Annotated in this window: 247 protein-coding genes, 2 tRNA genes and 6 pseudogenes (2 of these 255 running past the window's edge); 101 read left to right on the top strand and 154 right to left on the bottom strand. The window is 38.8% G+C overall.

Features of this window, described 5'->3' with window-relative positions:
- Window positions 1–925, bottom strand: the 5' portion of a protein-coding gene (gene tsaD, locus Q9Q86_RS03245; protein WP_005402918.1) for a tRNA (adenosine(37)-N6)-threonylcarbamoyltransferase complex transferase subunit TsaD. It extends 83 nt beyond the left edge of the window; the window shows 925 of its 1008 coding nt (coding positions 1–925); it begins with the start codon at window positions 923–925; its stop codon lies off the left edge, out of view.
- A 145-nt stretch (window positions 926–1070) separates the two neighbouring features.
- Here tsaD and rpsU point away from each other — a divergent pair, with 145 nt between their 5' ends.
- Together rpsU and Q9Q86_RS03235 are read left to right on the top strand one after the other, a co-directional pair.
- Window positions 1071–1286: a 30S ribosomal protein S21 gene (rpsU, locus tag Q9Q86_RS03240; protein ID WP_004652785.1), complete on the top strand. Its 216-nt coding sequence runs from the start codon at window positions 1071–1073 to the stop codon at window positions 1284–1286.
- Window positions 1287–1315: 29 nt separating this feature from the next.
- Window positions 1316–1762 carry a GatB/YqeY domain-containing protein gene (locus tag Q9Q86_RS03235; RefSeq protein ID WP_004913195.1) on the top strand — a complete coding sequence of 149 codons (447 nt, stop codon included), beginning with the start codon at window positions 1316–1318 and terminating at the stop codon, window positions 1760–1762.
- 66 nt (window positions 1763–1828) lie between these two features.
- On the opposite strand, the gene Q9Q86_RS03230 is transcribed toward Q9Q86_RS03235, so the two are convergent.
- The 6 genes from Q9Q86_RS03230 to Q9Q86_RS03205 form a co-directional block, all read right to left on the bottom strand.
- Complete coding sequence (locus Q9Q86_RS03230; RefSeq protein ID WP_039048296.1) at window positions 1829–2188, bottom strand: hypothetical protein; 360 nt, start codon at window positions 2186–2188, stop codon at window positions 1829–1831.
- Window positions 2189–2228: 40 nt separating this feature from the next.
- Window positions 2229–2594 (bottom strand): GFA family protein, encoded by a 366-nt coding sequence (locus Q9Q86_RS03225; RefSeq protein ID WP_112986164.1) that lies wholly within the window; start codon window positions 2592–2594, stop codon window positions 2229–2231.
- Between the two features lie 15 nt (window positions 2595–2609).
- The gene (locus Q9Q86_RS03220) at window positions 2610–4052 is read right to left on the bottom strand and encodes a M48 family metalloprotease (RefSeq protein ID WP_039048297.1); all 1443 of its coding nucleotides are present in this window, start codon (window positions 4050–4052) and stop codon (window positions 2610–2612) included.
- A gap of 126 nt (window positions 4053–4178) precedes the next feature.
- Window positions 4179–4766 carry a 1-acyl-sn-glycerol-3-phosphate acyltransferase gene (locus Q9Q86_RS03215; RefSeq protein WP_112986165.1) on the bottom strand — a complete coding sequence of 196 codons (588 nt, stop codon included), beginning with the start codon at window positions 4764–4766 and terminating at the stop codon, window positions 4179–4181.
- 100 nt (window positions 4767–4866) lie between these two features.
- Complete coding sequence (locus Q9Q86_RS03210; protein WP_039048299.1) at window positions 4867–5832, bottom strand: D-glycerate dehydrogenase; 966 nt, start codon at window positions 5830–5832, stop codon at window positions 4867–4869.
- Between the two features lie 17 nt (window positions 5833–5849).
- Window positions 5850–6491, bottom strand: coding sequence for a hypothetical protein (locus tag Q9Q86_RS03205; protein ID WP_112986166.1), 642 nt, complete (start codon window positions 6489–6491; stop codon window positions 5850–5852).
- 379 nt (window positions 6492–6870) lie between these two features.
- Between Q9Q86_RS03205 and Q9Q86_RS03200 the strand changes: the two genes are divergently transcribed.
- Window positions 6871–7548 (top strand): IS1595-like element ISAju1 family transposase, encoded by a 678-nt coding sequence (locus tag Q9Q86_RS03200; RefSeq protein WP_305156076.1) that lies wholly within the window; start codon window positions 6871–6873, stop codon window positions 7546–7548.
- A gap of 35 nt (window positions 7549–7583) precedes the next feature.
- Here the strand turns inward: Q9Q86_RS03200 and Q9Q86_RS03195 are convergent, their stop codons facing one another.
- Together Q9Q86_RS03195 and Q9Q86_RS03190 are read right to left on the bottom strand one after the other, a co-directional pair.
- Window positions 7584–8882 (bottom strand): Y-family DNA polymerase, encoded by a 1299-nt coding sequence (locus Q9Q86_RS03195; RefSeq protein ID WP_039046937.1) that lies wholly within the window; start codon window positions 8880–8882, stop codon window positions 7584–7586.
- A 4-nt stretch (window positions 8883–8886) separates the two neighbouring features.
- Window positions 8887–9498, bottom strand: a complete 612-nt coding sequence (locus Q9Q86_RS03190) for a LexA family transcriptional regulator (protein WP_004953212.1) — start codon at window positions 9496–9498, stop codon at window positions 8887–8889.
- A 280-nt stretch (window positions 9499–9778) separates the two neighbouring features.
- Between Q9Q86_RS03190 and Q9Q86_RS03185 the strand changes: the two genes are divergently transcribed.
- Window positions 9779–10009: a hypothetical protein gene (locus Q9Q86_RS03185; RefSeq protein ID WP_004913221.1), complete on the top strand. Its 231-nt coding sequence runs from the start codon at window positions 9779–9781 to the stop codon at window positions 10007–10009.
- 184 nt (window positions 10010–10193) lie between these two features.
- Here Q9Q86_RS03185 and Q9Q86_RS03180 read toward each other — a convergent pair whose 3' ends face one another.
- The 3 genes from Q9Q86_RS03180 to Q9Q86_RS03170 form a co-directional block, all read right to left on the bottom strand.
- On the bottom strand, window positions 10194–10421 hold the full coding sequence (locus Q9Q86_RS03180; RefSeq protein ID WP_004913223.1) for a hypothetical protein: 228 nt from the start codon (window positions 10419–10421) through the stop codon (window positions 10194–10196).
- Between the two features lie 222 nt (window positions 10422–10643).
- Window positions 10644–11045, bottom strand: coding sequence for a hydroxyisourate hydrolase (gene uraH, locus Q9Q86_RS03175; RefSeq protein ID WP_004913226.1), 402 nt, complete (start codon window positions 11043–11045; stop codon window positions 10644–10646).
- A 10-nt stretch (window positions 11046–11055) separates the two neighbouring features.
- On the bottom strand, window positions 11056–11538 hold the full coding sequence (locus tag Q9Q86_RS03170; RefSeq protein WP_075696891.1) for a heme-binding protein: 483 nt from the start codon (window positions 11536–11538) through the stop codon (window positions 11056–11058).
- A 106-nt stretch (window positions 11539–11644) separates the two neighbouring features.
- Between Q9Q86_RS03170 and Q9Q86_RS03165 the strand changes: the two genes are divergently transcribed.
- Together Q9Q86_RS03165 and Q9Q86_RS03160 are read left to right on the top strand one after the other, a co-directional pair.
- The gene (locus Q9Q86_RS03165; protein ID WP_075696305.1) at window positions 11645–12316 is read left to right on the top strand and encodes a heavy metal response regulator transcription factor; all 672 of its coding nucleotides are present in this window, start codon (window positions 11645–11647) and stop codon (window positions 12314–12316) included.
- On the top strand, window positions 12313–13707 hold the full coding sequence (locus tag Q9Q86_RS03160; protein ID WP_112986781.1) for a heavy metal sensor histidine kinase: 1395 nt from the start codon (window positions 12313–12315) through the stop codon (window positions 13705–13707). Before Q9Q86_RS03165 ends, Q9Q86_RS03160 begins: the two co-directional genes overlap by 4 nt.
- 17 nt (window positions 13708–13724) lie before the next feature.
- On the opposite strand, the gene nudC is transcribed toward Q9Q86_RS03160, so the two are convergent.
- Both nudC and Q9Q86_RS03150 read right to left on the bottom strand, forming a co-directional pair.
- Window positions 13725–14495 (bottom strand): NAD(+) diphosphatase, encoded by a 771-nt coding sequence (nudC, locus tag Q9Q86_RS03155; protein ID WP_042893506.1) that lies wholly within the window; start codon window positions 14493–14495, stop codon window positions 13725–13727.
- Between the two features lie 88 nt (window positions 14496–14583).
- The gene (locus Q9Q86_RS03150; protein WP_004913242.1) at window positions 14584–14847 is read right to left on the bottom strand and encodes a TIGR03643 family protein; all 264 of its coding nucleotides are present in this window, start codon (window positions 14845–14847) and stop codon (window positions 14584–14586) included.
- 237 nt (window positions 14848–15084) lie between these two features.
- Between Q9Q86_RS03150 and Q9Q86_RS03145 the strand changes: the two genes are divergently transcribed.
- On the top strand, window positions 15085–15768 hold the full coding sequence (locus Q9Q86_RS03145) for a cupin domain-containing protein (protein WP_112986780.1): 684 nt from the start codon (window positions 15085–15087) through the stop codon (window positions 15766–15768).
- Between the two features lie 45 nt (window positions 15769–15813).
- Here Q9Q86_RS03145 and rodA read toward each other — a convergent pair whose 3' ends face one another.
- Complete coding sequence (gene rodA / locus Q9Q86_RS03140; protein ID WP_112986779.1) at window positions 15814–16956, bottom strand: rod shape-determining protein RodA; 1143 nt, start codon at window positions 16954–16956, stop codon at window positions 15814–15816.
- A gap of 215 nt (window positions 16957–17171) precedes the next feature.
- Between rodA and Q9Q86_RS03135 the strand changes: the two genes are divergently transcribed.
- Window positions 17172–18698, top strand: coding sequence for a transporter associated domain-containing protein (locus Q9Q86_RS03135; RefSeq protein ID WP_112986778.1), 1527 nt, complete (start codon window positions 17172–17174; stop codon window positions 18696–18698).
- Window positions 18699–18740: 42 nt separating this feature from the next.
- Here Q9Q86_RS03135 and Q9Q86_RS03130 read toward each other — a convergent pair whose 3' ends face one another.
- Entirely contained in the window at window positions 18741–20621 is a 1881-nt protein-coding gene (locus tag Q9Q86_RS03130; protein WP_112986777.1) for a potassium transporter Kup, read from the bottom strand.
- Window positions 20622–20870: 249 nt separating this feature from the next.
- Between Q9Q86_RS03130 and Q9Q86_RS03125 the strand changes: the two genes are divergently transcribed.
- The 3 genes from Q9Q86_RS03125 (at window position 20871) to Q9Q86_RS03115 (ending at window position 24749) form a co-directional block, all read left to right on the top strand.
- On the top strand, window positions 20871–21971 hold the full coding sequence (locus Q9Q86_RS03125; RefSeq protein WP_112986776.1) for an ABC transporter ATP-binding protein: 1101 nt from the start codon (window positions 20871–20873) through the stop codon (window positions 21969–21971).
- Window positions 21972–22013: 42 nt separating this feature from the next.
- On the top strand, window positions 22014–23030 hold the full coding sequence (locus Q9Q86_RS03120) for an extracellular solute-binding protein (protein ID WP_004677245.1): 1017 nt from the start codon (window positions 22014–22016) through the stop codon (window positions 23028–23030).
- Between the two features lie 87 nt (window positions 23031–23117).
- Window positions 23118–24749 (top strand): iron ABC transporter permease, encoded by a 1632-nt coding sequence (locus Q9Q86_RS03115; RefSeq protein ID WP_112986775.1) that lies wholly within the window; start codon window positions 23118–23120, stop codon window positions 24747–24749.
- Window positions 24750–24853: 104 nt separating this feature from the next.
- Here Q9Q86_RS03115 and Q9Q86_RS03110 read toward each other — a convergent pair whose 3' ends face one another.
- Window positions 24854–26938, bottom strand: a complete 2085-nt coding sequence (locus Q9Q86_RS03110) for a TonB-dependent siderophore receptor (RefSeq protein ID WP_112986774.1) — start codon at window positions 26936–26938, stop codon at window positions 24854–24856.
- Between the two features lie 609 nt (window positions 26939–27547).
- Here Q9Q86_RS03110 and mutS point away from each other — a divergent pair.
- From mutS to Q9Q86_RS03090, 4 genes are all read left to right on the top strand, one after another.
- On the top strand, window positions 27548–30205 hold the full coding sequence (gene mutS, locus Q9Q86_RS03105) for a DNA mismatch repair protein MutS (protein WP_112986773.1): 2658 nt from the start codon (window positions 27548–27550) through the stop codon (window positions 30203–30205).
- Window positions 30206–30470: 265 nt separating this feature from the next.
- On the top strand, window positions 30471–30800 hold the full coding sequence (fdxA, locus tag Q9Q86_RS03100; protein WP_004639922.1) for a ferredoxin FdxA: 330 nt from the start codon (window positions 30471–30473) through the stop codon (window positions 30798–30800).
- A gap of 128 nt (window positions 30801–30928) precedes the next feature.
- A complete protein-coding gene (locus Q9Q86_RS03095; RefSeq protein WP_004953171.1) occupies window positions 30929–31636 on the top strand; it encodes a D-Ala-D-Ala carboxypeptidase family metallohydrolase in 708 nt (235 codons plus the stop codon).
- 136 nt (window positions 31637–31772) lie between these two features.
- Window positions 31773–32441, top strand: coding sequence for an O-methyltransferase (locus tag Q9Q86_RS03090; RefSeq protein ID WP_112986772.1), 669 nt, complete (start codon window positions 31773–31775; stop codon window positions 32439–32441).
- Between the two features lie 119 nt (window positions 32442–32560).
- Here the strand turns inward: Q9Q86_RS03090 and Q9Q86_RS03085 are convergent, their stop codons facing one another.
- The 5 genes and pseudogenes from Q9Q86_RS03085 to Q9Q86_RS03065 form a co-directional block, all read right to left on the bottom strand.
- Window positions 32561–33403, bottom strand: a complete 843-nt coding sequence (locus Q9Q86_RS03085) for a universal stress protein (protein WP_004913328.1) — start codon at window positions 33401–33403, stop codon at window positions 32561–32563.
- A 119-nt stretch (window positions 33404–33522) separates the two neighbouring features.
- Window positions 33523–34134 (bottom strand): acyltransferase, encoded by a 612-nt coding sequence (locus Q9Q86_RS03080; protein ID WP_080592503.1) that lies wholly within the window; start codon window positions 34132–34134, stop codon window positions 33523–33525.
- Window positions 34127–34729, bottom strand: a complete 603-nt coding sequence (locus Q9Q86_RS03075; protein ID WP_112986771.1) for a YigZ family protein — start codon at window positions 34727–34729, stop codon at window positions 34127–34129. Before Q9Q86_RS03075 ends, Q9Q86_RS03080 begins: the two co-directional genes overlap by 8 nt.
- An 88-nt stretch (window positions 34730–34817) precedes the next feature.
- Window positions 34818–36005 carry an HlyD family type I secretion periplasmic adaptor subunit gene (locus Q9Q86_RS03070; protein WP_004913338.1) on the bottom strand — a complete coding sequence of 396 codons (1188 nt, stop codon included), beginning with the start codon at window positions 36003–36005 and terminating at the stop codon, window positions 34818–34820.
- A pseudogene (locus Q9Q86_RS03065) lies at window positions 36002–37105 on the bottom strand (ATP-binding cassette domain-containing protein); the annotation flags it as partial. The gene Q9Q86_RS03070 and the pseudogene Q9Q86_RS03065, both read right to left, overlap by 4 nt.
- Before the next feature lie 48 nt (window positions 37106–37153).
- On the opposite strand from Q9Q86_RS03065, the gene Q9Q86_RS03060 reads away from it, so the two are divergent.
- Window positions 37154–37831 (top strand): IS1595-like element ISAju1 family transposase, encoded by a 678-nt coding sequence (locus tag Q9Q86_RS03060; protein ID WP_308150315.1) that lies wholly within the window; start codon window positions 37154–37156, stop codon window positions 37829–37831.
- A 14-nt stretch (window positions 37832–37845) separates the two neighbouring features.
- Here the strand turns inward: Q9Q86_RS03060 and Q9Q86_RS03055 are convergent.
- The 6 genes and pseudogenes from Q9Q86_RS03055 to Q9Q86_RS03030 all read right to left on the bottom strand — a co-directional run.
- Window positions 37846–38508: pseudogene (locus tag Q9Q86_RS03055) on the bottom strand (TolC family protein); the annotation flags it as partial.
- Between the two features lie 309 nt (window positions 38509–38817).
- On the bottom strand, window positions 38818–39564 hold the full coding sequence (lptB, locus tag Q9Q86_RS03050) for an LPS export ABC transporter ATP-binding protein (protein ID WP_004913352.1): 747 nt from the start codon (window positions 39562–39564) through the stop codon (window positions 38818–38820).
- Entirely contained in the window at window positions 39564–40109 is a 546-nt protein-coding gene (gene lptA, locus Q9Q86_RS03045; protein ID WP_004913354.1) for a lipopolysaccharide transport periplasmic protein LptA, read from the bottom strand. The genes lptB and lptA overlap by 1 nt, the downstream gene beginning before the upstream one ends.
- On the bottom strand, window positions 40093–40644 hold the full coding sequence (gene lptC, locus Q9Q86_RS03040) for an LPS export ABC transporter periplasmic protein LptC (RefSeq protein WP_112986827.1): 552 nt from the start codon (window positions 40642–40644) through the stop codon (window positions 40093–40095). Before lptC ends, lptA begins: the two co-directional genes overlap by 17 nt.
- A 38-nt stretch (window positions 40645–40682) precedes the next feature.
- Complete coding sequence (locus tag Q9Q86_RS03035) at window positions 40683–41222, bottom strand: HAD family hydrolase (RefSeq protein ID WP_112986826.1); 540 nt, start codon at window positions 41220–41222, stop codon at window positions 40683–40685.
- Window positions 41223–41225: 3 nt separating this feature from the next.
- Entirely contained in the window at window positions 41226–42203 is a 978-nt protein-coding gene (locus tag Q9Q86_RS03030; RefSeq protein WP_004913362.1) for a KpsF/GutQ family sugar-phosphate isomerase, read from the bottom strand.
- Window positions 42204–42462: 259 nt separating this feature from the next.
- On the opposite strand from Q9Q86_RS03030, the gene cysS reads away from it, so the two are divergent.
- From cysS to Q9Q86_RS03015, 3 genes are all read left to right on the top strand, one after another.
- Window positions 42463–43884: a cysteine--tRNA ligase gene (gene cysS, locus Q9Q86_RS03025; RefSeq protein ID WP_112986825.1), complete on the top strand. Its 1422-nt coding sequence runs from the start codon at window positions 42463–42465 to the stop codon at window positions 43882–43884.
- A gap of 63 nt (window positions 43885–43947) precedes the next feature.
- A tRNA-Gly gene (locus Q9Q86_RS03020) sits at window positions 43948–44023 on the top strand.
- Window positions 44024–44286: 263 nt separating this feature from the next.
- Window positions 44287–44766 carry a copper resistance protein NlpE gene (locus Q9Q86_RS03015; protein ID WP_112986824.1) on the top strand — a complete coding sequence of 160 codons (480 nt, stop codon included), beginning with the start codon at window positions 44287–44289 and terminating at the stop codon, window positions 44764–44766.
- Between the two features lie 88 nt (window positions 44767–44854).
- Here Q9Q86_RS03015 and Q9Q86_RS03010 read toward each other — a convergent pair whose 3' ends face one another.
- Window positions 44855–46456 (bottom strand): isocitrate lyase, encoded by a 1602-nt coding sequence (locus tag Q9Q86_RS03010; protein WP_035338572.1) that lies wholly within the window; start codon window positions 46454–46456, stop codon window positions 44855–44857.
- 537 nt (window positions 46457–46993) lie between these two features.
- Between Q9Q86_RS03010 and Q9Q86_RS03005 the strand changes: the two genes are divergently transcribed.
- Both Q9Q86_RS03005 and Q9Q86_RS03000 read left to right on the top strand, forming a co-directional pair.
- Window positions 46994–47983: a LysR family transcriptional regulator gene (locus Q9Q86_RS03005; protein ID WP_004913372.1), complete on the top strand. Its 990-nt coding sequence runs from the start codon at window positions 46994–46996 to the stop codon at window positions 47981–47983.
- A gap of 173 nt (window positions 47984–48156) precedes the next feature.
- Window positions 48157–49482, top strand: coding sequence for a hemolysin family protein (locus tag Q9Q86_RS03000; RefSeq protein ID WP_004913375.1), 1326 nt, complete (start codon window positions 48157–48159; stop codon window positions 49480–49482).
- 31 nt (window positions 49483–49513) lie between these two features.
- Here the strand turns inward: Q9Q86_RS03000 and Q9Q86_RS02995 are convergent, their stop codons facing one another.
- From Q9Q86_RS02995 to Q9Q86_RS02965, 7 genes are all read right to left on the bottom strand, one after another.
- Window positions 49514–49777 carry a ribosomal protein L7/L12 gene (locus Q9Q86_RS02995; protein WP_039046848.1) on the bottom strand — a complete coding sequence of 88 codons (264 nt, stop codon included), beginning with the start codon at window positions 49775–49777 and terminating at the stop codon, window positions 49514–49516.
- Window positions 49778–49838: 61 nt separating this feature from the next.
- A complete protein-coding gene (locus Q9Q86_RS02990) occupies window positions 49839–50354 on the bottom strand; it encodes a hypothetical protein (protein ID WP_004913382.1) in 516 nt (171 codons plus the stop codon).
- Between the two features lie 202 nt (window positions 50355–50556).
- Window positions 50557–52170, bottom strand: a complete 1614-nt coding sequence (cysN, locus tag Q9Q86_RS02985; RefSeq protein WP_112986823.1) for a sulfate adenylyltransferase subunit CysN — start codon at window positions 52168–52170, stop codon at window positions 50557–50559.
- A gap of 82 nt (window positions 52171–52252) precedes the next feature.
- Window positions 52253–53161 (bottom strand): sulfate adenylyltransferase subunit CysD, encoded by a 909-nt coding sequence (gene cysD / locus Q9Q86_RS02980; RefSeq protein WP_004913386.1) that lies wholly within the window; start codon window positions 53159–53161, stop codon window positions 52253–52255.
- 328 nt (window positions 53162–53489) lie between these two features.
- Window positions 53490–54941 (bottom strand): capsule assembly Wzi family protein, encoded by a 1452-nt coding sequence (locus Q9Q86_RS02975; protein WP_112986822.1) that lies wholly within the window; start codon window positions 54939–54941, stop codon window positions 53490–53492.
- 149 nt (window positions 54942–55090) lie between these two features.
- Window positions 55091–56617: a lysine--tRNA ligase gene (gene lysS / locus Q9Q86_RS02970; protein WP_004953121.1), complete on the bottom strand. Its 1527-nt coding sequence runs from the start codon at window positions 56615–56617 to the stop codon at window positions 55091–55093.
- Window positions 56618–56776: 159 nt separating this feature from the next.
- Complete coding sequence (locus Q9Q86_RS02965; protein WP_004913396.1) at window positions 56777–57214, bottom strand: SRPBCC domain-containing protein; 438 nt, start codon at window positions 57212–57214, stop codon at window positions 56777–56779.
- 349 nt (window positions 57215–57563) lie between these two features.
- Between Q9Q86_RS02965 and rubA the strand changes: the two genes are divergently transcribed.
- From rubA to oxyR, 4 genes are all read left to right on the top strand, one after another.
- A complete protein-coding gene (rubA, locus tag Q9Q86_RS02960) occupies window positions 57564–57728 on the top strand; it encodes a rubredoxin RubA (RefSeq protein WP_004678010.1) in 165 nt (54 codons plus the stop codon).
- Between the two features lie 78 nt (window positions 57729–57806).
- The gene (rubB, locus tag Q9Q86_RS02955) at window positions 57807–58988 is read left to right on the top strand and encodes a rubredoxin reductase RubB (protein ID WP_112986821.1); all 1182 of its coding nucleotides are present in this window, start codon (window positions 57807–57809) and stop codon (window positions 58986–58988) included.
- 89 nt (window positions 58989–59077) lie between these two features.
- The gene (estB, locus tag Q9Q86_RS02950; RefSeq protein WP_004913400.1) at window positions 59078–60022 is read left to right on the top strand and encodes an esterase EstB; all 945 of its coding nucleotides are present in this window, start codon (window positions 59078–59080) and stop codon (window positions 60020–60022) included.
- 6 nt (window positions 60023–60028) lie between these two features.
- A complete protein-coding gene (gene oxyR / locus Q9Q86_RS02945; RefSeq protein WP_004953118.1) occupies window positions 60029–60934 on the top strand; it encodes a LysR family transcriptional regulator OxyR in 906 nt (301 codons plus the stop codon).
- Window positions 60935–60993: 59 nt separating this feature from the next.
- Here the strand turns inward: oxyR and dusB are convergent, their stop codons facing one another.
- Window positions 60994–62019 carry a tRNA dihydrouridine synthase DusB gene (dusB, locus tag Q9Q86_RS02940; RefSeq protein ID WP_112986820.1) on the bottom strand — a complete coding sequence of 342 codons (1026 nt, stop codon included), beginning with the start codon at window positions 62017–62019 and terminating at the stop codon, window positions 60994–60996.
- Between the two features lie 82 nt (window positions 62020–62101).
- On the opposite strand from dusB, the gene Q9Q86_RS02935 reads away from it, so the two are divergent.
- Window positions 62102–63310: a DUF1615 domain-containing protein gene (locus Q9Q86_RS02935; protein ID WP_039046844.1), complete on the top strand. Its 1209-nt coding sequence runs from the start codon at window positions 62102–62104 to the stop codon at window positions 63308–63310.
- Entirely contained in the window at window positions 63277–63954 is a 678-nt protein-coding gene (locus tag Q9Q86_RS02930; RefSeq protein ID WP_112986819.1) for an HAD family hydrolase, read from the top strand. Before Q9Q86_RS02935 ends, Q9Q86_RS02930 begins: the two co-directional genes overlap by 34 nt.
- A gap of 40 nt (window positions 63955–63994) precedes the next feature.
- Here Q9Q86_RS02930 and proB read toward each other — a convergent pair whose 3' ends face one another.
- The 9 genes from proB to Q9Q86_RS02885 form a co-directional block, all read right to left on the bottom strand.
- The gene (gene proB, locus Q9Q86_RS02925) at window positions 63995–65128 is read right to left on the bottom strand and encodes a glutamate 5-kinase (RefSeq protein WP_112986818.1); all 1134 of its coding nucleotides are present in this window, start codon (window positions 65126–65128) and stop codon (window positions 63995–63997) included.
- Window positions 65129–65143: 15 nt separating this feature from the next.
- Window positions 65144–66361 (bottom strand): Obg family GTPase CgtA, encoded by a 1218-nt coding sequence (gene cgtA, locus Q9Q86_RS02920; RefSeq protein WP_004913416.1) that lies wholly within the window; start codon window positions 66359–66361, stop codon window positions 65144–65146.
- Between the two features lie 115 nt (window positions 66362–66476).
- Window positions 66477–67157 (bottom strand): hypothetical protein, encoded by a 681-nt coding sequence (locus Q9Q86_RS02915; RefSeq protein ID WP_112986817.1) that lies wholly within the window; start codon window positions 67155–67157, stop codon window positions 66477–66479.
- Complete coding sequence (locus Q9Q86_RS02910) at window positions 67157–67873, bottom strand: MFS transporter (RefSeq protein WP_227540261.1); 717 nt, start codon at window positions 67871–67873, stop codon at window positions 67157–67159. Before Q9Q86_RS02910 ends, Q9Q86_RS02915 begins: the two co-directional genes overlap by 1 nt.
- A gap of 165 nt (window positions 67874–68038) precedes the next feature.
- A complete protein-coding gene (locus tag Q9Q86_RS02905; protein ID WP_112986816.1) occupies window positions 68039–69496 on the bottom strand; it encodes a glyceraldehyde-3-phosphate dehydrogenase in 1458 nt (485 codons plus the stop codon).
- Window positions 69497–69745: 249 nt separating this feature from the next.
- Window positions 69746–70693, bottom strand: a complete 948-nt coding sequence (gene rarD / locus Q9Q86_RS02900) for an EamA family transporter RarD (protein WP_112986815.1) — start codon at window positions 70691–70693, stop codon at window positions 69746–69748.
- A gap of 103 nt (window positions 70694–70796) precedes the next feature.
- Window positions 70797–71381 (bottom strand): lipocalin family protein, encoded by a 585-nt coding sequence (locus tag Q9Q86_RS02895; RefSeq protein ID WP_112986814.1) that lies wholly within the window; start codon window positions 71379–71381, stop codon window positions 70797–70799.
- Window positions 71382–71501: 120 nt separating this feature from the next.
- Window positions 71502–73526: an excinuclease ABC subunit UvrB gene (gene uvrB, locus Q9Q86_RS02890; protein WP_112986813.1), complete on the bottom strand. Its 2025-nt coding sequence runs from the start codon at window positions 73524–73526 to the stop codon at window positions 71502–71504.
- An 84-nt stretch (window positions 73527–73610) separates the two neighbouring features.
- The gene (locus Q9Q86_RS02885; RefSeq protein WP_112986812.1) at window positions 73611–74303 is read right to left on the bottom strand and encodes an SDR family NAD(P)-dependent oxidoreductase; all 693 of its coding nucleotides are present in this window, start codon (window positions 74301–74303) and stop codon (window positions 73611–73613) included.
- Window positions 74304–74526: 223 nt separating this feature from the next.
- Between Q9Q86_RS02885 and Q9Q86_RS02880 the strand changes: the two genes are divergently transcribed.
- Both Q9Q86_RS02880 and Q9Q86_RS02875 read left to right on the top strand, forming a co-directional pair.
- Window positions 74527–75315 (top strand): hypothetical protein, encoded by a 789-nt coding sequence (locus Q9Q86_RS02880; RefSeq protein ID WP_087540049.1) that lies wholly within the window; start codon window positions 74527–74529, stop codon window positions 75313–75315.
- A gap of 259 nt (window positions 75316–75574) precedes the next feature.
- Window positions 75575–77206, top strand: coding sequence for a S8 family peptidase (locus Q9Q86_RS02875; protein WP_112986811.1), 1632 nt, complete (start codon window positions 75575–75577; stop codon window positions 77204–77206).
- Window positions 77207–77275: 69 nt separating this feature from the next.
- On the opposite strand, the gene Q9Q86_RS02870 is transcribed toward Q9Q86_RS02875, so the two are convergent.
- The gene (locus tag Q9Q86_RS02870) at window positions 77276–77458 is read right to left on the bottom strand and encodes a hypothetical protein (protein WP_004913435.1); all 183 of its coding nucleotides are present in this window, start codon (window positions 77456–77458) and stop codon (window positions 77276–77278) included.
- Between the two features lie 210 nt (window positions 77459–77668).
- Between Q9Q86_RS02870 and Q9Q86_RS02865 the strand changes: the two genes are divergently transcribed.
- Window positions 77669–78901 (top strand): pyridoxal phosphate-dependent aminotransferase, encoded by a 1233-nt coding sequence (locus tag Q9Q86_RS02865; RefSeq protein ID WP_112986810.1) that lies wholly within the window; start codon window positions 77669–77671, stop codon window positions 78899–78901.
- A 55-nt stretch (window positions 78902–78956) separates the two neighbouring features.
- Here the strand turns inward: Q9Q86_RS02865 and Q9Q86_RS02860 are convergent, their stop codons facing one another.
- Window positions 78957–79379: a hypothetical protein gene (locus Q9Q86_RS02860; protein ID WP_112986809.1), complete on the bottom strand. Its 423-nt coding sequence runs from the start codon at window positions 79377–79379 to the stop codon at window positions 78957–78959.
- Window positions 79380–79614: 235 nt separating this feature from the next.
- On the opposite strand from Q9Q86_RS02860, the gene Q9Q86_RS02855 reads away from it, so the two are divergent.
- Window positions 79615–79690 (top strand) — tRNA-Asn (locus Q9Q86_RS02855).
- 97 nt (window positions 79691–79787) lie between these two features.
- Here Q9Q86_RS02855 and Q9Q86_RS02850 read toward each other — a convergent pair.
- The 11 genes from Q9Q86_RS02850 to Q9Q86_RS02800 all read right to left on the bottom strand — a co-directional run bounded on the left by Q9Q86_RS02850 (window position 79788) and on the right by Q9Q86_RS02800 (window position 89089).
- On the bottom strand, window positions 79788–80444 hold the full coding sequence (locus Q9Q86_RS02850) for a tRNA-(ms[2]io[6]A)-hydroxylase (protein ID WP_112986808.1): 657 nt from the start codon (window positions 80442–80444) through the stop codon (window positions 79788–79790).
- 4 nt (window positions 80445–80448) lie between these two features.
- Entirely contained in the window at window positions 80449–81177 is a 729-nt protein-coding gene (pdxJ, locus tag Q9Q86_RS02845) for a pyridoxine 5'-phosphate synthase (RefSeq protein ID WP_112986807.1), read from the bottom strand.
- 54 nt (window positions 81178–81231) lie between these two features.
- Window positions 81232–81939, bottom strand: coding sequence for a DNA repair protein RecO (locus tag Q9Q86_RS02840; protein ID WP_112986806.1), 708 nt, complete (start codon window positions 81937–81939; stop codon window positions 81232–81234).
- Between the two features lie 9 nt (window positions 81940–81948).
- A complete protein-coding gene (locus Q9Q86_RS02835; RefSeq protein WP_004913449.1) occupies window positions 81949–82152 on the bottom strand; it encodes an NF038104 family lipoprotein in 204 nt (67 codons plus the stop codon).
- A 24-nt stretch (window positions 82153–82176) separates the two neighbouring features.
- The gene (gene era, locus Q9Q86_RS02830) at window positions 82177–83202 is read right to left on the bottom strand and encodes a GTPase Era (RefSeq protein ID WP_004953081.1); all 1026 of its coding nucleotides are present in this window, start codon (window positions 83200–83202) and stop codon (window positions 82177–82179) included.
- 4 nt (window positions 83203–83206) lie between these two features.
- Window positions 83207–83905, bottom strand: a complete 699-nt coding sequence (rnc, locus tag Q9Q86_RS02825; RefSeq protein ID WP_004913454.1) for a ribonuclease III — start codon at window positions 83903–83905, stop codon at window positions 83207–83209.
- The gene (locus tag Q9Q86_RS02820; protein WP_004959732.1) at window positions 83871–84251 is read right to left on the bottom strand and encodes a DUF4845 domain-containing protein; all 381 of its coding nucleotides are present in this window, start codon (window positions 84249–84251) and stop codon (window positions 83871–83873) included. Before Q9Q86_RS02820 ends, rnc begins: the two co-directional genes overlap by 35 nt.
- A 23-nt stretch (window positions 84252–84274) precedes the next feature.
- Complete coding sequence (gene lepB / locus Q9Q86_RS02815; RefSeq protein WP_112986805.1) at window positions 84275–85138, bottom strand: signal peptidase I; 864 nt, start codon at window positions 85136–85138, stop codon at window positions 84275–84277.
- A gap of 21 nt (window positions 85139–85159) precedes the next feature.
- A complete protein-coding gene (gene lepA, locus Q9Q86_RS02810) occupies window positions 85160–86977 on the bottom strand; it encodes a translation elongation factor 4 (RefSeq protein ID WP_004913460.1) in 1818 nt (605 codons plus the stop codon).
- A 161-nt stretch (window positions 86978–87138) separates the two neighbouring features.
- Window positions 87139–87597: a thioesterase family protein gene (locus Q9Q86_RS02805; RefSeq protein ID WP_112986804.1), complete on the bottom strand. Its 459-nt coding sequence runs from the start codon at window positions 87595–87597 to the stop codon at window positions 87139–87141.
- A 115-nt stretch (window positions 87598–87712) separates the two neighbouring features.
- A complete protein-coding gene (locus Q9Q86_RS02800) occupies window positions 87713–89089 on the bottom strand; it encodes a Do family serine endopeptidase (protein ID WP_112986803.1) in 1377 nt (458 codons plus the stop codon).
- A 376-nt stretch (window positions 89090–89465) separates the two neighbouring features.
- Between Q9Q86_RS02800 and nadB the strand changes: the two genes are divergently transcribed.
- Window positions 89466–91103 (top strand): L-aspartate oxidase, encoded by a 1638-nt coding sequence (nadB, locus tag Q9Q86_RS02795; RefSeq protein ID WP_171065690.1) that lies wholly within the window; start codon window positions 89466–89468, stop codon window positions 91101–91103.
- Between the two features lie 220 nt (window positions 91104–91323).
- On the opposite strand, the gene tmk is transcribed toward nadB, so the two are convergent.
- Genes tmk through pabC form a run of 3 tightly spaced genes read right to left on the bottom strand, consistent with a single transcriptional unit; the run spans window position 91324 to window position 93814 of the window.
- Window positions 91324–91923 (bottom strand): dTMP kinase, encoded by a 600-nt coding sequence (gene tmk, locus Q9Q86_RS02790; protein ID WP_112986802.1) that lies wholly within the window; start codon window positions 91921–91923, stop codon window positions 91324–91326.
- The gene (gene mltG, locus Q9Q86_RS02785; protein ID WP_112986801.1) at window positions 91923–92999 is read right to left on the bottom strand and encodes an endolytic transglycosylase MltG; all 1077 of its coding nucleotides are present in this window, start codon (window positions 92997–92999) and stop codon (window positions 91923–91925) included. Before mltG ends, tmk begins: the two co-directional genes overlap by 1 nt.
- A 2-nt stretch (window positions 93000–93001) precedes the next feature.
- On the bottom strand, window positions 93002–93814 hold the full coding sequence (gene pabC, locus Q9Q86_RS02780; protein ID WP_112986800.1) for an aminodeoxychorismate lyase: 813 nt from the start codon (window positions 93812–93814) through the stop codon (window positions 93002–93004).
- Between the two features lie 251 nt (window positions 93815–94065).
- Here pabC and Q9Q86_RS02775 point away from each other — a divergent pair, with 251 nt between their 5' ends.
- From Q9Q86_RS02775 to Q9Q86_RS02750, 6 genes are all read left to right on the top strand, one after another.
- A complete protein-coding gene (locus tag Q9Q86_RS02775) occupies window positions 94066–95073 on the top strand; it encodes a sulfate ABC transporter substrate-binding protein (protein WP_112986799.1) in 1008 nt (335 codons plus the stop codon).
- Between the two features lie 82 nt (window positions 95074–95155).
- Window positions 95156–95758, top strand: coding sequence for an alpha/beta hydrolase (locus Q9Q86_RS02770; RefSeq protein ID WP_112986798.1), 603 nt, complete (start codon window positions 95156–95158; stop codon window positions 95756–95758).
- Window positions 95759–95836: 78 nt separating this feature from the next.
- Window positions 95837–96670, top strand: coding sequence for a sulfate ABC transporter permease subunit CysT (cysT, locus tag Q9Q86_RS02765; protein WP_004913489.1), 834 nt, complete (start codon window positions 95837–95839; stop codon window positions 96668–96670).
- Window positions 96667–97560: a sulfate ABC transporter permease subunit CysW gene (cysW, locus tag Q9Q86_RS02760; RefSeq protein ID WP_112986797.1), complete on the top strand. Its 894-nt coding sequence runs from the start codon at window positions 96667–96669 to the stop codon at window positions 97558–97560. The genes cysT and cysW overlap by 4 nt, the downstream gene beginning before the upstream one ends.
- 11 nt (window positions 97561–97571) lie before the next feature.
- The gene (locus Q9Q86_RS02755) at window positions 97572–98642 is read left to right on the top strand and encodes a sulfate/molybdate ABC transporter ATP-binding protein (protein WP_112986796.1); all 1071 of its coding nucleotides are present in this window, start codon (window positions 97572–97574) and stop codon (window positions 98640–98642) included.
- Window positions 98643–98718: 76 nt separating this feature from the next.
- Complete coding sequence (locus Q9Q86_RS02750) at window positions 98719–99642, top strand: CysB family HTH-type transcriptional regulator (protein ID WP_112986828.1); 924 nt, start codon at window positions 98719–98721, stop codon at window positions 99640–99642.
- A gap of 91 nt (window positions 99643–99733) precedes the next feature.
- Here the strand turns inward: Q9Q86_RS02750 and carO are convergent, their stop codons facing one another.
- A complete protein-coding gene (carO, locus tag Q9Q86_RS02745) occupies window positions 99734–100489 on the bottom strand; it encodes an ornithine uptake porin CarO type 5 (protein ID WP_112986795.1) in 756 nt (251 codons plus the stop codon).
- 290 nt (window positions 100490–100779) lie between these two features.
- On the opposite strand from carO, the gene dapD reads away from it, so the two are divergent.
- The 8 genes from dapD to Q9Q86_RS02705 all read left to right on the top strand — a co-directional run bounded on the left by dapD (window position 100780) and on the right by Q9Q86_RS02705 (window position 105915).
- A complete protein-coding gene (gene dapD / locus Q9Q86_RS02740) occupies window positions 100780–101601 on the top strand; it encodes a 2,3,4,5-tetrahydropyridine-2,6-dicarboxylate N-succinyltransferase (RefSeq protein WP_004913502.1) in 822 nt (273 codons plus the stop codon).
- 103 nt (window positions 101602–101704) lie between these two features.
- A complete protein-coding gene (gene queE / locus Q9Q86_RS02735; protein ID WP_112986794.1) occupies window positions 101705–102415 on the top strand; it encodes a 7-carboxy-7-deazaguanine synthase QueE in 711 nt (236 codons plus the stop codon).
- Between the two features lie 70 nt (window positions 102416–102485).
- A complete protein-coding gene (queC, locus tag Q9Q86_RS02730) occupies window positions 102486–103154 on the top strand; it encodes a 7-cyano-7-deazaguanine synthase QueC (protein WP_017397575.1) in 669 nt (222 codons plus the stop codon).
- 30 nt (window positions 103155–103184) lie between these two features.
- On the top strand, window positions 103185–103601 hold the full coding sequence (locus tag Q9Q86_RS02725; RefSeq protein ID WP_004913510.1) for a hypothetical protein: 417 nt from the start codon (window positions 103185–103187) through the stop codon (window positions 103599–103601).
- Between the two features lie 90 nt (window positions 103602–103691).
- The gene (locus Q9Q86_RS02720) at window positions 103692–104378 is read left to right on the top strand and encodes a diphthine--ammonia ligase (protein ID WP_112986793.1); all 687 of its coding nucleotides are present in this window, start codon (window positions 103692–103694) and stop codon (window positions 104376–104378) included.
- Between the two features lie 20 nt (window positions 104379–104398).
- Window positions 104399–104860 carry a peroxiredoxin gene (locus Q9Q86_RS02715; protein ID WP_004953039.1) on the top strand — a complete coding sequence of 154 codons (462 nt, stop codon included), beginning with the start codon at window positions 104399–104401 and terminating at the stop codon, window positions 104858–104860.
- Between the two features lie 116 nt (window positions 104861–104976).
- On the top strand, window positions 104977–105540 hold the full coding sequence (locus Q9Q86_RS02710; protein WP_112986792.1) for a CAP domain-containing protein: 564 nt from the start codon (window positions 104977–104979) through the stop codon (window positions 105538–105540).
- A 12-nt stretch (window positions 105541–105552) separates the two neighbouring features.
- Window positions 105553–105915, top strand: coding sequence for a glyoxalase superfamily protein (locus Q9Q86_RS02705; RefSeq protein ID WP_112986791.1), 363 nt, complete (start codon window positions 105553–105555; stop codon window positions 105913–105915).
- On the opposite strand, the gene Q9Q86_RS02700 is transcribed toward Q9Q86_RS02705, so the two are convergent.
- From Q9Q86_RS02700 to gstA, 3 genes are read right to left on the bottom strand one after another with little or no spacing between them, the layout of a single operon-like run.
- On the bottom strand, window positions 105916–106296 hold the full coding sequence (locus tag Q9Q86_RS02700) for a nuclear transport factor 2 family protein (protein WP_112986790.1): 381 nt from the start codon (window positions 106294–106296) through the stop codon (window positions 105916–105918).
- Between the two features lies 1 nt (window position 106297).
- Window positions 106298–106510 (bottom strand): 4-oxalocrotonate tautomerase family protein, encoded by a 213-nt coding sequence (locus Q9Q86_RS02695; RefSeq protein WP_112986789.1) that lies wholly within the window; start codon window positions 106508–106510, stop codon window positions 106298–106300.
- 38 nt (window positions 106511–106548) lie between these two features.
- Window positions 106549–107151, bottom strand: coding sequence for a glutathione transferase GstA (gstA, locus tag Q9Q86_RS02690; RefSeq protein WP_112986788.1), 603 nt, complete (start codon window positions 107149–107151; stop codon window positions 106549–106551).
- A gap of 98 nt (window positions 107152–107249) precedes the next feature.
- Here gstA and Q9Q86_RS02685 point away from each other — a divergent pair, with 98 nt between their 5' ends.
- On the top strand, window positions 107250–108161 hold the full coding sequence (locus Q9Q86_RS02685) for a LysR family transcriptional regulator (RefSeq protein WP_112986787.1): 912 nt from the start codon (window positions 107250–107252) through the stop codon (window positions 108159–108161).
- Here Q9Q86_RS02685 and Q9Q86_RS02680 read toward each other — a convergent pair.
- Window positions 108158–108733: a nicotinate-nicotinamide nucleotide adenylyltransferase gene (locus Q9Q86_RS02680; protein WP_171293748.1), complete on the bottom strand. Its 576-nt coding sequence runs from the start codon at window positions 108731–108733 to the stop codon at window positions 108158–108160. The genes Q9Q86_RS02685 and Q9Q86_RS02680 overlap by 4 nt on opposite strands.
- A gap of 109 nt (window positions 108734–108842) precedes the next feature.
- Between Q9Q86_RS02680 and Q9Q86_RS02675 the strand changes: the two genes are divergently transcribed.
- Window positions 108843–109643: an enoyl-CoA hydratase-related protein gene (locus Q9Q86_RS02675; RefSeq protein WP_112986785.1), complete on the top strand. Its 801-nt coding sequence runs from the start codon at window positions 108843–108845 to the stop codon at window positions 109641–109643.
- Window positions 109644–109755: 112 nt separating this feature from the next.
- Window positions 109756–110490: a nitroreductase family protein gene (locus Q9Q86_RS02670; RefSeq protein WP_112986784.1), complete on the top strand. Its 735-nt coding sequence runs from the start codon at window positions 109756–109758 to the stop codon at window positions 110488–110490.
- Window positions 110491–110529: 39 nt separating this feature from the next.
- Here Q9Q86_RS02670 and Q9Q86_RS02665 read toward each other — a convergent pair.
- From Q9Q86_RS02665 to Q9Q86_RS02655, 3 genes are all read right to left on the bottom strand, one after another.
- A protein-coding gene (locus tag Q9Q86_RS02665) for an IS3 family transposase (RefSeq protein ID WP_223235881.1) occupies window positions 110530–111662 on the bottom strand; the annotation gives its coding sequence in 2 pieces (ribosomal slippage) (window positions 110530–111410 and window positions 111410–111662; 1134 coding nt in all).
- Window positions 111663–111802: 140 nt separating this feature from the next.
- Complete coding sequence (locus Q9Q86_RS02660) at window positions 111803–112117, bottom strand: NGG1p interacting factor NIF3 (RefSeq protein WP_112986221.1); 315 nt, start codon at window positions 112115–112117, stop codon at window positions 111803–111805.
- A 60-nt stretch (window positions 112118–112177) separates the two neighbouring features.
- The gene (locus tag Q9Q86_RS02655) at window positions 112178–112309 is read right to left on the bottom strand and encodes a KGW motif small protein (protein ID WP_272939454.1); all 132 of its coding nucleotides are present in this window, start codon (window positions 112307–112309) and stop codon (window positions 112178–112180) included.
- A gap of 407 nt (window positions 112310–112716) precedes the next feature.
- Between Q9Q86_RS02655 and Q9Q86_RS02650 the strand changes: the two genes are divergently transcribed.
- Window positions 112717–113088, top strand: a complete 372-nt coding sequence (locus Q9Q86_RS02650) for a 2OG-Fe(II) oxygenase (RefSeq protein ID WP_227540258.1) — start codon at window positions 112717–112719, stop codon at window positions 113086–113088.
- A gap of 99 nt (window positions 113089–113187) precedes the next feature.
- Here the strand turns inward: Q9Q86_RS02650 and Q9Q86_RS02645 are convergent, their stop codons facing one another.
- The 3 genes from Q9Q86_RS02645 to Q9Q86_RS02635 form a co-directional block, all read right to left on the bottom strand.
- Window positions 113188–114405: a multidrug effflux MFS transporter gene (locus Q9Q86_RS02645; RefSeq protein WP_112986223.1), complete on the bottom strand. Its 1218-nt coding sequence runs from the start codon at window positions 114403–114405 to the stop codon at window positions 113188–113190.
- 78 nt (window positions 114406–114483) lie between these two features.
- Window positions 114484–118314 carry a phosphoribosylformylglycinamidine synthase gene (gene purL, locus Q9Q86_RS02640; RefSeq protein WP_112986224.1) on the bottom strand — a complete coding sequence of 1277 codons (3831 nt, stop codon included), beginning with the start codon at window positions 118312–118314 and terminating at the stop codon, window positions 114484–114486.
- 137 nt (window positions 118315–118451) lie between these two features.
- Window positions 118452–119525, bottom strand: coding sequence for a hypothetical protein (locus Q9Q86_RS02635; protein WP_099948312.1), 1074 nt, complete (start codon window positions 119523–119525; stop codon window positions 118452–118454).
- A 172-nt stretch (window positions 119526–119697) separates the two neighbouring features.
- On the opposite strand from Q9Q86_RS02635, the gene Q9Q86_RS02630 reads away from it, so the two are divergent.
- From Q9Q86_RS02630 to pal, 10 genes and pseudogenes are all read left to right on the top strand, one after another.
- Window positions 119698–121038, top strand: coding sequence for a deoxyguanosinetriphosphate triphosphohydrolase (locus Q9Q86_RS02630; protein ID WP_112986225.1), 1341 nt, complete (start codon window positions 119698–119700; stop codon window positions 121036–121038).
- Between the two features lie 73 nt (window positions 121039–121111).
- A complete protein-coding gene (gene ruvA / locus Q9Q86_RS02625; protein WP_004952990.1) occupies window positions 121112–121717 on the top strand; it encodes a Holliday junction branch migration protein RuvA in 606 nt (201 codons plus the stop codon).
- 4 nt (window positions 121718–121721) lie between these two features.
- On the top strand, window positions 121722–122717 hold the full coding sequence (ruvB, locus tag Q9Q86_RS02620) for a Holliday junction branch migration DNA helicase RuvB (protein WP_004952988.1): 996 nt from the start codon (window positions 121722–121724) through the stop codon (window positions 122715–122717).
- A gap of 95 nt (window positions 122718–122812) precedes the next feature.
- Window positions 122813–123709, top strand: a pseudogene (locus Q9Q86_RS02615) (hypothetical protein).
- Between the two features lie 150 nt (window positions 123710–123859).
- Window positions 123860–124267 carry a tol-pal system-associated acyl-CoA thioesterase gene (gene ybgC / locus Q9Q86_RS02610; RefSeq protein ID WP_004913566.1) on the top strand — a complete coding sequence of 136 codons (408 nt, stop codon included), beginning with the start codon at window positions 123860–123862 and terminating at the stop codon, window positions 124265–124267.
- Between the two features lie 24 nt (window positions 124268–124291).
- Window positions 124292–124990, top strand: a complete 699-nt coding sequence (gene tolQ / locus Q9Q86_RS02605; RefSeq protein WP_004913568.1) for a protein TolQ — start codon at window positions 124292–124294, stop codon at window positions 124988–124990.
- Window positions 124990–125442 carry a protein TolR gene (gene tolR, locus Q9Q86_RS02600; RefSeq protein ID WP_112986226.1) on the top strand — a complete coding sequence of 151 codons (453 nt, stop codon included), beginning with the start codon at window positions 124990–124992 and terminating at the stop codon, window positions 125440–125442. The genes tolQ and tolR overlap by 1 nt, the downstream gene beginning before the upstream one ends.
- A 3-nt stretch (window positions 125443–125445) precedes the next feature.
- On the top strand, window positions 125446–126633 hold the full coding sequence (tolA, locus tag Q9Q86_RS02595; RefSeq protein WP_112986227.1) for a cell envelope integrity protein TolA: 1188 nt from the start codon (window positions 125446–125448) through the stop codon (window positions 126631–126633).
- Between the two features lie 100 nt (window positions 126634–126733).
- A complete protein-coding gene (gene tolB / locus Q9Q86_RS02590) occupies window positions 126734–128017 on the top strand; it encodes a Tol-Pal system beta propeller repeat protein TolB (protein WP_112986298.1) in 1284 nt (427 codons plus the stop codon).
- Window positions 128018–128039: 22 nt separating this feature from the next.
- Window positions 128040–128606 carry a peptidoglycan-associated lipoprotein Pal gene (gene pal / locus Q9Q86_RS02585; protein WP_004952979.1) on the top strand — a complete coding sequence of 189 codons (567 nt, stop codon included), beginning with the start codon at window positions 128040–128042 and terminating at the stop codon, window positions 128604–128606.
- Window positions 128607–128650: 44 nt separating this feature from the next.
- Here the strand turns inward: pal and Q9Q86_RS02580 are convergent, their stop codons facing one another.
- Entirely contained in the window at window positions 128651–128845 is a 195-nt protein-coding gene (locus Q9Q86_RS02580; RefSeq protein WP_112986228.1) for an NF038105 family protein, read from the bottom strand.
- 176 nt (window positions 128846–129021) lie between these two features.
- On the opposite strand from Q9Q86_RS02580, the gene Q9Q86_RS02575 reads away from it, so the two are divergent.
- The 5 genes from Q9Q86_RS02575 (at window position 129022) to Q9Q86_RS02555 (ending at window position 132290) form a co-directional block, all read left to right on the top strand.
- Window positions 129022–129993: a class 1 fructose-bisphosphatase gene (locus tag Q9Q86_RS02575; protein ID WP_112986229.1), complete on the top strand. Its 972-nt coding sequence runs from the start codon at window positions 129022–129024 to the stop codon at window positions 129991–129993.
- Window positions 129994–130050: 57 nt separating this feature from the next.
- On the top strand, window positions 130051–130827 hold the full coding sequence (locus tag Q9Q86_RS02570) for an RNA methyltransferase (RefSeq protein WP_112986230.1): 777 nt from the start codon (window positions 130051–130053) through the stop codon (window positions 130825–130827).
- A gap of 156 nt (window positions 130828–130983) precedes the next feature.
- Entirely contained in the window at window positions 130984–131595 is a 612-nt protein-coding gene (locus Q9Q86_RS02565; RefSeq protein ID WP_112986231.1) for an RNA polymerase sigma factor, read from the top strand.
- A complete protein-coding gene (locus Q9Q86_RS02560; RefSeq protein ID WP_004959825.1) occupies window positions 131588–131911 on the top strand; it encodes a hypothetical protein in 324 nt (107 codons plus the stop codon). The genes Q9Q86_RS02565 and Q9Q86_RS02560 overlap by 8 nt, the downstream gene beginning before the upstream one ends.
- Window positions 131901–132290 carry a DUF3106 domain-containing protein gene (locus Q9Q86_RS02555; RefSeq protein WP_004959826.1) on the top strand — a complete coding sequence of 130 codons (390 nt, stop codon included), beginning with the start codon at window positions 131901–131903 and terminating at the stop codon, window positions 132288–132290. The genes Q9Q86_RS02560 and Q9Q86_RS02555 overlap by 11 nt, the downstream gene beginning before the upstream one ends.
- A 52-nt stretch (window positions 132291–132342) precedes the next feature.
- On the opposite strand, the gene Q9Q86_RS02550 is transcribed toward Q9Q86_RS02555, so the two are convergent.
- From Q9Q86_RS02550 to cxpE, 4 genes are all read right to left on the bottom strand, one after another.
- Window positions 132343–134799, bottom strand: a complete 2457-nt coding sequence (locus Q9Q86_RS02550) for a CSLREA domain-containing protein (protein ID WP_112986232.1) — start codon at window positions 134797–134799, stop codon at window positions 132343–132345.
- A gap of 18 nt (window positions 134800–134817) precedes the next feature.
- Window positions 134818–136698, bottom strand: coding sequence for a rhombotarget A (gene rbtA, locus Q9Q86_RS02545; RefSeq protein WP_112986233.1), 1881 nt, complete (start codon window positions 136696–136698; stop codon window positions 134818–134820).
- 112 nt (window positions 136699–136810) lie between these two features.
- Complete coding sequence (locus Q9Q86_RS02540; protein ID WP_004913609.1) at window positions 136811–137509, bottom strand: DnaA ATPase domain-containing protein; 699 nt, start codon at window positions 137507–137509, stop codon at window positions 136811–136813.
- 20 nt (window positions 137510–137529) lie between these two features.
- Window positions 137530–138723, bottom strand: a complete 1194-nt coding sequence (cxpE, locus tag Q9Q86_RS02535; protein WP_112986234.1) for a chloramphenicol efflux transporter CxpE — start codon at window positions 138721–138723, stop codon at window positions 137530–137532.
- Between the two features lie 133 nt (window positions 138724–138856).
- Here cxpE and purM point away from each other — a divergent pair, with 133 nt between their 5' ends.
- Together purM and purN are read left to right on the top strand one after the other, a co-directional pair.
- Window positions 138857–139927: a phosphoribosylformylglycinamidine cyclo-ligase gene (gene purM, locus Q9Q86_RS02530; RefSeq protein ID WP_112986235.1), complete on the top strand. Its 1071-nt coding sequence runs from the start codon at window positions 138857–138859 to the stop codon at window positions 139925–139927.
- On the top strand, window positions 139924–140553 hold the full coding sequence (purN, locus tag Q9Q86_RS02525) for a phosphoribosylglycinamide formyltransferase (RefSeq protein ID WP_171053811.1): 630 nt from the start codon (window positions 139924–139926) through the stop codon (window positions 140551–140553). The genes purM and purN overlap by 4 nt, the downstream gene beginning before the upstream one ends.
- A 51-nt stretch (window positions 140554–140604) precedes the next feature.
- Here purN and Q9Q86_RS02520 read toward each other — a convergent pair whose 3' ends face one another.
- Window positions 140605–141396: an alpha/beta fold hydrolase gene (locus Q9Q86_RS02520; protein WP_004959836.1), complete on the bottom strand. Its 792-nt coding sequence runs from the start codon at window positions 141394–141396 to the stop codon at window positions 140605–140607.
- A gap of 174 nt (window positions 141397–141570) precedes the next feature.
- A complete protein-coding gene (sppA, locus tag Q9Q86_RS02515) occupies window positions 141571–142593 on the bottom strand; it encodes a signal peptide peptidase SppA (protein ID WP_004913625.1) in 1023 nt (340 codons plus the stop codon).
- Window positions 142594–142731: 138 nt separating this feature from the next.
- Here sppA and Q9Q86_RS02510 point away from each other — a divergent pair, with 138 nt between their 5' ends.
- Window positions 142732–143676 (top strand): lysophospholipid acyltransferase family protein, encoded by a 945-nt coding sequence (locus tag Q9Q86_RS02510; RefSeq protein ID WP_112986236.1) that lies wholly within the window; start codon window positions 142732–142734, stop codon window positions 143674–143676.
- Window positions 143677–143683: 7 nt separating this feature from the next.
- On the opposite strand, the gene Q9Q86_RS02505 is transcribed toward Q9Q86_RS02510, so the two are convergent.
- From Q9Q86_RS02505 to Q9Q86_RS02495, 3 genes are all read right to left on the bottom strand, one after another.
- Window positions 143684–146098, bottom strand: a complete 2415-nt coding sequence (locus tag Q9Q86_RS02505) for a DNA internalization-related competence protein ComEC/Rec2 (protein WP_112986237.1) — start codon at window positions 146096–146098, stop codon at window positions 143684–143686.
- 85 nt (window positions 146099–146183) lie between these two features.
- Window positions 146184–146870 carry a lipoprotein-releasing ABC transporter ATP-binding protein LolD gene (gene lolD / locus Q9Q86_RS02500; RefSeq protein WP_112986238.1) on the bottom strand — a complete coding sequence of 229 codons (687 nt, stop codon included), beginning with the start codon at window positions 146868–146870 and terminating at the stop codon, window positions 146184–146186.
- The gene (locus Q9Q86_RS02495) at window positions 146863–148098 is read right to left on the bottom strand and encodes a lipoprotein-releasing ABC transporter permease subunit (protein WP_004959849.1); all 1236 of its coding nucleotides are present in this window, start codon (window positions 148096–148098) and stop codon (window positions 146863–146865) included. Before Q9Q86_RS02495 ends, lolD begins: the two co-directional genes overlap by 8 nt.
- A gap of 25 nt (window positions 148099–148123) precedes the next feature.
- On the opposite strand from Q9Q86_RS02495, the gene Q9Q86_RS02490 reads away from it, so the two are divergent.
- A complete protein-coding gene (locus tag Q9Q86_RS02490; RefSeq protein ID WP_112986239.1) occupies window positions 148124–148696 on the top strand; it encodes a PilZ domain-containing protein in 573 nt (190 codons plus the stop codon).
- A gap of 10 nt (window positions 148697–148706) precedes the next feature.
- On the opposite strand, the gene Q9Q86_RS02485 is transcribed toward Q9Q86_RS02490, so the two are convergent.
- Complete coding sequence (locus Q9Q86_RS02485) at window positions 148707–149594, bottom strand: DMT family transporter (RefSeq protein ID WP_112986240.1); 888 nt, start codon at window positions 149592–149594, stop codon at window positions 148707–148709.
- Window positions 149595–149601: 7 nt separating this feature from the next.
- The gene (locus Q9Q86_RS02480; RefSeq protein WP_004913645.1) at window positions 149602–150072 is read right to left on the bottom strand and encodes a YaiI/YqxD family protein; all 471 of its coding nucleotides are present in this window, start codon (window positions 150070–150072) and stop codon (window positions 149602–149604) included.
- A gap of 226 nt (window positions 150073–150298) precedes the next feature.
- Here Q9Q86_RS02480 and Q9Q86_RS02475 point away from each other — a divergent pair, with 226 nt between their 5' ends.
- Window positions 150299–151240 (top strand): hypothetical protein, encoded by a 942-nt coding sequence (locus Q9Q86_RS02475; protein WP_112986241.1) that lies wholly within the window; start codon window positions 150299–150301, stop codon window positions 151238–151240.
- A 447-nt stretch (window positions 151241–151687) separates the two neighbouring features.
- On the opposite strand, the gene Q9Q86_RS02465 is transcribed toward Q9Q86_RS02475, so the two are convergent.
- The 42 genes from Q9Q86_RS02465 to Q9Q86_RS02260 form a co-directional block, all read right to left on the bottom strand.
- Complete coding sequence (locus Q9Q86_RS02465; protein WP_112986243.1) at window positions 151688–152203, bottom strand: glycoside hydrolase family 108 protein; 516 nt, start codon at window positions 152201–152203, stop codon at window positions 151688–151690.
- Complete coding sequence (locus tag Q9Q86_RS02460) at window positions 152203–152424, bottom strand: holin (protein ID WP_374050027.1); 222 nt, start codon at window positions 152422–152424, stop codon at window positions 152203–152205. Before Q9Q86_RS02460 ends, Q9Q86_RS02465 begins: the two co-directional genes overlap by 1 nt.
- 134 nt (window positions 152425–152558) lie before the next feature.
- Complete coding sequence (locus Q9Q86_RS02455; protein ID WP_112986245.1) at window positions 152559–153308, bottom strand: hypothetical protein; 750 nt, start codon at window positions 153306–153308, stop codon at window positions 152559–152561.
- A gap of 11 nt (window positions 153309–153319) precedes the next feature.
- On the bottom strand, window positions 153320–154945 hold the full coding sequence (locus Q9Q86_RS02450; RefSeq protein ID WP_112986246.1) for an SGNH/GDSL hydrolase family protein: 1626 nt from the start codon (window positions 154943–154945) through the stop codon (window positions 153320–153322).
- Between the two features lie 73 nt (window positions 154946–155018).
- On the bottom strand, window positions 155019–157757 hold the full coding sequence (locus Q9Q86_RS02445; protein WP_112986247.1) for a glycoside hydrolase family 104 protein: 2739 nt from the start codon (window positions 157755–157757) through the stop codon (window positions 155019–155021).
- 64 nt (window positions 157758–157821) lie between these two features.
- A complete protein-coding gene (locus Q9Q86_RS02440) occupies window positions 157822–158055 on the bottom strand; it encodes a kynureninase (protein WP_112986248.1) in 234 nt (77 codons plus the stop codon).
- A gap of 6 nt (window positions 158056–158061) precedes the next feature.
- Window positions 158062–158418 (bottom strand): hypothetical protein, encoded by a 357-nt coding sequence (locus tag Q9Q86_RS02435; protein WP_112986249.1) that lies wholly within the window; start codon window positions 158416–158418, stop codon window positions 158062–158064.
- Between the two features lie 36 nt (window positions 158419–158454).
- A complete protein-coding gene (locus Q9Q86_RS02430; protein ID WP_205669699.1) occupies window positions 158455–159822 on the bottom strand; it encodes a hypothetical protein in 1368 nt (455 codons plus the stop codon).
- A gap of 2 nt (window positions 159823–159824) precedes the next feature.
- Entirely contained in the window at window positions 159825–160493 is a 669-nt protein-coding gene (locus Q9Q86_RS02425; protein ID WP_227540259.1) for a hypothetical protein, read from the bottom strand.
- Entirely contained in the window at window positions 160469–160939 is a 471-nt protein-coding gene (locus Q9Q86_RS02420; protein ID WP_112986250.1) for a GNAT family N-acetyltransferase, read from the bottom strand. Before Q9Q86_RS02420 ends, Q9Q86_RS02425 begins: the two co-directional genes overlap by 25 nt.
- Entirely contained in the window at window positions 160936–161271 is a 336-nt protein-coding gene (locus tag Q9Q86_RS02415; protein WP_112986251.1) for a hypothetical protein, read from the bottom strand. Before Q9Q86_RS02415 ends, Q9Q86_RS02420 begins: the two co-directional genes overlap by 4 nt.
- The gene (locus Q9Q86_RS02410) at window positions 161271–161627 is read right to left on the bottom strand and encodes a hypothetical protein (protein ID WP_112986252.1); all 357 of its coding nucleotides are present in this window, start codon (window positions 161625–161627) and stop codon (window positions 161271–161273) included. Before Q9Q86_RS02410 ends, Q9Q86_RS02415 begins: the two co-directional genes overlap by 1 nt.
- The gene (locus Q9Q86_RS02405) at window positions 161628–163013 is read right to left on the bottom strand and encodes a packaged DNA stabilization protein (RefSeq protein WP_112986253.1); all 1386 of its coding nucleotides are present in this window, start codon (window positions 163011–163013) and stop codon (window positions 161628–161630) included.
- A gap of 2 nt (window positions 163014–163015) precedes the next feature.
- On the bottom strand, window positions 163016–163465 hold the full coding sequence (locus tag Q9Q86_RS02400) for a hypothetical protein (protein ID WP_112986254.1): 450 nt from the start codon (window positions 163463–163465) through the stop codon (window positions 163016–163018).
- Window positions 163458–163940 (bottom strand): packaged DNA stabilization gp4 family protein, encoded by a 483-nt coding sequence (locus Q9Q86_RS02395; protein WP_112986255.1) that lies wholly within the window; start codon window positions 163938–163940, stop codon window positions 163458–163460. The genes Q9Q86_RS02400 and Q9Q86_RS02395 overlap by 8 nt, the downstream gene beginning before the upstream one ends.
- A 16-nt stretch (window positions 163941–163956) precedes the next feature.
- On the bottom strand, window positions 163957–164352 hold the full coding sequence (locus Q9Q86_RS02390) for a hypothetical protein (protein WP_112986256.1): 396 nt from the start codon (window positions 164350–164352) through the stop codon (window positions 163957–163959).
- Window positions 164349–164618 carry a hypothetical protein gene (locus tag Q9Q86_RS02385; protein ID WP_112986257.1) on the bottom strand — a complete coding sequence of 90 codons (270 nt, stop codon included), beginning with the start codon at window positions 164616–164618 and terminating at the stop codon, window positions 164349–164351. Before Q9Q86_RS02385 ends, Q9Q86_RS02390 begins: the two co-directional genes overlap by 4 nt.
- 62 nt (window positions 164619–164680) lie before the next feature.
- Window positions 164681–165940 carry a P22 phage major capsid protein family protein gene (locus Q9Q86_RS02380; protein ID WP_112986258.1) on the bottom strand — a complete coding sequence of 420 codons (1260 nt, stop codon included), beginning with the start codon at window positions 165938–165940 and terminating at the stop codon, window positions 164681–164683.
- Window positions 165941–165951: 11 nt separating this feature from the next.
- Window positions 165952–166842 carry a hypothetical protein gene (locus Q9Q86_RS02375; RefSeq protein WP_112986259.1) on the bottom strand — a complete coding sequence of 297 codons (891 nt, stop codon included), beginning with the start codon at window positions 166840–166842 and terminating at the stop codon, window positions 165952–165954.
- Window positions 166832–168913 (bottom strand): portal protein, encoded by a 2082-nt coding sequence (locus tag Q9Q86_RS02370; RefSeq protein ID WP_112986260.1) that lies wholly within the window; start codon window positions 168911–168913, stop codon window positions 166832–166834. Before Q9Q86_RS02370 ends, Q9Q86_RS02375 begins: the two co-directional genes overlap by 11 nt.
- A gap of 17 nt (window positions 168914–168930) precedes the next feature.
- Window positions 168931–170379 carry a terminase large subunit domain-containing protein gene (locus tag Q9Q86_RS02365; RefSeq protein WP_112986261.1) on the bottom strand — a complete coding sequence of 483 codons (1449 nt, stop codon included), beginning with the start codon at window positions 170377–170379 and terminating at the stop codon, window positions 168931–168933.
- The gene (locus Q9Q86_RS02360) at window positions 170357–170953 is read right to left on the bottom strand and encodes a terminase small subunit (protein ID WP_112986262.1); all 597 of its coding nucleotides are present in this window, start codon (window positions 170951–170953) and stop codon (window positions 170357–170359) included. Before Q9Q86_RS02360 ends, Q9Q86_RS02365 begins: the two co-directional genes overlap by 23 nt.
- A 9-nt stretch (window positions 170954–170962) precedes the next feature.
- The gene (locus Q9Q86_RS02355; protein ID WP_112986263.1) at window positions 170963–171469 is read right to left on the bottom strand and encodes a hypothetical protein; all 507 of its coding nucleotides are present in this window, start codon (window positions 171467–171469) and stop codon (window positions 170963–170965) included.
- The gene (locus tag Q9Q86_RS02350) at window positions 171453–171731 is read right to left on the bottom strand and encodes a hypothetical protein (RefSeq protein WP_112986264.1); all 279 of its coding nucleotides are present in this window, start codon (window positions 171729–171731) and stop codon (window positions 171453–171455) included. Before Q9Q86_RS02350 ends, Q9Q86_RS02355 begins: the two co-directional genes overlap by 17 nt.
- 173 nt (window positions 171732–171904) lie before the next feature.
- Window positions 171905–172027: a hypothetical protein gene (locus Q9Q86_RS02345; protein WP_260564124.1), complete on the bottom strand. Its 123-nt coding sequence runs from the start codon at window positions 172025–172027 to the stop codon at window positions 171905–171907.
- 116 nt (window positions 172028–172143) lie between these two features.
- The gene (locus Q9Q86_RS02340) at window positions 172144–172581 is read right to left on the bottom strand and encodes a hypothetical protein (protein WP_112986265.1); all 438 of its coding nucleotides are present in this window, start codon (window positions 172579–172581) and stop codon (window positions 172144–172146) included.
- A 9-nt stretch (window positions 172582–172590) separates the two neighbouring features.
- A complete protein-coding gene (locus tag Q9Q86_RS02335) occupies window positions 172591–173016 on the bottom strand; it encodes a VRR-NUC domain-containing protein (protein WP_112986266.1) in 426 nt (141 codons plus the stop codon).
- Between the two features lie 9 nt (window positions 173017–173025).
- Window positions 173026–173205 (bottom strand): hypothetical protein, encoded by a 180-nt coding sequence (locus Q9Q86_RS02330; RefSeq protein ID WP_075315851.1) that lies wholly within the window; start codon window positions 173203–173205, stop codon window positions 173026–173028.
- Complete coding sequence (locus Q9Q86_RS02325; protein ID WP_112986267.1) at window positions 173202–173579, bottom strand: hypothetical protein; 378 nt, start codon at window positions 173577–173579, stop codon at window positions 173202–173204. Before Q9Q86_RS02325 ends, Q9Q86_RS02330 begins: the two co-directional genes overlap by 4 nt.
- The gene (locus tag Q9Q86_RS02320) at window positions 173579–173860 is read right to left on the bottom strand and encodes a hypothetical protein (protein ID WP_227540260.1); all 282 of its coding nucleotides are present in this window, start codon (window positions 173858–173860) and stop codon (window positions 173579–173581) included. The genes Q9Q86_RS02325 and Q9Q86_RS02320 overlap by 1 nt, the downstream gene beginning before the upstream one ends.
- Window positions 173857–174021 carry a hypothetical protein gene (locus Q9Q86_RS02315; protein ID WP_171293740.1) on the bottom strand — a complete coding sequence of 55 codons (165 nt, stop codon included), beginning with the start codon at window positions 174019–174021 and terminating at the stop codon, window positions 173857–173859. Before Q9Q86_RS02315 ends, Q9Q86_RS02320 begins: the two co-directional genes overlap by 4 nt.
- Complete coding sequence (locus Q9Q86_RS02310) at window positions 174018–174488, bottom strand: hypothetical protein (protein ID WP_112986268.1); 471 nt, start codon at window positions 174486–174488, stop codon at window positions 174018–174020. Before Q9Q86_RS02310 ends, Q9Q86_RS02315 begins: the two co-directional genes overlap by 4 nt.
- Window positions 174485–174916, bottom strand: a complete 432-nt coding sequence (locus Q9Q86_RS02305; RefSeq protein ID WP_112986269.1) for a hypothetical protein — start codon at window positions 174914–174916, stop codon at window positions 174485–174487. Before Q9Q86_RS02305 ends, Q9Q86_RS02310 begins: the two co-directional genes overlap by 4 nt.
- A complete protein-coding gene (locus Q9Q86_RS02300) occupies window positions 174913–175158 on the bottom strand; it encodes a helix-turn-helix domain-containing protein (protein ID WP_112986270.1) in 246 nt (81 codons plus the stop codon). Before Q9Q86_RS02300 ends, Q9Q86_RS02305 begins: the two co-directional genes overlap by 4 nt.
- Entirely contained in the window at window positions 175155–175934 is a 780-nt protein-coding gene (locus Q9Q86_RS02295) for a hypothetical protein (RefSeq protein ID WP_112986271.1), read from the bottom strand. Before Q9Q86_RS02295 ends, Q9Q86_RS02300 begins: the two co-directional genes overlap by 4 nt.
- The gene (locus Q9Q86_RS02290; protein ID WP_112986272.1) at window positions 175931–176125 is read right to left on the bottom strand and encodes a hypothetical protein; all 195 of its coding nucleotides are present in this window, start codon (window positions 176123–176125) and stop codon (window positions 175931–175933) included. Before Q9Q86_RS02290 ends, Q9Q86_RS02295 begins: the two co-directional genes overlap by 4 nt.
- Window positions 176122–176868, bottom strand: a complete 747-nt coding sequence (locus Q9Q86_RS02285) for a site-specific DNA-methyltransferase (RefSeq protein ID WP_112986301.1) — start codon at window positions 176866–176868, stop codon at window positions 176122–176124. The genes Q9Q86_RS02290 and Q9Q86_RS02285 overlap by 4 nt, the downstream gene beginning before the upstream one ends.
- Before the next feature lie 11 nt (window positions 176869–176879).
- Complete coding sequence (locus Q9Q86_RS02280; protein ID WP_112986273.1) at window positions 176880–178202, bottom strand: DnaB-like helicase C-terminal domain-containing protein; 1323 nt, start codon at window positions 178200–178202, stop codon at window positions 176880–176882.
- Window positions 178202–179038, bottom strand: coding sequence for a hypothetical protein (locus tag Q9Q86_RS02275; RefSeq protein WP_112986274.1), 837 nt, complete (start codon window positions 179036–179038; stop codon window positions 178202–178204). The genes Q9Q86_RS02280 and Q9Q86_RS02275 overlap by 1 nt, the downstream gene beginning before the upstream one ends.
- Window positions 179038–179193, bottom strand: a complete 156-nt coding sequence (locus tag Q9Q86_RS02270) for a hypothetical protein (RefSeq protein ID WP_171293741.1) — start codon at window positions 179191–179193, stop codon at window positions 179038–179040. The genes Q9Q86_RS02275 and Q9Q86_RS02270 overlap by 1 nt, the downstream gene beginning before the upstream one ends.
- 54 nt (window positions 179194–179247) lie before the next feature.
- Complete coding sequence (locus tag Q9Q86_RS02265) at window positions 179248–179514, bottom strand: hypothetical protein (RefSeq protein WP_061519342.1); 267 nt, start codon at window positions 179512–179514, stop codon at window positions 179248–179250.
- 10 nt (window positions 179515–179524) lie between these two features.
- A complete protein-coding gene (locus Q9Q86_RS02260) occupies window positions 179525–179755 on the bottom strand; it encodes a hypothetical protein (protein ID WP_112986275.1) in 231 nt (76 codons plus the stop codon).
- A 123-nt stretch (window positions 179756–179878) separates the two neighbouring features.
- Here Q9Q86_RS02260 and Q9Q86_RS02255 point away from each other — a divergent pair, with 123 nt between their 5' ends.
- From Q9Q86_RS02255 to Q9Q86_RS02190, 14 genes are all read left to right on the top strand, one after another.
- Complete coding sequence (locus tag Q9Q86_RS02255) at window positions 179879–180625, top strand: LexA family transcriptional regulator (RefSeq protein WP_112986276.1); 747 nt, start codon at window positions 179879–179881, stop codon at window positions 180623–180625.
- A gap of 3 nt (window positions 180626–180628) precedes the next feature.
- The gene (locus Q9Q86_RS02250) at window positions 180629–180916 is read left to right on the top strand and encodes a hypothetical protein (protein WP_171293742.1); all 288 of its coding nucleotides are present in this window, start codon (window positions 180629–180631) and stop codon (window positions 180914–180916) included.
- A gap of 205 nt (window positions 180917–181121) precedes the next feature.
- Window positions 181122–181403, top strand: a complete 282-nt coding sequence (locus Q9Q86_RS02245) for a hypothetical protein (RefSeq protein ID WP_112986277.1) — start codon at window positions 181122–181124, stop codon at window positions 181401–181403.
- On the top strand, window positions 181400–181615 hold the full coding sequence (locus Q9Q86_RS02240) for a hypothetical protein (RefSeq protein ID WP_112986278.1): 216 nt from the start codon (window positions 181400–181402) through the stop codon (window positions 181613–181615). The genes Q9Q86_RS02245 and Q9Q86_RS02240 overlap by 4 nt, the downstream gene beginning before the upstream one ends.
- A gap of 3 nt (window positions 181616–181618) precedes the next feature.
- Entirely contained in the window at window positions 181619–181813 is a 195-nt protein-coding gene (locus Q9Q86_RS02235) for a hypothetical protein (protein ID WP_112986279.1), read from the top strand.
- Window positions 181814–181882: 69 nt separating this feature from the next.
- Window positions 181883–182929 carry a hypothetical protein gene (locus Q9Q86_RS02230; protein ID WP_112986280.1) on the top strand — a complete coding sequence of 349 codons (1047 nt, stop codon included), beginning with the start codon at window positions 181883–181885 and terminating at the stop codon, window positions 182927–182929.
- A gap of 10 nt (window positions 182930–182939) precedes the next feature.
- Window positions 182940–183788, top strand: coding sequence for a phage recombination protein Bet (bet, locus tag Q9Q86_RS02225; protein WP_112986281.1), 849 nt, complete (start codon window positions 182940–182942; stop codon window positions 183786–183788).
- Window positions 183769–184377, top strand: coding sequence for a lambda exonuclease family protein (locus Q9Q86_RS02220; protein ID WP_112986282.1), 609 nt, complete (start codon window positions 183769–183771; stop codon window positions 184375–184377). The genes bet and Q9Q86_RS02220 overlap by 20 nt, the downstream gene beginning before the upstream one ends.
- Window positions 184378–184435: 58 nt before the next feature.
- Entirely contained in the window at window positions 184436–184660 is a 225-nt protein-coding gene (locus Q9Q86_RS02215) for a hypothetical protein (protein WP_112986283.1), read from the top strand.
- Window positions 184660–184923 (top strand): hypothetical protein, encoded by a 264-nt coding sequence (locus tag Q9Q86_RS02210; RefSeq protein WP_112986284.1) that lies wholly within the window; start codon window positions 184660–184662, stop codon window positions 184921–184923. Before Q9Q86_RS02215 ends, Q9Q86_RS02210 begins: the two co-directional genes overlap by 1 nt.
- A 9-nt stretch (window positions 184924–184932) precedes the next feature.
- A complete protein-coding gene (locus Q9Q86_RS02205) occupies window positions 184933–185280 on the top strand; it encodes a hypothetical protein (protein ID WP_112986285.1) in 348 nt (115 codons plus the stop codon).
- Window positions 185273–185665, top strand: coding sequence for a hypothetical protein (locus Q9Q86_RS02200; protein WP_112986286.1), 393 nt, complete (start codon window positions 185273–185275; stop codon window positions 185663–185665). The genes Q9Q86_RS02205 and Q9Q86_RS02200 overlap by 8 nt, the downstream gene beginning before the upstream one ends.
- Complete coding sequence (locus Q9Q86_RS02195) at window positions 185662–185859, top strand: helix-turn-helix domain-containing protein (protein ID WP_112986287.1); 198 nt, start codon at window positions 185662–185664, stop codon at window positions 185857–185859. Before Q9Q86_RS02200 ends, Q9Q86_RS02195 begins: the two co-directional genes overlap by 4 nt.
- Window positions 185860–186066 carry an AlpA family transcriptional regulator gene (locus Q9Q86_RS02190; protein WP_112986288.1) on the top strand — a complete coding sequence of 69 codons (207 nt, stop codon included), beginning with the start codon at window positions 185860–185862 and terminating at the stop codon, window positions 186064–186066.
- A 5-nt stretch (window positions 186067–186071) separates the two neighbouring features.
- On the opposite strand, the gene Q9Q86_RS02185 is transcribed toward Q9Q86_RS02190, so the two are convergent.
- Complete coding sequence (locus Q9Q86_RS02185) at window positions 186072–187280, bottom strand: integrase family protein (RefSeq protein WP_112986289.1); 1209 nt, start codon at window positions 187278–187280, stop codon at window positions 186072–186074.
- 272 nt (window positions 187281–187552) lie between these two features.
- On the opposite strand from Q9Q86_RS02185, the gene Q9Q86_RS02180 reads away from it, so the two are divergent.
- Entirely contained in the window at window positions 187553–187696 is a 144-nt protein-coding gene (locus tag Q9Q86_RS02180) for a hypothetical protein (RefSeq protein WP_004913649.1), read from the top strand.
- Between the two features lie 58 nt (window positions 187697–187754).
- On the opposite strand, the gene serC is transcribed toward Q9Q86_RS02180, so the two are convergent.
- Window positions 187755–188834: a 3-phosphoserine/phosphohydroxythreonine transaminase gene (gene serC, locus Q9Q86_RS02175; protein ID WP_112986290.1), complete on the bottom strand. Its 1080-nt coding sequence runs from the start codon at window positions 188832–188834 to the stop codon at window positions 187755–187757.
- Between the two features lie 345 nt (window positions 188835–189179).
- Here serC and Q9Q86_RS02170 point away from each other — a divergent pair, with 345 nt between their 5' ends.
- Genes Q9Q86_RS02170 through Q9Q86_RS02155 form a run of 4 tightly spaced genes read left to right on the top strand, consistent with a single transcriptional unit; the run spans window position 189180 to window position 194041 of the window.
- Entirely contained in the window at window positions 189180–190676 is a 1497-nt protein-coding gene (locus tag Q9Q86_RS02170) for a TolC family protein (RefSeq protein WP_112986291.1), read from the top strand.
- Between the two features lie 12 nt (window positions 190677–190688).
- Window positions 190689–191798: an HlyD family secretion protein gene (locus Q9Q86_RS02165; protein WP_112986292.1), complete on the top strand. Its 1110-nt coding sequence runs from the start codon at window positions 190689–190691 to the stop codon at window positions 191796–191798.
- Window positions 191799–191801: 3 nt separating this feature from the next.
- Window positions 191802–192932, top strand: a complete 1131-nt coding sequence (locus Q9Q86_RS02160) for an ABC transporter permease (RefSeq protein WP_112986293.1) — start codon at window positions 191802–191804, stop codon at window positions 192930–192932.
- Complete coding sequence (locus Q9Q86_RS02155) at window positions 192929–194041, top strand: ABC transporter permease (RefSeq protein ID WP_112986294.1); 1113 nt, start codon at window positions 192929–192931, stop codon at window positions 194039–194041. Before Q9Q86_RS02160 ends, Q9Q86_RS02155 begins: the two co-directional genes overlap by 4 nt.
- Window positions 194042–194066: 25 nt before the next feature.
- Here Q9Q86_RS02155 and gyrA read toward each other — a convergent pair whose 3' ends face one another.
- From gyrA to xerA, 5 genes are all read right to left on the bottom strand, one after another.
- Window positions 194067–196799: a DNA gyrase subunit A gene (gene gyrA / locus Q9Q86_RS02150; protein ID WP_112986295.1), complete on the bottom strand. Its 2733-nt coding sequence runs from the start codon at window positions 196797–196799 to the stop codon at window positions 194067–194069.
- A 342-nt stretch (window positions 196800–197141) separates the two neighbouring features.
- The gene (locus tag Q9Q86_RS02145) at window positions 197142–197657 is read right to left on the bottom strand and encodes a DinB family protein (RefSeq protein ID WP_004959871.1); all 516 of its coding nucleotides are present in this window, start codon (window positions 197655–197657) and stop codon (window positions 197142–197144) included.
- Between the two features lie 114 nt (window positions 197658–197771).
- Window positions 197772–198704, bottom strand: a complete 933-nt coding sequence (locus Q9Q86_RS02140; protein ID WP_004959875.1) for an electron transfer flavoprotein subunit alpha/FixB family protein — start codon at window positions 198702–198704, stop codon at window positions 197772–197774.
- Window positions 198705–198721: 17 nt separating this feature from the next.
- On the bottom strand, window positions 198722–199471 hold the full coding sequence (locus Q9Q86_RS02135) for an electron transfer flavoprotein subunit beta/FixA family protein (RefSeq protein WP_004952901.1): 750 nt from the start codon (window positions 199469–199471) through the stop codon (window positions 198722–198724).
- A 438-nt stretch (window positions 199472–199909) separates the two neighbouring features.
- Window positions 199910–200797: a site-specific tyrosine recombinase/integron integrase gene (gene xerA, locus Q9Q86_RS02130; protein ID WP_171293745.1), complete on the bottom strand. Its 888-nt coding sequence runs from the start codon at window positions 200795–200797 to the stop codon at window positions 199910–199912.
- 164 nt (window positions 200798–200961) lie between these two features.
- Between xerA and Q9Q86_RS02125 the strand changes: the two genes are divergently transcribed.
- A complete protein-coding gene (locus Q9Q86_RS02125) occupies window positions 200962–201522 on the top strand; it encodes a LysE family translocator (RefSeq protein ID WP_112986297.1) in 561 nt (186 codons plus the stop codon).
- On the opposite strand, the gene Q9Q86_RS02120 is transcribed toward Q9Q86_RS02125, so the two are convergent.
- The 3 genes from Q9Q86_RS02120 to Q9Q86_RS02110 form a co-directional block, all read right to left on the bottom strand.
- Window positions 201519–203144 (bottom strand): IS66 family transposase, encoded by a 1626-nt coding sequence (locus Q9Q86_RS02120; RefSeq protein WP_157938044.1) that lies wholly within the window; start codon window positions 203142–203144, stop codon window positions 201519–201521. The genes Q9Q86_RS02125 and Q9Q86_RS02120 overlap by 4 nt on opposite strands.
- Window positions 203145–203218: 74 nt before the next feature.
- Window positions 203219–203554 carry an IS66 family insertion sequence element accessory protein TnpB gene (gene tnpB, locus Q9Q86_RS02115; protein WP_157938043.1) on the bottom strand — a complete coding sequence of 112 codons (336 nt, stop codon included), beginning with the start codon at window positions 203552–203554 and terminating at the stop codon, window positions 203219–203221.
- Window positions 203551–203934: a transposase gene (locus tag Q9Q86_RS02110; RefSeq protein ID WP_004762545.1), complete on the bottom strand. Its 384-nt coding sequence runs from the start codon at window positions 203932–203934 to the stop codon at window positions 203551–203553. Before Q9Q86_RS02110 ends, tnpB (Q9Q86_RS02115) begins: the two co-directional genes overlap by 4 nt.
- A gap of 87 nt (window positions 203935–204021) precedes the next feature.
- On the opposite strand from Q9Q86_RS02110, the pseudogene Q9Q86_RS17455 reads away from it, so the two are divergent.
- Window positions 204022–204114 (top strand): annotated as a pseudogene (locus tag Q9Q86_RS17455) (LysE family translocator); the annotation flags it as partial.
- Between the two features lie 41 nt (window positions 204115–204155).
- Here Q9Q86_RS17455 and Q9Q86_RS02105 read toward each other — a convergent pair.
- From Q9Q86_RS02105 to Q9Q86_RS02070, 8 genes and pseudogenes are all read right to left on the bottom strand, one after another.
- Window positions 204156–204758 (bottom strand): alpha/beta fold hydrolase, encoded by a 603-nt coding sequence (locus tag Q9Q86_RS02105; RefSeq protein ID WP_112987607.1) that lies wholly within the window; start codon window positions 204756–204758, stop codon window positions 204156–204158.
- A gap of 73 nt (window positions 204759–204831) precedes the next feature.
- On the bottom strand, window positions 204832–205686 hold the full coding sequence (dapF, locus tag Q9Q86_RS02100; RefSeq protein WP_004913683.1) for a diaminopimelate epimerase: 855 nt from the start codon (window positions 205684–205686) through the stop codon (window positions 204832–204834).
- Between the two features lie 5 nt (window positions 205687–205691).
- Window positions 205692–206942, bottom strand: coding sequence for a diaminopimelate decarboxylase (gene lysA, locus Q9Q86_RS02095; protein ID WP_042891850.1), 1251 nt, complete (start codon window positions 206940–206942; stop codon window positions 205692–205694).
- Window positions 206943–206984: 42 nt separating this feature from the next.
- Window positions 206985–207200, bottom strand: coding sequence for a lipoprotein (locus tag Q9Q86_RS02090; RefSeq protein WP_042891851.1), 216 nt, complete (start codon window positions 207198–207200; stop codon window positions 206985–206987).
- A 115-nt stretch (window positions 207201–207315) separates the two neighbouring features.
- Window positions 207316–207636: pseudogene (locus tag Q9Q86_RS02085) on the bottom strand (amino acid transporter); the annotation flags it as partial.
- 13 nt (window positions 207637–207649) lie between these two features.
- Window positions 207650–208678, bottom strand: coding sequence for an IS701-like element ISAba11 family transposase (locus Q9Q86_RS02080; RefSeq protein ID WP_142028625.1), 1029 nt, complete (start codon window positions 208676–208678; stop codon window positions 207650–207652).
- Between the two features lie 65 nt (window positions 208679–208743).
- Window positions 208744–209835 (bottom strand): annotated as a pseudogene (locus Q9Q86_RS02075) (amino acid permease); the annotation flags it as partial.
- A 311-nt stretch (window positions 209836–210146) separates the two neighbouring features.
- Window positions 210147–211640 (bottom strand): sodium:alanine symporter family protein, encoded by a 1494-nt coding sequence (locus Q9Q86_RS02070; protein ID WP_004952886.1) that lies wholly within the window; start codon window positions 211638–211640, stop codon window positions 210147–210149.
- 352 nt (window positions 211641–211992) lie between these two features.
- On the opposite strand from Q9Q86_RS02070, the gene radA reads away from it, so the two are divergent.
- Window positions 211993–213384, top strand: coding sequence for a DNA repair protein RadA (gene radA / locus Q9Q86_RS02065; protein ID WP_004913691.1), 1392 nt, complete (start codon window positions 211993–211995; stop codon window positions 213382–213384).
- Window positions 213385–213466: 82 nt separating this feature from the next.
- Window positions 213467–214435, top strand: coding sequence for a Tim44 domain-containing protein (locus Q9Q86_RS02060; protein WP_112987693.1), 969 nt, complete (start codon window positions 213467–213469; stop codon window positions 214433–214435).
- Window positions 214436–214766: 331 nt separating this feature from the next.
- On the opposite strand, the gene Q9Q86_RS02055 is transcribed toward Q9Q86_RS02060, so the two are convergent.
- Entirely contained in the window at window positions 214767–215513 is a 747-nt protein-coding gene (locus tag Q9Q86_RS02055) for an IS5 family transposase (protein ID WP_004912080.1), read from the bottom strand.
- A gap of 258 nt (window positions 215514–215771) precedes the next feature.
- Window positions 215772–217400, bottom strand: a complete 1629-nt coding sequence (locus Q9Q86_RS02050) for an inorganic phosphate transporter (protein WP_004952882.1) — start codon at window positions 217398–217400, stop codon at window positions 215772–215774.
- Window positions 217401–217836: 436 nt separating this feature from the next.
- On the opposite strand from Q9Q86_RS02050, the gene metH reads away from it, so the two are divergent.
- Complete coding sequence (metH, locus tag Q9Q86_RS02045; protein ID WP_112987027.1) at window positions 217837–221523, top strand: methionine synthase; 3687 nt, start codon at window positions 217837–217839, stop codon at window positions 221521–221523.
- Window positions 221524–221843: 320 nt separating this feature from the next.
- Here the strand turns inward: metH and Q9Q86_RS02040 are convergent.
- Window positions 221844–222991, bottom strand: a protein-coding gene (locus Q9Q86_RS02040; protein WP_100222360.1) for an IS3 family transposase whose coding sequence is annotated in 2 segments (ribosomal slippage) — window positions 221844–222754 and window positions 222754–222991 — 1149 coding nt in all. Because the reading frame shifts where the segments join, the coding sequence is not laid out codon by codon here.
- A 47-nt stretch (window positions 222992–223038) separates the two neighbouring features.
- Here Q9Q86_RS02040 and Q9Q86_RS02035 point away from each other — a divergent pair.
- The 5 genes from Q9Q86_RS02035 to Q9Q86_RS02015 all read left to right on the top strand — a co-directional run bounded on the left by Q9Q86_RS02035 (window position 223039) and on the right by Q9Q86_RS02015 (window position 226338).
- Complete coding sequence (locus Q9Q86_RS02035) at window positions 223039–223365, top strand: hypothetical protein (protein ID WP_305156075.1); 327 nt, start codon at window positions 223039–223041, stop codon at window positions 223363–223365.
- A gap of 82 nt (window positions 223366–223447) precedes the next feature.
- Window positions 223448–223831: a transposase gene (locus tag Q9Q86_RS02030; RefSeq protein WP_004762545.1), complete on the top strand. Its 384-nt coding sequence runs from the start codon at window positions 223448–223450 to the stop codon at window positions 223829–223831.
- Window positions 223828–224163: an IS66 family insertion sequence element accessory protein TnpB gene (gene tnpB, locus Q9Q86_RS02025; RefSeq protein WP_157938043.1), complete on the top strand. Its 336-nt coding sequence runs from the start codon at window positions 223828–223830 to the stop codon at window positions 224161–224163. The genes Q9Q86_RS02030 and tnpB (Q9Q86_RS02025) overlap by 4 nt, the downstream gene beginning before the upstream one ends.
- Before the next feature lie 74 nt (window positions 224164–224237).
- Entirely contained in the window at window positions 224238–225863 is a 1626-nt protein-coding gene (locus tag Q9Q86_RS02020) for an IS66 family transposase (protein ID WP_157938044.1), read from the top strand.
- Window positions 225864–225930: 67 nt separating this feature from the next.
- Window positions 225931–226338, top strand: a complete 408-nt coding sequence (locus tag Q9Q86_RS02015; RefSeq protein ID WP_171293800.1) for a TIGR02391 family protein — start codon at window positions 225931–225933, stop codon at window positions 226336–226338.
- 65 nt (window positions 226339–226403) lie between these two features.
- Here the strand turns inward: Q9Q86_RS02015 and Q9Q86_RS02010 are convergent, their stop codons facing one another.
- On the bottom strand, window positions 226404–226790 hold the full coding sequence (locus tag Q9Q86_RS02010) for an endonuclease domain-containing protein (protein WP_017397291.1): 387 nt from the start codon (window positions 226788–226790) through the stop codon (window positions 226404–226406).
- 14 nt (window positions 226791–226804) lie between these two features.
- Window positions 226805–227290 carry a peptide deformylase gene (def, locus tag Q9Q86_RS02005; RefSeq protein ID WP_004913704.1) on the bottom strand — a complete coding sequence of 162 codons (486 nt, stop codon included), beginning with the start codon at window positions 227288–227290 and terminating at the stop codon, window positions 226805–226807.
- Between the two features lie 127 nt (window positions 227291–227417).
- Between def and Q9Q86_RS02000 the strand changes: the two genes are divergently transcribed.
- Window positions 227418–227621 (top strand): amino acid transport protein, encoded by a 204-nt coding sequence (locus Q9Q86_RS02000; RefSeq protein WP_112986395.1) that lies wholly within the window; start codon window positions 227418–227420, stop codon window positions 227619–227621.
- A gap of 78 nt (window positions 227622–227699) precedes the next feature.
- On the opposite strand, the gene Q9Q86_RS01995 is transcribed toward Q9Q86_RS02000, so the two are convergent.
- On the bottom strand, window positions 227700–228191 hold the full coding sequence (locus Q9Q86_RS01995) for a DUF2505 family protein (RefSeq protein ID WP_004913708.1): 492 nt from the start codon (window positions 228189–228191) through the stop codon (window positions 227700–227702).
- A gap of 108 nt (window positions 228192–228299) precedes the next feature.
- Window positions 228300–228590, bottom strand: coding sequence for a hypothetical protein (locus tag Q9Q86_RS01990; RefSeq protein ID WP_004913710.1), 291 nt, complete (start codon window positions 228588–228590; stop codon window positions 228300–228302).
- Between the two features lie 249 nt (window positions 228591–228839).
- On the opposite strand from Q9Q86_RS01990, the gene Q9Q86_RS01985 reads away from it, so the two are divergent.
- Entirely contained in the window at window positions 228840–229280 is a 441-nt protein-coding gene (locus Q9Q86_RS01985; RefSeq protein ID WP_112986394.1) for a universal stress protein, read from the top strand.
- Between the two features lie 64 nt (window positions 229281–229344).
- Here Q9Q86_RS01985 and tauD read toward each other — a convergent pair whose 3' ends face one another.
- Window positions 229345–230190, bottom strand: coding sequence for a taurine dioxygenase (gene tauD / locus Q9Q86_RS01980; RefSeq protein ID WP_112986393.1), 846 nt, complete (start codon window positions 230188–230190; stop codon window positions 229345–229347).
- Window positions 230191–230206: 16 nt separating this feature from the next.
- On the bottom strand, window positions 230207–230686 hold the 3' portion of the coding sequence (gene tauC, locus Q9Q86_RS01975) for a taurine ABC transporter permease TauC (protein WP_112986392.1). 402 nt of this gene lie beyond the right edge of the window; only the last 480 of its 882 coding nucleotides appear in the window; its start codon lies beyond the right edge, outside the window — the gene reads right to left on this strand; it ends in the stop codon at window positions 230207–230209.

Genomic DNA, 230686 nt, shown 5'->3' with positions numbered 1-230686 from the left:
GATAACCAGCAAAGGCAATCATTGCTCCATTATCTGTACATAAGGCAGGTTCAGCATAATAAACTTGCGCTTTGATCTTTTTCAAAGAGGTTTCTAATTGCTCACGTAAGCGAACATTTGCACTCACACCTCCAGCAATCACCAATCGTTTCAAACCAGTTTGCTTCAAAGCTTTCACTGATTTTTTAACCAAAGTATCAACGATTGCTTCTTGGAAAGAAGCTGCGATATCTGCATCACGATTTTCTTCACCCAATTTTTTCAACTGAACAGAAACCGCAGTTTTCAAACCACTAAATGAAAAATCCAAGCCTTGATGTAACATCGGGCGAGGAAATTCAAATGCTTGTGAATTACCTTGCAAAGCTAATTTGGCAATATTAGGACCACCTGGGTACGGCAATTTCATCATTTTTGCAACTTTATCAAATGCCTCACCCGCCGCATCATCTATCGACTCGCCAAGTAATTCATATTGACCAATTCCATGAGCTGCCATCAGTTGCGTATGACCACCTGAAACTAGTAAGGCTACAAATGGAAATTCTGGTGGCGTTTCAGAAAGTAAAGGCGCAAGCATATGACCTTCCATATGGTGTACACCGATGGCTGGTTTGTTAAATGCAAAAGCCAAAGTGCGACCAAATAATGCACCTGTCATTAACGCTCCCATGAGTCCTGGTCCGCGTGTATATGCAATTGCATCTATTTCTTGTTTTTTGACCCCACTTTGCTCAAGCAACTGATTAATCAAAGGAATCATTTTTCGTACATGATCACGTGATGCAAGTTCAGGAACGACACCACCATATTCAGCATGCAGTTTGATCTGACTATATAGAACCTGTCCACGTAAGCCGAGCTCGCTATCATAGAGTGCTAACCCAGTTTCATCACACGAAGTTTCTAAGCCCAAAACAATCATTAAACTGCCTTTACAACGATCAAAAATAATATCGAAGCTATTATAGACTTGTGATCTGAGTTGTAAATGAGTAAAATACTGACCTTCACTTGCGATCTAGTGCAATCGTGCATTGGGTCTTATCCATAATCTTAGAGGATTTTACATGCCACAAGTTAAGTTGAAAGAAGGCGAACCAGTAGACGTAGCTATCCGTCGTTTCAAACGTTCATGCGAAAAAGCGGGTGTTTTAGCTGACGTTCGTAAGCGCGAATTCTATGAGAAACCAACTCAAGAACGTAAGCGTAAAAAAGCTGCAGCAGTTAAGCGTTATCAAAAGAAATTGACTCGCGAATCTGTACGTACTACTCGCCTTTACTAATTAATTTGTGATTGATTGCTGAAAAGACTATGACTACTTTAAAAGACCAAATTACTGACGTATTAAAAACTTCAATGCGTGCCAAAGATATGGCAACAGTAACGGTCATTCGTGGTCTACAAGCAGCAATTAAGCAAATCGAAGTCGATGAGCGCATTGAGCTTGACGATGCTCAGGTTCTTGCGGTCATTGAAAAACAAATTAAACAACGTAAAGAATCGATCAAGGCCTTTTCTGGCGCTGGTCGAGATGATTTAGCTAGTAAAGAACAAGCCGAAGTTGAGGTTATTTCTCAATTTCTACCAGCAGCTATGACTGAGGAAGAACTTGATTCTATCATTGAGCAAACGATTGCTGCTCAAGAAGCTACTAGCATGAAAGATATGGGTAAGGTGATGAATTCTCTACGTCCGATCATAGCCGGGCGTGCCGATCCTGCACAAGTATCTGCTAAAATCAAAGCAAAATTAAGCTAAGCTGCTTTTATCCCCCTCTCTATATTAATGTAAATGGATTCATTTAAATGAACCCATCTATCTATATCAATTAAAATTACACTGAATATTGTATTTTTTCAGCATTTGCATTTCTTTAGATTCTGCAACTTGATTAATCACTTCTTGTTTCGTCATCGTCGCATATTGTCCAGTCAAAGATGATCGATTACGTTCAATTGCTTGATATAAATCCTGCACATATTGATTGGTAATACCACAGAATTTTGCCTGCTGTTCAGGACTAAAACGCGAAAGTTGAGGATCTAAACTACGCAGAAAACCACGCATATCCTGCGCATAATTTGCAGTAATCTTCTCTACAGAATTTACATATTGTTCAACAGAACTCGCTGAACTCACCCCGATCATGCTTATTGCAAAAATAAAAATAAAAATCTTTTTCATAAATCTTTTAACTTCTCAGTTATTCCTTACGCAGGACATCTTATCTTAATTCAAGAAAATTTGGCTTATGCTCAGTAAAAAATTCTTCCTTTGGTGCAGGAAGTTTGCCCTCTGTAACAGAGCCCAAACGCAAACGAATAATATTGGGTAGATCAGTACGATACGAATAAATTGGACTTCCACAATTCTGGCAGAACACACGAGCTTTATTGGGAGTATGTAAGTATTCTTTTAACTGATCTTGTCCAGATATGAATTGGAATTTGGTTTGATCAATTGGACTATTCCAGCCTGCGATACTACCTTGAGCTTGTTGACAATGCTGGCAATAACACAAAATGCTCTGTTCGATTTCCCCATCATATTGATATTGAACTGCTCCACATAAACACTGTCCTTTTATCATTATTTTCCTCAATTATTAAATTTTCATTCGGCGATCATCTTGCATTTGTTTTAAACGCGAATCAATTTTTGCTGACATCGCCATATTACCTTTCGCCAAACGTTGGGCATGTAGCATTGATTTTATAGCATTTTCTTCATGACCTGACCAATATTCAGCCTCTGCTCGATAACATAAAACATTGATCGCTTGCAAAGGTGAACTCTTATCTAGATTGGTTGCCTGTTGTAATAGTTGCCACCCCTCCACGTCTCTTTGATTTTTATGTATAAATCGTTGTACTAAGGTTTGGGCTTCAGCTGCTTTACCTTGTCTTATAAGCACTTCCGCTAATTTATAAGATAAAGCACGATTTTCAGGCATAGTGCGTTGGATTGAATTGATACTGTTATAAGCCAGATCAATTTTATTTTGACCTAGATAAATATCCGTTTGGATCAATGGAATAAGTACGTGATTTTTTAATTTTAATTTGACTTGATCAAGGCTGGTCTGGGCTTGTGCATAATCACCTCGCTCTAAATAAAACTTACTGATCGCAAGTAATCCCGCAATATTCTTTTGATTAGCCAAAGCTTGAAGCTGATTTTCTGTCGCCTGATTTGATACGACATAGGTGTACCATTTCATGATATCAAAATCGAGATCATAAATTTTTGGTTTCACTCGAGGTAACTGGTTTGCACGTAATCGTGCCTCACTCATACGTTCCGTGGTTAATGGGTGGGTAAACCAGAAATCTGGTAGGAAACTGACTCGGCTAGTAGCACGATGCATCGTTTCGAAATAGTCAGCCATACTTTGTGGATTGTAACCAGAGGAATACATAAATTGCATACCGATACGATCCGCTTCACGCTCTTGATTACGACTATAACTCAATTGCTTATCCATTAAGGCAGCTTGAGTACCTAGCATTACAGCAGAGCCAACATCACCGTCAGCTTGTGAAGCAATCGCAGCTCCTACGAGGATACCTGCTAAAGCAAGCAATCCTTGCCCTTTGAAGGCTTCTTGAGATCGGCTATAGTGACGTTGCGAAACGTGTGCTATCTCGTGAGCCATAACACCAGCAATCTCATCGATATTTTTCGCAGAAGTGATTAAACCCGTGTTTAATGCAAAAAGACCACCAGGAACTGCAAAAGCATTGATTTGAGGGTCTTTAATCACCACTAGACCAATCGGTTGCCCAAGCTGAGTTTGGCTGAGAATACCTGAAAACACTTGAAGAAACTGATCTTCCAACCATGCATCTTGTACAGTTGGCATTTGACGACGCACTTCCCGATAGACTTTCTCTCCGATCAGTTTTTCTTTTTGCTGATCAAGCAACCCGACACCACTACCGATATCAGGTATTTCAGTTTGACCTGAAATTTGCGGAGGTAAAAAGACCTGTGTATGACTAAGTTGAGTCGTGGCAAATAAGCCACATGCGAGCAGCAACGGTCTCAAGTGGTTTCTCTATGATTCTACTGGAAAAATTTAATATACCATTTGATTTAGGAGAAATTTGCAACGAAGTGTTATAAAAGACAGGAAAATCCTGTCTTACTTTATGATTTTTGAAATTCTAAAGAATTACTTGTCAGGCGAATAACGTTGATCAATACTGAATTTCCCTGGAAATTTAGCATTAATTTCTGCATAAAAAGCCATAATCTCAGTCATATCTTTTTGATAATCACCTGATGGATAAACAATTTTACCAATACCTGTTTTCTTTTTTGCATAATCCATATATGCCAATGCAATAGGTACACCTGCATTCACAGCAACATGATAAAAACCTGTTTTCCATTGTTCTTGTTTCGCACGTGTTCCTTCTGGTGTTACAAGCATCACAAGTTTAGGATGTGTTTTAAATAGATCACTCATCAACTGAACCATGCTTGGTCTTTCCTGACCTTCTTGCTTAGCACTGCGATCTATTCCTATTCCGCCCATCGCACGCACAAAAGGACCAAATGGAAATTTCATATAGCTGTCTTTGATCGTCAAACGAACATTTACACCTAAAGCTTTCAATGCTAATCGTGCATATAGTGCATCCCAATTACTGGTATGTGGCGCCGCGATCATGACACATTGGTCAATATCCAAGTCCCAGTGATTATCAATTTCCCACCCCATCAAACCCAAAGTTTGTTCAGCTAATTTCTCGAACACAACAACCCCAAACGCAATTTCAAAGGGCGCAAGTGTACCAATAATAGCCAGTTTAAAATGCTAGACTAGATGAATAATTCAGCAATCAACATGTAAGAATTTATTCAAACTTAGGATTGACTAGATAACGAGGTTGTCGATCTTCAAGTGCATCAATAAGATTTTGATAGGCAAGATGAACCATTTTTTTGCGTGTTTCGAGAGTTGCTGAACCAATATGAGGGGCAGTCACCACATTTGGTAGTTGGAATAATGGTGATTCTTGCAAAGGTTCTTTTGCATACACATCTAAGCCTGCTGCAAAAATTTTGTTTTGTTGTAATGCATCGATCAATGCTGACTCATCTACTACAGAACCACGTGAAATATTGACGAACACAGCATGTTTTTGCATTAAATCAAATTGAGCTGAACCAATTAAAGCTTTAGATTCTTGATTTAAATCTACAGCCACCACGATGAAATCAGACTGTTGTAACAGTCGATCTAAACCACAGTATTGAGCATTATATGCTTCTGCAACTTCTATTTTTTCACGGCGATTGTGATACAAAATATTCATGTTAAAGCCATGAAAACCTCGTCGAGCAATTGCTGCGCCGATATGCCCTAACCCGATAATCCCTAAAGTTTTACCGAAAACATCCATACCGAACTGTTCAGTTGATACTGTACGCTTCCATTGTCCCTGCTTTGTCCACGCATCTAATTGAGGGATTTTTCTTGCTGCGCTCAGCAGTAAACTAAATGCTAAATCAGCAGTCGTCTCGGTTAATACATGAGGTGTATTAGCAAGCCAGATTTTTCTTTGATTTAAATAATTAATATCGTAGTTATCATAACCAACTGAAACTGTTGAAATAATTTTGAGTTTTTGTGCTGTCACTAAATTATTTTCGTTAAGTAAACGACCTGCTCCTATCATCGCGTCAGCATCAGCAACTTCTGTTCGGATCTGCTCATTAATATCACCCATTTTGGGATTCAGCACGACCACTTGATAATCTTGCTGTAACTTGAGTAATACATCCTGATCGATTTGGCTGAATACAACGACTTTCTTCATGATAAGAGTTCCGAACCTTATTGCATAAGTTGCCACAACCGTTTTTTAAGTAGAGGTTGTGAAATCATTTCTTCTAAACTGGCTAAATGTAAAATATTAGAATGTTGAATAAATTCAAGTTTTCCTAAACATAATATTTTCTTGTTATTTGAAGTCGCATCTAAAAATCCTTGAATATAGGATGGTAAAAAACGACTGTCCTGAAATTCAGCTAAAGGAAATGGCCACTTTAGCTCAGCATAGTAGCCAAGTTTAGCTTTTTGAATATTTTGCCAAAGTTGCTGTTGTTCAGCATTTAATTGACTGCTCTCAACCAAAATTGAACAGTTCTCTAAGACATACATTTGTAATTCAAATGACTGTACAGAACCTTCAACAACTATCTGCGGTTTAGCTGTCGTTGCCTCTCGAAGAATTGGTTTAGGCGTAATTTCTTGTGGTTGTGATTGAACTTCAACAATTGGTTCTGAGATGATTGGTTCTAAATCATGCGCTTCAACAAGATCTGATGCGAAGGAAATTTCTTCAATAGGTGTATTATTTTCAACAACCTGATCTCGCCATAGATGTGCAGCAGTATTTTTTTCACACACAACATCTTTAGGAATCCAAATATCAATTCCTATCGCTGCTAGTATGTTTCTTTGCTGCCCAATCATTTTACTACTCTTTCTACCACGTTAGATCATCACAATACTTGTAATGCTGCATAGTCTACCATAAACGGCTTCCCCCTTTATGGCTTCGTTTTATCCAGTTACCCTTCTCTGATCAAGTCATCTTTCAAGATTTGAAATCTATTTTCACTTAGATAAAGAAACAAATTTCTTAGGTTCTTCCATTTATCGACTAATCCCAACTTTTTCATCATTTTGTCGCTTTCTCTTTTTATTACTAGTCTGGACCGAATGCTCAAATGAAAAGGTGGACTGAATCTATGCTAATCCTTTTTGCTATCGTTGTTTTGCTCTTGCTTGGCATAAGTATTTTAGGGGCTTAGGAAGTTAAGCATATCAAAAAGTATGGTAACTTCCTTATATGAAAGCAAAAAATAGATACTATTCCCGTTCAAGAATCACAGAGGCAAAATTCAGACAGATCATTTGCTTTTTTGTCATGGATTTAACTGCTTCAGATACAGCTAAACTCACCAATATTTCTGTACGTTCCATCAATACAATTTACATCAGGTTGCGTAAAAAGATTGCGGCTCAATGTGAGGAAATATCTCCTTTCAACGGTATCGTTGAACTTGATGAATCCTACTTTGGTGCTCGTCGTATTCGAGGAAAACGTGGACGTGGTGCATCAGGAAAAACCATTGTATTTGGACTACTCAAAAGAGATGGAAACGTATACACAGAAATTGTGCCTGATTGCTCCAAAGCTACGCTACAGGGTATTATTCGGGGGCAGATAGAGCTTGATTCTGTGATCAATACAGATGGATGGAGAGGCTATGATGGTTTAGTTGATATTGGTTTTGACAAACATTTAAGAGTGAATCATGGGGACAACGAATTTGCATGCGGGGAGCGTCATATTAACGGCATAGAATCATTCTGGGGATATGCTAAAAAGCGACTCGTCAAGTTTAATGGAATTGACAAAAAGATGTTTTATTTGCATCTTAAAGAAACGGAGTATCGCTTCAATCATCGGAACGGTAATTTATATCTCGATTTGCTTAAATTACTCCGTAACAATCCTCTTTAACTTCCTAAGCCCCACATTTATATTGCTCAAAAAATCTAGCTAACTCTGAGCACTTCATTCCATTTTGTTAAATAGCTAGGAGATTTGAAGCTCTGAGACATCGCCCAAGCTCGTCCATTTGGCGTAATCAAACGCCCAAGCGTCATTTTATCTTTACCAAATTTTTCATTGATATGATCAAATGTCATCGATAAACTTTTACGTGCCAGCATCTCATCTGTATCATGAAATAAATCAACAGCATGACTATGTTGTGGAATGATATCTAACAAAATGACTTCTGCTTTTTTATAACGGTAACCTTTTTGATAAATTCGGTCTAATCCTATTTGCACAGCCTTCAAAATCTCTAAACGATCATCACTATAATCAGCCAAATACACCACTGTAAATGGACGATAATTCTCTGCTTTATTAAAACGATTTGTACGGATACTGACACCGATCGCCTTACATAGAAGTTTCTGCTTCCGTAACCGTTCAACTGCTCTTAAGGTAAATTCAGTCAATGCTTCGCTTAGGCTATTTTTATCTTGAATTAATTGCCCAAAAGAACGACTACTTAATACCTGTCGTCGATCAGCCAACACGTCTTCAATTTCTAAACAGGCGATGCCACGCAACTCTTTAACTGTATTTTCCAAAACAACAGAGAAATGTTTTCCTATCATTTTTGGATCTGCTTCAACCAAATCCATAACTGAATGAATACCCATCACTTCTAAACGTTGGCGAATCTTACGACCTACGCCCCACACCTCACCCACTGCGGTATGACTCAATAAATCCTCGATCACACAAGGATCTTCATCAACCATATTACAGATACTGTTAAAACATCGATGGTTTTTTGCTAAATGATTTGCAATTTTTGCCTGTGTTTTGGAATATCCAATGCCTATACAACAAGGTAATCCTAACCAGTTTTTTATGGTTGTTAGGATGGTTTGGGCATATTCAGTTAAATCGAAATGATGCTGATATGCTGTTAACTCAAGGAAACACTCATCAATCGAGTAAATTTCTTGTTCACATGGAGCAACGAAACTACCCAAAATATTCATAAATCGCCGTGACATTTCTGCATACAGCGCATAATTACTTGAGAAAACGGCAACCTGATGCTTTCGAATAATATCTTCGATCTGGAAAAAGGGAACCGCCATCTTGATACCCAATTGTTTTGCTTCATGCGAACGCGATACTACACAGCCATCATTATTTGAAAGTACCACAACAGGATGCTTTTCTAGCTTCGGATTGAATACGCGCTCGCAACTCACATAACAATTATTCACATCAATCAAGGCAAAAATACGTTGTGGCAATGGCATGGGATCACCTCATCGGCTTTAAGTTATAGGTCACGACGCCCCAAATCACCAACTCCTGTCCCTCTTGTATATAAATATTTTGATAATCAGGGTTTTCAGCTTTTAACCAAACTTTGGGTGGACTGAAATGATGATCAATCATTAAACGCTTTACCGTAAAGTCATTATCAATTAGTGCAATGACGATATCGCCAGACTTTGCAGGGATACTTCGATCTACTACCAAGGGATCATCAATATCAATGCCAGCATCCAACATGGACAAGGAATTTGCTTTTACGATAAATGTCGAGTTTTCATTTCTAATTAAAAACTCATTTAAATCCAAAGCTTGCTCAACATGGTCTTGTGCAGGCGATGGAAAACCTGCTGCAACACGTTCCGTCGCCAAAGGAATATGGTAAATTCGATCATTCTTTGCTTGAACACTCTGAACTTTCAAAGAAGTACTGAGATCGGTATTGATACCTGTCTTGGCATTATTCAATAACCAGTTTTTAATGAAATCAACTTGTGATTCAGGAACACGTATTACTTTAGTGGGTTCGCTAAATTGAGCTTTACGACCAGCGTTGGTTCGAGCCCCACCATGTTCAAACTCAGTTTTTTTGGACATAACTCACCCCTCCCTTGTTTTCATCGCCTTTATTTAATCTAACTTGAAAAAGTTACAAATTCAAGTTGACGAAAAATTAATTTTGCATAAGAATAAATTTCATAGATCAGATTTTGGCTTGTTTAAGTTAACAAGGATGTCAAACAAACCAACTTTCGATAATTAAATCATATATTTAGGCAACTTATGCTTTGATAGTATTTGATTTAACAGATTGATTATTTTGATCTTTTCAGCAGTTAGGTTTTATTCAAGATTTTTTGATGTGGAGACATGAAAAATGAACAATCAACGTGATGCTATTCTTGGCTATGCTGACGAAAAACACGCTTATTTTATTCGTCTCATTGAAAACAATACCGTTTTGGGTAGTTGTTATGGATTATTCTGTGACAGCCCCAATAGTGAGGCGGCTGAAAGTATTATGACAACTTTATTTTTAAAGAAATCTTTTTGGCTCAATGGTTCTGAATTTCAAGATATTATTCAAGGACTAAATCCGATTCAGTAAAATCATTTATGCAAATTAGCTCAGATACGAAACAAGTTTCCGTTCGTGTAAATTTATACAGTACAAGCAACACATTCAGATATTAAGCAAATAATTCATATAAAAGACTCATGATCAATAAAAGATATTTCAGTAAGAAACCACTTAACCTTGATTTAAGTGGTTTCTTTTATTTCATCAAGATTTATATAAAGCGTTTATCATTTACTGGAGCAACAAGTTTATAAATTTTTCCATCTGCCTCATTTTCAAAGAGCAAATCGATATTTGGATGAATAATTTCACCATCTACCTCAATATGTTCCACTCGCTTAAAAAAAGGAATGTCTTTATCTTCAAGGTCATTAAGCTGAGCAATTACAATTGATTCATTTTCTTCTTGGTCTTTTACGACCACTGTCACCTTATTCATAGTATTCCTCATTTAATAATAATTCCTGATTAGACTATGCCCTATAGATCAAAGTCTGTCTAACAACGGGTTGTAAGAAATATTATAAGTATTAACAGACTGTTAATTTTTCATCTAAGTGATTGAAATAAAAAATATAGATTTACAATTATGTGTAACACTGAAAAAGTAGAACAAGAAAACTGATTAAACAAAAGGCTGCCAAAGCAGCCAATATTTGTACTAATTTCCGCGATAAGTTGAATAACCATAAGGGCTGAGTAATAAAGGAATATGATAATGTTTAACCGTTCCATCCACTTTAAAAATCACAGGAACTTCTGGAAAAAAGGTCTGTTGCTTTTGTTGATTGAACCAAGCCTCAGTTTTAAAGGTCACTTTGTAAACCCCTTTTTCCAACGCTTTGTTCTCAGGATATAGCGCAGTAATCCTCCCATTTTCACCCGTAAGTTTCTGATTCAACTTAATCCACTGATCACCAGAACTTTTTTCAAGAACAACTTCAACATTTGCTGAAGGTAAACCATTTTCTAAATTAAGAACATGGACACTCAATGGGTTCTGTTCAGCAAATGCCGCTGAACTGAATAAGATAAGCGAATAAGGTAAGATTTTCTTTAACATCACAAACTCCTCACAGATTTTTCAATATTTGAATGGCTGATGTAGCACAGTAATCATCGTTTTTAGCACCGCCTGCTCCAGCAACACCAATCGCTCCGACCACTTGATTTTGGTATCGAATAGGTAATCCACCACCCAATAACAGCAGCTTAGAAACGGTAGTTAAATTTTTTGCATCAGGATTGCTATTTGCTGTTTGACTCAAAGCCAAGGTTGCTGTTTTCGTTGATAATGCTGTAAATGCTTTTTGCTCTGCAGCATCTAAATTGTGTGGACCCACCGACTCATGGCGGTGTGCATAAAGTGTATTACCACCTTGATCAACAACTGCGACCGCAATATTTTGCTGAATGTTTTTACATACGCGCTCAGCTTCATTGACTAATACTTTGGCTGTTTGAATATCCAATGAATAAACTTGCTTCAACTCCATAGAGTGTGCAACAGTGCTACTGAACAGTAGCGTTAAACCAAGAATTTTAAGCTTATTCATATTGATTCCTGCCTGATATGCTTTGAAAATCTTAAACAAATCCATTCCGCTACAGCATGACAATCACATTACAAAATTGTCATGTTCACAAAGAGTCTGAACAAAAATGTGCATTCTGATTATCGAAGATGAAACGAAGATCGCGTCTTATTTAGTAAAAGGCTTAATTGAGTCAGGCTATACAGCGGAGTGCGTCCATTCAGGACTAGAAGGTTTGGAAAGATTAAAAATGAAATCCTATTCTTTGGTGATTTTAGATGTAATGTTGCCTGATCTTGATGGCTGGGATGTATTGAAAATACTTCGCCAATTTTCTAAGGTTCCCGTGATATTTCTAACTGCAAAGGATCAGATTTTAGATCGTGTCAAAGGCTTAGAACTAGGTGCAGATGATTATTTAGCAAAACCATTTTCCTATATCGAATTACTTGCTCGCGTCAAAAGTCTTTTAAGGCGCCAACAATATAATCAAGAAAATGAGCTCTCGATTGCATCATTAAAGATGGATTTAACACAACACAAAGTTTGGCGAGAAGATACATTAATCGACCTCAGTAAGAAGGAATTTAACCTACTTAGATTTATGCTTCTGCATCAAGATGAAATTATTACGCGCCGCCAAATTGCCTCAGAAGTTTGGAATATTAACTTTGATACAGATACTAACTTTATCGATGTTGCTGTACGTCGCTTACGCAGCAAAATTGATGATGGACATGATTTAAAATTAATTCATACGATTCGGGGCTTAGGTTATAAGCTATCGGTTCAAGCATGATGAATCATATCTTTCGCTCATTAGAATTGAGACTCACCCTACTGGTGACTTTTTGCAGCGCTCTCGTTTTATGCGTAGTGGCAATGTTTAGTTATGTTGGGATTAATCAAATTTTAATTATCCAACAAGATCGTGCTCTGACGAACCGAATTGAACGACTCGAAATACTTCTACAAGATAGTGAAAATATAAATCAAATTGTTGCTCGTCCTAAGCTCTATCAAAATATGTTAGGCAACCAAGATAACTTGTTTATTTTAATGGATCATAATCAACGTCTAATTGATATTAATCCCTTAAATATTCCCCTTCCCAAATTGGCAACCTCAAGCAGCATCCAATTTACAGATTTGACTCAGACCGAACACCCAACACGCTTGTCATGGAAAACGATCAACATTCATCAAAAGCCTTATGTGCTCATTGCAGGCAAGCAATGGTCTGAACGTCTCAATATTCTTGAACCATTCCGTAACGGTTTATTGGTTTCAGTGAGCATCGGGGTTGTACTGATTTTTATATTATCTGCTCTGGCTAGCCATTTTGGACTCAGTACTTTAAGAAAACTGCAACAACAAACTCAGGCAATCAATGTCCATCAATTGCAGCAAAGAATTCAGCTTGATCAAGCTCCATCAGAAATTGAACAACTGACAGCAGACATCAATACCATGCTGAACCGAATTGAAATCGGATACCAGCAGCTCAACCGATTCTCAGAAGACATTGCACATGAATTTCGGACTCCACTCAACAACCTGATTGGACAAACGGAAATCATGCTCATGGGTGAGCGTACAGATGAGCAATACAAAGAACTGCTGTATTCAAATTTAGAAGATTACCAACGCCTAAAACGAATGATTGATAGTATGCTGTTTCTTGCACGTGCGGATCGTCAGATGGTGATGTTAAATAAACAATGGGTCGATCTACCCAACTTGGTTGAGACGATTTGTGACATTTTTGAGCATCAAGCTGAAGAACAAGCTTGCCAGTTTATTTTGCAGTTAGAACAAACCCAAATATTGGCTGATCCAGAATTACTGCAACGAGCACTTTATAATTTAATTTCGAATGCACTGACACATGGTGGTTTGCAACGTCAGATCTATATTGGCAGTCGAAACAACCAACAAAATGAACCAAGCTCCACGACTAGTTTATATGTGATCACCAGTGATACGAGCATTGCAAACGAGCATCTTGATTCTCTGTTTGAACGCTTTTATCAATGTATTTCTAGTCGCCATCAAAGCAGCCAAACTGGAGGTCTTGGTTTATCCATCGTTGCCTCAATTATGACCCTTCATCAAGGTGAATATTTGGCTTACAACACTCCAGATGGTATTTGCTTTGAACTCATTTTTCCGAATGATTGCGATCAATAAGCTTTAAAGGTATAGGCTCATAACCATTCACTTGTATCATCCGCGACTGGCGTTCCATGCATAACGTGCATAATCATTGCATAGGCAATACTTCCTTTAAATGGAATTTCAGGCAGTTGATCAAATTTGAAGAACTGTGCATCACTAATTTCTTTTTCCTGTATTTTAATTTCGCCTGAGTGATATTCAGCTTTAAATGCAACCATTAAATTACTTGGAAATGGCCATGGCTGGCTGGCGAGATACTGAATATTTTTGATATTTAAACCAACCTCTTCCAAAGTCTCTCGACGCGCTGCTTCTTCTAAGGTTTCACCTACCTCCACAAAGCCTGCAATCAGACTATACATGGTCTTATTGCGCGTTGTTCTTGCAAGCAGTATCTCATCATCCCCTCTTGTGATAATCGTAATCACACAAGGGTTAACACGTGGATATTGGTTATAACCACAACTTGGACACATCATCGCAAACTGATCAGTGCTTTGTTGTGTTTTGTCACCACATCGCCCACAAAACTGATGGTTGCGTCGCCATTCTAAAAGTTGTACAGCTCGACTTGCTTGCTCAAACTGTTGGTGATTCCAATATTGTAAAAGCTGACGTATCGGCACCAGCTGATAGCCAACGGGTATGCTTTCATTGGGTAATAGATCTCGCGCAACGACCTGCTCATCATCTGACAGTACTAAATCACTGTGCAATTTTTCAACTCGTGGTAATTGAAACTGTTCATCAACTAAAAGTTGTTGTTGCTGAAAAATATAAGCAATCGATAGATTTGACATTACATTACCTTAAATTCAATAACATGAGATATATCAATAGAAATGCTAGCAATCCACAAAAGGACAATTGAGGATAGCAAACGCAAAATTAATGGTGCTTATATTGACGTGAGCAGTAGCCACGATTGATCTCTGGTGAACGTAGTTGCAAATGCTTGGTTTTTCGACCCGTCACCCGTTTACGCCAGAGTTTAAAACTACTGGCTTGCAAATTTTGCCTCATCAGTTTGATTACAGCAGATTCATTCAGACCATATTCGCGCTCTAACGCTTCAAAAGGTGTTCGATCTTCCCATGCCATTTCAATAATTCTTGAAAGGTCACCATCATCATAATTTTTAGTATTCAACATAAAATGAAATCACTTCGCTGTCGTTCAATATCAATCTGTTAAATTTCATAACAAAGCATAAGTAACTCAGGATGAAGAAAGTGTGATTTTTCGAGTTATTCTTTTCATTTGAAATAATATTCAGCACATTGAAAATTAAATAAATGATCAAAGAATCATCCCAATTATTTTTTCAAGATTGACTAATAATCTAAATGCCGATAGTTATCTTAGACAATATTACTGAGGATAATTCTGATGTTTTTGCTAAATGCTGATTTTTCAAAGTTCGCAGTCGTCAAACCTAGAGACTATCAATGGGTAAAATCACCTGGCGGTGAAGTAGAACGTGTCATGTTAGACCGTGTTGGCAATGAAGCAGCTAGAGCAACAAGTTTAGTCAAATACGCACCTCTAAGCTTATTTCCAAAACATCAACATCCTCATGGCGAAGAGATTTTGGTATTGTCTGGAATGTTCACTGAAGATGGTAGCCAACACTATCAAAAAGGATGGTATTTGCGGAATCCTCATAACTCTAGTCATATTCCATCTAGTGAGATGGGCACCTTGATCTTTGTCAAACTCAGACAAATGTCCGAGACTGAAACTGAAGCTGTTCGTATCGATACCCATAACCCAAATAACTGGAAAAAAATGGGACATCGAGACATCTGTGAACTTTACCAATCTCAGCTAGAGCATACTTATCTAGAAAAAATCATGCCCCTACATCCCATCGAATATGATGTAAAAGGTGGTGCTGAAATTTTAGTGATTGAAGGTGAAATCAGCCATAGTGAAGAAACTTATCCAACAGGTTCTTGGTTACGTATTCCTCCACAAGCAGATTACCAACTTCAATCAGGTCAACAAGGCGCAACACTTTATCTAAAAACAGGTCATCTGCTCGCCATGATTCAGTCAACGCATAAATTTTAATGAACGACTCAGAAATACACGTTCAAATCAAAGATGATGAATCAACTAGCGATGCGTATGAACTGACATCACAATCCCAAAACCTGCCAATAAGGTGATAATAGCTGTACCACCATAGCTCATAAATGGTAATGGATCTCCTGTCACAGGAAAAATTCCACTGACCATACCTGAGTTAACAACGACATATAGAAAAAAAGACAACGCTAATGAGCCGACAATCAATCGTCCGAAATTATTAAATGAGTTTAATCCAATCATAAAACAGCGGATGATGATTGCTGCATATAAGCTAAATAGAATCACCACACCAATAAAACCAAACTCTTCTGCATAAGTTGACATAATAAAGTCTGTATGCCGTTCAGGTAAAAATCCAAAATGTGATTGAGTGCCTTGTAAATAACCTTTTCCTGAAAACCCACCCGAACCAATCGCAATTTTAGACTGAATAATATTCCAACCTGAACCAAGGACATCAGCCTCAGGATCAATCAAAGTTGTGATACGCTTTTTTTGATAGCTTTCCAATAAAAAAGTCCAAGCAATCGGAAGAAATAACATCACTAAACCCATAGAGCCTAGAATTAATTTCCAAGAAATACCTGCCAAAAACAATACAAACAGACCACTGGTGAGGATCAGAATGCCTGCCCCCAAATCAGGTTGTAATGCGACTAAAAGTAAAGGAATGACAATTAAAGCCAATGAAATCAAAATATGAAATATTCTAGGTGGCAAAGCATTTCTAGATAAAAACCACGTGATCATCAGCGGCATTGCAAACTTCATCAGTTCACTTGGTTGCATACTTCCTAACAATGGAATAGCAATCCACCGACGTGCACCCATTCTCACTTCACCGATAAAAAATACAGCGATGAGCAGTACTAAACTCACAGCATATAGATAAGGGCTAAATGCCTGATAAACTTTTGGAGGAACTTGAGCACAAACAAAAAGTGCTACAAATCCTAAAAGGAAACTAAATCCTTGTTTGAATACCAACCCCATATCTTGAGCCGATGCACTATATACGACGATTAAACCTAAGATCGCATTTAAAATGAGAAGGCTCAATAACCAAGGGTCGAGATGTAATTTATGCCAATACGAAGAATTATTTTTGAGATGCAAACCATCTCGAATGGAATAACGTAAAAATCGGGATTGCGGAACAGGCTTCATGGTGATCTTAAAAATAAGAAAAACGAGCAGATAAATCTGAACTAAGGCGATGGAGTATATATTTAATTTGTTTCTGTGCTCAGATTATTACTTTTATTTTTGTGAATCTTTGATAAATTTGCAGGTACCATTTAAATCAAAGGTTTTATACATATGGACCCCTCACCTTTAAGGCGTATCTTTGGCTCTCTCAGTAGACAGCTTGGAGAACTAGGATGATAGAATTTCTTTTAGACCCTAGCATCTGGATCGCGTTATTAACTTTAATTGTACTCGAAATCGTACTTGGCATTGATAACTTAGTTTTCATTGCAATTCTTGCAGATAAACTTCCTCCAGAACAAAGAGATAAAGCAAGAATCATAGGTCTTTCATTAGCCCTTATCATGCGTTTAGCCCTGCTTTCCATTATCTCTTGGCTAGTTACTTTAACAAAACCTATTCTCCATATATGGACTCTGAGTTTCTCAGGTCGAGACCTAATCCTACTCTTTGGTGGTCTTTTCTTACTCTATAAAGCCGTTACAGAATTACATGAAAAAATAGAAGGCAAACCTGTACATAAAACCCAATCAAGTGTTGCTTATGCAAGCTTTGGTATGGTGGTCACTCAGATTGTTATTCTAGATGCAGTGTTTTCTTTAGATTCTGTGATTACAGCAATCGGAATGGTTGACAATATTTATGTCATGATGGCAGCCGTGGTGATCGCTGTTGTAGTGATGTTAATTGCATCAAAACCATTAACAAACTTTGTAAATAAGCATCCTACTGTTGTTATTTTGTGCTTAAGCTTCTTACTACTGATCGGTATTAGCTTGATTGCTGAAGGTTTTGGTTTCCATATCCCGAAAGGATATATCTATTCAGGTATTGCCGTTGCAATCCTAATTGAAGGTTTCAACCAATTTACCCAACGAAATGCTGAAAAACATGCATCAAAACTACCTTTAAGACATCGTACTGCAAATACGATCTTCAAGCTCATGGGTGGCAAAGAGCAAAATGACCCAACGATTATCGATAACAACGATGATTCATTCGGTGCCGAAGAACGCTACATGATCGGTGGTGTGTTAACTCTGGCTGAACGCTCTGTTTCATCGATTATGACACCTAGAGATCAAATTTCTTGGGTCAACATCGATGATGATATTGAAGATATCCGAGCTAAAGTACTTGCAGTACCTCACAGCTTATTCCCTGTCTGTAAAGGCAATTTGGATAAGGTCATTACTGTTGTACGCGCAAAAGAGCTGATTGATTGTTTGGATGAAAAAGAAGAATTGCAAAATCTTTTAAAACGCCAACGTCCAATTTTTATTTTTGAAAAGATGAAAGTGATAGATGCAATTAATACTTTGCGCTCTTCAAAAGGCTCTTTAGTCATGGTGACGAATGAATTTGGAAATATCCAAGGATTGATCACTCCATTAGATGTATTTGAAGCAATTGCTGGTGAATTCCCAGACTCAGATGAACAACTGGATTTGACGAAAGTATCTCATCAAGAATGGGTAGCATCTGGCTTATTAGACCTTTATCAACTTCAACTTGAATTAGGCACACTTGAACTAGTTCAAGAAGGTTCAGGCTATGTAAGTGTCGCTGGTTTATTACTAGATAAATTAGAAGGTCAAGTTGATGTCGGTTCTACATTGACCTATGAGGGAATCTATTTCGAAATTATAGAAATGGATGGCACTCGCATTAAGAAAGTCAAAATTATTTATCCGATGTAAATCCAAGCATAAAAAAAGAGCCTTTCAAAAAGGCTCTTTTTTTTATATCTCAATCTGACTACCAATTTCGACAACACGATTCGTAGGGATTTGATAAAAATCGCTAATAGGACTTGTATTCTTTTGCATCGTAGCGAATAAATGTTTTCTCCATGTAGTTAACTTATTATCCGCTTTGTAGATCAATCTTTCGCGTGACACAAAGAAACTGATTTCCATCAGATTATATTCAAAATTAATTTTATTGAAAATTTTCTCTAAGACCATAGGTACATTCGGCTGCTCTTTAAAACCATAATTGATTTGTATCCGATAAAAGCCTTTCTCTAAAACTTCGAACTCATATCTCAGTTCATCTTGCACGTATGGGATATCCGAAACTTGCACCGTTACCAACATATTTTTGTCATGAAGAATCTTGTTGTGCTTGAGATTATGCAACAACGCATGTGGTACTACAGATGGAGAACCTGTCAAAAACACAGCAATACCAGATACCTTATTCATATCTGTGCCTAGATATTTAATAAAGGTTTCTAACTGCAACGTATCGCTTTGGAGTTTTTCCTGCAATTGAACCCGCCCTTTCTTCCATGTCATCATCAATGTAAAGACAAAGACAGCGATAAGCACAGGCACCCATCCACCAATAAAGAACTTAAGTAGATTCGAGCCTAACAGCACTAAATCAATAAAAATGAATGGTACAGCGAATAAAACCAGTTTCCACGTTTTCCATTTCCAGTAGCTATAAGCAAGAAATGCAACCAAAAGCGTATCGCAGAACATGGTAATCGTTACAGCAAGACCATAAGCACCTGCTAAATTACTACTTGTTTTAAAGAGTAAAACTAGGAATAAAATTGAAATATATAGAATCCAATTGAGTAAAGGAATGTAAATTTGACCCACTTCAGACGCTGAGGTATGTAGTACATTCAGACGAGGTAAATAACCCAATTGAATCGCTTGTTTCGCCATCGAAAAAACACCACTAATCAATGCCTGTGATGCGATTACAGCTGCTGCGGTCGCAATAAGAATCATTGGATAGAGGAAAAAGGATGGTACAAGTAAATAAAATGGATTGGTAATCGCTGTAGGATCTCTTAGCAATAAAGCACCTTGACCTGCATAATTCAACATAAGACAAGGCAAAACAACGAGGAACCAACCAAGGCGTATCGGAAGAACACCAAAATGCCCCATATCAGCATAAAGCGCTTCACCACCTGTGACGGTCAAAACGACAGCGCCCATCACAAAAAATGAAATATACGGATTGGTGATAATAAATTGCAATGCCCAATGTGGACTTAAGAAAGCCAAAATCGTTGGGCTTTGAATAATACTCACAAACCCAATCGCACCAATAGACAAAAACCAAAGCAGTGTAATTGGGCCAAAAAACTTACCCATTACGGCAGTTCCATGTTTTTGTACAAGAAACAATGCCGTCAGAATGCCGATACTGATCGGTAATATAAATTTATCAAATGCTGGAGCCGCAACAGAAAGTCCTTCCACAGCCGATAACACAGATATTGCGGGTGTAATAATGCCATCACCAAAGAATAATGAAGCGCCAATAAAACCTAAAGCTGTAATCAGAATTTTTGTTCGATTAGAAAGACCTGGCTGACGTAAATTCAAGGCAAGTAATGCCATGATTCCACCTTCGCCATTGTTATCTGCTCGCATTATCACCATCACATATTTAAGAGAGACGATCAACATGATGGTCCAGAAAATAAGCGATAAGATTCCTAAAATATTAATTTCATTGATTGGCATTCCATGTGTTGCATGAAAGCTTTCTTTAAGTGCATAAAGTGGGCTAGTTCCAATATCGCCAAAGACTACACCAAGTGCAGCTAAAGTCAGTATGGGTACACTAGCTTTCTCTACCGTCTGATTTTGCATGTTGTAAAAAAACACTTCTAAAAGTTAAAGTGATACTAGCACTCAATCTATCACTCACTAAATAATTTATTTATAAGCCAGTTAAATATCTAATATTTAATTAAATAATTGCTTATTCAAATTAAATCACTCTACCTTTGAGTTAATTAAAATAGCGCCAATAAACACGCTCGCATTCCTTCAAAAAAACTCCACTTGAGAAGAATTATCAGTTATTATTTGGGCAAGAATTATTCCTGTGAATTGACCATGAATGCTCATACCTTAACGTTGGCCAATGTCTTAACGATTCAAAAGCTTAGCAAAAAATTCGGTGAGCGTTTTGCTGTAAATCAAGCATCATGGTCTGCTCAAAGTGGTCAGATTATTTGCCTATTGGGACATTCAGGTTGCGGTAAGACAACCATGCTACGTCTGATCGCAGGTCTAGAGACTCCTACTGAGGGTTCTATTCAGCTAGAAAGAAAAGTTCTATGGGACCCATATCAACAAGTTCAAGCTGAAGAACGCAATATCGGTTTTGTATTTCAAGACTATGCTCTCTTTCCACATTTAAGCGTGTTGGAAAATGTGATGTTTGGATTGAAAAAAATCCCGAAGCACGAGCGTCAATCTATTGCTGAAAATGCGTTAAAGCATGTCTCTATGTCGCATCATATTCATAGCTATCCACATACTTTATCTGGTGGTGAACAACAGCGTGTCGCTTTAGCTCGTGCGCTCGCGCCTAAACCACATGTCTTACTTATGGATGAACCATTTTCGAATTTGGATCATCGTTTACGTGATCAAATTCGACAAAGTACTATTGAGATTTTAAAACAGACTTCAACCACAACTATCATTGTGACTCATGATCCTGAAGAAGCACTTCAAATTGCTGATCAGATTATTTTGATGCATCAGGGTAAAATCATTCAAAGTGGTACGCCTAAGCAGCTTTACTTCCAACCGAAAACACTTTTTGCAGCACGTTATTTTTCCGATTTGAATGAAATAAAAACCCAAATACAAGATCAACAACTGCATACGATTTTTGGAAATATTGATATTCCAAAACATTTGACGAGTAGTAACGAGATTCGTTGCTATTTTAGACCCCATCAATTACGTGTTAATCGGATAAAAACTGAAAATAGTCTAGCTGCTAAAATTATTTCGTCGAACTTCTTAGGCTATTCACAACTACTTAAATTAAAAATCGAGGCAGAAGATAAAGTGTTAAGTGCTTATGTTGAATATTCTCAACATTACGACCAAACAGACACCATCTACCTATCGTTAGATTTATCTCAGTGTTTCTTTTATGAATCCAATGATTCAATCGAAATCCATCAATCATCCACTTAACTGGTATTTATTATTCAAGTTTCTTCTTTTTAGGGATCAAAAATGAACCAACGAATAAAACTTCATGCGCTTTCGGTTAGTCTTATCGCACTCAGCAGTGGTTGGGTAAATGCCGCTGAGGTCAATCTCTATACCACACGCGAACCTGTGTTAATTCAACCACTATTAGATGAGTTCAATCAAAAAACAGGTATTAAAGTAAACACTGTTTTTATCAAAGATGGAATGCTGGAACGTGTTAAAACTGAAGGTCGCCGCTCACCTGCAGACGTCATGCTGACAGTTGATTTCGGTAATTTGGTTGATTTGGTTGAAAATGGTTTAACTCAACGAGTGAACTCTAAAGTTTTAAATACCGCGATTCCAGGTAACTTACGTGCAGCCAATGGTCATTGGTATGCGCTATCTATGCGTGCTCGTGCAGTATATGTTTCTAAAGAACGTACACCACTAAAAGCCATCAGTTATGAAGATCTCGCAAATCCAAAATGGAAAGGCAAGATTTGTATCCGCTCTGGCAGCCATCCTTATAACACATGGTTAATTGCATCCTATATTGCTCATCACGGCGAAAAAGCAACTGAGCAATGGTTACGTGGCATCAAAGCAAATTTAGCACGCCCAGCGAGTGGTGGCGATCGTGATGTTGCACGCGATATTCTCGGTAAAATTTGTGATATCGGCGTTGCAAATACCTACTACGTAGGAACAATGCGTAATGGTGATGCTGAGCAACAACGTTGGGGCAATGCAATTAATGTTGTATTACCTCGCTTTAAAAATGGTGGAACGCATATTAATGTATCAGGTGCAGCTGTGGCAAAATATGCACCAAACCGTAAAGAAGCAGTTCAATTATTGGAATTCTTATCTTCAGATCATGCACAAGCAATCTATGCACAAAGTGGTTATGAGTATCCAGTAAAACCTGGTGTGAAGATTGATCCAATTATCGCAAGTTTCGGAAAGTTAAATATTGATAACGTCCGTCTGAGTGAAATTGCAAAATATCGTAAAGCAGCAAATCTGTTAGTCGATAAAGTTCAATTTAATCACTAAGTGATTTTATGGGCAGGTCATCCATTTTGTTTTGACCTGTCCAATCAAACTTCTTAAACCTGCTCTTCAATAGTTTCTTAATCTCTAATGACCAAAAATAAGCATCACTTTAATTTATTTACATCGCTCAGTGGGGTATTAACCTTACTTGCTTGCTTGCCTGTTATTGCATTGGTTTTAACAGCAATTCAGGGTAATAGTGATATTTTTGGGCATCTGATTCAGTATGTTCTGCCCCCTACTTTGGTTGATACCAGTATTTTATTATTTGGTGTTGGTCTACTCACGATTTTAATCGGGACTGGTAGCGCATGGTTAGTAACCGCATATCAGTTTAGAGGTCGAGCTTTTTTAGATTGGGCGCTGCTGCTTCCCCTTGCAATACCAACATATATCATCGCTTATAGCTATATCGATATTTTACATCCTATCGGCCCAGTACAAAGCTTTCTAGCAGCTAACTTCGGTTGGGAATCTCAACCTGCTTGGTTTCCGAATATTCGCTCTGTTTGGGGCTGTATTTTTCTATTAAGTTTTGTCTTATATCCCTATGTCTATTTAAGTACACGTGCGATGTTTCTCATGCAATCAGCTAGCTTGATTGAAGTTGCACGCAGTTTAGGGCTCAACCCGAACCAAGTTTTTTTTCGAGTAGCGATTCCTTTAGCTCGTCCAGCAATCGCTGTGGGGGCTAGTTTAGCTTTGATGGAAACCATCAATGACATCGGTGCAACCGAGTTTTTAGGCGTCAAAACCCTAACTTTGTCGATCTATTCAACATGGACAAATCAATCCGATCTCGCTAGTGCTGCACAAATCGCGATTTTCATGTTGATCATTATTACTTTATTGGTTGTTATTGAAAGACTGGGTAGACGCAAACAACGCTATATGAACTCTGCTCAACGTAGTCGATTGATGCCAGCACAACAACTCAGTGGCACAAAAGCTGGTTTATGTTTAACGCTTGGATTAATCCCTATCAGCATTGGTTTCCTCATTCCGTTCATCCATTTATTGGTGGAATCTTATAAGCGTTTCAAGTATGCAGGTTTTTCAGACTATTTATTACAAGCATCAATCAACACTTTATTTCTAGCTACAGTTGCTACTGTGATCACAATTGCAATCGGATTCTTTATTGTCAGTGCGGCACGCTTTAGCCAAATTACATGGTTTAGCCGAATTGCTAGTTTAGGTTATGCAATACCTGGAACTGTGTTGGCCATTGGTCTTATGTTATCACTTGGAAAAATTGATCATGCGGTAGCTGATTTTCTTGAATTTAAGTTAGGAATTCACACAGGCTTACTCTTTTTAGGAACAACTTTCACCCTTATTTATGCCTACAGTGTACGCTTTCTTGCAATCGCAATTGGTGGAATAGAGTCTGGATATAATCGTATCCATGGCGTATTTGATGACGCGGCTCAAAATTTAGGCCGAAATCAATTTTTAATATTAAAAGAAGTTCATCTTCCACTACTCCGCCCTGCAATCATCTCTGCGGCATTGCTTATTTTCGTAGATTGCATGAAAGAATTGCCAGCCACCCTGTTACTTCGACCTTTGAATATGGAAACCCTCGCAACTCAGTTATATGCAGAAGCCTCAAGAGGAACATATGAAGATGGAGCAATTGCAGCATTATTAATTGTTTTAGTGGGTTTGATCCCTGTCATTCTGCTTGCTCGTATGAGTAAAGTGCTAAACAAATAAATAAGATTTTAGCGATATAGCGAATTCTGCTATATAGTCCCCAAATAAGAAAGGGTTGTATTTAATCAATACAACCCTTTTTTCTATGTCAACCGAATCATCGATTAGAAACGATAACGAACACCAGCTTCAAATGAACGCTCAGGACCAACATAAATCCCTTGACGTAGACTTGCGATATAGCGCTTGTCCTCTAAGTTTTTAACTGCGCCATAAAACTCAACTTGATCATTTAAGGTATAGCGTGTTGTTAAATCGACAGTCGTGTAAGCATCGATTTTTCCAGTAAAGAATCCTGAAGTATTCTCAACAATCGGTTTGGTATTTAATTCATCAGTAAACTGAGAACCTGTATAGTTTGCACTCAACTGACTACGCAAACCTGCATAGGTATAACCTACCCCAAGATTTGCCACCCATTCAGGTGTATATGGTACACGGTCACCATCTTTTGATTTTAGTGAACCATTTTTGTTGTAACGATCGCCTTTGAACTCAGCATTTGCAATCCATGTAAGATTAGCAAACACATCGAAACCATTCTCAAATTCTAAACTTACAGCACCTTCAAACCCTTGGTTGTATGTTTTACCGCCATTGGTCGTTTGGAAATCTGGGTTACTGTTGGCTGGAATAATTTGATTATCAAAGTCCATACGGAAAGCAGTTAACTCGTAACGAACTGCATCTTGCTGACCTCTTAAACCCAACTCCCAACTTACCGCAGTTTCTGCATCTAGTTTTTGATCTTTCATTCCACTGAGTGAGTCACCATTTAGTGCTGGTGAGAATGCCTTGTAGACACTAGCGTAAAGCTGAACAGCTGGAATGAATTGGTAGGTAACACCTAATCCGGGCATTACTTCGGTATTTGAAGTTTTAACTGTTTCATTCTTTTGTTTATCATCACGTTGCTGTTCATAGCGTTCAACACGGACACCAGGCGTTACGGATAATTGATCTGAAATATCGAAACGGTTTTGAGCATACAAAGCAACACTCTTCGCAGAATCTTTAGTATCTTTTGCTGTTGTACCTGTGCGTGGTGTAGCTCGAGTTGCATTAATCGTAACGTCATCCATTTTCTCATTCATCACGCGCAAGCCAATCTCAGCTTCACCAGGAATATTAAAAATAGTATTTTTTGCAATCAGACGAGTTTCCGCTCCAATACGTTCAAAAGCACGATTAAAGCCACTTACATTATCAGTATAAATCCAACGACCTGCAGCTTGTGAAGCTGTAGCATTCACGCCATAGCGCCAGGAATCACGATTCATTTCACTCCAATACAGCAATGTTTGAAGTTCAGTATCTGGATTAATATCCCAACGATGATTGATATCAAAAGAATTACGCTCTGTTAAGAACCAGTCATCAGGAGCAGGATTATTCTGTTTCTTGGCATAATACTCACCCAAGAACTGACCACGATATGAAATATTGGCATCATTTTCATAATGAGTAAATTTAACACCAACCCATTGATTATCACCGATAGCTGTACCTGCTTTGATAACGGCATCTTTCATTTCATAGCTTTTATCCATGAAACCGTCACTTTTCGCCCAGCTTAAAATCGCTCCGACATTGCTATCTTTCGTTGGAGAACTGCCACCTAATTCAACAGTTGTCTTATAGGTATCCCAAGATCCAATTGATAGATCAACAAGAGCACCATCTTTAGGTTGTTTAGTACGATAATTTACTACACCACCAATATTCATAGGTCCATAACGCAACGCAGAAGATCCTTTAAGAACCTCAATGCTATCCATACGTTGAATACGTGGATTGTAATAACGACCATTTCCAACAAATAAACCCGGCGCAACAGGCACACCATCTTCTAAAATAAGTGTTTTGTAATCAGCCGAACTAATTCCTCGCATACCAATGTTGCCAACAATTGCTGACTCCTCTTCAGGTTTAACATACACACCTGATACGCGTTTTAAAATTTCTTCTGTAGAGTTTGGAGTGAATTGTTGAATTTGCTCTTGGCTTACAATTACCGCTGCACCTGGAATTTTTGAAATTGAATCCTTTTGTGAGCCAATCACTTGAATCGTAGGTAATACAACAATTTGTTGAGTTTGTTCAGTAGCAGCATAAAGCATTGGTGCAAAACCACAGAACAGCAGACCACTCATAACAATTTGATTTTTAACAAATAAATACTTTTTCATGTGACCTCTATAATCAATCATCAGATTGAAATTCAGATTAAACTTAAAATAACCTTAAAAAACCTCGCAATTATAATACAAATAAAAACAATTATCAGTTAATGATTCAATTTGAGTGGTATTTTTGTTGCTATCAGGTTTCTAAAGCAAAATTCTTCTGGTGCTACATCTATTAAAAAATACTGATAATTTTCGAATATATAATAATTAAGGATTTAAGACACTGATCTACTCGACAAGCATGACTAATACTGGGTTAAGATACCTTTTTAGTTCTTCTGTAAATTCTGCGTGCAAACATGAGACTTAGCACTTAAATCATTAAATAAAACCCTACCTTCCTCAATGAAGGCTTAGGAGTAACAAATAAAATAAAAAAACTAACTTACTCTTTTGTTGCTAATTTCCTCATTCATTTTAGGAATCCTTTTTGTCAATCAAGCTCAATTTGTTAAGATGGCTGTCGAAAAAGGGTTTACACCAAAACTGTATTTTGTAATTTAGTGATTTTGATATCGAAAGTTAAGATTTCTGAATTTCGATCAATTTTAGGCAGTAATGGTAAAACTTCATTTAGTAATATATTTTCAATTTAAGGACTTATAACGCATGAACAGTGACTCAGTTATGGCTGATCTCTCATCTCACACGCCGATGATGCAGCAATACCTCAAAGTCAAGATGGAATATCCACATGCGCTTTTGTTCTATCGTATGGGTGACTTTTACGAACTCTTTTTTGAGGATGCCTATTTAGCTGCAAAATTACTTGGTATCACGCTAACCCATCGTGGCAAAACAAATGGTGAACCAATTCCAATGGCAGGTGTTCCCTACCATTCAGCTGAAGGATATTTAGCACGTTTAGTAAAGTCAGGTCGTACCGTTGCAATTTGTGAGCAAGTTGGTGAAGTTACGGGTAAAGGACCTGTCGAACGTAAAGTAGTCCGAGTTTTGACACCTGGTACCTTAACTGACGATGCGCTTTTATCAAGTTATCAATCCTCAAATTTAGTTGCTCTGTGTATACAACAAAATCAAATTGGTTTTGCATTACTTGACTTGAGTGCAGGTATTTTTAAAGTTCAACAACAGACATATAAACCAGAGCAATTGCCAATAGAACTTGCTCGCTTGATGCCAAGTGAAATTTTGATTGATGAGGATTTAGTCGATCAAAACATCATCGAACATATTAAGAAAAATCTAGATTGTCCAATTACCAAAAGACCGAATGTAGATTTTAATCAAAATAATGCTCAAAAGACGCTGTGTGACCAGTTTGCTGTTTCCACCTTATCAGGCTTTGGGTTAGATCCAATTCCTCTAGCAAAGGCTGCTGCGGCTGCGCTTATTCATTATGCTAAAGAAACACAAAAAACAGCCCTACCTCACATCCGTTCTATACAGATCGAACAGAGTACAGATTTTATTGCTTTAGACCCAATTACACGTCGTAACCTTGAAATCATCGAACCGTTATTTGAGCATGGAACATCTTTATTCCAATTAATCAATGATTGTCAAACTGCGATGGGTGGTCGCTTACTGAGTCGCACACTCATGCAGCCCATTCGAGATACAGCAATACTCGATGCTCGTTTGGATGCAATCGAGCAATTATTGAAAGGTTATCACGAATCACCTGTTCGCTTAGTTTTGAAAGAAATCGGCGATATTGAGCGTGTACTCAGTCGAGTAGCTTTGGGTAGTGCTCGACCACGTGATTTAGTTCAACTTCGCCAAGCCTGTGCTCAAATTCCTTTTTTACGACATGCTTTAGCGCCTGTACTCAACACTGAAAAATCCAAACTATTAATTGAGCTTGATCAGCAACTTGGTAATTTCAAAAGTCTACACCAACATCTTATTGCAGCAATTGTTGAAAACCCTCCTGTGCTTTTACGTGATGGAAATGTAATTGCAGAGGGATATGATGATGAATTGGATGAATTACGCAAAATACGTGATCATGCGGGTCAATTTTTAATAGATTTAGAAATCAAAGAGCGTCAGCGAACTGGCATCAATACGCTGAAAATTGGGTACAATCGTGTCAGCGGATACTATATCGAATTAACACGAGCTCAAGCTGAGCAAGCCCCTGCCGATTATATTCGTCGTCAGACACTTAAAAATGCTGAAAGATACATCACACCTGAACTTAAAAGCTTTGAAGATAAAGTGCTTTCGAGTGAATCTCGTGCGCTCGCTCGTGAAAAACTACTGTTTGAATCTTTATTGGATGAATTACGCCAAAATATTGCTCAATTACAGATGATGAGTGCTGCAATTGCTCATATCGATGTTTTAGCGAATTTTGCACATCAGGCAAGATTAAATAATTGGGCAAGACCTGAATATACACCAGAAACTTGTATCAAGATTCAGGCGGGTCGACATCCAGTGGTTGAGTCTTTAAACAAAGCTCCATTCACTCCAAATGATACATTCCTTGATCATCAACATCGTATGGCGATCATCACTGGTCCCAATATGGGTGGTAAATCCACGTTTATGAGACAAACAGCTTTAATTAGCTTGCTCGCTTATTGTGGTTGTTTTGTCCCAGCGAAATCAGCAAAACTCGGTTCTATCGATCGCATATTCACTCGTATCGGCTCAGCTGATGACCTCTCTACAGGCAAATCAACATTCATGGTTGAGATGACTGAAACTTCTCAAATTCTACATCATGCAACAAGTCAATCTTTAGTATTGATGGATGAAGTCGGACGTGGAACCAGTACATATGATGGTTTATCTCTAGCATGGGCATGTGTACTAGATTTAACTAAACGTATTAAGTGTTTATGTCTTTTTGCAACACATTATTTTGAATTAACAGAATTGGGTAGCGAAGCTGGAATTGACAACTATCACGTCACCGCGCAAGAGTTAAATGGTAATTTAATCCTATTGCATAAAGTACAGCATGGACCTGCAAGTCAAAGTCATGGTTTACAAGTTGCAAAATTGGCTGGTATCCCTGCTAATGTGATCAAAGATGCACAAAAACGTTTGAAAATACTGGAAAAACAGCAACATCAGCATTTGCAAAACTCTGTGCAAAATGATCTGTTTAGTACAGTTGAACATGAAATAGAAACTAAAGTTATTGAAAAAGTAATTGAAGTAAAAATGCAATCACCTGCTTTAGATCTGTTAAAGCAACTGGACTTAGATGACCTTACCCCACGCCAAGCTTTAGAACACCTTTATCAACTCAAAGCTTTATCTAAAAGCTCAGATACTATTGAAAATTAACTATATGCTAGGTTCTCTACTATATTAAAGTTAGAACCTAGCAAATTTTAATTTCTAATTAAATTTGAAAATACGTCTTTTATCGTAGGATGAAGTGCAAATAGATTCAGGTTATTGAGAGTTATTATCAACAAAACTCATATAAATCAGCCCTTTTCATTGATACGAATAATAAATATCAATAAAAGGAATTGTTTCTATCTGCATTTTTTGCCTAAAATACGCTATTGAAAATGAAAACCATATTTTTTAGGTAGCTGCCGCCATGACCTTTGTTGTCACAGAAAATTGTATCAAATGTAAATATCAAGATTGTGTTGAAGTTTGTCCTGTAGATTGTTTCTATGAAGGTCCTAACTTCTTAGTCATCAATCCTGACGAATGTATCGACTGTGCACTTTGCGAACCAGAATGCCCTGCAAATGCAATTTTCTCTGAAGATGAGTTACCTGAAGGTCAAGAAGTGTTTATTGAATTAAATGCTGAATTATCTGAAAAATGGGCTGGCAATAACATTACTCAAATCGGTGAACAACCTGCTGATCGTGAGGAATGGAACGGCAAACCAAACAAGCTTCAGTATTTAGAAAAGTAATTTTCAAAAAGGCCAGTTTTACTGGTCTTTTTTTATACCTGAATCACACATTTCTTTGCAATTGTGCCATTTTTAGCCCCCTATTTTGCATTAAAATAGGCACTATACTAAATGTGAATTGCTTTTTTATGATGCGAAATAAATTACAGGGTCTGTTTTCATTATTTGTCATCCCTGTGATGATGGTTGGTTGTGCCACGTCTCCAAAGAAAGTTAGTCCAAGCAAAAGAATATATATTCCTGAAGAACAAGTAACTTTTAATCGTCCAATCCCTACAAAAACAGAACCTGCATCTTATCGTCAGTGGTTAGGTCAGGGCGAAAACTACGCACGTGTACGCGAATATGAACATTTCTTAATGCGCAATAATGTCGCACATATTATTCCTAGTTTTGAATTGCTGAAAACAGCAAGAGACTGGCAAAAGTGCGGACGTTCAGAATACATGGTTCCAAATCGTGAATTATGGAATAACTCACTTTCAACATTACGAGTATTCAAATATTTAATCGCTGCAAAAATTCTTACTGATTTCGAAGTTACCTCAGTTTATCGTGATCTACCACTGAATCAGTGTGCTGGTGGTGCAAGCTCATCAAAGCACTTATTTAATTCCGCAATTGATTTTCGTATTGGACCTGAATACCCTCAACCCCAAGATTATGCATATATTGAACAAACAAAATTCAAGTTATGCCAATTTTGGATTCAGCATGGTCAAAGTCTAGATCTCGGTATTGGATTATATAGTTCAGGTCAAATTCATTTGGATACTCAAGGTTATCGCACTTGGGGTCCTGATTTGACTCGTAATACATCTCTTTGTAACTTCTAAATTGCAAAACTCGAGTAAAAATGAGGTCTTTTGATCTCTTTTTACTTTCAGCACTCATGATTCCTTCAGCATTCAAATTGCACTTCGAAGATAAATGTTTAAAATGCAGCTATCAAATTTATAGGTAAATACAACCATGCAACAGTTGTGGACAGACATTGATGAATATATTAATTCACATCTCATTCCCACAGACGAGAGACTTCAACATGCATTAGATAACACTGACCAGCAGGGTTTTTCTAATCATCTAGCTGTTGCACCTAACCAAGGCATGTTTTTACAAATGTTGATTCAAATGAATCAATGCAAGCGTGTGCTCGAACTCGGTACATTTGCTGCTTATAGTACAATTTGGTTGGCGAAAGCAATGCCTGCTGATGGATATTTGCTTACTGTGGAAGGACGGGATACACACGTGATCCTTGCCCAAGAAAATATTGATTATGCCAATATGCCAACCCAAATTGAGCTTAAAAAAGGTCGTGGCGTTGATATCATGAATCAATTAATTAATGAAAATAGTGAACCATTTGATTTCATTTTTATTGATGCAGACAAACAAAGTTATCCAGAATATTTTGAACTCAGTTTAAAATTGGCACGCTCAGGCACTATCATTGTGCTAGACAATGTTATTCGCTCTGGTGATATCTTAGATTCAAATAATAAAAAGCCAAGTATTGAAGGTATCCGTCAAGCTTTTACTGCGCTCCAGAATCATCCTCAACTTTTATCGTGTACTGCTCTACAAACTGTTGGATCGAAAGGACATGACGGCTTTGCAATTGCAATCGTCAAATAGAGGTTAAAAAATAAACTTTTATTTTTTAATTATAAATATCAATAAATTAAGTATATTAAGGTTGCTTTTCCATATAGTTATCCACAGGAATTGCGGATAACTATATGGAATAAAATGAACTACTTAGCAACAAGCAGCGGTACATTTGCATTTCTAAATATCGTGGTTGTGATGCTACCCAAGAAAAACTGATGAATCTTACTGTGACTAAATGCACCTAATACAATCAGCTGAATGTCATGTTCGCGTTGATATTCCAAAATATTTTGTGCTACATCGCCATAACGATATATTGGTATTACATCTAAACCAGCACTTTTAAGATATTTCTCAGGTTCAGTCAGCATCTCTGGATGATCACCAACATACAGTAAATGGCATTGCAGTTTTTTCAATAAATCACTTTGAGCAATTCTCTCCATCATCTTTTGACAAGTCGGAGAGTATTCATAAGCAAAAATAAAACGTTTTGGTGGTGAAAAATGCTCCCCTACGGTAATTACCGTGCAATTCGCCCCACGAATAAAGTTTTCAACATTACTTCCAATTGGTTTATTTTTTTCAGCAGCGCGTTCCCCGACTCGCCCGATGATTACCACATCATTTTCTTTAAGAATATTAAAACTCTGTTCAAGAAAATCACCTTTTTCTTGAATTTTGGTGCTAGTCAAACCGTAATTTTTTTCAATTAATTCAGAGATATGTTTCAGTAAATTATTACTATAATCCAAGGCTAATTCGCTTTGCTTTTGTTCTAACTCAGCCAATTCTTTAAGTAACATGGCATTACTTTCAAAACCGATTACACCACTAATTTCACCTAAATGGTAACTGGCGGGATAGTAATCTAGGATTTGTAAAAGGACTAATTCTCTTTGAGTTTGCTTGGCAACCCAAACTGCAGCCTCCGCCACCGCATCGATACAGGGTGAGGAATCGATACATGCAATAACGCGGTTCATAATCGCCTCTCTTTAGGTTCAATACCTTAGGTCTTCTACTTATTTTTAACTTAACACAGATAGATAGCAGGTTGGTTAAATTTATGTATAGAATCTCTTGAGAGTTTTCTAGTTAATTCTTATTTCCGATAACGAATCAATTTTGCAGGGTTTCCAGCCATAATTGCATGTGGCTCAACATCTTTAGTAATCATACTATTCATACCAATAACCGCATGATCACCAACTTTAATCCCATCCTTAATTCCAACATGAGCTCCTAACCAAACATCACGTCCAATTTCTATGCCTTGTGAACGAACTGCTTGCTGATAGATGGGTCGATCTAAATCCATGCCATGGTCAAAAGCATACAGATGACTATATGCTGCAATTCTAACTTGATCATGCAACTTAATACCTGCGCGACCTCCGTCAAGAATACAATGGTGGTTGATCGCGACTTCAGAACCGATTTCTAACGGTCCATGTAAAGTACAATCGGCAGCAATAAAAGTATTATCGCCGATAGTAATTTTACGTCCTCGCTCAGCAAAGATATGTGCTAAAGGTGAAATAAAACAATTGTTGCCAATTTCAACTGTTTCCATTTCCATTAAATAGTTCTGATATTCTTTTTGCCATGCTTCCGCCCATTCTCTATGTTTGGGTTTTAAAGACCAATATAACCATGGCATATAGTTCAATCGATGTTTATGCTGTTCACGATATTTTAATAGTGGATCATGCATCATCTGTTTGATCCTCAATAAGTTTAAGCTGCTCGCGACCACGCGTTATATCTTGAAGCTTGAGCTTTAATGGTTCGATCTGGTGTATTTGCACTTGTGCCTGAATACTAACACCCGTTTCAGTATAGTTTTCTAGAAACTCTATTTGCTGTTGTAGTAATTCATATTGAATAATAGCCCATTCGTTAAATGCACAACTAAAAGTAATCTTCTTTTTCTCAATTAATTCTATTTTTTCAGCGAGTAGCAGACACTGACCTGCACACCCACCATACGCCCTGACTAAACCACCAGTGCCTAGTTTTACTCCGCCATACCAACGATTCACCAATACAATAACATTGGTTAAGTCATTCCCCTCTATCGTTGCTAATATCGGGCGACCTGCTGTACCTGAAGGTTCGCCATCATCATTGAACCGTACATGATGACCTATTTTCCATGCCCAGCATTGGTGTGTCGTCGAGATGTCTTTTGTCTCTTCTAAAAACTTTTTTACTTGTTGATCATTTTCTACAACACTCGCAATCGCCTGAAAGCGACTTTTTTTAATTTCTTCTTCAAAGGTAACGGTTTGAGCAATAGTAAAAGGCATAAAAACATCAATGCAAATTTAAAAACAAAGTATAACGTCTTAAGGTTCAAAAACCTCGCAATTGCGAGGTTTTTTGAGTTTAGCTTGCTTATCTTTCACGCAAAGCTTCTTTGGCCTTATTAAATGGTTTAAGTAGATAATCCATAACTGTTTTTTCACCCGTGCGGATATCAACTGTCGCTACCATACCTGGTGTGATACCAAACGCATGACCTGCTTTATTGAATAACTTGTCAGAGTCAGTGCGGATATAAACACGATAGTAAAATTGGTCTTGTTTAACTTCATCTCTAATCGTATCAGGAGAAATTACTGTTACTTTTCCAGTCAAACCACCGTAGATCGAATAGTCGTATGCAGTGATTTTCACTAATGCCTCTTGACCAGGTCGAATGAAAGCAATATCTCTTGGAGAAATACGTGCTTCAATTAACAGTTTGTCTTCTAAAGGAACAATCGTCATCAATTTACCGTTTTGCGGAATAACACCACCAAGAGTTGTTACATCAATTTCTTTAATCACACCACGCACAGGTGCTTTAAAGATTGCACGTTGTAAACTATCACTGCGTCCCCTCACAACTTGTTGTTGCGTTTCAATATCAGTATTTGCCTTCGATAGCTCTTCTCGGGCTTTTACATAGTATTGATTACGTGTGTCATTCATCTTATTTCTAAGATCATTGGCTTCACGCTTGAGTCTAAGTACTTCTACTTCACTTGCAGCACCTTTCGCAACAAGTGGTTCAGTCATCATCAATTCTTGTTGAACTAATTGTAAAGCTTGTTGGTAACCAGCTAATGATTGTTCTAAATTTTCACGTCTAGAATAATAAAGAGCGGTCTCTTCTTTGACTAATTTAGGTTCTTTGAGCACTTCTGCAGGAAATGCTAAAGGAGTTCCATTGACTTCAGCACGTAATCGCGCAGCAGTCGCTTGAGCAGAAGTTAAAAGTGATTTTGATTCACCGACATTAGATGCGAAGCGTGTTTGATCTAGTTGCGCAAGGATTTCTCCTTTTTGAACAATATCACCCTCTTGCACATTTAACTTCGTAAGAATACCACCTTCTAAAGATTGAATAGTTTGCTCTTTAGATGAAGGGATGACCTTACCCGTTCCTGTAGAAACTTCTTCTAGATTAAATAACCAAGCCCAAGTCAAAAAAATCGCTAAACCAATACATACAATCCAAATCACAAGACTTGAACGTGGTAAAGCTGGCTCTTTGTAGGATACATTCATAGAACGGTTGTTAGCTTGTTGTTCGCTCATGAATCTTCCCCTTGTTTAATTTGTTTTTGTTGGCCTGCTGATTGATTTAGAACTTGATCTCGTGGTCCATCCATTACAACCTTACCTTCGTTCATCACAATGATACGATCAACCAACTCAAGCACAGCTCGTCTATGTGTTGCGACGACTAATGTTCTGTGTCCTAACCAGCCTTTTAAGTGATCAATTAATTGTTTTTCGGCAATATCATCAATCGCGGCAGTCGGTTCATCGAGTAATAAAATGTTAGGTTGGCGAATCAGTAATCGTGCTAACAGCAATTCTTGCTTTTGCCCGCCTGAGAAGCCTACACCACCTTCTAAAACTAAATGATCTAAGCCCTCTTTTTTCTCTTGCACAAAGCCTAAAGCACCTGTCACTTTTAAAGCTTTTAAAATGTCATCATCTTTTGCTAAAGGCGCACCTAAGGTCAAATTCTCACGAATTGTTCCGTAGAATAAATGTGCATTCTGATTCAACAATGCCATATCACGGCGCACATCAGCAGGATCGATTAAGGTAATATCGAGACCATCCAAATGCACAGAACCATTTGATGGGGATTGCATACCAGCCAATAATTGTAATAATGTTGATTTACCTGCACCGTTACGACCTAAAATCGCAATCTTTTCACCAGCTTTAATTTTCAAATGACGAAGTGCAAGAATTGGACGAGAATCTTCTTCTGTGTATTGGAACATAACATTTTTAAGTTCATAGTCCCCATTTAACACTTCTTTATGAACCAGATGCGCTTGATCAGGTTGATCAACAGGTTTCTGCATTAATTCATCAAGACTTTTCTTCGCAACCTTAGCTTGCTGTAAACGTCCTAAAATCCCTGTGATTTGTGAAATAGGGGCAAGCATTCGTGAGGAAAGGATCGAACACGCAACCAAAGCACCCGTTGTCATCTCGCCTTCCATCACGGCAAAACATCCAACTAATACAACAGCGGCATAGGTTAAACCTTGAATTTTTTGTGTCAAAGCAGTTAATACACCAACGATCTTACGTTGTTGCATACTAATATCCGCAGACACCTCATTCATATGATTCCATTGGTTTTGGAATCTAGATTCTGCTCGTAATAACTTATGGGCTTAGGAAGTTAAGCATATCAAAAAGTATGGTAACTTCCTTATATGAAAGCAAAAAATAGATACTATTCCCGTTCAAGAATCACAGAGGCAAAATTCAGACAGATCATTCGCTTTTTTGCCATGGATTTAACTGCTTCAGATACAGCTAAACTCACCAATATTTCTGTACGTTCCATCAATACAATTTACATCAGGTTGCGTAAAAAGATTGCGGCTCAATGTGAGGAAATATCTCCTTTCAACGGTATCGTTGAACTTGATGAATCCTACTTTGGTGCTCGTCGTATTCGAGGAAAACGTGGACGTGGTGCATCAGGAAAAACCATTGTATTTGGACTACTCAAAAGAGATGGAAACGTATACACAGAAATTGTACCTGATTGCTCCAAAGCTACGCTACAGGGTATTATTCGGGGGCAGATAGAGCTTGATTCTGTGATCAATACAGATGGATGGAGAGGCGATGATGGTTTAGTTGATATTGGTTTTGACAAACATTTAAGAGTGAATCATGGGAACAACGAATTTGCATGCGGGGAGCGTCATATTAACGGTATAGAATCATTCTGGGGATATGCTAAAAAGCGACTCGTCAAGTTTAATGGAATTGACAAAAAGATGTTTTATTTGCATCTTAAAGAAACGGAGTATCGCTTCAATCATCGGAACGGTAATTTATATCTCGATTTGCTTAAATTACTCCGTAACAATCCTCTTTAACTTCCTAAGCCCCTAAGTTTTTTATAACGTTGAATATTAATAATCGTTTGTGCAACATCGAGTGAGATATCATCAATTTTCACCAAAACATTGGCTTGTTCCACAGCAAGTCTTGCTTGTTCTGTATTGACACCAGACTTCACTTTACCGAAGTCATAGACCATTTGAGATGCACTCAAGGCAAGAACTTGCTGACCTCTTGAACTCTTTTGTGTCAAATCACCTGTATTCATACCGCCCGTAATCTGCGGATAGTAACCAGCTTTAGCAACATCTATATTTGCATTTTGTGCAGCAAGAGTTGCTAAAGTCTGAGAAATCTCAGGATTACGTTGAACTGCGATCTGTACAGCATCTTTAAGTACGCGAGGCTGACTTTGTATAATCTGTACAGACGCAGGCTGCATAGGTCGCCCGCTACCGACTACGGGTAAATTATTATTCGATGGTGTCACCGTGAAATTACTTAGCTTTTGCATGTTAGCAACTTTGAAATCTTGGTTGCTTTTCGGTGCAAGCAGCTGAGCAATATTATTTTTTAAACTGTGATATTTTTCACTCGGTGTTTCTGCATGTACTACAGGTACGGAAAACGAAAATACACATAATAGCCATTTCAAATCTATACATGTTTTGTGTGCTCCATCATCTACATTTAAATCGCTGTTAATGCTCATATTCTTTTCAAATTGTTATCATTTAAAAGCCCATTCATTCTACTCATTTTTAAAATAAAAACACCATGAGAAAACTACAATTTACACATCGCTTAAATGTTTGTTTTTTGTAATATATATCACACTTTTTTGCTCATAGCTTAGCTATTATTAGCTTTGACCATAGATTTATTAAATTAAAATCAAATACATAAAAAAGAAGAATGAAAAATATTCCAGTAAAAGTCACGTATCTATTTATTATTTCTATTATTTATAAAAAGAAAAAGAGCTATTTAGCTCTTTTTCATATTGTTCAAATGGCTATTTTTAAACCACAAAATCATCACCTAAATACACTTTACGCACTTGCTCATTATCTAGAATTTCCTGAGGGGTACCTTCTGCAATGACTGCACCCTCACTCACGATATAGGCTTTTTCACATATCGCTAATGTCTCTCGAACATTATGATCAGTAATCAATACGCCAATACCGCGCTCTTTCAAAGTTTGAATAATATCTTTGATATCACCCACAGAGATTGGATCAACACCTGCAAATGGCTCATCTAGCAACATAAACTTAGGATCTGCTGCTAATGCGCGAGCGATTTCCGCACGGCGTCGCTCACCACCTGATACGCTCATCCCTAATGAATCTTTGATATGGCTAATTTTAAAATCATTCAATAATTCATTGAGACGTTGCTGGCGCTGTTGCTTGTTTAAGTCTTTTCTTGTTTCCAAGATCGCCATAATGTTTTCAGAGATCGTGAGCTTTCTAAAAATAGAAGCTTCTTGTGGAAGATAGCCAATCCCTTTTCGAGCACGCTCATGCATTGCAAGATCAGATAAATCGAGATCATCTAAATGAATCTCGCCTTTATCCATACGTACCAGACCAACAACCATATAAAAGCTCGTCGTCTTTCCAGCACCATTAGGTCCCAGTAAACCCACAATCTGCCCGCTCTGCATCGTAAAAGAAACATCTTTTACAACCCAGCGCTTACTATAATTCTTTGCTAAGTGTTTGATACACAAAGTTTGTGGTTGTTGTGCTGATTGTTCCATTAATCACGCGCCCCTGGGAAGCTTTTAGAACTAGAAGGTGGAATAATAATTTGAACTCGATTGGTAGATGAACCTTGAGCCTCAACATCACCTTTATTCATACTATATTTCAAAGTATTACCACGGATGCTAGAACCATCTTGATATAGATAAGCTTTTCCTGACAAAGTAATGATCCCTGTGTCTGCATTGTAAATAATAGTTTGAGCCTCGCCTCTTGCTAAGCCCTTATTTACATCCATTTGCTGCTGAAACTTCGCTGGTTGACCCTTTGCTGTAATAGTTTGAATTTCTTTCTTACTATTTAATGTTGCAACAATGGAATCTGCTTGTAGCTTCATCGTTCCTTGCTCAATCACAACATTACCCGTATACGTTGTGATACCTGTTTTATCGTTATAAGTCGCTCGATCAGCAACCAATGATAATTGTTGATTACGGTCTGATGGTAAGGCAAATGCTGAAACTGAGCTAAATGCAACTGCTATACACGCAACATGTTTTAGGAAAGCTAAACGATATTTAGAATTAGGAATTAGGCGCATACTTTCCTCGAACTTTGAAAAACTCATAATGACCATTGTTTAAATTTGCTTTCAGACCTTGGCTGACGAAAGCTGAATTTGGTGATTGCACTGTAACTTGATGTTGTGTTTCCAACTCTCTCGTTTTTGGATACCCAGTCAACTCATCAGTACGAAACTCCATTTTGTTGCCTTGATCTGATAATTTTGTTGCGACAACATCACCCATTAAAACAATTTTAGTATTGTCGTCATAACCTTTGGCTTGCTTTGCATAAAAAGTCGCATCTGGCTTACCTTGTTTAAACATCACGGCATTGAGTTGATCCAACTGTGAAGTTTTTGACTGCATATTTTGTTCTAATTGCTTGATTTCAGCACGAACGTACAAGTTACCTTGCTCATCCGTTTGGGTTAGGTGAACACCATGAGCTGAATACGTCATATTTTTAGCCGATTCAACATCAAGCTTTTTCGCTTTGCCGCTATAGTAATAGTAGCCACCGCTAATGGAAGCAACCACTACAGCAACAACATATAAAACTCTGGTATCCATAAACAGGGTTACCTAACCTTTGGGTAGTTCATTCTATATTAATGTGATACAGCTAAGTATTTTGCAAGTAGCTCTTGGTAAACACCTTTTGAAGTAAGCAACATGTCACAAACTTCTCGTACAGCGCCACGCCCCCCCATTGCTTGGGTGACAAGATGAGCACGACGACGTACTTCCTCATGCCCATTCGGTACTGTAATACTCATACCCGCAATTGCAAATGCAGATAAATCAGGCCAATCATCACCCATGTATAAACAATCTTCAGGGAGAATATTGAACTGAGCACAGGCTTCACGTAATGCTGCACCTTTATCTTCACGTCCCTGAAATACCAAATCAACGCCCAAATCTGACATCCGTTTTTCAACTATATGGCTTTTTCGTCCAGTGATAATGATCACTTTCATACCAGCCTGTTGAACCAATTTCATTCCTAAACCATCACGAATATCAAATGATTTAATTTCATCACCCGAATTCGTTAATGTTACAAAGCCATCGCTTAAGATTCCATCGACGTCTAGCACGAGTGCTTGTAAATGACGTGCTTGTTCTTGTAAAGCATAAGATGCCATGGCTTAATTTACTCCTGCCTGAATTAGATCATGCATACTAATAACACCAATAACTTTATTGGCATCATCAACAACTACAAATTGATTGATTTTACGCTCATGCATTTTTTCTAATGCTTCTACTGCTCGAGCTTCCTGAGAAACCGTAAGTGGATTTTTGGTCATGACTTCTGCAACAGGTAAATTAACATCAAAACCTTGCTGATGATCGATCATACGACGTAAATCACCATCAGTAAAAATACCTAGCAATCTATCCTGTTCATCAACAATAGTTGTAAGCCCAAGACGTTTATCAGAAATTTCGTATAACACCTTATTCATCGGTGTATCAGGTTTAACTTTTGGTAATTCTGAACCCGTATGCATCAAATGTTTTACATGTAAAAGTAAACGTTTCCCTAAAGCTCCAGCAGGATGCGAACGAGCAAAATCATCTGCTGTAAATCCACGCGCCTCCAACAAAGCCACAGCCAATGCATCACCAAGTACTAAGGTTGCTGTCGTACTTGATGTAGGCGCTAAACCTAATGGACAGGCTTCATCAGCGGCACCTAATGTTAAAGGTACATCAGCATTTTGTGGCATTGGCCCTTTATCATCACGACTAATCGTAATCAGTGGAACGCCTAGATGCTTAATCAAAGGCATAAGCATCATAATCTCATCACTTTTACCAGAGTTTGAGATTGCAATCAGCACATCACCACGCACCAGCATGCCTAGATCGCCATGACCCGCTTCACCTGGATGCATAAAAAATGAAGGCGTACCTGTTGAAGCAAAGGTCGCCGCCATTTTCCGTCCAATGTGACCAGATTTACCCATTCCTGTAACAACAACACGACCTGAACATTGCAATAAAATCTCACATGCACGATCAAAGCGTTCATCTATTTGTGTTGCAAGAACTTCAATCGCTTGCTGTTCGACGCGCAGCGTTTCTAGCGCGCTTTTTTGGAAATTTATCGTTTGTGACATGCAAGTTTGACTCAAAATAATGTTCAATCTACATAAGCGTAGATGATTTTAATCAAAAGAATTGCGGAGATTCTAGCATAACTGTTTGTGAGAGACGTTTCTAAATGTATAAGATTTCTTAGAAAATGAACAAATATAGAACCCCTATAATTTAATCAGTTCACTCCTTTAGAACATGTTTTTTTATGCGGATAACTTTATGAAAAATGATGCATACGTTATGATGTAACGCTAATTTTGTTGAGTGTTAAAAGCCCTTATGCAACCTTTTGTTTTATATAACTCTGAGCAACGTAAAAAAGTTGAATTTGTCCCACGCAAAGAAGGTCAAATCGACATGTATGTCTGTGGTATGACCGTTTACGATTACTGTCATATCGGACACGCTCGAGTTATGGTTGCATTTGACTACATCATCCGCTTCTTGCGTAGCCAAGGTTGGAAAGTACGCTACATCCGCAATATCACTGATATTGACGATAAAATTATTGCGCGTGCCAATGAAAATGGAGAAAGCATCCAACAACTTACTGCACGATTTATCGAGGCGATGAATGAAGATGCTGCTAATTTAGGTTGTGCTGCGCCAGATGAAGCTCCGAAAGCGACTGAATACATTGATCAAATGCAAAACATGATCAGCAATTTGGTAGATAAAGGTGCTGCCTATCCTGCAAGCAATGGTGATGTCTATTTTGAAGTCACAAAATTCGATAAATACGGTCGACTTTCTGGACGAAAACTCGATGATATGCAAGCAGGTGCTTCTGAACGCGTAGATGTTGAAGTTGAAAAGAAACATCCTTTTGACTTTGTACTTTGGAAACATGCAAAGGAAAATGAACCTGCTTGGGCATCTCCTTGGGGTAATGGTCGCCCAGGTTGGCATATTGAATGTTCTGCAATGTCGACTTGTTGCTTGGGTAATCATTTTGATATTCACGGTGGTGGTTCAGACTTAATGTTCCCTCATCATGAAAATGAAATTGCACAAAGTGAAGCGTCAACAGGCGAACAATATGTAAATTATTGGATGCATGTTGGATTCATCAATGTCGATGGGGAGAAAATGTCTAAATCACTAGGCAATTTCTTTACGATTAGAGATGTGATGGAAAAATTCCATCCAGAAGTGATTCGTTACTTTATTGTCTCCTCACATTATCGTAGTCCAGTCAATTTTTCTGATGTTGCTTTAAAAGAAGCTAAAACTGCGTTGAGTCGTTTCTATCATTCATTTAAAGCCTATCAACAAACATATGGTCAGAAAATTGTTGATGCATTAGATCAAAGTTTTGTTGAACGCTTTAATAACGCAATGTGTGATGATTTCAACACAGCTGAAGCGATGGCTGTTCTATTTGAACTTAATAAAGAGTTAAATCGCGCAGTTAAAGAAGAACAAGCTGAACAAGCAACAGTTCTCTACTCAACTTTACGTCAGCTCACAAATATTCTTGGTCTAGTTCAACACGATGTAGATGAATTCCTTAAATCAGATATCGGACAAGAAGCTCTAACACTTTCTGATGCTCAAATTGAAGACTTTATTCAGCAACGTGTAGATGCGAAAAAGGCTAAAGACTTTGCCAAGGCTGATAGTATTCGACAGTCTTTACTCGATCAAGGCGTGGTTTTAGAAGACACTCGCCAAGGTACAATTTGGAGACGTGCTGATTAATTCAACACTTAGCATTATAGAGAGTTGACAGTTTAATGAAATTCTCTATAATGCGTCCATATTGCGGGAATAGCTCAGTTGGTAGAGCATAACCTTGCCAAGGTTGGGGTCGCGAGTTCGAGTCTCGTTTCCCGCTCCAAAATTTAAAAAAGCTCTAGTCATTTGATTAGGGCTTTTTTTATTTCTTCTCATTCGATCATAAATCTACAAATAACTGTTTGGCGAATCCAGATTATTATCTATCCATCATTAAGCTTCCTAAACAAATTAAATAAAAATCATAATCATGGTGTAATCAGATTTACCAAAAGTTCAAGAACACTGACACTCATCCCCTACACTTTTTTTTCATAACTCTCATAATTTAATCCTTTGTGTTTTTTTAAATTAGGTTTAGTAAAAATGAAAAAATCTATTATTGCCCTATCGATTGCATCTATTTTTCTTGTAGCTTGTAGCAAAACAGAGAATAAAAAAACTGAAGAACAAGCACAGACTTCTGCCACAAGTGAAGCAGTAGCAGAAACTACAGTCGCAGATAACGCACATACTGCAGAAAATGCTTTAGATTGGAATGGTACTTATAAGGGTGTATTACCTTGTGCTGATTGTGAAGGTATTGAAACTAAATTAGAGTTAAATTCAGATAAAACATATGAAATTAAAGAAACATATCTCGGTAAAGGGGATGGTAAACCTTTTGAAAGTAAAGGTAGTTTCCAATTCGATAGCAAAAACCCTTCAGTGATTGAACTAGACCAAGCAGGTGATGGACGTAAATATTTTGTCGCTGAAGGTTATCTTAAAGCTTTAGATTTAGAAGGTAATGAAATTACAGGCGAGTTAGCTGATAAATATCAATTGAAGAAAGAAGCTGAATAATAGATTTTCTGCTTAATTATTTTTTTCTAGAAACATAATAAAAAAAACCCTGCATAAGCAGGGTTTTTTTTGAATCAATCAGAAGCGATTAGCCACCGAATTGGTTCATTGTGTTTTTGCTAGCATCACCAGCTTTAAGTGCGTTCTCACCAGCAAAGATTTCTTTGTGATCATCACCGATGTCAGAACCAGCCATTGCTTGGTGTTTAACACATGCGATACCACCGCGGATTTCTTTACGTTGAACGCCAGCAACATAAGCCAACATACCTTCTTCACCGAAGTAACCTTTAGCAAGCTCATGAGTAGAAAGAGCAGCAGTGTGGTAAGTAGGAAGAGTGATCAAGTGGTGGAATACACCTGCTTCACGTGCAGCATCAGCTTGGAAAGTACGGATCTTTTCATCAGCATCAGCAGCTAATTCAGAGTTATCGTACTCAGCGCTCATTAATTTAGCACGGTCGTAACCAGATACATCTTTACCTTCAGCAACCCAACGGTCATACGCTTGTTGACGGAAGTTTAAAGTCCAGTTGAACGATGGAGAGTTGTTATAAACAAGTTTCGCGTTTGGAACTTGTTTTTTGATGTCGTTTACGAAACCAGCAATACCAGCAACGTCTGGAGTTGGAGTTTCGATCCAGATCATGTCAGCGCCGTTTTGTAAGCTAGTTACACAGTCAAGCACAACGCGGTCATGTTGAGTGCCTTCACGGAACTGGTATAAACCAGAAGCTAAACGAGTTGGGCGGTGTAATTTGCCATCACGCTTGATAAGGATTTCGTCATCAGAAGCTTCAGAAATATCGATTTCTTTAGTGTCTAAGTAGCTGATGTATTGAGAAGCTAAATCACCTTTCTCTTTAGATACAGGGATCTTTTGAGTTAAGTCAGCGCCTTCAGAGTCAGTACGTGCAACGATAACACCTTCGTCAACACCAAGCTCAAGGAATGCATAACGTACAGCATTGATTTTAGCTAAGAAGTCTTCGTGTGGAACAGTTACTTTACCAGCTTGGTGACCACATTGTTTAGCGTCAGAAACTTGGTTTTCGATTTGGATTGCACAAGCACCAGCTTCGATCATTTGTTTAGTTAACAAATAAGTTGCTTCTTCGTTACCGAAACCAGCATCGATGTCAGCAATAATTGGCACAACGTGAGATTCAAAGTTGTCGATTTGTGAAATGATTTCAGCAGCTTTAGCAGAATCACCAGCTTGTTCAGCTTTTTGTAAAGCACGGAACAAATCATTTAATTCTTTAGCGTCAGCTTGACGTAAGAATGTATAAATTTCAGCGATTAGTTTAGGTACAGAAGTTTTTTCGTGCATAGATTGGTCAGGAAGTGGACCAAATTCTGAACGAAGAGCAGCAACCATCCAACCAGAAAGGTAGATGTAACGCTTGCTTGTAGTACCGAAGTATTTTTTGTTCGCAATCATTTTTTGTTGCGCGATGAAACCATGCCAGCAACCTAATGATTGAGTGTATTTGCTTGAATCAGCGTCATATTCAGCCATATCTTTACGCATGATAGCAGCTGTATATTTAGCGATGTCTAAACCAGTGTGGAAACGGTTTTGAACCATCATACGAGCAGCATCTTCTGGGCGAATCGCACCCCAAGTACCACCTAATTTTTCTTTAACGGCACGAACGTGCTCTAAAGCTGATTGATATGTCATGATATTTTCCTTTCAGGGATTGGCATCGAATGCACGCTGAAAACCATGCTTTTTTATAGGCTAGATTTCAAGCACTTCATCAATATGTTGCACAGCTTAGTCTTTGCCAAGAGATTAATCCAATATTCTTGGGTAATTTTCGGTATTTTTTTTTGAAATATGCCTTTGAACATGAATTTATAGCGAGTCCGAGTCATTACAAACCATTGTTTTAAATAATATTTAATTAAGCTTAATAATTAGATTAGAAAATCAAAAATATTAAAAATGAATATCTTTTAATCGCTCATCTTTCAGAGTTCCACCCCTAAAATTTTATCAAATTGACATTTTTTGCCATTTAATAGGTCATTTATTTTGTTATTTACTAAACAATTATGCTTGATATCTTTGGCTAATTCTAAACCAAATTTAGATGTACTTTAGTTTTTCTCAAATTGCGTTTTTAACTGCGCTTTTTGGCGGATTAAATTACACAAAAGCCTTTAGATATGTCATAATTCAACACAATTTAAATATTTTATTCTCGGTATTTTTTTTATGAATCTGGAGCGGGTCGATCTCAATTTATTAATTTATCTTGATGTACTACTTCGTGAAAAAAATGTCACACGCGCAGCAGAACAATTAGGCGTTACTCAGCCTGCCATGAGTAATATTCTAAGAAGATTGCGTAATCTATTTAATGACCCCCTGCTTATTCGCTCTTCAGAAGGTATGACTCCAACTGAACGTGCTTTAGAACTACAACCCCGTATTCGTGATGCCCTTTCTGATCTATCAATGATCTTAGAGCCGCGAACTGAATTTAGACCCTATACAAGTAATCGCGTTTTCCGAATCATGACATCGGACTATGCTGAAGCAACTTTAGTACCGAGATTAGTTAAAGCTCTTCGTTCTGAAGCACCAAACGTTGTACTCGACTTTTTAACTCCAAGTGATGTTTCATATCGTGATATGGAACAAGGTAAAGTTGATTTAGCAATTAACCGTTTTAATGAAATTCCTCAAAGCTTCCACCAAGTCTTAGTTTGGCGTGATAGCTTTAGCTGTATCCTTAATGACAAACATCCAGCTGTCACGCACCTCAATTTAAAAAGCTATTTAGATGCTCAACATATTTGGGTTTCTAAAACTGGCATGGGCGTGGGTTTTGGTGTTAACCCTGATAAACAAGCTGGTTTGGGCTGGATTGATCAAGCCTTAGAGCGGATTGGTCAACGACGTAAAATTTCAGTATTTACACGTCATTATCAAATGCCAGCTCTTTTAGCTCAAAATGTAGATTTGATTGCGACGCTACCAACACGTATGGCGCGCCTTCAAACTCAAAATCCGAAATTAGTCATCAAAGACCCTCCATTTTATATTCCAGAATTTGAATTAAAAATGGCATGGTGTCCTTTACTCCACCACCATCCTGCACATCGTTGGTTAAGACAATTAATTTTATTTGTCGCACGCCAAATGATTGAGGAAGAAAACCGTGAATTTTTTATAAATAATTCACAATTTTCACAATACTAAAACAAGCTATTGTAAAAATATTGCGAGTTTGTTGAAATATCAGCAGATTCTACTTTTTTGAGAATATGCTGTTTTCATAAATAAGATTATTACACTGAGGTAAGGATTGAGTTACCTCAGTGCTTTTTTTGTGTTACAACATATTCATAATAATGATGAACCACAGGTGATATGTGAGTCTCTTCCAAAATATTATAGTTATTATTTTACTGATTTCAGCAGCAGGTTTTTTATCACTTACTGAAATTGCACTTGCAGGTGCTCGAAAAGTTAAATTAAAAATCCTTGCTGAATCAGGTGAAACCCGCGCACAAAAAGTTTTGGATTTACAAGAACAATCCGCTGATTTCTTTGCTGCATCACAAATTGGTTTAAATGCAGTTGCGATTCTGGGTGGTATTCTAGGTGAAGCAGCTTTTCGTCCATTTTTTGTAGAAATGATTAAAGGTTTTTATGCTGGCCCTTGGTTAGAAACCATTGGTTTTGCCCTATCATTTACTATGGTCACTTCACTATTCATTTTATTTGCTGATTTAATGCCAAAACGCTTGGCAATGATCGCTCCAGAAAAAATTGCAATTAGCGTTATTGATCCCATTCAAGTTTTTATCAAGGTTTGCAAACCCTTAGCTTGGGGAATTAATGCGATTGCAAACTTGTTATTTCGCTTATTTAAGGTAAATACCATTCGTGATGACAACATTACTTTTGATGATATTTCAGCAGTAATGGATGCAGGTGCACAAGCGGGTGTCTTACAAAAGCAAGAACATCACTTTATTGAAAATGTATTTGAACTTGAAGAACGAACTGTTCCCTCAAGTATGACTACACGTGAAAACGTGGTTTATTTTACTTTGACGGAACATGAAGATAGCATCCGTCAAAAGTTAGCTGAATATCCTTATTCAAAATTTGTCGTGTGTAATGAACATATCGACCAAGTTATTGGGTATGTCGATGCTAAAGATATCCTGATTCGTATCTTAAACAAGCAATCCTTCACACAATTGAATGAATCAACTATTCGTAATGTACTCATTATTCCAGACACACTCACCTTATCTGAACTACTAGACCGTTTTCGCTCAACTAAAGAAAAATTTGCTGTTGTTATCAATGAATATGCTTTAGTCGTTGGTGTTATCACCCTGAGCGACATTATGATTACCGTTATGGGTGATTGGGTCACACCAATGGATGAAGAGCAACAAATTATTAAACGTGATAATCACTCTTGGTTAATTGATGGCAGCACACCAATTGAGGATGTAAAACACGTTCTAGAAATTGAAGAGTTTCCAGAAAATGAAAACTACGAAACGATCGCTGGTTTCATCATGTATCGTTTGCGTAAGATCCCTCGCCCTGCGGATGCGGTAGAATATGCAGGATTTAAATTTGAAGTCGTCGATATTGATCATTATAAAATTGACCAATTGTTGGTGACTCAGATTATGCCAAATCAAGAGAATGCTTTAAAAGATCACGAAGAATAATGTAAATATAAAAAGCCCAACATTGGGCTTTTTATTTAAAAATAAACCAAACAAGCATAGCGATTAAGAAAAGAAAAACGACCAGAAACTGAATGCCACTGCGACTACGTTGAGCCAATTGTTCTTGTATAAATACTTGCTCATTTGGGTGAGTATCTAAATAACGATCTACTAAATCCTTAGACTCTTTCAGACCTAGACCCGTTTTTTCACGTGTTATTTTTATCGCATCAATTAATTTACCTGACCTTAATGCAATTAAAGCTTCATGTGGTAACTCTTCCATTTGAGTCATGTGCCAAACATCCTTGTTTTTCTAATCCATTAATTTATAAAAATTTTTATATGATAATTTTTTAGTTACCACCATACAAAGAAATTAGTTCATCTAATGTCGCTTGATAATGAATAAGAATATCTTCTGATAAAATTTTATATGCATTATCAAATTGCACCATTGGCCAACCTTCTTTCCAAAATGGGAAAATATTATGCAAACCTTCTGTCACAATTGCATCTTCGCGTGTGATAGCTTGAGAAACCTGAGATAAAACTTGAGCTGTTTCTGCCCCATCAATTGCTAAATAATCAATACCACGTACTTTTAAGATTCGGATACGATCTTTTTTATAACGTATTTTTTTGGCCTGTCCTGCATTTAGCCCCAAAGCTAAAGTAACAGCCTCTACAAACTTCTCTTCAAAACTATTATTCAGCGCAACCAAAGCATTTTTGTGTGCTTCTTGACGACCAACTTTCCCACCATTACGAATGATCTCTTTAGCTTCAACATCAAGCTCATCTTTTTTCATAGACTGTAAAATGTCTAAAATTTCGATATCGCTTAAATACTCAGGAGATTGTTCAGTCATGGGAGTCCAAATACAAAAATTCAAAGCACTATTGTCGCATAAAAGTAAAATTAAAACAGAACTAAAATATTCTTACGTAATGCATAAAAAGATGAAATAAAAAGTTAATTGTACTCTGGATGAATAATTTACTTAATGCCTAAGCATTTATAATCTATAAAAAAACCCGCTTTCGCGGGCTTTTATAAATCAGTTCAGATAATTATAAACGAACTAATTCAACAATTTGTTCTGCTGCTTCTTCAACAGTTTCAACAGTTAGGTCTGTATCCGTACCTTCAACGGTAGTTGTAATGACAACAACACCTGTTTCACGTAACAAATTGATCTGATCAACTGATAATGTAGATTTTGCAATCGCCACTACACCCTGTTGGATCAATAAACTTTCTAAGGCTTGAGCATTTTCGATTAATTGTGCAGAAATACCTATCACAGCAGGTTTCTGACCTAAACGAGCAGCACGATCTTCTGCAGTAACTGGATTGCTATGCGCAGTCCACTCAACAGCAGCTTCAACCATACCTGCACCAACCGTAACGTTGCTTAAACGATCAATAAAGATAAATGAACCTGTATAACGACTGTCTTGGTATTGATCAAATACAACTGGTGCATCAAACTCAATAACCACATCAGCAATTGCATTCAACTCTAGCTCTTCAACTTGTGTATGTTCAAGTGTATTGACATTAACTCGGAAATTAATCGCTGTAACTTTAGCTGGTACAGTTTGGGTACCAATCTTCACGTTATAAAGTTTGCCTTTAACTAAAGGATGTTCAGTCATCCAAACAACTGAAGCACGAACGCTACGTGAAATTAAAGGTTGCTCGCCTGCACGAACCAATACATTACCACGTGAAATATCAATTTCATCGTTCAATGTAAGTGTCACTGCTTGACCAGCAGCTGCGCTTTCAAGATTTCCATCAAAAGTTACAATTTCTTTAACTGTTGATTTTTTACCTGAAGGTAGTGCTACGATTTCATCGCCTACTTTGATTTCACCAAGCGCAATCGTTCCTGCAAAACCTCGGAAATCAAGGTTTGGACGATTCACGTATTGAACAGGGAAACGGAATTCATGTTTATTCGATTCACGTTTGATTTCCACTGATTCAAGAATATCCATCAACGTTTGACCCTTGTACCAAGGTGTGCTCGCAGATGGATTTACAACGTTATCGCCATTGAGAGCTGAAATTGGAACAAAGACGATATTTTCTGGACGACGGTTGCCTAACTGATTTACAAACGCATCATATTCAACTTGAATTTCATTGAATCGAGTTTCAGAAAACTCAACCAAATCCATTTTATTGATCGCAACTACGATATTTTTGATGCCGAGTAAACTTGCAATGAAGGTATGACGACGTGTTTGTGTTTGAACACCATATCGCGCATCAATCAAAATGATTGCAAGATCAGCAGTTGAAGCACCAGTCGCCATGTTGCGCGTGTATTGCTCATGCCCTGGTGTATCCGCGATGATGAACTTACGTTTCTCAGTTGAGAAATAACGATAAGCAACATCAATAGTAATACCTTGTTCACGTTCAGCTTGTAGACCATCTACAAGTAGTGCAAGGTCAGGTGCATCACCTGTTGTACCTACTTTTTTACTGTCTCGAGTAACTGCTTGCAATTGATCTTCATAGATCAACTTTGAATCATAAAGTAAACGACCAATAAGCGTTGATTTACCATCATCGACGTTACCGCAAGTCAAAAAGCGTAGGAGGTCTTTATTTTCATGCTGTTTTAAATACGCCAAGATGTCTTGGCTAATAAGATCTGATTGATGAGACATTGCTCAAAACTCCACATATTCTTTAGAAATCATTTTTAATTTCCCTAAATCCCTCTTTCTAAGAGAGATTTACTTTAGGAAATTAGAAGTAACCTTCCTGCTTTTTCTTTTCCATCGAGCCAGCTTCATCATGGTCAATCATTCGACCTTGGCGTTCTGAACTAGTGGCCAAAAGCATTTCCTGAATAATTTCAGGCAAGGTATCTGCTTCCGATTCGACTGCACCTGTTAATGGATAACAGCCTAATGTACGAAAACGCACTGATTTCATTTGTGGAACTTCACCCTCTTTTAAACGCATACGCTCATCATCTACCATGATCAACGTACCACTGCGCTCTACCACTGGACGTACAGCAGAAAAATAAAGAGGAACGATTTGAATATTTTCCAGATAGATATATTGCCAAATATCTAACTCAGTCCAGTTAGATAATGGGAATACACGAATGCTTTCCCCTTTGTTTACTTTACCATTGTAAAGATTCCAAAGTTCTGGACGTTGGTTTTTAGGATCCCAACGGTGTTTCGTATCACGGAATGAATAAACACGTTCTTTCGCACGTGATTTCTCTTCGTCACGACGTGCACCACCAAAGGCAGCATCAAATTGGTATTTATCCAAGGCTTGTTTTAAGCCCTGAGTTTTCATGATATCCGTATATTTTGAACTACCGTGATCAAATGGGTTAATCCCAGCATCACGTCCTTCTTTGTTCTGATGAACAATCAAATCAAAGCCATGTGTTTTCGCCATGTTATCGCGAAAAGCAATCATGTCCTTAAATTTCCAGCCCGTATCTACATGTAGTAATGGGAATGGGAGTTTTGCTGGATAGAAAGCTTTTAATGCTAGATGAAGCATAACCGCCGAATCTTTACCAATCGAGTAAAGCATCACAGGGTTTTCAAACTCAGCAGCAACTTCACGGATGATGTGAATACTTTCAGCCTCAAGCTGTTTGAGGTGAGTTAATCTATTCTCAGTCATGTACACTTCCTCCTTTATTCATGCTACCCATAAAATCTATAAGCGGTCTTACACCACCACTTGGAAGACCGTGTGGAGGAACGAGTATCATAACAACTCCAATTTTTCGTGATATCGATGTTATTACCAGAACTTAATTAATGATCTAGTAAGGTTTATTCATTATAATAATTTAGAGAGAGTTCTTTAGCTTGTTTTTTCATATCAATATGCAAAATTATGATATGAATATATAACTTCATTATAAAAGTGAAATCATTTATTTTTATTCTAAAGTAAGAAAAGAAGCCAGTTTCAGCTTCTTTTCTTGGGATTATGATGTTTAAAATTAGAAACGGAACATGTTACGTTCTAATGGAATTTCAACACCTACAGAAACGCCACCATCATTGCCATTTAAATCTGAATCACTTACCCAACCATTAATTTTAAGAGGGATTGTTGGCTTTAAATAGTGTGTCCAAGTCAAGTCTAAACCTTTCACAGTGTCAGCTTCTGGAAAAGCTGCATTGTTATCTTGCACACGTTGAGTTTGACTTACTTTTGCATAAATAACACGACCACTTAAACGATTCATTACATCAAAACGAACATTTCCACCAACAGAATACATCTGACCATCTCCCCCCATTGCATGGCCTAATGGGAAACCATGTTGATAGTAGCCATCCGTGTAGATAGTATGACTATAGGAAATACCTTGTGCTTTACCATTTGTACGTGTGTCAGCCCATTCAGCATAAAGTTGATATGGCATATTTTTATAGCTAGAAGAGAAATCTGCACCGCCTAAGTACATATATTTTGCTGGTAGTCGACCTGCTTCATCTTCACCAACAAACTGTGTATATAAACTTACAGGCACATTAAATAGAGGTTGCAAAAATAATCGACCATCGAATCCTGCAATTTGGTTAGAAGGATCAGCCTCGCCAGTTCCTCCATTGTCTTTACTACCTGTCCAAGCATCCCATAATGAGCTTAGACTCTCTGGTCGTCCTTCTCCACCCCATTGAATCGCTCTTGAAGCTCCTAGCTCTAAAGCAGGAAAAGGACGAGCAGTTAAACGTAATCCAATCAGTTTTGCGTCTGGTATAGCTTTATAGTCATCTAATTGACCTGCAAAAGCCTGATATTGCCAAGGTCCAATCCAAGACAACCATTTTGTTTCAAAAGCATCTTGAACTGCACGTTGTACAGTCACACCATATACAGGACGACTTGCATCGCCACGAATTAAGCTACCATCATGCCCTGGTCCCCAATAAGTTGGAATTTGACCTGCAATAACCCATTGATTCCAAAGCTTACCAGCTATATAAGAGCCCTCTACATTTGCATCATTTCCATTATCAATTAATGGATCTTTTTCACCGTTGACACGAAGTTTAGCATCCCAATTGTCACCACCAGCATTCAACTCAGCTGCGATTTGATATTGAGATTTTTGGTTATCACCAAATGCTTGAGGAACTGTCTTTAAATCTGTACCAGCATGCAAACCCACTTTTACAGTTGCATTGTCTGCCTGCAAAGTGTTTATCACAGAGTTCACAACTTTTTGCTGTGTATTATTAGTCACTTTCGCTTGTGACAACGCTCTTTGAATTTCATCACCACTTAACGGCCATGTAGATGTACTGATTTGAATGACACCTTGCTGGTTTAACCAATTTAGATCAGTACGTAAATTTTCATCGTTGAGCACTAAGCCTTGCGCAAAAATAGTGGATGAAAACGAGGCAAATAATGCGATAGAAAGCGATTTTTTTAGAAACATGTCCAAACTGTTCTCAAGTTTATTTATGAGCACATCATCGTTTTTTTAGAGACACATTTCAATCCTCTAACCAAACAATTACATTTCTTAACGCAGAAAACAAAGAAGCCACTCTTAAGAGTGGCTTCTTTTATTAATCAGTCAAATGTTTAATCTTTACGACGCATATGCGGGAATAAAAGTACATCACGAATACTTGGGGCATTCGCAAACAACATAACGAGACGATCAATACCAATACCTTCACCTGCTGTTGGCGGTAAACCGTATTCTAGTGCTTCAATAAAGTCCGCATCGTAATGCATTGCCTCATCATCACCAGCATCTTTCTCAGCAACTTGGGCTTGGAAACGCTCTGCTTGATCGATTGGATCATTTAATTCCGAGAAACCATTTGCTAACTCACGTCCACCGATGAAAAACTCGAAACGATCAGTAATATGTGGATTATCATCATTACGACGTGCAAGTGGAGAGGTTTCAGCAGGATATTCGGTGATAAATGTTGGCTGACGCAGCTTAGTTTCAACTGTTTCTTCAAACACGATGGTTTGTAACTTACCTAAACCAAAGCCTGGCTTAACCTGCTCTTTTAATACTTCTTGAGTAAACTTAGCCAAGAAATCACGGTCATTTACATTTTCAGGTGTGAAATCTGGATTGTGTTCAAGAATCGCATCAAACATTGAGATTTTCTTGAATGGACCTTTAAAGCTATATACCTCTTCACCATAAGGTACATCTGTTGTACCCAAGATATCGATTGCAAGTTTCTCAAGCATATTCTCAGTCAATGCCATCAGATCTTTATAATCAGCATATGCTTGGTAGAACTCAATCATCGTAAATTCGGGGTTGTGACGAGTTGAAACACCTTCATTACGGAAATTACGGTTGATTTCAAATACACGTTCAAAACCACCTACCACTAAACGTTTTAAGTAAAGCTCAGGCGCAATACGTAAATAAAGCTCCATATCTAAAGCGTTGTGGTGTGTTACAAATGGTTTTGCAGATGCGCCACCAGGAATAACATGCATCATTGGCGTTTCAACTTCCATGAAACGTTCATTGGTTAAAAATGCACGAATACCTGCAACAACTTTGGCACGAATTTCAAATGTTTTTCTTGTTTCTTCGTTGACAATAAGATCTAAATAACGTTTACGGTATTTTGCCTCGGTGTCAGTTAAACCGTGGAATTTATCTGGTAATGGGCGTAATGATTTGGTTAGTAATTCAAAACCTTCAAGATGCACATATAAGTCACCCTTACCTGAACGACCAATATAACCTTCTGCAGCAATAATATCGCCAAGGTCTAAACTTTTTATTGTTTCTAAAATATCAGCAGCTAAACCTTTACGATCAACATAAAGTTGGATACGACCAGTCATATCCTGAATCACCATAAATGATCCGCGGTTGAGCATGACACGACCAGCAACTTTTACATAAACCTTTTCACCGCCTTCAATTTGCGCTTTATCTAAATCTTTAAATTGCTCTTGCAAATCAGCAGCATAGTGCTCACGTTTAAATGTGTTTGGCCAAGGGCTTTTGCCAGTTTGTTTGGCAGTATCTTGGATTTGCTTTAATTTGGCATGACGCTGTGCGATTAAATCGTTTTCGGAAAGTGTCTGTTCAGAAGTCGATTGAGCGTTTTGTTGCGTCATCTCTGCCTCGATTAAGTAAAAAATGAAGTGACATAGAATAGCAGATCACAACCCATTTTCGTATTGTTTCAACCAGACAATTCAAAAAAATGAAGATTTTATAAAATTTTCAAACTGATACTTTGCAAATTTAGAACAAAAACCCAAGCCGAATTAGACTCATTTTTCTGCTAAATGTTTAACCATCGCCAATCCTTGATCAAAGCCATTATTCATCATCTCTTCGTATTCAGGTTGAATATCGACTTCTACATGAAGTTGCGTTTCTCCATTGTAATCAACCAACAAATATTTTTCCAAAGAGCCAGCCCAAGCTTTCACATCCTCACTATCAAAATCCTCTTGACCATCTTTAATCATTCCGAGGTGCTTGAAAACAATTTCATTCGGCTCATCTATTCGTTCTATTGTCGATACCATCCCATTTCCATCACCATCAGTAAAATAGGTTTTACCACCTACTTTCCAATCAGACTTCATTTGGGAATCACAAGAAAAGAATTTTGTCCAAACATTATAGGTTTCATTTCCCCATAATATGTCCCAGACTCTTTCAGGAGTCGCATAAATTCTAATGTTGTAACTTAGCGTTTTCATAAATATAACGTCCTTATTATTGTGATAATTCATCATAACTTATTTTCAAATGTATGTTTTTTATTCAAACCAAACTTATACGTTTCATTATTTTTCAGCAAATAATAAAGTCCTCGATATAAAATTAATTAGAGTAATTGCTCAAATAACAAGACTTTCGGCCCAAATTGCCATACCACTTTTTATATAAATGATTAAACTCTTGCATTTACTTTACTTAAATGTCGTTCTGCGTAAAAATCTAACTCCAGATCAACACAAGTTAGTTGTATTGCAGCGATCGTAACGACATTATGGAATAGTTTTACTGAAAGGCAATTTGAGCATACCTATCAGTTTGGAGAGTCACATGAAAAAATATCAATGTATCGTTTGTGGTTGGATTTATGACGAAGCAGAAGGCTGGCCACAAGACGGCATTGCAGCAGGGACAAAATGGGAAGACATCCCAGATGATTGGACTTGCCCAGATTGCGGCGTTTCAAAAGCTGATTTTGAAATGGTTGAAATCTAAATAGAACTAAAAGACCATGATCATCATGGTCTTTTTTTCTTATGTTTTATTTTTATATTAAAAAAATTGGAGAATGTAATGCATCCTATCGTCATCATCGGATCAGGCATGGCTGGTTATACTGTTGCACGAGAATTCCGTAAACTGAGTCCTGAACAAGAACTCATGATGATCTGCGCGGATGATGCGGTAAACTATGCTAAACCAACATTATCCAATGCTTTTGCAGGTAATAAAGCACCTGAACAAATTGCTCTAGGTGATGCTGCTAAAATGGCAGCCCAACTTAATATGCGTATTGAAGCGGCAACTTTGGTAAAAGAAATTCATCCTGAAAACCATGAAATCACGTTAGAAAAAAATGGTGAGATTTTCAAACAAGCCTATTCAAAATTAGTTCTTGCAGTGGGTGCAAATCCGATTCGTTTAGCAATTGCAGGCGATGGTAGTGAAGATATTCACGTGGTCAACTCATTGGTTGACTATAGTGTATTCCGTGAAAATCTAGCAAAACGCAAAGACAAACGCGTTGTGATTCTCGGAGCTGGATTGATTGGCTGTGAATTTGCGAATGACTTATTACATAGCAACTATGACATTACCGTCATTGATTTAGCACCTCAACCACTTGGACGCTTATTACCAACTCATGTTGCTGAAGCATTTAAAACCAACTTAGAAGAAGCTGGGATTAAATTTGCACTTTCAACTACTGTTGAGAAAGTTACCAAAATTAATGATGGTGAAGACTACGCTGTGACTTTGGCGAATGGACAAACTTTGGTTGCAGATATTGTTCTTTCTGCTATCGGTTTACAACCAAACACTGCTTTAGCCAAAGCTGCCGATATTCAAACTAGTCGAGGTATTATCACAAATACACTACTAGAGACCAATCAAGCTGATATCTATGCAGTGGGTGACTGTGCTGAAGTAAATGGAACTTTGCTTCCATACGTCATGCCTATCATGCAACAAGCACGTGCTTTAGCAAAAACTTTAAGTGGTCAAAGCACAAATGTTCATTACCCTGCTATGCCAGTTGCGGTAAAAACACCAGCTGCACCTCTTACTGTTTTACCTGCACCAATTGATGTTGAAGTGAATTGGGAAACTGAAGAGTTTGATGATGGTATGCTTGCTAAAGCAACTGATGCTAAAGGGACATTAAGAGGTTTTGTTTTATTAGGTGCAACTGCTGGTAAACAGCGTTTAACTTTAACTAAACTCGTACCGGACTTGATTCCTGCTCAAGCTTAAGGTTTAAATAACAGAGTTTATTGAGAAATGGGTTCCAATAAACTCTCTCCCGAAAGTAGATAAAAACAATTCAACTTGGAATGAATACCATGAACAGCGCACTTCAATTTAATGTCTCTCCTTATGCTCCATTTATGCAAGAAACCAAAGTTACTTTGGGTAATGGCATTGAGTTACATGTTGAAGTTGGGGGAAATCCTGAGCATCCAACAATTTTGTTGGTGATGGGTTTAGGCGCGCAAATGCTGTTTTGGCCAGATTTTTTTTGCAAATCCCTAATTGATCAAGGATTTCGTGTTATTCGATTCGATAATCGCGATATTGGTTTATCTTCAAAAGTTCGTCATAAAGGACAACGGCTGAATACCATGAAACTCATGAGTCGATTCATGGTCGGATTAACCAATGAAGGTGCACCCTACACGCTTTATGATATGGCTGACGATGTAGCTATGCTAATAGATCAGCTAGGTTTAGAAAAAACCTATATTATCGGTGCCTCTATGGGTGGCATGATTTCACAAATCGTAGCAGCTAAATATCCAGAAAAAGTTGAGAAAATCGGTCTTTTATTTACAAGTAATAATCAGCCGTTTTTACCACCACCTTTTCCGAAACAGCTCTTTAGCTTAATTGGAAAACCTGAAGCTCATGATGAAGATGCGATCGTCAATCATAGTTTAAAAGTATTTCATATTATCGGCTCTCCTGGATACGTTAACCAAGTAGAAGCAATTCAGACTATTCGTAAACTATATCGTCGTAGTTTCTACCCAGCGGGTGTACTTCAACAATTTTTAGCAATATTATGTACAGGCTCATTGCTGCCACTCAATAAGACTATTAATCAACCAACATTAGTGGTACACGGTTCAAAAGATCGCTTATTACCGCCAAGTCATGGGAAAGCGGTTGCAAAAGCGATTTCTGGTGCTAAGTTTGAATTAATTCATGGAATGGGGCATGATATTCCTGCACATTTCATTCCTCAACTTAGTGGTTTGTTTGCACATCACTTTAAATCATCACACTAGGACACTATGGCTGCATTACCCTCATTAAGACAGCTATCATATTTAGTTACGTTGTCAGAAACTTTACATTTTACTGAAGCAGCTCGTCGATCATTTGTTACCCAATCAACATTATCGGGTGGCATTATGGAATTGGAGCGTCTTTTAGGTGGCGTCTTAGTTGAGCGTGATCGTCAAAACGTCCGTTTGACTCCTCTAGGTGAACAGGTTGTTGCCCGTGCGCGTGTATTACTAGCTGATGCACAAGATTTGATGCGCCTAAGCCGAGAAATGAGCGAACCATTAACAGGTGATTTGCATCTTGGAATTATTCCTACAATCGCACCTTTTATCTTGACACAACTTTTAGATGAAGTTCATCGTCAACTTCCTAAAATACAACTTCATCTACATGAAGCACAAAGTGAGAAAATTGTCGAAAAATTAGAACACGGCAATTTAGATATGATCGTTCTTGCTTTGCCATTCGATACTCGTGGTTTAAAAGTTGCTGAAATCGCTAAAGAAAACTTATTTGTTGTTTACAATAAAAAAGATAAGAATGCGGCTGAAGCAACTTCATTAGATGATTTAGATTTAACACGTCTCATGCTTTTAGAAGAAGGACATTGTTTACGTGATCATACACTGAGTGCTTGCCCAGTCGGTGAACGTAAAAATGATCACCGTTTAAAAGCGAGTTCACTACCAACGCTTGTTGAAATGGTGTCTTCTGATTTAGGTTTTACTTTATTACCTGAGATTGCTTTGAAGAACAGTATGATTCACTTTAATGAAGAGATTGCTGTCAAATCGATCGGTGATGCCCCAAGCCGCACACTCGCTTTAGTGACTCGCAAAAGTACTCCACTACAAAGCGAGTTCGATGTAATTTTTCAGATTTTGAAGAAAATCACTGCGCATCTAGAATAAAATAAAATGCCTGTAATATGAATTACAGGCATTTTTTTAAAGAAAAACAGTAAAAATTTCTATTTTATTTCCAATAAATTTACTTGCTCAACCTGTACATCACTCATGCGTCGACCTTGATCTAATAATTGGTCAAAATAAGACTCAACCACTTTGGCTTGATCAGCTGTATTTTCAACTTTATACATGTTTTGACGAAATTCGTTGCTAGAGCGTAAACCTTTCGTATACCAAGCAATATGTTTACGGGCTATACGGCATCCTGAGTATTCACCATAAAATTGATACAGCTCAGCTAAATGCCCCATTAAAACTTGTTTCACTTCTACAATTTCTGGTGCCGCCAAGTGCTCCCCTGTCTCAAGATAATGCGCAATTTCTCTAAAAATCCATGGTCGTCCCTGAGCAGCACGCCCGATCATAACAGCATCAGCACCAGTATAATCTAAGACATATTTTGCCTTTTCAGGACTATCGATATCACCATTCGCAATCAAGGGAATATTTATGTTTTTTTTAACTTCACGAATTAATTCATAGCGAGCAGTATTTAAATACATATCTTCACGTGTACGACCATGCAAGGCTAAAGCTGCCACACCAGCATCCTCGGCACGCTTCGCGACACGAAGAATATTTTCCTCACCATTTAAAAAGCCAAGGCGTGTTTTTAAAGTTACAGGTACATCCACTGCTGCAACGACAGCATCTAAAATCCTTGCCACGAGATCTTCATCTTGGAGTAATGCCGAACCCGCGAGTTTATTACATACTTTTTTCGCAGGACATCCCATATTAATGTCAACGATTTGCGCGCCATTCGCAACCTGATATCGTGCAGCTTCAGCAAGTTGCTCTGGATCAGAGCCAGCTATTTGTGCTGAAATTGGAGCAAGTTCACCGTCAAAATTAGCTCTGTACAAACTTTTTTTGCTCATGCGAAGCGTTTTATCAGCGGTCATCATTTCACTAACCGCATGACCTGCACCAAAGTATTTACATAAGGTTCTGAACGGTCTATCGGTTACACCCGCCATAGGTGCGACAATCAAATTATTTGACAGTTGATATGGACCAATATACATATATTTTCTTACAAATTCTGATCAACATAGTATACTTCATTCGCCCATTCAGCTCATCTTTTTATGCGGTGTTGCACTGATTATGAATAAATCGACTTCGACTCGTCCCTTTTTCAAGACTATTAGCATCTTAACTGCATGCATAAGCTTAGCCGCTTGTGGTGATAATGCTTGGTGGTCAAGTGACAAAGATCCTGAGATGGAGGCTGATCAAATCAGAAAGGTCATTCCTGCACGTGTAAATGATCGTGAATCTTGGTCTCAAGATATTTTCGATATTATGCAAGAGCTAAGCATTCCTAAAACTAAGCAAAATGTATGTAGTATTGTCGCTGTAGTCGATCAAGAATCGAACTTTGTTGCTGACCCTACAGTACCTGGATTAGGTGCAAAAGCGGTTGAGGAAATTAACTCAAGACTAAAAGAAAAGTTCGAAGCAAAACTTGGCGAAAAAATTGGTGGCACAGTCGCTGGTTATTTTGAAGATGTACTCAAAAACCAACCTTCACCAGAAAACAACTATATGAGCCAGATGCGTAAAGTACAAACTGAACGCGAATTAGACTTACTCTATCGAGAAATTTTCGATTACATGGCTCAACATTATCATGTGAGTGCATTAACAGGCGCAGCCAAACTGGTTGGGCAAGACATTGGTGAGAAGTTAAATCCAATCACCACATTAGGCTCAATGCAAGTACATATCAATTATGCAAAAGAGCATAAACGTAAAGCAGGAGGCATAGCCGAGTTACGCAATGATCTTTACACTCAGTATGGCGGTCTATACTACGGTATTCATCGTTTAATGGAATACCCTGCTGATTATGATGAAGCAATTTATCGATTTGCAGATTATAACTCTGGAATGTATTCGAGCCGTAATGCTGCCTTCCAAAAAATGCTAGGTGCATTAACAGAAGCTGAAATTAGTTTAGATGGTGACTTACTCCTATACAATAAAGACGGTGATGTAAAATCTACACAAAGCCAAACTGAAAAAGAATTAATTGCTGTTTTTGCTCAAAACAATATATTGGTAACTCCACGACAAATTCGTGCCGATCTGAAAAAAGAAAAAGAGAAAAAATTTGAAGATACTCAAACTTACTTAGCTGTTCAAAAACTTTATCAAAAGAAAACCAACAAAGAACCAATGTATGCTGTCATGCCTCAAGTGGTCATTTCAGGGCCTAAATTGAGTCGTGATTACAATACAAATTGGTTTGCAAGTCGTGTTAACGGGCGTTATGAGCAATGCATGCAAAAAGCAAAAAGAATCAAACTATAAATCTTGCACTCTTTGATTTTGACGGGACTTTATATCCCAAAGATAGTTTTACTGGGTTTATCTTTTACACCCTTTCAAAACGACATATTGTAAAAAATGGCTTGAAAATTCTGCCATGGATTCAAGCCTATTATTTAAATTTATATCCAGCACATGCAATGAGACCAAAACTTTATCAAAGCATGTTCAAAGATATTCCTGTCGATTTTGTAGATCAACTATCACAAGATTATGCAAAAAAAATAATTAAAAAACTTGATTCAAATTTAATGAAACAATTGCATAAACATCAACAACGTGGCGATCATATTGTGCTGGTTTCTGCTTCAATTGATTTATACCTTAAATATGTTTGTAAATTTTTAAATATCGAACTTATTTGCACAGTAACTGAAATACAAAATGGTCATTTAACTGGTTTTTATCAGTCAGAAGATTGTAGTCGAGAGCAGAAGAAACGACGTATATTGGATCAATATAATCTCTCTAATTATCAACATATTTATGCGTATGGTAACAGTGAAGAAGACTTAGAAATGCTATCTATTGCTGATTTTACCTATATGGTTGGCGAAGATAAGCCATTACCAAAAGTCGATGATTCTCAAGATCATGACATGTGGAAGAATGTTAAAAAAATATAAAAAAAGCCCGCTTGAAGCGAGCTTTTTTACACAGAGTGAATTAATAAATCGCCATGTGATCACGATGGATCATTTCTAGTGAACGCGCTTCACCAAGTACTTGGTAGACTTTTTCGGAAGACAGTCCCTTAACCATTTCAGCTGAGCGCGAACTAAAATTCACACGACCAACGGCAATTCTAGCGCCGCTCTTATCTACACATTCAACAACATCACCGCGATCAAAATGCCCTTCTATCGCCTTGACACCTACAGGTAATAAACTACGATGTTTAAGTTTGATCGCTTCAACTGCACCGTCATCTATAACTAAACGACCCGCTGTTTGCAAATGCGCAGCCAACCATTGCTGATGTGCTGTGACACGGTCATTATCAGTCGTAAATAAAGTGCCCAACATTTCACCCGCCATCAAACGAGCAAGTACATTTTCACTTTCACCACTGGCAATTAAAGTTGGACAACCAGATTTTGCAGCAAGGCGAGCTGCGCGAACCTTGGTAACCATACCACCACGACCAAGTACGCCACCACCGCCTGCCATTTCAAACAGCGTGTCATCTAATGCACGAACAGATGAGAATAATTTAGCATTAGGATTACTGCGTGGATCTGAATCAAACATCCCTTGTTGATCAGTCAAAATAATCAACAATTCAGCCTGAACTTGCCCCGCAACCATTGCTGCTAAAGTATCATTATCACCAAAACGAATTTCGTCAGTTGATACCGTATCATTCTCATTAATTACAGGAATGACTCGCCAATCGATTAAATTCTGTAGAGCATCACATGAGTTTAAATAGCGACGTCTGTCAGCTAAATCATCATGTGTAAGGAGTACTTGTGCAGTTTGGATACCATACTGATCAAGTACGCTAGACCATGTATGAATCAGTCCCATTTGACCAATTGCAGCGCAAGCCTGCAGACTGGGTAGATCAGTGGGTCGACTCGCAAGCTTCATGCGTACCATCCCTTCTGCAACTGCTCCTGAAGACACGAGAATGATCTCGTGTCCGGCATTGTGTAGATCAGCAATTTGCTTCGCCCAGTGGGAGATCGCATTCAGATCTAAACCTTGACCATTTGCAGTGAGTAGAGATGATCCGATTTTAACAACGATTCGTTTACACGCATTGAGCTGACGTTGCCCATCGACCACTTCTATCATTTTATCCTCGGTTCACTAATCACGAACGTAGATACTTTCTACGCCGCCTTCATCTTCATCATCATCAAAATCTTCATCATCGTCCAAGTCAGCTTCACGCTGAGCTTTACGCATAGCACGATATGCTTCTTTTGCTGCGATGGTTTGTTCACGCGTTTCAGCTTCAAGCTGTTCACGTAATGCTTTAATTTCTGCAGCGTACTCTGGATCTTCAACTTCGCGCTCACGTTGTTGCTCAATTTGATCCATTAAGTAATAAACAACTTCTTTAGTACCTTCTGCCATCAAACCAGAAGTTTTAAATACAGGACCAGTCCACTGCAATTCATCTAGAATGTGCTGACACCACTCATCTCTCGATTCTTCAGGAAGTTGATCAAGTTTATTTAATACAAGAACAATCGGAAGTTTTGCTAATGTCGGAGAGAATTTTTCTAATTCAGCTAAAATTGCACGTGCATTATAAGCTGGATCTGAACCATCAATTGGTTGTACATCAACAATATGCAGAAGAATACGTGTACGTGCCAAGTGCTTTAAGAAGCGAATCCCTAACCCTGCACCTTCAGCTGCACCTTCGATTAATCCAGGAATATCAGCCATAACAAATGAACGATGACGATCTGCATCTACAACACCAAGATTCGGAACCATCGTTGTAAATGGATAGTCAGCAACTTTTGGTTTTGCCGCACTTACAGCACGAATAAATGTCGATTTACCAGCATTCGGCATACCGAGTAAACCTACATCTGCTAAAACTTTCAATTCTAAACGAACTTCACGGTACTCACCTTTGATCCCGTGTGTACATTTACGTGGTGAACGATTGGTAGATGATTTGAAATGAGTATTTCCCAAACCACCATCACCACCGTTTGCCACTTTTACACGTTGACCGTCAGCAACTAAATCACCAATGATGTCGCCTGACTCGGTATCTACGATTGTTGTACCAACAGGTACTTTTAAAATAATGTCTTCGCCACCACGACCTGAACAGTTCGCACCTGAACCATTCTTACCACGTTCAGCACGGAAACGTCGTGTGTAACGATAATCAACTAGGGTGCTGGTATCATCATCGGCTTGAATATATATACTTCCGCCACGTCCCCCATCGCCCCCATCAGGGCCACCAAAAGGGACAAATTTTTCACGGCGAAAACTGGCTACGCCATTGCCACCGTCGCCAGCCTCTACGGTTATGACTGCTTCATCAACAAAGCGCATGTGCCAATCCTCTAAAATCTTAAAAGCGGACTATTTTGCCACATTTTAATAAATTTCTCGAATAGAATAATCAGCAAATGCATATCAAACGCTAAAAAAGAGTTTTTTGTTACCTTTAAGGCTTTACATTCTTCAATGGCAAATCCATTTTCATATCTAAATTAGCTTTTGTGTCTTGCACTGAGTTATACATGATTGCGTTGAATGAGGAAATATTACTCATATTGATAGCATCATTCATATAAAAGCTTGGCTTAAATTGATGTTTTACAGGAAGTGTAACCGATTCATCGAATCCAAAATAAACTGGACCATCAAACACAATTTTAACTGGAATGGTATATGTCCGCTTTAATTCAAATGGTATGTCTAACTTAACTGGCACATTCAATTTGAGTGGAAATTTAGGCAATAATTTATTTTGATAAATTAAATCAGTGGATGTTTCAATAGGCATAAGCTCATCCACTTTCAACATCGTCTGATAATTAATGTTGACCGTAATTGGTGTTTCAACTTCAAAACTCAAATCCGCTAAATATTTTCCTTTTAACGGCAATTGTAATGTGCGATCAATATCTAAAGTAGTTTGTAATTGACCTTCAGACCGAACTCGTAAATGTTCACCTACTTGAATTTTAGTTCCTAAAGATTCAGGCAATCGAATATCAGCTTGTTCAGCCGATACAATCAAAGATGCCTGAATATTCAGATAAAACCAAAATAAAATCGCCACTAACGTAGTGAGAATCACAAAACTGATCAATAAACTTTTAAGTGATTTGGTGATATCCATTACTCACCTATTTTAACGTCATGAGGTGATGCAGGCTCATCAACAGGTTGAGTTTTTACACGATCTAAATATATTGTAGATAGTGGAATTTTCAACTCACCGTCTGCAATTTTTACAGGAAGTGTATTTTTCACATCTACCGATGCACTTAACTCAGAAGTAATCGGTTCGTTTAATTTTCCTTGAATTGGAATATTGGCATCAAGCTGTGCTTTTAGAGGAATATTTAGATTTTCTTTAAGCACTGTTCGTACAGGCGCATCAAATTTCAAATGAACTTTTTGATGTAAAGGAACTTGAATATCTATCGGCACAGCAAGTTTTAATGGAATCGTGCCTTTTAATGGCAACGTGACATCATTACCTAATATTTTAACTTGAACTTTGGTATCAATTGGTAAATTTTGATTTACCTGAATTGTTTCCTTAACTGGAATAGTTGTACTAATTGGTACGAGATTATCAAAATAAACTCTTGGTGTAAGTGTTTGTGTTAAAGGAACATTAAGCTGCTCATCTATTGGGATTTTTGCATTGACTCGACCATCAACATCTACATTAAGTGCATCTTTTACTTTTACGCGGACTTGCAATGGTTCTTGTAAATCAATCGCAACATCTTGATCTTTTAAAGGTATATAAATGTTGAAGTGTTTAAATACCCACATTGCAATATAAACACCACATAGGTTTGCAACAATGATAAGACCAAATATCGCCTATAAACGTCTAAACTGCAACAATGAAGTAATCCTAACTAATCCTATCCCTTTGTGATTATTTTCGTCTATTTTAATGTTTTAATCTGCATAGATTCTGTACAGTCAATTAAAAAGCCCAGTCTAAACTGGGCTTTTATTGTATAGCTTTGCTAACAAATATTATGCATTTGTTTCAGCAGGAACTTTTGCATAGCTCACGCCACACATTTGTTCAGCAATACGTAAAACTTGACAGCTATAACCCACTTCGTTGTCATACCAAACATAAGCAGTTAAACGGTTACCAGAAGTGATTGTTGCCTGCGCATCAAATACACCCGCAGTACGAGAACCGATAAAGTCACTAGATACAACCTCAGTTGAGTTTGTATAGCCAATTTGACCTTGTAGATTAGAGTTGATCGAAATTTGACGAATGTATTCGTTTACTTCTTCACGATCCACTTCTTTCTCTAACGTTAAGTTCAAGATCGCAAGAGAAACGTTTGGTGTAGGTACACGTACTGAGTTACCAGTTAATTTACCTTTAAGTGCTGGTAATGCTTTAGCAACAGCTTTAGCAGCACCAGTTTCAGTAATAACCATGTTTAGTGTAGCTGCACGACCACGACGATCAGCCTTGTGATAGTTATCGATCAAGTTCTGGTCGTTAGTGAATGAGTGAACTGTTTCAACATGACCATTTAATACTTTGTATTTGTCATCTAAAACTTTTAATACAGGTGTAATTGCATTCGTTGTACAGCTTGCTGCTGAGATGATTTTGTCTTCATCTAAGATATCAGCTTGGTTCACACCAAATACAACGTTCTTCATGTCACCCTTACCAGGTGCAGTCAACACAACACGAGCAACGCCAGCGCATTGTAAGTGTTGGCTTAAACCATCAACATCACGCCATTTACCTGTGTTGTCGATAAGAAGAGCATTATCAATACCGTAAGCTGTGTAATCTACTTCGCTTGGGCTTGATGCATAAATCACTTTGATGAATTGACCATTTGCAATGATTGCTTCGTTTTCTTCATCAACTGAGATTGTGCCGTCGAATGTACCGTGAATTGAATCACGACGTAACAAAGAAGCACGTTTTGATAAGTCACCATCAGATGATTTACGCACAACAATCGCTTTTAAACTTAAGCCACGACCTAAACCAGATTGACTGATGATTAAACGCGCTAAGATACGACCAATGCGACCAAAACCGTAAAGCACAACATCTTTTGGCTCAGCAGCTTCTGAATTACCTTGGATAGAAGAAACAGCGTTTGCAACAAAAGCGTCAACATCACCACCTTGATTTTTATATTCAACAGCAAGTTTGCCGATATCAACTTCTGCAGAACCAATATTTTCAACTTCCATCAACGCTTCCAAGATTGGGAAGGTGTGAACAACTGAAAGCTCAACGTCTAACATACGTGTACGACGATGAGTTTTTAAAATTTGGATCACTGAACGGTTAATTAAAGAACGACCGTAAACAGAAACAACAATATTTTTCTCACGGTATAATTGACCAATTAAGGTAATCATGCGTTCCGCGATTTCTTCACGGTTTTTCCAACGACCTTGGTGTTCTGCGTGTAAGGCAATGATAGTTTCTTTGCTCACAGTTACGTCCTCTAATTTATATATACTGGGCGTGAATTTTAAAACGCCACAATTGTAATAGAATTATCATCAATATTGAATCAAAAGCTGCTAATCGGGCTAAGATTTTGTCCCAATTGACTATAAATTCATAAAATACCTATAATTATTTTTATGATTATTAGAAAATCATTTCTATTCAGGCATTACTCTTATTAATTCACTCACTCATAATCTTCGCAGCTTACAAAAATAACTACACCTACTTCGTTATTCTACTTCATCGCTTGGTTTTATACGTTTAGGGTAGTGCTTGAGGTTGACCTCAAGTTGATTCTGACGTCGTTTCTGCTCCAAGAGATGTAAAGTACCTTCTAAAATTAGCACCAATACTGCCAACCAAATAGGAATATAAGTCAGCCACTCTTCCGCACCAATTTTTTCACCCAGTAACAAAGACACAAGCGCCAATAAAACAGGCTCTAAATAGCCCAATAGACCAAAAATAATTAATGGCAAATATCGACTAGCTAAAATGTAACTCCCCAGACCAATTGCACTAAGTAAACCTAGACCAATAACCACAAAAAATAAACTTGGAAACTCTAAAAACTTCACATACGGTGTTGCTCCTGTATGTGTAAGAAAAATAGCAATTGGCAGTATCAACAATAAATCCCACCAAAAACCACCCAAATTATCGGTATGTATCTGCTTTCTTAAAATAAAATAAGCGGCATAGCCTATCGCTACAAATGTTGTTTCCCAAGCAATACTTCCCAGTCGCCAAACCTCATGCCCCACCCCAAATACAGCTAGTAAAACTGCGACCCACTGAAATTTTGAGAGTTTTTCTCCATAAAGAACACTTCCCGCTAGCACTAAAACCAAAGGAAGCAGGAAATAACCTAAAGAAACTTGTAACCCCCGACCATGCATAGGCCCCCATAAAAACAACCAAAGTTGCGCTGAGGTAAGTATCGAAGTAATTATTAATAATAGAATTAAACTTGGCTTAGCTAATATTCTTTGAAAGATCGATTTGATATGAACCAAATCACCACTCATCCACATAAATAAAGTTAAAAATGGTAATGTCGCAATAATACGCCAACCAAAGGTTTGCTCACTATCGAGCGCCCCCAAAAACTGAGTATAAAAATATAAAACACCGAACGTTACTGAAGCCAAAATAGAATAGGCTATTCCTTTAAACATTTTGAACCTCAGCGTTATTAGACGCTTTAATAAATACTTGACTTATCCACTATATAAAAATAAAAAAACCATGCAAGCATGGTTTCGAATAAGTATAACTTATTTATCGATGGTCGGGAAAAATTACATCGCTAACATCAAAACCTAGAGATTTTGCATAGTTTAAATATTCCAAGATGGTTTCTTTTTTAGGATTAGGGGTTCTAGATAATACCCATAAATATTTACGTCTCGGTTCACCAACTAAAACTGTTTGATATTCTTCATCCAATTTCAAAATCCAGTAGTCGCCACGTGCTAAAGGAATCCATCGAACACCTTCTGGTAAAAAACTCACACTTAATTTTGTGTTAAATGGAGCATTTACGACAAAGGCTTCACCTATACTTTGCTGTAAATTTCCATCTTTATCATAACATTTATTATCGACAACAATATTGCCATTTTCATTGAGTGTATAAGTCGCTGAAATGTTGTAAGCACATTTACGTTCAAAGAACATAGGTTTGCGTGCAACTTCGTACCATACTCCCAAATACTTATCCAACTCCACCTTATCAACAGTTGCTAAAGGCTTTGTTTGAGCATATGCGATTGTGCCAGCAGCCAAACCTGTTAGAACAACACCACCCACTGCAATTTTAGCTAGTCGCCAACTCGCTTTTGGAAAAGTTTTAATAAATGGCATGGGAAATCCTCAAAACAGAAATTTGTTATAAATAGTCATATAGTTAGCTTAGTAACATAGCTCAATTTATAAACAAAAACTGTTGCGATATGTATCATCTAACAGGATTTATCTCCACAATTATGACTGCAACATATGCGCTTTCATTCGAACAATCTCATCACGTAATCGAGCTGCTTGCTCAAATTGTAACTCTTTCGATGCTTTCAACATTTCCTTTTCCAATTTAGAAATGTGTTTTGCAAATAACTTTGGATCAGAGAGTAAGTGTTGCTCATCAGCACTGATTGACTGAGCTTGCTCAAGCACTTTTTCATCGATCTCATCATCACTGAGCACTTCGCCAGTATCAATTTCTTTAATGGTTTGTCGCACAGCACTGCGTGGTGTAATACCGTGAAGCTCATTGAACTCGATTTGCTTATTGCGACGACGCTCAGTCTCATCCATAGCCTTACGCATAGAATCAGTAATGCGATCAGCATATAAAATTGCTTTACCCTTCACATTACGGGCCGCACGACCAATAGTTTGAATCAATGACCGTTCTGAACGCAAGAACCCTTCTTTATCCGCATCTAAAATAGCGACTAAAGAGACTTCTGGCATATCCAAACCTTCACGCAACAAGTTGATCCCAACCAGTACATCATGCACGCCTGTGCGTAATTCATGAATAATCTTTACACGCTCAACCGTATCAATATCAGAATGCAGATAAGCTACCTTGACACCATACTCTTTTAGATATGAAGTTAAATCTTCAGCCATTCGCTTGGTCAGTGTGGTCACAAGGACACGTTCATTGACTTGTTTACGGACGTTAATCTCAGATAAAACATCATCCACTTGCGTCAACACTGGACGCACTTCAATTTCAGGATCAATTAACCCTGTAGGACGAACCACCTGCTCAACAATTTGTTCTGACTTTTCCAACTCGTATTGCGCTGGTGTTGCACTGACAAATACCGTCGTCGGAACAATGCGCTCCCACTCTTCAAATTTCATAGGACGGTTATCCAAAGCACTCGGTAAACGGAAACCGTAATTCACTAAGTTCTCTTTGCGCGAGCGGTCTCCTTTGTACATCGCCCCAATTTGAGGAACTGTTACATGCGATTCATCAATAATCAGCAAAGCATCTTCAGGAATATAATCAAACAAGGTAGGTGGTGCTTCGCCTGCTCCTCGACCTGAAAGATGACGTGAGTAATTCTCAATCCCGTTGGTATACCCGAGCTGTTGCATCATTTCTAAATCATAGCGTGTACGTTGCTCAATACGTTGAGCTTCGAGCAATTTATCATTGTCTTTGAAAAATTTAAGCTGATCTTTTAATTCATCTTTAATCGTATCAATCGCACGGGTTAGATGATCTTTTGGTGTTACATAATGACTTTTCGGATAGATTGTTACACGAGGAACTTTACGCACCAATTTACCTGTCAAAGGATCAAACCATCGAATCGAGTCAACCTCATCATCAAACAGTTCAACGCGAATGGCATCTTGATCAGATTCAGCAGGAAAAATATCAATAATTTCACCACGGATTCTATAAGTACCGCGTAAAAACTCTAACTCGTTGCGTGTGTATTGCATTTCAACTAGACGACGAATAATGTCATCTCGGCTGACGCGATCCCCTTGCACGATATGCAATAGCATTTGCATATAAGCATTTGGATCACCCAAACCATAAATCGCCGATACTGAAGCAACAATAATTGCATCTCTGCGTTCTAATAATGCACGAGTTGCAGAAAGTCGCATCTGATCGATATGATCATTGATCGCTGAGTCTTTTTCAATAAACGTATCTGAAGAAGGAACATAAGCTTCAGGTTGATAATAATCGTAATAACTTACAAAGTACTCAACCGCATTATTTGGAAAAAAGGCTTTAAATTCTCCATAAAGCTGTGCTGCCAGGGTTTTATTATGTGCCATAACGATGGTTGGACGTTGCGTTTGAGCAATCACATTTGCCATCGTATAGGTTTTTCCAGAACCTGTTACCCCTAACAACAATTGATTGCGAAAACCTTGTTCAATTCCTTTGACTAATTTTTCAATCGCCTGTGGTTGATCTCCCGCGGGTTGGTAATTTGTCACTAAGTCGAAAGGTTGATTTTCGCTCACAAGCACACTCTTTGATAAAATTTAAAAATAGTTTAACAAATCAATCTGGGCTAGTTGCTGCTTTTCAAGTTTAGTTGCATTTTATTAATAAGGTAACAACTGCCCATCCCAATTTAATAATTTCCCATGCTGATGTTTAGATAAGTTGTTCATCACGGCAATTAACCGATCGGCAGTTTGCTCAGCACTATATAATTTTTCTGGTGAAATATTGCGTTGGAATGGTTTAGATAATTCTGAATCCGTTGTTCCTGGATGAATACTTGCCACGAGAATATTTGAAGATTTACGTGCCCATTCAATACTTAAATTTTTAATGAACATATTCAGTGCGGCTTTGGTCATTCTATAGCTATACCATCCTCCTAAGCTATTATCCTCCAAACTCCCGACTTTAGCCGACAAGGAGAGCCATTTTAGATCATAATTTTTATTTAGAATTGGGGCTAAGGCTTGTGCAAGATGGACATGAGTCATTACGTTTTGTGACAAAGATTTATAAATCCATTCATCTCGAATTTGACTTAACATTTTCTCAGGCATATTAATATCTTCATGCAGCACACCTGCACAACAATAAATTTCTGAAACCTGAATATGATCCAAAAATTCTCGTACATGTTCTATTTGATCTGGGTCTGACAAGTCAGCTTGTAAATCACATTCTCTAAGCTTCTGGCGACTAATAGCATAAACTTGCTTTGTAGGTTGATGAATTAACTGTTTAAAAAGTGCATGACCAATTCCACCTGAAGCCCCAGCAATAACGATACTCATTTGGATCCCCTAAAGATTAATCATTTTTCAAACTTGAGCTTAGACAATAAGATGTGAATTTCATGTCACGAGAATTTTATCGCAATTCCCTTAACTGATTTGAAATAAAAAAGGCACTTAAGAATTTGAAATTCTTAGCATAACAATTAAATATTTTTTTACTTGACCCTATTACAAATCAATAGCAACATGGTTGCAACGACAACGCAAAATACGAATTCCAATGACATATCAATACCATGACGAAACAATCATTACAGAGCTTCCAGAAGACACTGTTTTTGTTTTTGGAAGTAATTTAGCAGGTATTCATGATACTGGAGCTGCACGTATAGCTGCACAACATTTTGCGGCGGTAAAAGGTGTTGGTCGTGGTTGGGCTGGTCAAAGTTTTGCTATTCCAACGCTCAATGAACATTTGCAACAAATGCCTCTTCCACAGATCGAACATTACGTTAATGATTTTAAAATTTATACGAAAAATCATCCCAAAATGAAGTATTTTGTGACCGCACTTGGATGTGGAAGTGCGGGTTATAAATTTTCGGAAATTGCACCGTTGTTTGAAGGCATTTCAAATAATGTGATTTTCCCACAATCCTTCAAACCCTATTTAGAACCTGACCGCAAAAGACTTTTCCCAACATTGACTCAAGAATGGGTGAAAGCTTTTATCAAAAATGAAGTTATTTTTTTTGATGAATACGGTTATGAATCTTATGAAGAAGCTCTCAACACGACTTCGTTGTCACCTGAACAGCAACAAATTGCATTACAAATTTTAAAAGAACCGATGTACCCATGTGATCGGTATGATCGTGGTCGTGAATATGAAATTAACGATACGCTCAAACATTTATCTAGCTTATTTAATTTTGATGAAAATGACGAAAAACCGATGATTTTCATTGGGACGATTATTGCATTGATGGAACTATACGAATTTGATGAAGATGACTTCATTCACCTATGGAATGGAGATATCCGAATTGATCATAGTGTAAATCGTTAATTGATAAGATCAGCTAAACCAAATCCCACAATAATGACAAATACAAGATTTGGTTTACATGGTTCTCTATTCGATAACTGACACACATTGCTGCGTACATATTTGATTTACATCAATATTATTACAAAAAATTTTAGCTTCATCACACTGACTTATTACTTTCATACTTTATCCGCCTATAATCAACATCTGATGAATAAAAAGCACACATAATAAGGATCAGATTGTGTGATTAAACTTAATCAATAGGGACATCTGAATGAAAGCTCAATCTCGTAAATTTATTGTTGCAACATCTGCAATTTCGATCATGGCTTTAAGTTATGCTGCGTTTAATCAAAGCAATACAAATCCAACTGCTCCAGTTAAAACCAACTCGATCAATCAAAGTACAACAAACTCTCTATCTACAACTCCATTATCAGTCGCAACACCCAAATTAAAAAGCACGATTCAAGCCCCAACAAATTCAAATACACCGATTAAAAATCAATATATTGTGGTTTTAAATCCATTATCCGAGTTACCGAGTACAGCTGCCAAAAATATCGCTCAACAATTTGGTGGAAAAATTCTATTTGTTTATTCAAAAGCAGTTCGCGGCTTTGCGATCAGTATTCCTGAAACAGCAAGTGAGCAATTTATTCAAGCAATGCAAAGAAATCCTCAGGTTAATTTCATTGAGCAAGATGCTGTCATACAAACTAATCTAACCACTCAGTCAAATCCTTCATGGGGCTTGGATCGAATTGATCAAAATAATCTACCACTCAGCAAAAGCTTCAGTTATGAAAATACTGGTGCAGGTGTTAATACCTATGTTGTAGACACAGGAATCTTGTCAACACATCAGGAATTTACAGGCAGAATTCAAAATGGTTTTAGTGCGATCAATGATGGTCGAGGGACAGAAGATTGTGATGGTCATGGCACACATGTAGCTGGAACTTTAGCAGGCACCACATATGGTGTAGCTAAAAATAGTCTTATCACCCCAGTGCGCGTTCTGGACTGTAATGGCTCTGGTGCAATGAGTGGTGTGATCTCAGGCTTAGATTGGATTATTCAAAATGGTCGCAAACCCGCTGTTGTGAATATGTCACTGGGTGGTAGTGCCTACAGCACATTAGATACTGCTGTTGATAATCTTGTGAATAACGGTTTCGTTACTGTAGTGGCTGCAGGTAATTCAAATACCGATGCATGTAATAGCTCACCTGCACGAGCGGCAAAAGCAATTACAGTTGCAGCAACAGACAGTAGTGATAATCGTGCAAGTTATTCAAACTACGGAAGCTGCGTAGACTTATTTGCACCAGGTAGCAATATTGCATCAGCATGGATTGGTAGCAACACAGCGACAGCCAATTTAAATGGTACGTCGATAGCATCACCTCATGTGGCTGGTGTCGTTGCAACTTTATTAGAAAGCTCCCCTACAGCGACTGTTCAAACAATAATAACTCAGTTACTCAGTTCTGCTACTGCGAATGTTGTATTAAACGTTGCTGGTAGTCCAAATAAGCTTCTTTACAACACTGTGTCGAGCGTAACTCAGCCGACTACTCCGACTTCGATTGTTAGAATTAGCCAATTAACTGGTTCTTCTGTAATCGTTTCAAAGTTAGGAACATGGCGCGCTAATGTCATCGCAACTGTGACTGATTCAAACAATTTACCTATCGCAAATGCGACAGTAAGTGGAGGTTTTAGTATTGGAGGAACATCAGTAAATTGCACGACAAATTCACAAGGTCAATGCCAATTGAACAGTGGTAATATCAGCCGATTTACGAGCAATACCAAATACAGTGTCAAAAATATTTCAGGTACTAATATGACTTACGCTTCTAGTAGTAATATCGTAAGCTCAGTTACCATTTATCGTTAATAGATAGAACCATTATAAAAAAACCTCGCAAGCTGCGAGGTTTTTTATTTCAATCACACTGTGACTTGATTAACGCTTGCCCATTGAGCGACGTGTGCCACGTGGTGGCATCCAAGTACGATCAGCATACTGCTCAGGTTTTGGTCTCACCTGATTGTGTGTTGACTGCTCATCTGAGTCATCTTGCGCAGATGGCATCGGGAAAGGTAATTTCACCAAAGCTTTTTTGGCTTTTGGTTGTTGCGTACTCATTAAAATTCTCTCGAAATCTAAATTTCTAGCGGCTATTGTAAAGGATTTTTGATATTTTGATAAAAATAAAATATGTAAAAAAAAATCCTATAAATCTCCAGTATTTGGTAACTTTTTATTCGATTAAGGCAACTTTCGACCACACCTCAGCTTATTTGAGCTAAAATATAATGCTTTTTATTTTTTAATCCCATAAGAAGGAATAATGCCGTGGACGTACGTCTATCTGATCGTGTAAAGGCTATCAAACCGTCCCCTACACTAGCAGTTACGAATAAAGCTGCAGAGCTTAAAGCTGCTGGTAAAAACGTGATTGGTTTAGGTGCAGGCGAACCAGACTTTGATACACCTCAACACATCAAAGATGCAGCAATTGAAGCGATTAACAAAGGCTTTACAAAATACACAGCAGTTGACGGCACTCCAAGCTTAAAAAAGGCGATTATTGCGAAATTAAAACGTGATAACAATTTAGATTATCAACCTAACCAGATTTTAGTATCTTGTGGTGGTAAGCAAAGTTTCTTTAATTTGGCTCTTGCGCTCTTAAATAAAGGTGATGAAGTCATCATCCCTGCACCATTTTGGGTAAGTTATCCAGATATGGTGATCATCGCTGAAGGTACACCAGTGATTGTAAAATGTGGTGAAGAACAACGCTTCAAAATCACACCTGAACAATTAGAAGCTGCGATCACACCAAATACTCGTTTGTTAGTACTTAATAGTCCTTCAAACCCAACAGGTATGATTTATACCAAAGCTGAGTTAGAAGCTCTTGCTGACGTTCTACGCCGTCATCCGCAAGTTTTAATTGCATCAGATGATATGTATGAACCAATCCGTTGGGAAGATGAATTCTATAACATTGCGACGATTGCTCCTGATTTATACGACCGCACTATCGTACTCAATGGCGTATCTAAAGCTTATGCAATGACAGGCTGGCGTATTGGTTATGCTGCAGGTCCAGCAAAACTAATCGGTGCGATGAAAAACATTCAATCACAATCTACATCGAACCCAACTTCAATTTCACAAGTTGCAGCTGAAGCCGCATTAAATGGTCCACAAGACGTCCTTCAACCTATGATTGAAGCATTTAAGCGTCGCCATGACTTAGTTGTGAATGGTCTGAATGAAATCAAAGGTATTTCTTGCTTACCAGCAGATGGTGCATTCTACGCATACGCAAACATTCGCCCATTGATTCGTGCTAAAGGCTTAAAATCTTGCACAGAGTTTTCTGAATGGTTGCTCGAAGAAACTGGTGTAGCTGTTGTACCAGGTGATGCATTTGGTTTAGGTGGCTTTATGCGTATTTCATATGCAACTGCGGATGAAGTGTTGGTAGATGCTCTAACGCGTATTAAAAATGCTGCTGATTCAATCGAAGGCGTTGATGCTGCAATTGCTTCTATTGAAGCAGAGAAAATAGCTTAAATATTAAAAAATAAAAAAGACCTGTCTTGTACAGGTCTTTTTTATTTCAGAAATTTTAAACACGTTTTGGACGACTTAATGTCAAATAATGACAATAGAAAGGGAAACTTTCGTTCAAAGCAATTTTTTGGACTTTATTTTCTAAAGTATTCCAAGCATATGCATAGGCTTGTTTAAATAAACTATTCTTTTTAAAAGCGAAAAGAAATAAAGAGTTTTGACCATTTACCCCATCTTGTGTTGGCAACAAATAATGCGATTTTGCTAAGGTCTTAAGCTGATGCTCAGTCCATTTATCACTTAGCCAAAGTTGTAATAAATCACCTAAATATAAGCGCTCATCACTAAAACTTGCGAAATGAATATTTGCGCTTTCTACGACTTGATAATATTGGGAAGGATCGTTAATTATATTGAGATAATTTTGCTTATAGAAAGAAAAATTAGAAAAAATAGATTCAATACAAAGAGTAGTCATTTCGACCTCCGATTTAGCCATTTTAGTGCTGGCAAGTTGGGTTAAATCCACACTGTTTAGACTGATCTAAACACTTTTGTTAAATCAAAATCTAACAACAGCCTCATCAAAATTCAAGTTTTTTTTATAGACTTTGCTCAACTGTGCAAATAAAAAGCATCCAACATCAAAATATAAGAAACTTGATGTTTTTCGCTTGACCGATTTTAAAAGCCGCCTATAATGGCACTCAGATTCTCCCATAGCTCAGTCGGTAGAGCGACGGACTGTTAATCCGCAGGTCCCTGGTTCGAGCCCAGGTGGGAGAGCCAAGATTCAAAAAGCCTTTATCTTTGATAAAGGCTTTTTTATTGCAAATATAAAATTTAAATGCCCCTATTTCTAGAGGCATCTTGATCAATTCATTTTTTAAGCAGCAATATTTGCAGGAACACCACTATGAAAACGGAAAGTATCATCTGGGCTTAAAATTAAATTCTTTTCAACCTCACGTATATGATCAATACGCTTCTGAATATTCTCTTCAGGGTCTTTCAATTTTGCTGTTTTAGCTACATCTAAAGCCAGCGCTAAATAATCTTCAAAATGACGAGACTCTGACTTAAGCAAATATCGATAATAACGCCCCAACTCATCATCAACCTTCGGTGCGAGTGAGTAAAATCGCTCACAAGAACGTGCCTCAACGAATGCACCAATGATCATCACATCAATCAAAGCTTCAGGTTCATAAGTACGAATTTCTTTGCGTAATTCCCCCGCATACCGCCCCGCACTTAAGCCTTTCCATTCTAAACCACGCTTAGTCATGAACTCTAACACTTGCTCATAGTGCAGCATTTCTTCACGAACTAATTGTGCTAACTTTACTTGCAGGTCAGTAAAGAAACTATAACGGAACATTAAATTCATCGCTGTTCCCGCAGCCTTTTTTTCACAATTCGCATGGTCTTGCATTAAGATATCTAAGTGATTAACAGCTTCATCTAACCAAGCTGGAGGAGTCGTACACCCTAAGAAATCAATAACAGGTTGCATTAACTCATCGTAGTTTAAATTGCTCATCCAATTATCTCTCAGCCGCCTGAATTGCTGCTTTCATATCTTTGACTGCTTGGGCTAAACCTACAAATATACTATCCGAAATAATTGAGTGCCCAATATTGAGTTCATGAATTTGTGGAATCGCAGCAATGGGTGCAACATTATTTAGGTTCAAACCATGTCCTGCATTCACAACTAACCCTTTAGCTGCTGCATATTCAGCACCTTTGATAATGCGTTCCAATTCAGCATGTTGTTCTGCTTCAGTTTCAGCATCAGCATAAGCACCCGTATGAATCTCAATGGTTGGAGCACCGCATGCTACTGCAGCATCAATTTGAGCAAAATCAGCATCAATAAATAAAGAAATATCACTACCAATCGCTTTGAGTGCCTCAGTAGCCGCTTTGACTTTATCAAAATGACCTACCACATCCAAGCCCCCCTCAGTCGTTACTTCTTGGCGACGCTCTGGAACAAAACATACATGTTGTGGTTTAATTTCTTTGGCAAACTCAACCATTTCATCGGTAACAGCCAATTCAAGATTCATACGCGTTTTCAATAAAGGACGCATACGACGAACATCATCATCTTGTATATGACGACGGTCTTCACGCAAATGCAAAGTGATCCCCTCAGCGCCTGCTTCTTCACAGATTAAAGCAGCTTGAACTGGATCAGGATAAGTAGTACCACGTGCTTGTCTTAATGTCGCAACATGATCAATATTTACACCCAATATTGCAGCCATAAAAATATCCTATAGGTTATTACACAAAGCAGTTCAGATACTGCCTCAAGAGAATTAAGATTGAGTATTTTGAATCCACAATTGCCGACTTTTTAAAGGGCGATCGCCCAATAATGCGCTAATCATCTGACGATATAGTTTACTCAATAATTGCAATTGCTCGTTAGCAAAATCCTGTCCAAGCTCATAACTTTGCATCGATGCGATTAAACGTCCTTCTAACGTAGATCTAGATGCTTGTGCAACAGGCATAAAACCATCATTCAGTTGAAATTGGTAATGCTGAAAAGCAAGAATTTCTTGTTGATTTGCATCAATCGAAAAATCTATTGCATAACCAAGTTCTTGCAATAGAACATGTTCAAATTTACGTAAAATCTGTTTCAAAAATACTGAGGCTTGCGGATGTGAAGCTAATTGTTGTAACTGCAACAATATCACTTGGTATTGTTGAAAAGTTTGCGACATGGCTTCTTCTAGGGGACATAAACGCAATACAATTTCATTTAAATAAAATCCAGCAAAAAAAGCATCACCATGAAAAAAAACAGGCTGATTTAGAATTTCTAATTTAGTGAAATTTTTGAGTTCCGACTTACCTGAAGCTTGTAAGCGAATTGGCTGGTATTGTGGAGGAGGCGTTTGCCTTAAAATTCCATCCACGCGCCCATATTCTTGTGTAAACAAATGCACAATATGACTTTTTTCACGGTATTTACGATGGTGAATTAAATAACCATGTAGAACTTCATTGCGCATCATATGACAAGATCAGTCCTTGTCTTCCCCATTGTCTTTCTGCTCTTCATCATCACCATCAGGAATGACTGCACCAACTACAGCAGCAGTGCCTTTTACAACACCTTTAGTGGTCTTATAGGCAACTTTAACAGGTACGGTTACAAGTTTGTGAATACAACCTTGCAACATGAATACACACATCAGGATAGCAAATACATGTATTGATTTTTTCATACCTGTTCCCTTGTACATTATTGCTTAGATGTCACTATAACCCAAGCTTTTGAGCGCACGCTCATCATCAGACCATCCGCCTTTAACTTTCACCCAAAGCGTCAACATGATCTTTTGTTCAAACATTTTTTCCATGTCTGTACGTGCATCCATACCAATACTTTTTAGTTTCGCACCTTTGTCTCCGATGACAATTGCTTTTTGACCTTGGCGCTCGACAAAAATCGTTGCATCAATATAAGTACAAGGTGGCTTTAGACGACCAGTTTTTTCATTTACTGTCGCTTCTTCTGTTTTAAACGATTCAATTTGTACCGTTAAATCATATGGAAGTTCTTCACCCAACTGACGCATAATTTTCTCACGAATAATTTCACTCGCAAGAAAACGTTCAGAACGATCGGTAATTTGGTCTAATGAATATAAAGGGGCTTGATAAGGCAAATATTTTTCAATAGTGTCACGTAAATGTTCTAGATTAGCACCACGTAGTGCCGACACTGGAACAATTTCAGCAAAGTCCATTAATTTGGCACGTTCACGAATTAATGGTAGAGCTTCATTCTTATTTTCAAAAGTATCTAGCTTATTGATCACCAGAATGACTGGCATTTCTGCATTCTTAAGTTTCTCTAAAACCAACTCATCATTTTGAGTCCATTTTTGAGCATCGACCACAAATAAAACTAGATTCACATCTCGTAATGCTGAATGTGCAGCACGATTCATCATTTTATTAATCGCACGCACTTCTTTTTTGTGCATCCCAGGTGTATCTACAAATACAGCCTGAGATTTCTCACGTGAATCAATACCGACAATTTTATGACGTGTCGTTTGTGGCTTACGTGAAGTGATCGAAAGCTTTTGACCTAACAAGTGATTCATTAATGTCGATTTACCAACATTAGGACGACCCACAATTGCAACGAAACCGCTTTTAAAGTCGGAAGGAATTGTTGTCCCTTGCGAGCTAAAGAACTGATCAATTAAATTATTACCATCTTGCGACTCAATTGCATCTGGCTTATTTTCATTTGAATGAGACATTCGGTTATTGCTCCAATAATTTTAAAATTTCGGCTGCTGCAGTTTGTTCAGCAAAACGCCGACTTGAGCCCTCACCAATAAATTTTGGCATCCCTTCAACATTGCATTCAACTTTGAAATGTTGGTTAGGTGCATCACCTTGAATATCTACAACCTCGTAAACTGGGAGAGGTTTTTTACGTGCTTGTAAATACTCTTGCAGGCGTGATTTCGGATCTTTGAGCTGATCTGTCGGTTCGATATGATCTAGATAAGGCTCATACCATTTTAACACAATGCTTTGCAGTAGATTTAGGTCATTACTATCTAAATAAATCGCACCAATAATTGCTTCCACAGTATCAGCCAAAATAGACTCTCGATGATGTCCACCTGATTTTAGCTCACCTGTACTTAAGATTAATGACCGACTCAGCTGTAGGTCATTCGCAATTTTCCCCAAAGCTTCTTGACGGACCAAAGTCGCACGCATTCGCGTTAAACGTCCTTCATTCTCTTTAGGATATGTGTGATAAAGATAATTAGCGATGATCATCCCTAATAATGAATCGCCTAGAAATTCTAGGCGCTCATAGTTATGCTTATGGCTCACAGAACGATGAGTCAATGCCAGTTTTAACAAATCAAATTGTTGAAACTGATGACCTATTCGATTCTGTAGTCGAGCGTCATTCAGCTTGTTGTTTGGCAGATTTTTGGTCAAAAGTCTTCTCAAAAGTCATAACTAAACTAATATTAAGCATGAAAGGCTTACGCACTTCATACTTTTTCTTAACGATTAAATCATCTTTATAAGTCACGATTGCAACATCTTTAAATCTCAAATCCCGAACGCCATTCATATCTAGACGTTGATCCATTTGCTGAGCAAACTTTGCTGGTGTGATATTTTCTGGACTATCCTTTAATACACCTTCGATTTGAGTATTGATGATTTTATCGTCCCAATACGCTGGCCATATCGCAATGGCAGCTTTAACTGCAATTGCAAAAAGAACCACCCCAAATAAAATAGCAATATACGAAGCCCCTTGCTGAGATTTACGCATTTTATATTTCCTATGTGTTTTTATTAATCAATCTTACCATTTCGGTTAAAACTTGGAAGATTAAAACCAGGCTCTTTATGCATCCAAATATAGAATGCTCGTCCAGTTAAATTTTCTTCCGGTACAAATCCCCAAAAACGACTGTCCGCACTTTGATCACGGTTATCACCCATTGCGAAGTATTGCCCTTTCGGTACAGTTACCTCCCAATCCTGACCATTACTTTGAATGAATACGTCATTTGCTTTTGCAACAAATGGTACTAAAGCTTCAGCACCTTTTAACTGAGCGAATTGATATTGTTCTGCTAGTGGGTTACGCCCATCTAGATAACGAATTAAATGCTGATGCTCACCCAAAGTCTCTTTAAAATAATACACAGTCGGTGTTTCTAATTGATCTTTTGCTCGATTTACTTCAGTGGCAACTTTGGCTATTTGTTTACCATTGATAATCAATTGCCCAGATTTAAACTGGATATGGTCTCCAGGTAATCCAACTACACGCTTAATATAGCTAATTGTGGGCTGTGGAGGGTATCTAAAAACAATTACTTCCCCACGATTTGGCTCACCAACATCGAGTACTTTTGAGTTCACAATTGGTAGACGCACGCCATAATCAAATTTGTTGACCAAAATAAAATCCCCAGTCTCTAAGGTTGGCACCATAGAGTCTGAAGGAATATTAAATGGCTCATATAAGAATGAACGTAAAACCAAAACAACAGCTAAAACTGGCCAGAAGTCATAGGCCCATGTGATAATAAAATTTTCCTGATCACGACCTTTATTTGCACGCTGTTTAAATACAAACTTATCAAGCAACCACACTAGAAAAAAAATCAGTGTGGCAGGTACTAAAATCAAATTAAAATCAAAATCCATGGGTGAGTCCTAATTATTTCTTTATCGTTCGACTTTCAATACAGCTAAGAAAGCTTCTTGTGGGATTTCAACACTTCCCACCTGCTTCATGCGCTTCTTACCTTCTTTCTGTTTTGAAAGTAATTTCTTCTTACGAGACACGTCACCACCGTAACATTTTGCCAATACGTTTTTACGCATCGCTTTTACAGTAGAACGAGCAATAATTTGTGCACCAATCGCTGCCTGAATTGCAACATCGAACATTTGACGAGGGATCAAATCCTTCATCTTTTCAACCAAAGCGATTCCGCGATGGCGAGCATCCTGACGATGACAAATCATCGCTAAAGCATCAACTTTCTCACCATTAATTAATACATCAACCTTAACTAAAGATGAACTCTCAAAACGTACGAAGTTGTAATCGAGCGATGCAAAACCACGTGAGCAAGACTTCAATCGATCAAAGAAGTCCATTACCACTTCAGCCATTGGGATTTCAAATGTGATAGACACTTGGTTTCCAAGGAATTTCATATCCTTTTGCACACCACGACGCTCTACACACAAAGTCATCACATTACCTAGATACTCTTGAGGAACAAGAATATGACATTCTGCAATTGGTTCACGCAAATCTTCGACTGTTGATCCATCTGGCATTTTTGATGGACTGTCGATATAGATGGTTTCACCTTTTTTGGTGAGTGCTTCATAAATTACAGTAGGTGCTGAACTGATTAAATCTAAATCATACTCACGCTCTAAACGTTCCTGTACGATTTCCATATGCAACATACCAAGGAAGCCGCAACGGAATCCGAAACCTAATGCATCTGAGCTTTCAGGTTCAAAAAACAATGCCGAGTCGTTAATTTGCAGCTTTTGTAATGCTTCACGGAATGGTTCAAAGTCGCTAGAATCAATTGGGAAAAGCCCAGCATAAACTTGCGGTTTAACCTTTTTGAAACCTGGTAGAGTGGCAACATCAGGTGTCGATGATAAAGTAATGGTATCACCTACTGGTGCACCAAAAATATCCTTAATCCCCGCAATAACGAAACCTACTTCACCAGCTTCTAGGATATCGGTCTCAGTATGCTTAGGATTGAAAACACCAACTGAAGTAACTGGATGTGTTTGACCAGTCGATTTCACTAGCATTTTATCGCCTTTGCGGATACGACCTTGTTTGATACGAACAAGTGAAACCACACCGAGATAATTATCAAACCATGAATCAATGATTAAAGCTTGTAATGGAGCTTCACGATCACCTTCAGGTGCTGGAATAACGTCAACCAAACGCTCTAAAACACCTTCTACACCCAAGCCAGTTTTTGCTGAACATGTTGGAGCATCAGTTGCTTCAATACCAATGATTTCTTCAATCTCGTGAATAACACGCTCTGGCTCAGCTTGTGGAAGATCAATCTTATTTAAGATTGGTAATACCTCCAAGCCCTGCTCAATTGCTGTATAACAGTTCGCTACAGACTGAGCCTCAACACCCTGTGCAGCATCGACCACCAGTAATGCACCTTCACAAGCAGCTAAAGAACGTGACACTTCATATGAGAAATCTACGTGGCCTGGCGTATCAATAAAGTTAAGCTGATATTCTTGACCATTTGGATGTGTGTAGTACAAAGTAACGGATGCAGCTTTAATGGTAATCCCACGTTCGCGCTCGAGCTCCATTGAATCCAGTACTTGTGCTTGCATTTCACGATCTTGCAAACCACCACACATTTGAATAAAACGGTCAGCCAAAGTGGACTTACCATGGTCAATATGAGCAATGATCGAGAAATTTCGTATATTTTTGATATCTACGGATTTTTTAGCTTGCGCCATGGGTTACCTTGAGAATATTGAACGCTCATAACTTTTTAGTTGCTATAAGCCAAAACGGTTTAACAAAATTGTTGCCGATTATAACAGAAGCCAATTTTAAAGTATTCAAAATAATTATCTTGCTTTCAAAACCTATCGCTTTAGCTTACTCGCGAAGTAACTTAATCCACTTGATGGTATAAAACTGAGAAATCCATAGGATCGAGCTGAGCGGAAATAGGTTGATATGCTTGTGTGAAGCTTGGTGACATACGTTTTGGACGCCCTGTCGAAATTTCAATACAAGCCCACTTAGTATTACCCATAAAAATAATGCTTTGATCTTTAGGTCGATAAAATGCGTACTGACGAAATGAATAAAGTGCATTTAGATCGTCTAGCCAAGTTCTTAAAATAATTTCTTCACCTTCAAGCGCAGCTTTCCGATATTGGACATGATGCTCGACTGCCACCATCGCATGCTTAAGTTCAAAATACTGTTTTAACCCCAAACCTAAAGCTTCGATATGTGCTGCAGCTACATCTTGCATCCATTGGACATATATCACATTGTTAACATGACCCAATACATCTATATGCTTAGCTTCTACTTGAATTTTTAAATCAAAAATTGTGCTCATATTACTTATTAATCACTAAATTCAACGATCATGGCATACACTAGTGCAATCTAGTTCCAATTTCAAAAATAAAAACCACCCAAAATTTGGGTGGTTTCAAGACCATTAATCTTATTTAAGGTAAGCGTAAACCTAAAATTGCACGTTGCCCTTGGCGAATAATTGCAACTCGCGCAACACTATTTTTTGGTAAAGCAGCTACCGTTTTTGCAAACATCTGACTGTTTGTAATCGGAGTTCCGTTCACCTGAATAATCACATCACCCGCGACGATATTAGACAATGATGCTAATCCACCACGCTTAACATCTTGAACTAGAATTCCACCATTAACATCCAAGCGAGTTTGCTCTGCTTGAGTTAAATTACGGATACTCATCCCTAAACCACTTGTTGGATTATTCTTATCTTCTGCAGCTGGCGTATCATCTGGCGCGGTGCCAAGTGTTGCCGATATAGTACGAGTTCTATCATCTCTTAAAACATCTAATTGAATCGTTTGGTTCGGTGCTACCCGATTAAGCACATTTAACAAATCACTTGTGCGCAGAATTGAATTTCCATTAATTTTCAAAATCACATCACCCGACTTCAGACCTGCTTTTTGAGCTGGCGATTTAGGTGTAACTTGTGTGATGAGAGAACCTTCAGGTTTTGGTAATTTATAAGCCTCTGCTAGGTTACGATCAATATCTTGCAACATCACACCAAGATAAGAACGTGTCACTTTACCATTCACTTTTAATTGCTGAACAACATCCATCGCAACATCAATAGGAATAGAGAATGACAATCCCATATAACCTCCAGTTCCACTGAAGATACGCGAGTTAACACCAATCACTTCACCTTGTTGATTGAACAAAGGACCACCAGAGTTACCTGGATTTAAAGCGGCATCAGTTTGAATAAAAGGAACAGAAGTTTCACCACTCATATTTCGAGACTTTGCACTTACAATTCCAGCTGAAGCTGAATAATCAAAACCAAATGGCGAACCAATCGCGAGAACAGGCTCACCAACTTTGAGTCGATTCACATCACCAATTTTTAATTCAGGAAAATTATTGCCATTCACTTTGAGAACAGCAACATCTGTTCGCTCGTCACTTCCCACTAAGGTTGCATCGAGTTCACGACGATCATTTAGGGTGATACTAATTCTGGATGCATTCTCAATTACATGATGGTTGGTAACTAAATAACCATCTTTACTAATGAAAAATGCGCTGCCGTAGGCAGTTTTTTCTTGTGGTCCCTGCTGCTGTGGGATAATGATCTGATTACCAAAAAAACGACGTAGTATTTCGGGTACTTGTTGCTGTAATAACTCTTCCTGAGTCATTTTCTTGACAACATTTACACTCACTACCGCAGGACTAACCTGTTCTACGAGGTTTGAAAAATCTACTGGTGACGCAGCATTTACTTGTACAGCTGCTACTGTAAATACCGCAGTGAACAATCCTTGTTGTATATATCGACTTTTCATAGAAGCAAGAACCTACATACTGATGATGGAATAGAAATTTAAGCTAATGTTTTATCATAAGCTACATTTTTATTTCGTTAAAAAATGTTTGTATTTTCGGGGTATACAAACAAATTTAAAAATAAAATTATGGAGAAAATGTGGAGAAATATATTCTTCCTAATTACCTCTTGAGTTTCTATTGAATTACTTAAATAGAAATTAAAACCATGTTGCTTCACGTAACTTATGTTCAATCTGTGTGAAAAGTTTAATTCTTGGCATATAGACTAATTATCTGGTTATTCGCTAAAAATTCGCGCAATTCTAAGCAGAATAGCACTTGCCTTTTTTACAAAAAAGCGGTGTCATTAGCGAACGTTTGATATTGAAGCAGATCGACATGCCTGATTTAGAAACAATTCATCATTTTGACGTGATTATTGTAGGCAGTGGTGGTGCAGGTTTAAGTCTCGCACTTTCTTTACCTCATCATTATAACATTGCAATCTTAGCTAAGGCTGAACTAACTGAAGCTAGCACTTACTATGCTCAAGGTGGTGTTGCTGCGGTATTGGATGAGACTGATTCGATTCAACAACATATTAATGACACTATGATTGCAGGCGGACATCTTTGTGAGTTAGATGCTGTCAAACATACGGTTGAAGGTGGTAAGCCTTCTGTAAATTTCTTATTAAAACAAGGTGTCCAGTTCACTCTAGACGATGATGAACAACTTCATCTCACCCGTGAGGGTGGCCATTCGCAGCGTCGAATCATTCACTCGGCTGATGCAACTGGTAAAGCCATTTCAACGACCCTAGTTGAACGTGCGAAAGAACGTAAAAATATCACTATCTTTGAAAACTACATTGCAATTGATCTTATTACCTTGCACAAACTTGGTCATCTAGATCAAACCAACCGTGCAATAGGTTTATATGCTCTTAATGAAAAGACTGAGCAAGTTCATACTTTCTTAGCACCTTTTACTGCATTAGCATGTGGCGGTGCAATGAAGGCATATCTCTATACATCTAATCCAGATATTGCTACAGGTGATGGTATTGCGATGGCGTATCGTGCTGGTTGTCGTGTAGCAAACATGGAGTTTAATCAATTCCACCCAACGTGTTTATACCACCCTAAAGCACGCTCTTTCTTAATTACTGAAGCAATGCGTGGTGAAGGTGCGTACTTACGTCTACCTGACGGCGAGCGTTTTATGCTTCGTTTTGACGAACGCGCTGAACTGGCGCCACGCGATATTGTGGCACGTACCATCGACCATGAAATCAAACGTCTAGGTATTCGTCATGTGTGGTTAGACATCACACATAAATCACCTGAATTTATTATTGAACACTTCCCTACGCTATATGCTCGTTTGCTTGAACTCGGAATTGATATTACCAAAGACATGATTCCTGTTGTTCCTGCTGCTCACTATACCTGTGGTGGTGTAGTTGTAGATTCTAATAGCCAAACTGATCTCGATGGTTTATACGCGATTGGTGAAACTTCTTATACAGGTTTACACGGCGCAAATCGTATGGCGAGTAACTCGTTACTTGAATGTTTCGTTTATGGTATGAGTGCAGCAGAAGACATTCAAAGCAAACATAATCTGAACTTTGAGTTTCCAAACGTACCATCTTGGGATGAATCGCAGGTTACTGATGCTGACGAAGATGTTGTGATCTTACAAAACTGGGACGAACTACGTTCAACCATGTGGAACTACGTCGGTATTGTTCGTACGACTAAACGTCTACAACGTGCGTTACATCGTATCGAGATGTTGAAGCGTGAAATCAATGAATACTATCAAGATTACCGAGTCAGTAAGAACCTGATCGAATTGCGTAACCTCGTTTTAGTTTCTGAAATGATTGTACGTTGTGCGATGGAACGTAAGGAATCTCGTGGTTTGCATTACACGCTTGATTACCCAGAGCTTTCAAACGAAATTCGTAAGACAGTGTTAACCCCACCAAACTTTAAGGTGGAACAGCCGTTGGTAAATGAGTAATACTTTCAAGTTTTTGATATTTTCAAGATAACTTATAGTTATTATTTACTATCGAGGTAGGCGACATGGATGTCGCCCGTTGAGCTGCGGTATCAAGGATATACCGTCAGCTCAACAAAGGATTTTTGTTACTTTTCATCTTTGAAAAGTAAGGCATAAGAAATAAAACCAAAACATCACCCAAACTTTTCGACCATGCAGGTTGAGTGTATAACCGTATTTACTTCAAATACTGCAAAGCATCTTCAAATACAAGATCCTCATTTTGTGTTGCATCCAAACGCTTGATCCGTTCAGGCTCTGCTTGCCATAAAGTCTCATAACCAGCACGTACCTTGGCAAAGAAGCTCAATTTTTCTTGTTCAAAACGATCTAATGCACCACGCTCTCGAGCACGGGTCATGCCCAACTCAATCGGTGCATCCAACCAAAAGGTAATATTCGGCATTTTTGCCACAAAAGTTTGATTTAACAATTGCAGCTTTTCCTGACTTAAACCACGACCAGCACACTGATAAGCAAAGCTGGCATCAGTAAAACGATCACTCAACACAATTTTTCCCGCCGCTAATGCAGGTAAAATCACTTGTTGTAAATGTTGAGCTCGTGCAGCATAAATCAGTAATAGCTCAGTATCATGACTCATTTGCTCATCATGATTTACTGCCAATAATAATGTACGAATCTGTTCTGCTAATGGTGTGCCACCAGGCTCACGGGTCAGTACAACTTCTTTACCTTGCTGTTCAAAGTACTGATGAATTTTACGAATCAGAGTGGTTTTCCCTACACCTTCCGTACCTTCAAAACTAATAAACATCATTCACCTTGATTTTTCTTTGAACGGAGTACAGACAAGTAATCTTGTACTGCACGATTATGCTCTGCTAGAGAAGCACTAAATTTATGTCCACCATTTCCTGTTGCGACGAAATAAATATTTTTTGAATCGTCTGGATGCATCGCTGCTTCAATCGCTTTTTTGCTTGGTAACGCAATTGGGGTTGGCGGTAAACCATTAATTGTATAAGTGTTATATGCGGTTGGTGTCCTTAAATCATTACGTGTGATATTACCTGTGTAACGATCCCCCATACCATAAATTACAGTTGGATCGGTTTGTAAGCGCATACCAATTTTTAAACGACGCACAAAAACACCTGAAACTTGCTCAAGCTCACGATCTAAACTGGTTTCTTTTTCAATAATTGAAGCCATAATTAATGCTTCATATTTATCTTTATAAGGAAGATTGGCTGCTTTATTCGCCCAAGCTTCATCTAAAGACTTCATTTGACGATGATATAAATCCGTTAAGATTTTTTTATCAGTTTCGCCTTTGGCAAAGAAATATGTATCTGGTGCAAACAAGCCTTCAGGATGTGAATAAGGAATATCAAGTTCTTTTAATAATTGATCCTGAGGTAAATCCAATATTGTTTTAGTGACATTTGAATCTTTTTTGAGGTTGTTAATCAGTTGTTTAAATGTCGTGCCTTCTATCACTAAAATTCGATTCATTTGAGCATTTTCAGCATTCGACAACATTTCCAAAACTTGACGAACACTCATACCCTGCGTGACTTCATAAACACCTGCTTTCATCGTGTCATGAATCATGAACTTTTGATAGAGTTTCAAAAGAATCGGAAAATTCACTTTATTTTCTTCAGCTAAACGGTCAATAAAACCAGAATAGGTATCTCCAGAAGAAATGACCAAAAGCTGTTTTTTGTTTTGAACAGGATAATTCTTGAATAAACTTGACCAGAAAATACCAAAGATCACAATCAAAAAAGCGATGACTGCAATGATAAAAAACTTAATAGAAAACTGAGCTTGTGATTTGGATTTAGGCTTTTTCTTAGTTTTGCTTGGATTCGGAGGTTTTGGCATATTTAGTCAATCTGGCTAAGTTTTAAAGAATTAAATAAATCAAGATACGGTTGCTGCTGCATTGTTCGATCTTGAAATCGAACTACAGCTTTCATCGGATGCAAAGCATTACAGAAAAATATGTTCTGGATATGCGCGATCTGATCCATTTCAATACAACGTTGTTCACATGAAATATGATTTTGTTGCATACGAGATAGAATGTGCGCACGCATTACACCGTGCACGCCATTATAGCGAAGTTCTGGAGTAATCCATTGATCATTTATACGAATAAAACAATTACTGCTTACACCTTCAACAATATACCCTTGCACGTCCGTAACTAACGCTTCGAGCCAACCTCGCTGATCTGCTTCTTGCTTCAACACAACTTGCTCTAGTCGATTCAAAGTCTTCAAACCAACTAAATGAGGCATATGCAAACCTACAGCATGATTCAGTAAACCACTTTCAATCCATTCAGGCTCTAAATGTTGCCATTGTTTGGGATAAAACCACACATATACATCAGCTGGGTGTAAAGGGAGACTATATCCTCGGTCACCTTCTCCACGACTGATTACAACCTTCAACGTACCATTCAACTTTTTTCCATGTTTTGACAATTGATCTAGTGCTTGGTCTATAAAAGATAAATCAGCATCCAAACCTAATTTTTTGCAAGCATAATTCAAACGAGCAATATGTAGTTCTTTTAATTCCATGCCTCCGTGCACCAATCTTGCTGTTGTGAAACACCCATCACCGTAGTGAAACGCACGATCTAATAAAGGAATTGAATCAATCAACTGCCCATTTTTATAGCATTGCATAAGTTAAAGATCCTTTAGGATACATTCATAGAAGCTATTAAGTTTAATAACTTATTGATTTTAAATAATTATAACAACTTCACTCATAAAATAAAAATTTCTTATTTATCAGTTATTCAGCATAACTTATCTCTTTTATGTATTTCTTAATTTTTCATATCAAATTCGATTTTAATTATTTTTTTTGCAAAAAGACTGCAGTTATGCTGCGTACATATTCCAAACAATGATTTAATTTTTGAGGGGTCTCCATGCGTTTATCTCAGGTCAAAGTCGGTGTAATTGCTGCATTACTTTCAGTTTCTTCTTTTGCTGCGCAAGAGTTTTTAAATGTGTCTTATGATCCGACACGTGAACTCTATACAGATTTCAATAAACAATTCGGTGCTTACTGGAAACAGCGCACAGGACAAGATATTGACTTCAAACAATCACACGGCGGCTCAGGCAAACAAGCACGTGCTGTCATGGATGGTTTAAATGCTGATGTCGTAACGCTAGCACTTGCTGCTGATATTGATGAAATTGCTGAAAATGCAAAATTAGTTCCAGCAGACTGGCAAAAGAAATTACCAAATAACTCTACGCCATATACATCAACGATTGTATTCCTTGTTCGAAAAGATAACCCAAAGAAAATCAAAGACTGGGGTGATTTAGTCAAACCTGGTGTTGAAATCATCACGCCAAATCCAAAGACCTCGGGTGGTGCTCGCTGGAATTATTTAGGTGCATGGGCTTGGGCAAAACATCAAAAAGGCGGCAATCACGCGAAAGCTCAAGAATTTGTGCGTCAAATTTATAAGCAAACCAAAGTGTTGGATTCGGGAGCACGCGGCGCAACAACTACATTTGCTGAACGTGGTATCGGTGATGTGTTGTTGGCTTGGGAAAATGAAGCTTTCCTTGCCGTTCGAGAGCAACCAGGTAAATTCGAAATCATCACACCGTCTCTTTCTATTTTAGCGGAACCACCTGTTGCCGTAGTAGAAAAAAATGCTCAGAAAAAAGGTAACGCCCAAATTGCACGCGGATATTTGAATTACTTGTACTCTCCTGCTGGTCAAGAAATTGCAGCGCGTAATTTCTATCGTCCTCGCAATGCCGCGGTATTAAAGAAATACAGCAATGTATTCAAACCACTGAAACTAGTAACAATCGATAAAGAATTCGGTGGTTGGGCAAAAGTACAAAAAACCCATTTTGATAATGGTGGAATTTTCGACCAAATCGTCAAGATCAATAGCACAGGTAAATAATCCAACTAAGTCCCACTTTTTCTAAGAGGGACTTCCTCACTTTCATAAAGCAAGGTAGGGAAGGATTCTAAGGAGATTAGACATGACTCATACCGTAATTGTTCCTGGTGTAGGTGGCAGCGAGGCTCAACACTGGCAGTCTTGGCTACAACAAAAACTCATGTCTAGTTCTCGTGTTCAACAGAAACACTGGGATCGTCCAGTCTTGCAAGAGTGGATTGATCAGTTTGTCAAAACTGTTTCATCCGTTAATGAACCTGTTCAGATCGTTGCTCATAGTTTTGGATGCTTAACCAGTGTAGCGGCTCTCGCCGAGCACCCTGAACTAAATGTACAAGTAAAAAATTTAGTTTTGGTTGCACCCGCAAATCCAGCACGTTTTGGTGAAGCAGGTTTCGCTCGTCATAGTCTAACTGACTATAAAGCATATTTTCATGGACTCAGTATTGATGTGCCAACGACGTTATTAATTAGTGAGAATGATCCATGGCTTGGTTATGTCGATGCTTTACAGCTCGCAGAATCATGGAAATTAACACCAATTAATTTAGGACCTGTTGGCCACATCAATGTTGCTTCAGGGTTTGGTCCATTCCCTGAGATCCTGAATTATTTATTACCTGAAAAAAAGAGCTTACCTACCGCTCTAATGAAGGTCGCAAATTTTAATATGAAATTTGCCTAGCCCCATCTTCACCGTATTTTTTGATTTTAGTTTCGTTTATTTGCTTATTTAGCAAATATTTCTCTTTGAGGAAATGTCATGTCGCAGCGTTCCCGAGTGCTGCCAGGGTTTGGTCTCTCATTAGGCTTTACTCTCGCTTATGTATCTTTGATTGTGCTTATTCCTTTATCAGCTGTATTTATCCGATCTTTAGGAATCGGATGGGATGGTTTATGGGAAATCTTAACTTCAGAACGAATCCTAAAGTCACTGCAACTTAGTTTCAGTGCGGCATTGATTGCTGCGCTAGTGAATGTGATTTTTGGATTATTATTGGCATGGTGCTTAGTTCGCTATAGTTTTCCAGGTAAAAGAATTGTCGATGCATTAGTCGATTTACCTTTTGCCCTACCAACAGCTGTTGCAGGGATTGCATTAACCTCGTTATATGCTCCAACAGGTTGGATTGGTCAATATTTGGAACCGTTAGGGATTCAAGTTGCATATACCCCTATTGGTATTACTCTTGCCCTGATATTTATTGGATTACCCTTTGTTGTTCGAACAGTACAACCAGTTCTCAGCGATATTGAATCTGAATTAGAAGAAGCAGCTTCTGCACTTGGTGCAAATCGCTGGCAGACCATTACCAAAGTCATACTTCCAATTTTATTTCCAGCGTTGCTGACAGGATTTGCTTTGGCATTTGCTCGTGGTGTTGGTGAATATGGCTCTGTCATCTTTATTGCAGGCAATCAACCTTATAAAACAGAGATTGCTCCCCTCATGATCATTTCTCGTTTGGAAGAATATGATTATGCAGGCGCAACAACGATCGCTGTAGTCATGCTCATTCTCTCATTTGCCATCTTATTTTTAATTAATTTAGTTCAAGCATGGGCAAGCCGTCGTACAGGGAGAGTTGCACAATGAGTTTGAATACAAACAGCAATGCTTTGGCACTCAAATTACAAGCAAGAGATGCCACTCGAGAACCGACATGGGTTCGTTATAGTCTAATTACTATTGCATTAATCTTTTTCTTAAGTTGCTTGGTTCTGCCCTTAATTTTGGTTTTTGTCGAAGCTTTTAAGCAGGGTCTAGAAGTCTATGTAAATGCATTGACTGACTCAGATACGCTATCGGCTGTAAAGCTCACCTTAATCACTGCTGCGATTGCTGTACCGATTAACGTTGTATTTGGTGTTGCAGCAGCTTGGGCTGTAGCTAAGTTCCAGTTCCGTGGTAAAGCCATTTTGACCACCATTATCGACATGCCATTCTCAGTTTCACCTGTGATAGCAGGTTTAATGATTGTGTTAATTTTTGGCTCTCAAGGTTGGGTTGGCGGATGGTTAATGGATAATGACATCAAAATCCTATATGCCGTTCCAGGTATTGTTTTAGCTACTATTTTCATCACTGTTCCATTTGTTGCACGCGAACTCATTCCGCTCATGGAAGCTCAAGGTACTGAAGAAGAAGAAGCTGCAATCGTACTTGGTGCATCTGGTTGGCAAACTTTCTGGAAAGTAACACTTCCAAATATTAAATGGGGATTGATCTATGGTGTGATTCTATGTAATGCACGTGCAATGGGTGAGTTTGGTGCTGTATCGGTCGTTTCAGGACACATTCGTGGTGAAACGAACACATTACCTTTACATGTAGAAATTCTATACAACGAATATACCTTCAGTGCTGCATTTGCGGTGTCATCTTTACTGGCATTCTTAGCAATCATCACTTTGATTTTAAAAACTTGGTTAGAGATGCGCCAAGATCAAAGCAACGAACATCAACATAATCCATCTAGCCACTGAGGAATGTACAAATGAGTATTCAAGTTAAAAATATTGAAAAACACTTTGGCGCATTCCACGCGCTTAAAAATATCTCTTTAGATTTCCCAGAGGGCGAGCTAGTTGCTTTACTTGGTCCATCGGGCTGCGGAAAAACAACACTTTTGCGAATTATTGCAGGTTTAGAATCAGCCGATGGCGGGCAAGTATTGCTTGAAGGTGAAGATGCAACTGACATTCATGTGCGTGAGCGACAAGTTGGTTTCGTTTTCCAACATTACGCTTTATTTCGCCACATGACCGTCTATGACAATATTGCTTTTGGTTTACGTGTTCGCCCACGTGCAACACGTCCATCAGAAGCTGAAATTAAAAAACGAGTTACGCGTTTACTTGATTTAGTTCAACTTGGCTTTTTAGCTGATCGTTACCCTGCGCAACTATCCGGCGGTCAACGTCAACGTATCGCTTTAGCACGTGCTCTAGCAGTTGAACCTCGTGTTTTATTACTGGATGAACCTTTTGGTGCATTAGATGCTAAAGTTCGTAAAGAACTGCGTCGTTGGTTGCGCACACTACATGATGAATTGCACATCACCTCTATCTTTGTAACCCATGACCAAGAGGAAGCTTTAGAAGTTGCTGATCAAATCATTGTCATGAATAAAGGTGATGTAGAACAAATTGGTTCGCCTCGTGAAGTTTATGAAAAACCAGCGACACCATTTGTATTTGATTTCTTAGGTCAAGCAAATCGTTTTGAAGGTGAACATCATGACGGTATTATTCGTATCGGAGATGATCGCATTCAACTACCAAATCATTTGCAAGCACCGCGAGGAAAAGTCATCGCTTTTGCTCGACCAAATGAATTACATATTCATGCGCAGCCTCAACCGAATACTGTTCAAGCGACTTTTTTACGTGAAGTCTGGATTGCAGGTAGAGTGATCGCTGAATTACAAGATCGTAGTGGGCGTACTATCGAAATTTTACTAAGTGTAGAAGAAGCTAATTTGCATCAATTCAGACCAAACCAAACCGTCTGGATTAGTGCAGCTCAACTTCATTTATTTGCAGACCCAACGACGCAAGTTGCTTAAAATAATACTTGATGACGGCTAAACTACCCATATGGAACTTTAGCCGTTCCTCATCCTATATGCGGACATAATGATTATGAACTTCCAACAACTCAGAATTATTCGAGAAACAGTTCGTCAAAACTTTAATTTAACTGAAGCTTCAGCGGCACTTTATACCTCCCAATCTGGTGTCAGTAAACATATTAAAGATTTAGAAGATGAATTAGGCGTACAACTTTTTGTGCGTAAAGGTAAACGATTACTTGGTCTCACTGAACCAGGACAGTCCCTATTGAGTATTGTCGAGCGCATGTTAGTTGATGCTGATAATATCAAACGCCTTGCTGACGATTTCAATAAAGTTGATGAAGGTACTTTAACGATTGCAACAACACACACCCAAGCTCGTTATGTATTACCTCCAATTGTGAATCAATTTAAGAAGCTTTTTCCTAAAGTGCATTTGGTTTTACAACAAGCAAGTCCTGTTGAAATCGCTGAAATGCTACTTCAAGTTGAAGCTGATATTGGAATTGCGACAGAATCTCTCACCACAGAGGAAAACTTAGCAAGCGTGCCTTACTATGAATGGCACCACAGTATTATTACACCTAAAGACCACCCTTTAACGAAATTAGACAACATTAGTCTCGATCTTTTAGCAGAGTATCCGTTGATTACATATCACGGAGGTTTTACAGGTCGCTCAAAAATCGATAAAGCATTTGAAGATGCACATTTGCATGCAGATATCGTAATGTCAGCGTTAGATGCCGATGTTATTAAAACCTATGTTGAACTTAATATGGGTGTCGGGATCGTCAATGATGTCGCATATGATGCCGAACGTGACTATCGTTTACAGCAAATAAAAACTCACATTTTTGGTACTAACACTACGTGGATTGCTGTAAGAAAAGGTCATTTACTACGTGGTTATGGTTATGAGTTTATCTCGCTTTGCTCACCTAAAACCGATATTAAAGCACTTAAAAAAGTCGCTTACCCTGAGGAATAAAAAAATGGCTCTCAAAGAGCCATTTTTTATATCTGCAAAACTATCTTTAAACGAAAAAACGAGCTTTACAGCTCGTTTTTTAATAAATTGATTAGAACTTAAAGCTCATACCAACCTTAGCAACTGGCATCCATTCATATTTATTTTTGTTTTCAATATTACGCTGCTCCTTCTCAACAGCACTCTCTAATGTATTGCCATTGCTTCCAATGATTTGGTTATCCCCAGAACTCTTCAAACTAACAGTTGGGTTACCAGTATAGTAAGCTCCTACTTCACCAAATACACCTACGTTTTTATAAACTGGAACATTCAATCCAAAACCTAAATATGGTGCAATATCATTTTCATAATCCATTGTTCCATCAATTCTAGCGCTTTGGTTTGCCGTAGTTGTGAATCTCTCACCATTAACTTTAACTAAACTATTACCACCAACACGCTTTGTTAAATCATACTGGTTGTCTAAATAGCCAACACCCGCAGCCACATAAAGCGAACGAGCAAATGTATTTTGGCTCGCACCCCATGGATATAACTCAGCGTTTAGATATGTGTTGTTATTTTCCATATCCATATCATACTTAGTACCGTCGATTTTTAGTTCGTCAGACCAAGAGATATCACCACCGTTATAACCTAAAGTTAAACCTACATACGGATTTACACGATATGAAATAGCACCACCATAACCTGTAGTACCCACTTCAGCACGAACTGAAACTGGATCTAAGTATGAAGGAAACGTAGAACCTGATTCCTTCACAACTTGTTCATCTGCTGCTAAAGCAGAACCTGCAATCGCTGTTAATGCACCTGCAGCTAGAATAACGCGCAAAGCTTTCATTGAAGTCTCCTCAAAAAATACTTTTATCTAAGGTATAGTTGTTACTGTAATAAAATCTTAAAAGAATGATTGATATCTTTTTATACAGAAACTGATTACTTTTTGTTATTTTTTGATACAAATTCAGAATAATTGTATATTTCAAAATAATGGATAAAAAACAATTATATCCGAATTTATTACAATTTTATTGCTTAATTTTAAAACACTTTATTGTAACGACTTTTTTCAAAGCTTCTTGGTTCAATTTAGTGTAAAATCTTCAAAATTTTTTTGGATGAAGGAAGATCATGTCTCAGCTTTCTACGATCATTGAGCAAGCATTTGAAGACCGTGCAAATTATTCAGCTACGGACTGCCCTACAGAAATTCGTCAAGCCGTTGAAGAAGCATTAACTGGTTTAGACAACGGTACACTTCGCGTGGCTGAAAAGATTGATGGTGAGTGGGTTGTTCACCAATGGTTAAAAAAAGCAGTTTTACTTTCTTTTAAACTCAATGACAACCAGCCTATTGAAGCTTGTGATCTACAGTTTTATGACAAAGTTGCAACTAAATACTCTGGTTGGACTGAAGAGCAATTTAAAGCAGCAGGTGTACGCGTAGTTCCTCCAGCTGTTGCTCGTCGTGGTAGCTTCCAAGCTAAAAATGTGATCTTGATGCCATCTTATGTCAACATCGGTGCATATGTTGATGAAGGCACAATGGTTGATACTTGGGCAACTGTTGGTTCATGTGCGCAAATTGGTAAAAATGTACATTTATCTGGTGGTGTAGGTATTGGCGGTGTATTAGAGCCATTACAAGCAAACCCAACGATCATTGAAGACAACTGCTTCATCGGCGCACGTTCTGAAATTGTAGAAGGCGTAATTGTTGGTGAAGGCTCTGTAATCTCTATGGGCGTATTCATAGGTCAATCGACTAAGATCTACGATCGTGAAACTGGCGAAATTCACTATGGTCGCGTACCTGCTGGTTCAGTTGTAGTTGCGGGAAGCCTTCCTTCTAAATGTGGAACTTATAGCCTTTACGCAGCAATCATCGTGAAAAAAGTTGATGCGAAAACACGTGCTAAAACAAGTTTAAATGATTTATTACGTGCTGACTAAGATGTAATACCACGGAGCTTATACTGCTCCTCGTCTCTACGATTATCACTGATCGTAGAGATTTTTGTTTTTTAATAGCTTGCTGATTTTGTGGTAACTCTTTATGACTTCCTTACGTTCCTCTGCAATTCCTGTCTCTGATCCTGCTGCTGGTTTGCGTATCACTGAGATTTTTTATTCTTTGCAAGGCGAAGCGAATACATTTGGCTTACCCACTGTCTTCATTCGTTTAACTGGTTGCCCTCTTCGTTGCAGCTATTGTGATACCACGTACTCTTTTGAAGGTGGCGAGCGTCAATCACTTGAACATATCATTGAAACAGCAAGCCAGTTTAAAACACCTTATATATGTGTCACTGGTGGCGAACCACTTGCACAACCGAATTGTCTTGTATTACTTCAACGCTTGTGTGATCTAGGTTTTGACGTTTCGCTTGAGACAAGCGGAGCTTTAGATGTTTCTAAAGTTGATCCACGTGTTTCGAAAGTATTAGATCTAAAGACACCAACGTCTAATGAAGATCATCGTAATTTACTTATCAATCTCGACTATCTAACACAGCATGATCAGATTAAATTTGTGATCTGTAATCGTGCCGACTATGAATGGTCTAAACAACAACTGGAAAATTTCCAGTTGCAAGATAAAGTCAGTACAGTATGGTTCTCTCCTGCTTTCGCGGTAGAAAAAGGTGCTGTTGCTCTACCTGCTCTTGCACGTGATTTAGCTCAGTGGATTTTAGATGACCATCTCCCTGTTCGCTTCCAATTACAGTTACATAAGCTGTTATGGAATGATGAATCTGGTCGCTAATGATCTTGTGACTGTCTCAAATGAGGCAAATCATCTACGAATAATTTTAGGTTGAATAATGGAAAATAATATGCGTTCTCGTGCCATCGTATTATTGTCTGGCGGTTTAGACTCGACAACATGTCTCGCTTGGGCACAAGCAAACTATGACTGTATCGCTTTAAGTTTTATGTATGGTCAGCGCTCTACAACTGAGCTTGATGCAGCTAAGGCACTTGCACAACGAGCAGGCGTTGAACATCGTGTAATTAATATCGATTTGGGTAATTTAGGCGGTTCCGCGCTTACAGATCATAACATTGATGTACCTGAACAATTACAAGAAGGTATTCCTGTAACTTATGTTCCAGCACGTAACACAATTTTTCTATCCTATGCTCTTGCAGCAGCTGAGGTATTTGACGCTGAAGCCATTGTCATTGGTGTAAATGCTGTTGATTATTCAGGATATCCAGATTGTCGCCCAGAATTTATTGACGCTTTTGCCAATCTTGCAAGACTTGCAACAAAAGCTGGTGTTGAAGGAAAACCTCTTAAAATTGAAACACCTCTGTTACATTTATCCAAAGCGAATATTATACGCTTAGGCATCGAACATGGCGTAGACTATAGCCAAACGGTATCCTGCTATCAGGCAGATGCTCAAGGACGTGCATGTGGCAAATGCGACAGTTGTCGTTTACGTCAGCAAGGTTTTATCGAAGCAGGTGTCGCGGATCCTACGCGCTATGCGGAATAAACGATATAAGGTAAAAATTAGGTACATTATATGAAGTTTTCTAAATCAAATATTATTCTTTCAACAATGATGTCAGCTGCGGCTCTTTTTGCTACAGCATCTCATGCAGCTGATAATCCATTACAAGCAGCATATAAAAGTACCAATGTAAAATCTGCATTAGTCAACGTATGTAAAGATCAAACAGCTAAAGGTGGAAAACTAACCTCTGCTGAAGTAAGTAAATTCTGTAGTTGCCAAATTGATGCACAAGGTAAAGTAACTGAAGCACAAAAATGGGAAATTCAAAGTGCAATTAATGCCAAGAAAAGCCCTAGTTCTTTAGCGTTTGTCCAACAGCAAAATAAAGATTTACAAGCTTGCTTAGGCGCCCCTTTGGTATCTAAGTTAGAAAAATTAACTGAAGAAGCAATGAAAGCTGCTCAGCAACAAGCTCCTAAAAAGTAAGCTTGTATTGTTCAGATTAAAGCCTGCATTTATGCAGGCTTTTTTTAGTTCTGTTAATATTTGAATCACCTAAAGAAATTGACTAAATTCATGCACGACCAATGGAAAACCAATGCTGAAAATCGACGATCAATCGTTTCATTCAGTGGAGGCAAAGATAGTTCTCTCGCCTTGTACCATGCTATGCATAAAGGGACGGTGTTAGGCTTAATTGTGATGTTAGAGGAACAAGGACAACGATCACGTTCGCACGCAATGCCCCTCGATATTATTCGTGCTCAAGCTGATGCGATAGGTTTACCTATTTATATGACTTCATCGAGTTGGTCTGATTATGAAACTAAGTTTATTGATTTACTTCATCAGGCTAAAGTTCATGGAGCTGAAGTACTCGTTACTGGCGATCTCGACATGCCACAGCATGGTTGCTGGCACGATAAAGTCACTCAACAGGTTGGGCTCAAGTTAGGCATGCCACTTTGGTTAAGACCACACAAACAAGTCGTTGAGGAATTTATTTCACTTGGTTTTCACAGTGTTATTGTTACTGTAAACCTCAAATTGGGGATGCGCGTTGAAGACTTAGGTAAAACACTTACTTTGGAATATATCCAAGAACTGGAAGATCGCGGCATTGATCCATGTGGCGAAGGTGGTGAATTTCACACCACAGTGATCAATGGTCCCATTTTTAACAAAGCAATTCCTATACGTCATGGTGAAATTGTTTATCATGAAGAATATGCATTTTTACCACTTGAACTAGATCAACCATAACCTTTATTGAAGGATGAGACATGTCTGAGAATATTCAATTACCTGATCAAAGCTTCCCGACAACTGAAGGTGAACTTAACCTGACACAAACCGAAAGTGAATGGTTAGTTTTATATTTCTACCCTAAAGATTCCACACCTGGCTGTACAACTCAGGCGATCGGTTTTTCATGTTTAAAAGATCAGTTTGAAGCTTTAAACTGTCAAATTATCGGTGTCTCACGTGATTCTGTTAAATCTCACCAGAACTTCACTGAAAAGCAATCACTTAATTTCAATCTGATTAGTGATCGACAAGAAATCTTATGTAAACATTTTGATGTCATTAAAGAAAAAAATATGTATGGCAAACAAGTCATGGGCATCGAACGTTCAACCTTTATTTTTCACAATAAGCAATTGGTGAAAAGCTATCGTAAAGTTAAAGCTGCAGGACATGCTGAACAAGTATTGGAAGATTTAAAAGTTTTACAATCTGCTTAATTTGCTTGCCTTCAAAAATGCGAGTTTATACTCGCTTTTTTTACAGTTAAATTGTAGCCCTAAACTAAAATAACGTATCATTAAACGATTAAAATAACGAACCTAAATCTTAAAAAATGAAATCGATCCAAGTTTTAATTTTATTTCCGTTGTTTATTTCTGGATGCAGTATCAGCACCCCAACACGTTCACAAGAATATTCTACTTCAACCTCTCAAGTTCAGAAATTATCAAACGAAATACGCTGTGAAGACTTACAAAACCCAGCTTATCAACAAACCATCTTGCAGTCGATTAACGAAATTCGGCAACAAGCGCGTCAATGTGGACAACGACATTTTTCAGCAACATCACCCTTAGTATGGAATGAACATTTGGCTAGAAGTGCTTATGCTCATGCCATAGATATGGCTCAATATAATTTTTTAGGGCATCGTAGTCAGGGCGGTTTAGACCTCAAAGCTCGCTTGAAACTTTATCAGTTTAAAGGACGCGGCGGCGGTGAGAATGTTGCACGTGGGCAGAAAAACTTGAATGAAGTATTAACGACTTGGCTAAACAGCCCCATACATTGTGCCAATATAATGAATCCTAAATTTACAGACTATGCCGTGGCATGTACCTTTGACTCCACTGAAAAACAAAAGCCATACTGGGCACAACAATTCGGAATTCGTTAACAGGAAATACCTATGCAAAATGGCTCGATCATTCCTATTTTTCGTATCTTTGACATTAAATTAGCACAATCATTTTATCTTGATTATTTAGGCTTCCAAATCGATTGGCAGCATACTTTCGGGGACAACTTCCCTATTTATCTGCAAATCTCCAAAGACGATTGTGTTCTCCATTTGTCCGAACACTTCGGTGATGCGAGTCCGCATAGTGCAATTCGTATTTACTGGGAGAATCTCAGCTTGTTAAAAAATGAACTTGAGGTTAAGAATTATAAGTTTGCTAAACCCCAAGTTGACAAAACAGATTGGGAAACATTAGAACAGAGTATCACTGATCCCTTTTCCAATCGAATTATCTTTTGGGAAGATGCTTAATTAGTCCGCTAAAAGTTGATAATGAAAGACTTTAGAAATAATTTTCCACTCACCCTGCTTGTGTACCAATGTCAGTGCATCATAAAAATATTTAGGTTCAATCACACATTCAACATGTACCATCGCTAACTGATCATGAATCAAATTGATCGCAATTACCTTATCTTGTCTCAATTGGTTTTGAGATGCGGGTGAAATACGCTTTTCCACGATAGAGAAATAAGTGGTCATATCCAATTTGAGAATAGGGTCATCCGTAGCGTTGATATAAGTTGCGTCGGAATGAAATACGTCCTGCAATTTATCCACATCACAAAAGTACAAACCATCAAAGTATTTTTCGAGTTGCTGTTGAATCTTAATTATCGGATTATTTTGCATCTTATGTACCTATTCTTTGTCTATTGCGTATGGTCGAAACTGATTCGCCTGCCACACCCCAGTTATCTGTATCAACTTCATCAATCACCACAAATGTAGTAGCTGGATCTTTATGAAGTACCCGAACCACTAACTCTGTAGCCTCTTGAATCAACTGTTGTTTCTGTGCAGTAGAGACATTTTCTTTGGTGATTTGAATTAAAATATAAGGCATGCGGATCTCCTTTTATAATTTTTTAGATAGCAAGAATACTAAGATGCTTCGGCAGCTATTGCGTCTTGAACCGTTTGACGATGAGCAATTCGCTGCATAAAAGCTGTTAAATGAATAAAATGCCCAAGATCAAGACCAATAAAGTCAGCCCAGCGTGTCACCACAAACAGATAAATATCAGCAATGGTAAAATTACTTCCCGATAAGTAGTTTTGCCCATCTAACTGTTGATCAACCCATGCATAGTGTTTATTTAAAATTGTACTAAAGATAGTTTTAGATTCTTCGCCATAGGATTCATGGAAAAATGGTGAATATGCTTTATGAATTTCTGAAGCAATAAAATTCATCCAAGAAAGTGTTTGATAACGCTCTGGGGTATTTATTTCAGGTAATAAATCCTTACGTTCGAATTGATCCACAAGAAACTGACTAATCACAGCACCTTCCGTTAAAAAAGAACCATCTTCAAGCTGTAATACAGGTACTTGACCCTTCTTATTGAGTCTATAAAAGTCCTCACCTAGTTCAGTTAAATGCTGTTGCAAATCGACTTTGATTAAATCAAATGGAAGCCCAAGCTCTCTTAAAACGATATGTGGGGCTAGAGAACATGCATTTGGTGAATAGAACAATTTCATAAAAATAACTCCATACAAGGTATGCGAATCATCTTATTGTTTACTTATATGTGCTTAAATAGCTTACAACTCAAATCATTTTTTACATGGTGTAATGAATGAATCACCCTCTAAAACGGATGATGTTTAGTAGCGTCGAATTGTTTTGCTTAGTAGCAGAATATGAAAGCTTTTCCAAAGCAGCCTTACATGCAGGTGTGAGTCCAGCAGCGGTCAGTCGCTCGATTGCTCGATTAGAGAAGCATTTAGCGACACCATTGTTTGTAAGAACGACTCGACAAGTCCGTTTAACTACGCAAGGGAAAATCTATTTTGATGAATGTAAACAAGCGCTGAATCAAATTTTAGAAGCAGAACAACAACTAAAAAATCAAACACAGCAACCCTCTGGTTTAATTCGTATCAGTGTTCCAACACCTTATGGACACTATCGCATCCTCCCGTTATTGGCAAAGTTTTCACAGCAATATCCAAGCATCCAAGTAGATGTTCAACTCACCAATAAAAATGTGGACTTTATAGCAGAAGGATATGATCTGGCGATTCGTGGACGACAATTTGCTGATTCAAATTTGATTGCAAGGCAACTAGAACAGGCTGAACTGATTGTAGTGGCATCGCCTGAGTATTTAAAACAATTCGGAACACCGCAAAGCCTTGAAGATTTACAGCATCATCAATGTATTCAGTTTGTTCTTCCCAGTACAGGGAAAAACGTTCCATGGCTATTTAACTCGAATCAACAAATAATTGAATATCAAAGTGCGGGAAATATTCGTTGCCTAGACGATATTTTAGGCACGGTTACACTGGCAAAACACAGCGCTGGTTTATTACAGACCTATCGTTTTATTGTAGAAAATGAGCTTAAGAATGGAGATTTGATTGAAGTACTTAGCGAATTTTCAGGCACTTCACGCCCATTTTCTTTACTTTATCCATCAAAAAAATACGAATCTTTCCATATTCGTGTTTTCATCGATTTTCTGCTTAAAGAACTAAAATCTTAAAAACATTCATCCAAATTACTTTTATCACCCGCAAGATATTTACGCTGCAATTCCGCATAGACTTTTGTATTTTTAAATTCAGTCAGAAATTCAATCGTGCCTTTAGGGAAAAATTCAGTTTGAATCTCATCTCGATAATAGGCTTCTCGCATAGGTGTAGCTGAAATTGAATTCTTTAAACTATCCAACTCAACCATTTCCCATTCTGGAAATAAAGCTAAATAATACGAAGATTCATCTTTGAAATGACCAATCAAACCTACTTTTGCATTTAGCTGAACCACTTGATTGACCAATGTTTTGACTTGTTTGACCCATTTTTCATCGTTATACACATCAACCACATGCACGAAATGAATCCGCTTCTGATCATCTTCTGAAAAGTTAGACAGAATCATTTGCTCACGTTCATGGGCTAAAAATGGATTTTTGATATTCCGTTCTGATTGTGCTGAACCTAATGCCAATATCACGTTCTGACTTTGCTGTAACGCAATTTCAATGGTTTGTAGATGTGCCAAATGAAAAGGCTGAAAGCGTCCAATAAAAACAAGATAGTCAAATGTGTACATAGGCGTAATTTCACTTTTTGTGAACTCATCAGTTGCACTATGTAACGCAAATATGCGAGATAATGAGAGCACTTTAAAAATCAATCTGGATTAAAGCAAGGATAGTACGATGACACTTAGCTGTATTCAACAACCTCATCAACATTTGCAAGCAAATTTAGAAGATGGCGTACTCACCTTAGCCATTAACCGTTCAGAAGCCAAAAATGCACTTTACGGTGAACTTTATCTTTGGATTGCAAAAGCATTAGATGAAGCTGATACAAATAAAGATGTACGTGTTGTGATTTTCCGTGGTGCAGAACAAGATTTTACTGCGGGTAATGATATGAAAGACTTCATGGGCTTTATGCAAAAGCCATATGAAGGCAAAGCGGGTGATCAACCTCCATTTGTATTATTAAAAGCTGCGGCTCGTTTTTCTAAGCCACTTATTATCGCAGTGAAAGGTGTTGCAATTGGTATTGGTGTAACAATCTTATTACATGCTGACATCGTATTTGCAGACAATACTGCCCTATTCCAAATTCCATTCGTGAGCCTTGGTCTTTCTCCAGAAGGCGCTGCAAGTCGTTTACTAGTGAAACAAGCAGGCTATCAAAAAGCAGCTGAATTGTTATTCACAGCGAAAAAATTTGATGCTGCAACCGCTGTCAAAGCAAACTTGGTCAATGAAATTGTTGAAGACGTTTATGCAACAGCTCAAAAAACAGCTCAACATTTAGCGGCTTTACCACTGGCATCAATCAAGCAAACCAAAGCACTGATGAAACAAGATTTAGCGGAAATCATCGCTTGTGTTGATGAAGAAGCTGAAATCTTTATGCAACGTGTCCGCTCACCTGAAATGATGGAAGCGGTACAGGCCTTTATGCAAAAGCGTAAACCTGATTTTTCCCAGTTCAATTAATGAGTTAATCACTCATTAATGAAAAAAAACCACTTCATTGCAAAATCGAAGTGGTTTTTTTATTGAACGTCCCAATATAAATATAAAATAACTTTAGGATGACACTTTCCTCATGTCAGAACACACACAAACTGAAAAGAAACGTTATTACGAAGCCGCGCCACAGGACATTGATGTTGACAATTTCCGTAAGGTGATTGAAAGCCGCCGTTCAGTACGTAAGTTCACGGATAAACCGATTCCAAGTGAAATTTTAGATGAATGCTTAGATTTGGCGTTGCTTGCACCCAATTCATCAAACTTACAGCCTTGGACATTCTATGTGGTGCAAAATCCGAGTAAGAAAAAGCAACTGGTTAAAGCGTGTTTAGGACAACTTGCTGCTAAAACTGCATCAGAATTGATCGTATGCGTAGCGCGTACAGATCGTATTGATGAAATGGCAAAACGAAATATTAGTGAATTTCCATTTCCTGAAGCCCCTGCAATGGTACAAAAATATTACCGTTTTATTCCCTACAACTATAAAACTGGTTATTTCAATGCATTAGGTAACTTTAAAAAAGTTGCATTTAAAGTAGCCCGTACACTTGATAAACAACTTCCTGTAACTGCATTTAACCCTGCCGATGCCAAATTATGGGCAACCAAGACCACAGCTTTAGCCTGTGAAAACCTTGTATTGGCATTACGTGCCTATGGTTTTGATAGTTGTATGATGGAAGGTTTTGATGAACCTTTGGTTCGTAAAATTTTAAAGCTAAATGATCAACAATATCCTGTGATGGTGATTGGTGCAGGTGAACGGGCTACAGATGGTGTGTTAGAGGTGGTCCCACATGTTTGAACAACTAAAAGCTTATTTATAAGTGATACTCTGCTCTAGTTAAGCTACCTTATTTTGTTGTGGTAGCTGGTCATAGTAAAACTCATCTGGAGTCATTTTGTCCAGACTCGAATGAGGTCGTTTCAAATTATAAAATTCAAAATATGCGTTTAATTGCTTCTTCGCATCCAAAACATTGCTGTAGGCTTTGAGATACACCTCTTCATATTTAACGCTCCGCCATAATCGTTCAACCATCACATTATCAACCCATCGACCTTTACCATCCATACTGATTTGAATGCCATTTGATTTCAATACATCAATAAATGCATCACTGGTAAACTGACTGCCTTGGTCTGTATTAAATATTTCAGGTCGACCATATTTTTCAATAGCTTCATTTAATGTTTCTATGCAAAATGTAACCTCCATACTAATCGATACTCTATGCGCAAGTACCTTGCGGCTATGCCAATCAATCACAGCACATAAATAAACAAAGCCTTTTGCCATAGGGATATACGTTATATCCGTAGACCACACTTGATTACTGCGCTGAATAGCCAATCCTTTGAGCAGATATGGATATTTGCGGTGAGCTTGATTAGCCTGGCTTAAATTTGGTTTGCAATATAACGCATTAATGCCCATTTTCTTCATTAAAGTACGTGTATGACGTCGTCCTATATGATGTCCTTGACGATTCAACAAATCACGCATCATACGGCTACCTGCAAAAGGGTATTGCATATGTAACTCATCCATACACCGCATCAGCTTCAGATCTGATGCACTCACAGGTTTTGGGCGATAGTAATAACAACCACGGGAGACTTTCAGCAGCTGAGCTTGCTTAGATACTGAAATCTGAAGTGAGTCATCGATTAACTTTTGTGGTTGAAGCGGCCCAGTTTCTTCAACACACCTTCTAAAAAATCAATTTCTAATGCCTGCTCACCGATTTTTGCATGTAGTTTTTTTAGATCGATGGGTGGTTCTGTTGGAGCTTTTGATTGATCGAAAGCTTGCGAGGAAGCTGAAATCAGTTGATTTTTCCAGTCGATAATTTGGTTTTGATGAACATCAAATTCAGCACTCAATTCAGCAAGTGTTTTTTCTGCTTTAATCGCAGCAAGTGCTACCTTAGCTTTAAAATCATTTGAATGATTTCTTCTTGGTCTACGTGCCATAAAATACTCCATATATTGATGTTTATAACATCATTTGGGGAGCAAAATATCACTTATAAGTGTTGTTCAAATTTCCTGATCCACCTCTGTTCTTCCCGCAATATCGTTTTGATCGTAATTTATTTATTCAAAAAGTATAATTATTCAATATCTAATATTTGCATAAACTCAAAGGCAGGCTCTTCATAAGGATGGCTTGCCTTTAATGATTTTGCCACAACACTGGCTTTTTCTTCAGGCACAATGGTTTCTACACGCCATTCTTCAAGCTGCTCTAGTTCGTCTAATTGTCCTAAAAATGGATTTGCACCTTTAACAGGCTTAAACTGCCCTATTCCTTTCACTTGCCAAGCACAATGCTCATAATTGCCAATACCGCCTGCACCAGCTTCAAAGATAGCTTTTTTGGTTAATTCAAGGTGTGATTCAGGTACATAATAAATAAGTTTTAGCATATTCTTAATGATGTTGAACTCTTACTGATCATCAATCATAAGCTTAAAAACAATGAAATATCAAAGCGAAGTATTCATCACTAGGTAACTAACAGCAATAAATACAACTTGGATGGCAATCGTTAAGCCAAATAAAAACCAACCTTTATCTTTGCTATAGATTGTTCTCATGTGATTTGCATTTTTCATCATGTTGTTCTCCGATTCTTATGATCATTATTGAGAATGCAAAAATTGAACCATTTTAAATAATATTAATTAAACTAGTTATGATGATAAAATAACCAATTCCAACTCAAAATGATATAGGTCATCAAAATGGGATAACTTCAACTCAAACTCTTTTTCTACAACAAGAAAAACGACAAACACATCAGAACTCACCTTTAATTTTTACTGTAGATGATGTCTTTTCAAATCAAGAATGTCTCTCATTCATCGAACTTAGTCATCAATATCATTATGAAACAGCAGATATATTCGTAAACTCAGCTCGTCAAGTTCTTACAAATGTCAGAAATAATAAACGAGTCATTTATGATGATATTCAGCTTGCCGAAACACTATTTTCCAAACTTAAACATTTACTGCCTAAACAATTGAATGGCTGGATATTAAGTGGCTTAAATGAACGTTTCCGTTTTTATCGTTATGAAAATGGTGAAACGTTTAAGCCACATTGGGATGGGATTTATGAAGTGAATGATTGGCATAGTAGTCAACTTACATTATTGATCTATCTGAGCGAAGATTTTACGGGTGGAGAAACAGTGTTTTACCGTGATAGTGGCATGCTGAAACCCTGTAAGGAAACTCAAATCGTGAGTATTCAACCCAAACTTGGGCAAATATTAGTATTTGAGCATCAGCAATTACATGAGGGAGCACCTGTGCTTTCAGGTCAGAAATATGTATTACGTACCGATGTAATGTATAAACATCCGATGCTCTTAAAACATCAGGATTCTTAAATCCAATAAGCTGATCTAAATAAAAGCCATTTCATAATGGCTTTTATTTCAACGAATCAAAATACCTATATTTATTGTTTTCTACAAACCAGCTTATTTTTATTGCATGCCAACACCTTTTTTATTTGTTAAATATCGCTTCTCATATATTGTCATCGCAAAAGCCAAACCACATAAAATCACAAAACCACTGGTCATTGGAACTAATGTCCCGTTATATAACTGTCCAATAATCGAAGCCAGAATTAAAGACAGTACAGAAGATGATGCACCAATAATCGCTGAAGCCATTCCTGCGACATGCCCCATCGGCTCCATAGCGATTGCATTTAAATTACCAAATAAAGTTCCAAACAATAAAAATAGAATGCATGCATATAACATAAACATCCAAAAAGAAATCTGAACGCCAACAAGCTGAATAATCAGGAATATCAAAGAAATTAAACATAAACCCAAAAAACCATAAATACAGATTGGACGCATACCAAACTTCATTACGATTCTAGAGTTAGTAAATGAAGCAATCCCCATCACACCTGCTAACACAGCAAAATAAGCACTAAACTCTGCACCTGTTTTACCAAACTGCTGCATAAAAATTTGTTGTGAAGTTCCTAAATAACCAATAAACCCACCAAAACAAAAGCCAGCACACAACAGATAACTCATCGTGGTTTTATTACTCACCACTTCCTTAAAGCCATCTTTAAATGCTTGTACACGCATCGGTAAACGATTTTCTGAAGCTAATGTTTCTTCTAAACGTAAAGCAACCCATAACCCAACAATAGTAGCGTAAACCATATATAAGACAAAAATATCTCGCCATCCAAAGAAATGAATAATCAATTGCCCTAAACTTGGTGCAACAGCTGGAGCAACCATAAATACCATCATGATCAAAGACATGATGCGTGCCATTTGGGCACCGCTATATTTATCTCGCACAATGGAAATAGAAGCTACATAAGGGCCTGACACCCCTATTCCTTGAATAAATCGTCCAACTAAAAACCATTCAAAACTTTGGGTGGAATAGCATAATAAACTACCTAAAAAGTAAATGACAATCCCTGTAAATAAAATCCGTTTGCGTCCAATCGCATCCGACAATGGACCTGCAATCAATTGCCCCAAAGTCATACCAGAGAAAATCGTAATGATGACCCACTGTGCCTGATTATCATTTTGTAAAATAAAAACTTTTCTGATCTCACCTAAAGCAGGTAATACTGCATCAATTGAGAAAGAAACGATCGACATTAAAAGTGCCATCAATAAAGCAAATTCGTGGAAATGGATTTTTGATTTCATTTGTTATTCTCCATCAATATTCATTTTTATACTTGAATGAAATAAGCCACCTTACGGTGGCTTATTTTTTATTTCATACTAACCAATGAACTTACGTGCGTTGCGGAACATACGCAACCAAGCACCATCTTCAGCCCAATCTTCAGGCTTCCAAGAATGTTGTAATGCACGGAAGTTACGCTCTGGGTGTGGCATCATTACTGTTGCGCGACCATCTTTAGAGGTTTGTCCTGTAATCGCTTCAGGTGAACCATTCGGGTTCAATGGATAGTGCTGAGTTGGGTTACCCAAGCTATCCACATAACGCAAGATGACTTGGTTCTCTGCATTTAAAGCGGCAAGTTGTTGTTCTGTCGCAACTAAACGACCTTCACCATGCGCAACTGCGATTGGTAAAATCGAACCTTGCATATCTTCAAGCAACACAGAAACAGATTTCTCTACACGAACATTCACTGCACGCGCTTCAAATACTTCTGACATGTTACGGTGGAAACGTCCCCAATGCTCTGCACCAGGAATCAGCGGAGCAAGTTGTGACATCATTTGACAGCCGTTACATACGCCTAAGCTGAATGTATTTTCACGATGGAAGAATTGTTCGAACTGATCACGTAGTTTCGCATTGAACAATACTGATTTCGCCCAGCCACCACCAGCACCCATCACGTCACCGTATGAGAAGCCGCCACATGCCACTAAACCTTCAAAGTCGCTTAAGCTCACACGACCTGCAAGTAAATCACTCATGTGTACGTCGATAGTATTGAAGCCAACTTTGTCAAAAGCAGCAGCCATTTCCACATGACCATTTACACCTTGCTCACGCAAAATTGCCATATTTGGACGACGTGTATTGATAAACGGCGCTTCAACTGGCTCATTTAAGTCATATGTTGGTTGTGCAATTAAACCTTTGTGGTTCTTATCTGCAATTAAAGCAAATTCTTGATCAGCTGTTTCAACGTTGTCACGTAAACGTTGGATCTGATGTGACACTTCAGCCCAAGCTTGTTGTAATTCAGCACGCTCAAGCGTTAAACCATTTACAACCAATTGATCAGTTGTATTCACACGACCAACAACAGCAATTGTATCTTTCAAGCTAGATGCCGCAACTTCAACTTCTAACTGCGCCCAATCGGCACCCGTAATTTGAAGTACTGCACCAATTTCCTCAGCAAATAAGCTTTCAGTTGATTGATTTTCTAGAGCAACACCTAAACGCGATGCGAACATCATTTCAGCAACAGTTGCCAATAGACCACCATCACCGATGTCATGGTAAGCTTTGATCACACCACGATTGTTCCAGTCTTGAATCAAGGCAAAGAATGCTTTGAAGTCATCAAAACTATCAACATCTGGGGTAACAGAACCGATTGCTTTATAGACTTGCGCAAGGATCGAACCACCTAAACGGAATTGACCTTTAGATAAATCGATACGTACAAGCACTGAGTCTGCTAAGTTCTTCAGTTCAGGTGTTAATGTTTTACGTACATCTAATACTGGTGCAAACGCAGTGATCACGCCTGTCATTGGAGAAGTTACGGCTTTATCTTCACCATCATTCCAAGTGGTACGCATTGAAAGTGAGTCTTTACCGACAGGAATAGCGATACCCAATGCAGGACACATTTCCATACCAATCGCTTTCACACCTTCAAACAAGGCTTGGTCTTCACCTTTTTGACCAGCAGCAGCCATCCAGTTTGCAGAAAGTTTGATATCGCTGATTTGTTCGATGTTGGCACACGCAATATTGGTAATCGCTTCCGCAACCGCTAAACGTGCAGATGCAGCAGGATTTAACAAAGCAACTGGTGGACGCTCACCCATAGCCATAGCTTCACCCGTGAAACCTTGCAAGCTTGTCGTCGTTACCGCTGCATCTGCGACAGGCACCTGCCAACGGCCAACCATTTGATCACGTGCAACCATACCTGTAATCGAGCGGTCACCAATTGTGATCAGGAATGATTTAGACGCAACTGTTGGATTCTTCAATACGCGGAAAATCGCATCTTTCAAATCAACTTTTGATGCATCAAAGTCGTTACCTTTACGTTCAATCGTTTCATATGAACGTTGCATACGTGGTGTACCACCCAACATGACTTGCATTGGGATATCGACTGCATTGTTTTCAAATAATGGATCTTCAACAGTCAGATGATGTGCTTCAGTCGCTTCACCAAGTACTGCAAACGGACAACGCTCACGTGCACAAATTTCTTCAAACTGTTCTAAAGATTCTGGACGAATCGCTAACACATAACGTTCTTGCGCTTCATTTGACCAGATTTCCATCGGGCTCATGCCTGGCTCTAAAGATGGAATCTTACGAAGGTTCAATACAGCACCTAACTCGTGATCATTCACTAGTTCAGGCATCGCATTTGATAGACCACCCGCACCCACGTCATGTACAGACACGATTGGGTTAAAATCTTCTAAGCGCCAGCATGTATCAATGACTTCTTGGCAACGGCGTTCCATTTCTGGGTTTTCACGTTGTACTGAAGCAAAGTCTAAGCTCTCACCCATGGTACCACTGTCTACAGATGATGCAGCACCACCACCAAGACCGATTAACATGGCAGGACCACCCAATACAATGAGCAAGTCACCTGGTTGAATCGCATCTTTTTCAACGTGGTCAGGACGAATGTTACCGTAACCACCAGCGATCATAATTGGTTTATGGAAGCCTTTAACTTCACCATTCACATTCTGTTCGAAGGTACGGAAATAACCATTCAATGCAGGACGACCAAACTCGTTGTTAAACGCCGCACCACCCAATGGACCTTCAATCATGATTTGTAATGGCGATGCCATACGTGAAGGCTTACCGTAGTTTTCTTCCCAAGGCTGTTCGAAACCAGGGATATTCAAGTTAGAAACCGTAAAGCCTGTTAAACCTGCTTTTGGTTTACCACCACGACCTGTTGCACCTTCATCACGGATTTCGCCGCCTGAACCAGTTGCAGCACCAGCAAATGGAGAAATTGCTGTTGGGTGGTTATGCGTTTCAACCTTCATTAAAATATGAGCGGCTTGGCTCTTATATTTATAAACAAAGTGACCATTTTCATCCGCTTTTGGATAAAAACGCATCGTGTCATAACCCACGATCACAGAGGCATTGTCTTTATACGCCGACAATACATCTGTTGGAGATTCTTTATAGGTATTCTTAATCATTTGGAACAATGATAATGGTTGTTTTTCACCATCAATTGTCCATTCAGAACCAAAGATTTTATGACGACAGTGTTCAGAGTTCGCCTGAGCAAACATCATTAACTCGATGTCATTTGGATTACGACCCAGCTTTGTAAATGCTTCGGTTAAGTAATCAATTTCTTGCTCAGATAAAGCAAAGCCAAACTCATTATTCGCTTTAACTAATGCTTCTTTACCTTGACCCAAGATATCAATTGAGTTGAGTGGCTTCGGCGCAGTTTCTGAGAATAAAGCTTTTGCATCTTCAATTTGAGCAAAAACTGTTTCCGTCATACGGTCATGAAGTACTTGTTTAACTTCATTCGTAATTTCAGTGACACCTTTTAGCGTGAATAAAAGACCACGTTCTAAACGGTGTACTGGTGTATTACAGTTTTGGAAAATATCAGTTGCTTTAGACGACCACGGAGAGATTGTGCCAACACGTGGAGTTACTAAAATTTGGATTTCATCACTTGCAGCTTGGCGAAGTTCGAAAGATTGACCATCGTTTAAAAGTTGTAATGCCGATTGATGTTGCTGCTCGTTGAGCGCTTGATCAAACAAATAAACCCACTGGCTGTCAAAAGATTGAACAGAACTCATTGACGCTAAACGGTTTAAGAGTTGAGCTTTCTTAAAAGAAGAATGTGCTGATGCACCGGCCACGATAAACATGTTGACTTTGGCTCCACGGGTGGGTCTAACGAACCTACCGCAATGTGACTTATGAGAGAGCGCATATTCTACTGTGAAAGGCTCATTTCAGCTAGCCATATCTACCTTAAAATAATCAAAATTTGTTTGATAACAGCCTACTGTTCATCGAGTAAAATTTGATAAGTCGATGAATTATATAAATAGACTTTTTTATTTTGATCGAAATACAAACTTACGATCTTATTATTTGGTTTTACAGCACCATACCGATTCATTCTTGTACCGCTATACTTTATTTCGATTGGAAAATATTCTTGATCTTTTTGAGCTAATATTTTTAAAGTAGAACTAAACTTATAACGTAAATTTTCAGCAACATTTTCTGTAAATGTATTCTCTCGTGAAAGATCTAACGCAAAATTCTGAATAAAATCGTCTTCTGAGAACATCAAAATATCCCATGATGCTATAGAGGGGATGGGATATGAAAAAAGAGAATAGATTTTCTCAAAATAACTTCCCATCCGGTTTAAGCCGAGCGGGGTGATATTCTTGACTAACTCATCATAGATCAAATCAAAATTTTCATTTTCAAATCCATCATAATGCGGGGGTGTCCGACTTACTAATTGGAATCCGTCCACCCCTGTCTGCTGGAACAGAAAAAGCTCAATATACGGGTTTTCGAAAAAAACATTCTTGTTTGACTCAATAACTTTCCATAATTCAATTGGAAGCAAGTATCGTTTATCCCCAGATAAATTTTGATATTCAATGACCTTTTTCGGAATGATTAATCTTTTCTCTTTAACCTGTAGCACCTTACCTGAACATTCATCAGTTTTTGTGGCATCAACCCAAATGACTGAATATGGAATTTTATTAAGACGATCTGCTGTCTCCTGAGGTAACTGAAACCCTTCACTCACCCGATTTTGATAAAGTACTTTTTCAATATTCAAAATATCCATGCTTTTTAATTTAATTTTCTCCATTTCACTTTTGTCAAATTTCTCCGTTATATTTTGTTTTTTATTTTCAACCATCATCGTCGTAATGAGTTCGGATGGATTTATGTTTTGCTCTGGCTCTACGACTAGCAGATCTTGAATATCTTTAAATGCCAAATCTGCAAGCTCCTGAACAGAAAGTTGTTCACATTCAGCCATGACATTCACATTTGCCAGCAAGACAATTAAAAAAAGACAAAAGTTTTTTTGCTTACCCATTAAAATGTCCAATCATTTTCTATATTTATTGCCGTTATTATATAAACTATTTTATTGTGCAACCAGATGAGCCATGCTTGTACCTTTTTAAAAGACAACTTATGTCGCACTACTCTAGTGCTTTAATCTTTTTTTTGGCATGATGAATTAAAGTCAGTTTGAATAATGATAAATGGAACAAATGCGTTGGTTGGAATTGCTCTCTGCAATTCGCTTAGGTAGTAAAAAAAGTAGCACCGAATTGGCTAGAAGCCCGTTTCATAAAGATTACGATAGAATTATATTTTCCCAAAGTTTTCGACAACTGAATAGAAAAACTCAAGTTCACCCATTGACTCAGCACGATGGTATTCATACTCGATTGACTCATTCACTCGAAGTATCTTGTATTGGTCGCTCGCTTGGTATGCTCGCCGCAGAAAAGATCAAAGATGAATTACCTATGTGGATTTCACCTGCTGATGTCGGTGCGATTATTCAAGCGGCATGTTTAGCTCACGATATTGGCAATCCCCCTTTTGGTCATGCAGGTGAATATGCGATACGTGAATGGTTTGATGATGCCTCACATCGTGACTTTCTGACCAAACTCACTCCCGAAGAAGAAGCAGACGTTCGTCAATTTGAAGGTAATGCGCAAGGTCTTCGTTTACTCAGTCGTATTGACTACCACCCTGATGATGGTGGTATGCGTCTGACCTGTGCAACATTGGGTGCATATTTAAAATACCCCTGGTTATCAAAAACCATCGACCAACAAGGCGATACCCCATCACATCAAAGAGCAAAATTTGGTTGCTATCAATCAGAAAAAGAAATTTTAAAACAGCTTGCTGAACAGCTTGGCTTAATTAGACTGGGTGAATATCACTATTGTCGTCACCCTCTAACTTATTTGTTAGAAGCTGCTGATGATATTTGTTATGCACTGATTGATTTGGAAGACGGCATCATTCTTAATATGTTGAGTTATGAGGAAGTTGAACCTATTTTCCTCAACTTGATTGCTGATTTTGGTCTTCCTGAAGAGCTGCATTTACCGCATACCACTTGGCAACAAAAAATTGCAGCCTTGCGTGGTCGTGTAATGAAACGATTAGTCGATGAAGTCACGACGGCTTTTGCAAAACACCACTATGAAATCATCACAGGTCAACTCAAAGGTAGCCTTTTACAATATTGCTCACCTGATATTGAAGCAGGGATTCAAACTGCGAAAAATCTTGCACGAGATCGTATTTTTGAACATCCACAAAAATCAGGTTTAGAAATTATTGCACATCAAAGCTTACAAACTATTTTAGATGCTTTTGTGCCTTTGACCATGCCGCATAAAACATTAAGCTTTAAAGAACAACGTTTGATGTCGATTTTGCAACATTCAGGCGCAAATTTTCAAAACAACCATTACAATAATATTATGCAAGTCTTAGATATTATTAGTAAGTTCTCAGACCATCAGGCTTATAGCTTGGCTCAAGAGCTACAAGGGAATAAAGTTGGCTTCTTTTAAAAGAATATGCAAACTCTATTTTCTTAAATGACTTTGGTTTAAATCTTTTCAAATAAATAGTGAAAAATTTTCTATGATCGGATGTTTAATTGGCGAAGTGTTTGCCTTAGAAGCCCCTACTGTATTACTTAATGTAAATGGGGTTGGTTATGAAATCGATACACCGCTTTCAACATTTTGCCAATTACAAAAAGGACAAAAAGTAACGTTATGGACGCATTTAGTCGTTCGTGAAGATGCTCAACAACTATATGGCTTCAGTGAAGCACAAGAAAAAATCATTTTTCGCACCCTACTCAAAGTAAATGGTGTAGGACCAAAAATGGCATTAGGGATTTTATCTACGTTAAGTGTTGAATTATTAATTCACACCATTGAACACGATGATATCAATACACTGATTAAAGTGCCTGGAGTTGGTAAAAAAACGGCTGAACGTTTAATGATTGAATTACGTGACCGTTTCAAAGCACTTTCACAGTCAGCGAATAGCACTTCACAAACTACCTCCTCTCAAATTCAATTCATGTCAAACTCACCTGTTGCTGAGGCTGAGGCTGCTTTACAATCGCTTGGCTATAAACCTATTGAAGCACAAAAAGCTGTGGCAGCTGTCAAGGCTGACTATACAGAATCTGCCGATATTATCCGCGCAGCTCTTAAATCGATGATGAAGTAATATTATGCAAGATCGCCTCATTAGTGGAATTGAAAAACCTGAAGATCATTTTGATCGTGCAATTCGTCCGACATCACTTGCTGACTATATTGGTCAGCCCGTGGTTCGCGAGCAAATGGAAATTTTCATTGGTGCTGCTCGTGGGCGTGGTGAAGCACTGGATCATACGCTAATTTTTGGACCCCCAGGTTTAGGTAAAACCACGCTCGCCAACATTATTGCTCGCGAAATGGGTGGAAATCTAAAGTCTACGTCTGGTCCTGTATTAGAGCGGGCTGGTGATTTAGCCGCGATGCTGACCAACTTAGAAGAAGGTGATGTTTTATTCATTGATGAAATCCATCGTCTTTCGCCAGTGATTGAAGAAATCCTATATCCAGCGATGGAAGATTATCAACTGGATATTATGATTGGTGAGGGTCCAGCAGCTCGCTCTATTAAACTAGATTTACCGCCATTTACATTAGTCGCAGCAACAACACGTGCTGGTCTACTCACTTCCCCACTACGTGATCGTTTTGGAATTGTGCAACGTCTGGAGTTTTACTCTGTTGAAGATCTTACGCATATTGTAACGCGTTCAGCAAACCTCATGGATGTTCCAATTACTAGAGAAGGTTCAACTGAAATTGCAAGGCGTGCCCGAGGTACTCCACGTATTGCCAATCGTTTATTACGTCGTGTACGTGACTATGCTCAAGTGAAAGGCACAGGTGAAGTAACTCAAGAAATGGCTCAACGTGCTCTAGACATGCTAAATGTCGATAAAGCAGGTTTAGATACTTTAGATCGCCGTTATATCAGTATGTTGCTTGAACGATTTGAAGGCAGACCTACTGGTGTTGAAGCATTAGCAGCCGCAATGGCTGAAGATAGCGGAACACTAGAGGATGTTATTGAACCTTACTTAATCCAACAAGGTTATGTTATGCGCACTGCTCGTGGGCGTATAGCAACGAATATGGCTTATTTGCAATTTGGTATGACCCCACCTGAATAATATCAATTTCATTTAATAAAATACTTTCTATAGTGAAGTAATTAAAATAATATACAGATTATTCTACTTACTTCATTATTTTATTAAGGGTTAAAATGAAAAATAATTTTTTCACAACAATATTTTATAGCAGCATAATATTACTAACAGCTTGTGGGGATGGAAGTGATGGTAGTAGTAATGGGACATCCACCCAAAGTAAAGAAAAAATAGACTACACAAAAGCAGAATCTATTGAGTCAATTTATGAACCAATCATTAGTTTATCTCAAGAGAATGACAATATTGCATTGATTGGCACTGAGTTTGCTGAAAATATTTATTATGGCATTTATGCTGGTAATAACTTTAGATGTTCAAAAGGCTCATTTACAAAAAATAGCGACAAGAGCATTACATTCAATGACTGTGAGTTTATGGATTATATAAATGATGACAGCAGCTCTATAACTCGCTTAGGTATTTTTACCATCTCTGGATCCGTAAATAGCAAAGTTATATCATCGACAGATTCAGCACGTTATGAAACTTCATTAAAGAACTTCAAAATCATTCCACCAAGTGATTCGAGTATTACTTTCAATGGTGACTTTGTCAGTAAATACAACCAAGCCACTACTCAATATCAAATCAAAGAAATGGTACTAAGTGTATTTGATGATGAAACCAAAAAAACGCAACAGTTGATGATTAATAATTATCAACTCAATGTGAATAATCTTATGCTTACTGCACTATGAAATATTCAAGGTACTCCTGAAAGTAAATTTTTCTCAGTCAATTTCAAAAGTGATGTCAGATTTGAAAATGATACAGATAAAATAGCTTTCTATCCTAATTTTGCTGAAATTATGATTGAAGACACTAACAATATAAAAAATACAATTAAGATTTCAAACACGAGCAATTACAAGGCTTTAATCAGTGCATATGCAGATGGCATAACAGTAACAGGATTCCCTAAAACAGTTGAATGGGATGAACTCAATTAACTTTAAATAATTGTCTTTTCGATCAAGCCCTACATGTTAGGGCTTTTTTTATGCGCATCAAGAATATGTTATTTATTACTATTTCCTTAGTCTCATCGAGAACATATCATTCCTTCATCGCTCCCAGTACGAAACCAATAGGTAAAAGAAATGGCAAATCATTTTGAATTCAACATTCGCGTTTATATTGAAGATACAGATGCAGGCGGTATCGTCTATCATGCCAATCATATCCGCTATATGGAGCGTACTCGAACAGAATGGCTAAGAGCAGCTGGCGTTGATCATTATTGGCACCAAGAGGATTACAACTTTGTGGTTCACCAAATTCAGGTGAAATATGTACGTCCAATATTAATGGATGATTTAATTACCGTTACAGCACGTGTTATTTCGTGTAAAGCCGCATCTTTTGTGTTGCAACAAAATATTTATCGTGGTGAAATCTTGCTGGCTTCAGGTGAGGTTACGTTGGCATGTTTGAATAAAGACATGATGCCACGTCGACTTCCTGACGAAATTCGTGATCTGATTCAAAAAGAATTAGCACAGGACTAAAAATAAACTTTCGGCACTTAACTTATGGCAACAAATTTAGAATCTTCTCTGCATATTTCTGACCTGATTTTACAAGCAAGCCCTGTCGTACAATTGGTGATGCTGATCTTATTACTCGCTTCTATTTATAGCTGGTATTTGATTGCAAAATTGCACATGGGTTTCAAAAAAGCAGAACAAGATGACGAGCATTTTCAAAAAATGTTTTGGTCAGGTGCCGAATTAAATACGCTCTATAATAATGCCCAATTAAACTCAAAGCGTCGTGGGCTTGAAGATATTTTCTATCAGGGCTTAGGTGAGTTTTTAAAATTACAGAAACGCAAAGCTGATACTACACAAACGATTGAAGGTACAGAGCGTATTCTTCGTGTAGGTTTAAGTAGAGATCAAGGCGGCTTAGAAGTTGGTCTTGGCTCTTTAGCTAGTATCGGCTCAGTTGCTCCTTATATCGGTTTGTTCGGAACTGTTTGGGGGATTATGAACGCATTCATCGGTTTAGCAGCAGTTGATCAGGTGACATTAGCCACGGTTGCACCAGGTATTGCCGAAGCACTAATCGCAACTGCTATTGGTTTGTTTGCAGCGATACCCGCTGTACTTGCGTTTAACCATTTTACCGCTAAAGGCGAAAGCATCTATTCTGACCGCGCCCTATTTGCTGAGGAAATGATTGCACTTCTACAACGTCAATCAATTGGAACGACACAGGAAGATGCATAATGGCTATTCAGCGATCTGGACGTTTCGAGCGCATCAAAAAACCACTTAAAAGTGACATGAATGTCGTCCCTTATATTGATGTAATGTTAGTGTTATTGGTCATTTTCATGGTAACTGCACCGATGATTACCAGTGGCATAAAAGTTGATTTACCTCAAGCCAATAATCATCCAATTGAATCTAAAGATATGCCAGCGATGGTGACGATTGGTAAAGATGGCAATATCTATTTGCAGTATGAAGATTACAAAGACAGTGAACCACTAACGCTCGAAAAACTTGAAACTGTTTTAGCGAAGGCACAACAACAAGCCGAGCAAGATAATAAACAACTCACTGTTCTCGTGAATGGTGAAAAATCACGCCCTTATGGTGAAGTTGTATCACTGATGGCAAGCCTACAAGAAGCAGGTTTAACTCAAGTGGGTTTACTGACAGAGCCTTTAAAATAAGTTATGAAAAATATTCACGAGCCACCATTTAAGCAAAACGCTATCGCACTTGGCTTCACATTTGGAGTTCATGCGATTGCTATTGTAGGCTTACTTTTTTTAGGTTTAAGTAAACCGCCCGAACCTCCTAAGAAACTGACGACTGTCTTAGTAAAACCTGAAGACTTTCAACCACCCTTAGCTAAAGAGGTTGAACAGGAAACAACTTCAGAAAATCAGGCTAATGAAATATTAAGTCCTATTGTTGATAATACTCAACCTGAAAATATTCCTGTTACACCTCCAACACCTACCCCTCAACAACTTGCTGCAGAGAAAGAGAAACAAGAGCAAGCTCAGCAAGCGAAATTAGCTGAACAAAAACGTAAGAGTGAAGAAGCTGCTCAAGCGAAGCAAGTAGAACAGCAAAGAAAAGCTGCAGAAGCATTAGCAGCAAAACAACGATCTGAAGCAGAAGCAAAGGCAACTGCTGAAGCTAAGCGTAAGACTGATCTAAAAGCAGAAGCTGATGCAAAAGCACGCCAAAAAGCTGAACAGGATGCTAAATTAGCACAACAAAAAGCTGCCGAGAACGCAAAGCTAAAAGCCCAACAAGATGCAAAACGTAAAGCTGATGCTGAAGCTAAGGCAAAAGCGAACGCTGATGCTAAACGTAAAACTGAAGTAGATGCCAAACGCAAAGCAGAGGCTGATGCGAAGGCAAAAGCTGAGGCGGAAGCCAAGGCAAAAGCGAATGCTGATGCTAAACGTAAAGCCGATGCAGATGCAAAAGCTAAAGCCGACGCAGATGCCAAACGTAAAGCTGATGCAAAAGCTAAAGCCGATGCAGAAGCTAAAGCTAAAGCAGATGCAGAGGAAGCTAAAGCTTCTGCTGCAAAAAAAGCCGAGCAAGAAGCTGCTCAGAAAAAAGCTGAAGCTAAAAAAATTGCCTCAACAGCTAAGCGTGATTTTGAGAACAAAATCAAACGCGCATGGAATATTCCATTAAGCTCATCTGGTCAAAAAGCTACAGCTCGGGTCACACTGAATGATAGTGGTGCAGTTATGTCTGTGATTGTTAATTCTTCTGATCCCGACATGAAAGCTAGTATTGAAGCAGCAGTTCGTGCAGCCGCTCCCTATCCAATGCCTGAAGATCCTGATGCGCGACGTGAAGCAAGAAGCTTTACTTCAAGTTTTACTGCAAAATAGTAATGAATAGTTAACGTTACACGCTTTTAATAGCACAAAGCATGTAACTATGCTAAATAATTCAACAGCCACAAAAATACGAACGCAAGTAATTGTAACTATGGATAAGACTCGTAAGCACCTCATCTCTCTAGCAGTATTTACTGCAATTAGCGCAGCAATCCCTGTTTCTGCATTTGCACAGCTTTATTTAGAAATTGCAAAAGCACCAGAACAAGCGCCTAAAATTGCTATCATCCCTTTTACAAATGACAATGCAATTTATCCAATTGTTGAAAATGATTTAAATCGCTCAGGTCGCTTTACAAGTGCATCAAAAAATCTACCTGCATCGGCTGCATTAAATCAAATTCAAGCGGCAGATTGGCAAAATGCTGGTGTTCCATATGTTGTTGTTGGGCAAATCAAACCTATTGATGCAAATTCATTTGAAGTTCACTATCAACTTTATGACGTACAAAAACAGCAATATCTCTTGAATGAGGTTTTAACTGTACCAAGTTCACGTATTCGTCAAGCTGGACATATGATCAGTGATGCAATTTACCAAGCATTAACTGGTATCGCAGGTGATTTTAGTGGTCGTATCGCATACGTACTTCGTAATCAAGCAACACCCGCTCAACGCTATACATTACAAATTGCAGATACTGATGGTGAACAGCCTAAAACGGTCTTGTCATCACGTGATCCAATTTTGTCACCAACATGGTCGCCAGATGCAAAGAAAATTGCGTATGTTTCATTTGAAACGAAACGCCCTGCTATTTACTTACAAGATTTAGCAACAGGTCAACGGGAAGTTCTAGCAAGTTTTAGAGGACTCAATGGAGCACCAAGCTTCTCTCCTGATGGTCAATCCATGTTATTTACTGCGTCTATGCATGGTAATCCCGAAATTTATCAAATGAATCTAAATACGCGCCAAGTTAAGCGTATGACAAATGATTCTGCAATTGATACCGAAGCACGCTATGCACCTGACGGCAAGTCATTTATCTTCACCTCAGATCGTGGTGGTTCTCCACAAATATATCGCTACAGTTTTGATGATGGTTCTGTAAAACGTTTGACATTTAGAGGTGCATTTAACGCACGTGGTACACTGAGTGCTGATGGTAAAAAGATTGCTTTAGTACACCGCCCTAGCGGAAGTAGTTATAAAGTTGCGTTACAAGATATCAATACAGGTATTACCAATATTTTGACACCAACAAGCTTAGACGAATCGCCAAGCTTTTCACCTAATGGGCAAATGGTTGTATACGCAACTCGTGAAGGTAGTCGAGGTCTTTTATCAATCATGTCTACTGATGGTCGTTTCCGTATGAATTTACCAAGTGAGCAAGGTGAAGTGCGCGAACCAGCTTGGGCACCGAAATAAATTTTATTAATTGGAGAACTTCATGAATATTAAATATCTTACACTTCCTTTAATCGCGGCAACACTTGTATTTACTGGATGTGCAAGCCGTAAACCTGCTGCTGAAATTACCACAGGCAATACACCAAATGGTTCCACAACAGTGAACACAACAGGATTGAGTGAAGATGCTGCATTGAATGCACAAAATCTTGCAGGTGCGTCTTCTAAAGGTGTTACTGCGGCAAATAAAGCATTCTTGGCTAAACGTGTTGTTCACTTCGACTATGACAGCAGTGACCTATCAAATGAAGACTATCAAACACTTCAAGCTCATGCACAGTTCCTAGTCGCAAATGCAAACTCTAAAGTTGCACTTACAGGCCATACTGATGAGCGTGGTACTCGTGAGTACAACATGGCTTTAGGTGAGCGTCGTGCAAAAGCAGTTGAGAGTTTCTTGATCACCAATGGTGTGAATCCACAGCAACTCGAAGCAGTAAGCTACGGTAAAGAGGCGCCAGTCAATACTGGACATGATGAAGCGGCTTGGAAAGAAAATCGTCGCGTAGAAATTAACTACGAAGCTGTCCCACCATTATTGAAATAAACTTTCAAATAAAAAAGCTCACTAACAGTGAGCTTTTTTATTTCTTAATCATTTCGCGAAATCTGCCGATTATCATGATCTGATTGCATCGACTCAATCAAATCATGTTTATTAAACTCTTTATACTCAGGTTTTGCTTCGTACTCCTTCCAAGCATCTTTGACATTTTCTTTAGAAATTTGTTCTAAACTAATCGGTTCGCTTGGCGTGGGAGTTGCATCAAAATTTTTGGTTGTCATCGTTGTTCTCCAAACCTCCTGTTTAGTATGCAATCAACATAGCATGTAATCTGATTCTTGTAATCATAAAAGCAACATAAATAAAGTAAGATAATTTTTATTTTGGGGCGTTCTCATCTAGAATAGCGAAAATATTTTTATCAACTTTTGACTCGGCTAAATTGGAGCTATTTAATATGTCAAACCAGACCTTATCCCAATACTTAGAACAACAACATGGGAATTTGACACCTGAGTTGGCACAAGTCATCGAAACGATTGCAAACACTTGTAAAACAATTGATCAAGCACTTCAAAAAGGTGCTCTAGCAGGAATATTAGGTAGTGCTGAAAATGAAAATGTGCAGGGTGAAACACAAAAGAAATTAGATGTGATTTCAAATGATTATTTAATCGATGCTTTGAAGTCACACCCACAAGTCGGTGGCTTGGCTTCTGAAGAATTAGATGATTTCACGCCAGCACAAGAAAACGGTAAATATCTCGTACTTTTTGATCCTTTAGATGGTTCAAGCAATATTGATATCAATATGTGTGTGGGTACAATTTTCTCGATTTTACCTGCAAAAAATGCGGTAACCCAATCTGCTGACTTTATGCAATCAGGTACAGAACAAGTCGCTGCTGGCTATGTACTTTACGGGCCATCAACCATGTTAGCATTAACAGTTGGTGCTGGTGTTGTGTTCTTTACTTTAGATCCAAATACACAAACATATTTATTAACGACAGAGAGCGTACAAGTTTCTTCAGACACTCAAGAGTTTGCAATTAATGCATCAAATCAACGTCATTGGGAAAATCCCGTAAAACGTTATATTGATGAACTTTTAGCTGGAAAAACATCTGTACGAGAAAAAGATTTTAACATGCGTTGGGTTGCATGTATGGTTGGAGATATTCATCGCATTTTATGCCGCGGTGGTATCTTCTTATATCCTTACGATTTAAAAGATCCTAAAAAAGCAGGTCGTTTACGTTTAATGTATGAAGCGAATCCTATGAGCATGTTAATTGAACAAGCAGGCGGAGCTTCAACGACAGGTCGTGTTCGCATCATGGATATTCAACCAACTGAGTTACATCAACGTGTACCTGTTATTATTGGTTCGAGAAATGAAGTTGAACTTGTAACTAGCTATCATTAATCTCTCTTAAAACTCAGAGCGTCATAGACTTATGATGCTCTTTTGGACAATTTATTTATGGCTGTTATCTTTCTAGAATCAAAAGACAATGCAAAAATCAAACATTTGCGTGGTTTAATCGAGTTAAATAGTGCTCGAAAAAAGCATCAACAAACTGTTCTAGAAGGTACACATCTCTGTTTATCTTGGTTACAACAACAAAGAAAAATCTTTTCTTTATTTACAACTGAGCAAGCTTTGGATCATCCTGAGCTGCAAGAAATTATTGAAATACATCAAGGTCATATTTTCATTATAAGTGAAGTACTTTACAAAGATTTGAGTACTTTAGGGACTACCCTACCTTGCTTAGCGATTGTTGATCTTCCAAAAACCTCGCAAACCATCGATTTCAAAGCTGATACTTTAATCTTAGAAAATGTTCAAGATCCTGGAAATGTAGGGACATTGCTTCGTTCAGCAGCCGCGGCGAATATAAAACAAATCATTTGCACCCAAGGTTCAGCATCTCTTTGGTCTCCACGTGTGTTGCGTGCAGGTATGGGCGCTCATTTTAGTGTTAACTGTTTTGAAAATTTTCAGTTAACCGACATTCTTCCAAAATTTGAAATCCCTGTTTTTGTAACTAGCTCACACCAATCAACAAGTCTTTATTCAAAAGATTTAACTCAAGCCTGTGTCTGGATCTTAGGAAATGAAGGTCAAGGTGTATCTGATTATGCACTTGAGCATGCAGAAGCTGTCACTATCCCACAACCTGGTGGTCAAGAATCTCTAAATGTCGCGATTGCTGGATCAATCTGCTTTTTTGAAATGGTCCGCCAACGTCAATAAAACGTTAATTTACTTTAAATGCGCTTTATTTGCGGAAAAATCAATTACACTGCTAAAATAATTGCTTAAGTTGTCAACGCATTCACCATTTTCAACGTTATATAGATAATGAATTGATAATAATGGTGGGTATCCATGACAGGATTTTCCATCTCTATGGATTTAGCACCTAAACAGGCTCAAACCGATAGCGGTACACATACAGGTACTGTTGAACAACGTCTTCGCTTTTTTATGCAAGACGTTACAGGTCGTGCGCTTGTAATGATGGAAAGTGCAACACAAGGTCAACAAGGCATTGCTATGGATTTAGTGCAAGAAGCATTTATCTCATTGCACAAATCATATTCAGACAAAACAGTGGATGAATGGTATCCCCTGTTTTACACTATTCTAAACAATAAATTACAAGACTGGAGACGGAAAGAAGCACGCAGAGCAAGCCCTTTCTCTTTGTTTAAAAAAATTAGTATAGATGATGACGAAGAACTAATTGATGTAGTTGATGAGTCAACACCTAATCCATTCGAATTTCTAAATCAAGAAGTAACAATGGAAGAAATTCAGGCTGCAATTCATAAATTACCTGTTCGTCAACAACAAGCATTCATGTTAAGAGCATGGGAAGGATTTGACACGATCACTACAGCTCAAATCATGGATTGTAGCGAAGGTAGTGTAAAAACCCACTATCACCGTGCAATACAAGGACTCAGAATCGCTTTAGAGCATTTAAATCCACATTCTGGAGGTTCATCATATGAATAAAGATGAGTTCACCAAACAAGTGACTTCCAAACTAGACCAACTAGCAAAAGAACAGCATCATAATAAAATGCTGGTCATGAATCATGTTTTAGATACTGTCCAAAAGAAACCGACATCTTATTACAGTATTTGGAAAATGACTGGTTTTGCTTTGGCCGCTGCAATTACAGGTATTGTAGTTTTACCAAACTCAATAGATTTAGCAGATAAACCACAAAATCAAGTAATCGTAAATCCAAAACTTTCACCACAAATGGTCGAAGATATGGAAATGTTAATGGCGTTTGGCGAGGATCGAATTCCACATGGCAGCTAAAAAGTTAGCACTTGTTGTGTGTACGTTAGGCTTATTGCAAACAAGTTTTGCAAGTTCAGAACGTTTTTGGGTTTTTTCAAAACCAAATAAACCGACAACAGAAGAAACGTGGGAAGATCTATCACCTGAAGAGCAGCAACTCTTAATTAAACGCTATCAAACATTGAAAGAAATACCAACCAACCAAAGCACGCAACTACAACAGCGTATGGAATGGTTTACGCAGCTACCTGAAGAAGAAAAGCAAAAAATGCGTGATGTATGGCAAAAAATGAATACTCAAGAACGCAATACTCTGCGTAAAAGAATGCAGAATGCCAGTATTGAAGAGCGCGTATCTATCAGAGAAGAATATCTAAGTAAATATGCAGAACATTAAAAATTATTTTAACATATAAAAAATAGCGCCTTAAGGCGCTATTTTTTATCTTTTATTTTCTAAAACGACGGTAAGCTAATAAACCTATTAAGCCAAATATTGAAAACACTCCAATACTTCCGCCACCATTATTACTTGCATTACGCGTATCATCAGTAGTAGTAGCTGTGCTAATAACACTTACTGTAGCAGTATTAGAAATAGCACCATCAGCATCATATACCTGATAATTGAATGAATAGTTAAATGGGTTAAATGTATTAGATTCCTTAATATAAATATTGCCACCGTAACATGTTTCTTTTTGATCAGGTTCTGGACATGCACCTTGGCGATCAGCAGTCACAACTAAGTTTTTAGTTGGGACATTAGACAATCGTATTGGTAATTCAATCCCATCAGCATTTCTCCAGAATTGAGGTTTATTCGGTTCTTTATCAGGACCTTTACCCCCCTCACCAGTATCACCAAAATCATTAGATAATTTTAATAAATCTAATGAAACAGTTTGATTCTGCTGATATTTTAGTGTCACAGATGTATTTTTAGCCTCAGGAGCCACATTGACGAATGCCGCTTTGATCAAACCTGAAGATTTAATATTAGAATCTGCTCTCGATTGGATCGTATATTTACAGAAAATCTTATCACCCGCTTGAGTGATCGTATCATCCTTTCTGTAGAAAATAATTTGTTCAAGATCGCTATTCCATTCACAAACTAGATTCGGTTTATCCGTTTCATCGATGTTCGTAATCGTATCATTAATTTGCCCCTTTCCTAGAGCTTCTGTAGTAACAATGTAGTTCTCGTTATTGAAAAACTTTAATCTGTGACTGCCATCACTCAATACAATCTCTTGAGGTATTGGTAGTTGATATCGACTTAAATCGATATAAATTGCCCGATAATGTAAATTTTTATTTAGATTTTCATCTAATTTTTTAAATTTTTCTAAATTATACTTATCAGAAGTAAGCAATAGAGGATCATCTGGATTTTTGATTAGAAATTCATATCTCTCAATTTGCGCCTTGTAACCATCAATTATTTGTTTGATAGAGGTATTCGATAAATCCTCTAAATCACCAGCCGTTAATTTCATTAATTCAACAGAACCAATATCACAACTATTGCGAGCATTAGGATCATAGAACAAAGTACCATCAACAATACGTGCGATTCCTCTTTGATCTTTAGGTCCACAGTTATCACTTTCAGCTGCACTCACATCCACTAGATCTGTTGTCGTTTTATTATTATTTGGATAATAAAGTGGCATAAATGCCGTACTTTCAGATGCAGGTTGCAAACTACTTAATAATGTTCGCAAATTAGTAATATTACTTATATTTAAATTTGTATGTTTCCCATCTGGTATCACCTCTTTAGGCAAATCACATTTATTAGACCCCGTTAAAGTAAGGGCATTATAGCCTAACAATAACTGCGTTAATTTTTCTTCCGATGCTGGTCCAAGAAGATAGCGGCAGGCATAACTACTGATATTATGAGATAGAACATTAAAACTCAATAATTTCAGACCGAGTTTATCGTATAAAAAAATAGTATTGGCTTGGTTTTCAACAATTGTGTTACTCGTTAATTCAAGGCTACTAGCATTACTTAAAATACTAGATGTGTTATTAGTCGTATTGCCTGCTTTTGTGTCTCCTGTAAACTTCAGCACAGTACCATTTGTAGAATTACTAATATTTTGTGCAATTGTATTTGTGCTTAAATTGACAGTAGGTTCGCCACAGAAATCAAATATACTTACAGAACTTGTTGATCCATTTTGAATTATACTGCTTGACGATATATCAATTTTTCGTTGCGAGTAGACGTTATCATTAAAACAACTCATTCCCAATACACTACCAACTGGGGATTGATTATTCCGAATTACTGCGTTTGATATAGATAAACCTGTAGTAGGCCCAGCAAGGAAAATTGCACCACCTGAAATACCCGCTTGTGACGCTAAAATGCGAACATTTTGCAAAGCAATGTCAGCACCAGCATAAATCGCACCACCACGATCATTTGTTCGTGCATTTTTAAGAGTTATATTGTTCAGAGTAAGCGCTTTTGAACCAATTGTTGTATTAAAAATACGCGAAGAATTATTCCCATCAATAATGGTCTTATTCTCAGTCTGCGCAGGATACTGATTAGTAATTAGACTTCTCTTCTCCCAATCAACAGGTAATGCACCATAAATTACAACATTAACATTCGGTGCCAGTTCTTTCTTCAATACATAAGTACCAGCTTCTAACTGAATTTGTTTTCTAGTAGCAGATGAAATATCAGATACTGTACAGCCACCATAGTTTCTCCTAATCTCAGCAGCTTTTAGAGCTTCACGCAATGAACATGCGTTATTGTTCTCACCATCTTCGTCAACGAACGTATTAACTTTAATAACATCATTGCTTGTCGCAGCGAATAATGGCATCGTTGCAACGATCATGGTTGCTAAAATTCCTTTTTTATAATTTTTCATCTCAATCAAATCCCTTTATCAAGCTTTAAATCTTCGGAAACCAATTAATCCTAATAACATTAAAATTGATGTTAATCCCAAACTACCACCTGAAACATTTACTGTTTTACTTTCAAAATTATTTGGTGGATCTTGAACAATCGTTGTAGGAATGGTTATGTAATAATTTGAAACATCGTTAAAACGTGTTGTTGTTGTAATAATACGTAAATTAAATTTGTCAGCACCATGCCAATTGCTATTTGGTGTATAAACAACATTACCAAATTGATCAATTGTAAGTTTACCTTTGGATGGTGTTAATGTCTGTTGTACTTCAAGGCATCCTGGCTGCCAAGTTTGACCATCAGAACGTTTTCCTAATATACGCTCACAAGATGCAGAATCTAATAGTTCTCCATCTAATAGGCTTTCACTTATATTAAATTTAGCAATCTGACCATAAAGAATGTCTTGACCAGCAATTGGAACTTCTGATCTGTTAATTACAAGCTCTATTGCACCTAGATCACAAAGCTCGTCATATCCGCTTCTATTTTTACCGCGCTGATCGATTAACTCACAACTTGCCAAACCAATAGAACTACCATCACTGTAAATCCGCCCCTTATTCACAATTAATGAATCAGATAGAGTTGAATATGATGACAATAACCTTGGTTTAAAGAAACCAACCAATTGATCTTTTGGTGTAGTAAATGGACATAGCAGACCATCTGCAGGAGGTGCATCACATATATCTTTTTCAACACTGTCACCAGCAATTAATTTATGCTTTAGATTATTTTTATCCCACATAAAATTTGGTCGTTCAGCAGGTGCTTGTAAATTACAGTCTGATGTTGTCAGCGTACTTTGAACGACTGACTCATCATCAGATGATGTAACACAATTTGTAGTACCGTTATCAACAATTATACTATTTGATACAAATGCACTTGGAAATTTTTCTTCTGTAGTTGTCTCCCCAGTTGTTGTCTTGGAGGTCCATTTGGGGGCTTGTAAATATAATCCAGCAGCGTTTTTAATCATTGTTATATTATTAACAATCATTCCTTCACGGATATTTGCAACATACCCACCTTTATTCTGGAATATTGTCGTGTTATTTATGCCAGCAAATCGACTTTGTAGTGCTGCACCTGTAGTCTCATCTCTAAAACCAGTTTGAACGAATAATATAGCTCCATCTATGGCAGAGGTACCTATATTGTCACGAATGACCGATTGTGAGATTAAATATCGAGGCATTTCACTGTAAATAACAGCCCCTTTATCCGCTTTATTGCCTTCTAAAATACTGTTACCAATTCGTACGATACCTGCCGTTTTTTCAGTATCAGATAAAATACCAGCATTATATATCCCGCCACCCCGTGTTGCGTTACCAGAAGTTAAGCGAGAGTACTGAATATTTAATGCTTCTCGATTATAGATCAGACCACCATCATTTAACTTAGTCGCTGATCCTTTTAAATTTAATTCATTTAAATTAACTAAAATTAATTCTTTTTCTACACTTCCATCATTAATAAAGAAGATTCGATCGCTTCCCACCATTTTTAGTGTCGCGTTATTCACACCTTTTTTATTATCATTAAGATCCCCACTAGTTGCTGTAGTAATCGTCATTCCTACCTTCAGCTCAAGCGACTTATTTAATGAATATTCTTTATCACGCTGTAATACAATAATAGAACTTGCATCTTTATTACCACAACCATGGTAACCATTTTCATATTCTTTTTTGGCGCGATTATTTAGGAAAAAAACTGCTTCACGTAATGAACAAACGGTATCATCCTTATCTTCATCAACTAGTGTAGTGACCTGAATTTCTGCTGCATATACATGCCCAGTAATTGCAAATAAAGCACAGGCAAGCGTCCGTTTGAACATACCGTTCTCCTTCTATTTTTCATTTTTCTTCGTATTGCAAATGACAATTTGCAACCACATTCCTTTGTGCGTACTTTGTCATAGCTCTCAAAATTACTCAAGAAATTTTATGCTATTGGCGATATTCATCAATGAGTGCGTAAATTTGCTTGAGTGTTGTATTCGAAAGCTTGGTTTTTTCACCTTTCAGCATTTTTTCAAGTTGAGCCAATGTTTGTAATAACACTGAGGCCTGATGAGGTCCATTATTCAGTAAATAATCTACGATCTGCTGGTCAAAATGAATCCCTCGTCGATTCATCACAGATTGCAATAAGGCTTGTCTATCGATAAAAGAGCTGCCATTAGGGACTTTAACACTGACAGCTTGAGTTAATCGGGATTGTAGGTCTGGTAATTCTAATTTTAATTCGATTGGTGCAACTCGTGATGAAAAAACTAACTGACCTTCATGGTTATTCATCAAATGAAAGACTGCTTTTTGCCAATGCGGAACTCCACAAATCGCATCAACATCATCTAAAGCTACTAAATCATAAAACTCTAATGACGTGATCGCTTCAATAGGTGCATCTAATAGCTCTAATAACGATACTTTAATGGCTGGACGATTTAGTTCAAGATAGGAATCACATATCGCAGATAAGAGATGGCTTTTACCTGTCCCTGCACCGCCATAAACATAAAATCTACTGACCAACCCTGTATGTAATTGTCTAATTGCGTCAACGATAGGTCCCCATCCTGGACCCGAAAAATCACTAATTCGGGCATCCAGCTGAGGTTCAATATCCAGTTGTAGTTGACGCATATCGTTAATTTGTTCCTCGATTAATCAGGGTGAGTCTTGTTAGATGTATCCGTATCTTGAGTTTTTTCTCCCTCAAGATCAATATCTAATTGCTGCGTTTCAAAATGTACTGGTTGTTCATTGTTCACTTCGAGAACGAATTCTGAAGGTAATCCATATAAACGACTTCGCTCATAATTATTACGGGCGTGCTTAAGTAAAACGACAATAACCGCAGCAACAGGTAATGCAATCAACATCCCGAGAAAACCACCTAATTGCGCTCCCGCTAAGACAGCAAAAACGACTGCAACAGGCGATAGACCAATTTTATCCCCTAACAGGAAAGGTTGCAGAATATAGCCCTCTACCATTTGACCAATCATAAAGACAACACCAACTAATAATAGTTGCATCCAATCAATACCAAACTGGAATAATGTTGCAATCACTGCTGCGATAATTCCAACACCGAAGCCTAAATACGGAATAATACTTGCAAGACCGGCGACCATACCGATAATCAAACCAACTTCTAATCCAATCAGTTGCAATCCAACCGCATAAACAATGCCTAATAAAAGCATTACAAGAAATTGCCCTTTAACAAATGCTCCAAGAACGCTATGACATTCACGAACAATCGTTAAAGTAGAAGTTTCATAAGGTCTTGGAATAAGGCGACGTAAACTATCTAACATTCTTTCCCAATCAAGCAAAAAGTAAAATGCAATAATTGGAATAAGGATTACGATACCACCGAGTTGAATAAAATTAAGACCTGACTGCGCTACGCGTAATGCCATAGTTTGAATGCTATCTGCACTATAGTTGGTCTGGATATAATCCATAACTGCTTTAGACAATTGCTCAGTATCTATTTCCATAGGTACAACATTAAATGTATGAGATACCCATGGTAAGAATGTTGCATTTATCCAATGAATTCCAGCAGGTATGCTATCTCTTGCATAAATCAGCTGCTCCCAAACTAAAGGCGCTAAAAACCATAAAACAACTGTTAACAGAACACCAATTCCAACGAACACTAAACTGATCGCTAACCAGCGAGGCAATCTAAATTTGACAAGTGTATCGACGAGTGGGCTGAACAAATATGCAATAAAAAATGCACCTACAAAAGGTAAAACAACAGGTTTCAACAGATATAAGACCCAGAGGAGCAATGCGAGTCCAGCGAGGATAAAGATGCGGCGCAATACCTGATCTTGCATAAAATCCAGCCTTTTTTTGTGTAATCGTTATAAATAGAAAAAAATTTTAATAAAGATAGCATTTTCGAGCATAAATAACATAAGAGTTTCGTATATTCAGGTTATAATCTGCCGCCAATGCGGAGACTTCACTATGAGCAACTCAACTTCTACCCCAAATACTGGTTTAAGCTATAAAGATGCGGGCGTCGACATTGAAGCGGGCGACGCACTGGTCGATCGTATCAAATCAGTCGCTAAACGTACCACACGTCCTGAAGTTATGGGCGGACTTGGCGGTTTTGGTGCGTTATGTAAAATTCCAAAAGGTTATGAAGAACCTGTATTGGTGTCTGGCACCGATGGCGTAGGCACAAAATTACGTTTAGCGCTTAACTTAAATCGTCATGACACAATTGGTCAAGACCTAGTCGCAATGTGCGTAAACGATCTACTCGTGTGTGGTGCAGAACCATTATTCTTCCTAGATTATTACGCTACAGGTCACTTAAATGTTGATGTTGCAGCAAATGTAGTAACAGGTATTGGTAAAGGTTGTGAATTAGCTGGTTGTGCATTGGTTGGTGGCGAAACTGCTGAAATGCCTGGTATGTACGAAGGCGAAGATTATGATCTTGCTGGCTTTGCAGTAGGTGTTGTTGAGCAAAGTAAAATCATTGACGGTACTAAAGTAAAATCTGGTGATGTACTGATCGGTGTTGCATCAAGTGGTGCTCACTCAAATGGTTATTCATTACTTCGCAAAATTTTAGATGTTAAAAATGTTGATTTGACACAAATCGTTGATGGTCGTCCACTTGCAGATGTAGCAATGGAACCAACTCGTATTTATGTAAAACCTGTTCTTGAACTTTGCAAGCAAGTTGATGTCCATGCAATGGCTCATATTACTGGTGGTGGCTTACCTGGTAACTTACCTCGCGTACTTCCTAATGGTGCTCAAGCAGTAATCAACGAATCAAGCTGGAATTGGCCAGAACTTTTCCAACTATTACAACGCGAAGGCAATGTTGAACGCTTCGAAATGTATCGTACATTCAACTGTGGTGTTGGTATGGTCATCGCTGTTGATGCAAATGATGCTGATAAAACAATCGAAGTACTTAACTCGCAAGGTGAAACAGCATGGAAAATTGGTCATATCCAAGAAAATGCTGAATCAGTTGAAGGCGCAGACGAAAAAATTCGCGTGATCTTTGCATAATGAGAATTGCGGTACTTGTCTCTGGCAATGGTAGCAACTTACAAGCCCTGATTGATGCAAATCTTTCAGGGCAAATCATTGGTGTACTTTCAAATAAAGCTGATGCATATGCTTTGGAACGTGCTAAACAAGCTAATATTGCTACTGCTGTCGTCTCACACAAAGACTTTCCAAATAGAGAAAGTTTTGATGAAGCCATGCATCAACAACTATTAGCATGGCAAATTGATTTAGTTATTCTTGCTGGTTTTATGCGAATTTTAACACCAAGTTTTGTCAGCCAATGGCAAGGTAAAATGTTAAATATTCACCCCTCCCTTCTTCCTTACTATAAGGGAGTCAATACACACCAACGTGTTTTGAATACAGGTGATCGCTTTCATGGTTGTACGGTTCATTTTGTTACAGCAGAACTTGATGCAGGTCAAAGCATTGCTCAATCTGCGATAGAAGTTCATCTTAACGACACGGTTGAAACACTTGCTCAGCGTGTGCACAAACTTGAGCATTTTATTTATCCTCAAGTTGCAGAATGGCTATGTAATGGTCAACTGACTTGGAGAGATGGTCAGGCATTTTTCAATCAGAAACCTTTGGAACGACCAATTCAGTTCGCGCAATTCTAGAATCAAAAAACACATCCTCGGATGTGTTTTTTTATGTCGTATTACAGAGTCTTAACGAATTAGATTTTTAATTTTCATCACTGTTTCTGTCGGATGTTCCAGTGGGAACATGTGCCCACCCTCTACAATTGAAAAAGGAATGCCTAATTTCTTCTTTGCAACCTGAGGAAACTTCTCTTTTAAAAATACACTGTCACTTCCAACCACTAAATGAACAGGCACTTTAGGCTTCGGCATAGGTAACCACCACATTGAAGGTGTTGTCCTAAACAATTCAACTTCATCATCTTTGGGTATCGTAAGTGTTACCCCACCTTTTCGTGGATCATCTGCTAATGCATAGTCAATATATGCCTGAAAACAATCAGGATCAAAATGTTGATAGAATCCTTTATTTCGCAATAGCTCTGCGGCTTGCTCACGAGATTCCCAGTGATCTCTACGACGTACTGATAAACCTGCAGGCGTAATTTTGTCGACTAATTTGGGTTTAAAAAGCTTTGCAAGATGAAATACAAAAGATGCTTTACCTATAATTAAAGGTGGGTCTAGCATAATCACTTGGGAAAATAATTCAGGACGACGATACGCAGCCATCAAAGTCAATACAGAACCTAAAGAGTGCCCTAAACCGATCACCTTACGACCTTTTGATTGCTGAACAATACTATCTATAACTTGATCAACGAGATATGTCCAACCATGGGTAATCGGATAACGTTTGTCTGTTCCTATTTCAGGTACATAGATAATGTCATAATCACTTTTCAAATCATCAAACAGCTTTTGGTAAACTTTTGAAGGCACACCGTTCGCATGAGCGAAATGAATTAAAGGTTTCATAGATTCGTCTTCAAATTTATCGATTGATCAATTATCTCCCGTTCAAAGATCATTACAATTTAAAAGGGAGAACTACAGAGTAATTTATAGAAAGTAAGATGGTGAGAAAATTAAGATGAAGAATCACTAAGTTTCCTTTATGACAAAGAAAACTTAGTGATAAGTCAGATAATATTATTGTAGTTTTGCGTTTTGTTGAGTGTCTAATTGAGTTGCCAATGATGAGCTAATCCCCTCACCAATTTTTGTACCCATTCGACCTAAAATTGACTCAAGCGGATTATGCTGAACAGTGTAATCAACTTTTTGCTCAACCTTCAAATCTCTCATCAAAGTCGTCAAACTACCACTACGATCCGCCACACCTAAGGCAATCGCTTGCTCACCACTCCAGAATAAACCAGAGAAGATCGCAGGGTCATTAGATTTCAAACGCTTACCACGACCTTCTTTAACAGCGTTAATAAAGTGACTATGAACATTATCTAAAACTGACTGAACATGTGCTTGTTGAGTTGGATTGATCGGCTTTGTCATGCTCAAAATATCTTTATTATTACCAGATGTAAGCGTGCGATCCTCAATACCTAATTTTTGAGTTAAACCGCTTAAGCCATAATTTGGCATAATTACACCAATTGAACCAACTAAACTCGATGGATTAACAATAATTTCATCAGCTGCAGATGCAATATAATAAGCACCTGAAGCGCCCATGTCTCCAATCACTGCATAAACTTTTTTAGCAGGATATTGCTTTTTCAAATAGCGAATTTCTTGCCAAATTTCGTCTGACTGAACTGGTGAACCACCAGGAGAGTTGATATTCAAAGCAATTGCCTTACTGCCACTTGCTTCAAATGCGCGCTTTAATGCTTTATTTGTATCTTCACTATTCACAGCAGATTGACTGCTTGATGAATCAATCGTTCCGATAATATCGACCACTGCTAAGTGATCACTACTGATACTCGTGGTTGCTTTTTCAGTTGTAGTCGAGCAGCTTTTACTCATTGCAATTAAAACAATCAACAAATAAGCAAAACCTAAACATTTAAAAAAGATACTCCAACGACGACTACGGCGCTGTTCTTCTACAGATGCTAAAACAGCTTTTTCCAAGATTTGCCATTCTTTGCCTGTCACATTATTACTATGTGTTGGTTCGTTTTGTGGTTTCGGTGGCCAATCGGACATAAGATTCCAATCCAATAGATTTTAAAGTGGTTTTATTATATACGCTGATTTACTGAAAACTGTTTAAATAACTTGTTTTAACTTATAATTATTTTGTGCGTTATACTCTTTTCATGTAATTCTAAATACCACAAATCAATGACCCAGCCTCAAGCAACTAGTTCAAACTACAAACTGATCAAACTATTCAGTAAACAACCAATCCAACTAGGACGGTTTTTTGCACGCATATTGGCTGGGTTATTTAACAGATTTCAATTATCTAAAATTTCCAAAATTATTCGTTTAAACATAAAAATAGCATTTCCTGAACTGAGAGATCATGAGTTACAGATACTCTCTAAAGAAGCAATTCGCAATGAGCTTACGTCTTATTTCGAATTTTTAAGTATTTGGGGTTCAAGTAATCAGAAAAACATTCAACGTATACATAGCATCACTGGTGAACAGTATTTTCACGATGCTTTAGCAGAAAAAAAAGGACTTGTGCTCGTCATACCCCACTTCGGAACGTGGGAAGTGATGAATTCTTGGTTATCTCATTATACTCAAATGACGATATTGTATAAGCCAGTTAAAAACCCAGATGCAGATCAGTTTGTCCGTGATGCAAGAAGTCGTGAACAAGCTAACCTCGTACCAACAGATGAAAGTGGTGTACGACAAATTTTTAAGGCATTAAAACAAGGCGGAACAACAGCTATTTTACCTGACCACACACCTGATCAAGGTGGTGATATGATTGATTACTTTGGGATTCCACTAGCATCTAGTAGTCTAAGCGCAAAATTAATCCAAAAAACAAAAGCCAAAGCACTCCTGATCTATACGATGAGAAATGATCAAGATGGATTTGATATGTTTGTTGAACCAATCAATCCCCAAATTTATGAAGGCAATGCTGAGCAAGGAACACTAATTATTCATCAGGCTTTAGAGCAACTTATTCGCCGCTATCCAAGTCATTACCATTGGAGTTACAAACGATTTAGTGCCAACAAAAGTTTAAAGAAAATTTATGATATTGATGAGCAAGAGGCCTTAGCTAGGGTCGCTGAAGTTAGATTGCAAAATCAAAAATAAATCACTTTTATTGCACCCGAGTTAACCATTTACGTTGTTGTCTGTACATGGAAATTACGGTATTTGCATGATTGATTTCAAAGGAGATCGATCCGTTTTGGCTGGTCGTCAACAATGGAATATTTAATGTTCGCAATCTTTGCTGTAATTCAATACTCGGATGACCATAACGATTTTCAAAACCTGCGGAAGCGATTGCCAATTTAGGTTTAATTGTTGCTAAAAAATCATAAGCTGAACTATGTTTGCTTCCATGATGCCCCAAAACAATGACATCTACCTCTAAGTCTGGATATTGCTTTAATAGCTTATATTCTGTTTCCCAACCTGCATCCCCCATAATTAAGAATTTGCGATATGGTTTGGCATGTTCAAACTCAATATACACAACACATGAATATTCATTTTGTTGATTTTGAACATAACTCAGCTCCTCCATTTTTGGAGATAGAATCTCAACCTGAGCTTGAGCTAAATTCCATTTTTGACCTTGATGACAAAAAGAAAAATTATCTTTAAATGGCAATTTTTCATTTTTCTCATTTGCATAAACCTTTGTGATCTCGAGGACTTGCTCAATATATGGAAAAGCACCACTATGGTCTTGATCGAGATGCGATAAAATCATTTGATCTAATTTTTCGATGCCCTGCTGTCGAAGAAATGGAACAATGACTCGCTCACCTAAACTGAACATCTCTTCATTATATAAACCACCAGTATCTATCATTAGGTTATGCTGAGCTTGTTGTAAAAATACAGATTGTCCCTGCCCCACATCTAAAATGGTTAGCATAGTCTTTTGCTGTTTTGCACCGAATAAAATAGGTAAGAAACAAACTAAACCCCAAGATTTAGGTATCGTTCCTTTCGGCATAAATAAAATAAAAATCCCGACACTCAAAGCAAATAACGACAATGGGATATAACTTATACCTTGTAAATCAGGTGTCAGTGACATCAAAATATCTAATAATCCGATTAGTATGCTTAACAACATATTATTGAGGGTGAATAAAACTAGACCTAATGAAGGAAAAATTAGCCAAACACATGCAGCAAAAATATCTAAAGGTACAACCAACATGCTTAATATCGGGATAGCAATCAGATTACTGAGTGGTGCAATCCAAGCAATTTGTTGGAAAAAAATGATGACTAAGGGCATTAAGGCAATAAAAATTTTCCATTGTGATTCGATCAAAATTTTGATTGCAAACTTTATATCCTCAGTTCTATTTTTTATTCTGTCTTTTGGTAGAGTGCTAATCGTTTGATAAATTCTCAATAGGATGAAACATGCACCGTAAGATAGCCAAAAGGCAGCCGACAAGATACTAAATGGATCATAGATGAGAAATAAACACGCGCTATAAATTAGTAACTGAAAAGGCTGAATCGCTTGCCTTGTGATAACGAAAAAACTTGCCAAGGCGACCGTCAACAACGTCCTTAAAGCTGGAATTTCAAATCCAACGAAAGCCACATAAACCATGACACTCAATAAAAATGGAAAAACCAAAATAATCTGACGAGGTTGCCATAGATATAAGTTTGGAAAATAATGCTGTAAAACTCTTTGCAATCCCCATGTCAGCATGATTGCAAAAATCAGCACATGAGGACCTGAGATCGCCAATAAATGTGAAATCCCAAGTTGCTGAAATTTTTTCTTTAAATCTTTAGCTAATAAACTTTCATCACCTGTAAGCAACGCAAGCAACAATCCTTTGTGTTGTAAATTTGAATGAGCAAGCATTTGCCTAAATTCAAATCGCATTATTTCAATCTTTAGACCGATTTTCTCCAAAAAATGGTCTTGCTCCTTCAAATATTGCAAATGACCAAGCCTATACACCTCATCTTGGCTTAAAGGTACGATTTGTTCGACTAAAAATGCTGACATTAAATTTTGTTGTAAGAACCATTTTTCTTGATCAAAAACACCTTGAACGGCATAACTGTGTGCGGGTTTGATTGTTCCGTAAACTCGATAATAGCTCCCCAATACAAAAACTTCTGGCTGATGATCCTTCTCCTTTATGTACATCAACCAATTCACTACTTGATCATGTCGATTTAAAACTACAGCTTGCTGTTTAACACCCTCTTCAGTGAGTTCATTTATTTTTCGAATATAAACAACAGCCTCAAATGGTTGCGATTTTAACTCTCGTAATTCGAGCCTTTTTTCTAGAGCTTGATCTGCATAGTGATACCCCGTGCAAAAGATTGCCCAAATCGCAGTGATCAATAACAGTGACTTGTAGAATGGGGAATGTCCTTTATTTTTTATTTTATAAAAAATAAATAGTAGAGTCGCAATACAGCACCAAATCCACCAAGTGGAATTAATGATTTCAAAATCACGCCCCATAGCTGAAGTACCCACAATCCAGCCAATCAATATAATTTTCAACATATATTTATAATTTAAGTTTTTGATTTTTCTGAGGGCAAAATTAAAGCCCTTTTTCAGGGCTTTAACAAGTGATCATAGAAAATATTTAAGCCTGATCAATCCATAAACCATCTTGCATATGCAAAATTGAATCTGCTGATTTTGCTAATTGCTCATCATGGGTCACTATTAGCATTGCCATATTGAGTTCTTTTTTTAGATCAGTCAGTAATTCAAAGATACTCAATGCAGTTTTCCGATCCAAATTACCTGTTGGCTCATCAGCTAAAACTACCGCAGGCTTAGTGACCAATGCTCTGGCTAAAGCAACACGTTGGCGTTCACCACCGGATAACTCACCAGGTTTATGTTCCATTCGATGAGACAATCCAACACGATCAAGAAGATATTCAGCTTGTTTTTTCACGTCTTTATAATTGCTTTCACCACGCAACATTAAAGGTATAGCGACATTTTCTAAAGCAGAAAATTCAGGCAATAGATGATGGAACTGATAAACGAAACCTAAATACTGATTTCTCTTATAACCACGCTCAGCCTCACCTAAATTGTCAAAGCGTTGTCCTTGTAAAAAAACTTGCCCTTGTGTAGGTTGATCTAACCCACCCAAGACATGCAACAAAGTACTTTTACCTGAACCACTTGAACCAACAATAGAAACAAACTCACCTGCATTGACTTGCAATGACAAGCCCTTAATCACTTCAACTTTGGTTTTACCATCATCAAAATGTTTAAAAACATCTTTAGCTTCTAAGACAATTTTACTCATAACGCAATGCCTCAGCAGGTTGGACTTTGGCAGCACGTAATGCAGGATAGATCGTTGCCAAGAAACTTAATAATAAAGATACAGTTACAATCACGACAACATCTTGCCATCTCAAATAAGAAGGTAAGTAATGTACGAAATAGGCATCGAATAAGTTCAATCCAAGTGCCGTATTGAACCATGAAATAATGTCACTGATCGTAAGTGCAAGTGTTACGCCTAGAATCGTACCTGCAATCGTACCAATCACACCAATAACAGTCCCCTGCACCATGAAAATTTTAGTGATCATAGACGGCGAAGCGCCTAATGTACGCAAAATTGCAATATCAGATTTTTTATCCGTTACAACCATGACCAAAGAAGAAACAATATTAAATGCAGCTACAACGATAATCAGTACTAGAAGCAAACCGACTAAAGTTTTTTCCATTTGAATGGCATTAAATAAGTTTCCATGCGTATACGTCCAATTCGATGCATAGAAATTACTTGGTAACTGACTAACGATTTCATCTGCAACCTTAGGAGCAGCAAAAATATCATCTAGTTTTAAGCGAACACCTTGAGCACCGTCAGGTAAACGCAATAATGTCGAGGCATCATTCAAGGCGATATAACCCACCATTGAGTCTACTTCTGCGCCAACACTAAAAATACCAACGATTTTAAAACGTTTAAAACGTGGTACTACACCTGCTGGTGATGGCGTTGCTTCTGGTAGAACGAGAGTGACACTATCATTTAAGCCTAAACCTAATGCATCGGTCATATCCTTACCGAGGACGATACCAAACTCACCCTTTTTTAATGCACCTAAGTTGCCTGCAACCATATGATTCTGAATGATTGAAACCTTTTTTTCATACTCAGGTTCAATCCCTGTCACCATAATACCTGCAACTTGCCCTTGAGCAGTCAACATCCCCTGTAATTGGGTAAATGGAGCCACACCTGTTACATGCGGATGATCCTCAACTTTTTTTACAAGCTCAGGCCAATCTGTTAGAATTTGAGTAGAAGAAACAGTAGCTTGGGGAACCATTCCAAGGACACGGTTTTTAAGCTCACGGTCAAAGCCATTCATTACAGAAAGTACTGTAATCAATACGGCGACACCAAGCGTTAAACCAATCATGGAAACCAAGGCAATAAAAGAAATAAAGTGATTACTCCGCCGAGCACGAGTATATCTCAACCCTATATACAGCGAGATTGGCTTAAACATACCATCTAGTCCGAGGTGATTTATTATGGAAAATTCACAACATCATCTTGTTGACGACAACACTGAACGTCGAGTGATGTCTCGTATTGATGCCGTGTTGAGAATCAACTATCAAATCATTCCTGATGACGTTGCACTGAATGATCCCTATGATTCTCACTTTGTTTTGCCACGCTATTTTCTACTACTTGCAGAATTAGATCAATTTGATCATGCGTTTCGCTACGAATTAGAACAATTAAATGAAAAAGATCAACAAATTGCTCGTATCTTATCCCTATTTAATCAAAAACTAAATTTGATTACAGGATCTTTCTACGACAATATCGTGCAATCCCTACTACCCGTACCAGAACAAGTAAATTTTTCTGAAAATGGACTCAGTTTTTTCAGCGCTCAAGATATTAACGAAGGTACATACATTCACATCACGCTTAGCCACCCAGAGAACTTTTTTCACATCGCAGCTACAGCGCAAGTTGTATATAGCAATCCAGATGAACAAGGAAAATTCCGTATAGGTGCATACTTTATTACTTTAAATCCTCAAGATAGAGCTAAATTGGCCGAAACCATTCAAAAGTCTGAAAACCCTTAAAAGCTCATCTTTACATTCGACGGTAAGCTCTCAAATCCTTGATAAAATAGAGTAGCAAACCAAACAACACGATACTTGCACCAACAAAAACTTGTACTGATAGCTGCTCATCATTCAGAAAGGCACCAATCAATATTGCTAATAAGGGCGTCATCACAGTCGTTAAAGACAAAGTGGTCGGTTTGAGATTTTGTACTAGTTTAAAGTAGCAGAACATCGCAATCAGTGATGCCATGATCACCGTGTAGAATAAAGCCAGTAAAGATTTTGCAGAAGGCATCTGTGTTGGAACATATTGCCAAATCCAAGGCACAACAAGAATCGCAATCAAAGTCGAAACCATAATTGATCCCGTCGCTTGTGCCATAGCTTGAATATTCGCATTAATCTTTTTGACTAAGAAAATCGAGAGAGAATATGCAAATACACTCACAATCATGAGTCCAATACCCAATGGCTGGACATGGTTCTGATTATCACTCAAACAAATCAAACCTAAGCCAATAATTGAAACAGCCATACCTAACCATTGCAATAATGCTAGTTTCTGCTGAAATCCAAAACGACCAATCAAACCAGCCATGATAGGTGCTAACCCAAACATCAATGCAATTAAACCTGAACTCAAGTAAGCCGTAGCCGCATACGTAAAAATCTGAGATCCGATTAAGCTCAATGAGCCTGCGATGTAACTCAGTATTGAAACTTTATCTACAGGAAATCTTACTTTTAAAACCAACAGGACGACGATGGCTAGTGGCAAAGCAATAAAGAAACGCAGTACTAAAGCCCACATGGGATGTAAATCAGATACACTCCAAACAATCGCCAATGGGGTCGTCGCCCATATGAAAACGAGTAATCCATAAGTTAAAATCAGATTTGTACGTGAGGGCATATCATACTCAAGAAGCGGTTTTACGTTTTTGCTTTAAAATGGTTTGGTCTAAAGAACTTGAAAACTCACGCTTATCTCTTTCAGAAATTGGAGGAGGTCCTCCTGTTTGAACACCAGCACCACGCAAGGTATCCATAAAGTCTCGAAGATGTAATCGGGCTTTTACATTTGCAGTAGTATAGATTTCGCCACGAGGATGGATTGCAATTCCACCTTTCTCAATAACCTGTGCAGCCAAAGGAATATCTTGCGTGATTACAATGTCATTTGGCTGCATACGTTCCACAATTTCCTGATCAGCACGATCTGCCCCACTCATAACCTGAATAGATTTGATTCGTACCGAAGGTGTAATACCTACATTTTGATTGGCAACGAAAGTTACTTCCAACTGATAACGATCTGAAGCACGAAGAATCACTTCTCTTAAAATCTTAGGCAAAGCATCTGCATCTACCCATAATTTGAATGGCAGCACGTAAGCGAAAGCTCATATAAATAAAATGCTAGTGTAGCAGATTGCTAGAAAAGTAGAGGGAAATTGAGCAAAGCAATTATTAAGACTCATTGATTTGCTGTCTAAGTTTAAAACCCATTTTTTCATATAAATGAATTAATTTTATAGATTTACATATCGAGACTTGAAAAATCAATGTTACCCTCGATTTAATAGTATAAGTTCAATCTTTCCAGCATTACGATTTATGAAAATTCAAAACAGTCCAGAAATCATTACAATTCAAGATGAAAATTTCGGTAATCACGCTGAGCATTGGAACTTATTAACAGATAATCCTGCATCTGACGTACCTAAATGGTTAGGTCTGGCGTTAGATACTCCTGTTATGCCTATGGGATTGTGCACAGAAGAACATGAAATGGATCAATCATTTTGGTTGATTCAAGGTCCAAGTGATCAATCGATTGCAATTAATCAAATTATCGCTGTTGAAGATCAAAAACCACGTGCTTTAAAAACTGCATTTCCAAGTTTCCAAAGCCCGTATAAATACGATGCACAGATTGAACGAATTATTACCTGTAAATCTGCAACCCAAGCGGTATTAAGACTAAATTTAAATAAAAGTACGACTATTTATGCATTTGATAATTTATTTAGTGTTAATCGCTGTAAATATGACAAAGATGAAACCTATCAAGTCCAATTTAATGCTTGGGCCTATGAATTAGAAGTAGTGTCAGAAGATGAGAAAATCATTGTGGATGACCCTGCTTCAATTAAACACCACCGTGCATTAAATGCAATTCTGGCTGAGCATAATGGAATTGCACCTGAAAACTTACAAGAATTGATTAATGCTTGGGAACCAAAAACGCCTGAAGATCAAGAACCTGTAACCGTCGACTTTTCTAAAATGGTCGCTTATTTATTTGGTGAAACATTAGGGCAAGAAGATGAGGCTTGGTTCCAAGGTAATATCGTTGGTAAAACTTCAATGCAGTTTATGCAAGACGAATATACCCTTTACGATGTCACTTTAGTTTTAGAGGATACATTACCTGCAATATTAATCCGTATTGCAACTAAAAATGATTTGTATAAAAACTTTAACATTGGTCAATATATTCGCGGCAACCTATGGATTCAGGCGAATATTTATGCTAAAAACACAAGTGTTAAGTAGTTTTATTATTTAATATCAGCAATTTAAACATATTAAATATACATACAAATCCGAATATGTACACACTTATGTACACAGTAGATTAAAGCCCAGTCGGGCTTCTGCTTTTTTGGAGTATATGAAATGCGCCCATACTACATAAAGAAGAACGGACTTTACTTACACGTACAAACAACTGAGCATGAAGAATATCAAGACTCGTCTGATATAAATGCTATGTACACAATGCAGTATGTTTTTAAGAAAGAAAAAGACGGGGCAAAGACGTTCTATGATTCTACAGAAGCCAGTACATATATAACTAAGCGGAGAATAAAAGGCGTGGAAGTGGTGAGGGATTGATGCTCGCTAATGACGTTTGTTTTAATTGAGTGAGCTGTGCAACTTGATAGAAGCAAGCACAGCACTGTGATGATTGAAGTAATAAAAGAGCGTTTGCAATACTTCTTAATTATCTTCCGCTGCATAGATTAGATTCTCCGCAACTCGATTAGTCCACCCTTTGCCATATGTTGACCATGTACTTAACGATGTATAAAACTTCAGGCGCTCTGCTGTTAGTTTTAATAAAACATCATTCACATCCATGGCTTTTACAGCTGCAATTGTTTTTGGACCAATCAACCCATCTGCAGGAACGCCAGCCACCTGTTGAAGCTCTTTGATTGCACGTGGTTTGCCAGCATTAACAGCAAAGTCCCATAGCTGAAACACAATTGATGGATGCAAGCTATCTGCACCTAACTTATCCCACCAATCTTTTTTATAGATCGCTTTGGCTTGTTCAATGGTTAGATTCTTAATATCTAGGTTTGGATATGTGTTCGCTGCAATACCAAACTTTGTGCCTTTTAATACGCCTACTCCAACCTTGCCACCAGTCCAATTACCAGGATCACGCTTGTCATTTGAATATCCAGCTTCGTGACCTATCAAGCGATTAAATGCTTTTTCAAAATTCATCACCCACCCCACTTATTTACGTTTTTCCTCAAGTATTCTTCAATGAAAGTACTACCTAAAATCCCCAAAGCACATGCAATTGCTACTAAAGCCACAGGGCTAAGATCAGGAAATTGAATTAACACGATGCCTGCAATTGTTGAAGTTGCAGATCCTAAAATTGTTCGCCCAATGATTAATCGAGCTGACAAAGGTTCGCTTGAAACTAGCAACCTACTCATACCGATTAGCGCTCCTATAACAACTAAAGTGAAAAGTGTTTTTTCATGCTCTTGCATGATGATCCCCCCTAAATTTTGGCAATAAAAAAGCCCTAGCTAATTAAAAGCTAAGGCTTGAGTGAGTTGGTTGGGTATTAAATCGTGATGCCGCGTTTAGCATAATACTGCTTCATTGCAACGTAAATTTCATTAATTTCAGCATCAGTTTTAGCATCAGAATAAATTGCTGAGAATGCCACATTACCGTCGTTGGTAGACGGTGTTGTAATAGTGCTGCCAATGTAAAAACCAGCAGACCCTAGCGAAATCGGGTCTGTGTTTGTGGTTTGTCCAGAAGTTCCAGCGGTTAAATTGTAAACCTTACAAACGCCAGTCGTGCTGTTAATTGTCCCAGCAATCGCACACCATTGGCCGACCGTGTAACTAGCCGTTAAAACGGCTGGTGCGGCTGTATCAGTGCCACTAACGTTGACGCTTTTATTTGCCACAATATTTAATTTTCCGTCGCTTGCTGTCCCGACTTGCAATTCCAACCCAGCACCACGGACACTAGATGGACTTCCAGCCTGTCCAGCACTCGTGTAATTTGAAATCAAACTGAACGCGACCTCTGTATCAATTTTAAATACAGAAATGAATGTCATATCAGTGGTTTGCACAGCTGAGGTTTTTAAATAATTATTACCACCCTTAAATGTTGCATGGTTATTGTCTGGATAAGTTGGCGTACCAATTGCTGTGATTATCCCACCATTCTTATGATTTTTTGATGTAAATGCTACATCTTTACCATACATACCCCAATACAAGAGATTCGTTGTGTTTGATGGTAAGAATCGAATCGCTTTATTTTGATAATCACCTTTTACGATAATTGCTGGCATGTCTTAACTCCTTAAACTTGTAACTGATAATTTGATTTGATTTTTGCTGAGATCAGCTTGGCTTGTTTGATTTGTCCGCTTGTTTTTGGGTGTAGCCCGTCTGATAAATCACGACCATCACTGTCCCATACTTCAAAGTCCTTAACAATCCCTGTCTCATTGTGACAATCTATGACTGTGAACCCATACCGACCTGACATCTTACGAATAAGGTCTAATAATGGTTGGCGTGTGGATGTTTCATCATCTGCACGCTGTAGTGGTAGGCATGAGAATAGTTTTGCGTTCGGGTATGCGTTTGAAACCTCGTAGAAGTTCTTTCGCATAGCTTCTGCTGTAAGTGACATATCAAGACTACCAATTGCTTTACCCATTGCTGTGTCGTAGTCGCCAAGATTAGAAATCCCATCATTTGTACCACAAGCAATAACAACAATATCAGGTGTAAAACCAGTGTTAATTGCAACCCCCACTTGATGGCTTATTTTCTGCCAATCTAATTGACCGACATATTCACGATAAGAAGCACCCGAACGTGCGAAGTTTCGGAAAGACTTAATTTCTAGCATTGCAAAGGCATACAAAAGCCAATTCTGTCTATATGCTAATGAATCATAAATTCCCGCTTCTACATCTGAAGTTTCTGTAATTGAATCACCAAAAATTAGCACATTTTTCTGTGACCAATCTTTAGTGGCACTGGTTGACGTATTTTGCTCTAAAAGGATCCAGCCATCTTCATCCAAAACTAAAAAGCCATTGGCGTAATAGTTGCTAAGCTTAAAGAGTGGCGTTTCTAAAGAACCATCTTCATAAAATGCCCCATAAAACCAACCATCCACGTCCACTAATGGCACTGTAGGAACAGAGATATCTGTATCTTTGATTACGGCATCAACTTTCGTATCTGTATAGGTTTTTGCTTGCGTCAGTGGATCAAAATCACTTTTTGTTAGGGTTGTGCCGTTCCACTGGTATGTGCCGTTGTTTGCGCCATCATTGGTTACTTCAATAGCAGTGTTGGCAGGCAGGTTGGCTTGATCTGCTTGTGCTAATGCCAGAGTTGTATATGCTTTTCTACCGCCAGCATAGGCTGAAAATGTAGTATCCACCTCTGTTTTTGTGTACGTGTTTGATTGAGGTGCTTTAGTAGACAAAGCATTATCCACTTCAATTTTTGTATATGTGGTTGATTGCGGAGCTTTTAGTGCAAGCTGCTCATTCACATATTCAGTAGGCGCTTTTTTATTAATTTGCTGCTGTTTTTCTGCTAGTGAGGCATCAATATTATTAAAAGTCTGCTCAACAGTCACACCGCTTGGTCGCACCAAAAGTGTAGAAACTAAGCCAGCACCATTAACATCCACAAAGATAGTAGAGCCATTTCTATTTTTAATCACAATAGAATGTTGGGCTTTTTTTAGATAAACCTTGGTCGGGCTGCCGTTGCGGATTGGGTAGCCGTTGCGTGTGCGAATCGGCTGTGCAGCTGGAATCGCAAAATCAGCATCCCAATAAACTGGAATCGGGTGTGTTTCTGGGTTTTTTCCAAACTCCCCAAAATAAATAAAACCCGCATCAAGCGGGCTTCCATCAATATCAGCAATGGCTGTGTAGGGTGCTAAAAACATGGTCATAACTTAAATTCCATAAAATTTTGGCAATAAAAAACCCGACCTTGACAGATCGGGCTGGTTGGTTTGTTGGGTCTTAAAATTTTCCTGAGTTTTCTATTGGCTTTTCAAAGTTGCGGATATATGACTGAGCCTTTGCTAATTCTTTTCTTGACTTAATTCCCTTTACCGCTTCTCGCAGCGCAAGGGCTACTGGGACAGGTATCGGCATCCCTGTTGTGATTGTGCCGAGGAATGCATCGAATAACCCAGCAAGTACAATTCCGGACTTTGAATAATTGACAGCATTACCTTCAGGTACGGTTTTGATTAGCTTTGCGAGCTCTACAGAATTTCGCATCTTTTCCGCTTCCTGTTTCCCGAGTAGCGTATCAAGTCGCTGGGTAGTGCCATCTAATGACTTAACAACATTCTCCATCTTCTTGACCATCAATGCATTATTACCATCCATGTCTTGAACACCAGAGAAAGCCTCATTGCGAATTTTATCAATGATGGATGCTTGTAAATCAGTCCAAGCTTGTTCACCACCTTCAGACTGTAGAATTTTTTTCTTAACAAACTCTAAGTCTTTTTGTGATGTTTTGGGGCTGGTGATGCGAGCCACAATGTTCTCATCAATCACCTTGCGGTCAGCACTATTAGCACCTCTTTTCATCGCTACAAGATCGGAAAGTACAGCGCGACCTTCCCAGCTTTGTTTGAAGTCTGAATACTCTTTTCGAACTTCTCTAAAAGCATTACTGCCCGTGTTGTCGAGCGAGTTATCAATTAGCTTTTTAAGACGGGTTTTGATGCGAATATCACCATCATCAGAGTTGCTGCCAAGCTCATTGATTAACTGACGCCATTGCTCAACCTGGTTTACGTTTGGTTCCTGCCCTTTTGGTTTTGGTACCAGACGACCGTCTTCAGCTTCATCTGCAATTCCAAGGCGAACCGCTGCCCGCTTGGCATCACGATAAATTGCTGTCGTTTCTAAACCTAGATTTTCGTTAATCAGGTCTAAAGCTGTTTGGCTGTCTAGTTGAATACCTCGCTCATCAGCAACCTTAATATCATCCTCTGTCCACTTTGGACCATTCCCTAAATCAACTTTAGTTTGTGCGCCCTCAGATTCTTTGATGGCCTGATATTTTTTATTGATGGCTGCCCGCTCTACCTTGAATTGGGTATCAAGCACACTGTTGATGGTTTCCCCGACTTCAGCCACGTTTGTTGTGGTGGCACCTTTGCTGTAGATAATGTCATCAAGAGAAGTGGCTAGAGCTTGCTGTTGCTTGTTTAGTCCAGACTGAATCATCCCACCAGCTTCACCGCCTTTGCTCGCCATGTTTAACATTTCTGTTAATTCTGTTGGGTCTCGGGATACTTGAGGTGACATTGAAGGGATGTTGAATTCATCGAATAAAGCTTGTCGTGTTTCCTGAACTGGCACCGCTGCAGCACCCATGCTGCCACCAGCATCAGCAGTACGAAGACCTGTAGCCTCACCAACTTTATTAACAGTGTTCTTAGCCGCCTCTGTCACTGCTGCGACTGGTCGTTTTGCTTGCTCTACCACTTGCGCTACGACAGGTTTTGCAGCTTGAGCGACTTCTCTTGCTGCTGTGGTCGCCACTGGAACGGATGCACGCCCTAAAGTTGCGGTAGCAGCACCCACACCACCACCCAAGACAGGTGGCAATGTATCAAGACCAGTATCTTCAATAAATTCGCCAACTGCACCTACAGCGCGTCTACCGCCTGCCGTGTTTGGCTCATAAGTCAAAGCATTGGAGAACTGCGTAGCTCGATTTACAGCATTCTGTGCGCCCTGCTGTGTTCCAAATGTGCCATCAACTACAGATTCAGCAATACCATGCAATCCGCCTGCAGCCTGACCAATAGCTCCACCAATCATGCCTGTTCCCACGGTCAAAGCGGCTTCACCACCACCGATAATTTTATCGGTCAGGCTAAGTGGCTTTTCTTGTGGCGGAGCTTTTGGCATTTCAGGTGTAACAATCTGACCATTGGCATCAAAATCAGGGAGGGAGCTTTGGTGACTTGTTGGCTTCGGTAGTTTGACGATATTGTCTTTTAAGTCTCTCTCTAGAGCTGCTCGTTGTTGCTTGTCGAGCTTTCCAGAGTAATAAGCATCAGATACATTTTGAGGTAGCATGACTGGCTCTACTGCTTTTTTTTGACCTATTAATTTAGCGCCACTGGGTAGCATCACCTTGCCAGCCTTTACATCTGATTCAAAGGCATTCTTTTGCTCGGTTGTGAGTTTTCCGCTGCGATATGCTTTATAGACATCAGCAATGGTTGGTTGCTTCTGAGCCTCTCGTTTACCCTTAACGCGATCAAATGTGCTGCCACTCATTCCAATATCGCTCCATGTTTTTTTAGGTTGTTTATAGCTATCTGGTGCAGAAGGAAGGGAAGCCCAAGTACCACCTGATTTCTTGACTGCTGTGGTAATATCCCCTTTTAAGACATGGGGTAGTGCACCGTTTTGAGCTAATAGTGCGACAGCGGCAATATCTTGGCTTTTGGGTGAAAAGTCTTTCAATCCGAGTTGTTTTGCGAGACCATTCCAAGTTGGTTCTAGGAATTGGTAACGACCTGCGGCACTGGTTTTATTTTTTTTGCCATCGGTCTGGGTGAACTCTTTCAGGATACCGGGATGCTTGCTTAAATCACTTAAACGCTCGTTACCAAACATTGTGTTGTAACCATACTTCACACCCTCAGCCGAAGCAATCACCCCTAGCATTTTTCGAACATTTGGGTTTTTTAAATGTTGTTCAATTTCTTGTCGTGACAGCATTTACTTTTCCTTAGGTATTAAAAAACCACCCGAAGGTGGTTTGTTTTTAGCTTGGTTGATTCTTTCAGGGTTTATAATCCCATAGCGCACCATTCTCACCGCAATTTCTTTCAATGGCGTTCATTGTGGTTTCTGTGTCGTAAGTGCCTTTTCGCCATTCATTCACAGCAACCTGAATATATGCTCTGCAATTAGCTGGCAGCCCTGATTCATCACCGTAAATTGGCTTACTATTCAAATCTCCTTTAGAGCAGGCGCTTAAGCCTAAAACAATAGCCAAGATTAAATATTTCATCATGAGATTTTATTCACTCTTCATTTTATCAAACAATTCTTTTATTTTTAAAGTAGTATCATTGAACTCGGGGTATAAAATCATTAGCTTCATTAAACTCTCATTGCTTAATAGAGCTGGCTCATCATAGAGCTTGCGAAGCTCCCTTTTATATTCCTGTTCTCTGTTTATTTGATCTATTTGTGCTTGACGCAACTCTCTTTGTTGTCTTGCATTTTGAACTTGTTGCCCCATTAATACACCTTGCTGAAACCCCAGAAATGCAGTGTCTGCTGGGTTTGGTGTGTTTATAGTGTAGTCATATGGCTGACCACTATAAGCCGCGCTACATATTGTACATAAAATAAATATTAGTGTTTTTTTCATAACCCCTCCTCATTTTAAGAAGAGGTTATCACAACTTTAAGGCGAAATATTAAAATAGATCGCCTGCCCAGTGCTTGCTTGCTGACTTCGACTTTGCTTATCTTGATTCTTGAGCATTCTCCCTAAATTCTTTTGGTAAAACTCAGGAAATGGAGTGCCTTGCGGAACTCGAACACCTAGAACTTCAATATCTCGCTTACTGGAGCCAAGTTGCCCATTTTGACTTGTCCACTCAGCTACCATTTGCTTATGGATGGCATCAATCTCACTCATCTTAGACATACCGCGCAAGAATGCGGTAATTGTGGTTGAGTCAGCAGTTGCAGGTGGAAATCCTTTGCGAGCTATTTCAATATCTTTGTCAGTTGCTGGGCCGGGTGGTAAAGATTTATTCACCTCACTACTAATTAACCGATCATACTCTCGCATCATTGCAGTTTGATCATCATTAGACAACCCTGTGGCTTTCCTAAACCCAGTCCATCCAGATGTCCACCAGCCACCAGACTGTCCTTCTTTTTCAAATTTATCAGCCAGTCCCTTAAGCTTTTGTGACTGGGTTAATGCTGCGGCTGAATCCATTACTGCATCATTAACAATCTTTTCAGCGCCAGGGCTTAACTTAATATTGCTTTGCCCTAACTCCTCAAACTTTAATTGGGTATTGGTCTCAAGTGTATCGCGATCCAGTTGTAAGCGACCACTACGCTCACCAATCTGAGACTTGATATTCTCAATGTTCCATTGCTTTTCATCGGGCAGCCATTCACTCTCAATCTTGGTCTGTTCGGTTTCAGCCTCAATTTTTCCAATCTCAGCCTTAGTTTTCTCTGTCTGCGCTTTCTTGAGGTTGATTTCCTCTGGTAGCGTCTGATTTTCACCTAATGCGCCCAATACATCTTTGAACTGTGATGGCGTGGTTGATGCAAGTGTTAAGCCTGAGATCGTCAAAAGCCCGTCAGGATCTGTTTCTGCCATTGCTGCTAATGTTCGGATTTGGTCAGCAGTCGCCTTATCCCCTGCATTTTCATAACCCAAAGCTTCTGTTTCAAGAATGGATTTTGCAACGCTTGGTTGCCCACCAGATAAAGCCGCATAGACGCGCGATGTTGTTTTGAACGTAGCCTGTTGCTTTCCAGAGTCCAAAACATCGTAAGATCGCTTAAAATCTTCAGCTAGGGATGGAAACCGCGCCATGATGTTTGCATAGTCATCATGGGTTTTGTTTGGTTTTGACGCAAAGGCTGAAAGTTCTTCCTGCATTTGCTGCTTTTGAATAGCTTCACGTTCAGCTTGCTCTTTGGCTTGCATAAACTGCCCGATCTGCATGCCTTGGGTTAGACCAGTCATAGCAGTCTGGATAGGGTTTTGCACATCAAGCATATAATTAATTGGCTGTAACATAATTAAAACATCCCCATCAGTTTCATACCACCGAGCGTACCAATCGTACTGCTCACCCCATTCCACATATTCGCACTGGCTTGCCCATTAGCAAGTGCAGCACCCGCTTGTGCCGCACCAGTCTGTTGATACAGATTAGAAATATTGCTGGCTGTTTGCATACCAGCATTACCTGTCCCTGCTGCTGCGTTTTGACCCAGTGCAGTCATGCCTGCTAGGTTTTGATAACGCTGATTGATTAGCTGATTAAGCAATTGTGGTCTAAACTGCGCTAATGCGGCTTGAGTGTTTCCACCACGCAATCCACCAGTAGCAGATGCGTTTTGCAGAATGGCATTTTCACCTTGCTGTAAATAAGTTTGCATCTCTGCACTATTGTTGATATTTCCGATAGCTGCTTGCTGTGCTGCTGTGCCATTAATACCCAATAAATCCTGCTGACCAGATAAACCACTAAGACCAGCATCCGCATAAGGCTTTAAGAGTTTTTGAACCGCATCAAACTGTCGACGCTGCTCTTCCACTCCCCTTTCAGATGCTTCGATCTGGGCGTTTGCTGCTGCATTTGCTGCTTTTCTTTGTGCTCTGGATGATAAAGCACCACCAACCACACTGGCACCTACCATTCCTACTGCAAGTTTTGTTCCTATTGCTGCTGCTGCGATTGGCATAAGTATTCTCCCTTGGTTAAGCCCACCAGCGTCTGGTCAAGCAATTCACCGTTTTTTAAGAATGATTGAGTCAAAACACCTTCTTTTTTAAATCCAAGTCGAAGCGCATAAAACAGGGCTTTTTTATTGGTCGAAGGTGTATAAGAAATTGCTTTTTGATAATTACTGAATAGGTAATCAAGCAGTAATTGCCCCGCCTGAAATGCTTCTTTCCCACGCAATAACAAACAGGTGTGAATTTCTGCGGTTACTGCATTTTGTGGAACAAGCATGAACAAACCTTTGACTTCTTCATTCTGGTAAATGCCAAGACACTCAAAGGTGTGTGGTAATTGCTGTAATTCGTGATTCTTGGATGCATCGTCCGAAATATCATCATTGACTGCAGCATCTAAAATCACACGGTTTATTAGGTCCAGATCATTTAGCGGCTGCAATGTAATCATGTGACCTCTCGCCCAGATGCTCGAATAGTAAGTGAGGTAGCAGCACTGGCAATCATGCTAATCGCATCGCCTGACTCTAAAACATGACCGACCAGCTCGGGGCAAAGATAGGTTTCACCTGATGCAACCGACTTATCTTTAATAAGTGCGTTAGCGTCACCAACCACACCACCTGAAGGCACCACGTTACAACTAAACGTCACAGCTGCTGCTGTTGTATTGGTAACTGTAACCTTATCGATCATGGTTTTGGCATTGGCGGCAATATATTGATTTGTTTGTGCTGCTTCTAATTGCTTGGAAGGAATAATACATTTAACTTTGACAGCCATTAAACTATCTCCAATGTTGAGATTTCATGGTGGTGAATATGGGTTGGCTCTGGTGAATCGGCTTGAGTATGCTCATAACGTGGAGTTAGATCGTCAAACTGACAACTGCACTGATGCACTGGCTCCATTGCTTTAATGCTAGCTAGCTCATCAATTGCATAAAGCAATGCCATTGCCAAGGCTGCTTGAGCGGTTGCACTTTCAGCTAGCGCCTGAACATCATCAAGGCTTTGCTGCTGATTGTTAAATTCACTGGGTAGAATTTCAAAAACCTGCTCAAAAGCCTTTAGGGTTCTTGGGTCTTTAAAAATCTTAGCAAGCTCTTCACGACTTGGTTTTTTAGGTCTAACTAGCATTTAAACCCCCAACGGCTCTACTTTTGCCTCTAGTCTTGCAACTGATAACCGTGCTGCTGATGTGCCTGTAAATCGCTGTATGCGCCAGTTTTGCATGTAGCCTTGCTGGAACCACACAAGGCGCTTTGTACGCTCTCCGCGCTTACCTACGCTGATAAACTTAGGCATAGACCATTCAACACCATCAACAGAATATTGCGTATAAATTCGGGATTCTTTGCCAAACGCATTGCGACCAGTTAAGGCAACCAATTCGAGTTGATGAAAGATTGCACCACTTGATTCGTTGTAAACAATCGCTGTGCCAAACTGCCACTCAATTTCATTACCCCAATGCTCACCCGATTCATCTGTAAGAGCCCCTAGTTTTGATTCCAAAGTATGACCTACAAACCATTTGTTATGGGCATAAGTCATGTTTCGAGCTTTATAGCCACCACCACTATTTAAAATAAACCATGTTGGTTGACCAGTTGTTTGTGATGCAACCGAGTCGTAAACCAAAGTTTGATCAGGCAGATGAATGTATAACCATGAGTGACCATCAATCTGACGTGATTCAAGCTGGCATTCGGTTAATTGTGCTTCGCTGTAATTTGAAAGAATTTGCTCAACTTCGCGTGTTGCAATCTTCTGTGACGAACCCGCTGCAGCAACATAAACTGTGATGGCTTCGTTTCGTCCACCGCCAAGCATAGCGATTGCATCCATATAAACGCATGCAGTCTTTTTGCTTAGCGTGCCTTTGGTAGTTTGAGCGCCATCAATTCGCTGGAATGGAAAAAACTCACCACCAACGTTATCAAACACTTCAATGGTGTGGCGGTTGAGAACATAGACTTCATTACGAAGTTTGATTAGACCAACAATAGGATCGGGATCGACTTCTGAAGAGCCATATTTAAGCGGGTTTACTTCAAATGGGTTGTTTAACTCAGTGACAACAATGTTGTTGCTGTCACTTGTCATGAAATAGCCATCTACCCAAATCACATCATGCACAGCACCTAGATTTGGGTCTGTAACCTGTTTTAACGTGCCGTTGTATAAATACAAGGCGTTTCCTGCGTTAATAGCTAGATAATCAAATGAATAATCAAATGAACACAACCCACCTGATTGCACATTGCCAATCTCTGTAATTTGACCAGATGCTGTAATTTTTACAAACTTGGTGCCGCAAACGCGATAATGCTCACCACGCCAAACAATACCACCACGATCTACACCTGGTAGGTCTGCAACATGGTTAATACCCTCGGCTGGTCTTAAATACCCAGCTGAAATCCCCTGTCCTTTTGGTACTGGAATCAGGTTGACAGGGTAAGCTGTGCGAAAATCAGAGTTATTGTCAGTATAGATTCCATCCAAAATAGGGATTTGCATATTTACCCCACTCGATACCAAGTATTTGAGAGCTTGTCGTACTTCAATTTAAAGAAACCATTTGCTGCTAAGGCATTTGGCGCACCAATCACGAGTGCATTATTCCCATTAACCGAGAAGTTATTCACCTGTTGAGAGCACGTTACCAAGACAACTTGCCCATCCGTAACCCCATAACGTTCTGGGAGCTTAATTGATCCAGTCTTAATACCTACAGATGGATTGAGAATCAGATAGGTGCCGACTTCATGATTTTCGATATTGAGTGTGAAATCCGCATTCGGGTTAAAGTGCTGCACAAGCAAGGGGGATTGATTAACCTGAATCCCTTCTTTTACTTTTTCAACTAACAAATCAACTGGCGCACCGCGATAGTCCTGATTGTTTGCACTCCAAAGCACAACTGAATCATTTGGACCAATGCGATCCGTAATATTTAATCGTTTATTCATTTGTGAAACTCACTGATGTGTCGGGAGCAAATACTGTTTTGGTAGGTGTCTTTTCAACAAAAGGTAGACATTCACCTTTGTGACCAGCACCACGCGGTAAAGATGGATCAAGCCGAACTCTTGGTGGATTGCTAAGCATGGCTAACTGAATCGTTTCAAATGCATCTTTTGCCATAGCTTTTAATTCAATTGGAATGGTTTTGCCAAATGAGCTAGCTAATCGGATAGACAGATTTAAAACCACCGCTTCAACAGCATAATCTGGGATAAAGGTCTCTTGATCCAAATCACCGCTATTGGCATCACCTGATAGCGGATAACCAAAGCGAATGTCTTTGCTATCCCATAAGGCCATCATTGAATCAAGTTTGCGCTTTGCACTTTCAACCTGCTCTGGCTGCATATCGAACACATAAGATGCAAGTCCTAGTTCTTCAAGCGCCTGCTCAACAATTTGTCTTTTAGTCCAGGACATTTAGCACCCCATATATTTAAGATTGATCTTCTGACTCAAGCACCAAATTAATTAATACTGGCTTGCCATCACGTGCACCGTATTCAACTTTTCGCTCATCAAGCAATTTGCGTAGCTCATCGGCTAGCATATCTTCAACTTGTTTAAAGCGTATCTGCTTGCGTAGCTCTTGGTTTTCATTTAGAGCTTCGACCAATTCTTCTTTAAGCTTAATATTTTCTTTTTCAAGACTTTGAAGTTTATTAGTACCAATAACACCATTTGGCTTGGATTCAATTTTTGGCTCAGGCAAATCACTAAAGCTTACCCAACCAGAATCAAGTAATTCTTTTTCCGATTCTTCATTTGATGCGGTTTGGTATTCGTATTCAACCTTATCGCCCTTGTAGAGCATTTTTGGGTAATTGCTCATGTTGCTACCTCATAAGTTGCTAAAAATATATCGGGCTTACATGGATAGAACTCACCCTGCACACCCTTAATGATGTAATCGCCCTCGGAGATGGTCATGACACCCTCAAGTGTTTTTATTTCACCACCAATAACATCTCCACCGTACTGTGACCACAAATCAATATCTTTTGCTTGTCGAATAAATTGCGGTGCGCCTTCTTTATAGCTCTCTTTCGTGAACTGCCATGCTTCGATCACTACGGGCTTTTTTCTGTATTTCGGCATTTTTACTACTCCAAAAATGACGACGCCCGCATATAGCGGGCATTTGTCGTCATGGTTTTGTTTTAGGCCTGATTTTCCAGCATGATGCCAGCTAATTCAGGGTTAAGCACTTCCACGTTTGCCCATACAAATAAACGGTAGTTAGCCGCTAATGTATCGACGTTAGAGTCAGACAACATCACGATCTGAATACCACTATCTGTAATCGCTTTACGAACACGCTTACCTGAAGCTTCAAACGGCTCAGTATTGAAGTCAGCATGCACAATTTCAATTGCTGATTTTTCATAGAACACGCTTGCTGCTGTGGTCTTTTTGTTCAGGATGGTGATTGCTGCACCATCTGCCGCACCAGTTGTTACGTTTGCATAAGCTTTTTGAGCTGCTGCTGTGCCATCTGCAGGAACGATTGCAGGTGAAATCGTCCAGTTACCACCATTGATTGCAAGAATACGGAAAGTTTTAAGCTGACCTGTAGATTGCTTGTTGATATGACCAACCGCATATACACCCGCGATTGTGAACACATCGCCAACTGCCGCACCCGTACCAGCGCCCGTACCAGTTACAATTACTAAGGTTTGAGTACGGTTATCAGCAGGGATACCATTCACATCGGCAGAAACTGGCGTGTATGACTGCGCACCACTTACCGTATAACCAGTGCCTGCAGAGCCAGTAATTGATTTACCGTAATCAACACGGAAAGTATCAAAGCCTGCAATCGGCTGTAGCGTAGAGCGTTGATATGCGTTCATTGGTGCTGTGTTCATTGTTTGACGTGCAGCAAGGTTGCCAGCAATGTTTTTCGCCATACGTGGATTTAACAGCATGATACGCTCGCCACGAGTCGCTTGTTGCTCAAGCATAAGCGCATCAGCTTCTGCAGCATCATCGTAAGTGTCGATTGCAGCTGCGTTGATTACAGCCAAAGTACCACGCTCTGCAACACGGTTAGCAACCAATGTATCCAACTTATTAGAAAGCAAGATATTTGATGTTTTAACAATATTGTCAAAAGCATACGGATTATTTAAGTCCACACCTGTCAATTTGACTGGCACGTTGCGGATGTGTGATTCAGTCAAAGTAGCTGGAACGGTAAGCTCTACCAGATCCTTGTACTGACCAGAGATATCGCGACCATCAACGATTTCTGTCATCAAAGGCATTGGACGGTGGAAAGTCTGACCATTTAAAGCAAGTGCTTCAGCAGGTGCTTTGTATTGAGAAACGTTTTTAGAGCTGATATTGGTTGCATCAAAGCCAGCCACAACATCATCAAAGAAAACATCAATTTTTTTAGCAAATGAGTTCGCCATAAGTATTCACCTTATTTCTGTAAAGATTTTTTGTATCTAATCAGCTCGGTACGATCACCAGTTTTCGCTGCTTTTGCTTCGAGTTGCGCTAACTTTTGATCTACCACACCAGACAAGCCAGCCGATCCGCTAGGTTTTCGCTCTGGTTGAGTTGATGGTTTACGAGTTTGGATTTTCATTTGAGAGTCCAGTTTTGCTGCGGCAAAGGCGAATTGAATTGGGTCTGTAATTTCAGAAAGCTCTTGTGCTTTCTTTGGGTTTTTCCCCAAGTGGTACAAAATCAATTCAGGATTTTCGGCAGCATGAATCAAAATGCCCTGCTGGGTTGCTGTGAGTTTGTCTTTTGCAGCTTCTTCTACTTCCTCAAAGTCACGAACTTTGGATGCTACATTTTGACGTCGCTCTTCATAGCTTTGCATTTTGTTCTGCCATGCTTGCTTAGCCTTTTCTTCTTCAGCCTGCTTTGCTGCCTGCTGCTGTTCAACTTGACGTTTACGCTCATGCCATTGCTCGACTGCGCTTTCAAATTGATCTTCGTCATAATCAAAGTCGGCAAGCTTTGGTTTTGGACCAACTTCAATCGGTTTGACAGCAGGTTTAGCCTGTTGCACCTGAGCTTCTAGCTCTTTGATGCGCTTACGTGCTTCCCGCTCTTTTTTGCGAAGGTCTTTTACCCATGCTGGCGCTGGTTTTCCGCTAAAATCATCCTCATCGGATGGCTCAGGCTCTTCATCGCCCACCGTAATAACAAACTCTTCATCTTCAGACGTCTTATCATCAGATTGGTTTGATTCATCTTGGGTTTCTTCTGGATCGCCCTGACTTTCAACTTCCTGATTGTCTTCAATCGGGTCGATGTTGTCTTCTTCATCCAGTTCTGTGCGCAGGTCTTCAATTGACATATTGCATTTCCTCGTTCTGTGTAGGCTGAACGGTTGCCTGTTGTGGTTGCATACCTAGTTGGCTAATTGCTTCAAGCACTGCTTGTCGCTCGTCCATATCTAGGCGTGTCATTAAATCTATAGCTTTAGCTTTGGTTTCCTCTGCTCTTGCTATTGCAAGTTCAGTGTCTGCCTGTGCTTTAATTGCGAGTGATTTATTCTTTTCAGCTTCTGATTGTAGATACAGCGTATTTGCATCAGGCTGCTGATTTTGGGCTTCTTGTGCGAGTTGCTGAGCTTCTTCTTTGGTTGGCTCTACAACACCCATACGCAGTAATTTCTTGCGGTAATATTCACGAACTTCACCAACACCTTCGCCCTCCATGTTCATCATAATCATGGATGACAGCACTTGTTGATCCATTGGGTCGGCTACCAAAGGAAGCATGTTGGTTAGTGAGCGTACCGTTGCATTGCGCTTACTGGTCGATGTTGGTCCAATGTCGATTGCGACATCAAACTTAGCTTTGGTTAAGTCATTTGTATGCTCAACTTCACCAGAAGTCGGGTTGTAAACAGGCTTAAATAACTCGATTGAGTCGATCTCGTCCTGATTGCCTACCGTCTTCATTGTTCGACCATCTTCAACATACAGCTCAGAAGCCATAGACAGCCAAATTTCACCAGATCGACGCACCGCTTTAGCAAAGTTCGAAATGTAGATAAAAGACTGCATATCCAAACGGTTTTGAATCATCTCGATTGCAACACCACTGGTATTTGAAACAATCTCATCGCCTGATTCTTGATTACCCAGAATGTCTGATAAATCTTGTTCAGTAACTTGAAGCAAAGCAGCCATTGCTGGTGGTACGTTTGGCGGCTTGGTGTAAGCCACTGGACCTTGAGCAACAACATTGCCCATTGCATCTTTAAGCGGATGAGCCAATAGGAACGGATAGTTCTCAATATTGTCATTCGCCCACATGTGCTGAACGCCAGCAACCTGTTCAGGTGCTAGAATTGGCTTCTCAACACTGGATAGCGCACTGATTTCCCCAAGCTTAGACAACTGCATGTTCTTCAGTCGCTGAGCATCTTTACAGAGCCGTACATGACCCATGCAACGCTCTACGTTGTCAACATACCAACGCTTGCCATATACAGGTACGATTGGAATATGACGACCAGCGATATAGCCATAATCCTCAAGAACACCAAGACCAGACATAAGAAGCTTGCGAACACGCTTGCGCTCAAAATCTCGGACACGAACCTCTTGCGCGCCAGTTGCATTTAATTCATCAAGAATGCTTGGTTCTTCTTCAAGTTGTTCTGCTGTATATCGTTCTTCAGAGCCATCAATTAAGCGGAAAATGTGAATCTTCTCTTTAACCTTTTCGACCTTGTAGTATTCAGCGACATAAACAGAATCTTTTGACGCCCAATCAAAGTGACTATTGCTAATCGTTTTATACCATGATGATGGGTCTTGATCTTCACCAAACTCTTCTTTGAATGCATCACATGACATTGAAGTCAAAACAAAGCAGTATTTCGCATCTGCTTTATCCTGGCGTTTAGCATCAGGATCAAAGAAAACGCATGTATCAGCATCAAAAATAGGTTCTATTCTGATTCGCTGATGCTCGTTCTCTTCATCGTCCTCATCTTCATATTCAGCACGTAAACGCCAAGCACCAAAGCCACCACCTACCGCTTCCTCAAATGCATTGTCATAAGCTTCATCTGCACCTGAGTCTTGTTCATCTGCACGATAAAGCTTTGCGCAGGTATCAGCCAAGTCATCATTGCTCACGCCATCTTTACTAATGAAGTTCACACCAATGCGGTTATTGCGATATTCATTGATAATACGAATGACAGCCAAGTGAATCTTATTGACTTCAAATTTAGGCTTGTTTTCAAACTGTTCGCCTAACTTGCCTTCCCATTGAGCACCAGCAATAGAATAAAAACGACGATCCTCTAAGCACTGTTGGCGTTCATCAGCAACAGCACATTGAGCTTTATCAAATTGTTTCTTTGCGGTTTCGTGGATTTTGGCAAGTCGATCTGCTTTATCAGTCACGACTTGACTCCATTTGATTACCAACGGTTAATTGTTGGGATTGGATTGATTGTTATTTCTTTTGGTTTTCCGACTAAGCCCTTGCGAATAGCGTAGCGTCTCATCATGTAGGCATAACGCGCTGCATCAAGCACATCCTCACCAGATTTCACGATCTTGCCCTTATCATCACGATGGTATTGCAAGAACTCATCTAGGAATACTCTAAGCCCTTTGAACACTTTGAATTTACCCTTACGCATAAGGTCGAGAATCTCAAAAAGACCTGCTTCAACACTTACTGAGCCATCAGGCCATGTGGCACGTTCTGCCAGCATGTTAAAGCCAGCTTCCTGATAGTACGATTTCTGCTGATTACCTGAGCCTTTCTCTGTTTGCAGACCATCAGAAGGCCATGCAATCGGAACTCCTTGCTGCCATGTCTTCACAGACCCCCACGCATCGTTTGGCGATACTTGTCGCTGTCTCCATGCATGAGTGACGTAAATGGTTTCGCTATCCATATCAATAGCAAGCTGAACTTGCGCTTGTGGATGGTCCCAACCGAAGTCCATTCCGCCAATGACCATCCAGTGATCTGGTATTTCAAACGGGTCGCACGTAATAAAATCTTCACTCAGATCATAAATACGACCATGACCGAGCATCGGAATACCCTTGGTGCGCATTTCACGCTGATGTGGCGGGAATGATGCAAGCAAAGTTTCTTTCGTTCGCTCAGTTAAGTGTGTTACATCATCCCATCCAGCACGAATCAAATACTGTCCCTGGCTTGGTGTGTCCATGAACTGAACAACTAGTTCAGTGCGGCCATTCTCAGGCGTAAACGTCAAGATTCCACGACCACCTTGCCCTTGGTCGCCTGTTGCTGTACGTGTCAAAACCTGTGGGAAAATTGTCTGATCTCTTGGCTCCTCATCAATGTGATACCAATCAAGCGAGTCGCCCATTAATGCATGCTGACCTTGTGAATAAGACCAGAATTGAACCTTTGATGTTTGGTACTGAACATCACCACCACCACCATGCCGCACGTAAACAGTACGCATAGCGTTTGGTGTGCCAATCATTGACTCATGTTCAAGAATGTATTCAGGTGGAATTAATCCACCCACCCAATTATTCTCAACACGACGGCCAAAAATTGGAGTCTGCAATAAATCTCGACACTTCTCACCAGAATAACCAAGAAGCCAAATTAAAGGCCCATGATCAAAAGCATGCCCATCCCACCAATCAGGGTAATGACCAAGCGCATGAATCGCATCAATATAAGTCCCTGTCATGGTTTTTCCGACACGGTTTGCAGCCATGAGCATAACTTGTGAATATTGTTTTGACGCCCAGATCATTTCACGCTGAAATGGGTAAAGCTTGTTGCCAAAATCTTTATATCTATATTTTTCTAAACGCTTTGCTTTTTCTTCAAGTAATGCCAAATATTCAAGCTTCTCCTCTCTTGTCATTTTGCATCACCTTGCTTTCCAATTCTTGAATACGCTTATCTAAAGCATCATCACTAATGTCGCTAATCTCGATTTTGCCTGTGTGCTCAATCTTGTCTTTAAACGCACCCACTGCAATATGCTTGCCCAGCAGCTCAAGATTCTTCACCTTATCAGGCCATTTGATCTTTTTAAGCCAACCTTCGCCATCATCCATGCTGATTGTTTCGATGTTTGATATGTATTGACGCCAAATCTTAGGCCATTCCTTCAATGGCTTCATATTTAGATTTTCGTCCATGATGTCTAAGACATCCATCTGGTCGATTTCGACTAGGCGCTTTAGAACATAAGTAGCGTCAACTTGTGCTTCTTCAGCAGCCTTATCCATCAGTGAGTCATAAAACGCTTTCACCTTAGGATTACTTAGGATTTCACTTGCACACGCATCGGCTGTTTGATCTGTTTTAGCTGTACCGCCTGCATCATAATATGCTTGTCGTTGAGTCTTTCCACTCATCAACCCAAACACAAACAGTTTTTGACGACCATTCAACTCATCAGCTAGTGCGGCTTGCTCTTGTGTGAGTTTCATACCCACCTCTTACTGTTCTCTCAAATACTTCAAATCATCTGGACAAGTCAGCTTCACACCATCCTTTAAACACCACATCTCAATATCAGTTAAGAATTCAGCCATCTGCTTTGTTGTGGCTTCCGTGATGCTCATTCGATTCGATACAAACTGTCTTAATGGTTCATAACCTGAACTGCCCGACTTTTTCAAATCACGCATAACCTTGAATGTTTCGGGATACTCGCCAACATTGTCACGGTTATAAATAATCAAAAGGTATTTGTATTTAAAGAATGCAGACGCTTCTTCTTTATCTAGTCCGCGCTGTTTGCCGTACTCAGTCATCCAAAGCCAATACAATCTTCTTTGTGCGCTAGATAATGTTTCCTGTCTCTGATCTATACGCACCACCAACGGCTTGCCATCACTCAAAGCATCTGCATGATGCTTGTGCATATACGCAATAGCACGACCTACTTCTTCAAATGATTTAATGATAAGCGTTATAGGTTCAAGCTTAGAAACATTCTTCATTATGCTTACCCATCATCAGCTCAGTCTTGACTAACCATTGTTCAAATAGCTTCTTAGTTTCTTCTCGACTACCAAGCTGATATGTATCTAACAAGTAATGGCAATTTCTACACAGGCTAACAGTATATTCATCATCAGCCTTTCGCCCCATCGACTTACCAAACTCAGCCCAATTCGCATGACATGCTTCACTTGGTGGAGGATTGCCACACCTTACACAAGGTAGCTTTCTAATCTCACCCAGTCGTTTACGGTCTCGCATAGCGTTTTATATTGCGCTGAATGTTATTGATCTGCTTGTCTATATCATGAATACGATGCTGACATGCTTGCTTAAACTGAAACGTTGAATTGAGATGATTAAGACTTTACAATTTTTCTTTGTCTTGATGTAATGATTCAAGATTCTTCTTTGCTTCGATCATATCCATACAATCACCAATTACACCAAACCAAATAAGCTGCAAATAACATCACAGCCAAATAAAACACCGTTTTGATTACGTTCTTAAACTGCTGACAATCTTCTTCAATTTGTTTGAGTTCTTCTTCGTCCATAGCGACACCATTATTTTTCTATAGACAACAAAAAAGCCCACCTTTCGATGAGCTTTTAAATACTTAGTGAATTACTATAACTTCGTCCACTATATCACAATATACGTGTTTCTCATTTAAATGACAAGTCTTTTGTCATGTCCTGCTAAATACCAACGCCCTGCTGTAATCATGTTGTTAATCGAGCTTCGGCTTAATTTAAATTCGCTATCCATTTGATCCAGTGTTAAACCTCGCACTTGCTTTTGAATGTACAGTTCTACAGCTACTTTTGCTGACTGACAGATAGAAATTGAACAACGAATTTGTCGTAGTAGTTGTTGAACTTGCTCATATTCAAAATCAGTCATCTTGAGAATGATTGTCTTATTGTTGCGTGCTGGCTTTGTAGCATTCTGCTGAACAAGCCAATAGATTTGATTGATACCAAGATCATCAGGCTCATTCCCGCCACGCATACGATTGATTGATATGAACGCGCCATATTGACTAAGCCATTCATCCAAAGTGTATTTAGACCAATCCATAACTTTTGTGTTCACCGCTGCATTCATACCGTTACCTCAAATACATAAATACTTTTTAATTTCTTGTATTGCTTCGTCCGCCCCAAAGCAGACTTTGCACATATAACCTTGTTCTTCTAAACGCTGGATCATGAGTCTTTGGCTTGGCTGTAACTTGCCTGCCTTTGATTTGAGTTCAATCCATAAGCCGTGAATCAAACCATTTGGAACTAACAATTGAAGATCGGGAACGCCTGCTTTAACTCCCATCTTTTTAAACTTAGCTGCTTCAATAACATTTCTTGATCCACCATTAGGGATATGAATCAAATAATCAGAAAGGCGACCATTCCTATACTTCACATGATGTGCCCATGACATGAGAGTAATTTGCTCTTGATCTTCTGTAGGTACCTTGTGAACGCGTTTAGAGCGAGCCACAGCTTTCGATCTGCTTCTTTGAGCCTCTTTGAATGTTGTCATTGGTCACCCTCACTTAACTCTAGGTTTTCTTCTATTACCTTTTCCCTGCCAAGTCTCTGGCTCTTTAGGGATTGAGTAATGAAGCTTTTTTAAGTTAAATTCGTCTTTTCTTTCTTTTACAGGACTTGCTTCAGCATACTGGCTAGCAGCAACCAAAGCAGCTATGTGCCCTAGAACTATTCGCTTCATTCCCCACCACCCTTGAGCGCTTGCTCTAACCGTCTCAATGCACTTAAAACACCACCTCTTATAAAATCAGCATCATCTATTGCATCTTCATCAATCCAACGCATAACACCATTAATACCTAAGATGGCTAAATCCACCCGCTTTTGCAGCTCATCCACTTTGGATTGTTGGTGTTGGTAAACAGACAACCCAAAATCTAAATCAAAAGAACCATAGCCGCCTTTCTTATCTGTGTAAGGAGTGCATCTGAGTTGCAGCTTGTTTCTTTCTGAACCATGTGACTGAATAAAATTCTCAAATCCTATTCGAGTATTTTCATTAAATTTTTTCATTGAATCTTGGTATTGCTCTAGTGTCTCAAATTCACTTCTCATCACTTCACCCTCTCATCAAACTTCTTGCAATTCGGACTGGGGTCACAGTCGCGGAGGGTTTCTAAATCAATACGATGCCCTGCTGCGATTTCTTGTTCAGTTGCGTGTCTAAAGTTTGACTCATGCGCAAACGAGTATTCTTTTTTGCTCCAATAAGCTCTAATAAATTCGTCTTTGTAGGCTTGAATCTTCATAACCTTGTTTTGACTAATTTTTTTTAAAACTACAGCTTCACCTACCTTAAACATGCTCACCCCATTCTGTTTATTAATCGCATTCATTGGCTTTGCTCCTTGTCACGGCTTGTCATGTTTGCCTTTGCTTCTTTTAACAAACCGTTTAATCGCAATTTCAAGTACATACGATTTGCTTCGAGTGTTTCTTTAGTTCTGAGACCTTGATTGTATTTGCTTCTTAGAGTCATCATTAGTTTGAAGTTCATGCCTTAGCCCTCACCAAACAATTCGCCACTGCCCAAGCATCCAGGCATGTGTCGTTATGGAACTCCTCATCCATCATCGACAACCATTCTTCCTTAGCGCCTTTCCATCCTTTGACTTTTAAGCCATGCCCTTTGTTCACATAGCAATTTTCATAACCATTTATGAACTCAGATAACTTCATTGGCGTATCAATTCTAAATCCACGTTCCACAACCCCTTCCTCGCCCGATTCTTTCTTGATCTTTGCGAAGAACGTCACACCATAAGTTTGATGATTAGCAATCGTTCCAAGTTGCAGAGCTGGCATTAAGTTACCTTGATAAATCTTTGCTAAAACTGGATAAGGCAATACACCGCTTTTATCACCCGTTTGAGCTTCGTACTGCTCAACCACATCGACTGCATGAAATACATTCCAACGCAACTGATAGTGTTTTGCTTTAGGTGCTTGTTTTGCTTTTCTCACGCCGCCAGCCCCTCTAATTCTTTTCGTGCTTTCATGATTTTGTTGTAAATGTCTAGTGTGAATGATTGCCTAGTTCCCGATCTAATTAGAGAGAGTGTTGAATGCGCACATCCTGCAATCCTTGCAACATCAACCAAACGCCCGCCATAACTTCTTATCCAATCAACTATTTCTTTCGCCTGTTCTGCTGTTGGATAAACACGGTGTTTTACCAATCTTGCGTGTGATACTCGATGTGTACGCACAACTTCATCAACTACAGGTTTAAACTCAATCAACCCCCTCAACTCCTCAATCAACGGATGATCTAAACCTAGCTCAAAAGCCATCTTCACCTCCTTAGCAGTACAAAGCTCATAATCGGGACGCCCTTTCTTCGCTGCTAGGTTCTGCAAAGCAGCTCTAATTTGGCTTAGTGTTGGAGTCATTTGCTTTCTCCTTTCACGCCAAATAATTGTTTTGTCTTGTCAGTGGCTTTATAGCCAAGTGGGGTGCACCCATCGCCCACCAGGTAGCCTAATCTCTCAAGATCGGCCAAATAGCGCTGTGCTGATCTTCTGTGCAAACCTATAATGTCGGCGCAATCCTGCGTAGAGATACGGCTAGAACGAGTGACTGCTGCTCTAAGCAATGCAATGTTGTTCTCAATAACTTTCAGCCTTGTATTCACGCTGCACCCCACTCAAAATCTTCTTTGGCTATCACACAACTAAAAGAGCAACTAATGTTTGGCTCATCTTGAATGCGGCCCGCACTAGGGTCTAACTCATCTAAATAAACAGGGATTCGATTTTGGTCTTTTAAGATAGAGTGACCAATTTCCCGCTCTACCTTTGCCATACGACTAAAAGCTTCAGGAAAATCCTTGCGTATCTTGTTCCAGTAACCCATCCCACCTTTTACGCAGCCAATGCAGTTATTGTTTGAGTAGCCAAGCTTATACATCACAGGAATTTCAATACCCGCGTCTTGGAGCATTGCAAGGCCATCGGCTTTTGAGAGATAAGCGCCTATCAATGGAAACCATGTCTTAATATTTGAATTTCGCTCTTCAAAATCTATTGCGCGGTCAGTTTCATCCAAGTCAAAGCCAAATACATGCAAATCACCCGCTTGTTGAAATGAGCCACGAGGAATGCGCTTAAGTTGTGTTGTACAAGGAGCGCCATTTGGACCCTTAAGAAACCCTTTCTTAAAAACCTCGTATATTGAGTTTTTGCCTACTGGGTATTTAGGGTTGTAAATTTTAATAACCTCTTGACCAAACCAAACCTCACAGTCCTTTAAGAAGCGTTCATTATCCGAGTGCTCCTCTTTAATCGGGCTGTTCACAATCACTACTGGTACATTTGGGTAAAGCTTGGGTGCTTGCTGCAATACAATTTTTGTCGCCACAGCTGAATCAGCGCCGCAACTAAACCAACACACGATACGTTTAATATTCACACCTCACCCCCTGCTTTTTCCACGTAATACACCAAATCCTGCATGTGCTTTAAAAACTCTGGTGGCTTCTCATTCAACACATCCCAATCCATAAATACTTTTCTCATTGCAGCCAGTGCTGCCTGTGCAACTTCAAGCGGCATAGTCACTTCACACCAATCCACAGTTTGATTGTCTAGTGGGTGTTTCATACCGCTTCTCCAAATAGATCAGGCTGCATGTCTTTCTCGGTACCTGCTTGAGCAATGCGTTCTTGCGCTATGTCAAAGTACTTTTTCTCTTGCTCAATCCCAATGAATGAACGGCCCGTGTTTACACAAGCAACGCCTGTGGTACCACTTCCCATTGTGTTGTCGAGTACTGTTTCACCTTCATTTGTGTATGTACGAATCAAGTACTCACAAAGAGCAACTGGCTTTTGCGTTGGATGAAAGTTCGATTTCTGCTTATCACTACTGAATAATTGAACTGAACGCGGGTACCTCTCTGTTGAGTCATAAGATTTAATGTTTACCTGTTTGCCGTAGTGCTCTGACCCAATGTCTTTACGCTTCGCTGTCTTGCGTTCATGTCCAAACGTTTTGATCGGATTGAATGTTGGTTTAGCCTTGTAAAACACGAGGATGTTTTCATGAGCACGTAACGGCTGGAAATGTGCATTAAAGAATCCAGTAGCGGCAGGTTTCTCCCATATCCACTCATAACGAAATAGCTTTAGATTTGATGTTGCAAGTACTGCTGTGAATGGTTGAGCTGCAAATAAAACAATTGCACCATTCTCTTTGATTACTCGTTCGTATTGCTCCCAAAGTGGCTCGAATGGAATAACAGCATCCCAACTGCAGCAGGTGGTACCGTAAGGCAAATCACAAAGAATCATATCCACGGTACCGCTTTCGATTTCTTTCATTCGCTCGAGGCAATCGCCAAGCATAAGGTTATGTTTCACGCCCCACCTCCCACTTCTTCACTAATACCCACAAAGCGACAAATATCTAAACGGTCCATAACCCGAACTACGCCTCGTTTGCCATGTCGATTTTTAGCAACGATGATTTCTGTAATGCCGCTAGGTAACTCATCTTCTGAGTTAAGAATTGGATGAGCTAAAATGATTTGATCTGCATCTTGTTCGATCTGACCCGATTCTTTGAGATCAGAAGCCTTAGGGCGCTTACCTTTCTCTGATTCACGGTTTAATTGAGCCAACGCAATCACTGGGCAATTAAACTCTTTAGCCAATGCCTTTAAATCACGGCTGATTGAACTGACTTCTTGATAGCGGTCTTTCTTGCTTGGATCTCGCACAAGCTGCAAGTAATCAATGATGATGCAACCAAGTTGCTTATATTTGCGCTTCGCTTTACGAGCGTATGAGTGGATTTCCGCAATCGTTGGTTTTTGCTTATCTTCGATGTGAATTGGTAATTTATTGAATCGGCTTTGAGCTTCTGCAAACTGTCCCAACATGCCGTCATACAATTCAGCATTGTGGATATTGTCGTAAGGAATATGTGTTAAAGCTGATATACAACGGTTAGTGAACGTCTCAACATCCATTTCAGCCGATACAACCAAGACAGCTTCACGAAACTGGACAGCGGTTTGAATAGCGACCATTTGAGCCAGTGTTGATTTACCTGAACCTGGTCTACCACCAATCACACAAAAATGACCTTTCTGAATTAATCCAACTAGGTTATCCAAGTGAGCTAGATTGAATTTCACTCCTGCGTATTGCTTGTTGTTTTTAGCTTCCGCTTTCTCAATTAATCGATCTACAGAGCGCTTGATTGCTTCTTCAAAAGTGAAGCTAGATTTTTCCGCATCAGTTCCAGTTTTCTTACCATCAAGTATTGCTTCGGCTGCAATGTGAATATCTGGAATGGTTAAGTCCTGTGAGATTTGAGCAATACTTTCACCCATCTTTTCAACTTCACGATGAGCTTTGAATTTGTTTAGTTCAGCAGTGTATGACTCAAGATTATAAAAACTCGAAGGCGCTTCACTGCTCATTTGCAGTAGGTACTCAGAACCACCCATCAAATGGATTACGTTTTTCTGTTTGAGTTGCTGCTCAACCATTACGAAATCGTAAGGCTTGTTATCATTTGCCAGTTCTGCAATAGCTGTGAAGATTTGCTTATGTCTTTCAGGAAAGAAGCAGTCCACATCAAGATCATTGCTCACCACATCAAACGAATTTGCAACAGTCATCAATGCTGTGAGTACAGCTTGTTCCATTGGGATATTGTGAATATGACTCATTACCAATCCCCCATCTCTGTTTTGATGTTTTTAGGGTTAATGGCTTGAGTGTTGTTTTGCTCTGCTTGCTTGAAAAGTTTTTCAACAAGTTTGAAATCACGTTTTACCCACTTCACGAAGTTTGAATACATCTGAGTGGTAGTCACTGCGCCAGTGTGAATTTTGCTTTCGTAATGAGGATTGATTTCAAGAAGTAATTCTTCAACTTGAGCTTGATTGATTTTCGGTAAGCCCGATCTTTGCATCCAAGAATTGAGTTGATGTAAATCAGGTTCCCAAATTTTTAAAACTTCATCGACTTGGTTTTGTTGAGCGTCACTCTCTCTATAAATATTTCTATAAGTATTATCTATTGTGTCTTTACTAGGTAAAGTGCTAGTACTTTCCTTAGTAAAGTGGTCGTGCTTTACTAGGTAAAGCGCTTTACTAGGTGAAGTACTTTCCTTAGTAAAGTGGTCAGCTAGTGAAACTTCGTTAATTTTGTACTGATTTCCCAATTTTGGATGTGTAGAAATAACACTGATAACACCCAATGAAATTAACTCGTCAAGCCCTTTACTAACGGTTTTTGAACTTGATTTTCTAGCTTTTGGATTATCTTTATGACGCTTTTCTTCTTGAAGCTGTGAGTAGCTAACATAGTCAGATTCTTTATTAAACCCATTGATATAGCCCTCAAGCATGAAATAGACATGGCGAGCTGCATCAGATAAGAATGGATATACATCACGTCTGTACTGCCAACTTGAGCGGACATGACCTTCCTCAAACTTATCTGTCATATTGCTCTTACCTTTTGAGATTGGGATGATCTCAGCTTGTTTTAACGCACTCATCAGCCACCCCACACAAAACAAGCCAAGTCAGCTTTAGCTTTTGCTACTGCTTGGGAATTTTCGAGTGTCCGATTAAGCGCATAAGCCTCAACCGCTTTCTGAAACAAACTAATCTTTCGATTTAGTTCAATGTCTGCTAATATTTGATAGTTCATTTGATTTATCTCACTGAACATGACCGCTGCCAGCTGTAACTGGAAAGCGGTTTTTTATTGCCCTTGATTCCCGTTAATCCCTTCCAATCCCTCACCGAAAATTACTTCTGTAGAGAGATCCCGCATCAAAGCTCCTAATCCCAAGCGCTCAAATGATTTTGCTTGTAAATTAAGTACATGCCACTCACCTGCTATTTCCTTCTCAAGTAAATATGCAAGGTATTGAGCAAGGTCTTTACCTTTGATTTCAGCGAGAACTTTTGCTCGCTCATGGTTTTCAGGAGACAAACGCACATGCGTAGATTTTTTTTCGAGACTCATACATTTGTCCTTAAGCTGCTAAATGTTTTGGATTCGCTTTATCAAGCAACCACTCTTTGGTTAATTTTCCATTGCTATGCTCTGCAAAAATCTGTGCGTAATTCGTTTCGCCTGTGTAGTCAGTTCTTGGTAAAACACCTTTCTCTGCCATTTTCCGCACAGCTACATAGGAAATCCCGAGCAATGCTGCTGCTGAGGTTCGCCCACCAACAGCATCAATAGCTAGTTGAATAGGATTCATATTTAAACCTTATTTATACCACTTCGATATTTTTATTAAACCATGAGTTAAAATTTATTTCAACCTATGGTTGCTTTCATTTTTATTCTTTTTATACGAAAATTTAACCAAAGGTTTCAAGTGATGACAGTTATGAGCACAATGGTTGAGCGCATTCAAGAATCTCTGAACGCTAAGAAATTATCTTGGGCAAAAGCTGCCACAATGATAGGTTTGTCGCCTCAAGCTCCCTCTAAATGGAAAAAGGGACAAATTAGCAAAGAGACTCTAGATAAGTTGGCTGAATTGCTGGAAGTTGATGCTGGATGGCTTTTAAATGGCAAGAAAAGTGAGAATTTAACTAACTTCAACATGCAGCAGTTCATGGATAAGCATGGCTTAACAAAGAAAGACGATTCTTCTTTTGATGTAGATGATATTCATGAGCCTACTGTTGTTGATTACGAAACTGAAAACGGATTTATTTGGATTGACGTGGTGGAAGCTAATTTTTCTTGTGGCGCTGGTGAATCAATCGAGTTTCATTTTGATGTTATTAATGGAAAGTTTCCCTTCCCACCTTCTTTTTTTCAAAGAAAGCATGTTGACCCAAAATGCATGAGAATTATCAAAGCTAAGGGCGATAGTATGTCTGATTTTATTCATGACCAAGATCTTGTTGGGATTGACATATCTCAAACCGAAATCATTGATGGTGAAATCTATGCTGTGTACTTTGAAGGTGAAGGCATGATTAAGCAGATATTCAAGGAAGAAGGTGGAAAGCTGATTTTACATAGCCTAAATCCCAAATATCGTGATCGTGAAGTTACAGAACAAAATGGTTTGAATTTTAAAGTTATGGGTCGTCAATTTTGGCGTGCGGGATAAGACGTGAAAAATAAAAAACCGCCTGAACTACACACTTATAGAGAATTAAGCCTAGCTCAACAGATATCAATTAACGAAGTTCTTATTAATATTGTAAGAGATAATTGTAGGCACAATATCATCCTACCTAACGATGCTGAACCATATAATCATGTAAAGGTAATCAGTGTAAGCTTTGAGAAAGAGGCTTCGGCTATTTGGATACACTTTGAGACCAAGAGTGGAGAGAAAATAGCAATACCAATTGATTTTATATCAAGTATTGAAATTGCTGGACCAATGATAACTTAATTTAATGAATTTTCTTAAACCCACCTAGTGTGGGTTTTCTTTTGTCTATCAGAAAACATTAAACCTAGGTATAAATTATTTTCACCTATGGTTTAAATTTTACTTGATTTAATTTTATACCTTTGGTTTAATAATCTCATCAAGACAACAAAAAAGCCCCGACAGTTTGGCGACGCGGGACTTTTACTCAAAGAGTGAGATGAGTATGAACATAAAAACCAATTTGGTCAACGAAGAGCACCAGGCATTCATTGCTGAGTGTATCAAACGTCAAAACAAAAATCGTTTTACTACAGTTAAAACTGTGGTTTTTCAAGCGGTGTCATTATTTGCTGTTTTAGCAGTATGCATTCTGATTTTAGGTGCTGCCTTTCACTTTGCAAACTTCAACAAAACCAAGCAACAACTTGAGACTGAAAATCTAATTCGTCAGCTTGAAAGCGGTGAATCAGTTGAAATGACTGTTCGTGTTGGGGGTGCAGAATGAACATGGCTCAATTCCTTCATGACTTCAATGAGTCATTGGAGAGTAAAGGGATCAAAGCGACTTTAAAGGTTGTCTCTGATATCAATATCCCTCACGACTGCCCTCCTAAACCTGAGCATTTGATGACTAAGCCAGTATCTCACAAGACTGCTTATGTTCATCGAGTTGTTGATTCTCCGATCTATTCAAATAGTCGATATAAGGGGGATTAAAGCATGAACGCTCAATCATATCTCTCGAACATGAAGTCAAAGCTTGATCGAGTTTATACAACTTCTGAGCTGAATCAAGCGGTAGAGACACTACATGCATTCGGTCATTTAGATCGCAACGAATACGAAAACTGGATTGCTGCAATCAAAGCGATTGAAGCACAAAAAACAGAACAGCTTTTAAAGAAAGCAGCCTAATGAGAACAAATCTGCGCAATTTATCCAAAAAGTAAGGGAATTGTGCAGATATTTGCTCGGAGAATAGAGATGAATGCTCAAGTTAATGAATTACAAGTTATAGATCAAAACGTGATTGTGGCGGCTTTTCAAAAAGAAAACGGCACTAAATCGCTTTACGAGCAAATTGCTAATAATGCTCGTTCAATTGTTTTCAATATGAATGACAAAAAAGAGCGTGATGCACTTAAGTCTTACGCTTACAACCTTGCACGTACCAAAACCACAGTTGATAACTATGGCAAAGAACTTGTTTCTGGAATCAAAGCTCAAGCAGCTGTTATTGATGCGGATCGTAAGTTTTGGCGCGACAACATGGATTTACTTCAGGAAGAAATCCGCAAACCTCTTACTGATTTTGAAAATGCTGAGAAAGCTAGAATCAAGCGATTAGAGGAAGAAGTTGTGGTTATCAAAATGCCTGCAAATCTATGCGGTGAATGGGATGCTGCAAGTATTAAAGATGCGATTCAAACACTTGAAAACAAAGTAATCGATTCCTCTTTTGAAGAATTCGAACAAGAAGCAAAACTTGCAAAATTTGAAACTCTTGAAAAGTTACGCACTGCCCTGGCTGCGCGTGAAAAATATGAAGCTGAACAAGCTGAATTAGAGCGTTTACGCAAAGAACAATTAGAGCGTGAACAACGTGAACGTGATGAGCGTATCGCTAAAGAAGCTGCTGATAAAGCGCGTATTGAAGCTGAAGCTAAAGCACTAGCAGAACAACGTCGAGTTGAGCGTGAAAAGCAAGAAGCTGAAGAAAAAGCTGAGCGTGAAAAACGTGAAGCTGCTGAACGTGAAGCACGCTTAATTGCTGAAAAAGAAGAAGCTGAATTACGAGCACAACAAGCTGCCGCTATGGAGCGTCAACGTATCGAACGTGAACAAGCAGCTAAAGAAGCAGCTGAACGTAAAGCAGAAGAAGCGCGTTTAGCCAATGTTGAACATATGCGCTCTATCAATCAAGAAATCCTAAACAAACTATGCGCAATTGGACTTGATGAAGGTCAAGCAAAAGCTGTCATTACTGCAATTGCTAAAAACCAAATTCCAAACGTTTCAATCAAATACTGAGGATTAAGAAATGAATGCACCAGTACAAAACACTTTAATCACAACTCAGATTACACACGTTGCTGAAACTTTGGGATTGGCAAATGTTAATCCTCAAGAGTTGAAAGAAACACTGATTCAAACTGCATTCCGTACTGAAACACAAGCTACGGATGCACAAATGGCTTCACTACTAATTGTTGCAGGTCAGTACAAGCTAAACCCATGGACTAAAGAAATTTATGCTTTCCCTGATAAAAATAAAGGGATTATCCCTGTTGTTGGTGTAGATGGATGGTCACGCATCATTAATGGAAACTCTAACTTTGATGGAATGGAGTTTAAGTTTTCAGAAAATATGGTTCGCATGGATGGTGCAAAAGTTGACGCACCTGAATGGGTTGAGTGCGTTATCTATCGCAAAGATCGTACACATCCAACAGTAGTTCGTGAGTATCTATCCGAATGTTATCGCGCACCATTCAAATCAAAAACAGGTTATGTGGTAGAAGGTCCATGGCAAAGTCACCCTTCACGCTTCTTGCGTCACAAAGCAACAATTCAATGTGCTCGTTTGGCTTTCGGCTTCGTCGGCATTCACGACCAAGACGAAGCAGAACGAATTGCTGAAAGCGGTCAACCTGTTAAGGATGTAACACCTAATATCCCTGAAGGTTATCAAGAATTTGAAGATCAACACTTAAACAATATGCGTGCATTAGCTATGGAAGGCTCAGAAGCTTTGCAGACTGGATATGTTGAATTACCTAAAGGCGAATGCAAAAAATACTTCTGGTCAATTCATAGTGTTTCTTTAAAAGAAGCTGCTCAACGAGCTGATCAACCACAAGGAGAAACCTATGAACATTCTCCAGCGTAGTGATGATTGGTATGCGGAACGCTGTGGCAAAGTCACAGCAAGCCGAGTTAAGGATTTAAATGCAAAGCCAAGTAAAGGCAAAGCTTTAAACGCATTAGGTTTAACAATTCTAGCTGAGCGCCTCACTGGCGTTCAGAAAGAAACACCAACGAATTTTTATATGCAATGGGGAATCGATAACGAACAACATGCAATCGCAGCATATGAAAATGAGACAGGTTACTTTGTTAATGGTACTGGTTTAATCGACCACCCTTTCATTGAAATGTTTGGTGCATCACCTGATGGATTGGTCGGAGAAAATGGGCAGATCGAAGTTAAATGCCCTGACACTACAACTCATTTAAATACGCTACTCACTAAAGAAGTGCCTGATGAATACATACCTCAGATTACTTCGCAACTGGCTTGTACTCGTCGTGAATGGTGTGACTTCGTGAGCTATGACCCACGTTTAGAACCTGAATTGCAGATCATCATTATTCGTGTTTTTGCTAAAGATCTGAATATTGAGGGTTTAGAGCGTGATGTTCGAGCATTTAATAGAGCTATTGAAGAAGCAAAGGCTTCATTGAAGGTCGCAGCATGATCGAGCTCAAACTTGGGATTTTAATTTTGACTGTGCTTGCAGTCATGGTGGGTGTGACATGGTGAGTAAAAACATCCTCGCTTGCTTTGAGATTTGGCTAATTAAAGGCGGATTCAAAGGAAAGCGTACACAAACATCAGTCCAGTATTTCAATGCAAAGCAACGCTTAGAAATGGACTATTTAGGTCGAATGAACAAGCCGATGAAGCAAAAATACATGCTTTTCTTAAAGCAGTATCTAAACAATGGCAAAGAGTTTTTAGAAAGTTTGAAGGTGGCGTGATGAAGAAAATAGATTTAATAAATTTTGAAGGTACAGCTGATCAGTTAGGCGAACAAGTATTTAAGCAATTAATCGCGCCAATGCTTGATGAAATGAAATCTCAAGATCCTGATTCAGCAAAGCTGTTTGCATTTTCTATTCTTTGGCTTGGTCTCGCTTCGTATGCAAATCAATTTGAACCAGAAGGAGCAAAGAAAAGCATTAATTTTACTGTTGATAAATTTATGTCGGCTTTCGACGAATTTAACAAAAGACCGAGTTGAGGTGGCGTGATGGATATTCATGAGTTAAAGCAGTTTGAGTCTGTATATCAACCAAGCAAAGAAATTGCTTTTTGTTGGGGTGTGAAGAAATACGTGCAGTTAAGCGTAGAAGAAAACCACACTGAAATTGTAGACCACGCAAATAACTCGCTTCGCATTTGGCAAGCAGCCAAAGCCCAAGCGGTGCCTGAAGGGTTTGTTTTGGTAAATAAGAAAGACTTAGTTAAAGTTTTGAATTGCGTGACGGATGACTGGCTTGTTGATACAGATTCATTTGAGGAATTTAAGAAAATCGAGTCATTGGTTCAGGATGAAGTTAATGCCATGATCGAACCACAGGAGCCAGCCAATGACTGAAATTCAACAAACAAACATTGCTGTAGCGAACTTCATCATTGGTGAGCTGCACAAGGACAAGCCTTTTAACTTGGTTTTAGATACAGGTCAAACAGGCGCTTTATACAACATAACGAGCGAATCACATCACTTGCACAGCGCCTTTGTTCGCAAGCTAGAAGCAACTTTAAGACAACGCGTAAATAATGGCACTGGAATTATTTTGGAAGTGCGTGATTCAAACGCTGACCTGTATTACCACGTACTGTCAAATTATATTGCGGTACATGAGAAGCCAAAAAACTGCATCGACCAATTCATTGCAAGCGGTGGGTTTGATAAGGCTTTTCGCAATGTGTTTGGTCGGTCTGATGATGCTGTTAATGCAGCAAGAGGTGGGAAATGACAACGGTTTTAACAGAACGCAATATTGAAGATGCAATTGAAAAAGGTGAAGTGAGAGACCTTATTCGCCATCTTGAAAACGTGATTGTTCAGAAAGCCCTGATTAAAACACGGGGCAACATTTCTCAAGCTGCCATTTTGGTAAAAATGAATCGCGGCACAGTTAATAAAATTCGTAAACGTGCGGAGGGGTGAATGGCTAAATATATTACTTCCGACCAAGTATGTGAAATGTTCGGAATAACCAAAGTTACGTTGTGGCGTTGGGAAGTTAAAACACAGTGGGGAAAACCATTCCCTGCTCCTGCATTAGCTTCGGCGGGTGGTGGTCCAAAGCGCTACTTATTATCAGAAGTCAGAAATTGGGAAAAGCAATGTATTGGTAAAAAGGCGGTCGTATGACCGCTTTAACCTTTTAATCTTTCTAATTTTTCAATCCACTTCTCATAGACTTCTGTTTGTTCTGCGACATAACTATGTAGATCGTAAACTTCCTGATTGTTTGGCAAAACATGCCCTAGCATAATTTCGTGAATATCCCTATTTTTTGAGAATGAACTAAAGTTAGTTCGAGCTGTTCTTCTTAGATCGTGAAGCGACCAGTGCTCCATAGTTTCATTTTTAAATCGTTTTACCCACCCAATAATACTAGATGGCAATTGTGTTGAAGCAGCATCTGTTAAGTATTCAGTTTCATCTTTTCCATTGCTGAATAAATATTTCCCTCCACTTAATTCAAAAGCTTCTTTAATCAAAACTTCCATATACGGCAAAATAGGTCGGATCAAAGTCTTATCATTTTTATAACCCGTTTTGTGGTTGCTTGGCGGTACCGTCCATATTTTGCGTTTAAAATCGAAATGTTTCTTTTCAGCTCTGCGCAATTCACCATTACGACATGCATATATCAGACAGAGTTCAAGAAAGAGCTTATTTTTTTGTGTTAGTCGTGACCATTTCAAGCATTCGTAAAATACTTTAATTTCATCATCTGTTAATACTCGCTTGGTAGGCTTCGAAACAATATTTAAATCTGCTTTCGGGAAAATATCAGCAAGCACATTTGTTTGAACATATTTGCGTTTTGCTGCCCACTTCAACATTTGTTTGGTATTAGATAATAAATTTTTTGCAGTACCAGGAATACGTGCTGCTAATTCTTCGAATAATTTAAGCCAGTCCGTTATATCTATTCGGTCAATCGGAAGATCACCAAGTTTAGGCAATAAATGATTTTCAAACATTCTTTTAATGTGCTCATGCTCTTTTTTATTTTTAGAGCAATATGAGTCATGCCACATTTGATGAACTTCATTTAAAGTGATTGGATTAATATTTTTCTCTTTCTCGACTAGTAATTCTAATTTTGGATTTTTATTTTGATCCAGTAGACCACGCAAGCGAGTTGCTTCTAAACGAGCATCTTTAAGGCTCATATGGGGATATGTACCAAGATCAACACGCTCTTGTTTATTATTAAATCTGTAGCGTAACTGAAAGACAATTTTCCCTTTCGGTGATATTCTAACGCTCATAGAGTCACGATCAGCAACCACTTCAACTGCTTCTCGCTCTTTTCCATTATTTGCTTTAAGCCAAGCTTCAGATAACGCCATTTCAAACTCTATAATAAATTATGTACACAGAATTGTTTAAAAATTAGAAATCAGCAGATATGTACACGAATATGTACACAAACAGCATGAAATAGAGCGTTGTATTATGAAATGGTTAGTAATGGATAAACAAGGCTAGAATTGAAGAATATAGGTTTTTTGTGAAATGGTATGTAATAAAGTGAAATTGATCTTTATTCATACTAATATTTATGCTAAAACTGCTATAAAGTGAAATAAAATCACATAAATAGCAATTTTTAGGCGTTCTAATGAAAATTATACCAGAACAAACGACCACCAGTCTTATTCATTCAAGTGACCAAGGCCTTAAACTTGATGTTGGTGCTTTTTGCTTTTTTCTACTTGGTATGTTTTTAGCAGCACTTATTTTTCATCAAATTGGCATTTTCTAAAAATTTCATTCTTGTAAAAAAGCCCTCATTTTCGAGGGCTTTTTTTATTTGTCAGCGATTAACCATGGCGTTTTGCAAAATCATCCATAAAGTTAACTAATGCCTGTACACCTTCAAGTGGCACAGCATTGTAAATACTTGCACGCATACCGCCTACTGAACGATGTCCTGCAAGGTTAAGCAAATGTTGCTGCTCCGCTTCTTTTAAGAATGTCTTTTCCAAAGCTTCATCAGCAAGCGTAAATGGAACATTCATCATTGAACGATTTGGAAGTGCAATCGGGTTGTTATAGAAATCACTCGAATCAATATAACCATAAAGCAGTTTTGCTTTCTCTTGGTTGACTTTGTAGATCGCATCCACGCCACCTTGTTCAAGTAACCATTCAAAAACTAAACCAGATAAATACCAAGCATAAGTGGCTGGAGTGTTCACCATTGAGCCATTTTTAGCTTGATCGTTATATTTCAAAATGCTTGGAATTTCAGGTTTTACTTGATCCAACAAATCATCACGAATAATGACAATCGTCAATCCTGCAGGACCAATATTCTTCTGAGCACCCGCATAAATTAAACCAAATTTACTTACATCTAGCGGAGCAGACAAAATACTTGATGAGAAGTCACATACCAATGGCTTTTCAACATTTGGAACACCTGCAAACTGTAAACCACCAATCGTTTCATTATCTGCATAATGTACATATGCAGCATCAGCAGATAAGTTCCAAGTTGCTTGGTCTATAATTGCATGCTTACCATCAATCAAAGTACCCGCTTCGATCACATTAATGTCACCGTAACGTTTTGCTTCTTTCAACGCTTTTTCAGACCAAATCCCTGTATGGATATAATCAGCTTTATTATTTTTACCCAACAAATTTAATGGAATCGCTGAGAATTGAAGGGATGCCCCACCTTGAAGAAAAAGTACTTTATAATTTTCAGGAATGTTCATGAGCTTACGTAAGTCAGCTTCTGCCTTTTCTGCAACAGCAACATAGTCGTTACTACGATGACTCATTTCCATGATCGACAAGCCTTTCCCCTGCCAATCCAACATTTCCTGTTGAGCTTTTTCTAAAACGGCAGTAGGTAGTGCAGCAGGACCAGCGCAGAAATTATAAGCACGCATGAGTTTTCCCTTGTGAAAGTGAAACAAATTGAGATGGGAATTTAATCATAGATTGGCGAAGCTTGCAGCAGCTTATCGCTTAAATATTTAATTTTATCTGCAAAATTTTTCGTTCATTCAACTATTTCTTTTTTTAAATACATTCAATTTGAGCGATTCATTATTATGTTTTATTCAAGTGAATATGATTATTTCATTGAATCTAGACTAGATTAAAAACTCTAATTTTTACAATTTAACTACACCAATTCAGGTTGTATAACTATTTAATTAAAAACATAATATTTTAATTTTACAAAAAGAACTTAGACTAACGCGAGTATTATTAAATTGCGACAAACTCAAATGTTGAAACAAAATAATCGACCAAATTTAAGGGTCAAACGGTTTCAAAAAAAACTAAGCATGTGTATCCATATAATCACATGTAGTTTTTTTACAAGTTCAATATTTGCTCAAACTATTAGCTATAGTGAAGCTGAGCAATATATCGTTGAGAATGCATATAGCACACAAGCACAAAGAGCCTTGCAGCAATCAGCTCAACTAGAAATGGATGCCATAAAAAATCTTGGGCTCCCCCGTATTGATCTCAATGCAACTGCCTATTCATTTCATAGTGAAACTAGCGTCCCATTAGAGTCAGGCAAACGTCGTTTGGAAAACTCACTTACACGCGGATTTGATGAAAAACTTTCTCAATGGGAAAACGTATTATCACCAGAAGTCATTGATCAAATAAGCCAAGGTTTTGATCAAGTTGTTAGTGATGGTCTAAATAAAGTACCCAATAATGTTGATGTAACCGTCAAAGATCAGGATGTAAGAACTTCAGTTTCTATGGTTATGCCATTATATACAGGAGGGAAAATCTCAAGTGCCAAGCAAATAGCGACTTTGCAGGCTCAACGCTCAACAATTAGCGAGAAACAACAGCAAGATGCTCAGCGTTTTGAAATGATCCAAGCTTATTTTAATGCCCAACTACAACAGCAGTTAGCCAATGTCAGCCTATTTAATTTTAATGCGATGCAACAGCATTATAACAATGCCCTAAAACTTGAAAAACAAGGGTTTATTAATAAAGGACAACGTATGCAGTTTGAAGTCGCCTTAAATAATGCTGATCGGGCTTATCAAAACGCACAATCTAACCTACAAGCAAGCTTGTTTAGTTTAAAAAATTTACTCAAAACCAGTGATCGTCTTAGCTTAAGTACACCATTATTTGTAAATACCACTCAAAAAAATGATTTAGAAACTTTTCTTAGCAATTATGATCAAAACTCAAGTTTAGTAAAAAAATTACAGATGGATACCCAATTGGCAAATGAAAATATCCGTATCCAGCAAGCAGCCAAAAAACCAAGTGTATTTGCCTTTGGTGAATACGGGTTAGATGATAAAGAAAATTGGATTATCGGCGTGATGGCGAAATACAATTTATTCTCTGGTATTGATAAAAATAAAAATATTCATGCTGCTGAATTGAAACGGTATGCAGCAGAAATGATGACTGAACGTACAAAACAAGAAATCGAAAATATTTTATATAAATCATATAGTGAGTTGAATGCATCTCAAACAAGTCATCAACTCTTAATAAAAAATACTCGTGCAGCCGAAGAAAACTTACGTATTCAACAATTATCTTTTAAAGAAGGTATGGGAACAGCAACACAAGTGATCGATGCACAAAATGCGCTGAATGCTTTAAAAGGTGAAATGGCGATAAATGCTTATAAATACATATTATCTTTAGCAACATTATTACAAAGCTACGGTTCAATCGAAGAATTTAAGCTTTATGTGAACCAACCTCGTACGGATTATATTCGTTAATTGGAGTACATCATGAATCAAAATATTTCATCACCCAATGCAGAAGATAATCCTAATAGTGAGATCATCGAAAACTCAACAGACAGTCAAGTTGATCAATCTAAAACTGATTCAGGTACACCATCACCACCTTCAAATAATGCAAAAATAAAAATCCTGATCGTCATTATTATCTTATTACTCTTGAGTTTGATTGCTTTTGGCTTATGGAAAGCCTATCAACCAAAATCAATCGAGTTACAAGGTCGAGTGGAAGCTGAAACTGTTCATATCAGTACCAAAGTTCCTAGTCGTATTGAAGAATTCTATGTCACTGATGGACAACCAGTAAAAAAAGGACAAGCTCTTGTTCGTTTCGTAAGCCCTGAACTTGATGCAAAAAAAGAACAAGCTCAAGCAGCACTACAAAGTGCACTCGCTTTTCAATCAACAATCTATAGAGGTTCTCAACAAGAAAACATTGATACGCTATACGCTAACTGGCAAGCAATGAAGACCCAAGCTGACCTAGCTGCAACGACTTACAAACGAGGTGAAAACCTTTATCAACAAGGTGTTATTTCTCGTCAACGACGAGATGAAATGCTTGCAGCTCAAACCTCTGCAAAAGAAGCCGCTGAAGCAGCTTACCAACAATATGCACGCGCCAAACGCGGCAGTACACAACAACAAAAATCTACCGCTGATGCTCAAGTTGCTATTGCTCAAGCTGCGGTGAATGAAGCAAATGCTTTAACTGCCGAAACAAAACTTTATGCGCCAATTGATGGCACTGTTTCCAAAACATATGGTAAACCAACTGAATTTGTTGCTACTGGTGTACCTGTAGTCAGCATCCTTGAAGATCAGGAATTATGGGTCAGTCTCAATGTAAGAGAAGATATCTACAACTCAATCCATAAGTCAAAAACCTTAGAAGGCTTCATTCCTGCATTGAATCAAAGTGTCACATTTAAAGTAAAGAAAATCGATGCTGAGGGTGAGTTTGCAACGATAAAAACTACGCGACAAACAGGTGGATATGATATTCGAAGCTTTAAATTCCATCTAAGCCCTACAGAAAAAATTCCCGATCTCAAAGTTGGGATGAGCGTTTTATTTAATATCGAAGAGGCAAAGTAACACATGCTTGCCATAATGCTTCGTGAAATACGCTATTTAAAGCGCTATAAAGCTGATTTATTTATGGCAATCATCGCGCCATTATTGGTCATTATACTTTTTGGCAGCATGTTTTCAGCTGGTAAACCTGATCACTTACCCATCGTTGTGATTGATCAAGATCAAAGCGAGATGAGCAGAAAAGTTATTCATGCTTTGAGCGTGAATCACACTATAAAAATTAAAACGATTACAACCAGTCAAGATGAAGCAGAACAATTAATCAATAAAACAGATGCTTGGGGTTTTGTATTTATTCCTGAAGGTGCTGAGCAGCGCTTAGTTAGTGCACAAGATGCACAAATTAGTATTGCTTATAATCAATCTTTCTTTAGCATTGGAAATACAATCTCATCAGCGATGTTGATCAGCACCTTAAATGGAATTGCTGAATATATGGGAGATGATTATTTGTCAAATACCATCCCCTATATAGAAATGCCTACACCTCACATAAAAATATCCACTTTATATAATCCTAATATGAGTTATGAACTGTTCTTGGAGCCATTTATGGTGCCAGCAGTTTTACATTTATTATTATGCTGTTGTGTTGCTTTTGCAGTTGGACAGGAATTTAAACGTAATACATTCAATCAGTGGGTTACTGGTGGAAATTCAATCCACACTTTACTCGGTAAATTATTAGTTTATGTACTCATTTTTTGCTTTTGGACTTGGTGTTGGATGTTTTGGCTATCGAATATCCGAGGTTATTTCATAGCAGGTTCCATCTGTTTAATCCTTACCGCTCAATTTTTCTTGTACTTCGCCTATGCCGTCATTAGTAGTTCTGTAGTATTGGCGACGCAAGATCTGGCAAAAACCTTTGGCTTTTTAGCTCTGTATGGTGGTTCTTCTCCTAGTTTTTCAGGAATCACCCTCCCCCTAAATAATGCACCTGTATTTACTCAAATTTGGTCAATGCTGATTCCCTATACACCTTATGCAAAGTTACAAACTGAACAATGGGTGATTGGCAGCGATCCAATAATTTCACTTATTCCACTTTCTATCTTAATTGCTTTCTCAGCATTGTTCTTCTTTGTGAGTATTCGCTTACTTCGAAAATTGACTCAGGAGCAATGCGTATGAAAACATTTTTAAATTATTATCTGCAAACCTTTAAAAATATTGCAGCAAATACCTCAATCTTCACCACGCTCATTGCTGCTGTCATTTTATATAGTTTTTTCTATCCAACTGCTTATAAAGCACAAACAGCGGAAGATATTCCGATTGTTATCGTAGATGAAGAGCAAAGTGTTTTAAGTTCGAAAATCATTAGCCAAGTTTCAAATAGTCCTCATGTGAAAATCATGACAGTAACTGATAATTTCTTAGAGGCAAAAAAATTAGTTCAAAATCAGCAAGCAGAAGGTATTTTACTTTTACCCGACAATCTGACCAATAGCATCACACGTGGTGAAATGGGAGGCATAGGTCTATATTTAAGTACAGCTTATTTCATTCAAACGAAAGAAGTCGGCATAGGTTTAGCAGGTTCTATTGAAGCAACCTTGCAAGAATTTTTGGAAAAATTCGGTGATGCAACTCCTTTTAAACCAGAACTTTCTATTCATCAAATTCCGCTCTTTAATACATTATCTGGATATGGAAGTTATATTTTTCCCGCTGTTGCGAGTTTAATCATTCATCAGACACTGTTATTAGGTCTCGCTATGTTGATTGCGAGCTATCGTGAATCAGGTTGGATTGCAAAACCAATCGAGTTTTGGGCAACTTTTACAACAATTCTCACAATAGGTTGTCTTGGTTGTTTATATCTCTTCGGTTTTACATTTTGGCTTTATGACTATCCTCATGGTGGAAATTTCTGGGGAATGCTACTTGCAACGCCAGTTTATGTAAGTTGTATTATCGGTCTAGCGATGCTGGTTGGATCTTTGGTGGATATGCCTGAACGTGTAGGACATTTAATTGTTGTCACCTCAGTTCCTCTTTTCTTATTAACAGGTACTGCTTGGCCACATGCCGCAATGCCTGAATGGATGCAATATTTAGCTTGGATTCTTCCATCTACACATGGTGTTCAAATGTTTGTGCAATTAAATCAGATGGGTGTACCTACAGCAATCGTGATACCTAAACTGATTTATCTAGCAACTCTTGGTGGAATCTTGTTGGCTTGCTCTTATTATCGTTTAGTCATGCTAAAGCCAATAAAAAAGGAAGCTAATTAGCTTCCTTTTTTTAACAACTTATAACTTAAGCTTCTGGAGTATCATCTTTAGGTTCTACTAAAGCTTCCTCAGAATTTAAAGCATCAAGCTCAGTATTTTCTACTGATTGCTCTACAGTCTCTAACTCTTCGTCTTCTTCTACAGCTTCAATAGATACAACACCTACTAATGTCTCTGCGTCACTCAATCGAATCAGACGAACACCTTGCGCGTTACGACCTGTGGTTGCCACTTCTGCTGCACGTGTACGAACCAAAGTACCACCATCAGAAATCAACATCAGCTCTTTGGTTTCATCAATCGATACAGCACTGATTAACTCACCATTACGCTCACTCGTTTTAATCGCAATAACACCCTTACCACCACGTTTCTTGGTCGGGAAGTCATCAACTGGAGTACGCTTACCATATCCATTTGCACAAGCACATAACACTTCACCTGTTTCTGGAACAACAACAAGTGAAACAATACGGCTTACAACATTTGAATCAGAAGAATCGTCATTATCATCGCTGTCATCATTTTCAACTTCAGCATCTTCTACGTCGATCGTGTTACTTGCAAAACTAACACGCATACCACGTACACCTTTCGCAGTACGTCCCATTGCACGAACATCTGTCTCAGCAAAGCGAATCGCTTTACCTTCATTTGAGAACAACATGATCTGCTGATTACCATCCGTAATCGCAACACCGATCAAGGTATCTTCTTCATTTAACTCAATAGCACGTAAGCCATTAGAGCGAACATTACTAAATTGTTCTAACTCAACACGTTTAACCGTACCTGATGCCGTAGCCATAAACACATAGTGATTTTCAGGGAACTCAGTCAACGGTAAGATCGCGGTAATCGTTTCATTCGCTTCCAATGGTAACAAGTTCACCATCGGGCGTCCTTTAGCACCACGAGAGGCTTGAGGTACCTCAAACACTCTCAAGCGATAAACTTTACCAACATTGGTAAAGCACAATACTGTCGCGTGGTTAGATGCAACAATCAAATGCTGAATAATATCATCATCTTTCATTGAAGTTGCAGATTTACCACGACCACCACGACGTTGAGCTTGATAATCCGAAAGTGGTTGAGTTTTTGCATAACCTGTTTGAGAAACAGTGAGTACTACTTGTTCTTCAGGGATTAAGTCTTCACGACAGAAATCAACACCAGATTCAACTATTTCTGTGCGGCGTGCATCACCATACTGTTGCAGGATTAAAGCAAGCTCTTCACGAATTACGTTCATCAATAAATTAAAGTCATTTAAAATCGCCGTTAATTCAGCAATTTGACCTAAAATCTCAGTATATTCAGCGTGCAACTTATCTTGTTCAAGACCCGTCAAACGATGTAAACGTAATTCAAGAATCGCATTCACCTGTGTTGGTGATAAACGATAAATTTCTCCTGACAGACCAAATGGACGTGCGGGATCTTCCCCTTCAATTTCATCTGGACGAACTGAAATAGCGCCAGCTTTTTCTAGAAGTGCGACAACACCACCACCAGCCCATTCACCAGCCTGTAAACGCTCACGTGCTTCACTAGGATTGGCAGAAGTCTTAATGGTTTCAATAATGGCATCAATATTCGCTAATGCAACAGTCAAACCTTCTAAGATATGCCCACGTTCACGTGCTTTGCGAAGCTCATACATGGTGCGGCGTGTCACAACTTCTTGGCGGTGACGGATAAATGCCGCAATAATATCTTTAAGATTCATCAATTTTGGCTGACCATTATCTAGGCAGACCATATTGATGCTGAAAGAGTTTTGCAGTTGGGTGTGTAAGAATAAATTATTTACAATGACTTCCGCGTTTTCGCCACGCTTCAAATCAATTGCAATACGCATCCCTTCCTTATCTGACTCATCTCGAAGTTCAGAAATTCCTTCAAGTTTCTTTTCTTTAACCAGTTCAGCTATACGCTCAATCGTTTTTGCTTTATTGACCTGATATGGAATTTCAGTAAAGACGATAGTCGTACGACCCGTTTTCTGATCTTCTTCGAAATGATACTTACCACGGATATGAAGACGACCTTTACCCGTACGATAAGCATCAACAATACCTGATTTACCGTAAATAATACCGCCAGTTGGGAAGTCAGGACCAGTAATATGCTCCATCAATCCTTCAATAGAAATATTCGGATTATTGGCATAGGCTAAACAAGCATTGACGACCTGAGTCATATTATGCGGCGCCATATTGGTCGCCATACCTACTGCAATACCTGTTGTACCATTGATCAAAAGATTAGGAATACGAGTTGGCATCACTTGCGGAATACGCTCAGAACCGTCGTAGTTATCTTCCCAATCAACCGTGTCTTTTTCTAAGTCGGCCAAAATTTCATGGGTAAGCTTTTGCATGCGGACTTCGGTATAACGCATTGCCGCCGCACTATCGCCATCGACAGAACCAAAGTTACCTTGACCATCGACCAACATATAACGCAAGCTAAAATCTTGAGCCATACGAACAATCGTTTCATAGACTGCACTATCACCATGAGGGTGATATTTACCGATTACATCACCCACCACACGAGCAGATTTTTTATACGCTTTGTTATAATCATTGCCCAATTCGTGCATTGCGAATAATACGCGACGATGAACAGGTTTGAGACCGTCTCTCACATCTGGCAATGCACGAGATACGATTACGCTCATTGCATAATCTAAATATGAATGCTTGAGTTCGTCCTCAATGGCAATCGGTCTGATTTCCGATACGCTCATGCATACTCCTTGTTTACAGATAGAAACATCTACCTGTTTTTATGTCTTCAATCTTGCAAAAATTTAGCTCAAAAAGATTGAACTAAAAATAAAAAATACAGCGAAAAATTATAGCATAAACAACCAACTAACAGGGAGTTAAACCCATTGAAAATAGCATTTTTTTACAATAAAAAATTGATTAGAATTAGTAAGTTAAAAAATATTTTTTGATTGTGCACTTTCAACAATCTTTTTTTAACATGGTGGCTAAAATACACGCAAAAACATCATAAAATTTTAATCTTAAAATCATTACTTCACGTCGATTACGAATTAAAATTTATGATCATTTTTATGTAATTAGCGATATAAATCTGCTTGCTCTCTTTGGAAATATATTAAATCCAATGCTAATGAAACGCCTGTGATTTGAAAAATCATGCTATGCAGCTGACCACGGTGATGGGTCTGATGATTAAAGACATGCGCAAGCACTTCAATAAGAGGCTCAGTATGGCGCTGCCCGTGTCGTGTGTAAGAAATAGTACCATGAAATGCTTCATCATTAAGCTGCTGCACGAATGCAATCATGCTTTGATCTTTAAGGAATCTCGCATTAGTGAGCGAATCTAAGTCTGCATGAACGATCTCATCTAAAGCATACTGAGACTGCACTGCCCCATGTATACGCTCGAACCATAAAATATCAGCGACCAATATATGATTTGCTGTGCGAAACAATGACTCGAAATAAGCCCCACAATTTTGATTGATTTCGTCTTCATTTAAGTCTTTTAAAACAGAGAATAATTTTTGATTCGCCCAAGCGTTATAATTTGCCAACATCAAAAAATATTTTTTAAAACTATAACTCATTAATTAGATCCATTTTTATTATTATTTTTAACATAAAAAAGCGCTCCTGAGCAGAGCAGTAAAGCATCGCTTTAACCGCCTGCGCAAGAGCGCTTTAAACTTTAATTCAGTGAATTAAAGTTTAGATACCAATTCTGGTACAACAGTGTTCAAATCACCAACTAACCAGTAGTCAGCAACGCTGTTGATTGGTGCTTCTTCGTCTTTGTTGATAGCAACAATAACTTTAGAATCTTTCATACCAGCTAAGTGCTGAATCGCACCAGAGATACCGATCGCCATGTATAGGTCAGGCGCAACGATTTTACCAGTTTGACCAACTTGGAAGTCGTTAGGTACGAAACCAGCATCAACTGCTGCACGTGATGCACCTTGTGCAGCACCAAGCTTGTCAGCTAATGGGTCAAGTACTTTATGGTAGTTCTCACCAGAACCTACACCACGACCACCAGAAACAACGATACGCGCAGCAGTTAATTCTGGGCGATCAAGTTTCACGATTTCTTCGCTTACAAACTTAGAAATACCAGCATCTTTCACCTCAGCAACAGCTTCGACTACAGCAGAACCGCCTTCAGCAGCTACAGGATCAAATGCTGTACCACGAACTGTACCTACGATAATCGCTTCATCTGATTGAACAGTTGCAATCGCGTTACCAGCATAGATAGGACGCTTGAAAGTATTTGCAGATTCAACAGCAATGATGTCTGAAATCATGCTTACGTCAAGAAGTGCAGCAACACGTGGAAGAATGTTCTTACCAGTTGTTGTAGAAGCAGCTAATACGTATTTGTAACCTTTCGCTAAATCCGCAACTAAAGCAGCTACGTTTTCAGCCAATTGGTTTGCATAAGCAGCATTGTCAGCAAGTAATACTTTGCTCACACCAGCAATTTTAGCAGCAGCATCAGCAACTGCTTGAGCGCCAGAACCAGCAACTAATACAGTAATATCACCACCGATTTTTTGAGCTGCCGCAACAACGTTTAAAGTTGCACCGTTAAGTGTCTGGTTGTTGTGATCAGCGATAACTAAAATACTCATGATTGTATCCTTCTGTATTAGATCACTTTCGCTTCGTTTTTCAATTTTTCAACAAGCTCGTCTACAGACTTCACTTGTACGCCAGCTTTACGTTCAGCAGGTGCTTCTACTTTAACAGTTTTAAGTTTAGTACCAGTTGCAACGCCATAATCAGCAGGAGATTTAGTATCAAGCGGCTTCTTACGAGCTTTCATAATGTTTGGAAGAGCAGCATAACGTGGCTCATTCAAACGTAAGTCAGTTGTGATGATTGCAGGAAGTGCAAGCTCAACAGTTTGTAAACCACCGTCGATTTCACGAGTAACTTGAACTTTACCGCCGTCAACTTTAACTTCAGATGCGAAAGTACCTTGACCAGCACCAAGTAAAGCGCCAAGCATTTGACCTACTTGGTTAGAGTCGTCATCAATTGCTTGTTTACCAAGAAGAATAAGTTCTGGCTTCTCAGCATCAACAACGCCTTTGAGGATTTTAGCAACTTCTAGAGCACCAATTTCATCAGCAGTTTCAACTAAAATACCACGGTCAGCACCTAAAGCCATTGCAGAACGGATTTGTTCTTGAGCATCTTTAGGACCCACTGAAACAACAACGATTTCAGAAACTGTTCCTTTTTCTTTTAAGCGAACCGCTTCTTCCACTGCGATTTCACAGAATGGGTTGATTGACATTTTAACGTTAGTAAGGTCAACCCCACTATTGTCCGGCTTAACACGAACTTTAACGTTGGCATCAACCACACGTTTTACAGCGACAAGAGCCTTCATGTAATCCTCGGCTGTTCTAAGCAAGTAAATGTAGTGAAGAGTATTCTAACTCTTCGTTTGAAACTTTTTAGGTGCCCTATCTTGCAATGTATTTGGCATTTCGGTCAAGTCACAATTTCTGCTCGGGGTATAAAAAAGATGAAATGCTCAGTTCACTTATTTGTAGTTATTGATGTAATTGAATTGTTGTGTATTTAATAGGATATTCATTAGGCTTTGATTTTTTTAATATTTTAATATAATTCAACAACCTAAATATCGACTATTTTTTAAATTTGATGGATCTGTAACGGATCATTTCGTGCAAATCAAATCCCCTTTTAGGCTTAAAAAAATATTGGCAATAAAGTAAGAACCCAAAACCGACATGATTCACTCTCATCACATTTTAATAGTCGCTTATTAATCACCCAACTTTGCAACATAATATAACCAAATTTAGTCTTTTTGAGCCCGTGGATGGGTTTGATCATAAACTCTTGCCAATTGATCAAAATCAACATGTGTATAAATTTGTGTAGTAGACAAATTGCTATGTCCTAACATTTCTTGCACTGACCTTAGATCACCACTTGCAGATAACATATGACTGGCAAAACAATGTCTCAACAAATGAGGGTGTAAATCAACATTCACTCCAGCTCTTTGTGCTTGTAGCTTGACCCGATTCTCAATTTGTCGAGGGGTAAGTCGATTACCACGTTGTGAGATAAAAACAGCACTATCTAAGTTAAATTCACCTTGCCAGATTCGATAAATTTTCAGCCATTCAATTAGACTAACTTTCGCTTTCTGACCAAACGGAACGATTCGAGTCTTATTGCCTTTACCTGTAATTCTTAACAATTGACGATTGAAGTCGATATCTTTAATCATCAAACCTTGTAATTCAGCGAGCCGCAGTCCACTGGAATAAAGTAATTCCAGTATCGCTTTGTCACGCAGCCACAACTGCTGTTCAATTGGTTTATCTGGTGGAGCTTGGTCTAAAATTTGATGTACAGTTTCAATATCAACCATACCTGGCAAGGGTCTAGGCTGTCTTTTTAACTTAAAATCTTCTGATGGATTTTGTTGTAAATATTGTCCTTGCTCAGCCCACTTCATGAACTGGCGTATTGAGGTCAAATGACGCTGCAAACTGCTTGAACTTAACTGATCTTTTTCAACACGATTTGCCAAATATTCGCGTAAGTCAGATGCTTCAATATCGTATAAAGCTAAACTCTTGCTGTCACAAAAGTTGAAAAAATCAGTAAGATCACGTTGATAAGCTTCAATCGTATGTTCTGACTGATTTTGAATAATTCGTTCTTTTAACCACATTGATAGCAGTTTTTCAGGAGCTTCCAAGCTATATTCTCTTGTTTGCATGTGCTATTTATAGCGTAGTTTAACAAATTTTTATTCATTAAAGATTATACAAGCATCGAAGATGAACAATTGATGTAATACAATAAATTTCAAGTTTCGAGCGGTGGCTTTATATAATGCTTACTCTTCTGATCCCTTACCTGATTGCAATCACTTTACTGACCATTACACCTGGATTGGATACAACTTTAGTTATTCGCACAGCAACTATTGAAGGAAAAGCTAAAGCCTTTCAAGCAGCTTTGGGTATCACGCTAGGCTGTATTGTTTGGGGTGTAGTTGTTGCTTGTGGGTTAGGTGCGCTTTTAATGACTTCTGATTTGGCATTTAACATGCTGAAATGGATGGGAGCAGCCTACTTAGCTTGGCTTGGTTTAAATTTACTATTGAAACCACGAACTCAACTTGCAGATATAAATGATACGACGAATACTCAAAATTGGTTTGTTAAAGGTTTTTTGGGAAACTTACTCAATCCCAAAGTAGGTGTCTTTTACCTCTCCTTTCTTCCTCAATTTATTCCACACACTGCTTCTCCTGTGATTTGGACTATGGGCTTAGTCATGATCCATGTTGTGATTGGGATTATTTGGTCTATCATTTTAATTTCTGCGATGCAATCAATCTCTGCTTACTTAAAACGTAAGCGTCCGCTGAACCCCATGCCTATTTTTTAATTTGAGTTGGATTTCCAGCGATGTGGCAGTAATTCTTCTATTTGGGTCGCTTTATGCGTCGGCAGCCTTTTCAGCACATCACTGAGATAGGCATACGGATCCAACCCATTCAGCTTTGCTGACTGGATTAAAGTCATGATATTTGCCGCTCGCTGTCCACTGCGCAGCGAACCTGCAAACAACCAGTTCTTACGGCCCAATGCCCAGGGGCGCATTGAGTTCTCTGCCCAGTTATTGTCAATGGGTAGATTGCCATCATCCAGATAGCGGCTTAAGGCTGGCCAACGCTTCAGACTGTAATTGATGGCCTTGGCGGTTGGAGAACTCGATGGCACCGTCAGATAATGTTGGTTGAGCCATTCATACAGTTGTTGCATCACCGGTTGGCTGTGCTGTTGTCGGTATTCGCGGCGGTGTTCTGCTGTACTATCGGTCTTTTTCCTGAGTTCGGCTTCTATCGCATACAGTTTCTGAATCATCAGTAATGCCTGTTCAGCGATCTGACTTTTCCCAGTCACATGTAGCTCATGGAATTTACGACGTGCATGCGCCATGCAGCCCACCTCAATGACATCGCCTGATTTAAAGCGTGCTTTATAACCACTGTAATCATCACAGACCAGATAACCCTGCCAGCCATTCAAGAACTCTGCAGCATGCTGACCTGAACGGCTATCCTGAAAGTCATAGATCACCGCTTGAACTGGATTGTACTGTGTAGTGGCATAGGCCCAGACATAACCTTTCTTCGGTTTTTTCTCATCATCACCCATCCGCATAATGGTGACTGGTGTTTCATCTGCATGGATCACCCGCTGTTGCAGCACCACCTGTTTTAAGGCATTGGCCAGAGGTTCCAGTTCCACACCGCAGCGACCTATCCAGTCAGATAAAGTAGATCTGGACAGATCAATGCCCGCCCGCTGATAGATCAGGCGCTGACGGTACAGCGGCAAATGATCGGCATACTTCGATACCAGCACATGGCTGAGCAGTTCAGGTGAAGCAATGCCTTTATCAATCACATAGGCGGGCATCGCTTGCTGAGTCAGGGTGTCACACTGATCACAGACCCATTTGCCACGCACATGCTGTTCCTTATAGAACTGTGCCGGTCTGAAATGCAGTTTTTCACTGATATCTTCGCCGATACGACGTAACTGGCAGCCACAACTGCATTGGGTTGATGCTGGTTCATGCTCAATACGAATGGTGTGTAGATGATCGGGCAGCAGTCGACGTTTAGGTTTATTGGTTTTGGCTTTCTGTGTCGCTGCATCGGTTTTATCTGCATTCAGCCGTTCCAGTTCCAGATCAACAGCAGCAATATCTTCTTCAACCGCTTCATCCCAGAGATGGATTTGTTTTGCAGTGAGATGTTCGTTTTTACTGCCGAATTTGTGCTGTTTAAATAGTGCGAGTTCATGCTCGTATTTTTGATTGAGAATAGAAAGATGTTGAACTTTAGAATCTAATTGCTGATTGGTGACTTCAAGATGTTGAACTCTGGCATCTAATTGCTGGTTTGATTGTGCTAGAGACTGATGCTGCAGCGCCAACTGTCTGGTAAATTCCAGCAGTTGTTCATGGGTCAGTTGGCTTAAGTCAGGCAGCGTATTCATGACCGCAGTATGCCTGAGGTCATGAGAAGAATGAAATAGAACGTTTGGAGAATAGCGGAATGGAACAGCCTGGTTTAAAGCATCGTCACCACCTGCTGTCGTCCAATGCGCTGCCAGGGCAAACCCTGGATCAGTGCCTGTAACTGTTCCGGGCTGAGGGCCACGGTTTCACCTTGGTGAAGCTTAGCCCAGTGAAATTTGCCCTGTTCCAGCCGCCGGGCACACAGCCAGATGCCCAGTCCATCATGCACCAGTACTTTCATACGATGACCACGTTTATTACAGAACAGGTAAGCACAGTGCGGCTTGATCGAGCCAAAGGTTCTCACCACCTGAGCAATGACAGTATCCATCCCTGCTCGCATATCCAGAGGTTGGGTAGAAAGCCAGATTTCATCAATGCGGATCATGTTGCAAGTGCCTTGAGTAATTCTGCTAAAGCAGATATTTCTGATACTTGCCATTTCAAGCCAATTTCTGCTTTTGAGTGGGGTAAAGTAATTTGAACCGTTAACATGTCAGTAGGAGTAGGATCTAATGGTGCAGAGCAAGATAAGGCAATAAATGCAGGTTTATTCGGTAGTGGTGAGCGATCATTCCCTGGCTTACCATCAATTAAGCGAATCCATTTGGATACAAGATTTGTATTCAATCCATGTTGCAAAGCGACCGAAGCAATTGAAACGTCCGGTGCTTTACAAGCCTGAACGATCTGCTGTTTAAATTCAGCACTGTATGTTCTTCGTTTTTTCGCAAGAGATGCGATGGATGTCTGGTGATTTGTAGTCATAAATTTTAGTCCCCACTTGTTTTTAAGTGGGGACTAAATTAAGGCTTATAGGATGAATTCATAAGGTGTGTTCAGCGGACGCTTACCTTAAAACGACCAAAGTTTATTAAGTATATGGATCGTATTACTGGCAGTATTTTTATACTGTTTGCCTTAAAACTAGCATTTAGTAAAAGATAATCAATCCAATAGCGTGTTTGTGGAACACACTCGATATAAAGCTAAATAGTTTCTAAAAAAATATTAATTTGCAACGCGACTTCATTGGCACATTTTTCTGCCAACTGATGATCACCACCTTCGACAATATATAAATCAGATTTTTCAATTAAATGATTTAGATACTTACCTACCTCAACGGGGCTAATTGGATCTTGATCACCCCAGATCAGTAAAGTTTCCACATTAATATTGGGCAAAAACGCCTCATAATCAACTTTCGTTGTCACAAACCAATCAGGATATTCAATATATTCTTGCTGATAAAATTCACGCCAATCTTGAACCTGAAACTGATCTAAATTGACCCCACCCGAGGTTGCAATCAAGATTAAACCTTTTATTAAAGAGTTTTTTTCTAGTGCAGCTTTGATCGCAAAGATTCCACCCATTGACTGTGCAATTAAGATTGAAGGTTGTTGAATCTGCTCAACAACATAATCACTCAAATCATCAAAACTATTTATATCAGGATGTGCAGCCACACCATGGAAACTTGAATAGGCAATCACTTGCTTTGTGTAAGTTTTGGGTAGTTGTGCAATTAAAGGATACCAAAATTGTGTATTACCTGAAGCGCCTGGAAGAAAAACCAAGTTATTCATTATTATCCTTGAGACTTATTATTCTTAGAGATAAACACCCTACTAAGTGCAAGGTGTTTATTTACCACTCAATTTAGCTTTGGAAATATCTTAAATCCAGACGCGCATCATAAACATGTGTTGTTGGACCTGTCATCCACACCACATCGCCTTCACGCCAAGCTATATGCAATTTCCCACCCGCTAACTGAACTTCAACTTCATTAGCGAGTAAACCACGGCGCATACCACTGACAGCAGCGGCACAAGCACCTGTACCACAAGCTAAAGTCTCACCTACACCACGTTCAAACACACGTAAGCGAATATGTTTTTCATCAACGATTTGCATAAAACCAGCATTTACTCTTGCTGGAAAACGAGCATGTGATTCAACTTGAGGACCGATTCCTGCAACATCAGCCGTTAATACATCTGGCACGATCGTAACCGCATGAGGATTTCCCATGTTAACGACATCAATGTTGATGCTTTTATTATCAGCAAGACCCAGTTTGTAAAGACCTTCAGTGTCTTCGTGTTCATCCGTTAGGAATGGAATCTCAGCTGGAAGAAACTTCGGCGGACCCATGTTGACACGTACCCAACCATTTGCTCCCAATTCAGGCTCTACAATACCTGCTTTTGTTTGCACACGAATCTTAGTTTTAGTCGTCAGTTGGCGCTCATGTACAAATCGAGCGAAACAACGCACACCATTACCACACTGTTCAACTTCAGAACCATCTGCGTTAAAAATACGGTATTTAAAGTCAGCATCTGGAAAATCAGGCGGTTCAACGATAAGTAACTGATCAAAGCCCACGCCAAAATGACGATCTGCTAAACGCTGAATCGTGACAGTATCTAAATAAGCGCGTTGGGTGACAAGGTCAACAACCATAAAATCATTGCCCAAACCATGCATTTTGGTAAATTCTAAATACATCCAATTTACTCCTCAGGCAATAAACGTTCTTTTTCCCAAAGTGATTCGATGGTTTCACGCTCACGTATTAAATAAGCTTGATCACCACTGATCATCACTTCAGCAGCACGACCACGTGTATTATAGTTTGAGCTCATTACAAAACCATAAGCTCCAGCACCCAATACCGCTAAGACATCATTTTCTTGCAGCGCTAAATCACGCTGTTTCCCCAAGAAATCACCTGTTTCACAGATCGCACCGACCAAATCCCATGTTTTTACTTCAACATCTGAATGTGGGGCAACAGATTGAATATCCATCCATGCTTCATATAAAGCAGGACGAATCAAATCGTTCATTGCAGCGTCAATAATTGCAAAATTTCGATGATTCGTTGGTTTCAACAAATCAACCTTTGTTAATAATGCACCTGCATTTGCAGAAATACTACGACCAGGCTCCATATAAACTTTCAAACCTAGTTTTTCTAATACAGGGCGCATCGCATTTGCATATTCAGCAACGGTTGGCGGTGTTTCATCTTTATAGCGCACACCTAAACCACCACCAATATCAATATGTTTGAGGTTGATGCCTAACTTTTTCAACTCTTCAATCATTAAAACCACACGATCAAGCGCATCAACGAATGGCTTGGTCTCAGTCAACTGTGATCCAATATGACAGTCGATCCCGACAATTTCTAAGTTTGGTAAAGACGCTGCGTATTGATAAGTTTCATACACTGTATCGCTTGGGATACCGAATTTATTTTCTTTCAAGCCTGTTGAAATATAAGGATGCGTCTTTGCATCAACATCTGGATTGACACGCAATGAAATCGGAGCTTTTTTACCAAGTTTAGCTGCAACTTTCTGAATACGATCAAGTTCAGCATAAGATTCGACATTGAAACAAGCGATGCCAACATCTAATGCTTTTTCAATGTCTGCTTCTGACTTACCCAAGCCTGAAAAAACGATCTTCGCTGGATTACCACCAGCTGCAAGAACGCGGGCAAGCTCTCCACCAGTCACAATATCAAAACCAGCACCTAGTTTTGCCAATACATTAAGAACAGCTAAGTTTGAGTTTGATTTCACCGCAAAACAGATTTGATGATCAATAAAATCAAAAGCACGATCCATATCTAGATAATGTTTTTCCAAAATTGCTTTGGAATAAACATAGAGTGGCGTGCCGAATTGCTGCGCGAGCTGATCAAGTGAACATTGCTCAGCATGCAATACGCCATTAATGCGAGTGAAACTCATGAAGATGTCCTTATTTACAAACTTAAGGTGAGATGGTTTTGACTACTGTGATGATGATGCTGAGTTTTCAACTTGAGTATCATCATCCTTTTGATCAGATGAGCTTTGAGATTGCGATGCATCGTTTTTGTAAAGCAAATACTTTGCTCTTTTATCATGGTTTGGATCAGACGGTAACTGTAAAGCACCAGATTGACCACACGCTGTTAATACAATACTGCTAAACAATAAACTGATCGAACAAATGACTTTAAGCATCTGAGCACCTAATTTTTACAATTCGGAGCAGTATAGCGTGAACCTCAAATTGGCTAAAGTCCAAACATAAAAAAACGCCAACATAAGCTGACGTTTTCATATATCACGGTTGATCTTATTTTTTCTTTGCGAAGAAATAACCAATGATCAGAATAATGAACCAAATTGGACTGACAATCAGAGATTTTCGAGTATCTTCATCCAATGCTAAAACGCCAATCGTACATAAGAAGAAAATGATCACGATCCAGCATGTCACCACACCACCTGGCAATTTAAAAATTGACTGCTCATGAAGTTCAGGAGATCGTTTGCGGTAGTTCATATAACTCCACATAATGATGATCCAAACGCAAATAAACAAAATCGTAGATAAGGTCGTTGCCAAAACAAATGCTGTTACTTCATCGTTAGTTCCACTTTGTAATTTATATAGGACTTACGCACTATTATTTATAGATTCTCTGTGGTAGGAGATGATTTTTATCGAGAATAAAGTCATCAATGAAGTCTTTGATGATTGGTCTAAATAATTTCTTCTGCCAACGATATACATTTTCAAAGATCCGCTCAAACTGGTTCTTTTGTATCTCGACGTAGGCCATCAAGGCTGCAAAAATATGATTCAAAATCAGTTTAGATCGTCTTACTTGAAACTTTTCAATATGACAAACCTGTTTAATCACTCGGTGATATTGCTCTATTTTCCAATGACTTGAATGTAATTCATGAAAACCCTCAAAGGACAATAAATCATCTTCATCTTGATGCACAATATAAAACCTCTGCTGTTCTTTTAACTGAGTCTTAAATAATTGTACAAAGCCAAAATCTTTGAGCCAGACCACTTGACCCTGATGAAAATCTGGCAATAAACGCAGTTGAAACCATTGTCCTTTTTCTGGGGAAACCTTACGGTTACAGTCGATACCAAACATAAATCGAATACCATATTTTCTTATGGTTTTTAGATTTCCAGTCGATGAATACCAACTATCACCTGTAATAAATTGAATCTTTGCACCCCAACTGAGTACTTCACTTAACATATCCATAAAGTAATCATTCTTGGTTTTACTTTCAGATTTGTCATAAATTCGGAAATTAATTGGAATATTTTGACCATTTTGATCTGTCGCATACAAGGTAATGAGATTAATACCCTTGACGGATCGGTGGTGTTTGCCTGACCAAAAATAGCTAACTAAGTCCATATGCTGACTATATGGTTTATCTAAAACAGTATCATCAATACTGACTATAAGTTTATTATTATCAATATGTTGAATTGATTCTTGATATAGGTCGTGAGGTGTGTAGTCTTCACGCTCTAGAAAGCGATTTACACTATCATGCGAGATGTTATAAGTCTCGGCAAGTTGTGTGCAGCTAATAGAGTTCGGTTCTGTCATGAGAAAGCCCATATAAATGGGTAGAGTACAGGTTGCTGTAGAAGCATGTTTAATTCGTCTAATCACAGATACTTTATAAAGCATTTTAATACTTTTTTGAATCTGTCAATGCGTAAGTCCTATTTATATACAAACTGAATCAATGCACCGATGAAAATACAGATCGCGGAGAAAATCAATGCGTTTGCTGGAACAGCTGCTTTAGACAAACCTGCAAATAGTCGTGGCGCTTGTTTATCTGTTGATAAACCAAAAAGCATACGACTCGTTGAGAATACCCCACTGTTCATAGATGACATTACCGAAGATAACACCACCAAATTCATAATAATTGCAGCAGATGCAATACCAGCCTGAGAGAAAATATTCACAAATGGGCTGACTTTAGGATTGATCTGATCCCAAGGCGTGACACTCATGACGACAAAAAGAGCCAAGACATAGAAAATGATAATACGTATTGGAATCGAGTTAATCGCTTTGGGTAAGTTTCGCTGAGGGTCTTGAGTTTCAGCAGCCGTAGTTCCGACAAGCTCTACCCCAACAAATGCAAAAATTGCAATTTGGAATCCTGCAAGGAACCCTTCGAAGCCTTTAGGGAACATACCTCCATGCGTCCATAAGTTTGAAACGCTGGCTACAGTTCCCGATGTATTGGTAAAACCAGTGAAAATCATCCATAAACCTACAAGGATTAATACAATAATCGCTGTGATTTTCACCATTGCAAACCAGAATTCCATTTCACCAAATAACTTCACGGTAACGAGATTCAGACTCAATACGAATGCTATAGCAACGGTACTAATCAACAAACCACCTAAAGGCGTAAATGACTGTCCACCATTAAAAAATTCGAGGTAATAAATGATCGCGGACAGGTCAGCAATACCAATCGTGACCCAACATAACCAATACGTCCAGCCAACGAAATAACCTGCCCACGGACCAATCAGGTCAGTTGATAAATCAATAAATGATTTATAGTTTAGATTTGAAAGCAATAATTCGCCCAATGCACGCATGACAAAGAACACCATCAAACCAATCAACATATAAATAAATAGAATTGATGGACCAGCTAAACTAATCGTTTTACCTGAACCCATAAACAATCCTGTGCCGATTGCGCCACCAATTGCAATCAGTTGAAGATGTCGATTAGATAGACTACGGTGAAGCCCACTTTGCTCGTTGACCTCACCTAAATTTTGATTCGACATTTTTACAAAAACTCTCCAGTATCTTTCGTTCATTAGCTAATGATCAAATCAAAATGACAATTCGCACCATTTAATGGCATCTTCTTGCACTGTAAATTGTTTTGATGATGTTTTAGCTAACCAATTTTCTGCCTGTACAACTCAACATTTCAAGTTAAATACAAATGGGCCTGATCATACGCACAAGGATGTACCAACTCAATGCACTTTTTTGACTCCATATTTTTCAATAGCTTAAAAATTAGGCAATAAAAAAGCAGCCTCTGAAGGCTGCCTTTATATCTAGATTTTTACTTTAATTTATTATGATATTACTTTTGTTTATTCTTAATACGATCTTCCCAGAACGTAGCATTACGAATACCAAGTTTTACTGGATCAAAAGTAAACTCTTTAACACCCGCTTTTTGCTGCTGTTCATAATCTCTTAATGCTTTAATCGTTGGTTTCCAAATGAAGTAAGTCACAATAATACCAATGATGTTAATCCAAGCCATTAAGCCCACACCGATATCACCAATTCCCCAAATATAGCCCGTCGCACTGATTACGCCATATGAAACAGAAAGAATGATGAAGCATTTGGTGATAAATAATAAAGATGGAGTTTTGGTAATATAACTTAAATAAGTAATGTTGGTTTCAGCGATATAGTAATAGGCAACAATCGTTGTAAATGCGAAGAAGAATACAGCTAACGCAACAAAGATTTGTCCAAAACCACCAAATACCGTGCTCACAGCCATTTGTGTAAATGCTGGCGAACCAATTTCAGCTGTAGCAGCAACGTTTTGTACAATAAATTGCCCAGCTTCTAATGTACCTTGAACGTTATACATGCCCGTGATCAAAATCATAAACGCAGTTGCTGAACACACGAATAAAGTATCTACATAAATCGAGAATGCTTGTACTAAACCTTGTTGCGCAGGATGCTGTACCTCAGCTGCGGCAGCGGCATGTGGTCCTGTACCCTGTCCTGCTTCATTCGAATAAACACCACGTTTTACCCCCCAACCAATTGCAGCACCCAGACCTGCCATAGGAGAAAAGGCGTCAGCAAAAATTAAGGAAATCACACCAGGTAACTTATCAATGTTGATGAAGACAATAATTAAAGCCATCAAAATATAGCCAGCCGCCATAAATGGCACCACGAATTCAGCAAATTTTGCAATTCGTTTAATACCACCAAAGATAATGACCGCAAGTAATGCCACAATCACAACTAAAGCTAAAAGCTTATAAGTACCGACGTTTCCAAATACAATCGCACCTTCACCAGTAATTTGAGTGAATGCGTTACCAACCGCATTTGCTTGAATACCTGGTAAGAATAAACCACATGAAATAATTGCTGCGATTGCAAATAGAATCCCTAACCAACGTTGACCTAGACCACGGTCAAAATAGAATGCAGGTCCACCACGATATTGACCTTGATATTCAACTTTATAGATTTGACCCAAGGTTGATTCAACATATGCGGTACTTGCTCCTAGAAAGGCAACGACCCACATCCAGAAGACTGCACCTGGTCCACCAAAACCAATTGCGGCAGCAACGCCTGCAATATTACCTACACCAACACGACCTGACAGTGAAACAGCGAGTGCTTGAAACGAAGAAATACCTTGTGCTGATGAGCCTCCTTTAATGAGGAGCCTTATCATATCTTTGATCTGACGAACTTGAACAAACCTTGTTAGGACGGAGAAAAATAAACCTGCACCTAAACATAAATAGATCAGAGCTTTGCTCCAAATAATACTATTTATCCAATCAACAATTTCTGCTGCACTCATGAACACCAACCTTTTGTATAATTTAAAAATATATCAATTGATACATTTTCATTTGTCTGAGCATCAGCAATATTTATGCCATTCAATATAATTCTTATGACAACAAATGAGCAAATGCTCAAAGACCTTCCGTGGAAAAAGTGAATTTAAAGAATTTTTCGACTCAAAAACCTACTATATCTTACTTGTAAAAGTCTTATATCGTGTTATTTTTCTGAGCACTTCCCTTTAACCAGTCAATTACGAAAACACCGTTTACTCTTAATTCCTTATCAAGAAAATGAACGATATTGATCTTTTCCGTAATTACTCTACTTTTTAACTAATTTATCGCAAATTTTCAATTTTATATATGGCAAAAATTAAAACTGTTTATCGATGTGAACAATGTGGCGCCGATCATCCAAAATGGGCAGGACAATGCTCTGAATGTGGAGAATGGAATAGCCTCGTAGAAGTTCGCATAGAGCCAATCGTATCCCACAGAGCGCAATCAAAGATGGGAGGCGGTTATGCAGGTCAAGCAGCGAGCATCACAACTCTAAATAAAATTTCCGTTTCACATGAAACTCGTCTACCTACTGGGATTGGCGAATTTGATCGCGTACTCGGTGGCGGTTTAGTGACTGGATCAGTCGTTTTAATCGGTGGTGACCCCGGTATCGGAAAATCTACCATCTTATTGCAAACAGCTACTCACATGGCAGCAGCTAAAAGTTCCGCGCTTTATGTCACAGGTGAAGAATCATTATCACAAGTCGCTTTACGTGCGCAGCGATTAGATTTACCTACAGACCAGCTCAAAGTAATGGCTGAAACCTGTGTGGAAAGAATCTGTGAAGTATTGGCTCAAGAAAGACCAGCCGTTGCGATTTTAGACTCGATTCAGACCTTATATACAGAAACCTTACAATCTGCACCGGGTGGTGTCTCTCAAATCCGTGAATCAGCAGCCCTACTCACACGTTTTGCAAAAAATAGCGGAACAGCGTTATTTATCGTGGGGCATGTAACTAAAGAAGGTGCTTTAGCTGGACCACGTGTGCTTGAACATATGGTGGATTGCGTACTGTATTTCGAAGGTCAGTCGGATTCTCGATATCGTATGATTCGTGCCGTGAAAAACCGTTTCGGAGCAGTCAACGAGCTAGGTGTCTTTGGCATGACCGATAAAGGGCTACGAGAAGTCGCTAATCCCTCCGCTATTTTCCTCAGTCGTTATGATGAAGCCATTCCGGGTTCAATTGTGATGATTAGCCGTGAAGGCACTCGCCCATTACTCGTCGAAGTTCAAGCTCTTGTTGATGATGCACATGCTCAACCTCGGCGTGTTGCATTAGGACTTGAACAAAATCGTCTGAACATGCTACTTGCGGTAATGCATCGACATGGTGGTGTTCAAACCGCGGGACAAGATGTTTATGTCAATGTCGTAGGTGGATTAAAGATCACGGAAACTGGTTCAGATCTAGCGGTATTACTCGCCTGCGCTTCAAGTTTGCGTGGTAAAGCATTACCACAACAACTAGCTGTTTTTGGTGAAGTTGGTTTATCGGGAGAAATACGCCCTGTTCCGAATGGTCAGGAACGCTTAAAAGAAGCGGCAAAACATGGTTTTAAATATGTGATTTTACCAAGAGCAAATGCGCCACAAAAAAGTATTGATGGTGTTCAAATCATTGCTGTAGCTCGTTTACATGAAGCATTGACTGAAGCAATGCAGCTTAGTGATGAACTGACATAAAAAAACATACTTTTTTAGTTGAAATTATCAACGAATACCTTCATAAATACACTTACATCTTGGAATTAAATAGGAATTTTCGATGCAAGTACACCAGCGTGGCTTGATGGCAGCTTTATTGATGGCAACTTTGGTCGCAGCACCAGTTGCAGAAGCTAAACGTGCGGGCGGTGGCAAAAGTCATGGTATGACTCGTTCAACAACGTCGACTCAATCTCAGCCAACTACAACTCAATCGTACCAACAACCTACAACTAAAACTACGACGACTCAAAAATCAGGTCCAGGCGTAGGTTCTATGGTTGCTGCTGGTGTAGCAGGTGCTGCTGTAGGTGCAGTTGCTGCAAATGCATTGGCAGATGACAACAATCCTACTTCTGCTGAGCAGCAAGCTGCGCAAGAAGAGGAAAAAGGTGGTATTCCAGGTTGGTTATGGGTACTCCTAGCTGCTGCAGTTGCATTCTTTGTATTCCGTAAATTCGGTGCAAAAAAAAAATTAGCCACAGCTAATCCATATGCTCCAAATAATAACGGTCAAAACAACTTTGGCCGTCCTGTAAGCCCACAACCAACTATGCGTCAAACGGCTGGTGACAACACCAATATTTTTGGTCAATCAGTTGGTGGTGGCGTTGTGACTCAGGCACCGTTTGGTGGTGCATCAATGAGCAGTGGCAACCAATTACCTGATGGGACTGAACCTGCTGCTTTCCTTCGTATTGCACGCCAACGCTTCAATCACATTCAATCAGTAAATAGCGCAAGCAATATCGAAGAAATTCGTCGTTACTTGACTCCTGAGCTTTATAACTCAATGTATAGCGACATCATGGCTAACAAAGACCAAGATGTGGCTGAGTTTAGCAATCTTAATGCGATGGTTGCTGAAAGCACAACTGAAAATGGACAATATGTGGTTAGCGTTCGTTTCACCGGTACGGTAAGTGAAGATTTAAATAGCTTGCCACAACCATTTACTGAAATTTGGCACTTTGTTAAACCTGTTGGCTCGCAACAAGATTGGGTTGTGGCAGGAATCCAACAAGCATAATTGCGAATATCATTTAAAAAAGGAGCTATTCAATAGCTCCTTTTTTATTGGTGCAATTTTATGAGAAATAAAAAAAGCCACTCTCGATTTCTGAGAATGGCGGAGTGTAAACGAAATTTAAGTAAAACGTTGTTTACAATAAGGATAACCAAACATATAAGCATCTTCATAATAATTAATATTTATCAGGAAACATATTCCACATTTGGGGAATAGCCTTCACTTTCTTAATTTTTTTTATGCACATGCTGTTGATTTAAATTTTATGGATAGTTTAGTGCAAAGCTAAAAATGACTAGGGTCTGTTGACATTTACTGTTCATAATTAAACCTATAAAGGTAGCCATAAAAATATACAGGCTAAGGCAACAGCACTTTGATAATTTCTTTTGAGCTTGTCATATCGAGTAGCTATCCCTCTAAATTGTTTTAATCTACAAAACATATTTTCAACTAAATGCCTGATTTTATATAAATACCAGTCCATATGATCATTGTTCGATTGGCTATTTATTTTCTTTGGTATATTCGCTTTTGTTCCTGTTTTTCTGATCTGCTCACGCAGTGGTTCTGAATCATAGCCTTTATCTGCGCATACCACTTCTGTCTCTTTTAAATCTAATGTTGCTATTAAATCAGGTGCAACTTTGATGTCATGTGTAGTGCCATCGGTAATCATGAAATCAATAGGATTGCCATGTGAATCAACAATCAAATGTATTTTTGAGGAGTTTCCTCCTACACTTTTAGAAATGGATTGATTCGCTATACCGGCAGAATGTTGATGAGCACGTACGTGAGAGCCATCAATAAAAATCCACTCCATATCGGGGCATGATGCTAATAATTTGAATAATCTAAGCAACTTACCGCTGCTTGACCAACGATTAAAACGTTTGAAAATAGAGTTTGATTGACCGAAATAGGAAGGAATATCTCGCCACGGACAGCCTGTTCTAATTCTATAGAGAATAGCTTCAATAAAATTACGTAAATTTGAGTTGTGATGAATAGATAAATTACGCAAAATAGTTTTCAACTTTTGCCAGTGTTGATCTGTCAGCATGGTACGAGGCATAGCGAATAGTAAAATTGGGTTTGGCGATTTGATTTTACTACTTCGCTATTTTTTTAAGCTAAAAGTGTCAACACACCCTAGTTGCAACGTAAAAAAAAGAGCTGAAATAAATGTTTAAAACAATCTATTGGATCAGGTGACTAAGCCTTTGCCTAGCAACAAATATACTAATAGTGCAATCAGCTCAAAAGATTAAAGCAATAAAAAAGCCTTGCCGAAGCAAAGCTTTTATTTCTGTTCTAAATCTTCTAACTATACTTAAGACACAAACTGTAGGAATACCCAGTACAAGCCACCTGACAAACAGATCGTTGCTGGTAAGGTAAATACCCAAGCTGAAAGAATGGTACGTACTGTCGCGAAATTCAGACCTGATTTATTTGCTACCATCGTACCTGCAACCGCACTGTTTAAAACGTGTGTTGTTGATACAGGCATACCTAAACCATCAGCAGCAGCAATCGTACTCATCGCAACTAATTCCGCTGACATACCTTGACCATAAGTCATGTGGTTTTTACCGATACGCTCCCCAACTGTGATCACGATACGTTTCCAACCCACCATAGTACCTAAACCAAGAGCAAGCGCGACTGCGACCTTCACCCAGTTTGGAATGTATTGTAAGAACGAATCTAAGTTACTACGATATTCTTTTACCAATTTTTCTTGGTCTTTATTCATTTCAGGTAAAGCATCTGCTTTATCTAAACGTTTAAATGTCGTTGTACTTAAATACATGTCATTACGAATTTCACTGACAGCAGCTTCAGGAATATCCTTTAAGTTGCCATAAGTCGCTACACGATCACCCAAATGAGAGGTCATGCTTGCAAGAGCAGGAACAACTTCTGGAGTTTGCTCTTTGGTTTGAATAAATTTCGTCAAAACTTCACGAGCTTTTTCATCAGATAATTCATTCTGATTGACATTCAACACGGTCGCTGTTTGAGCCGAAAGCTGTTCGAATGATTGTAGATGTTGAGCATCTAAGTTTTTATTCAATGAATAAGCCAAAGGAACCAAACCAATCAAAATCAACATGATTAAGCCCATGCCTTTTTGACCATCATTTGAACCATGCGCAAAACTTACACCCGTACAGGTAAAGATTAAAATCGCACGAATAAGTGGTGGTGGTGGTTTGTTACCAACAGGAGGTTGGAACAATTCCAATTGGCGCTTAAAGATTGTTTTAACCAGTAAGAATACAATTGCTGCAAATGCAAAACCGATCAAAGGAGAAAATAACAATGCCTTCCCGACTTTGATGACTTGATCCATATCAATGCCACTGGTTGCACCAGTTGATGCATTTAACAAGTGATTCATGATCCCCACACCCAAGATCGAACCGATCAAAGTATGAGAACTTGATGCAGGAATACCTAAGAACCAAGTTCCTAAGTTCCACAGAATCGCTGCAATCAACAGTGCAAAAACCATAGCAAAGCCAGCACCACTGCCGACATTCATGATCATTTCAACTGGAAGCAATGCAATAATTCCGTAAGCAACTGCTCCACTTGCCACCATAACTCCAAGAAAGTTACAGAAGCCAGCCCACATCACTGCAACAGGTGCAGGTAAGGCATTGGTGTAAATTACGGTTGCTACAGCATTCGCTGTATCGTGAAAACCATTTACAAACTCAAAACCTAAGGCAATGAATAATGCCGTAGACAAAAGAATAACTGAATATAAACTCAAAGGTGGTACATGCGCTAAATCAGCACTCACCTGAAATCCAATATATATAAGTGTTGAAACAATGATCGTCAAAAACACCGGCATAAAGAATTTCGGTGTAGGTACATGTACATTCGTCGATTTTGCCGAAGAGTTGGCAAGCGGTGAATCCGAAACAGGAGGAATATTAGAATTCATGTAGACGGTTAGAGGATAAAAAAATCCCCTGTATTGTTTAATTAAATTATGACAATTATATGACAAAGAGATGTCATATAAAGCTGATATTTCATTATTTCAGCTCATTTTGTGATGTTTTTTGTTCTAATCTTTAATCTATTAAATTAAATATCCCTTTAAATACAATATGATATAAAAACAAAAAGTCTTAAAAACTGTTTGTCTGATTTTGCAACAAATGCTACAAAATATGACATCAATTTGTCATATTTCAGTTCATTCGCTGGTTTTTGGAGCATTATTCCTCATAATTATTACAAATTAATGAAGGTTTTGTGACATATCAAAATTGAACTGAAGAATCAGTGCTCTGTGTTGTTGAAAATACGCGCTTTCTGTTCGCTTCTGTTACAATGCCTCAGCTTTTTATATTTGCCATATACTGGGGTTCCTTATGTCCACGCTTGCCACCCTAAAATCTCTTCTCGCCCAACGCATCTTGATTATTGATGGTGCAATGGGAACCATGATTCAACGCCATAAATTAGAAGAAGAAGATTATCGTGGTGAACGTTTCGCAGATTGGGCTTCTGATCTCAAAGGTAATAATGACCTTTTAGTACTTACTCAACCACAGATTATTCAGGGTATCCATGAAGCTTATTTGGATGCTGGTGCAGACATTATTGAAACCAACAGCTTCAATGGTACACGTGTTTCAATGTCAGATTATCACATGGAAGATCTTGTACCTGAGATCAACCGTGAAGCAGCACGTCTCGCGAGAGCTGCTTGTGATAAATACTCTACCCCAGATAAACCACGATTCGTGGCAGGTGTACTCGGCCCTACATCACGTACATGTTCGATCTCACCGAACGTCAATGATCCAGCATTCCGTAATATTACTTTCGATGAACTCAAAGAAAATTATATCGAAGCAACGCACGCCTTAATTGAAGGTGGTGCTGACATTCTATTGATCGAAACAGTTTTCGATACATTGAACTGTAAAGCGGCAATCTTTGCGGTCAAAGAAGTCTTTAAGCAAATCGGTTATGAACTTCCATTGATGATTTCAGGTACGATCACAGATGCCTCAGGTCGTACATTGACAGGTCAAACGGCTGAAGCATTCTGGAACTCAGTGCGTCATGGTGATTTGCTATCAATTGGTTTTAACTGTGCATTAGGTGCAGATGCAATGCGCCCTCACGTTAAAACGATTTCTGACGTTGCAGATACCTTTGTTTCAGCCCATCCTAATGCTGGTTTACCGAATGCATTTGGTGAGTATGATGAAACCCCAGAACAAACCGCAGCCTTTATTAAAGAATTTGCTGAGAGTGGTTTGATCAATATTACTGGTGGTTGCTGTGGTACCACACCAGATCATATCCGTGCGATCTACCAAGCTGTTAAAGATATTCCACCACGTAAAATTCCTGAGACTGTTCATGCTTGCCGTTTGAGTGGTTTAGAACCATTTAATATCTATGATGATTCTTTATTCGTAAACGTTGGTGAACGTACTAACGTTACAGGATCAAAAAAGTTCCTTCGTCTCATCCGTGAAGAAAATTTTGCAGAAGCTCTAGAAGTCGCTCAGCAACAGGTTGAAGCTGGTGCGCAGATCATTGATATCAACATGGATGAAGGAATGCTCGATTCGCAAGGTGCGATGGTGCATTTCCTGAACCTTGTCGCTTCAGAACCTGATATTTCTCGTGTGCCGATCATGATTGACTCATCGAAATGGGAAATCATTGAAGCAGGTCTAAAATGTGTTCAAGGTAAACCTGTTGTAAACTCGATTTCCTTAAAAGAAGGTTATGACGAGTTTGTCGAAAAAGCTCGCCTCTGCCGTCAGTACGGCGCAGCAGTTATTGTCATGGCTTTTGACGAAGTTGGTCAGGCAGATACCGCTGAACGTAAACGTGAAATTTGTAAACGCTCTTATGACATTTTAGTCAATGAGGTTGGCTATCCAGCTGAAGATATTATTTTCGATCCAAACGTGTTTGCAGTAGCAACAGGGATCGAAGAACACAATAACTATGCCGTAGACTTTATTGAAGCGACTGGTTGGATCAAACAAAACTTACCACATGCCATGATTTCTGGTGGTGTCTCTAACGTTTCGTTCTCATTCCGTGGTAATGAACCTGTACGCGAAGCGATTCACTCAGTATTCCTCTATCATGCCATCAAACAAGGCATGACTATGGGTATCGTAAACGCTGGTCAGATGGCGATTTATGACGATATCAATAAAGAACTAAAAGATGCCGTTGAAGATGTTGTACTTAATCAAAATCAAGGTGAGACAGGCCAAGCAGCAACTGAAAAACTCCTAGAAGTTGCTGAAAAATATCGTGGTCAAGCTGGGGCTACCAAAGAAGCTGAAAATCTTGAATGGCGTAATGAGTCTGTCGAAAAACGTCTTGAATACGCTTTAGTTAAAGGTATTACCACGTATATCGACCAAGATACTGAAGAAGCACGTTTAAAATCAAAACGTCCGCTTGATGTGATCGAAGGCCCATTAATGGACGGCATGAACGTGGTCGGTGACTTGTTTGGTTCAGGAAAAATGTTCCTTCCTCAAGTTGTTAAATCTGCACGCGTCATGAAACAAGCTGTAGCATGGCTCAACCCATACATTGAAGCTGAGAAGTCAGAAGGACAATCTAAAGGTAAAGTCTTGATGGCAACGGTTAAAGGTGACGTACACGATATTGGTAAAAATATTGTGGGTGTTGTCTTGGGTTGTAATGGTTATGACATCGTTGACCTTGGCGTGATGGTACCTGCAGAAAAAATTCTGCAAACGGCAATAGATGAGAAATGTGACATCATTGGTTTGTCCGGTTTGATCACCCCTTCTTTGGATGAAATGGTCTTTGTTGCCAAAGAAATGCAACGTAAAGGTTTTAATATTCCTTTATTGATCGGCGGTGCAACCACATCAAAAGCACACACCGCAGTTAAAATTGATCCTCAATATTCAAATGATGCAGTAATTTACGTCGCGGATGCTTCACGTGCAGTGGGTGTCGCAACCACCCTACTTTCTCCTGAAATGCGCGGTAACTTCATTGCAGAGCATCGTGCTGAATATGCCAAGATTCGTGAACGCTTAGCGAATAAGCAACCGAAAGCTGCAAAATTGAGTTATGCAGAATCAGTCGAAAACGGTTTTAAAATTGATAATAACTATGTACCACCAAAACCAAATGCTTTGGGTACACAAGTTATTAAGAATTATCCGCTTGAAACCTTAGTTGAATATTTTGACTGGACACCATTCTTTATCTCTTGGAGTTTGGCGGGTAAATTCCCGAAAATTTTAGAAGATGAAGTGGTCGGTGAAGCAGCGACTGATCTTTATAATCAAGCTCAAGCGATGCTGAAAGACATCATTGAAAATAAACGTTTCGATGCCCGTGCTGTGTTTGGCTTATACCCTGCTCAGCGTACTGGTGCAGATACTGTCAGCGTATTTGATGAATCAGGTCAAAATCGCACTCATACGTTTGAGCACGTACGTCAACAATCAGACAAAGTGACAGGTAAACCAAACTTGTCTTTGGCAGATTATATTAAGCCTTCTGAACAACCTGAAGATTATCTCGGTGGTTTTACGGTGTCGATCTTTGGTGCTGAAGAATTGGCAAATGAATATAAAGCCAAAGGTGATGACTATTCAGCGATTCTAATTCAGTCTTTAGCGGATCGTTTTGCAGAAGCATTTGCTGAGCATTTACATGAACGTATTCGTAAAGAGTTCTGGGGCTATAAAGCGGATGAAACGTTGAGTAATGAAGAACTGATCAAAGAGAAGTATGTCGGTATTCGTCCTGCTCCAGGTTACCCTGCTTGCCCAGAGCATTCTGAAAAAGCGGTGTTGTTTGATTGGTTAGGTTCAGAAGCGAAGATTGGTACGAAGTTGACTGAACACTTTGCCATGATGCCGCCTTCTTCTGTAAGTGGTTTCTATTATTCACATCCTCAAAGTGAATACTTTAATGTCGGCAAAATCTCTCAAGATCAGCTTGAGGATTATGCAAAGCGTAAAGGCTGGACACTCGATGAAGCGAAGCGCTGGTTAGCACCGAATTTAGATGATTCGATTGGATAAGCCATAAAAGAAAATCCCCTCAGTTGAGGGGGTTTTTTTTGAATTTAATCTCGTTTACCTTATTTAAAAAGAGAGAGATATCATATGATTAATCGAATTAGGTGACTGCTCCTCCCTTTTCAAAGGGAGGTTGGGAGGGATTGAATTGATATTACAAAAACATATACTTAGAATATACACATCCTTAAAAATTAAAGTAAATGATGGCAATAATTAAAAATATTGATCTTGGTAGTCTAGAAAGTATTTGTAAAATTTTAGGTGATACATATCACGGGATTTCAGGAACTGAAATTTCCAAATTGATCCTAGCCAAATAATTAGACAGCGGTTCCCTCTAAATTTTTCAAATATTCTTTTTCAAAAGCTTCGGGACTAACCCAGCCATTTGCAGAATGTCGTCTGATTCGATTGTAATAAACCTCAATATATTCGAACAAGTCCTTATTTGCCTCTTTTCGCGTTTTAAATACACTGCCATGCACGATATGTACTTTTAATGTGTGAAAGAAGCTTTCAGTGACGGCATTATCCCAACAGTTGCCTCGTCGTGACATACTTTGAATGGCTCTATTGGCAGCTAACAAGTCTCTGTAGTCATGACTGCCGTACTGGCTGCCTTGATCAGAATGAACCATTACTCCACGAGGATAACCTTGACGCGCCATCGCATAATTAAACGCATCACAGACTAAGTGACGATCAATATGTTTGCTAGTCTGCCAACCAACGATGCGGCGACTAAATAGATCCAACATGACGCATAAATATAGCCAGCCATGCTGAGTCCAAATATAGGTGATATCGGTAGTCCATACCTTATTTGGTCTCGATACTTTAAACTGACGGTCCAATAAATTTGGTGCTGCTGATAAGCAATCTGCTGGGTCAATTTTATACTTGAATTTACGGGATATTTTACTGCGCAACCCCAGAGTACGTAACATTCTACCTACCGTTCTTTCACTCAAACAATAGCCCTTATCACGCATATCATGGACCAATGATGGGGCACCTAGACGTGCGTGATGCTGCCAATAAAGTAACTGTAAATCATTGAGTTGCTTCTCGCATCTAGGTGTTCGTTTCAACCACGCATAATAGCCCGATCGACTCACACCAATGCAATCACAAGCTGAAGCAACAGTAACCATTTCAGGCGCTATTCCTTTGATTAACGTGTACTTCTCTTGGCATCCTCGGTGAGAAAGTACACATGCGCTTTTTTTAGTATCTCATTCGCCTCACGGAGTCGCTTATTCTCTTTTTCAAGGTCTAGAATGCGCTGCTGCTCAGGTGTTAATTGACGTTTACTGGAGCCTGCTTCGCTAGATTGACGAATCCATTTATCTAGTGTTGAGTAACCGATACCAAGTTTATTGGCTAGTGCGGCTATCGATTCACTTGAGTTCGCTAAGGCGTAATCAATCGCTTGTTGTTTAAATTCCGGACTAAAGCGTTTAGCCATTTTTACATCTCCAAAGATTAAAATTAAACTATCTTTAGAGGGACTGATTGTCCAGTATCTTGGCTAGGATCAAATATCTTGCTGAAACAAATATCAAAGACCCACAATTAAACTCTACAAAATGGAAGCGTTTGTATGATGCTCTTAGTATCAAGCAAAGTGAAGATCGCTGTTCTAACAATGTTCTAGCTTTTATCAAATATGTACTACGTCCATCCCGCAACATCCATAGAAAAGAATGGTTTAAAAATATAAGAACCGAACTAAATTATGTATTGTCATTTGAAGGCTTAGAACTAACTGAAAGTGGTGATATTAGAACAACAGCTAAAGTAAACACTTTTTCTGAGGCTGAGGAGCGAGCTCAAAAGTAAGCGTCCGCTGAACACACCTTATGAATTCATCCTATAAGCCTTAATTTAGTCCCCACTTAAAAACAAGTGGGGACTAAAATTTATGACTACAAATCACCAGACATCCATCGCATCTCTTGCGAAAAAACGAAGAACATACAGTGCTGAATTTAAACAGCAGATCGTTCAGGCTTGTAAAGCACCGGACGTTTCAATTGCTTCGGTCGCTTTGCAACATGGATTGAATACAAATCTTGTATCCAAATGGATTCGCTTAATTGATGGTAAGCCAGGGAATGATCGCTCACCACTACCGAATAAACCTGCATTTATTGCCTTATCTTGCTCTGCACCATTAGATCCTACTCCTACTGACATGTTAACGGTTCAAATTACTTTACCCCACTCAAAAGCAGAAATTGGCTTGAAATGGCAAGTATCAGAAATATCTGCTTTAGCAGAATTACTCAAGGCACTTGCAACATGATCCGCATTGATGAAATCTGGCTTTCTACCCAACCTCTGGATATGCGAGCAGGGATGGATACTGTCATTGCTCAGGTGGTGAGAACCTTTGGCTCGATCAAGCCGCACTGTGCTTACCTGTTCTGTAATAAACGTGGTCATCGTATGAAAGTACTGGTGCATGATGGACTGGGCATCTGGCTGTGTGCCCGGCGGCTGGAACAGGGCAAATTTCACTGGGCTAAGCTTCACCAAGGTGAAACCGTGGCCCTCAGCCCGGAACAGTTACAGGCACTGATCCAGGGTTTGCCCTGGCAGCGCATTGGACGACAGCAGGTGGTGACGATGCTTTAAACCAGGCTGTTCCATTCCGCTATTCTCCAAACGTTCTATTTCATTCTTCTCATGACCTCAGGCATACTGCGGTCATGAATACGCTGCCTGACTTAAGCCAACTGACCCATGAACAACTGCTGGAATTTACCAGACAGTTGGCGCTGCAGCATCAGTCTCTAGCACAATCAAACCAGCAATTAGATGCCAGAGTTCAACATCTTGAAGTCACCAATCAGCAATTAGATTCTAAAGTTCAACATCTTTCTATTCTCAATCAAAAATACGAGCATGAACTCGCACTATTTAAACAGCACAAATTCGGCAGTAAAAACGAACATCTCACTGCAAAACAAATCCATCTCTGGGATGAAGCGGTTGAAGAAGATATTGCTGCTGTTGATCTGGAACTGGAACGGCTGAATGCAGATAAAACCGATGCAGCGACACAGAAAGCCAAAACCAATAAACCTAAACGTCGACTGCTGCCCGATCATCTACACACCATTCGTATTGAGCATGAACCAGCATCAACCCAATGCAGTTGTGGCTGCCAGTTACGTCGTATCGGCGAAGATATCAGTGAAAAACTGCATTTCAGACCGGCACAGTTCTATAAGGAACAGCATGTGCGTGGCAAATGGGTCTGTGATCAGTGTGACACCCTGACTCAGCAAGCGATGCCCGCCTATGTGATTGATAAAGGCATTGCTTCACCTGAACTGCTCAGCCATGTGCTGGTATCGAAGTATGCCGATCATTTGCCGCTGTACCGTCAGCGCCTGATCTATCAGCGGGCGGGCATTGATCTGTCCAGATCTACTTTATCTGACTGGATAGGTCGCTGCGGTGTGGAACTGGAACCTCTGGCCAATGCCTTAAAACAGGTGGTGCTGCAACAGCGGGTGATCCATGCAGATGAAACACCAGTCACCATTATGCGGATGGGTGATGATGAGAAAAAACCGAAGAAAGGTTATGTCTGGGCCTATGCCACTACACAGTACAATCCAGTTCAAGCGGTGATCTATGACTTTCAGGATAGCCGTTCAGGTCAGCATGCTGCAGAGTTCTTGAATGGCTGGCAGGGTTATCTGGTCTGTGATGATTACAGTGGTTATAAAGCACGCTTTAAATCAGGCGATGTCATTGAGGTGGGCTGCATGGCGCATGCACGTCGTAAATTCCATGAGCTACATGTGACTGGGAAAAGTCAGATCGCTGAACAGGCATTACTGATGATTCAGAAACTGTATGCGATAGAAGCCGAACTCAGGAAAAAGACCGATAGTACAGCAGAACACCGCCGCGAATACCGACAACAGCACAGCCAACCGGTGATGCAACAACTGTATGAATGGCTCAACCAACATTATCTGACGGTGCCATCGAGTTCTCCAACCGCCAAGGCCATCAATTACAGTCTGAAGCGTTGGCCAGCCTTAAGCCGCTATCTGGATGATGGCAATCTACCCATTGACAATAACTGGGCAGAGAACTCAATGCGCCCCTGGGCATTGGGCCGTAAGAACTGGTTGTTTGCAGGTTCGCTGCGCAGTGGACAGCGAGCGGCAAATATCATGACTTTAATCCAGTCAGCAAAGCTGAATGGGTTGGATCCGTATGCCTATCTCAGTGATGTGCTGAAAAGGCTGCCGACGCATAAAGCGACCCAAATAGAAGAATTACTGCCACATCGCTGGAAATCCAACTCAAATTAAAAAATAGGCATGGGGTTCAGCGGACGCTTACGCTCAAAATTTAAGAAAAACATTATTAGACCGAAAAATTCATTCTGACGTCCTTACTTTTTGTAAAGCTGAATTACTTGTCGATAATTATTTTCATGCTGTATTTGAAGCAACTAAAAGTATTGCAGAAAAAATTAGAATAAAAACAGACTTAACTACAGACGGTTCAGAATTAGTAGATCAAGCTTTTTCATATAGAGGTAAGATTCCTTATTTAGCACTAAATAATCTAACAAGTGAAAGTCATGAAAGTGAGCAGAAAGGATTCATGAATTTATTAAAAGGAGTTTTTGGAACTTTTAGAAACACTACAGCGCATGCTCCAAAAATAGCATGGGAAATCAATGAACAAGATGCTCTTGATATTTTATCAATGATTTCTCTTATTCATCGAAAACTAGATAAAGCAGTAGAAGCTAAAAAAATATACGAAGGAAGTTTTTAATCCTCCCCAACCCTCCTTTAAAAAGGAGGGAGTAGCACGAATCCGCGGTATTCATCCAATTCACACTAAAGTCCCCTTTTATCAAAGGGAGATTCTAATCTTTGCTCAGCAATACAATAAACCTGCTCTACTACTGCATCTATTTCGGTCAAAATCAGATGATTACTAAACCTTAATGTCACAAGTTCAAGCTCGTTTAAAGCACGGTCTCGACTTCTGTCTGCTTCCAACCCATCTTGGGTATAGTGTTGTCCACCATCACATTCAATAACTAAATTCACTGCTGGACAATAAAAATCCACAATATAATTTAATAAAGGTTTCTGTCGATAGAACTGTAACCCTAAAATCTGTTTACGGCGCAATCTTGACCATAGCAATTGTTCTGCATCAGTCATGTTGCTTCGTAAATCTCGTGATGGAAGTTTTAAGTTTTTATTGTAAGGCTTCATTATTAATTTAACTTCTAAGCACTCAAACGCTCTACAAACAACACACCATCTAAATGATCAACTTCATGTTGAACAATTCGTGCAGGAAAACCATCAAATGTTGTTTCAATCACCTCACCTTGTAAAGTGTGATAACGCACTTTGATACTCTGTGCTCGTTGCACTTGCCCACGCTCATCAGGAACACTTAAACATCCCTCTTCCCCCAAACAAGTCGCTTGAGAAAACTCCAAAATCTCAGGATTAACCATCACCACAGCATCCATCTCAGGCGCATCGGGATAACGAGGATTGGGACGAGATGCCACGATAATCACACGCTTGGAGATATAAACCTGTGGTGCAGCAATTCCAACACCATTACGTTCCAACATCGTCGCATGCATCGCAGAAGCCAGTTGCAACAACCATTCACTATTAAACTCTGCATCTGAGACTAAAGCTGCTTTAATTTTTAAAATCTCTTCACCACGTTGTGCTACTGGCAAAATTACACTCATCACAGAACCTTATAATTTTTAAATCGAACTTAGATTGATACTATTGGATAATGAATTTGGCTTCTATCATTTTCATTTAAGAATCTTGTCATAATATTTTCTTATTAAAAAAACATATGGAATTGGCATGAATGCACTACCACTTTATCTGGGTGTTCTTTTTAGTTCAATTGGCTTAGGCTATTTTATATATGGTAAGAGGCAGAAAATGACTGTGACTCTGATCTGTGGCTTATTGCTTATGCTATTTACTTATTTTATTGAGAGTACAACTATGATCAGTATGATTGGGCTAATACTTTCCATAGTTCCTTATTTTCTGCGCTTCTAGACAATAAAAAAACTCCCCTTCATCAAACCTTTCTTCGTTAGATCAGTCGATTCAGGGGAGTTTTATTTTCAGCTTAAATTAAAGTTGTTTCTTTAATTCATCTTCTACGATTTCAATTTCAAGTTGGCTAAATTTACGAATTTCGCCTTCAGCGTGCTTTTCAAGCATACCGCCAATCAAAGGTACTTTTACTTTCACATTCCAAGTCAATGAAATATCTACTTTTTCACTATTACCTGTAACTTTACGTTCAGCTTTTGCCTCTAAAGGAAGGTTTGCGCCAAGTTCTACAGTCGAAGTTAGATTTTTAAGATTAGTGATATCTGAACGTTTTAAGCGGAATGCATTTTTTAATAATTTTTTAGCAACATCTGGAATGCTGACGTCAAGATTATATTCACGACGCAAAGTATAAATATCACCATTTACATTTGATTCAAGAATTTCGAGGTTATCGCCAGGGATACGTTTACACACCGCTTCATGCAATGAGGTTTGAGCAACTAATCGTGTAAAATCTTCAATTGAAACACCGTGAATTGTTTCATTAACCGTAAATTGATGTGCCATTTTAAAATTTCCGTTTCGTTTTATTTGGGATTTCATCTCTGCTCAGAAGTATAGCATTTAGATAAAAATCGCAAAGGCTGTTCACTCTAAAATAGATGACTGCTCGGATTAATTATTTTTATTGTAGTCATGTCGCATGCCAAGTTTTACCGTGACTTTTTCAGTTCGACTGATATATAGATAGTGTCGCCCATACTCTATGATGGCGTAAAATTGCTCTGCCCCATCATCTAAGCCTGTCGCAGACCAAGTCGTACCTTGCGGAAACTCATCCAACCATTCTGCTTTATAAAAATCCGAAACAGAATCAAATCCCAAATATTGATCAGGATCAGCCATGATTTTCGCAGCAACCTGATCAAACTTCTGCTGTTTAAATGCTTCTAAATTGAGTAACACTGAGATTCCTTTAAGTTAAAGTTTGATTAATAAAAAGAAGCAAACAGTCATGTGAGTTTTAAAGTAAATTACAAAAATACCGATATTTTGTTATATCTCTATTTTGCTGTGGAATTTACTGTATTGCAGCAATATTTTCAGTTTTATCATACATTTTTGATCATGGTCTAATTTGCTAGACCACGTTCAATATGCTATCTACATAATATAACTTTATCTTTTTACAACGATAAACAATAAGGAGCAAATATGTCTTATCAAAATATTTTAGTTGCAGTTGATGACTCTCCAATTTCTTATGCAGCCGTTGAGCATGCACTGTCTTTAGCTAAATTATCTGGGGCAAAGGTCACGGTATTGAGTGTTGTTGCGGTTGATCCTTATGTGGGCGTAGATTTTTATCAAGTTGCACCCGCAATTACAGAGCATTTTATGCAAGCAGAGACGCATGCTAAAACACAGTTGCAAGATATCGCTCAGTCATTTACCCGTGATGGAATTCAAGTAACCACCAAAATACATCATGGTCCTGCTAGCGAAGGGATTATCTTTGTCGCAGAGGAAGTCGGCGCTGACTTAATTATTATGGGTTCTCATGGTCGTACTGGCGTTAAACGTTTATTACTCGGTAGCGTAGCACGTGCTGTATTGACCGAATCACATATCCCTGTGTTGATCGTCAAACAGTAATAAACAAAGCTTCAAAAAAACCTTGTGATTTTGCACAAGGTTTTTTATTTCTTAAATTTATTAATTAACTTGCAGCTTGATAAAACGGTGCATCACCATTGATGGTAGCGCGGTGCATAATCCGATGCGCATCACCATAATCAAATAAAGCCTTATGCTGCGTACAACGATTATCCCAAATCGCCACATCACCCTCTTGCCACTGCCAACGTAAATGAAACTGATCATGAGTCGCGTGGGCGAATAGATATTGCAATAACTCAGCACTTTCTGATTCATCTAGCTCATTAATACGTGTGGTGAAACCTTCGCTCACAAACAAAATCGGCTGTCCTGTCACAGGATGGGTTCTCACCACAGGATGAACAACGGGTGGATTACGTTTGAAGGTTTCCTCCAATTTCTTACGCTCAACATCATTATGCGCAAAACGTTCAATCGGGAAAGACTGACGAATATCGTGTGTAGCCGTTAAACCTTTTAACTTTTGTTGCAAGCTTTGATCCAATTCAGCAAATGCGGCTACTCCACTCGACCACAATGTATCACCACCTACAGGTGGAATCTTGATGGCTTGCAAGACACACCCTAATGGCGGATTTTGACTGAAAGTCACATCAGTATGCCAAAGTTCATTGTCACGTAAATCTTGCTTCCAACTGTCTAGAACAATAATTTCAGGCACATTTTCTACTGTCGGGAAAATAGGATGAATATGTAAAGAACCAAAGCCACGTGCAAGTTCAGCTTGAGCCTGAGGTGCAAGCTGCTGATTGCGGAAGAAAATTACATGATGATCCAGCAAAGCCTGTTGAATTTGTTGTGTGGTATTTTCATCAACCGTATTTAAATCAACATCGTGAATAATTGCACCAATGGCTGGTTTAATAACTTCAATATTTAACGTCATCTTCTACTACTCACACTTATAACTGTTGACCATACCAAGGAGAGAGTTGCTTCTGTAACCAACGCAAAAACAACTCAAAACTCACTGCAACGATCGCAATAACAATAATGCCGAGAACCACAGTATCGGTAATCAAGAATTGAGCTGCTGACTGCACCATAAAACCAATACCACGATCTGCTGCAACTAATTCCGAAGCCACTAGAGTCGACCAGCCCACACCTAAACCAATACGAATACCCGTTAAGATATGTGGTAAGGCTGTCGGCAGAATCACATGCCAAAACACTTGCGATTGGCTTGCGCCTAAAGATAAGGCTGCACGCTCACGATTGAGCTGATGACTGATTACGCCATGAGTGCTACTAATAATGACTGGTGCAAGGATGGAAAAGAAAATCAAAAGCACTTTAGTGGTTTCACCAATCCCAAACCAAATCACCAATAATGGCAAATAGGCTAGAGGTGGTATCGGACGTAACAGCTCAACCAAAGG

Source organism: Acinetobacter sp. A22 (assembly GCF_030913345.1).
In the GTDB taxonomy this organism is placed as follows: domain Bacteria; phylum Pseudomonadota; class Gammaproteobacteria; order Pseudomonadales; family Moraxellaceae; genus Acinetobacter; species Acinetobacter junii.
The sequence above is the reverse complement of the archived record's forward strand: the minus strand, read 5'-3'. Positions and strand labels throughout refer to the sequence as shown.

Bases quoted from the DNA above. Each gene is read 5' to 3' on its own strand.
- rpsU (WP_004652785.1), top strand. From the start codon at position 1,071: ATGCCACAAGTTAAGTTGAAAGAAGGCGAACCAGTAGACGTAGCTATC.
- Q9Q86_RS03235 (WP_004913195.1), top strand. From the start codon at position 1,316: ATGACTACTTTAAAAGACCAAATTACTGACGTATTAAAAACTTCAATG.
- Q9Q86_RS03230 (WP_039048296.1), bottom strand. From the start codon at position 2,188: ATGAAAAAGATTTTTATTTTTATTTTTGCAATAAGCATGATCGGGGTG.
- Q9Q86_RS03225 (WP_112986164.1), bottom strand. From the start codon at position 2,594: ATGATAAAAGGACAGTGTTTATGTGGAGCAGTTCAATATCAATATGAT.
- Q9Q86_RS03210 (WP_039048299.1), bottom strand. From the start codon at position 5,832: ATGAAGAAAGTCGTTGTATTCAGCCAAATCGATCAGGATGTATTACTC.
- Q9Q86_RS03205 (WP_112986166.1), bottom strand. From the start codon at position 6,491: ATGATTGGGCAGCAAAGAAACATACTAGCAGCGATAGGAATTGATATT.
- Q9Q86_RS03200 (WP_305156076.1), top strand. From the start codon at position 6,871: ATGAAAGCAAAAAATAGATACTATTCCCGTTCAAGAATCACAGAGGCA.
- Q9Q86_RS03195 (WP_039046937.1), bottom strand. From the start codon at position 8,882: ATGCCATTGCCACAACGTATTTTTGCCTTGATTGATGTGAATAATTGT.
- Q9Q86_RS03190 (WP_004953212.1), bottom strand. From the start codon at position 9,498: ATGTCCAAAAAAACTGAGTTTGAACATGGTGGGGCTCGAACCAACGCT.
- Q9Q86_RS03185 (WP_004913221.1), top strand. From the start codon at position 9,779: ATGAACAATCAACGTGATGCTATTCTTGGCTATGCTGACGAAAAACAC.
- Q9Q86_RS03180 (WP_004913223.1), bottom strand. From the start codon at position 10,421: ATGAATAAGGTGACAGTGGTCGTAAAAGACCAAGAAGAAAATGAATCA.
- uraH (WP_004913226.1), bottom strand. From the start codon at position 11,045: ATGTTAAAGAAAATCTTACCTTATTCGCTTATCTTATTCAGTTCAGCG.
- Q9Q86_RS03170 (WP_075696891.1), bottom strand. From the start codon at position 11,538: ATGAATAAGCTTAAAATTCTTGGTTTAACGCTACTGTTCAGTAGCACT.
- Q9Q86_RS03165 (WP_075696305.1), top strand. From the start codon at position 11,645: ATGTGCATTCTGATTATCGAAGATGAAACGAAGATCGCGTCTTATTTA.
- Q9Q86_RS03160 (WP_112986781.1), top strand. From the start codon at position 12,313: ATGATGAATCATATCTTTCGCTCATTAGAATTGAGACTCACCCTACTG.
- nudC (WP_042893506.1), bottom strand. From the start codon at position 14,495: ATGTCAAATCTATCGATTGCTTATATTTTTCAGCAACAACAACTTTTA.
- Q9Q86_RS03150 (WP_004913242.1), bottom strand. From the start codon at position 14,847: ATGTTGAATACTAAAAATTATGATGATGGTGACCTTTCAAGAATTATT.
- Q9Q86_RS03145 (WP_112986780.1), top strand. From the start codon at position 15,085: ATGTTTTTGCTAAATGCTGATTTTTCAAAGTTCGCAGTCGTCAAACCT.
- rodA (WP_112986779.1), bottom strand. From the start codon at position 16,956: ATGAAGCCTGTTCCGCAATCCCGATTTTTACGTTATTCCATTCGAGAT.
- Q9Q86_RS03135 (WP_112986778.1), top strand. From the start codon at position 17,172: ATGATAGAATTTCTTTTAGACCCTAGCATCTGGATCGCGTTATTAACT.
- Q9Q86_RS03130 (WP_112986777.1), bottom strand. From the start codon at position 20,621: ATGCAAAATCAGACGGTAGAGAAAGCTAGTGTACCCATACTGACTTTA.
- Q9Q86_RS03125 (WP_112986776.1), top strand. From the start codon at position 20,871: ATGAATGCTCATACCTTAACGTTGGCCAATGTCTTAACGATTCAAAAG.
- Q9Q86_RS03120 (WP_004677245.1), top strand. From the start codon at position 22,014: ATGAACCAACGAATAAAACTTCATGCGCTTTCGGTTAGTCTTATCGCA.
- Q9Q86_RS03115 (WP_112986775.1), top strand. From the start codon at position 23,118: ATGACCAAAAATAAGCATCACTTTAATTTATTTACATCGCTCAGTGGG.
- Q9Q86_RS03110 (WP_112986774.1), bottom strand. From the start codon at position 26,938: ATGAAAAAGTATTTATTTGTTAAAAATCAAATTGTTATGAGTGGTCTG.
- mutS (WP_112986773.1), top strand. From the start codon at position 27,548: ATGAACAGTGACTCAGTTATGGCTGATCTCTCATCTCACACGCCGATG.
- fdxA (WP_004639922.1), top strand. From the start codon at position 30,471: ATGACCTTTGTTGTCACAGAAAATTGTATCAAATGTAAATATCAAGAT.
- Q9Q86_RS03095 (WP_004953171.1), top strand. From the start codon at position 30,929: ATGATGCGAAATAAATTACAGGGTCTGTTTTCATTATTTGTCATCCCT.
- Q9Q86_RS03090 (WP_112986772.1), top strand. From the start codon at position 31,773: ATGCAACAGTTGTGGACAGACATTGATGAATATATTAATTCACATCTC.
- Q9Q86_RS03085 (WP_004913328.1), bottom strand. From the start codon at position 33,403: ATGAACCGCGTTATTGCATGTATCGATTCCTCACCCTGTATCGATGCG.
- Q9Q86_RS03080 (WP_080592503.1), bottom strand. From the start codon at position 34,134: ATGCATGATCCACTATTAAAATATCGTGAACAGCATAAACATCGATTG.
- Q9Q86_RS03075 (WP_112986771.1), bottom strand. From the start codon at position 34,729: ATGCCTTTTACTATTGCTCAAACCGTTACCTTTGAAGAAGAAATTAAA.
- Q9Q86_RS03070 (WP_004913338.1), bottom strand. From the start codon at position 36,005: ATGAGCGAACAACAAGCTAACAACCGTTCTATGAATGTATCCTACAAA.
- Q9Q86_RS03060 (WP_308150315.1), top strand. From the start codon at position 37,154: ATGAAAGCAAAAAATAGATACTATTCCCGTTCAAGAATCACAGAGGCA.
- lptB (WP_004913352.1), bottom strand. From the start codon at position 39,564: ATGGAACAATCAGCACAACAACCACAAACTTTGTGTATCAAACACTTA.
- lptA (WP_004913354.1), bottom strand. From the start codon at position 40,109: ATGCGCCTAATTCCTAATTCTAAATATCGTTTAGCTTTCCTAAAACAT.
- lptC (WP_112986827.1), bottom strand. From the start codon at position 40,644: ATGGATACCAGAGTTTTATATGTTGTTGCTGTAGTGGTTGCTTCCATT.
- Q9Q86_RS03035 (WP_112986826.1), bottom strand. From the start codon at position 41,222: ATGGCATCTTATGCTTTACAAGAACAAGCACGTCATTTACAAGCACTC.
- Q9Q86_RS03030 (WP_004913362.1), bottom strand. From the start codon at position 42,203: ATGTCACAAACGATAAATTTCCAAAAAAGCGCGCTAGAAACGCTGCGC.
- cysS (WP_112986825.1), top strand. From the start codon at position 42,463: ATGCAACCTTTTGTTTTATATAACTCTGAGCAACGTAAAAAAGTTGAA.
- Q9Q86_RS03015 (WP_112986824.1), top strand. From the start codon at position 44,287: ATGAAAAAATCTATTATTGCCCTATCGATTGCATCTATTTTTCTTGTA.
- Q9Q86_RS03005 (WP_004913372.1), top strand. From the start codon at position 46,994: ATGAATCTGGAGCGGGTCGATCTCAATTTATTAATTTATCTTGATGTA.
- Q9Q86_RS02995 (WP_039046848.1), bottom strand. From the start codon at position 49,777: ATGACTCAAATGGAAGAGTTACCACATGAAGCTTTAATTGCATTAAGG.
- Q9Q86_RS02990 (WP_004913382.1), bottom strand. From the start codon at position 50,354: ATGACTGAACAATCTCCTGAGTATTTAAGCGATATCGAAATTTTAGAC.
- cysN (WP_112986823.1), bottom strand. From the start codon at position 52,170: ATGTCTCATCAATCAGATCTTATTAGCCAAGACATCTTGGCGTATTTA.
- cysD (WP_004913386.1), bottom strand. From the start codon at position 53,161: ATGACTGAGAATAGATTAACTCACCTCAAACAGCTTGAGGCTGAAAGT.
- Q9Q86_RS02975 (WP_112986822.1), bottom strand. From the start codon at position 54,941: ATGTTTCTAAAAAAATCGCTTTCTATCGCATTATTTGCCTCGTTTTCA.
- lysS (WP_004953121.1), bottom strand. From the start codon at position 56,617: ATGACGCAACAAAACGCTCAATCGACTTCTGAACAGACACTTTCCGAA.
- Q9Q86_RS02965 (WP_004913396.1), bottom strand. From the start codon at position 57,214: ATGAAAACGCTAAGTTACAACATTAGAATTTATGCGACTCCTGAAAGA.
- rubA (WP_004678010.1), top strand. From the start codon at position 57,564: ATGAAAAAATATCAATGTATCGTTTGTGGTTGGATTTATGACGAAGCA.
- rubB (WP_112986821.1), top strand. From the start codon at position 57,807: ATGCATCCTATCGTCATCATCGGATCAGGCATGGCTGGTTATACTGTT.
- estB (WP_004913400.1), top strand. From the start codon at position 59,078: ATGAACAGCGCACTTCAATTTAATGTCTCTCCTTATGCTCCATTTATG.
- oxyR (WP_004953118.1), top strand. From the start codon at position 60,029: ATGGCTGCATTACCCTCATTAAGACAGCTATCATATTTAGTTACGTTG.
- dusB (WP_112986820.1), bottom strand. From the start codon at position 62,019: ATGTATATTGGTCCATATCAACTGTCAAATAATTTGATTGTCGCACCT.
- Q9Q86_RS02935 (WP_039046844.1), top strand. From the start codon at position 62,102: ATGAATAAATCGACTTCGACTCGTCCCTTTTTCAAGACTATTAGCATC.
- Q9Q86_RS02930 (WP_112986819.1), top strand. From the start codon at position 63,277: ATGCATGCAAAAAGCAAAAAGAATCAAACTATAAATCTTGCACTCTTT.
- proB (WP_112986818.1), bottom strand. From the start codon at position 65,128: ATGATAGAAGTGGTCGATGGGCAACGTCAGCTCAATGCGTGTAAACGA.
- cgtA (WP_004913416.1), bottom strand. From the start codon at position 66,361: ATGCGCTTTGTTGATGAAGCAGTCATAACCGTAGAGGCTGGCGACGGT.
- Q9Q86_RS02915 (WP_112986817.1), bottom strand. From the start codon at position 67,157: ATGGATATCACCAAATCACTTAAAAGTTTATTGATCAGTTTTGTGATT.
- rarD (WP_112986815.1), bottom strand. From the start codon at position 70,693: ATGTTTAAAGGAATAGCCTATTCTATTTTGGCTTCAGTAACGTTCGGT.
- Q9Q86_RS02895 (WP_112986814.1), bottom strand. From the start codon at position 71,381: ATGCCATTTATTAAAACTTTTCCAAAAGCGAGTTGGCGACTAGCTAAA.
- Q9Q86_RS02885 (WP_112986812.1), bottom strand. From the start codon at position 74,303: ATGAGTATCGTTATTGCTGGGGCTTCAGGTGGAATTGGTCATGCACTT.
- Q9Q86_RS02880 (WP_087540049.1), top strand. From the start codon at position 74,527: ATGACATATCAATACCATGACGAAACAATCATTACAGAGCTTCCAGAA.
- Q9Q86_RS02875 (WP_112986811.1), top strand. From the start codon at position 75,575: ATGAAAGCTCAATCTCGTAAATTTATTGTTGCAACATCTGCAATTTCG.
- Q9Q86_RS02870 (WP_004913435.1), bottom strand. From the start codon at position 77,458: ATGAGTACGCAACAACCAAAAGCCAAAAAAGCTTTGGTGAAATTACCT.
- Q9Q86_RS02860 (WP_112986809.1), bottom strand. From the start codon at position 79,379: ATGACTACTCTTTGTATTGAATCTATTTTTTCTAATTTTTCTTTCTAT.
- Q9Q86_RS02850 (WP_112986808.1), bottom strand. From the start codon at position 80,444: ATGAGCAATTTAAACTACGATGAGTTAATGCAACCTGTTATTGATTTC.
- pdxJ (WP_112986807.1), bottom strand. From the start codon at position 81,177: ATGGCTGCAATATTGGGTGTAAATATTGATCATGTTGCGACATTAAGA.
- Q9Q86_RS02840 (WP_112986806.1), bottom strand. From the start codon at position 81,939: ATGATGCGCAATGAAGTTCTACATGGTTATTTAATTCACCATCGTAAA.
- Q9Q86_RS02835 (WP_004913449.1), bottom strand. From the start codon at position 82,152: ATGAAAAAATCAATACATGTATTTGCTATCCTGATGTGTGTATTCATG.
- era (WP_004953081.1), bottom strand. From the start codon at position 83,202: ATGTCTCATTCAAATGAAAATAAGCCAGATGCAATTGAGTCGCAAGAT.
- Q9Q86_RS02820 (WP_004959732.1), bottom strand. From the start codon at position 84,251: ATGCGTAAATCTCAGCAAGGGGCTTCGTATATTGCTATTTTATTTGGG.
- lepB (WP_112986805.1), bottom strand. From the start codon at position 85,138: ATGGATTTTGATTTTAATTTGATTTTAGTACCTGCCACACTGATTTTT.
- lepA (WP_004913460.1), bottom strand. From the start codon at position 86,977: ATGGCGCAAGCTAAAAAATCCGTAGATATCAAAAATATACGAAATTTC.
- Q9Q86_RS02805 (WP_112986804.1), bottom strand. From the start codon at position 87,597: ATGAGCACAATTTTTGATTTAAAAATTCAAGTAGAAGCTAAGCATATA.
- Q9Q86_RS02800 (WP_112986803.1), bottom strand. From the start codon at position 89,089: ATGAAAAGTCGATATATACAACAAGGATTGTTCACTGCGGTATTTACA.
- tmk (WP_112986802.1), bottom strand. From the start codon at position 91,923: ATGTTTATTAGTTTTGAAGGTACGGAAGGTGTAGGGAAAACCACTCTG.
- mltG (WP_112986801.1), bottom strand. From the start codon at position 92,999: ATGCCAAAACCTCCGAATCCAAGCAAAACTAAGAAAAAGCCTAAATCC.
- pabC (WP_112986800.1), bottom strand. From the start codon at position 93,814: ATGCAATGCTATAAAAATGGGCAGTTGATTGATTCAATTCCTTTATTA.
- Q9Q86_RS02775 (WP_112986799.1), top strand. From the start codon at position 94,066: ATGCGTTTATCTCAGGTCAAAGTCGGTGTAATTGCTGCATTACTTTCA.
- Q9Q86_RS02770 (WP_112986798.1), top strand. From the start codon at position 95,156: ATGACTCATACCGTAATTGTTCCTGGTGTAGGTGGCAGCGAGGCTCAA.
- cysT (WP_004913489.1), top strand. From the start codon at position 95,837: ATGTCGCAGCGTTCCCGAGTGCTGCCAGGGTTTGGTCTCTCATTAGGC.
- cysW (WP_112986797.1), top strand. From the start codon at position 96,667: ATGAGTTTGAATACAAACAGCAATGCTTTGGCACTCAAATTACAAGCA.
- Q9Q86_RS02755 (WP_112986796.1), top strand. From the start codon at position 97,572: ATGAGTATTCAAGTTAAAAATATTGAAAAACACTTTGGCGCATTCCAC.
- Q9Q86_RS02750 (WP_112986828.1), top strand. From the start codon at position 98,719: ATGAACTTCCAACAACTCAGAATTATTCGAGAAACAGTTCGTCAAAAC.
- carO (WP_112986795.1), bottom strand. From the start codon at position 100,489: ATGAAAGCTTTGCGCGTTATTCTAGCTGCAGGTGCATTAACAGCGATT.
- dapD (WP_004913502.1), top strand. From the start codon at position 100,780: ATGTCTCAGCTTTCTACGATCATTGAGCAAGCATTTGAAGACCGTGCA.
- queE (WP_112986794.1), top strand. From the start codon at position 101,705: ATGACTTCCTTACGTTCCTCTGCAATTCCTGTCTCTGATCCTGCTGCT.
- queC (WP_017397575.1), top strand. From the start codon at position 102,486: ATGCGTTCTCGTGCCATCGTATTATTGTCTGGCGGTTTAGACTCGACA.
- Q9Q86_RS02725 (WP_004913510.1), top strand. From the start codon at position 103,185: ATGAAGTTTTCTAAATCAAATATTATTCTTTCAACAATGATGTCAGCT.
- Q9Q86_RS02720 (WP_112986793.1), top strand. From the start codon at position 103,692: ATGCACGACCAATGGAAAACCAATGCTGAAAATCGACGATCAATCGTT.
- Q9Q86_RS02715 (WP_004953039.1), top strand. From the start codon at position 104,399: ATGTCTGAGAATATTCAATTACCTGATCAAAGCTTCCCGACAACTGAA.
- Q9Q86_RS02710 (WP_112986792.1), top strand. From the start codon at position 104,977: ATGAAATCGATCCAAGTTTTAATTTTATTTCCGTTGTTTATTTCTGGA.
- Q9Q86_RS02705 (WP_112986791.1), top strand. From the start codon at position 105,553: ATGCAAAATGGCTCGATCATTCCTATTTTTCGTATCTTTGACATTAAA.
- Q9Q86_RS02700 (WP_112986790.1), bottom strand. From the start codon at position 106,296: ATGCAAAATAATCCGATAATTAAGATTCAACAGCAACTCGAAAAATAC.
- Q9Q86_RS02695 (WP_112986789.1), bottom strand. From the start codon at position 106,510: ATGCCTTATATTTTAATTCAAATCACCAAAGAAAATGTCTCTACTGCA.
- gstA (WP_112986788.1), bottom strand. From the start codon at position 107,151: ATGAAATTGTTCTATTCACCAAATGCATGTTCTCTAGCCCCACATATC.
- Q9Q86_RS02685 (WP_112986787.1), top strand. From the start codon at position 107,250: ATGAATCACCCTCTAAAACGGATGATGTTTAGTAGCGTCGAATTGTTT.
- Q9Q86_RS02680 (WP_171293748.1), bottom strand. From the start codon at position 108,733: ATGTACACATTTGACTATCTTGTTTTTATTGGACGCTTTCAGCCTTTT.
- Q9Q86_RS02675 (WP_112986785.1), top strand. From the start codon at position 108,843: ATGACACTTAGCTGTATTCAACAACCTCATCAACATTTGCAAGCAAAT.
- Q9Q86_RS02670 (WP_112986784.1), top strand. From the start codon at position 109,756: ATGTCAGAACACACACAAACTGAAAAGAAACGTTATTACGAAGCCGCG.
- Q9Q86_RS02660 (WP_112986221.1), bottom strand. From the start codon at position 112,117: ATGCTAAAACTTATTTATTATGTACCTGAATCACACCTTGAATTAACC.
- Q9Q86_RS02655 (WP_272939454.1), bottom strand. From the start codon at position 112,309: ATGATGAAAAATGCAAATCACATGAGAACAATCTATAGCAAAGATAAA.
- Q9Q86_RS02645 (WP_112986223.1), bottom strand. From the start codon at position 114,405: ATGAAATCAAAAATCCATTTCCACGAATTTGCTTTATTGATGGCACTT.
- purL (WP_112986224.1), bottom strand. From the start codon at position 118,314: ATGTTTATCGTGGCCGGTGCATCAGCACATTCTTCTTTTAAGAAAGCT.
- Q9Q86_RS02635 (WP_099948312.1), bottom strand. From the start codon at position 119,525: ATGGGTAAGCAAAAAAACTTTTGTCTTTTTTTAATTGTCTTGCTGGCA.
- Q9Q86_RS02630 (WP_112986225.1), top strand. From the start codon at position 119,698: ATGGAACAAATGCGTTGGTTGGAATTGCTCTCTGCAATTCGCTTAGGT.
- ruvA (WP_004952990.1), top strand. From the start codon at position 121,112: ATGATCGGATGTTTAATTGGCGAAGTGTTTGCCTTAGAAGCCCCTACT.
- ruvB (WP_004952988.1), top strand. From the start codon at position 121,722: ATGCAAGATCGCCTCATTAGTGGAATTGAAAAACCTGAAGATCATTTT.
- ybgC (WP_004913566.1), top strand. From the start codon at position 123,860: ATGGCAAATCATTTTGAATTCAACATTCGCGTTTATATTGAAGATACA.
- tolQ (WP_004913568.1), top strand. From the start codon at position 124,292: ATGGCAACAAATTTAGAATCTTCTCTGCATATTTCTGACCTGATTTTA.
- tolR (WP_112986226.1), top strand. From the start codon at position 124,990: ATGGCTATTCAGCGATCTGGACGTTTCGAGCGCATCAAAAAACCACTT.
- tolA (WP_112986227.1), top strand. From the start codon at position 125,446: ATGAAAAATATTCACGAGCCACCATTTAAGCAAAACGCTATCGCACTT.
- tolB (WP_112986298.1), top strand. From the start codon at position 126,734: ATGGATAAGACTCGTAAGCACCTCATCTCTCTAGCAGTATTTACTGCA.
- pal (WP_004952979.1), top strand. From the start codon at position 128,040: ATGAATATTAAATATCTTACACTTCCTTTAATCGCGGCAACACTTGTA.
- Q9Q86_RS02580 (WP_112986228.1), bottom strand. From the start codon at position 128,845: ATGACAACCAAAAATTTTGATGCAACTCCCACGCCAAGCGAACCGATT.
- Q9Q86_RS02575 (WP_112986229.1), top strand. From the start codon at position 129,022: ATGTCAAACCAGACCTTATCCCAATACTTAGAACAACAACATGGGAAT.
- Q9Q86_RS02570 (WP_112986230.1), top strand. From the start codon at position 130,051: ATGGCTGTTATCTTTCTAGAATCAAAAGACAATGCAAAAATCAAACAT.
- Q9Q86_RS02565 (WP_112986231.1), top strand. From the start codon at position 130,984: ATGGATTTAGCACCTAAACAGGCTCAAACCGATAGCGGTACACATACA.
- Q9Q86_RS02560 (WP_004959825.1), top strand. From the start codon at position 131,588: ATGAATAAAGATGAGTTCACCAAACAAGTGACTTCCAAACTAGACCAA.
- Q9Q86_RS02555 (WP_004959826.1), top strand. From the start codon at position 131,901: ATGGCAGCTAAAAAGTTAGCACTTGTTGTGTGTACGTTAGGCTTATTG.
- Q9Q86_RS02550 (WP_112986232.1), bottom strand. From the start codon at position 134,799: ATGAAAAATTATAAAAAAGGAATTTTAGCAACCATGATCGTTGCAACG.
- rbtA (WP_112986233.1), bottom strand. From the start codon at position 136,698: ATGTTCAAACGGACGCTTGCCTGTGCTTTATTTGCAATTACTGGGCAT.
- Q9Q86_RS02540 (WP_004913609.1), bottom strand. From the start codon at position 137,509: ATGCGTCAACTACAACTGGATATTGAACCTCAGCTGGATGCCCGAATT.
- cxpE (WP_112986234.1), bottom strand. From the start codon at position 138,723: ATGCAAGATCAGGTATTGCGCCGCATCTTTATCCTCGCTGGACTCGCA.
- purM (WP_112986235.1), top strand. From the start codon at position 138,857: ATGAGCAACTCAACTTCTACCCCAAATACTGGTTTAAGCTATAAAGAT.
- Q9Q86_RS02520 (WP_004959836.1), bottom strand. From the start codon at position 141,396: ATGAAACCTTTAATTCATTTCGCTCATGCGAACGGTGTGCCTTCAAAA.
- sppA (WP_004913625.1), bottom strand. From the start codon at position 142,593: ATGTCCGATTGGCCACCGAAACCACAAAACGAACCAACACATAGTAAT.
- Q9Q86_RS02510 (WP_112986236.1), top strand. From the start codon at position 142,732: ATGACCCAGCCTCAAGCAACTAGTTCAAACTACAAACTGATCAAACTA.
- Q9Q86_RS02505 (WP_112986237.1), bottom strand. From the start codon at position 146,098: ATGTTGAAAATTATATTGATTGGCTGGATTGTGGGTACTTCAGCTATG.
- lolD (WP_112986238.1), bottom strand. From the start codon at position 146,870: ATGAGTAAAATTGTCTTAGAAGCTAAAGATGTTTTTAAACATTTTGAT.
- Q9Q86_RS02495 (WP_004959849.1), bottom strand. From the start codon at position 148,098: ATGTTTAAGCCAATCTCGCTGTATATAGGGTTGAGATATACTCGTGCT.
- Q9Q86_RS02490 (WP_112986239.1), top strand. From the start codon at position 148,124: ATGGAAAATTCACAACATCATCTTGTTGACGACAACACTGAACGTCGA.
- Q9Q86_RS02485 (WP_112986240.1), bottom strand. From the start codon at position 149,594: ATGCCCTCACGTACAAATCTGATTTTAACTTATGGATTACTCGTTTTC.
- Q9Q86_RS02475 (WP_112986241.1), top strand. From the start codon at position 150,299: ATGAAAATTCAAAACAGTCCAGAAATCATTACAATTCAAGATGAAAAT.
- Q9Q86_RS02465 (WP_112986243.1), bottom strand. From the start codon at position 152,203: ATGAATTTTGAAAAAGCATTTAATCGCTTGATAGGTCACGAAGCTGGA.
- Q9Q86_RS02460 (WP_374050027.1), bottom strand. From the start codon at position 152,424: ATGAGTAGGTTGCTAGTTTCAAGCGAACCTTTGTCAGCTCGATTAATC.
- Q9Q86_RS02455 (WP_112986245.1), bottom strand. From the start codon at position 153,308: ATGCCAGCAATTATCGTAAAAGGTGATTATCAAAATAAAGCGATTCGA.
- Q9Q86_RS02450 (WP_112986246.1), bottom strand. From the start codon at position 154,945: ATGACCATGTTTTTAGCACCCTACACAGCCATTGCTGATATTGATGGA.
- Q9Q86_RS02445 (WP_112986247.1), bottom strand. From the start codon at position 157,757: ATGCTGTCACGACAAGAAATTGAACAACATTTAAAAAACCCAAATGTT.
- Q9Q86_RS02440 (WP_112986248.1), bottom strand. From the start codon at position 158,055: ATGATGAAATATTTAATCTTGGCTATTGTTTTAGGCTTAAGCGCCTGC.
- Q9Q86_RS02435 (WP_112986249.1), bottom strand. From the start codon at position 158,418: ATGAAAAAAACACTAATATTTATTTTATGTACAATATGTAGCGCGGCT.
- Q9Q86_RS02430 (WP_205669699.1), bottom strand. From the start codon at position 159,822: ATGTTACAGCCAATTAATTATATGCTTGATGTGCAAAACCCTATCCAG.
- Q9Q86_RS02425 (WP_227540259.1), bottom strand. From the start codon at position 160,493: ATGCCAATCGCAGCAGCAGCAATAGGAACAAAACTTGCAGTAGGAATG.
- Q9Q86_RS02420 (WP_112986250.1), bottom strand. From the start codon at position 160,939: ATGATTACATTGCAGCCGCTAAATGATCTGGACCTAATAAACCGTGTG.
- Q9Q86_RS02415 (WP_112986251.1), bottom strand. From the start codon at position 161,271: ATGGCTGTCAAAGTTAAATGTATTATTCCTTCCAAGCAATTAGAAGCA.
- Q9Q86_RS02410 (WP_112986252.1), bottom strand. From the start codon at position 161,627: ATGCTAGTTAGACCTAAAAAACCAAGTCGTGAAGAGCTTGCTAAGATT.
- Q9Q86_RS02405 (WP_112986253.1), bottom strand. From the start codon at position 163,013: ATGCAAATCCCTATTTTGGATGGAATCTATACTGACAATAACTCTGAT.
- Q9Q86_RS02400 (WP_112986254.1), bottom strand. From the start codon at position 163,465: ATGAATAAACGATTAAATATTACGGATCGCATTGGTCCAAATGATTCA.
- Q9Q86_RS02395 (WP_112986255.1), bottom strand. From the start codon at position 163,940: ATGTCCTGGACTAAAAGACAAATTGTTGAGCAGGCGCTTGAAGAACTA.
- Q9Q86_RS02390 (WP_112986256.1), bottom strand. From the start codon at position 164,352: ATGAGCAATTACCCAAAAATGCTCTACAAGGGCGATAAGGTTGAATAC.
- Q9Q86_RS02385 (WP_112986257.1), bottom strand. From the start codon at position 164,618: ATGCCGAAATACAGAAAAAAGCCCGTAGTGATCGAAGCATGGCAGTTC.
- Q9Q86_RS02380 (WP_112986258.1), bottom strand. From the start codon at position 165,940: ATGGCGAACTCATTTGCTAAAAAAATTGATGTTTTCTTTGATGATGTT.
- Q9Q86_RS02375 (WP_112986259.1), bottom strand. From the start codon at position 166,842: ATGTCAATTGAAGACCTGCGCACAGAACTGGATGAAGAAGACAACATC.
- Q9Q86_RS02365 (WP_112986261.1), bottom strand. From the start codon at position 170,379: ATGACAAGAGAGGAGAAGCTTGAATATTTGGCATTACTTGAAGAAAAA.
- Q9Q86_RS02360 (WP_112986262.1), bottom strand. From the start codon at position 170,953: ATGAAACTCACACAAGAGCAAGCCGCACTAGCTGATGAGTTGAATGGT.
- Q9Q86_RS02355 (WP_112986263.1), bottom strand. From the start codon at position 171,469: ATGAAGAATGTTTCTAAGCTTGAACCTATAACGCTTATCATTAAATCA.
- Q9Q86_RS02350 (WP_112986264.1), bottom strand. From the start codon at position 171,731: ATGCGAGACCGTAAACGACTGGGTGAGATTAGAAAGCTACCTTGTGTA.
- Q9Q86_RS02345 (WP_260564124.1), bottom strand. From the start codon at position 172,027: ATGGACGAAGAAGAACTCAAACAAATTGAAGAAGATTGTCAGCAGTTT.
- Q9Q86_RS02340 (WP_112986265.1), bottom strand. From the start codon at position 172,581: ATGAATGCAGCGGTGAACACAAAAGTTATGGATTGGTCTAAATACACT.
- Q9Q86_RS02335 (WP_112986266.1), bottom strand. From the start codon at position 173,016: ATGACAACATTCAAAGAGGCTCAAAGAAGCAGATCGAAAGCTGTGGCT.
- Q9Q86_RS02330 (WP_075315851.1), bottom strand. From the start codon at position 173,205: ATGAAGCGAATAGTTCTAGGGCACATAGCTGCTTTGGTTGCTGCTAGC.
- Q9Q86_RS02325 (WP_112986267.1), bottom strand. From the start codon at position 173,579: ATGAGAAGTGAATTTGAGACACTAGAGCAATACCAAGATTCAATGAAA.
- Q9Q86_RS02320 (WP_227540260.1), bottom strand. From the start codon at position 173,860: ATGAATGCGATTAATAAACAGAATGGGGTGAGCATGTTTAAGGTAGGT.
- Q9Q86_RS02315 (WP_171293740.1), bottom strand. From the start codon at position 174,021: ATGAACTTCAAACTAATGATGACTCTAAGAAGCAAATACAATCAAGGT.
- Q9Q86_RS02305 (WP_112986269.1), bottom strand. From the start codon at position 174,916: ATGACTCCAACACTAAGCCAAATTAGAGCTGCTTTGCAGAACCTAGCA.
- Q9Q86_RS02290 (WP_112986272.1), bottom strand. From the start codon at position 176,125: ATGAAACACCCACTAGACAATCAAACTGTGGATTGGTGTGAAGTGACT.
- Q9Q86_RS02285 (WP_112986301.1), bottom strand. From the start codon at position 176,868: ATGCTTGGCGATTGCCTCGAGCGAATGAAAGAAATCGAAAGCGGTACC.
- Q9Q86_RS02280 (WP_112986273.1), bottom strand. From the start codon at position 178,202: ATGAGTCATATTCACAATATCCCAATGGAACAAGCTGTACTCACAGCA.
- Q9Q86_RS02275 (WP_112986274.1), bottom strand. From the start codon at position 179,038: ATGAGTGCGTTAAAACAAGCTGAGATCATCCCAATCTCAAAAGGTAAG.
- Q9Q86_RS02270 (WP_171293741.1), bottom strand. From the start codon at position 179,193: ATGAACTATCAAATATTAGCAGACATTGAACTAAATCGAAAGATTAGT.
- Q9Q86_RS02265 (WP_061519342.1), bottom strand. From the start codon at position 179,514: ATGAGTCTCGAAAAAAAATCTACGCATGTGCGTTTGTCTCCTGAAAAC.
- Q9Q86_RS02260 (WP_112986275.1), bottom strand. From the start codon at position 179,755: ATGAATCCTATTCAACTAGCTATTGATGCTGTTGGTGGGCGAACCTCA.
- Q9Q86_RS02255 (WP_112986276.1), top strand. From the start codon at position 179,879: ATGACAGTTATGAGCACAATGGTTGAGCGCATTCAAGAATCTCTGAAC.
- Q9Q86_RS02245 (WP_112986277.1), top strand. From the start codon at position 181,122: ATGAACATAAAAACCAATTTGGTCAACGAAGAGCACCAGGCATTCATT.
- Q9Q86_RS02240 (WP_112986278.1), top strand. From the start codon at position 181,400: ATGAACATGGCTCAATTCCTTCATGACTTCAATGAGTCATTGGAGAGT.
- Q9Q86_RS02235 (WP_112986279.1), top strand. From the start codon at position 181,619: ATGAACGCTCAATCATATCTCTCGAACATGAAGTCAAAGCTTGATCGA.
- Q9Q86_RS02230 (WP_112986280.1), top strand. From the start codon at position 181,883: ATGAATGCTCAAGTTAATGAATTACAAGTTATAGATCAAAACGTGATT.
- bet (WP_112986281.1), top strand. From the start codon at position 182,940: ATGAATGCACCAGTACAAAACACTTTAATCACAACTCAGATTACACAC.
- Q9Q86_RS02220 (WP_112986282.1), top strand. From the start codon at position 183,769: ATGAACATTCTCCAGCGTAGTGATGATTGGTATGCGGAACGCTGTGGC.
- Q9Q86_RS02215 (WP_112986283.1), top strand. From the start codon at position 184,436: ATGGTGAGTAAAAACATCCTCGCTTGCTTTGAGATTTGGCTAATTAAA.
- Q9Q86_RS02210 (WP_112986284.1), top strand. From the start codon at position 184,660: ATGAAGAAAATAGATTTAATAAATTTTGAAGGTACAGCTGATCAGTTA.
- Q9Q86_RS02205 (WP_112986285.1), top strand. From the start codon at position 184,933: ATGGATATTCATGAGTTAAAGCAGTTTGAGTCTGTATATCAACCAAGC.
- Q9Q86_RS02200 (WP_112986286.1), top strand. From the start codon at position 185,273: ATGACTGAAATTCAACAAACAAACATTGCTGTAGCGAACTTCATCATT.
- Q9Q86_RS02195 (WP_112986287.1), top strand. From the start codon at position 185,662: ATGACAACGGTTTTAACAGAACGCAATATTGAAGATGCAATTGAAAAA.
- Q9Q86_RS02190 (WP_112986288.1), top strand. From the start codon at position 185,860: ATGGCTAAATATATTACTTCCGACCAAGTATGTGAAATGTTCGGAATA.
- Q9Q86_RS02185 (WP_112986289.1), bottom strand. From the start codon at position 187,280: ATGGCGTTATCTGAAGCTTGGCTTAAAGCAAATAATGGAAAAGAGCGA.
- Q9Q86_RS02180 (WP_004913649.1), top strand. From the start codon at position 187,553: ATGAAAATTATACCAGAACAAACGACCACCAGTCTTATTCATTCAAGT.
- serC (WP_112986290.1), bottom strand. From the start codon at position 188,834: ATGCGTGCTTATAATTTCTGCGCTGGTCCTGCTGCACTACCTACTGCC.
- Q9Q86_RS02170 (WP_112986291.1), top strand. From the start codon at position 189,180: ATGTTGAAACAAAATAATCGACCAAATTTAAGGGTCAAACGGTTTCAA.
- Q9Q86_RS02165 (WP_112986292.1), top strand. From the start codon at position 190,689: ATGAATCAAAATATTTCATCACCCAATGCAGAAGATAATCCTAATAGT.
- Q9Q86_RS02160 (WP_112986293.1), top strand. From the start codon at position 191,802: ATGCTTGCCATAATGCTTCGTGAAATACGCTATTTAAAGCGCTATAAA.
- Q9Q86_RS02155 (WP_112986294.1), top strand. From the start codon at position 192,929: ATGAAAACATTTTTAAATTATTATCTGCAAACCTTTAAAAATATTGCA.
- gyrA (WP_112986295.1), bottom strand. From the start codon at position 196,799: ATGAGCGTATCGGAAATCAGACCGATTGCCATTGAGGACGAACTCAAG.
- Q9Q86_RS02145 (WP_004959871.1), bottom strand. From the start codon at position 197,657: ATGAGTTATAGTTTTAAAAAATATTTTTTGATGTTGGCAAATTATAAC.
- Q9Q86_RS02140 (WP_004959875.1), bottom strand. From the start codon at position 198,704: ATGAGTATTTTAGTTATCGCTGATCACAACAACCAGACACTTAACGGT.
- Q9Q86_RS02135 (WP_004952901.1), bottom strand. From the start codon at position 199,471: ATGAAGGCTCTTGTCGCTGTAAAACGTGTGGTTGATGCCAACGTTAAA.
- xerA (WP_171293745.1), bottom strand. From the start codon at position 200,797: ATGTGGTTAAAAGAACGAATTATTCAAAATCAGTCAGAACATACGATT.
- Q9Q86_RS02125 (WP_112986297.1), top strand. From the start codon at position 200,962: ATGCTTACTCTTCTGATCCCTTACCTGATTGCAATCACTTTACTGACC.
- Q9Q86_RS02120 (WP_157938044.1), bottom strand. From the start codon at position 203,144: ATGAATACGCTGCCTGACTTAAGCCAACTGACCCATGAACAACTGCTG.
- tnpB (WP_157938043.1), bottom strand. From the start codon at position 203,554: ATGATCCGCATTGATGAAATCTGGCTTTCTACCCAACCTCTGGATATG.
- Q9Q86_RS02110 (WP_004762545.1), bottom strand. From the start codon at position 203,934: ATGACTACAAATCACCAGACATCCATCGCATCTCTTGCGAAAAAACGA.
- Q9Q86_RS02105 (WP_112987607.1), bottom strand. From the start codon at position 204,758: ATGAATAACTTGGTTTTTCTTCCAGGCGCTTCAGGTAATACACAATTT.
- dapF (WP_004913683.1), bottom strand. From the start codon at position 205,686: ATGTATTTAGAATTTACCAAAATGCATGGTTTGGGCAATGATTTTATG.
- lysA (WP_042891850.1), bottom strand. From the start codon at position 206,942: ATGAGTTTCACTCGCATTAATGGCGTATTGCATGCTGAGCAATGTTCA.
- Q9Q86_RS02090 (WP_042891851.1), bottom strand. From the start codon at position 207,200: ATGCTTAAAGTCATTTGTTCGATCAGTTTATTGTTTAGCAGTATTGTA.
- Q9Q86_RS02070 (WP_004952886.1), bottom strand. From the start codon at position 211,640: ATGAGTGCAGCAGAAATTGTTGATTGGATAAATAGTATTATTTGGAGC.
- radA (WP_004913691.1), top strand. From the start codon at position 211,993: ATGGCAAAAATTAAAACTGTTTATCGATGTGAACAATGTGGCGCCGAT.
- Q9Q86_RS02060 (WP_112987693.1), top strand. From the start codon at position 213,467: ATGCAAGTACACCAGCGTGGCTTGATGGCAGCTTTATTGATGGCAACT.
- Q9Q86_RS02055 (WP_004912080.1), bottom strand. From the start codon at position 215,513: ATGCCTCGTACCATGCTGACAGATCAACACTGGCAAAAGTTGAAAACT.
- Q9Q86_RS02050 (WP_004952882.1), bottom strand. From the start codon at position 217,400: ATGAATTCTAATATTCCTCCTGTTTCGGATTCACCGCTTGCCAACTCT.
- metH (WP_112987027.1), top strand. From the start codon at position 217,837: ATGTCCACGCTTGCCACCCTAAAATCTCTTCTCGCCCAACGCATCTTG.
- Q9Q86_RS02030 (WP_004762545.1), top strand. From the start codon at position 223,448: ATGACTACAAATCACCAGACATCCATCGCATCTCTTGCGAAAAAACGA.
- tnpB (WP_157938043.1), top strand. From the start codon at position 223,828: ATGATCCGCATTGATGAAATCTGGCTTTCTACCCAACCTCTGGATATG.
- Q9Q86_RS02020 (WP_157938044.1), top strand. From the start codon at position 224,238: ATGAATACGCTGCCTGACTTAAGCCAACTGACCCATGAACAACTGCTG.
- Q9Q86_RS02010 (WP_017397291.1), bottom strand. From the start codon at position 226,790: ATGAAGCCTTACAATAAAAACTTAAAACTTCCATCACGAGATTTACGA.
- def (WP_004913704.1), bottom strand. From the start codon at position 227,290: ATGAGTGTAATTTTGCCAGTAGCACAACGTGGTGAAGAGATTTTAAAA.
- Q9Q86_RS02000 (WP_112986395.1), top strand. From the start codon at position 227,418: ATGAATGCACTACCACTTTATCTGGGTGTTCTTTTTAGTTCAATTGGC.
- Q9Q86_RS01995 (WP_004913708.1), bottom strand. From the start codon at position 228,191: ATGGCACATCAATTTACGGTTAATGAAACAATTCACGGTGTTTCAATT.
- Q9Q86_RS01985 (WP_112986394.1), top strand. From the start codon at position 228,840: ATGTCTTATCAAAATATTTTAGTTGCAGTTGATGACTCTCCAATTTCT.
- tauD (WP_112986393.1), bottom strand. From the start codon at position 230,190: ATGACGTTAAATATTGAAGTTATTAAACCAGCCATTGGTGCAATTATT.